This is a genomic window from Leuconostoc citreum (assembly GCF_007954785.1).
GTDB lineage: Bacteria > Bacillota > Bacilli > Lactobacillales > Lactobacillaceae > Leuconostoc > Leuconostoc citreum.
The window spans coordinates 1540172-1730000 of record NZ_CP042410.1; the positions used below are offsets into that span (position 1 = coordinate 1540172).

General features: G+C 38.9%; 188 protein-coding genes, 3 tRNA genes, 1 rRNA gene, 2 pseudogenes and 2 riboswitches (1 of these 196 only partly in view). Of the genes and pseudogenes, 63 read left to right on the top strand and 131 right to left on the bottom strand.

All coding sequences use genetic code 11. From position 1 onward, the window contains the following. The 15 genes from FGL72_RS07640 to FGL72_RS07710 all read right to left on the bottom strand — a co-directional run. Window positions 1-664, bottom strand: partial view of a DHH family phosphoesterase gene (locus tag FGL72_RS07640; RefSeq protein WP_085699346.1) — the start only. The gene continues 1367 nt to the left of window position 1, outside the view; 664 of the gene's 2031 nt are visible here — the first part of the coding sequence; it begins with the start codon at window positions 662-664; its stop codon lies off the left edge, out of view. Window positions 665-812: 148 nt separating this feature from the next. Beyond that, window positions 813-1097, bottom strand: a complete 285-nt coding sequence (gene rpsR / locus FGL72_RS07645) for a 30S ribosomal protein S18 (RefSeq protein ID WP_004904499.1) — start codon at window positions 1095-1097, stop codon at window positions 813-815. 34 nt (window positions 1098-1131) lie between these two features. After that, complete coding sequence (ssb, locus tag FGL72_RS07650) at window positions 1132-1677, bottom strand: single-stranded DNA-binding protein (RefSeq protein ID WP_004899568.1); 546 nt, start codon at window positions 1675-1677, stop codon at window positions 1132-1134. A gap of 32 nt (window positions 1678-1709) precedes the next feature. Further along, complete coding sequence (gene rpsF / locus FGL72_RS07655; RefSeq protein ID WP_004899569.1) at window positions 1710-2006, bottom strand: 30S ribosomal protein S6; 297 nt, start codon at window positions 2004-2006, stop codon at window positions 1710-1712. Between the two features lie 165 nt (window positions 2007-2171). After that, complete coding sequence (locus FGL72_RS07660) at window positions 2172-2477, bottom strand: hypothetical protein (RefSeq protein WP_004899571.1); 306 nt, start codon at window positions 2475-2477, stop codon at window positions 2172-2174. A 65-nt stretch (window positions 2478-2542) separates the two neighbouring features. Then, a complete protein-coding gene (gene pepV / locus FGL72_RS07665; protein ID WP_004899573.1) occupies window positions 2543-3994 on the bottom strand; it encodes a dipeptidase PepV in 1452 nt (483 codons plus the stop codon). 20 nt (window positions 3995-4014) lie between these two features. Next, complete coding sequence (locus FGL72_RS07670) at window positions 4015-4839, bottom strand: energy-coupling factor transporter transmembrane component T family protein (RefSeq protein ID WP_085699348.1); 825 nt, start codon at window positions 4837-4839, stop codon at window positions 4015-4017. Beyond that, window positions 4836-6533 (bottom strand): ABC transporter ATP-binding protein, encoded by a 1698-nt coding sequence (locus FGL72_RS07675; protein WP_146992887.1) that lies wholly within the window; start codon window positions 6531-6533, stop codon window positions 4836-4838. The genes FGL72_RS07670 and FGL72_RS07675 overlap by 4 nt, the downstream gene beginning before the upstream one ends. A 54-nt stretch (window positions 6534-6587) precedes the next feature. After that, complete coding sequence (locus tag FGL72_RS07680) at window positions 6588-7154, bottom strand: ECF-type riboflavin transporter substrate-binding protein (protein WP_004899578.1); 567 nt, start codon at window positions 7152-7154, stop codon at window positions 6588-6590. A gap of 394 nt (window positions 7155-7548) precedes the next feature. Then, window positions 7549-8088 carry a hypothetical protein gene (locus FGL72_RS07685; protein ID WP_004904508.1) on the bottom strand — a complete coding sequence of 180 codons (540 nt, stop codon included), beginning with the start codon at window positions 8086-8088 and terminating at the stop codon, window positions 7549-7551. Window positions 8089-8248: 160 nt separating this feature from the next. Continuing rightward, window positions 8249-9304, bottom strand: coding sequence for an alcohol dehydrogenase AdhP (adhP, locus tag FGL72_RS07690; protein ID WP_085699352.1), 1056 nt, complete (start codon window positions 9302-9304; stop codon window positions 8249-8251). 154 nt (window positions 9305-9458) lie between these two features. After that, the gene (locus tag FGL72_RS07695) at window positions 9459-10361 is read right to left on the bottom strand and encodes an NADP-dependent oxidoreductase (protein WP_085699354.1); all 903 of its coding nucleotides are present in this window, start codon (window positions 10359-10361) and stop codon (window positions 9459-9461) included. Window positions 10362-10496: 135 nt separating this feature from the next. Beyond that, window positions 10497-11993: a glutamate--tRNA ligase gene (gltX, locus tag FGL72_RS07700; RefSeq protein ID WP_004899587.1), complete on the bottom strand. Its 1497-nt coding sequence runs from the start codon at window positions 11991-11993 to the stop codon at window positions 10497-10499. Window positions 11994-12262: 269 nt separating this feature from the next. Next, on the bottom strand, window positions 12263-13630 hold the full coding sequence (gene radA / locus FGL72_RS07705) for a DNA repair protein RadA (RefSeq protein ID WP_080514229.1): 1368 nt from the start codon (window positions 13628-13630) through the stop codon (window positions 12263-12265). A gap of 28 nt (window positions 13631-13658) precedes the next feature. Continuing rightward, entirely contained in the window at window positions 13659-14198 is a 540-nt protein-coding gene (locus FGL72_RS07710; RefSeq protein ID WP_146992889.1) for a dCTP deaminase/dUTPase family protein, read from the bottom strand. Between the two features lie 225 nt (window positions 14199-14423). Between FGL72_RS07710 and FGL72_RS07715 the strand changes: the two genes are divergently transcribed. From FGL72_RS07715 to FGL72_RS07725, 3 genes are all read left to right on the top strand, one after another. Next, window positions 14424-14705 (top strand): GNAT family N-acetyltransferase, encoded by a 282-nt coding sequence (locus tag FGL72_RS07715; RefSeq protein WP_004904518.1) that lies wholly within the window; start codon window positions 14424-14426, stop codon window positions 14703-14705. Continuing rightward, a complete protein-coding gene (gene rpiA / locus FGL72_RS07720) occupies window positions 14702-15385 on the top strand; it encodes a ribose-5-phosphate isomerase RpiA (RefSeq protein ID WP_004899594.1) in 684 nt (227 codons plus the stop codon). The genes FGL72_RS07715 and rpiA overlap by 4 nt, the downstream gene beginning before the upstream one ends. Before the next feature lie 169 nt (window positions 15386-15554). Continuing rightward, window positions 15555-16988: an aspartate ammonia-lyase gene (locus tag FGL72_RS07725; protein ID WP_004904519.1), complete on the top strand. Its 1434-nt coding sequence runs from the start codon at window positions 15555-15557 to the stop codon at window positions 16986-16988. Between the two features lie 34 nt (window positions 16989-17022). Here the strand turns inward: FGL72_RS07725 and FGL72_RS07730 are convergent. From FGL72_RS07730 to FGL72_RS07815, 18 genes are all read right to left on the bottom strand, one after another. Then, window positions 17023-17094: transfer RNA gene (locus FGL72_RS07730), tRNA-Gln, on the bottom strand. 39 nt (window positions 17095-17133) lie between these two features. Continuing rightward, window positions 17134-17216 (bottom strand) — tRNA-Tyr (locus FGL72_RS07735). A 54-nt stretch (window positions 17217-17270) separates the two neighbouring features. Continuing rightward, window positions 17271-18164: a sulfite exporter TauE/SafE family protein gene (locus FGL72_RS07740; protein WP_085699356.1), complete on the bottom strand. Its 894-nt coding sequence runs from the start codon at window positions 18162-18164 to the stop codon at window positions 17271-17273. Between the two features lie 125 nt (window positions 18165-18289). Further along, window positions 18290-20182, bottom strand: a complete 1893-nt coding sequence (locus tag FGL72_RS07745) for a M13-type metalloendopeptidase (protein WP_085699357.1) — start codon at window positions 20180-20182, stop codon at window positions 18290-18292. 124 nt (window positions 20183-20306) lie between these two features. Beyond that, window positions 20307-21242 carry an ABC transporter ATP-binding protein gene (locus FGL72_RS07750; RefSeq protein WP_085699359.1) on the bottom strand — a complete coding sequence of 312 codons (936 nt, stop codon included), beginning with the start codon at window positions 21240-21242 and terminating at the stop codon, window positions 20307-20309. A 2-nt stretch (window positions 21243-21244) separates the two neighbouring features. Next, window positions 21245-22297, bottom strand: coding sequence for an ABC transporter ATP-binding protein (locus tag FGL72_RS07755; protein ID WP_004899600.1), 1053 nt, complete (start codon window positions 22295-22297; stop codon window positions 21245-21247). Between the two features lie 13 nt (window positions 22298-22310). Further along, window positions 22311-23342, bottom strand: a complete 1032-nt coding sequence (locus FGL72_RS07760) for an ABC transporter permease (protein ID WP_012305021.1) — start codon at window positions 23340-23342, stop codon at window positions 22311-22313. Between the two features lie 11 nt (window positions 23343-23353). Beyond that, complete coding sequence (locus FGL72_RS07765; protein WP_085699361.1) at window positions 23354-24268, bottom strand: ABC transporter permease; 915 nt, start codon at window positions 24266-24268, stop codon at window positions 23354-23356. An 86-nt stretch (window positions 24269-24354) separates the two neighbouring features. Further along, window positions 24355-25989 carry a peptide ABC transporter substrate-binding protein gene (locus tag FGL72_RS07770; RefSeq protein ID WP_085699363.1) on the bottom strand — a complete coding sequence of 545 codons (1635 nt, stop codon included), beginning with the start codon at window positions 25987-25989 and terminating at the stop codon, window positions 24355-24357. 187 nt (window positions 25990-26176) lie between these two features. Beyond that, the gene (locus tag FGL72_RS07775; protein WP_004899606.1) at window positions 26177-26836 is read right to left on the bottom strand and encodes an amino acid ABC transporter permease; all 660 of its coding nucleotides are present in this window, start codon (window positions 26834-26836) and stop codon (window positions 26177-26179) included. Between the two features lie 9 nt (window positions 26837-26845). Further along, window positions 26846-27487, bottom strand: a complete 642-nt coding sequence (locus tag FGL72_RS07780; RefSeq protein ID WP_004899607.1) for an amino acid ABC transporter permease — start codon at window positions 27485-27487, stop codon at window positions 26846-26848. Beyond that, window positions 27487-28353, bottom strand: coding sequence for a transporter substrate-binding domain-containing protein (locus tag FGL72_RS07785; RefSeq protein ID WP_004899609.1), 867 nt, complete (start codon window positions 28351-28353; stop codon window positions 27487-27489). Before FGL72_RS07785 ends, FGL72_RS07780 begins: the two co-directional genes overlap by 1 nt. A gap of 47 nt (window positions 28354-28400) precedes the next feature. Further along, window positions 28401-29138, bottom strand: coding sequence for an amino acid ABC transporter ATP-binding protein (locus tag FGL72_RS07790; protein ID WP_004899615.1), 738 nt, complete (start codon window positions 29136-29138; stop codon window positions 28401-28403). Between the two features lie 235 nt (window positions 29139-29373). Beyond that, window positions 29374-30318, bottom strand: coding sequence for a YdcF family protein (locus FGL72_RS07795; protein WP_085699365.1), 945 nt, complete (start codon window positions 30316-30318; stop codon window positions 29374-29376). A 17-nt stretch (window positions 30319-30335) separates the two neighbouring features. Then, window positions 30336-31433, bottom strand: a complete 1098-nt coding sequence (locus FGL72_RS07800) for an aspartate-semialdehyde dehydrogenase (RefSeq protein ID WP_085699367.1) — start codon at window positions 31431-31433, stop codon at window positions 30336-30338. A 34-nt stretch (window positions 31434-31467) separates the two neighbouring features. Then, a complete protein-coding gene (gene alr / locus FGL72_RS07805; RefSeq protein WP_004899619.1) occupies window positions 31468-32580 on the bottom strand; it encodes an alanine racemase in 1113 nt (370 codons plus the stop codon). 78 nt (window positions 32581-32658) lie between these two features. Next, window positions 32659-32826, bottom strand: a riboswitch (Lysine riboswitch). A 14-nt stretch (window positions 32827-32840) separates the two neighbouring features. After that, the gene (locus FGL72_RS07810) at window positions 32841-33320 is read right to left on the bottom strand and encodes an isopentenyl transferase family protein (RefSeq protein WP_085699369.1); all 480 of its coding nucleotides are present in this window, start codon (window positions 33318-33320) and stop codon (window positions 32841-32843) included. Between the two features lie 159 nt (window positions 33321-33479). Continuing rightward, window positions 33480-35036: an ABC-F family ATP-binding cassette domain-containing protein gene (locus FGL72_RS07815; protein WP_004899624.1), complete on the bottom strand. Its 1557-nt coding sequence runs from the start codon at window positions 35034-35036 to the stop codon at window positions 33480-33482. 100 nt (window positions 35037-35136) lie between these two features. Between FGL72_RS07815 and FGL72_RS07820 the strand changes: the two genes are divergently transcribed. Next, on the top strand, window positions 35137-35469 hold the full coding sequence (locus FGL72_RS07820; protein ID WP_040189756.1) for a VOC family protein: 333 nt from the start codon (window positions 35137-35139) through the stop codon (window positions 35467-35469). A 34-nt stretch (window positions 35470-35503) separates the two neighbouring features. Here FGL72_RS07820 and FGL72_RS07825 read toward each other — a convergent pair whose 3' ends face one another. The 4 genes from FGL72_RS07825 to FGL72_RS07840 all read right to left on the bottom strand — a co-directional run bounded on the left by FGL72_RS07825 (window position 35504) and on the right by FGL72_RS07840 (window position 39403). Then, a complete protein-coding gene (locus FGL72_RS07825; RefSeq protein WP_004899628.1) occupies window positions 35504-35902 on the bottom strand; it encodes a helix-turn-helix transcriptional regulator in 399 nt (132 codons plus the stop codon). 172 nt (window positions 35903-36074) lie between these two features. Continuing rightward, window positions 36075-37358, bottom strand: coding sequence for a chloride channel protein (locus tag FGL72_RS07830; RefSeq protein ID WP_085699373.1), 1284 nt, complete (start codon window positions 37356-37358; stop codon window positions 36075-36077). 27 nt (window positions 37359-37385) lie between these two features. Continuing rightward, on the bottom strand, window positions 37386-38066 hold the full coding sequence (locus FGL72_RS07835) for an EAL domain-containing protein (RefSeq protein WP_085699375.1): 681 nt from the start codon (window positions 38064-38066) through the stop codon (window positions 37386-37388). A 233-nt stretch (window positions 38067-38299) separates the two neighbouring features. Beyond that, window positions 38300-39403: a GGDEF domain-containing protein gene (locus FGL72_RS07840; protein WP_146992891.1), complete on the bottom strand. Its 1104-nt coding sequence runs from the start codon at window positions 39401-39403 to the stop codon at window positions 38300-38302. Window positions 39404-39679: 276 nt separating this feature from the next. On the opposite strand from FGL72_RS07840, the gene FGL72_RS07845 reads away from it, so the two are divergent. Beyond that, window positions 39680-44197: a glycoside hydrolase family 70 protein gene (locus FGL72_RS07845; protein ID WP_146992893.1), complete on the top strand. Its 4518-nt coding sequence runs from the start codon at window positions 39680-39682 to the stop codon at window positions 44195-44197. Between the two features lie 34 nt (window positions 44198-44231). Here the strand turns inward: FGL72_RS07845 and FGL72_RS07850 are convergent, their stop codons facing one another. The 27 genes from FGL72_RS07850 to FGL72_RS07975 all read right to left on the bottom strand — a co-directional run bounded on the left by FGL72_RS07850 (window position 44232) and on the right by FGL72_RS07975 (window position 75273). Beyond that, window positions 44232-44594 carry a DUF1304 domain-containing protein gene (locus FGL72_RS07850; protein WP_085699381.1) on the bottom strand — a complete coding sequence of 121 codons (363 nt, stop codon included), beginning with the start codon at window positions 44592-44594 and terminating at the stop codon, window positions 44232-44234. A 1-nt stretch (window position 44595) separates the two neighbouring features. Then, window positions 44596-45543, bottom strand: a complete 948-nt coding sequence (locus FGL72_RS07855) for an NADP-dependent oxidoreductase (RefSeq protein WP_170167805.1) — start codon at window positions 45541-45543, stop codon at window positions 44596-44598. A gap of 13 nt (window positions 45544-45556) precedes the next feature. Then, the gene (locus FGL72_RS07860; RefSeq protein ID WP_146992895.1) at window positions 45557-46897 is read right to left on the bottom strand and encodes a dihydrolipoyl dehydrogenase family protein; all 1341 of its coding nucleotides are present in this window, start codon (window positions 46895-46897) and stop codon (window positions 45557-45559) included. Next, a complete protein-coding gene (locus FGL72_RS07865) occupies window positions 46894-47349 on the bottom strand; it encodes a MarR family winged helix-turn-helix transcriptional regulator (protein ID WP_004908556.1) in 456 nt (151 codons plus the stop codon). Before FGL72_RS07865 ends, FGL72_RS07860 begins: the two co-directional genes overlap by 4 nt. 104 nt (window positions 47350-47453) lie before the next feature. Next, window positions 47454-49283, bottom strand: a complete 1830-nt coding sequence (locus tag FGL72_RS07870; protein WP_004904565.1) for a beta-glucoside-specific PTS transporter subunit IIABC — start codon at window positions 49281-49283, stop codon at window positions 47454-47456. Window positions 49284-49378: 95 nt separating this feature from the next. Continuing rightward, the gene (locus FGL72_RS07875) at window positions 49379-50227 is read right to left on the bottom strand and encodes a PRD domain-containing protein (protein WP_004899646.1); all 849 of its coding nucleotides are present in this window, start codon (window positions 50225-50227) and stop codon (window positions 49379-49381) included. Between the two features lie 177 nt (window positions 50228-50404). Next, the gene (locus FGL72_RS07880; RefSeq protein ID WP_146992897.1) at window positions 50405-51889 is read right to left on the bottom strand and encodes a 6-phospho-beta-glucosidase; all 1485 of its coding nucleotides are present in this window, start codon (window positions 51887-51889) and stop codon (window positions 50405-50407) included. 89 nt (window positions 51890-51978) lie between these two features. Next, window positions 51979-52884, bottom strand: a complete 906-nt coding sequence (locus FGL72_RS07885) for an ROK family protein (RefSeq protein WP_146992900.1) — start codon at window positions 52882-52884, stop codon at window positions 51979-51981. Window positions 52885-52895: 11 nt separating this feature from the next. After that, window positions 52896-53942 (bottom strand): alpha/beta hydrolase fold domain-containing protein, encoded by a 1047-nt coding sequence (locus tag FGL72_RS07890; RefSeq protein ID WP_004908572.1) that lies wholly within the window; start codon window positions 53940-53942, stop codon window positions 52896-52898. After that, on the bottom strand, window positions 53939-55153 hold the full coding sequence (locus tag FGL72_RS07895; protein WP_004904579.1) for an MFS transporter: 1215 nt from the start codon (window positions 55151-55153) through the stop codon (window positions 53939-53941). The genes FGL72_RS07890 and FGL72_RS07895 overlap by 4 nt, the downstream gene beginning before the upstream one ends. 97 nt (window positions 55154-55250) lie before the next feature. Beyond that, entirely contained in the window at window positions 55251-56123 is an 873-nt protein-coding gene (locus tag FGL72_RS07900; RefSeq protein ID WP_004904580.1) for an AraC family transcriptional regulator, read from the bottom strand. Between the two features lie 118 nt (window positions 56124-56241). Beyond that, on the bottom strand, window positions 56242-56742 hold the full coding sequence (locus tag FGL72_RS07905) for an RrF2 family transcriptional regulator (protein WP_004899654.1): 501 nt from the start codon (window positions 56740-56742) through the stop codon (window positions 56242-56244). A 14-nt stretch (window positions 56743-56756) separates the two neighbouring features. Continuing rightward, window positions 56757-59129, bottom strand: coding sequence for a YhgE/Pip domain-containing protein (locus tag FGL72_RS07910; protein ID WP_146992902.1), 2373 nt, complete (start codon window positions 59127-59129; stop codon window positions 56757-56759). Window positions 59130-59239: 110 nt separating this feature from the next. Continuing rightward, entirely contained in the window at window positions 59240-60307 is a 1068-nt protein-coding gene (locus tag FGL72_RS07915) for a WxLIP family cell surface protein (RefSeq protein WP_170167804.1), read from the bottom strand. Window positions 60308-60321: 14 nt separating this feature from the next. Further along, window positions 60322-61110, bottom strand: coding sequence for a WxL domain-containing protein (locus FGL72_RS07920; RefSeq protein ID WP_133285983.1), 789 nt, complete (start codon window positions 61108-61110; stop codon window positions 60322-60324). A 189-nt stretch (window positions 61111-61299) separates the two neighbouring features. Next, entirely contained in the window at window positions 61300-62895 is a 1596-nt protein-coding gene (locus tag FGL72_RS07925; protein ID WP_146992904.1) for a WxL domain-containing protein, read from the bottom strand. 142 nt (window positions 62896-63037) lie between these two features. Beyond that, the gene (adhE, locus tag FGL72_RS07930) at window positions 63038-65740 is read right to left on the bottom strand and encodes a bifunctional acetaldehyde-CoA/alcohol dehydrogenase (protein WP_004899657.1); all 2703 of its coding nucleotides are present in this window, start codon (window positions 65738-65740) and stop codon (window positions 63038-63040) included. 228 nt (window positions 65741-65968) lie between these two features. Further along, the gene (locus tag FGL72_RS09865) at window positions 65969-66316 is read right to left on the bottom strand and encodes a hypothetical protein (RefSeq protein ID WP_243130140.1); all 348 of its coding nucleotides are present in this window, start codon (window positions 66314-66316) and stop codon (window positions 65969-65971) included. A 50-nt stretch (window positions 66317-66366) separates the two neighbouring features. Then, window positions 66367-66618 carry a hypothetical protein gene (locus tag FGL72_RS09870; protein ID WP_243130141.1) on the bottom strand — a complete coding sequence of 84 codons (252 nt, stop codon included), beginning with the start codon at window positions 66616-66618 and terminating at the stop codon, window positions 66367-66369. A 34-nt stretch (window positions 66619-66652) separates the two neighbouring features. Continuing rightward, window positions 66653-67981, bottom strand: a complete 1329-nt coding sequence (locus FGL72_RS07940; RefSeq protein WP_004904591.1) for a 2-hydroxycarboxylate transporter family protein — start codon at window positions 67979-67981, stop codon at window positions 66653-66655. 110 nt (window positions 67982-68091) lie between these two features. After that, window positions 68092-68886 (bottom strand): alpha/beta fold hydrolase, encoded by a 795-nt coding sequence (locus tag FGL72_RS07945; protein WP_040176525.1) that lies wholly within the window; start codon window positions 68884-68886, stop codon window positions 68092-68094. Then, window positions 68886-70280 carry a triphosphoribosyl-dephospho-CoA synthase CitG gene (gene citG / locus FGL72_RS07950; protein WP_146992906.1) on the bottom strand — a complete coding sequence of 465 codons (1395 nt, stop codon included), beginning with the start codon at window positions 70278-70280 and terminating at the stop codon, window positions 68886-68888. Before citG ends, FGL72_RS07945 begins: the two co-directional genes overlap by 1 nt. A 55-nt stretch (window positions 70281-70335) precedes the next feature. After that, the gene (gene citF, locus FGL72_RS07955) at window positions 70336-71874 is read right to left on the bottom strand and encodes a citrate lyase subunit alpha (RefSeq protein WP_146992908.1); all 1539 of its coding nucleotides are present in this window, start codon (window positions 71872-71874) and stop codon (window positions 70336-70338) included. Further along, the gene (gene citE, locus FGL72_RS07960) at window positions 71864-72775 is read right to left on the bottom strand and encodes a citrate (pro-3S)-lyase subunit beta (RefSeq protein WP_048801852.1); all 912 of its coding nucleotides are present in this window, start codon (window positions 72773-72775) and stop codon (window positions 71864-71866) included. Before citE ends, citF begins: the two co-directional genes overlap by 11 nt. After that, window positions 72775-73068, bottom strand: coding sequence for a citrate lyase acyl carrier protein (gene citD, locus FGL72_RS07965; protein ID WP_004899669.1), 294 nt, complete (start codon window positions 73066-73068; stop codon window positions 72775-72777). The genes citE and citD overlap by 1 nt, the downstream gene beginning before the upstream one ends. Next, complete coding sequence (gene citC, locus FGL72_RS07970) at window positions 73058-74113, bottom strand: [citrate (pro-3S)-lyase] ligase (RefSeq protein ID WP_004904600.1); 1056 nt, start codon at window positions 74111-74113, stop codon at window positions 73058-73060. The genes citD and citC overlap by 11 nt, the downstream gene beginning before the upstream one ends. Continuing rightward, window positions 74113-75273: an NAD(P)-dependent malic enzyme gene (locus FGL72_RS07975; RefSeq protein WP_048801853.1), complete on the bottom strand. Its 1161-nt coding sequence runs from the start codon at window positions 75271-75273 to the stop codon at window positions 74113-74115. Before FGL72_RS07975 ends, citC begins: the two co-directional genes overlap by 1 nt. A gap of 257 nt (window positions 75274-75530) precedes the next feature. Here FGL72_RS07975 and FGL72_RS07980 point away from each other — a divergent pair, with 257 nt between their 5' ends. Continuing rightward, a complete protein-coding gene (locus FGL72_RS07980) occupies window positions 75531-76472 on the top strand; it encodes a sugar-binding transcriptional regulator (protein WP_004899675.1) in 942 nt (313 codons plus the stop codon). 67 nt (window positions 76473-76539) lie between these two features. Here the strand turns inward: FGL72_RS07980 and FGL72_RS07985 are convergent, their stop codons facing one another. Continuing rightward, on the bottom strand, window positions 76540-77310 hold the full coding sequence (locus tag FGL72_RS07985; protein ID WP_004902450.1) for a (S)-acetoin forming diacetyl reductase: 771 nt from the start codon (window positions 77308-77310) through the stop codon (window positions 76540-76542). Window positions 77311-77457: 147 nt separating this feature from the next. Between FGL72_RS07985 and FGL72_RS07990 the strand changes: the two genes are divergently transcribed. Beyond that, window positions 77458-78138: a DUF6198 family protein gene (locus FGL72_RS07990; RefSeq protein ID WP_004902448.1), complete on the top strand. Its 681-nt coding sequence runs from the start codon at window positions 77458-77460 to the stop codon at window positions 78136-78138. A gap of 32 nt (window positions 78139-78170) precedes the next feature. On the opposite strand, the gene FGL72_RS07995 is transcribed toward FGL72_RS07990, so the two are convergent. Together FGL72_RS07995 and FGL72_RS08000 are read right to left on the bottom strand one after the other, a co-directional pair. Then, entirely contained in the window at window positions 78171-78662 is a 492-nt protein-coding gene (locus FGL72_RS07995; RefSeq protein WP_004906214.1) for a DUF805 domain-containing protein, read from the bottom strand. Between the two features lie 92 nt (window positions 78663-78754). Further along, the gene (locus FGL72_RS08000) at window positions 78755-79333 is read right to left on the bottom strand and encodes a folate family ECF transporter S component (RefSeq protein WP_085699411.1); all 579 of its coding nucleotides are present in this window, start codon (window positions 79331-79333) and stop codon (window positions 78755-78757) included. A 40-nt stretch (window positions 79334-79373) separates the two neighbouring features. After that, window positions 79374-79480, bottom strand: a riboswitch (THF riboswitch). Window positions 79481-79639: 159 nt separating this feature from the next. Here FGL72_RS08000 and FGL72_RS08005 point away from each other — a divergent pair. Then, window positions 79640-80380, top strand: a complete 741-nt coding sequence (locus tag FGL72_RS08005; protein WP_085699413.1) for an NUDIX hydrolase — start codon at window positions 79640-79642, stop codon at window positions 80378-80380. A gap of 68 nt (window positions 80381-80448) precedes the next feature. After that, complete coding sequence (locus tag FGL72_RS08010) at window positions 80449-81618, top strand: MFS transporter (protein WP_085699415.1); 1170 nt, start codon at window positions 80449-80451, stop codon at window positions 81616-81618. Window positions 81619-81720: 102 nt separating this feature from the next. On the opposite strand, the gene FGL72_RS08015 is transcribed toward FGL72_RS08010, so the two are convergent. The 16 genes from FGL72_RS08015 to FGL72_RS08085 form a co-directional block, all read right to left on the bottom strand. Further along, complete coding sequence (locus FGL72_RS08015; protein WP_004902438.1) at window positions 81721-82053, bottom strand: DsrE family protein; 333 nt, start codon at window positions 82051-82053, stop codon at window positions 81721-81723. Window positions 82054-82907: 854 nt separating this feature from the next. Continuing rightward, a complete protein-coding gene (locus FGL72_RS08020; RefSeq protein ID WP_004902432.1) occupies window positions 82908-83552 on the bottom strand; it encodes a hypothetical protein in 645 nt (214 codons plus the stop codon). A gap of 20 nt (window positions 83553-83572) precedes the next feature. Beyond that, window positions 83573-84121, bottom strand: coding sequence for a hypothetical protein (locus tag FGL72_RS08025; protein WP_004902429.1), 549 nt, complete (start codon window positions 84119-84121; stop codon window positions 83573-83575). A 16-nt stretch (window positions 84122-84137) separates the two neighbouring features. Further along, a complete protein-coding gene (locus FGL72_RS08030; RefSeq protein ID WP_085699417.1) occupies window positions 84138-85997 on the bottom strand; it encodes a hypothetical protein in 1860 nt (619 codons plus the stop codon). Between the two features lie 265 nt (window positions 85998-86262). After that, window positions 86263-87384 (bottom strand): site-specific integrase, encoded by a 1122-nt coding sequence (locus FGL72_RS08035; protein WP_139988491.1) that lies wholly within the window; start codon window positions 87382-87384, stop codon window positions 86263-86265. Between the two features lie 119 nt (window positions 87385-87503). Continuing rightward, the gene (locus FGL72_RS08040) at window positions 87504-87704 is read right to left on the bottom strand and encodes a MerR family transcriptional regulator (protein WP_004908203.1); all 201 of its coding nucleotides are present in this window, start codon (window positions 87702-87704) and stop codon (window positions 87504-87506) included. Next, window positions 87705-88109 (bottom strand): hypothetical protein, encoded by a 405-nt coding sequence (locus FGL72_RS08045; RefSeq protein ID WP_004908204.1) that lies wholly within the window; start codon window positions 88107-88109, stop codon window positions 87705-87707. It abuts the gene before it with no gap. Between the two features lie 203 nt (window positions 88110-88312). Next, the gene (locus FGL72_RS08050) at window positions 88313-88669 is read right to left on the bottom strand and encodes a hypothetical protein (protein WP_146992911.1); all 357 of its coding nucleotides are present in this window, start codon (window positions 88667-88669) and stop codon (window positions 88313-88315) included. 9 nt (window positions 88670-88678) lie between these two features. After that, window positions 88679-88837: a hypothetical protein gene (locus tag FGL72_RS09770; RefSeq protein ID WP_004908208.1), complete on the bottom strand. Its 159-nt coding sequence runs from the start codon at window positions 88835-88837 to the stop codon at window positions 88679-88681. 269 nt (window positions 88838-89106) lie between these two features. Beyond that, entirely contained in the window at window positions 89107-90510 is a 1404-nt protein-coding gene (locus FGL72_RS08055) for a DNA primase family protein (RefSeq protein ID WP_146992913.1), read from the bottom strand. Next, window positions 90497-91267: a bifunctional DNA primase/polymerase gene (locus FGL72_RS08060; RefSeq protein ID WP_004908212.1), complete on the bottom strand. Its 771-nt coding sequence runs from the start codon at window positions 91265-91267 to the stop codon at window positions 90497-90499. The genes FGL72_RS08055 and FGL72_RS08060 overlap by 14 nt, the downstream gene beginning before the upstream one ends. Window positions 91268-91508: 241 nt before the next feature. Further along, window positions 91509-91829 (bottom strand): helix-turn-helix domain-containing protein, encoded by a 321-nt coding sequence (locus FGL72_RS08070; protein ID WP_012305011.1) that lies wholly within the window; start codon window positions 91827-91829, stop codon window positions 91509-91511. Next, complete coding sequence (locus FGL72_RS09775; RefSeq protein ID WP_004908221.1) at window positions 91826-92104, bottom strand: hypothetical protein; 279 nt, start codon at window positions 92102-92104, stop codon at window positions 91826-91828. Before FGL72_RS09775 ends, FGL72_RS08070 begins: the two co-directional genes overlap by 4 nt. Before the next feature lie 15 nt (window positions 92105-92119). Further along, the gene (locus FGL72_RS08075) at window positions 92120-92386 is read right to left on the bottom strand and encodes a hypothetical protein (protein ID WP_040176521.1); all 267 of its coding nucleotides are present in this window, start codon (window positions 92384-92386) and stop codon (window positions 92120-92122) included. Window position 92387: 1 nt separating this feature from the next. Beyond that, entirely contained in the window at window positions 92388-92549 is a 162-nt protein-coding gene (locus tag FGL72_RS08080; protein WP_004908227.1) for a hypothetical protein, read from the bottom strand. 106 nt (window positions 92550-92655) lie between these two features. Next, complete coding sequence (locus FGL72_RS08085; protein ID WP_004908230.1) at window positions 92656-92913, bottom strand: hypothetical protein; 258 nt, start codon at window positions 92911-92913, stop codon at window positions 92656-92658. 264 nt (window positions 92914-93177) lie between these two features. Here FGL72_RS08085 and FGL72_RS08090 point away from each other — a divergent pair, with 264 nt between their 5' ends. The 7 genes from FGL72_RS08090 (at window position 93178) to FGL72_RS08120 (ending at window position 97260) form a co-directional block, all read left to right on the top strand. Next, on the top strand, window positions 93178-93546 hold the full coding sequence (locus tag FGL72_RS08090; RefSeq protein ID WP_004908233.1) for a helix-turn-helix domain-containing protein: 369 nt from the start codon (window positions 93178-93180) through the stop codon (window positions 93544-93546). A 12-nt stretch (window positions 93547-93558) separates the two neighbouring features. Further along, window positions 93559-93837 carry an ImmA/IrrE family metallo-endopeptidase gene (locus FGL72_RS08095; RefSeq protein ID WP_004908237.1) on the top strand — a complete coding sequence of 93 codons (279 nt, stop codon included), beginning with the start codon at window positions 93559-93561 and terminating at the stop codon, window positions 93835-93837. Window positions 93838-93927: 90 nt separating this feature from the next. Further along, a complete protein-coding gene (locus FGL72_RS09955; protein WP_012305008.1) occupies window positions 93928-94428 on the top strand; it encodes a hypothetical protein in 501 nt (166 codons plus the stop codon). A 193-nt stretch (window positions 94429-94621) separates the two neighbouring features. Further along, entirely contained in the window at window positions 94622-94930 is a 309-nt protein-coding gene (locus FGL72_RS08105; protein WP_004908241.1) for a DUF1304 domain-containing protein, read from the top strand. Window positions 94931-95116: 186 nt separating this feature from the next. Beyond that, the gene (locus FGL72_RS09960) at window positions 95117-95494 is read left to right on the top strand and encodes an Abi family protein (protein WP_080514228.1); all 378 of its coding nucleotides are present in this window, start codon (window positions 95117-95119) and stop codon (window positions 95492-95494) included. After that, on the top strand, window positions 95415-95807 hold the full coding sequence (locus FGL72_RS08115; RefSeq protein WP_141562437.1) for a hypothetical protein: 393 nt from the start codon (window positions 95415-95417) through the stop codon (window positions 95805-95807). The genes FGL72_RS09960 and FGL72_RS08115 overlap by 80 nt, the downstream gene beginning before the upstream one ends. A 1165-nt stretch (window positions 95808-96972) precedes the next feature. Then, a complete protein-coding gene (locus FGL72_RS08120) occupies window positions 96973-97260 on the top strand; it encodes a YciI family protein (RefSeq protein WP_004908248.1) in 288 nt (95 codons plus the stop codon). 193 nt (window positions 97261-97453) lie between these two features. On the opposite strand, the gene arsC is transcribed toward FGL72_RS08120, so the two are convergent. The 6 genes from arsC to FGL72_RS08150 form a co-directional block, all read right to left on the bottom strand. Next, complete coding sequence (arsC, locus tag FGL72_RS08125) at window positions 97454-97867, bottom strand: arsenate reductase (thioredoxin) (protein WP_004908253.1); 414 nt, start codon at window positions 97865-97867, stop codon at window positions 97454-97456. A 740-nt stretch (window positions 97868-98607) separates the two neighbouring features. After that, window positions 98608-99570: a cation:proton antiporter gene (locus FGL72_RS08130; protein WP_004908255.1), complete on the bottom strand. Its 963-nt coding sequence runs from the start codon at window positions 99568-99570 to the stop codon at window positions 98608-98610. A gap of 370 nt (window positions 99571-99940) precedes the next feature. Next, on the bottom strand, window positions 99941-100123 hold the full coding sequence (locus tag FGL72_RS09875) for a hypothetical protein (RefSeq protein WP_004908259.1): 183 nt from the start codon (window positions 100121-100123) through the stop codon (window positions 99941-99943). Between the two features lie 294 nt (window positions 100124-100417). Further along, window positions 100418-100505, bottom strand: a tRNA-Ser gene (locus FGL72_RS08140). 53 nt (window positions 100506-100558) lie between these two features. Next, complete coding sequence (gene recQ / locus FGL72_RS08145; RefSeq protein WP_085699418.1) at window positions 100559-102385, bottom strand: DNA helicase RecQ; 1827 nt, start codon at window positions 102383-102385, stop codon at window positions 100559-100561. 19 nt (window positions 102386-102404) lie between these two features. Beyond that, on the bottom strand, window positions 102405-103061 hold the full coding sequence (locus FGL72_RS08150; protein ID WP_085699420.1) for a histidine phosphatase family protein: 657 nt from the start codon (window positions 103059-103061) through the stop codon (window positions 102405-102407). 175 nt (window positions 103062-103236) lie between these two features. On the opposite strand from FGL72_RS08150, the gene FGL72_RS08155 reads away from it, so the two are divergent. The 3 genes from FGL72_RS08155 (at window position 103237) to FGL72_RS08165 (ending at window position 104368) form a co-directional block, all read left to right on the top strand. Further along, entirely contained in the window at window positions 103237-103437 is a 201-nt protein-coding gene (locus FGL72_RS08155; RefSeq protein WP_085699422.1) for a helix-turn-helix transcriptional regulator, read from the top strand. 16 nt (window positions 103438-103453) lie between these two features. Next, window positions 103454-103930, top strand: a complete 477-nt coding sequence (locus FGL72_RS08160; protein ID WP_085699424.1) for a DUF2178 domain-containing protein — start codon at window positions 103454-103456, stop codon at window positions 103928-103930. 66 nt (window positions 103931-103996) lie between these two features. Beyond that, window positions 103997-104368, top strand: a complete 372-nt coding sequence (locus tag FGL72_RS08165; RefSeq protein ID WP_004905077.1) for an SAP domain-containing protein — start codon at window positions 103997-103999, stop codon at window positions 104366-104368. 97 nt (window positions 104369-104465) lie between these two features. On the opposite strand, the pseudogene FGL72_RS08170 reads toward FGL72_RS08165, so the two are convergent. Further along, a pseudogene (locus FGL72_RS08170) lies at window positions 104466-104836 on the bottom strand (carboxymuconolactone decarboxylase family protein). Window positions 104837-104925: 89 nt separating this feature from the next. Between FGL72_RS08170 and FGL72_RS08175 the strand changes: the two are divergent. After that, complete coding sequence (locus FGL72_RS08175) at window positions 104926-105309, top strand: MerR family transcriptional regulator (RefSeq protein WP_004905079.1); 384 nt, start codon at window positions 104926-104928, stop codon at window positions 105307-105309. A gap of 89 nt (window positions 105310-105398) precedes the next feature. Here the strand turns inward: FGL72_RS08175 and FGL72_RS08180 are convergent, their stop codons facing one another. From FGL72_RS08180 to FGL72_RS08200, 5 genes are all read right to left on the bottom strand, one after another. After that, window positions 105399-105608 (bottom strand): helix-turn-helix transcriptional regulator, encoded by a 210-nt coding sequence (locus tag FGL72_RS08180; RefSeq protein ID WP_004905080.1) that lies wholly within the window; start codon window positions 105606-105608, stop codon window positions 105399-105401. Continuing rightward, window positions 105598-106050: a hypothetical protein gene (locus FGL72_RS08185; RefSeq protein ID WP_085699426.1), complete on the bottom strand. Its 453-nt coding sequence runs from the start codon at window positions 106048-106050 to the stop codon at window positions 105598-105600. The genes FGL72_RS08180 and FGL72_RS08185 overlap by 11 nt, the downstream gene beginning before the upstream one ends. A gap of 180 nt (window positions 106051-106230) precedes the next feature. Further along, window positions 106231-106983, bottom strand: coding sequence for a helix-turn-helix domain-containing protein (locus FGL72_RS08190; protein ID WP_085699427.1), 753 nt, complete (start codon window positions 106981-106983; stop codon window positions 106231-106233). Window positions 106984-107120: 137 nt separating this feature from the next. Next, window positions 107121-107579, bottom strand: a complete 459-nt coding sequence (locus FGL72_RS08195; protein ID WP_085699429.1) for a Tellurite resistance protein — start codon at window positions 107577-107579, stop codon at window positions 107121-107123. A 46-nt stretch (window positions 107580-107625) separates the two neighbouring features. Next, window positions 107626-108450 carry a LysR family transcriptional regulator gene (locus tag FGL72_RS08200; protein WP_085699431.1) on the bottom strand — a complete coding sequence of 275 codons (825 nt, stop codon included), beginning with the start codon at window positions 108448-108450 and terminating at the stop codon, window positions 107626-107628. 127 nt (window positions 108451-108577) lie between these two features. On the opposite strand from FGL72_RS08200, the gene FGL72_RS08205 reads away from it, so the two are divergent. Then, a complete protein-coding gene (locus FGL72_RS08205) occupies window positions 108578-109570 on the top strand; it encodes a YeiH family protein (RefSeq protein ID WP_004905085.1) in 993 nt (330 codons plus the stop codon). Between the two features lie 156 nt (window positions 109571-109726). Here FGL72_RS08205 and FGL72_RS08210 read toward each other — a convergent pair whose 3' ends face one another. The 5 genes from FGL72_RS08210 to FGL72_RS08230 form a co-directional block, all read right to left on the bottom strand. Then, window positions 109727-111082 (bottom strand): Na+/H+ antiporter NhaC family protein, encoded by a 1356-nt coding sequence (locus tag FGL72_RS08210; RefSeq protein WP_146992915.1) that lies wholly within the window; start codon window positions 111080-111082, stop codon window positions 109727-109729. Between the two features lie 289 nt (window positions 111083-111371). Then, window positions 111372-112571 (bottom strand): MFS transporter, encoded by a 1200-nt coding sequence (locus FGL72_RS08215; RefSeq protein ID WP_146992917.1) that lies wholly within the window; start codon window positions 112569-112571, stop codon window positions 111372-111374. Between the two features lie 79 nt (window positions 112572-112650). Continuing rightward, a complete protein-coding gene (locus FGL72_RS08220) occupies window positions 112651-113649 on the bottom strand; it encodes a LacI family DNA-binding transcriptional regulator (protein ID WP_004905088.1) in 999 nt (332 codons plus the stop codon). A gap of 19 nt (window positions 113650-113668) precedes the next feature. Then, window positions 113669-114445, bottom strand: a complete 777-nt coding sequence (locus FGL72_RS08225; RefSeq protein ID WP_146992919.1) for an alpha/beta hydrolase — start codon at window positions 114443-114445, stop codon at window positions 113669-113671. Between the two features lie 2 nt (window positions 114446-114447). Beyond that, complete coding sequence (locus tag FGL72_RS08230; protein WP_146992921.1) at window positions 114448-115809, bottom strand: glycoside-pentoside-hexuronide (GPH):cation symporter; 1362 nt, start codon at window positions 115807-115809, stop codon at window positions 114448-114450. A gap of 252 nt (window positions 115810-116061) precedes the next feature. On the opposite strand from FGL72_RS08230, the gene FGL72_RS08235 reads away from it, so the two are divergent. The 4 genes from FGL72_RS08235 to zwf all read left to right on the top strand — a co-directional run bounded on the left by FGL72_RS08235 (window position 116062) and on the right by zwf (window position 120339). Continuing rightward, complete coding sequence (locus FGL72_RS08235; RefSeq protein WP_085699436.1) at window positions 116062-117024, top strand: prolyl oligopeptidase family serine peptidase; 963 nt, start codon at window positions 116062-116064, stop codon at window positions 117022-117024. Between the two features lie 30 nt (window positions 117025-117054). Further along, a complete protein-coding gene (locus FGL72_RS08240; RefSeq protein WP_146992923.1) occupies window positions 117055-117858 on the top strand; it encodes an alpha/beta hydrolase in 804 nt (267 codons plus the stop codon). Continuing rightward, window positions 117842-118723, top strand: coding sequence for an alpha/beta hydrolase fold domain-containing protein (locus FGL72_RS08245; protein ID WP_004902387.1), 882 nt, complete (start codon window positions 117842-117844; stop codon window positions 118721-118723). The genes FGL72_RS08240 and FGL72_RS08245 overlap by 17 nt, the downstream gene beginning before the upstream one ends. 155 nt (window positions 118724-118878) lie before the next feature. Continuing rightward, window positions 118879-120339 (top strand): glucose-6-phosphate dehydrogenase, encoded by a 1461-nt coding sequence (zwf, locus tag FGL72_RS08250; protein ID WP_004908307.1) that lies wholly within the window; start codon window positions 118879-118881, stop codon window positions 120337-120339. Between the two features lie 41 nt (window positions 120340-120380). Here zwf and FGL72_RS08255 read toward each other — a convergent pair whose 3' ends face one another. The 3 genes from FGL72_RS08255 to FGL72_RS08265 form a co-directional block, all read right to left on the bottom strand. Beyond that, window positions 120381-122198 carry a bifunctional metallophosphatase/5'-nucleotidase gene (locus tag FGL72_RS08255; RefSeq protein ID WP_085699438.1) on the bottom strand — a complete coding sequence of 606 codons (1818 nt, stop codon included), beginning with the start codon at window positions 122196-122198 and terminating at the stop codon, window positions 120381-120383. 172 nt (window positions 122199-122370) lie between these two features. Continuing rightward, window positions 122371-122961, bottom strand: coding sequence for an ABC transporter ATP-binding protein (locus FGL72_RS08260; RefSeq protein WP_099044808.1), 591 nt, complete (start codon window positions 122959-122961; stop codon window positions 122371-122373). Window positions 122962-122977: 16 nt separating this feature from the next. Next, window positions 122978-123688 (bottom strand): hypothetical protein, encoded by a 711-nt coding sequence (locus tag FGL72_RS08265; RefSeq protein ID WP_004905098.1) that lies wholly within the window; start codon window positions 123686-123688, stop codon window positions 122978-122980. Between the two features lie 203 nt (window positions 123689-123891). Between FGL72_RS08265 and FGL72_RS08270 the strand changes: the two genes are divergently transcribed. From FGL72_RS08270 to FGL72_RS08280, 3 genes are all read left to right on the top strand, one after another. After that, window positions 123892-124332, top strand: a complete 441-nt coding sequence (locus tag FGL72_RS08270) for a MarR family winged helix-turn-helix transcriptional regulator (protein WP_004902369.1) — start codon at window positions 123892-123894, stop codon at window positions 124330-124332. Then, window positions 124329-125216, top strand: coding sequence for a metal ABC transporter solute-binding protein (locus FGL72_RS08275; RefSeq protein ID WP_040189675.1), 888 nt, complete (start codon window positions 124329-124331; stop codon window positions 125214-125216). The genes FGL72_RS08270 and FGL72_RS08275 overlap by 4 nt, the downstream gene beginning before the upstream one ends. 112 nt (window positions 125217-125328) lie before the next feature. Further along, on the top strand, window positions 125329-126189 hold the full coding sequence (locus tag FGL72_RS08280) for an aldo/keto reductase (protein ID WP_085699442.1): 861 nt from the start codon (window positions 125329-125331) through the stop codon (window positions 126187-126189). Between the two features lie 39 nt (window positions 126190-126228). Here FGL72_RS08280 and FGL72_RS08285 read toward each other — a convergent pair whose 3' ends face one another. Genes FGL72_RS08285 through FGL72_RS08305 form a run of 5 tightly spaced genes read right to left on the bottom strand, consistent with a single transcriptional unit; the run spans window position 126229 to window position 130054 of the window. Next, a complete protein-coding gene (locus tag FGL72_RS08285; RefSeq protein ID WP_085699444.1) occupies window positions 126229-126996 on the bottom strand; it encodes an ABC transporter permease in 768 nt (255 codons plus the stop codon). 5 nt (window positions 126997-127001) lie between these two features. Continuing rightward, entirely contained in the window at window positions 127002-127907 is a 906-nt protein-coding gene (locus FGL72_RS08290) for an ABC transporter ATP-binding protein (RefSeq protein WP_146992925.1), read from the bottom strand. A 22-nt stretch (window positions 127908-127929) separates the two neighbouring features. After that, entirely contained in the window at window positions 127930-128766 is an 837-nt protein-coding gene (locus tag FGL72_RS08295; protein WP_146992927.1) for a hypothetical protein, read from the bottom strand. After that, window positions 128763-129668 (bottom strand): ATP-binding cassette domain-containing protein, encoded by a 906-nt coding sequence (locus FGL72_RS08300; protein WP_004902349.1) that lies wholly within the window; start codon window positions 129666-129668, stop codon window positions 128763-128765. Before FGL72_RS08300 ends, FGL72_RS08295 begins: the two co-directional genes overlap by 4 nt. After that, entirely contained in the window at window positions 129665-130054 is a 390-nt protein-coding gene (locus FGL72_RS08305; protein ID WP_004902346.1) for a GntR family transcriptional regulator, read from the bottom strand. The genes FGL72_RS08300 and FGL72_RS08305 overlap by 4 nt, the downstream gene beginning before the upstream one ends. Before the next feature lie 281 nt (window positions 130055-130335). On the opposite strand from FGL72_RS08305, the gene FGL72_RS08310 reads away from it, so the two are divergent. The 4 genes from FGL72_RS08310 (at window position 130336) to FGL72_RS08325 (ending at window position 133348) form a co-directional block, all read left to right on the top strand. Then, window positions 130336-130893, top strand: a complete 558-nt coding sequence (locus FGL72_RS08310) for an ECF transporter S component (protein ID WP_085699446.1) — start codon at window positions 130336-130338, stop codon at window positions 130891-130893. A 379-nt stretch (window positions 130894-131272) separates the two neighbouring features. Continuing rightward, window positions 131273-131788 carry a DoxX family membrane protein gene (locus FGL72_RS08315; RefSeq protein WP_004902344.1) on the top strand — a complete coding sequence of 172 codons (516 nt, stop codon included), beginning with the start codon at window positions 131273-131275 and terminating at the stop codon, window positions 131786-131788. Between the two features lie 40 nt (window positions 131789-131828). Then, window positions 131829-132368 (top strand): YagU family protein, encoded by a 540-nt coding sequence (locus FGL72_RS08320; protein ID WP_085699448.1) that lies wholly within the window; start codon window positions 131829-131831, stop codon window positions 132366-132368. A gap of 77 nt (window positions 132369-132445) precedes the next feature. Then, window positions 132446-133348, top strand: coding sequence for an alpha/beta hydrolase (locus FGL72_RS08325; protein WP_085699450.1), 903 nt, complete (start codon window positions 132446-132448; stop codon window positions 133346-133348). A 1-nt stretch (window position 133349) separates the two neighbouring features. On the opposite strand, the gene FGL72_RS08330 is transcribed toward FGL72_RS08325, so the two are convergent. The 4 genes from FGL72_RS08330 to FGL72_RS08345 all read right to left on the bottom strand — a co-directional run bounded on the left by FGL72_RS08330 (window position 133350) and on the right by FGL72_RS08345 (window position 138107). Then, entirely contained in the window at window positions 133350-134171 is an 822-nt protein-coding gene (locus FGL72_RS08330; protein WP_085699452.1) for an HAD-IIB family hydrolase, read from the bottom strand. Between the two features lie 98 nt (window positions 134172-134269). After that, entirely contained in the window at window positions 134270-136126 is a 1857-nt protein-coding gene (locus FGL72_RS08335) for an FAD/NAD(P)-binding protein (RefSeq protein ID WP_099044802.1), read from the bottom strand. 104 nt (window positions 136127-136230) lie between these two features. Further along, window positions 136231-136947, bottom strand: coding sequence for a LytR/AlgR family response regulator transcription factor (locus FGL72_RS08340; protein ID WP_004905108.1), 717 nt, complete (start codon window positions 136945-136947; stop codon window positions 136231-136233). Window positions 136948-136952: 5 nt separating this feature from the next. Beyond that, window positions 136953-138107, bottom strand: a complete 1155-nt coding sequence (locus tag FGL72_RS08345) for a GHKL domain-containing protein (RefSeq protein ID WP_227005691.1) — start codon at window positions 138105-138107, stop codon at window positions 136953-136955. Window positions 138108-138447: 340 nt separating this feature from the next. On the opposite strand from FGL72_RS08345, the gene FGL72_RS08350 reads away from it, so the two are divergent. After that, window positions 138448-139908 (top strand): glutamate--cysteine ligase, encoded by a 1461-nt coding sequence (locus FGL72_RS08350; RefSeq protein ID WP_085699458.1) that lies wholly within the window; start codon window positions 138448-138450, stop codon window positions 139906-139908. A 230-nt stretch (window positions 139909-140138) separates the two neighbouring features. Here FGL72_RS08350 and FGL72_RS08355 read toward each other — a convergent pair whose 3' ends face one another. Genes FGL72_RS08355 through tyrS form a run of 3 tightly spaced genes read right to left on the bottom strand, consistent with a single transcriptional unit; the run spans window position 140139 to window position 143298 of the window. Next, on the bottom strand, window positions 140139-141002 hold the full coding sequence (locus FGL72_RS08355; RefSeq protein WP_004902321.1) for an NAD(P)-dependent oxidoreductase: 864 nt from the start codon (window positions 141000-141002) through the stop codon (window positions 140139-140141). A gap of 4 nt (window positions 141003-141006) precedes the next feature. Beyond that, a complete protein-coding gene (locus tag FGL72_RS08360; protein ID WP_040176507.1) occupies window positions 141007-141996 on the bottom strand; it encodes a D-2-hydroxyacid dehydrogenase in 990 nt (329 codons plus the stop codon). A gap of 54 nt (window positions 141997-142050) precedes the next feature. Continuing rightward, window positions 142051-143298 carry a tyrosine--tRNA ligase gene (tyrS, locus tag FGL72_RS08365; RefSeq protein WP_085699460.1) on the bottom strand — a complete coding sequence of 416 codons (1248 nt, stop codon included), beginning with the start codon at window positions 143296-143298 and terminating at the stop codon, window positions 142051-142053. A 388-nt stretch (window positions 143299-143686) separates the two neighbouring features. Between tyrS and FGL72_RS08370 the strand changes: the two genes are divergently transcribed. From FGL72_RS08370 to FGL72_RS08400, 6 genes are all read left to right on the top strand, one after another. Continuing rightward, entirely contained in the window at window positions 143687-144463 is a 777-nt protein-coding gene (locus tag FGL72_RS08370) for a helix-turn-helix domain-containing protein (protein WP_004905114.1), read from the top strand. Window positions 144464-144559: 96 nt separating this feature from the next. After that, complete coding sequence (locus FGL72_RS08375) at window positions 144560-145498, top strand: multidrug resistance efflux transporter family protein (RefSeq protein WP_004905115.1); 939 nt, start codon at window positions 144560-144562, stop codon at window positions 145496-145498. A 73-nt stretch (window positions 145499-145571) separates the two neighbouring features. Further along, window positions 145572-146336 (top strand): DUF975 family protein, encoded by a 765-nt coding sequence (locus FGL72_RS08380; RefSeq protein ID WP_004905116.1) that lies wholly within the window; start codon window positions 145572-145574, stop codon window positions 146334-146336. Window positions 146337-146927: 591 nt separating this feature from the next. Then, window positions 146928-147356 (top strand): MarR family winged helix-turn-helix transcriptional regulator, encoded by a 429-nt coding sequence (locus FGL72_RS08390; protein ID WP_004905120.1) that lies wholly within the window; start codon window positions 146928-146930, stop codon window positions 147354-147356. Between the two features lie 3 nt (window positions 147357-147359). Continuing rightward, window positions 147360-148718 (top strand): MFS transporter, encoded by a 1359-nt coding sequence (locus FGL72_RS08395; RefSeq protein ID WP_085699462.1) that lies wholly within the window; start codon window positions 147360-147362, stop codon window positions 148716-148718. Between the two features lie 141 nt (window positions 148719-148859). Then, a complete protein-coding gene (locus FGL72_RS08400; protein WP_004902283.1) occupies window positions 148860-149597 on the top strand; it encodes a helix-turn-helix domain-containing protein in 738 nt (245 codons plus the stop codon). Between the two features lie 46 nt (window positions 149598-149643). Here the strand turns inward: FGL72_RS08400 and FGL72_RS08405 are convergent. The 8 genes and pseudogenes from FGL72_RS08405 to FGL72_RS08445 form a co-directional block, all read right to left on the bottom strand. Then, window positions 149644-151892 (bottom strand): annotated as a pseudogene (locus tag FGL72_RS08405) (ATP-binding cassette domain-containing protein). A 158-nt stretch (window positions 151893-152050) separates the two neighbouring features. Beyond that, complete coding sequence (locus FGL72_RS08415; protein ID WP_085699465.1) at window positions 152051-153232, bottom strand: ABC transporter permease; 1182 nt, start codon at window positions 153230-153232, stop codon at window positions 152051-152053. After that, window positions 153219-153908 (bottom strand): ABC transporter ATP-binding protein, encoded by a 690-nt coding sequence (locus FGL72_RS08420; protein ID WP_004902272.1) that lies wholly within the window; start codon window positions 153906-153908, stop codon window positions 153219-153221. Before FGL72_RS08420 ends, FGL72_RS08415 begins: the two co-directional genes overlap by 14 nt. Continuing rightward, window positions 153901-154926 carry an efflux RND transporter periplasmic adaptor subunit gene (locus FGL72_RS08425; protein WP_085699467.1) on the bottom strand — a complete coding sequence of 342 codons (1026 nt, stop codon included), beginning with the start codon at window positions 154924-154926 and terminating at the stop codon, window positions 153901-153903. Before FGL72_RS08425 ends, FGL72_RS08420 begins: the two co-directional genes overlap by 8 nt. 23 nt (window positions 154927-154949) lie before the next feature. After that, window positions 154950-155444: a hypothetical protein gene (locus FGL72_RS08430; RefSeq protein WP_004902267.1), complete on the bottom strand. Its 495-nt coding sequence runs from the start codon at window positions 155442-155444 to the stop codon at window positions 154950-154952. A gap of 680 nt (window positions 155445-156124) precedes the next feature. Beyond that, the gene (locus tag FGL72_RS08435) at window positions 156125-156604 is read right to left on the bottom strand and encodes a stage II sporulation protein M (RefSeq protein WP_146992932.1); all 480 of its coding nucleotides are present in this window, start codon (window positions 156602-156604) and stop codon (window positions 156125-156127) included. A 4-nt stretch (window positions 156605-156608) separates the two neighbouring features. Next, window positions 156609-156803, bottom strand: coding sequence for a hypothetical protein (locus FGL72_RS08440; RefSeq protein ID WP_085699471.1), 195 nt, complete (start codon window positions 156801-156803; stop codon window positions 156609-156611). A gap of 33 nt (window positions 156804-156836) precedes the next feature. Then, the gene (locus tag FGL72_RS08445; protein ID WP_085699473.1) at window positions 156837-157100 is read right to left on the bottom strand and encodes a hypothetical protein; all 264 of its coding nucleotides are present in this window, start codon (window positions 157098-157100) and stop codon (window positions 156837-156839) included. A gap of 189 nt (window positions 157101-157289) precedes the next feature. On the opposite strand from FGL72_RS08445, the gene FGL72_RS08450 reads away from it, so the two are divergent. The 5 genes from FGL72_RS08450 to FGL72_RS08470 all read left to right on the top strand — a co-directional run bounded on the left by FGL72_RS08450 (window position 157290) and on the right by FGL72_RS08470 (window position 159763). Next, window positions 157290-157499: a helix-turn-helix domain-containing protein gene (locus FGL72_RS08450; protein ID WP_146992934.1), complete on the top strand. Its 210-nt coding sequence runs from the start codon at window positions 157290-157292 to the stop codon at window positions 157497-157499. 107 nt (window positions 157500-157606) lie between these two features. Then, complete coding sequence (locus FGL72_RS08455) at window positions 157607-157957, top strand: PadR family transcriptional regulator (protein ID WP_004902253.1); 351 nt, start codon at window positions 157607-157609, stop codon at window positions 157955-157957. Further along, on the top strand, window positions 157954-159270 hold the full coding sequence (locus FGL72_RS08460; RefSeq protein ID WP_146992936.1) for a DUF4097 family beta strand repeat-containing protein: 1317 nt from the start codon (window positions 157954-157956) through the stop codon (window positions 159268-159270). The genes FGL72_RS08455 and FGL72_RS08460 overlap by 4 nt, the downstream gene beginning before the upstream one ends. 40 nt (window positions 159271-159310) lie before the next feature. Continuing rightward, on the top strand, window positions 159311-159499 hold the full coding sequence (locus tag FGL72_RS08465) for a hypothetical protein (RefSeq protein WP_004902247.1): 189 nt from the start codon (window positions 159311-159313) through the stop codon (window positions 159497-159499). A gap of 12 nt (window positions 159500-159511) precedes the next feature. Next, on the top strand, window positions 159512-159763 hold the full coding sequence (locus FGL72_RS08470) for a PspC domain-containing protein (protein ID WP_004905131.1): 252 nt from the start codon (window positions 159512-159514) through the stop codon (window positions 159761-159763). 161 nt (window positions 159764-159924) lie between these two features. Here the strand turns inward: FGL72_RS08470 and gyrA are convergent, their stop codons facing one another. From gyrA to dnaA, 6 genes are all read right to left on the bottom strand, one after another. Beyond that, the gene (gene gyrA, locus FGL72_RS08475) at window positions 159925-162480 is read right to left on the bottom strand and encodes a DNA gyrase subunit A (protein ID WP_085699478.1); all 2556 of its coding nucleotides are present in this window, start codon (window positions 162478-162480) and stop codon (window positions 159925-159927) included. 87 nt (window positions 162481-162567) lie between these two features. Beyond that, entirely contained in the window at window positions 162568-164577 is a 2010-nt protein-coding gene (gyrB, locus tag FGL72_RS08480; RefSeq protein WP_004902237.1) for a DNA topoisomerase (ATP-hydrolyzing) subunit B, read from the bottom strand. A gap of 21 nt (window positions 164578-164598) precedes the next feature. Continuing rightward, on the bottom strand, window positions 164599-165735 hold the full coding sequence (gene recF / locus FGL72_RS08485; protein ID WP_004902234.1) for a DNA replication/repair protein RecF: 1137 nt from the start codon (window positions 165733-165735) through the stop codon (window positions 164599-164601). Next, complete coding sequence (gene yaaA / locus FGL72_RS08490; RefSeq protein ID WP_004902231.1) at window positions 165717-166181, bottom strand: S4 domain-containing protein YaaA; 465 nt, start codon at window positions 166179-166181, stop codon at window positions 165717-165719. The genes recF and yaaA overlap by 19 nt, the downstream gene beginning before the upstream one ends. Before the next feature lie 140 nt (window positions 166182-166321). Next, the gene (gene dnaN / locus FGL72_RS08495) at window positions 166322-167455 is read right to left on the bottom strand and encodes a DNA polymerase III subunit beta (protein ID WP_085699480.1); all 1134 of its coding nucleotides are present in this window, start codon (window positions 167453-167455) and stop codon (window positions 166322-166324) included. 185 nt (window positions 167456-167640) lie between these two features. Continuing rightward, window positions 167641-168987, bottom strand: a complete 1347-nt coding sequence (dnaA, locus tag FGL72_RS08500; RefSeq protein WP_004905133.1) for a chromosomal replication initiator protein DnaA — start codon at window positions 168985-168987, stop codon at window positions 167641-167643. A gap of 489 nt (window positions 168988-169476) precedes the next feature. Here dnaA and FGL72_RS08505 point away from each other — a divergent pair, with 489 nt between their 5' ends. The 11 genes from FGL72_RS08505 to FGL72_RS08555 all read left to right on the top strand — a co-directional run bounded on the left by FGL72_RS08505 (window position 169477) and on the right by FGL72_RS08555 (window position 178816). Continuing rightward, complete coding sequence (locus tag FGL72_RS08505; protein ID WP_012305457.1) at window positions 169477-170010, top strand: rRNA large subunit pseudouridine synthase E; 534 nt, start codon at window positions 169477-169479, stop codon at window positions 170008-170010. A 96-nt stretch (window positions 170011-170106) separates the two neighbouring features. Next, window positions 170107-170823, top strand: a complete 717-nt coding sequence (locus FGL72_RS08510) for a YebC/PmpR family DNA-binding transcriptional regulator (RefSeq protein ID WP_004902218.1) — start codon at window positions 170107-170109, stop codon at window positions 170821-170823. Between the two features lie 205 nt (window positions 170824-171028). Beyond that, window positions 171029-171163: a 50S ribosomal protein L34 gene (gene rpmH, locus FGL72_RS08515; protein WP_002816117.1), complete on the top strand. Its 135-nt coding sequence runs from the start codon at window positions 171029-171031 to the stop codon at window positions 171161-171163. A 126-nt stretch (window positions 171164-171289) separates the two neighbouring features. Next, window positions 171290-171640, top strand: a complete 351-nt coding sequence (rnpA, locus tag FGL72_RS08520; protein WP_004902207.1) for a ribonuclease P protein component — start codon at window positions 171290-171292, stop codon at window positions 171638-171640. Then, window positions 171637-172476 carry a YidC/Oxa1 family membrane protein insertase gene (locus FGL72_RS08525; RefSeq protein ID WP_004902205.1) on the top strand — a complete coding sequence of 280 codons (840 nt, stop codon included), beginning with the start codon at window positions 171637-171639 and terminating at the stop codon, window positions 172474-172476. Before rnpA ends, FGL72_RS08525 begins: the two co-directional genes overlap by 4 nt. 121 nt (window positions 172477-172597) lie before the next feature. Continuing rightward, on the top strand, window positions 172598-174271 hold the full coding sequence (locus FGL72_RS08530; protein WP_085699482.1) for a glycerophosphodiester phosphodiesterase family protein: 1674 nt from the start codon (window positions 172598-172600) through the stop codon (window positions 174269-174271). 96 nt (window positions 174272-174367) lie between these two features. Further along, on the top strand, window positions 174368-174832 hold the full coding sequence (locus tag FGL72_RS08535) for a GNAT family N-acetyltransferase (protein ID WP_004903658.1): 465 nt from the start codon (window positions 174368-174370) through the stop codon (window positions 174830-174832). Next, complete coding sequence (locus FGL72_RS08540; protein WP_085699484.1) at window positions 174816-175739, top strand: magnesium transporter CorA family protein; 924 nt, start codon at window positions 174816-174818, stop codon at window positions 175737-175739. The genes FGL72_RS08535 and FGL72_RS08540 overlap by 17 nt, the downstream gene beginning before the upstream one ends. Window positions 175740-175751: 12 nt before the next feature. Then, window positions 175752-176324 (top strand): xanthine phosphoribosyltransferase, encoded by a 573-nt coding sequence (locus FGL72_RS08545; RefSeq protein WP_085699486.1) that lies wholly within the window; start codon window positions 175752-175754, stop codon window positions 176322-176324. A 63-nt stretch (window positions 176325-176387) separates the two neighbouring features. Next, entirely contained in the window at window positions 176388-177668 is a 1281-nt protein-coding gene (locus tag FGL72_RS08550) for a class I adenylate-forming enzyme family protein (protein ID WP_004903651.1), read from the top strand. After that, window positions 177665-178816, top strand: a complete 1152-nt coding sequence (locus FGL72_RS08555; protein WP_085699488.1) for a thiolase family protein — start codon at window positions 177665-177667, stop codon at window positions 178814-178816. The genes FGL72_RS08550 and FGL72_RS08555 overlap by 4 nt, the downstream gene beginning before the upstream one ends. On the opposite strand, the gene FGL72_RS08560 is transcribed toward FGL72_RS08555, so the two are convergent. Next, a complete protein-coding gene (locus FGL72_RS08560; RefSeq protein WP_004906311.1) occupies window positions 178813-179358 on the bottom strand; it encodes a TetR/AcrR family transcriptional regulator in 546 nt (181 codons plus the stop codon). The two genes, FGL72_RS08555 and FGL72_RS08560, sit on opposite strands and share 4 nt — an antisense overlap. Before the next feature lie 131 nt (window positions 179359-179489). Between FGL72_RS08560 and FGL72_RS08565 the strand changes: the two genes are divergently transcribed. From FGL72_RS08565 to asp3, 4 genes are all read left to right on the top strand, one after another. Next, a complete protein-coding gene (locus FGL72_RS08565; RefSeq protein ID WP_048801882.1) occupies window positions 179490-180122 on the top strand; it encodes a GNAT family N-acetyltransferase in 633 nt (210 codons plus the stop codon). Between the two features lie 103 nt (window positions 180123-180225). Next, entirely contained in the window at window positions 180226-181710 is a 1485-nt protein-coding gene (gene asp1, locus FGL72_RS08570) for an accessory Sec system protein Asp1 (RefSeq protein ID WP_085699490.1), read from the top strand. 3 nt (window positions 181711-181713) lie between these two features. Beyond that, the gene (asp2, locus tag FGL72_RS08575) at window positions 181714-183240 is read left to right on the top strand and encodes an accessory Sec system protein Asp2 (protein ID WP_085699492.1); all 1527 of its coding nucleotides are present in this window, start codon (window positions 181714-181716) and stop codon (window positions 183238-183240) included. A 3-nt stretch (window positions 183241-183243) separates the two neighbouring features. Continuing rightward, on the top strand, window positions 183244-184275 hold the full coding sequence (gene asp3, locus FGL72_RS08580) for an accessory Sec system protein Asp3 (protein ID WP_146992938.1): 1032 nt from the start codon (window positions 183244-183246) through the stop codon (window positions 184273-184275). Window positions 184276-184290: 15 nt separating this feature from the next. On the opposite strand, the gene FGL72_RS08585 is transcribed toward asp3, so the two are convergent. Next, entirely contained in the window at window positions 184291-184665 is a 375-nt protein-coding gene (locus FGL72_RS08585) for a PaaI family thioesterase (protein ID WP_085699496.1), read from the bottom strand. 40 nt (window positions 184666-184705) lie between these two features. Between FGL72_RS08585 and menB the strand changes: the two genes are divergently transcribed. The 4 genes from menB (at window position 184706) to FGL72_RS08605 (ending at window position 189715) form a co-directional block, all read left to right on the top strand. After that, complete coding sequence (gene menB, locus FGL72_RS08590) at window positions 184706-185539, top strand: 1,4-dihydroxy-2-naphthoyl-CoA synthase (RefSeq protein ID WP_004903637.1); 834 nt, start codon at window positions 184706-184708, stop codon at window positions 185537-185539. A gap of 99 nt (window positions 185540-185638) precedes the next feature. Then, a complete protein-coding gene (locus tag FGL72_RS08595) occupies window positions 185639-186430 on the top strand; it encodes a carbon-nitrogen family hydrolase (RefSeq protein WP_004909553.1) in 792 nt (263 codons plus the stop codon). A gap of 10 nt (window positions 186431-186440) precedes the next feature. Then, window positions 186441-187619: a pyridoxal phosphate-dependent aminotransferase gene (locus FGL72_RS08600; protein ID WP_085699498.1), complete on the top strand. Its 1179-nt coding sequence runs from the start codon at window positions 186441-186443 to the stop codon at window positions 187617-187619. Window positions 187620-188165: 546 nt separating this feature from the next. Then, window positions 188166-189715 (top strand): 16S ribosomal RNA (locus FGL72_RS08605). The last annotated feature ends 114 nt before the right edge of the window (window positions 189716-189829 follow it).

The following is a 189829-nucleotide window of genomic DNA, read 5'->3' on the forward strand; positions in this document are numbered from 1 at the left end:
CAGATAATGCGCCTGTGACATAAGTTCGAAGTGTAGAAGTTTCTGATTCACTCATGCCTTCTGTAACTTCTTCATAGTTATCAACAGAAATTAAACCACTAAATAATTGATGATTATCATATTCTGTGGCAATAGCAGCATACTCACTAATATCCATCATATAAATGACGCGCAAATTTTGCTGTACATAAAGCGAGAACTGTTTATCTTGCCATGTAATTGTATTCGTTTCTTTTGCATCAGAGTAGTTTTTGACATCAGCAGCGAGATTGCCATCTAAATCGGATAGCGATAATCCTAAAACATCACGCTTACCAATATAACCTTGCATGTAAGGATTAATCCAATCTATTTTTTCAGTATCATTTAGCAATATAATACCAATAGGCATCCGAATCAAAGCTTCTTGTTCACTACGAGAAATGCGATAGCCTAATCCTGAAAGGTATTCCTGTGCATTCTCACTAACCTCTTTCAGCGCCTGACCAGAATAAATCAAACCAATAATTACAACAATCAACCAAATCAATCCAAAAACCCAATTGACAAGTACCGCAAAAAAAGCACTCAATAGGCTGACTAACAACAGTAATAATGCTACAGTCCCTAATTTTGTACTTTGAAAAAATATTGGTAATGTTTTAAAATTAAACAGCTTTTTCACAAGTAACCTCAATATTCCCCATGTTTACTTTTTGACTATTTTTTGTCAAAAAAATCATATACCCTATTTTACCACAGTTCGCTTTTTTCAAAATAAACAAAAAAGCCCAGGTTAAATACCTGAGCTTTCTAAAGCAGAATAATATTAATTAGTCTTCTGTAACGAATGGCAACAAAGCCATGATACGCGCACGCTTGATAGCTGTTGTTACCTTGCGTTGGTTCTTAGCTGATGTACCTGTTACACGACGTGGCAAAATCTTACCGCGTTCTGAAATAAAGCGTTCCAACAATTCTGTGTTCTTGTAGTCAATAAATTCAATATGATTGGCTGCAATGTAGTCGACCTTACGGCGACGACGTGGGCCGCCTTGTGGACGACGTGAACGTTGTGGACGTTCTGAGTTTTGTGGACGTGAGTTTTGTTCTGACATGATTGAAGCTCCTTTCCTAATAATTTAAATATTTTTAAAATGGTAAATCATCATCTGATATATCAATTTCTGTTTTGCCACTAGCCGCAAATGGGTTAGGTGCTTCACTTGTTGCAGTTGATTTTTGGGTGTTTTGATTTGCACCAGCAAAAGGATCAACAGCATTAAAGTTATTATTACTTTCACTACCACCAAAATGATTATCATTTGAAGGTGTTGTTGCTGACGTACCATTTTGGGCACGACGCTTATCGCTTTCAGCACGTGATTCAAGTAATGAGAAATTATCGACAACAACCTCGGTAACGTATACACGCTGGCCTTGATTATTTTCATAATTTCTTGTCTGCAAACGACCCTCGACAGCGACTAAAGCGCCCTTACCAGTGAAATTTGCAAAATTTTCCGCTGCTTTTCGCCAGATAACGGCGTTAATAAAGTCAGCTTCACGTTCACCAGATTGATTAGTGAACTGGCGATTTACCGCCAAGCTAAACGTGCCGACCGCTGTACCCGATTGCGTATAGCGTAATTCCACATCCCGGGTCAATCGCCCAATCAATACTACTCGATTAATCATATTAAAGCTCCTTCACCAGTGGAATTTCAGAATTATTCTGCGTCGCGCTTAACAATCATATGACGTAAGATATCTTGTGAAATCTTTGCCAAACGATCAAATTCGTTGATTGCAGCATCGTCTTCAGCAGTGAAATTGATGACGTGGTATACGCCTTCGCGGTAACCAGCAATTTCGTATGCAAAACGACGTGTTGCCCAATCAGCAGACTTAGTAATTGTTGCGCCGTTGTTAGTCAAGATACCATCAAAACGCTCTACAAGCGCTTTCTTTGCATCCGCTTCCATATCAGGGCGAACGATGTAAGTCATTTCGTATGATGTAGCCATGTTTTATTTCCTCCTTTTGGTCTCTGGCAGCCTTGGCTGCAAGGAGTGTTTGCACTTTTGTGCATTCACAATTATTAATGATACTACAAAACAAGGGTAAATTTCAAGTACTTATCAGAATTTTCCAGCCGGTCACTATATTATACGTTCCTCCGAAAGAAAAAACTAAAATTCTGTCGTAAAATTAATTTCCTCTAGCCCCTCTTCAACCATTGCAATAAATTCATCATCAGCCAATCGTTGTAAAATATCACGATCACTGTTGGCCGACATCCCCGCTAAAATGTTGCTAACCACTGTTTCCCACATGGCATCTGCTTCTTTTGTCATTTTCACAGTACCATAGCGTGCCCGTGGTGTTCTATTATTATTTTGTGCTACTTGGAAATCATACGCTGAGGCCAGAACGCGTGCCACACTTTGTGCGCTTAGTTTGTCTTCTAGGGCTTGTCTAAATTCAGGTAACTGCATGCGTTTTCTCTCAATGTCATTATTTGCTTAATTATCTCAAATTATAGGAACGTTTGTTCGCTTTGTCAAGTTGTTGTTTCTGCTAGCTCATATAAGGCTTGTGCAAAAATAGCTTGCGCGCGAGAAATATTAGACAGCAATACATATTCATCTGGCTGATGACTCATCACTGGCAAGTTGGGAAATTGCCCCCCAAAGGCTACGCCACGTTTTAATAAACGGGCATATGAACCACCATTTGATATTTTATACGTTTTATCTGTGTTTGTCTGTTGCGCGTATATATTTTGTAATTTAGTCACAATGACATCATTTAAATCGACCATATGTGGTTGACTACCAAATTGTACTTCTTTAAAAATTTTAGCTTTTAACGGACCGACATGACGTTGAATTTGAGTTAGAATTGTCGTTTCGCTCATGCCAACTGGATACCTAAATTGAATTCTAATGTAGCCTTCCTGCCCCTGACGATAAACTGTTTGCCCTACATTCATCGTTAAATCGCCCATAATTTGATCATGGTAAGCTAAACCGATGTTTGCTGCAAAGACATCACGATGATACACATCGCCTAATTGGTGGAGTAAAGCTTGTGCTTGGTGTTGGAAGGCGTAATGACTTAGAAAATGCGCTAAATAAGTGCCTGCATTCAATCCGTCTTCAGGATAAGCACCATGTACTGATTTGCCATACAAAGTCAGATGAATTTCACCGTCATCATATTGACCAATACCACTAATTAATGGTTCTGCGGTCAAGTATTGCTCGTATTGTTTTAAAAACAAATTAATATCCTGATTATCTGACAATTTAACAATTGCCGTGGCTTTGCCGGGAACAACATTGTCACGCGTTCCCGCTTGAAAAGCCAGTAATTCAAATTCGCGATAATCAAAAGTATCGCCTACGAAACGCATGGTAATTGTCTGGACTCCTTTTTCACCTGGGACTACAGGAAAGGTTCCATCAGGTGAAAAACCAAGTGTTGGCTCACCAAAATCTTTTAAATAGGCTTGCATGTCGCGCCAATCAGATTCTTCATCACTACCGAAAATTAAGCGAATTTTTCTTTTGGGTACAAAGCCCTGATCCTTTAACTGCTTTAAGGCATAATAGCTCGCAATTAAATCTGCCTTCATATCATATACCCCGCGGCCATAAAGACGATCATCAACAATTTTAGGACTAAAAGGCATCGTAACCCGCCATGCTGCTGCATTACCGGGAACAACATCAACATGAGATAAAACGCCCACAGTCTCTGGCACATCATCTGGTCCGTAATCAACTGTCACAACCATGTTGTCTGCAACACGTTCTACCTTAAAGCCATCACGCGTTGCTATATCAACTAAAAATTGTAACGCCGTATCAATCCCAATGCCAAAAGGCCTTTGAAAAGTAGCTGTTTGCGGATCTAAGACAGACGGTATTGCTAAAAACTGCAATAAATCCACTAATAATTTATCTTGATATTTCTGTGCTGTTAGTTGCCATTTGTTCGTAGTCAGCATCACATTACTTAGCCTCTCTGTTATTTAAATGGATTATATATGCGCCCATGATTGACCACTAGTAACCAAACACCGATTATAATGACGATACCAGACCCAAAAATGATGGCGCCATCTCTTTTAGATAGTGATTGTTCTTGGTACCAAGATCTTTTACTTTCACGTCCAAACCGACGCAATTCCATAGCTTGACTAATCGTTTCAATCCGATTAAGGCTTGTAAAAACAAGTGGTAAGATGATTTGCACTGCGCCCTTTGAGCGTGCTAATAAGGGTGCCTTAGTAGATATTTCATAGCCTCTCGCCTGCTGAGCTAAACTAATAGTACGATAATCACTTTGCACATCGGGAATATAACGTAAAGTGATTGCAAAAGCATAAGAAACTTTATAAGGCACGCCTATTTTATTCAATCCGGCTGCAAATTCACTGGGATTAGTCGTAAATAATAAGACAATGGCCAAGGGCAATGAAAAGAAATATTTAAGTAATAAATTAAACTCATAGAACAATTGCTCTTGTGTTATCGTCCAATAACCGTTACCAAACAAGACATGACGTGTCCCATATAATGACACACCATATTGCGGTGCCAAAACGGTTACCATCACAAGGTTAATCACTGCAAAAAAAAGTACCAGTTTAAGCATCAAAGCATATTCGTGATATTTAATATGTGCTGTTTGCATTAAAATAACTGCCATGATACTTAAAAATAGTAAAAAACGCGTATCATAGGACAACATGCCCATCGTTGTTAACGCCAGAAAACCAATTAATTTTGCTGTCCCAGTTGTTTGGTTGAGCCAAGTATCTCTTTTTTTATAACCAAATAAATTATTCATCGTTCTCCTGTAGCATTTTCATATACAATCGCGGCATTCAACATCTCTGGGTGATCAATTTGCAATCGTGTTGCGAGTTGATAAATACTCGTCGTACGTAAACTGGCCGCTTTAACAAGTGCTTCATTAGCAAGCAATTCAGCTGGTGTCGTATCAGCCAATAACTGCCCGTCAACAATCACTAACGTCCGAGTTACAAAGTTTGCTAACAAATGCATGTCGTGGGTAATAATGATGATAGTTGTCTGTGATTGCTGATTGATTTTTGTCAAAAACTTTAGTAGTTCACCCGTGTGTGTGGCATCTTGACCGGCTGTCGGTTCATCTAAAATTAAAATTTCTGGTTGCAACACAAGCACTGCCGCAATTGTCAAACGTTTTTTCTGGCCAAAACTCAGTGCGGCAATCGGCCAGTGACGCATGCCGTCTAAATCAACTAAACTGAGTACTTCACGGACACGTGTTTCTATTTCAACAGATGAGACATGTCTTAAAATCAAGCCACTGGCAACTTCATCATAAACTGTTGCTTTCGTAATCATATGATTGGGGTTTTGTAAGACATAGCCAATGTGATCTGCGCGCTCTTTGATTGATTGCTGCAAAACTGATTGCCCATCTAACAAAATATCCCCCGAATCAGGCATTAAAAAGCCCGTTAGCAGGTGCGAAAGCGTTGTTTTCCCCGATCCATTTTTGCCAACAATACCCAGTATTTCGCCTTGACGAATGCTAGTATTTAGCCCCTCAAATAAGGCTTCGTGCGTATCGTAACCAAAATTCAAATTCTGAACGACTAACTTTTCAGGTAAGACTGGCTGCCGTTTCACAGGCACTTTCAGTTGTTCAATAGCATGTTTTTGGTCATCAACGGAGACTAATTGAACATCTGCTACGTGGTCTAGTTTTGCTACTTCGATACCCGAACGACGTAATAACTGTACAAACAGCGGCTCGTCAAGCCCGTTTTCTGGCAATATACCGGCCTGAATAATGGCAGTTGGCGTATCGTCGGCTACGATATGACCATCAGACATCACAATGATCCGATCGACATCTGCACGCAACACTTCTTCAATACGATGTTCAATAATCACAACTGTTAAATCACGCTCAGCTTGTAAACGATTAATCATATCCATAGCAGCATTACCTGCTGCAGGATCTAAACTAGCTAACGGTTCATCAAACAATAATAATCGCCCATCATCAACTAAAACACCCGCCATAGCAGTTCGTTGTTTTTGACCACCAGACAACATTTGTGGCGCTAATTCTAACCGTTCACTCAAGCCAAAACGTTGCGCCCATTTTGCTACTTTAGCCTTAATTTTTGATACTGGTTGATCATCATTTTCTAGAGCAAAAGCAATATCTTCTGCCACAGTTAAACCAACGAACTGGGCATCCGAATCCTGTAGTACTGTGCCAGCCTGTAAAGATAACTCGAAGAGCGACTGTGATAGAATATCTCGACCGCGGAGTTTTAGTGTGCCAGTCACATCCCCAGCATAGGCTTCGGGTATCAAACCATTTAATAGTCGTAATAAGGTTGTTTTACCTGAGCCCGAAGCACCAGCAATTAATACTTTCTCACCAGGAAAAATCTGAAAATTAATATCGTGTAACGTGGGTTCGGCTTGTGCATGATATTTAAATGTGACATGCTGAAAATCGATAAGCGGCGTTGCCATAATGTATCCTTTATTGTTTAGTATGTACACAAGCTATTGCGCTTGTTTGATGTTTTATTCACTACGTAGACTGCTCTTCTTTGGTCGTGACTTGACATAAGCGACCAATAATAATGATCCGATGATTGCTACGGATATAGTGTTCACAACCGCAGTTACTGCACCTTGTAGGAATACTTTCTGTGCCGCTTCTTTATAGATTATAATATCGCCAAGCGGTGCGATAATCACCCAGACCAAGACATTTGAAACTGCCTGCCAAACATTAAATTGCACCAATTTTTTGGTTGTCAACTCGCCATATTCTAATGCTAAATACTTTTTACCAAAGCCTAACAATAAGCCAAAGACGCCATCTGCAATCACCCAAGACCACCACGGTGCCCCATAGGTCACGGCATCATTTAATGTATGTCCAATTAAACCAACCAACAAGCCTACTACGGGACCAAACAACCCCGCAATCAATGCTAACCAGCCCTCAGCAACATTGATTGTCGTATTGGGCACACCGGTTGGGATGGCTATAAACTTCATTAAAACAAAAAACACCGCAGCCCCTATACCAGTTGCAACGACTGATTTCACTGAAAATCCCTGATTCTTTTTCTGATTATGCATGCTTTTACGCCTCGCTTTCTAATTAACTGTTCTGTTACGCTACCACACAAAATAAACGACTAGGCCCTACATGACCGATATTGAAAACAAAAAAGGTCCCTGTTAGTCATCTAGCGCATGACTAACAGGGACGCAAAAACGTGGTACCACCCAAATTTAATCGCACATTGTCTAACAGTATGCAATCCTTAAGGTTGATAACGGGACTAACCGTGCCAACAGCTTTCACTATTCGCCTCATTCACGTTCATTTTCAATATGTCTCATCAAATCGGCTTTCACCCGCCCGACTCGCTTTACTGATGCTACATACTTACTCTTCGTTTCATCGATTTATTAACATGACTAGATTTTAAGACACTTCTCACACTTTGTCAATGCATTTATTATTTTATTAATCTGGCAAAATAATTTGCGTAGAAGGACCTTGTGGTTGATTAATCTCTTGTTGTTCTTGTACTAAGAAGCTCGGAAACATTGTCAAAGATTTTTGTTCAAAACCAATAACGGATGAACCCAATATGCGACTCACTAATTCAATTAATCTTTCTTCAAAAATCGGCTTATCAATTTGTTCAATTTCTGGTTTGAGTGCTTGCTGATACATATTAATGTGCACATGTGGCATTAATGCATAGTCTCGCCCAATAAGACCAGCCCACGCTTCAAAAAGCTCACTTGGCACTTCATCTTCGTCGCTAGCTATCGGCATAAAGTTCACACTAAAAGTATTATTAGCTTCACCCTCTTCATCAAATTCAGCTTGCGTGATTTTACCATTTGTTAATTCACTGGCATAGTCAAAATCAAAGACGCGTCGCTCGTCAAAAATGTGAATAAAGCCTGCTGTCGCTTGTTCATCACTAGCCATATCAACTACACGCAAAATACGATCACGCTGCCCATTAAAAAGTTGTTGTGTAAAATAAGACATTATTCACCCATATGCTGATTATATCGCCTTAGGCTAACCAATAAGCATACATTCCTCCATCCATTTGTTACCCAATTCTAACACAATGATTCACGAACCACCATATTTCAAATGATAAAAAAATTCAGTCCGAACAGTGGACTGAATTTTTAAACATTGCTTAAAGTGTTGTGAAATCAAAGACTTTACGTCCGGTAATTTTACCAGCTTTCATCTCATCAATGATTTCGTTCATGTCTGCAAAGTTAACTTTCTCAACAATTGGCTTAACTTTGCCTTCTGCACCAAACTGGAAAGCTTCTTTCAAATCAGCGCGTGTGCCTACTAATGACCCACGAACTTCAATACCATCTAAGACGGTCTTAGCAATATTCAAAGCCATGTCACCTTGTGGCAAGGCCACAGCAACTAACTTACCCATAGGGCGTAGTGAGTCAACTGCTTGATTAAATGCAGCTGCGTTAACTGCGGTCACTTGTGCAGTATGGACACCACCGGTTGCTTTTTGTACTTCAGCAGCCACATCTTCAACCCTTTTACGGTTGATTAGGACTTCAGCACCATTCTCTTTTGCTGCAGCAAGCTTATCATCATTACCATCAATAACAGCCACATGTGCGCCAAACACGTTGTGCGCATACTGAACAGCTAAGTTACCTAAACCACCGGCACCATGAACAGATACCCACTGACCTGGTTTTGTTTCACCGACTTTAAGTGACTTATACATTGTCACACCAGCACAGGTAATCGACGTAGCTTCAAGTGGATCCAAGCCTTCAGGCACTTTAACAGCATACTTAGCATTAACCACTGCCTGTTGTGACATAGCACCATCAACCGTGTAGCCTGAATTCCGAACTTTACGACAAAATGTCTCATTTCCCGTTACACAATAATCACAAACGCCACAAGCATCATAAAACCAAGCAATAGATACACGATCACCGATCTTCAAGTAATCACCAGCACCTTCTGCTAACTTTGACACACGACCAACACCTTCATGTCCGATTACACGGCGGAACGCACCGTTTCGTTGTCCAATTTTATTAGGATTCCCAAAATCGGCACCGGCTACGTGCAAGTCTGTATGGCAAAGACCAACATATTCCATATCAACTAGGGCTTCACCAAATGACAAAGCTTTTGGTTCCCAATTATCAATTAAATCAACGTAACCATCTGGGTTTTCACGTACGACTGCTGCTTTCATAATATCGATATACTCCTTCTTTTTGTGAACTATTTTACAAGTAAATTGTACCTGTTTTAAGGACAGATGTAAAGTTTTTTTATCAAAAAACACACAATTTCACAATTTATTATGTGATCAATCAGACTAAAAAAACACATGCTAATGCACGTGTTTAATCAAAAGTTAACACTAATTTACCTAAAACATGTTTTAATGTCTGGAATTGTTTCATGTTTTCGGCATCAAAAGGTGCAACTTGGGCAATTTTGATTGAAATTTTGCCAACTGAAACAAGGCCCAGCAGTGTTTCTAAACGCTGCCCATTCGATTGCAGGTAACTGTGTTGTACCCGTTGATCAGTTGCATCTTCGACAAGTGATACTAATCTGCCCTGTGGTTTGAGTACATTTAACGATTGCTGTAATGTATCGCCACCAATTGTGTCTAAGATGACATCAACCCCCTCGGGTAAAGCCTGTGTCAGGGCAGTGGTGCGATAATCAATGACTTGCACTTGATTATCTATCGCCTGCAAATATGCTGTCGCTGTGCTACTGGCAGTAGTGTATATCGTTTGTGCGCCTCGAAGTCGTGCAGCTTGTATTGCAGCTGATCCAACTGACCCTGCCCCACCATGAATTAAGACAGACTCACCTGGCTGAATATCTAAATCTACTGTCACCATCTGATAACCCGTTTGCGCGCCTAAAACTGTTGCCGCAGCAGTTTCATAACTGACATTATCCGGTATTTTAGCCAGCAAAGATTGACTAACAGCAACATACTGTGCATAAGACTTTAAATGCGTCGAAGCTGCCACGCGGTCACCTATGCTAAAGTTTTCCACCTCATCTCCAACAGCAATGACTTGACCGGAAACACTTGAGCCTGGAATTAATGGCGTTGGTTTATCTGTCCCCATCAACCCTTGACGAAACTTAACGTCATAAGGATCAATTGCTGTGGCGTGTTGTTGTACAAGAACCTGTTTTGATTTAATTTCTGGTCTTTGTGCTGTTTGTGTATCCGTCAAAACATCCAAGTCACCATAATTAATCATTTCTACAGCATACATTGTGTCACACTTTCTAAATTAATATAATTGATTGCAACGTGTCAATAACTATATTTTAGTCTAAAAACGATCATAAGTGTTACTTCCTGTTCTAAAAAAGCATGAACTAATGCTATGCATCGTCCATGCTCTCATTTAATTCAGATAATTTGATTTAACATCAGCCATTGTTTGTAATACGGTTGCCTTATCTAAAACAACTAGCATTTCAGGAAGATTTGGTCCCTGAACTTCATGTGTTGTCGCAATACGAATAGGATTCCAGAGATTACGGCCTTTAATTTCGAGCTGATTTTGAATACCACGAATCGCATTCAGGTAATCTTCTGCTGTCGCATCATCAGGTAGTGCGATGTAAGCTGATTCCCATGCATCAAACACGCGACGACCTTCTTCGGAGGTTAAGTAAGCCACCATCTCATCAGTAATATCACCTAATTCAAAGAAAGGCTGACGTACTAGGTCAACTATTTCACGCGTATAAGAAATGCCTTCAACACCAGCCACCTTAATCACCTGAGCTAACCAATCTGCCTTAGCTGTTGCATCAGCAGGACTAACAAGATTAGCAGTCACTAATTCTTGAATTAATTGTGGCATAATTTCTTCTAAATCACGGCGCATCCACTGGTTATTAATCCATTCCAACTTCTTTTGATCAAACTTCGCATTTGCCTTTGACAGGCGGGTTTCGTCAAACATTTGCTTAAATTCTTCTAGTGAGAAAATTTCGTCTTCACCCTTTGGTGACCAACCTAGTAAACCAATAAAATTGACCATTGCTTGTGGTTGATAACCTAATGCTTTGTATTGTTCAACGAATTGCAAGACGTTTTCGTCACGTTTTGATAACTTTTTACCTGTCTCACCATTGATAATCAGCGCCATATGACCAAATTGTGGTATATCCCAACCAAGCGCTTCAAATATCATCATTTGCTTGGGGGTGTTAGACACGTGATCATCACCACGCAACACATGCGAAATCTTCATCATGTGGTCATCAACTACAACTGCAAAATTGTATGTTGGCATGCCATCGGCTTTTTGAATGACCCAATCGCCTCCAACTTCTTTGGCACCAATTTCAATGTGTCCTTTAACAATATCATCCCAAGCGTAAGTCTTTTCTTCTGGCACACGGAAACGAACCACTGGCTTTAGACCCTTTGCTTCAAATTCGGCATACTTTGCCTCACGTTCTTCACGTGTTAAACCTTCATATTCGTAAACATAATGCGGGGCTTGCTTGGCTGCTTGCTGAGCTTCACGTTCAGAAGCTAGTTGTTCCGACGTTTTATAAGATTTATATGCCAACCCTTCAGTCAACAACTTATCAATAAACGGTTGGTAAATACCCTGCTCATTACGCTCAGATTGGCGATAAGGTCCATATTCACCTGGCTTTTCCGGTGATTCATCCCAGTCTAAACCGAGCCAAGCTAAGTTTTCTAACTGAGATTTTTCGCCATCAGCAATATTACGGGCTGAATCTGTATCTTCAATACGAATAATAAATTTACCATTATAATGGCGAGCAAAAAGCCAGTTAAAAATAGCTGTACGCGCATTACCAATATGTAAATGGCCAGTTGGTGATGGTGCGTAGCGAACACGAATATCTTCTGTCATGTGATGTGTTATAGGTGTTTGTATAAAAAATCATACAAACACATTCCTCCTCAGTTATACGGGTAAAACCCGCTATTTATCTACTCTATTGTACAACATTACAGCGCATAATTTCCAACGCAGACTGGCCTGCCAATTCAAACGGTCAAATTTATGTCGATCCCTTCTACGTGTACTTCATTTAAGTACATCATGAGCAGTAATGACGTATATTCAAGCTATTTGTACAACGATATTGGTTGTTTCACGTGAAACACTTTAGCAAGAGATTAATCTAACGCTAACGCCAAGGCTTCACTTAATGTGGCAACGCCAATGACTTGAATTCCTGCTGGTAATTCAATACCATTGAGGTTATTTTTTGGCACAATTGCTCTTTTAAAACCAAGTTTGCGCGCTTCTTTCAAGCGTCCTTCAATATCAGCCACACTACGCACTTCCCCAGTCAATCCAATTTCACCTACAAAGACATCACTAGGTCGTGATTCTTTATCATGATATGAACTCGCCAAGGCCACAGCAATAGCTAAATCAATCGCCGGTTCATCTAATTTAACCCCGCCGGCCGCTTTCAGGTATGCATCTTGATTTTGTAATAACAAGTTGGCGCGTTTTTCGAGCACTGCCATAATTAACGACACGCGATTGCGGTCCAATCCCGATGCTGTTCGTTGAGCATTACCAAAAACAGTTGGCGTCACTAATGCTTGCAACTCGACTAAAATTGGTCGTGAGCCTTCAAGCGCCACAACAATAGCTGACCCAGTTGCACCAGCAAGACGCTCCTCTAAAAATATTTCTGACGGATTAGCAACTTCAATTAGTCCACCATCACGCATTTCAAAGATTCCTAATTCATTGGTGGCACCAAAACGGTTTTTAACAGCACGTAAAATACGATATTTATAGTTACTATCTCCTTCAAAATAAAGCACCGTATCAACCATATGCTCTAAAATTTTTGGTCCAGCAATTGCCCCATCCTTGGTGACATGTCCAACAATGAAAACAGATATATTATTTGTCTTGGCAATTTGTAATAAGTCAGCAGTTACTTCTCTAATTTGTGAAACTGATCCTATAGCAGAAGTTACATCGGGCTCCTGCATTGTTTGAACGGAATCAATCACAACAAAATCAGGTTGTAAATCATCAATTTGCTTCTTAATGGCTGTCATGTCTGTCTCAGGATAAAGATAAAATTCATCATTCCCGACACCTAAGCGGTCAGCACGTAACTTCACCTGAGTGGCAGATTCTTCACCTGTAACATACAAGACACGTCCCTCATGAGCTAATTGACCAGATACTTGCAATAGCAAGGTCGACTTACCAATACCAGGGTCACCACCAATTAGCACCATAGAGCCCGGTACCACACCACCCCCTAAGACACGATTTAATTCTTTGAGGTTTGTCGCTACTCGCGGCGTTTCTTCTGAAGTGACTTCATTAATTTTTTCGACTTTGGCAGTCCGACCATCCAAGCTCACTCTGCTCTTACGGTCTGTTGTTTCTGGTAAGACCTTTTCTTCGACAAGCGTACCCCATTCGCCACAATTGCTACAGCGCCCGAGATAACGTGCTGAAACATAGCCGCAGTTAGAACAAATAAATTGTGTTTTTACTTTAGCGATAATCGGTCTCCTTTAAACTGTTGCACAACTAATTTTGGCCTGTCGACCCAAAGCCACCCTGTCTCTGTGCTTTCTCTGTTGTATCATCCCCATCGGCTAATAGATATGGTAAGAAAATACCTTGGCCGATACGTTCACCCTTTTTAATCACAACATCTTTCACCCCAAAATTAATAAATTGAAAGAAAATTTCACCTTCATTAGAAGGATTATTATAATAATCAGCATCAACAATCCCTACAGCATTTGGCATCATAATCCGCTTCTTAATTGGGCCACTAGAACGCGAAACCAGTTGTAAGTATTCGCCTTCTGCCATATAGGCTTTGATGCCCGTCGGTACCAATACTGGTTTAAGCATCCCCTGTAAGTCTTCATTATCTTGTATATTTTTAAGCTTGCCAAGTGATAAAATATTTAGTCCTTTAAAGAATGGATTACTTAGAGCACTTGGAATAACCACATCTTCAGATGCCTCAAAGTCATAGCCAGCTGCTGCTTCTGTGCTTCTTTTTGGTAAATTCAAGTCATCCTGATTCTTAGTTGATACAATTTCAAATCCGCGCATAATTATTTAACACACGATGTCTTATGACAAATCATGTGCTTCCTCCATTTCAATTATCTTTCTACTATTATACGGTAATTCGCTATGAAATTTATATCAAATTACCGTCCAAATGAATTGCCATATTATTTTAACCCTGATAGCATATCAAATATAGCTATGCCTGCGGTATAATAAAGTAACCTATTGTTGTAGTCTTACATGATATGCAGAATGGAGAAAGTGATGAAATTCCAACATGAACCCGGTCGTTACTTTTTAAAAGAGAACGACAAAACCTTAGCCGAAATTAGCTATACAACAATTAACGATGGCCAAACCTATGCCATCAATTCAACAATTGTTGATCCGTCACTACGTGGTCAAGGCGTGGCAGCACAACTAGTAGATGCTGTCGTTGATGAGGCACGTGAAAAGCATATGACAGTACACCCCGTTTGCTCATATGCTCGTCAAGCTTTTTATAGAAACCCGGATAAGTATCAGGAGATTGAGTACAAACCATGAGCCAAGCGTTACAAAAAATTATTGCTGGTCGTCGCGCCGCTGAATTTGTTCAAAATGGCATGGTTGTCGGGATTGGGTCTGGCTCAACCATTGCCCATGTCATCGAAGCACTTGGTGAACGTGTCGCGCAAGAACAACTTAACATTGTTGGCGTAGCGACTTCTGAAAAAACACGCCGCAATGCAGCACAACTGGGAATTCCCATGTACAATGTCGATGATATTGATAAAATCGATTTAACTATTGATGGTGCTGATCAAATTGCCGATGACTTTTCAGCCATTAAGGGCGGTGGCGCTGCATTATTATGGGAAAAAATCGTCGCCTTCAACTCACGACAAAATATTTGGGTTGTTGATGAAACAAAACGTGTCACTAAACTGAACCAATATCTACCTGTTGAAGTAATCCCATATGGCGCTAACCAACTGTTTAAGCGTTTTCAAGCAGATGGTTTTCACCCAACATGGCGTTTAGACCAAAACGGTAATCCTGTAAGAACTGATTCAGCTAATTTTTTAATTGATTTACATTTACCAATGATTGATAATCCTCGTGATTTGGGGGATGAACTCATCAAGATGGTCGGTGTTGTCGAGCATGGCCTGTTCACTGATGTCGTTAACCGTGTCATTATTGGCACAGATTCACAAACAGCAAAAGTAATTGATGTTAAATAATACGAAGCAATGAACTATGTTTCATTGCTTTTTTGGTATGATTAGCTATTTTAACAACTAAACCTTATATAATAGCTTTTTATCATGTCATAATAGATAACATGTTTAATTGGTCTACATTTAATTAGCGCTAAAATATGCGTATAGATATGTTATTAAGGAGATAACCATGCGCATTGAATCAGATTCCCTGGGACAACTCAATATCCCGCAAACCACCTATTATGGTATCCATACCCAAAGGGCTTTAAATAATTTTCCTATTTCTAAAGCGTCAACGCATCCTGAACTTATTCGTGCTTTCATTGAAATCAAACAAGCTGCCGCACAAACAAATGCAACGTCTGGTAATCTCAACCGTTCGGTGGCCAAACACATTGTCAGTGCCACTAAAATATTACTCAATCAGCCTATTGACACAACCATGTTCCCCATCAGTGATATTCAAGGTGGCGCTGGTACCTCTACTAACATGAACGTTAATGAAGTCATTGCTAACTTAGCCCTTGAAAAAGTTGGTCGTCAACGTGGTGATTATCAATTCATTCATCCAAATGACCATGTGAACATGGGACAAAGCACCAATGACACTTACCCAAGTGCAGGGAAAATTGCACTTATCCGCTTATTAGCGCCACTCTTAAATGAATTAACCCAACTCATTGATGCCTTGGGCAATAAGGCCGATGAATTTTCTACGACTTACAAAATGGGCCGGACACAATTACAGGATGCCGTCCCAATGACATTAGGTAACAGTTTCCATGCTTGGTTAAAACCGTTATTGCGCGACAGTCTGCGTATTCAATCTGCGCGTGATAGTCTTTATTATTTGAATATGGGCGGTTCAGCTATTGGCTCTGGCATTAATGTCAGCTATCATTACCAAGTACATATTGTGCCAAATTTAGCAGGAATTACTAAACTCCCCTTAAAGCAAGCGCATGACTTATTTGATGCCACACAAAACTTAGATAGTTTTGTGGCACTCTCAGGGGCTTTAAAAACTTTAGCAGTTAACCTTTCTAAGATAGCAAATGATTTACGGTTGTTGAGCTCTGGGCCAAGATCTGGCCTTTTAGAAATTAACTTACCTGCAAAGCAAGCAGGTTCCTCGATTATGCCTGGCAAAGTCAATCCCGTGATTCCTGAAGTCGTCAATCAAGTTGCCTTTGAATACTTCGGCTTTGATGCAACAGTCACGGCTGCAGCTGAGGCCGGACAACTTGAGTTAAATGCATTTGAACCCATTGTGTTCAAATCACTTTTCACCGGCATCGAACATTTAACAGCCGCCATGGCGACCTTACGAATTAATGCCATTGATGGTATTACTAGCAACAAAAATAGATTAGCACAGGACATTGATTTATCAGTCAGCTTTGCCACAGCTATGGCACCAATCGTTGGCTACCAATTGGCAGCAAAAATGGCCAAAGAATCGCTTCGAACAGGCAAGTCTTTACGACAAATTGCCGAAAAGAAAAATTGCTTTACACCAGAAGAACTGGCACATATCTTCAAAGTCGAAGATATTGTCATTAACGCACGCACGCCGGAACATGGTCTCGTATTACACGCGCCAGAACAAAAAAATAGTTAGAAAAAAGCAGTCACAATGTGACTGCTTTTTTTGATTGCCCCTGCTGGATTCGAACCAGCGCATGTCGGTACCAAAAACCGATGCCTTACCACTTGGCGAAGGGGCAATAGTTAATCTTTTTAGCCGTTAACTATTAAATCGGCTATGGGAGCGGTAGGATTCGAACCTACGAACCCGAAGGAACGGAGTTACAGTCCGTCGCGTTTAGCCAGACTTCGCTACACTCCCATATCTCAAACAACTATATTATAATACCAAATTTTTGAGACCTTGGCAACCCTTTTAATGGGCTTTTTTCCAATTTTTTTTGAAAGAATCACGTAATAACCCAAAGACTGTCCAAAGTGACACAATAATAATTAATTTTTTGAGTAAATCTGTATCTAGACTAGTAAAGAATTTAGCTGCAACCAAGACACCAAGAACGCCACCAATTGCCACACCAGCAAAGCCGCGCCAAGATATACGATCCATTTTAATGACATTCCAAGCAGTGGTTGGCATAATTAAAGCAGCATCTAACATCATGACTGGAAAAGCAATCGCCGGATTAACACCCATCAACGAGAAAAAAATCAATTCTGGTGCATAGTTACCTAGCCCCATAGTCATCAAAACACCAATGCCTAAATTAAACACAATGCCTAAGATCAACCACCACCCATGTAGCCCGTGAACGCTCATGGCATTGCTTGAACCTGGTGTCGTAATCATACGAATAATCATAATCACAACGGCTATAAATAGTGCCCCTGCCATCACCCGCTGCACAGTCGGTGCATGCCAATTTTTTGTCACGTGCGTTCCAACGTAAGCGCCTATAACAGCAGCTGTTGTCATTGGAATTAACGTGGTTAATTCCACCTTGACCGCAGTAATAAAGAATAAAGCTTCTACCATCACGGGAAAGGCATGCATCGCATTTAGTGTGCCCGGTAATTGCCGATCATCTTGGACAAAATGCGTCGCACGAAATGCGGCTGTTGTGGTGGCAAATGAGCCAATCCCTAGCGTGTCACCAAAGTCAGTGAAAAAACCAATAAGCATTCCTAAACCGAAACGTTCAAATATTGGTTTTTTACGCATAAGATACGTACGGGCAACGATAACAACCATTAATATCATTACTACGACTAACAAAATCTGAATAAATAAAACAACTGCTTTTTCATGCATAAGACGTGATTACTCCCAGAAAATCAATACACACTATTGTATCAGAATTTGGCACCTAACGTCGTATTTTTGTATGTCAAAATCAAACGCCTCACAGCGTATTTGTTGTGAGGCGTTTATTATCATTACCAAATTTGCACACGCAATGATGGGTCTAACCACATCTTATCTGTAGCTATTACGCCAAACGTGTTAAAGAACTCATCAAAATTCTTAACTTGGACATTAACTCTTAATTTTGCCGGCCCATGTGGGTCAGATGCCGCCAATAATTGCATATATTCTGGTCGTGCTTTCATACGCCAGATGGTTGCCCAACTTTCAAAGAAGGCACGCGCTGAAAAGTCATCATCTAATTTAGCAGCAGCTAATGCAGCGGCTAAGCCACCTAAATCAGCCACATTTTCCGACACAGTCAGCTTACCATTAACCTTGGCACCATACGATTCTAAACCATCAAATTGTGCCACGACTTGATCTGTTCGTTGTTTAAACGCCTTAAAATCCGCATCAGTCCACCAGTTATTAAGACTACCGAACTCATCAAATGCTGCACCATTAGTATCAAACGCGTGTGATATCTCATGTGCAATCACTGCACCAATACCACCATAATTGGCTGAAGATGATTGCGAGAGATCATAAAATGGCGCTTGAAGAATAGCCGCTGGAAAGACGATTTGATTCTGCTGCGGATCATAATAAGCATTCACTAAGTGCGCAGGCATATGCCATTCACTACGATCGACCGGTTGCTGCCACTTAGACCACTGATACGCTACTTCTATTTGTCTAAACTTTAGTGCTGTCTCAAATAGCGTAGCGTCGGGGTCGACAATTTTCTTTGCTAAACGTGCAGGCAACTGCTCTGGATAGCCAATGTGTGGCACAATAGTATCTAACTTGATAACTGCTTTTTTCTTTGTTGTCTCATTAAGCCAGTCATTTGTTTCCAAACGCTGTTTGAAGACATTAATCATCGTGGCCACTTTCGCCTCGACATCCGCTTTAGCTTCAGGAGAAAACTGTTGTTGCGCGTAATAATAGCCAATCGCTTGATTAAATGGCTGCGCCGCCAAGTAAAAAGCGGCTTTTTCCGCAACCATCGCTTCAGGCAGACCCGTCAGAGCACGCTGATACTGACCACCAAGCACCCGTACCTCATCTGACAAATAAGCTGTAAACTGGTTTGCAACAGTCACAATGAGATAAGCTTGCAACAATGGCCAAGCTGCCTCCGAGTAAAATTGTGGTGCCGCAGCCCAAAAACGCTCTTCAGGAACAATAATTTTATCTGGCTTTTGACCGACTAAGGCAATGATAATTTCATCTAATGGCAATTCAGGTGCAAGTGCTGTGAATTCAGACCATTTATAAGGGTGGTATAATTTCGCGTATTCGTGACCAGCTTCTTGGCTAAGCACAACAGCCGCCGCCTTGGCATCTAACGCTAAATAGCGTGTGATCAAGTCCTGCACTTCATCCTCTGAGAAACCAAACTTGGGTAATAATGCTTCCTGCGCCTCACGAAATTGCTTTAAAAGCGCTTGGCCTTGCTCATGGCCAGCTTCATAATAGGTTGTATCAGGCAACACTAAATCAAAAGCGCCGGCCCATAAAACATTCGTACGTGCATCTTTAAAATCAGGTTCAACCGCAAAAGGTAACGCATTTGGTAAGCCTTGTTGTTCTAAAGTCACAATATGCTCGGCAAAATCTGAAAAGGACGTATATCGCTGATATTGCTCTAATAATTTTTTAACCGGCGCTACACCTAATGCATCACGTGTAACAAAATCTGTCGCGAGGTGGTGATAGGCAATAAATTGCTTTAATATCGGTGATTCTGGTAATGCCTTGCCTTGCTGCCATTTTTTTGTTGTCGACACCAACCATTTTTCAATATCATCGGATAGATCACTAAAGCCGCCCGTACGTGGCTTATCATTGGGAATAACAGCTTGTTTTTCCCATTCCCCGTTTACTGCTTCATAAAAATCATCTTGCAACTTCACCATACTTTACCACCTTTATTTAATAGTTAATTATAATCATACACGTTGTTAACGCATTTATCACAAATCCACTGCACCATAAAAAGCCATAACTTTACCGTTTAAAAGGATGTTATAGCTTTTTCAATCATCGCTGCGCCGCTTTGTAGGTAGCAGCTTCTTCTGGTGTTGCCAAAACAAAATGACCTGGATTAACTTCAATCATGTCTCTTTTCTTACCATCAGTTTCAACACTCGTATCATAGTCGACATGCTGTCGTGCCTTTTCCACTTCTGGATCAGGTACGGGGATGGCAGATAACAGACTCTTTGTATAAGGATGTAGTGGGTGATTATAGACAGCATCAGCAGAACCAATCTCTAATAATTTACCCCAATGCATTACACCAATACGGTCAGAAATATATTTCACCATCGACAAATCATGCGCGATAAACAAATACGTCAGTGAGTGTCGTTGCTGTAATTCTTTCATCAAATTAACAACCTGCGCCTGAATAGATACATCAAGTGCCGAAATAGGCTCATCTGCAATAATAAACTTTGGATCAACAGCCAAAGCACGTGCAATACCAATACGTTGACGTTGCCCACCAGAAAACTCGTGTGGATAACGCGTCGCATGATCTTTATTCAACCCGACAAGGTCAAGTAACTGTTGCACTTTTTGATTGCGATCAGCTTTTGACTCAGCTAATTTATTGATATCAATACCCTCTGCTATGATATCTCGCACCTTCATTCGACCGTTTAGACTGGCTTGGGGATCCTGAAAAATCATTTGTGCATTTTTACGAAACTCAGATAGTCGCCTGCCTTTAAGGTGCGTAACATCTTTGCCTTCAAACAAAATATCACCAGCTGTGGGTTCGTACAACTTAAGTATTGTCCGGCCAATTGTTGTCTTTCCAGAACCAGATTCGCCAACTAAACCAAACACTTCGCCTTCATAAATGTCAAAACTAACATGGTCAATCGCACGAACTTCGTTAGACTTACCCTTATTAAAATATAATTGTAAATCTTTCAGCTCAACTAACTTTTTTGGTGTTCCTTCAGTCATAATTAAGCCTCCTGTCCTTGAATTTCTTGCCAATGTGCCCAACGTTTTTGGATTTTTTCAGGCGGTGTGACTTTAGGTGCTCTTTCATCAAGTAACCAAGTCGCCGCATAATGCGTGTCACTCACCTTAAAGAATGGTGGTTCTTCTTTTGAATCAATCGCTAATGCATAAACGTTACGCGAGGCAAAAGCATCACCTTTTGGTGGCTCTAATAAATCTGGCGGTGTCCCAGGAATAGCTTCCAATGACCCAACTTCTGTATCTGTTGTCGGCATTGAATTTAACAATCCCCATGTATAAGGATGCTGTGGATTAAAAAATATTTCATCAACCGTGCCATACTCAACAATTTTGCCGGCATACATCACCGCAACACGGTCGGCCATACCAGCAACAACACCCAAATCATGGGTGATAAAAATAATTGAACTGGCAGTTTCTTCTTGCAGCTGTTTCATCAAATTTAAAATTTGTGCTTGGATTGTTACATCAAGCGCTGTTGTTGGTTCATCAGCAATTAAAATTTCAGGGTCTGCTGCTAAGGCAATGGCCACAACAGCACGCTGACGCATGCCACCAGACCATTGATGTGGATAATCGTTAATATGCTCTTCAGCATTGGGAATCCCAACACCTTTCATCAGTTCCAGCGCACGCGCTAAAGCATCTTCTTTTTTCATCTGACGATGTTTAATTAACGGCTCAGCAATTTGCATGCCAATTTTCATCGTTGGATCTAGACTTGTCATAGGGTCCTGAAAAATCATTGCAATCTCATTACCACGAACTGATTGCCACTCATTTTCCGTTAAGTCCAACAAATTACGATCTTTAAACAACAAACGTGAATTATCAGGAATAGCAGCGTTTTTAGCATTTAAGCCCATAAGTGTTTTTGTTGTGACTGATTTGCCCGAACCGGATTCACCAACAATCGCCAACGTCTCGCCTTTATTTAAATCAAAAGAGACATCCCGAATCGCTTGCACTGTACCAGCATAGGTATTGAAGTTAACGTGCAAATTTTCAACTTTTAAAATTGGATTATTTAACATATTTGCACACCTCTTAATCTTCACTCGCACGTGGGTCAAATGCATCGCGTAGCCCATCACCTAATAGAATGAACGCTAGCGAAATCAAAACCAACATGACGGCAGGAATTAATATTTGATAAGGATAGAATTGTAACATTGCTTGCGCATCAGCAATCAATGAACCCAATGAGGCCGTTGGTGGCTTAACCCCCAAGTTAATGGCAGACAACACAGCTTCAAACATAATAGCATTCGGCACAGTCATCATGACTTGAACAATAATTGTCCCAGCCATATTCGGAATAAGGTGTTTAATAGCAATTTTTGTTGAACTTTCACCCAGTGATTTTGCGGCTAACACATAGTCACGTTCCTTCAATGATAATGTCATGTTACGAACCTGTCGCGCCATACTTAGCCAGCCAGTCATAGCAATCGCTAAAATAATAGACAGGACACCACTGCCAAGTAGTAACCCAAGCATTGTGACAATAATCAAGTTTGGGATAGATGATAGAATTTCGATAATACGTTGCATGACATTATCAATCCAACCACCTTTCCAACCGGAAAAGACGCCATAAGCAACGCCAATTAATAAGTCAATCAGCGTAGCGACAATCGCAACTAACAATGAAATGCGCAGGCCAACAATCACACGTTTTGCAACTGATCGACCAATGTTATCCGTACCCAAAATAAATTTCTTGCCGTCTGGTACGCCTTGTGAGGCGTAGACATCAGTTGCTGAATTGTCTCCTGGTGCCTTGATTTTCCCATCCCAACCTGGAATAGGTAATCCTGAATTTGGTGGTAAGTTCTTATAAACGCCAACTTTATCAGAGTTAAATGAATTAGCCGCTTTTTGCGGTACTAAAATATTAGATACCACTGCAAACGCCATAATAAAAATTAAAAACCACATTGAAATGACCGCTAGCTTGTTAAGCTTTAGTCTACGCCAAGCATCTTGCCAAAACGACAGAGCCGGCTTTGCGATATGTTCGTTGGCATCAGAGCTTTGTGCGCCAACGATGACAAAATCTTCAGTATTTGCTGCCATCATAAGCCTCCTTATTGCAAACGAACACGTGGATCAACAATTGCTGTTAAAATATCTGTAATCAGAATCATTACCATTAACATTGCAGCATAGACAATCGTTGTTCCCATAATTACCGGAAAATCCTTTGACGGAATTGACAGCACAAATTGCTGACCAATACCTGGGATGGAAAAAATTTGTTCAATCAATGTTGAACCAGTTAGCAAAGCCGCTGCCATCGGTCCAATCAAAGTCAAAACAGGAATCATTGAGTTGCGATAAGCGTGTTTATTAACAATTTCTTTATCACTTAGCCCTTTAGCCTTGGCTAATTGTACATAGTCTGAACCGAGCGACTCAATCATTTCCGAACGAACAAATCTCGTTGTCACTGCCGCTGGGCTGGCAGCTAAAGCTAATGTTGGTAATATTGTCTGCGAGAATGTACCCCAGCCAGAAACTGGGAACAATGGCCACTTAAAGCCAAACAAATACACAAGAATAATACCCAAAATAAAACTTGGTACAGAAATCCCCAGCGTTGATAAAATACCAGATACGCCATCAATTTTGTTGTTCTTATTACGAGCAGAAATAGCACCCATAAACAAACCAACAATAACACCTACAACCAAGGCTTGTGCCCCTAACTGAGCAGATACAGGTAACCGCTGGCCAATTAGCATGCTAACAGGTTGGTTTTGATATTGGAATGAAATGCCAAAATCACCATGAGCTGCACCAACAAGATAATTCAAATATTGTTGCCAAAGTGGTAAGTCTAACCCATAAGTGGTTTTCAACTGTGCCAATGCTTCGGGTGTCAATTTGGGGTTGTTAAACGGTGTTCCTGGCATAATTTGCATTAAGAAGAACGTCGCTGTAATAACTAAAAACAGTGTGAAAATCATCAACACTAGTCTTTTTAAAATGTATTTCCACATAATATGACTTCCTATAATTAACAAAATAAGAATTAACTGACGTCAATCCTTATTTATCCATTCAATATAATTAATTATAACAGTGTTTACTTCTTCACTGCCAACTTCCAGTCTTGATTCAAACCAGTCGTATTAATAACCATCCCTGTAACCTTAGGATTCTGCAATGAGTATCCTGAGCGGAAATACAGCGGGTTAATGTTGCTATCCTTAAACAAAGCGGCTTCAGCGGCTTTGTAGTCCTTATCACGTGCTGATTGGTCAAGAACATCAGTTGTTTCGGCCTTCTTTACAGCACTTGTGTAAGTATCGTTCTTGAACTGGCCATTATTATATGAAGCACCATCCTTGAACAAATCATAGTAAGTTGAACCTTCAGGATAATCACCACCCCAAAGCGTTACTACAACATCAAAATTTTGTGTTTGAGAATCTTTGATACGCTGTTGGAATGGTACCAGTTTTTCGTTTATTTTCAAACCTGGCAATGCTTTCTCCCAAGAACCTTGAAGATAGTCTAATGTTGATTTTGCTGCTGGACTGTCAGCATCAGAAGTAATTGTCAAACTAGCACTCTTTTCGCCCAACTCTTGTAAACCTTCTTTAAACAAATCGGCTGCTTTCTTAGCGTCGAAAGTATAACCTGGTGCAACATATTTAGCTAAATCTCCACCAGAAGAAGTTTTAGCTAAGTCTTCCGGTACTAGCCCACTTGCCGGTGTAGAAATACCAGATGTCACTTGATCTGTTAATTCTTTTCGGTTAGTAGCCAGATTCAAGGCTTCACGAATCTTAGCATTAGACAGGAATTTGTTTTTTCCTGTTTGATTATATTCTAAGAATGCCGTTGTTGCCTCTGGCGCCTTTACAGCATCTTTATTATTTTTATTTGCCTTATATAATTCCGGTGTATTTGCTATTGAAACACGGTCAATTTTGCCCTGCTTATATAATTGCACAGCAGTATCAGGCTTTTGAACGACTTGAACATCAATTTCTTTTGTTTTAACATTCTTGGCATCCCAATAATTATCATTTTTCACCATTTTGAATGTGTTGTTCGTACCATTCCAACCTTGTACTTTATATGGGCCAGAATAGAGTGTTGTATCAGAATTAGTAGCATACTTCTTGCCTTGCTTATCAACATAACTCTCTTTTTGTGGCATGAAGTTAGTAAATGTTAACAAATACTCAAATTGTGGTAATGGTCGCTCTAATTGGAACGTGATTGTATTACCTTTTGCAGTAACACCTAATGTATTAACAGCTGCTTTACCGGCAGAAATTTGATCAGCATTCTTTACACCAGAAGCCAAATAGGCATATTGAGAAGCTGTCTTTGGATTAACAATACGCTGCCACGTATAGACAATGTCTTGAGCTGTCAACTTTGAACCGTCAGACCACTTCAATCCATCTTTCAAAACAACTGTATATGTCATACCATCTTTCGATGCTTTAACAGATTTGGCCAATTCTAGTTGTGGCTTCCCTTTTGAATCAACACGCATCAAGTTAGCACCTGAGTTACCAATAATTGTACCTGAATAAGTGTCAGTATTCTTAGAAATATCCAATGTCTGAATTGGTGTTGGCAATTGGAATGACAAATTTTTGCCACCATTTGCTGAACCGCCCCAGAGGCCTGCAGCACGTGTACCGGCACCGACAACGACTACTGCTGCTGCACCAATGGCTACCTTTTTCCATGTTTCCATAGCATATATCCTCCCGAGATATAATTGTGTTATTTTAAGCTTCTTGATTAACAGATATTAGTATACCATGTGTAATTCTCATATACAACTAATTATTTGTTATTTTTTTGAAATAATAAGTATTTAACACGTTTTTATTAGATTATTAACATAATATTTAGTCCATTATTACGGACTAAATACCACTTTATGCTAACTTATGATCAGCCCATCTGGCAATTAGCGACAAACCATAATTCAAGACAAAGTAGACTAGCGTGATTGCCACTAATACAGGAATAATGTAGGTTGAATTTTGTGCATAGATAATTTGACTACGATATGTCATCTCAGCCAGCACGATTCCCATTGCCAAACTTGTATCTTTCACCAGTGAAATGAGTTGTGAAATGATTGGTGGAATCATCTTTTTGTAGGCTTGTGGCAGAATAATATAAATCATTGTTTGCATATTACTTAATCCGTTAGCACGGGCACCTTCAAACTGGCCAATATCAATTGACTCTAGTCCACCACGAACAATTTCAGCTAACATGGCAGATTCAAAAGTACTCATAGCCACAACAGTTGCCCAAAAGATTGGTAAGTGAATACCTATTTTTGGTAAAGCAAAGTAGACAAAGAAAATAATTAGTAGCAACGGCAAGTTTCGAATAACATTGTTAATCGTCCCAACGAATTTAGAGAAATAAGGCAATCGCTCAAATTGGATGATACCAACAACAGACCCGAAAATTAAACTTAAAATAACAGATATAATCGACACACCAACAGTAATTCCAAGTCCACCTAACAAGTACATGACATTCTGTGGTGTGAAGGCGCTAAAAATTCCTAATGTAACCATAATTCCTCCTTACGCCGCGTGCTTGAGCTTACGCTCAAGATGTTGCATGTAATAGCTTAGTGGTAGTGTAATAATTAAGTATAAAATACCAACAATGATATAAGTACTAAAAGTTTCAAATGTATTAGCGGCAATCATATTACCTTGATACATTAAATCCAGACCACCTACGAAAGCTAGTATCGATGAATTTTTGACTAAATTAATAAATTGGTTGCCTAGTGATGGTAAAGCCACTCGGAACGCTTGTGGCAAAATAATGTACTGCATAGCTTGCGCAAAAGACAAACCATTTGCACGGGCGCCTTCCATTTGCCCACCGTCAATTGATAAAATGCCTGCACGAACTGTCTCGGCAATGAACGCAGATGTATAAAGCATCAATGCAATTGTTCCCGACATAAAGCCGCTCATTTTAACGTATTTTGATACGACAAGAAAGAAGAAAAATGTAATAATCAACAACGGAATATTACGAAATACTTGCACATAGACATTCCCTACCTTGCGCACCCACTTTTTAGGCACAATTTGCATAATGGCAAAAGCTGTGCCTAAAATCATAGATCCGACCAAGGCAATTAAGCTAGATAGTAATGTGTATCCGAACCCTTGCATAAATGTTGGAAAATTATTTTGTAATAATGCCATTACTTCGCCTCCAAACTGTGCCAATCAAGCCCTGGCACATCACTGAACCATTTTTTAACGAGTTGATTATAGACACCATTTTCCTTAATTTTGGCTAATGCCTTGTTTGCTTCGCGAATCATCGGCTTTTGATTGTTATCAAAAGCAATACCATAAGGTCCATGCGTGAATGTGCCACCAGCTATATGGTAGTCAGGGTTTTCTGTTGCGAACCCGTATAAAATCGCATTATCTGTTGACATCGCTTGTCCTTGTCCACTCTTGAGCGCCTGCATGCCAGTCGCATAATCCTGAACAGCTAACACCTTAGCTTTTGGCGCAAACTTGGCAATTTCTGTTGCGGCTGTTGTGCCGACCACGACAATGATTGTATATTTGCTATCATTCATATCCTTAACAGAATTGATGCCAGAATCTTTTTTAACCAGAATTGATTGTCCCGCATCGAAATATTGGTTCGTAAAATCAATGATTTTCTCACGCTCAGGTGTAATTGTCATTGTTGACACAGAACCATCAATATTGGTGTTCTTAATCAATTGCATTTTCGACGAGGCAGACACCGGTACGAATTCTGCAGACATTGGCACGCCGGTTTGCTTAGATATTTGTACTGTTAATGCTTTCGCAATATCAATATCAAAGCCTTCTGGTTTGCCTGTCTTGGTGTTCATTAGACCAAATAACTTTGTATCAGCTTTAACACCCCATACAATACGACCAAGTTTTTCAACACGAGCTAACGTATCTTGATGCGCTTCGTTTTGCTTAGCTGTGGCTGTTGCCCACATTAAACCGAGGACAATAACGGCAGCTAAAACAATTGTTGCGATAATACCAAATTGTCTTTTTTTAGCTTTTTCCATAATAAGTTACACGTTTAGATGAACACTAAACGTCCCCTCCTCTACTTTTAATGATCAGCAACTTGACTCAAGAATTGCTTTGCACGTTCTTCCTTAGGATTTTCAAAGAATTCTTTAGTTGAACTATCCTCCAAAATTTCCCCATCTGCCATGAAGATAACACGGTCGGCAACTGCCTTAGCAAAGCTCATTTCGTGAGTCACGACAAGCATTGTCATCGAAGAGTCTTTAGCAATATCTCGCATGACGTCTAAAACATCACCTATCATTTCAGGATCCAACGCTGACGTTGGTTCATCAAACAATAACGCTTTAGGCTTCATAGCTAGTGAGCGTGCAATTGCTGCACGTTGCTTTTGACCACCAGATAGTTCAGAAGGCATATTGGCAGCTTTATCTGCTAAACCAACTTTTTCAAGTAGCGCCATTGCTTCACGCTTATTTTCAGCCTCATCACGCTTCAAGACCAAACGTGGTGCTAACATGACATTCTCAATCGTTGATTTATTATTGTATAAATTAAAATGCTGAAAAACCATGCCAACATTTTTACGGATACGATTCATATCAGTCTTGGGATCGTGTAAGTCAAAACCATTAACCAGTAATTGCCCTTCTTGAATTTCTTCTAAGCCATTCACCGTGCGAATCAGTGTTGATTTTCCAGATCCAGATGGTCCAATTAAAACAACCGTCTCACCTTCATCAATTTTTAAATTGATGTTTTTTAATGCGTGAAAATTACCGTAGTACTTTTCGACATTCTTGAATTCAATCATTGACATGAGTAGATTCTCCTTATTCTCGTCGGTGCGCCATTAGCAGCACACGGTTTAACAACAAAAAGATAGCACACCAAAACGCTACGACCAGTTTTACAGCATATCTATCCTATTCTTGCTCTAACTCTCATTATACCCGTTTTAAGGCATTTAGACCAAGAGTATGGTAGAAAACATGACATTACAATGTGAGTTTTTTAACATCAAAAATCGTTTGTTAATCTGACCCACCCCAATATCATAAATAATTAATGAGCCAAGCTATCAAAATCCATGCGCTAGCCAAACAAAGGTGACGCCACTTGTTAAGGCTCATTACCCCTGCAAATTCTCGTAGAAATGCTGTCATTCGGTAACGCCATACCACATCACCACCGCGACCTTGTGCTTGTACATTTTGTTTTTGCGCAAGCAATACTGCCCGGAAAACGTGATAATCACTGGTATAAAAGGTGAACGCTTGATTTTTCAATAGCTGATTACTGTATTTGATATTTTGATATGTGTTACGTGACTTATCTTCTAAACGTGTTTTTGAGATAGGTACTTGGTAGGTTAAAACAGCCCAATCGCGCATCGCTTTTGCTTCGCTCACCAACTCATCTTCACCCTGTCCGCCGGAAAAAATTATTATTGGATATATCGACATCAATTTTGCATCAGTTACCGCCGCACGAATTCTTGCATCAACAATCTTTCCAATCTTATAACCGTCAACCAAACCGCCACCTAAAACAACTATCGGCCCTTGCTTTGGTGCTTTTGTCACAACACTGTAGACTAAACTACTGATCAAAAAACGCATAAATTGCCAAACAAAATAAAATAATAACCAGGCTAACGTCCATCTCATGACCTGCCAATAACTCGTGACGATGAGCGCTACCGTATAAATACTAGCAGCCATAAAAGTCAGATAGTCACGCGATTTTTTCCAACTATACCAACTCATGCTGAATAATAATAAAAGACCAAAAATAACCGCAAGGGCCCCTACACAACTACCAAATCGATACCACACCAAACGATCGAATTGACCGAAGTACAAAACGCCTAGACTTAAGAACAGAACAATAAAAACCCCGTACGTGCCGACTGTCATCGTTGCGGGGTTTTCTCTAATTTGGTAGTATAATCCACCAATTAATAATACGATAAAAATAAAATAAACGATGGCTTCCATAGGGCTATTGTATCATTTTAAAGCGTTTCAAATCTGTTTATTGCATTTTTAGGCACACGGACTAGGTCCAAAGCAACTAATCGTTCTGCAATTTGGACTGTATTCCAAGCAGCACCTTTTAATAAATTATCTGAAACAACCCACATATGAAAAGCATCATCACTTTCTAAATCTGGCCTTACACGGCCAACAAAGGTTTCACGCTTACCTTCAGCATGAATTGGTTGTGGATAAAGTTGCGATTTTGGGTCATCTTCTAACACGACGCCGGCAGCTTGACTAATCGCCTTTTGAATACCTTCAGTTGTTGCACCAGCATGATCATCAGTTTCAAAGTAGACCGTCTCACCGTGACCAATTGGCACTGGTACACGTACAGCTGTTCCAGTCACTTTGACAGCTTTGGAATTCTTATCCCCAAACATAATCTTTTTTGTTTCATGAATCATCTTCCATTCTTCATGAGTATAGCCATCTGCTTCAAAAACATCAATTTGTGGCAAAAGATTATATGCTAATGGATAATGCTTTGCCGCACCTTTAACCGGTAAAATGTTTGCAACCATCTCTTCACCACGATTATAGGCATCTGTTTGTGTTTTAAGTTCTTCCAAAGCCGATTGTCCGGCACCAGAAGCCGCCTGATAGGTTGATACGATGACACGGCGTAAGCCATAAGCACGACGAATAGGTTCCAAAGCAACAACCATTTGAGTCGTCGAACAGTTTGGATTAGCAATAATTCCGTGATGATTGTTCAGTGCTGCCTCATTAACTTCTGGCACCACTAAGGGCACATCATCATGCATACGCCAGTAACTTGAATTATCAACCACAACTGCACCACGCTTAACTGCTTCTGGTGCAAATTGATGTGATACTGCACCACCACCTGAAGCTAAAACTAAATCAACATCATTAAAACTTTCTGGCGTTGTGGCTTCCACGGTTAATGCTTCGCCCTTGAACAGTAATTTCTTACCAGCCGACCGAGGTGAAGCTAATAATTTCAAATGCTTAACCGGTACCTTTGATTCTGCCAGCTGGGCAATTAAGCGTGTCCCAACAGCCCCTGTTGCCCCTAATATTGCTACATTATACTCACGCGCTACCATCTTACCATTCCCTCCCAGGTTGTGTTTCTCTCATCTAGTCTACTAAAATACGATGTAACCGATCTTGCATTCCGGTCATGATTTCCCACGGTGCCAGATCTGCATGCTGTGCGACATCTTCAATTGTGTTTTCTAACCCACCATCTTTTCCAATTAATGTTACTTTTGTACCAACTGGATACTCATGTGGTAAACGAATCATCAATTGATCCATTGCAACTTGCCCAACAATCGGCGCATATTGCCCATCAACAATGACATGAAAACCAGTCATTTTGCGTAACCAGCCATCACCATAGCCAATTGGGACAGTCCCAATCCATTCATTTTCAGAGGTGGTGTACTTGTGTGAATAACTAATACCTTCGCCGGCTGGTAATTCTTTCACAAAGTTCATTTCACTACGCAACGCCATCACTGGCGCCAGTTCTCGGCCATCCCACAATTCACCTCTTGATGGTTCGACACCATACAGTACGGTTCCAACACGAATAACTTCATGTGGTACTTCATTAGCATGATACATTGCTGCACCAGAGTTGGCGACGTGATAATATTCTGGTTCTGGTAAACCATCTGTCAACTTATGCCAACGCTGAAGTTGCATATTAAAATAGTCTGTATCAGCCGAATCTGATTCGGCAAAATGTGTGGCCAGTCCCACATAATCAAATATATCTCGATGAGCCTGCACATAGTCAATTGCCTCAGACAATGATTGTCGGTCTCTAAAACCAATTCTCCCCATCCCTGTATCGACACCTAAGGAAACATGTAATCGCTGTTCACCGGTGAGATACTGTGCTGCTTCTTGTAACCAATCAAGTGAGACAACAGTTGCCATAATATGTTGCACTGCCATTAGTTCAGCATATTCGGCGGGTGAAATACCCAAAATTAGTATTGGTGCAGTGATGCGTTCGTGGCGCAGTGCTAGTGCTTCGTCAATAATTGCAACAGCTAAACCATACACACCACCAGCAACTGCTGCTTTAGCTGTTGGAATTAAACCTAACCCATAGGCATTTGATTTAACGGCTAAGAAAATTTTTTCTGCACCCGAAACACGTTTGACAACAGCGACATTGTTTTTTAAAGCTTTTTGAGATATTTCAATTTGCGTCGGACGCGTAATCGCCTCTACCATGATTCACACTCTTTTCTCATAAAATAAAAATCCGCTTCTGCTGGGGGATAGCAGTCACGGATTACACTAAAAACTCGTTTCCGTCATAGCACCCCGCATATGCGACAGTGTAATAGCTATTAACTAGTACCCCAGCTAACTGATATGATAGTATCAGCGCTTCGGCCATATTCCCTTTGACACGTTTCATTGTATCTATCAATACTCCACGTGCGACTCATGTCTATGGCAACCTCTATGATTTTCTCATTGTTTTTATTTTATTCTAATGTTTTTATTTTGTCAAATGCTTTTACTATCTTCACTTTATCACGGTAAGGGGTTAACAATGCCAAAACAGCCAATTTATCGTATCGATACCACTGTTTGAGCCACTTGACATAAGGCCATATCTGTTGGTATTGTCTGGGACCATGATTCATGCGGGTATCTAGCCAACGCGTAATAAGCCGAAAAATATTCAGCCACAATGGCACATCCAAGACATAAATAATATCAGCTGCGCCAAACACGGCTTGCCCATGACGGTATTGAGTGCCTTCAATAATCCAATGGTTTTGGCGTACGACATGATTTAATTCTGTTTGTCTTTCAGCTGGCGTTTTATGAACATCCCCAGTTACCATTCGATGCCAATTTAACGTATCCAACGCAGTAACAGGGATGCCTGTTTGCTTACTTAATGCATTGGCAAAGGTGGTTTTACCACTCCCAACTGGACCAATAATTCTAATCTTCATAAAAAATGCCACACTATCTCACAATTCCGGTTCCCTGATAGACAGATTCTAACTGCTCGTAATAAAAAGGCCGAGAACTGCTTTATTAGTAGCCTTTCCCAACCTTTTATTATAACTGCACCACCAATTAACCATTGCTGATGGATATACTTACTTATCTTAATCCGTTTCGTTCTTAAAGGATAACGCAGCGACGTTTAATTCGCGATCACCAAAGCCTTTAGTAAAGCTGACTTCGTGGGAAACAATAATAACATTTCCCGGAAATTTATCAATAGCTGAGCGCAAGGCGTTTTTTGTTCCTTCGTCTAAGTGGTTTGTTGGTTCATCAAGAATTAAGAAGTTACTTGGTTTCATCTCCATAATTGCCAATTTAACCTTTGTTTGTTCACCACCAGATAGTTGTTGTAATGGTTTTTGTGCATTTTCTGCATTAATACCAGCCGCAGCAAGACGTGTACGCAGTGCTTTGGGTTCTAAAGTTGGGAAGCGATCTTGCATCTCTTGCAGTGGCGTTTTAGCATCGTTATCCCATTCTAAATCTTGATCAAAGTAGTTAACAATAGCAGATGGTGAAAACTCTGCTTCACCATGTAATGCTGGAATAACACCCAAAATGGATTTAATTAATGTTGATTTACCAGCACCATTGAAACCCTTGAAAACAATTTTTTGGCCGGTCGTAATGGAGAAGGTAACCGGCTCTAGAACAGGTGTCACATAACCAACAGATAGATCACTAACGGTTAATGCATTAGCTGATTGCGAATTGACATAAGGAAAATTAAACTTCGCTTGCAACGTCTCTGATGGTGGATCGATTTTATCCATTCGTGCCAACATCTTTTCTCGTGACTTAGCTTGTTTGGACGTTGACGCACGCGCTTTGTTTTTAGCAATAAACTTCTGCGCCTTTTCAATTTCACCCTGCTGTTTTTCATACTGGCGTAATTGTTGCTCTGCGCGCTCCTCTTTTTGGCGCATCGCCTTTTTAAATGAGCCACGGTACTTGGTGATTTTTCCAAAGGACAAATCAATAATTGCGTTAGTTACTTTATCCAGAAAGTCAAAATCGTGCGAGATAATTAAAGCAGCGCCTTCATATGTCTGCAAGAAATCTTCCAGCCAGGTAATATGTGCCACATCCAGATAGTTGGTTGGCTCATCAAGAATGATGACATCATCGTTTTCTAATAACAACTTAGCCAAAATCACTTTTGCACGTTGTCCGCCAGACATTTGCTCGAGTTCTCGGTCCCGACCAATGGCCTCCAACCCAAGACCAGAAATAACGCGTTCAATCTGCGTATCAACATCATAAAATCCTGCGGCGTCGAGTTCTTCTTGCATACGACCTGCACGCGTCAACAATTTGTCATTCATGGATTCAGCGTACTCATTGTAAAGCGCAGTGATGCGATCCTGCTTGTCATATAAGTCTTGGTAAGCAGTATGCAAAAAAGCTACCAAATTCATCCCATCTGGTATTTCTGCATATTGATCCAAATAACCAATTTTCAGACCCTTTTGCCATTCAATCTTACCAGACAATGGTAGTTCTTGGCCTGTAATGATTTTGATAAGTGTTGACTTACCCGCCCCATTTTGTCCAACAATGCCCATATGTTCATTCTGTTGTAATTCGAAGGCTGCGTCTTCGTATAAAGTTTTTTCTGCGTAGGCCATTGAAAGGCCACTTACTTCTAATAATGCCATAAGTTTAAGTTTACCATAAATTATATGTCTGTGGTAATGGATCCTTTGTTATTTAACATCAGTTGAAAATTAACACGATTCCGCTATACTTATAAGTATTATGAAACCACGTAAATTAAACATTAAAACAATTCCAGCAACTGATATCAATCGTGCCTATCGCTTTTGGCGTGATGTTTTTGATTTACCACAATCTGGTCATCAAAGTGGTCGTCATTTAATGTTGGACGGCGAGGATATTATCTTTGTGGTCGGTGAACCCACTGCCAACCTTGAATTACTTGTGCGTGATCATGCAGATGAATTACGTAAACATTTACGTAATAATTTTGTTGATATTATTGGTACGCCAGCACAACGTTTTGGACAAAAAGTTGCCTTTAAAATCAAAGACTCTGAAAATAATATAATCACGCTTGAAGCAAACCTATAAAAAAGAAGTGTAGTCTTTGACTATCACTTCTTTTTTATTTCAATAGTTTTAACATATCCAATAGTAAACTACTTAGAAAACCACCCAAAATCAAGAAAATCCACCAATAACTCGCCAAAAATTGCCAGAAATTCATACGTCGCCGTATATATTTACCAGTTCTTGGGTCAAACATAAACTCGTGTTTGTCGATTTTATCTACATCAACTGCTGTCTCTTCTTGTTGAACCGTACCAAGTACCAAAGAATCTAATGATGTCTCTAAAATCTCAGCTAATTTCACTAAATTTGTTAAATCCGGTGTGGCATCACCGGATTCCCATCTAGAAATTGCTTGCCGAGAGACAAATAGTTGATTAGCAATATCCTCTTGTGATAAACCACGTTCTGTGCGCATTCTTTTTAATTGTGTCGGCAATAGAATCGTCATCATCTCACCTCTCATTTCCTTTTGTTATCTTTATTATCAGCTATTCAATCTCAAAAAACTAGCAATAAATAATCAAAAAAACGCAATTAGCAACTAAACTGTGCGCACAGATTAGTTGCTATTACGTTTAAAGATAAGTATAGATATTGTTATATCAATCTTTCACCCAGTTGCGTCATGATTTAGACAGCACTTTCCTAGACACTGCGCTTGATATGATAATTCCCAAAGCCAAAGGCAATAATGCTGAATAATTTAAATGGGTAATCTCAATTAACATGAACATTGCCATAAAAGGCGCTTGCTGAGAAGCTGCCAATAACGTACCTGCGCCTAAAATAGCGCCTTGTCCCACCGAAACACCCGGTAAAAAAAAACTGAGAAGTAGTACTAACACAGCACCCAAGGCACTGCCTACTGCAATTGATGGTGTTAACGTACCCCCAGCAGCACCAGCTCGAATAGTTAACACAGTAATGATTACTTTCAATAATGCGCCACACACAAGTACCACAACCAGATGCATTTGTTGACTATTAATTGCGAATTGCGCCAACGATCGGCCATTTCCCATGATTTCAGGAAAAAAATAGGCAACCAAGCCAGTCATGAGCGCTATGGCTGGTAACTGCCACAAAATACTTTTTGATTTAGTCTGATTTTTTTCAGCCCACTGAAAAAAACGACGGAAAAAACCACCGGCTAAACCAGTCAAGGGCGCTAAAATCAAAATAAAAATAAAACTAGTTAGGGTAAACGTCATATCATGTAATATATAATACGGCTGAAAACCTTTAACAAGTGAACCAATTAGCATTGCAATGGTTGACATGGTTAAACTCACACCAACAGTACGCAATGTCATTTTTTTTAACAACACCTCAACAGAGAAAAACATCCCCGTAATGGGTGAAATGTATATACCGGCAAAACCTGCACCAGCAGCAGCAGTCATTAAAAGTCGGCGATCATCTGCTGAAAGTTTCGGGAAATGCCATTTTTCTAACAGATTTTCCCACTTTTGTGCTAAAAGTGCGCCCGCTTCTCGCGGCGCTAATTCACGACCAATTGATCCCCCAGTCCCAACATAAAAAATTTGTGTCATGACATGTAAGGTTGTCTGCCAAAAAGGCATTCGTTCACCGGACAAAGCTTTTTTGATACTAACAGTTGGGACTGTTTTTGTTCTTAACCCCCACCAAATCAGAGCCGCAATAACACCCCCGATTACCACAGAAATTAAGCGATCTATTGGTAACGTATTAATCGGTGCTGGTATTTTTGCTGTTTCTTCATAATGAAGAAAAAAATGTTCTACTACTTCTAACAACAATGACAGTAACAATGAACTAAAACCTACAATAACCCCTAAAAAAATTGTCGATAACGCCAGGACAATATTTTCTGGTTGTTGCCAATTTGGTCTCTCTTCATTCTCTCGTAATAAATTGAATCTCATCCTTGAGATGCCTCATTTCTTAATTGATTATCTGCCCAAATTGTTTGGTGGGCTAAAAAAGAAGCCTTGTTGATAGCTAATGCCAACATCAAATAATTTTTCTAATTGTCGTTGATCATTCACACCCTCAACAATCATCACTACATCATCATCTTGATGCTCTTCTTGAAACTGTTCTAGTCGCTGTTTAACTTCTTGGAATGGCAACTGCTGGACCATTTGATGTGAAAATTTAACCCCATCAATACCTAAGCGGCTCATGACGCAACTGTTAATATGCTTATGCGTATCAACATCATCCAATAAAATACGGAATCCTTGCCGCTTAGCATAACGAATAAACTGTATCAGCGCATGATCCTGACCACTATACTCACGCTCCGTAATTTCTAGTATGACGTGATTGGCAATATCTTTCACATCTTCCAAAAAGCGATAAGTTCTCTCGTATCCTAGTTGGATCGTCTCGAGATTAATTGATATATCACTGTTATCATGCTGCTGCATTACAACTCTGATTTGTTGCTCTGAAAAATCTAAGAACTCTTCGTTACCATCTTCTTCAGAAATCGCATCAAAAAAAGCCTGTCCTGGGAAACGGTTCGTCGTGCTATCACGCAATAAAAGCTCATAAAATCCAACTTTAAACTGGCGATAATCATCTAGCACCACAACGGGTTGTGTCGTAAAATAAAGTTTATTTTCCATAAAACGCATCGCCTTTCAATTGGGAAGGTTATTGTGTGCTGCATGTACTATTTGTCTTCGCGCGTATGCGCTTTACGTTGCTTTAAAACATCCAACCACCAAATGACAAATAAGTGAAACATGTATTATTGCTAAAATACATCTATTTTTCAATTATTGAATACTTTTAGATTATATACCAACTAGCCATTATTTATACGATGAATTTTAATTCCCTATCAATTGTCCAACCATTATAAGATATTTTCGACTTCAATCCGTGTTTGTTCTCGACCAGAAGTTTTCGCAACATATAGTAATTTATCCGCAATATCAAAGGTTTTAACTGGATCGAAATCATGATTTGCCAAGTAAGCAATCCCGGCCGAAAAACTAAGTTTTTGATCAAGTGATGCAATATCAACATTGCTGATTGAAGTCTGCAACATATCAAAGAGCGCTACCATGCTCTTCTCTTTCAATGTCTTAATTGTTACGACAAACTCTTCGCCACCATACCGATACAGCTCAAAATTATCTTCCCCTAGCTCAAGCTTTAAACATTGATGTAGATGTTGAGAAAAAGTCACCAAAACTTGGTTCCCCATACTATGACCATATTGATCATTCACTATTTTGAAATAATCTAAATCAATCACTGCAATTGCTAACGTTTGTCGATTCAGCTGATGAGAACTAAAATCTTTATTTAAATGATATAAGTTATAAAATTGCGTTAATTCATCCTTATTTGCCTGTAACTTCAAGTCATCAACATCTGCCTTGCGCGCAATCAATGAGCGATTAAAACGATCAACTGCAATTATAAAAACAATTGCTGACATGGTAGCAATGATTATACCTTGTGTCGTATGCAAGCCATATGCCGGTAAAAAATAACCAAACAACCTTTCTAGGGCTAACATTACCACCGCAGCTAAACTCACTTTAATAAGTGGTGGCTTTTTAATAAAACTAATCAGCCACGTCGCACCATAATTTAAAAAGCCACTGGCAAACACTAACAAAGGTATTTCAATAGGTACCGGCGTTTTTAGAATCATATCCAAATACAGTATGATGACAATAGGTGTTAAGACAAAATATAGACGACCAATGGCTGGACTGATATAATAAAACACCAAAATAGTGAGTAAATAATATAAGTAGATATTACCAAATACTAGTTTAGAGACAGATAATAAGCTATATATTGATGGCAAAAACACCACAACCGTAATCAATTGCCAAACAATCGTATTAGGTTTCTCCAGAAAATTTAAAATTGTCAATAGTTTGATGCCTAAGCCAATAACCATTGTCGATAATATCAAGGTACTAATTATTACCGTCCACATAGGTCCTCCCAAAATCCACACATTGCAGTAAAAAACGACACTAACACTACACATTCTATCATATAAATTACATAAAACATATTAATAAGAACCCCATGATATAGGACTCTTATTAACTAAAAAAAATAGCCCCCCATTATTTTATCACTTTATAAATATTGTTTATTTTATATGTTAAAGAATTGTTAATCGTTTGTGAAATGATATACGTTCGTAATTTTATAGCTTATAATTCATTTGTTTCAAAGAATAATCACAAATGGAGGAGAGAATGTTTTGATTAAAGAGAGAAATGTACGAAAAAAGCTTTACAAGTCTGGTAAGAGTTGGGTTATTGGGGGACTCATTTTATCGACAATGATGCTGTCTATGACCGCTACTTCACAAAATGTTAATGCAGATAGCACAAACACAGTGACAGATAAGTCAGTTACTGTCTCCAATAATTCGAATACAACCAATCAACACGATACTGTCGTTGACCAACAAACGACACCTGTCAAAAATAACCAAACAACACAACAAATCGCCGCAAATGCCAACCAAGCAGAAAAAGTAAAAGCATCAGACACAACGACTGATACGCAAAAGCAAGCTGAAACGGCAAACAACACTAACAAGGATTCGATAGATAATCTCACCAAGCAGTTGCCGACTGTTACGCCAACAGCTAATCAAAAAACTGGTTATCTGGAAAAAGATGGTAAATGGTACTATGTAACCAGTGATAACACACTTGCTAAGGGGTTGACTACTGTTGACAACCACAAGCAGTATTTTGACAACAATGGCGTGCAGGCAAAAGGCCAATTCGTTACTGATAACAGTAAAACATACTATCTCGATTCTAACTCCGGTAACGCAGTAACCGGGATACAACAAATTGGCTCACAAACATTAGCCTTCAATGACAACGGTGAACAAGTTTTTGCTGATTTCTATACAGCGCCAGATGGCAAAACTTATTATTTTGACGATAAAGGACAAGCAACTATTGGTCTAAAGGCCATTAATGGGCACAATTATTACTTCGATAGTTTGGGACAACTAAAAAAAGGATTTACCGGTGTCATTGACGGTCAAGTACGCTATTTTGATCAAGAATCAGGACAAGAGGTATCAACAACCGACTCACAAATCAAAGAAGGTTTAACTTCTCAAACAACAGACTATACAGCACATAATGCCGTTCACAGCACCGATAGCGCTGATTTCGACAATTTTAATGGTTATTTGACTGCTTCTTCATGGTATCGCCCTAAAGATGTTTTAAGAAATGGTCAACACTGGGAAGCAACAACAGCTAATGACTTCCGGCCCATTGTGTCAGTTTGGTGGCCTAGCAAGCAAACACAAGTAAATTACCTAAACTACATGTCTCAAATGGGACTCATTGACAATCGTCAGATGTTCTCGCTAAAAGACAATCAAGCCATGTTGAATATTGCTTGTACAACAGTCCAACAAGCAATTGAAACAAAAATCGGTGTGGCTAATAGTACAGCATGGCTTAAAACAGCCATTGATGATTTCATTCGTACACAGCCACAATGGAACATGTCGAGTGAAGATCCCAAAAATGATCATTTACAAAACGGCGCTTTGACTTTCGTCAACAGTCCATTGACACCAGATACTAACTCTAATTTCAGACTATTAAATCGCACACCAACAAACCAGACAGGTGTGCCAAAATATACAATTGATCAATCTAAGGGTGGTTTTGAACTCTTACTCGCTAATGATGTAGACAACTCTAATCCTGTTGTGCAAGCTGAGCAGTTAAATTGGTTACACTATTTGATGAATTTTGGTAGCATCACAGCAAACGATTCTGCTGCTAATTTTGATGGGATACGTGTCGATGCTGTCGATAATGTTGACGCTGATTTACTACAGATTGCAGCAGATTATTTCAAAGCTGCTTATGGTGTTGATAAAAATGACGCAACAGCAAATCAACATCTTTCAATTCTTGAAGATTGGAGCCATAACGACCCTGAATACGTGAAGGATTTTGGTAATAATCAACTCACAATGGATGATTACATGCATACCCAGTTAATCTGGTCGTTGACTAAAGATATGCGTATGCGTGGTACCATGCAACGCTTCATGGACTATTACCTCGTCAATCGCAATCACGATAGTACCGAAAACACTGCCATTCCAAATTACAGCTTTGTTCGCGCACACGATAGTGAAGTACAAACAGTCATTGCTCAAATTATTTCTGAGTTACATCCCGACGTAAAAAATAGTTTGGCACCAACAGCAGACCAGCTAGCCGAAGCCTTTAAAGTTTATAATAACGATGAAAAACAGGCGGATAAGAAATATACACAATACAACATGCCTAGCGCCTATGCGATGCTGTTAACTAATAAAGATACAGTACCGCGCGTTTATTATGGTGATTTATACACCGATGATGGTCAATATATGGCAAATAAGTCCCCTTATTTTGATGCCATCAACGGCTTGCTAAAGTCACGTATCAAATATGTTGCTGGTGGTCAGTCAATAGCTGTTGATCAAAACGATATCCTGACAAATGTTCGTTATGGTAAAGGTGCCATGAGTGTGACAGATAGCGGTAATGCAGACACACGAACACAAGGTATTGGTGTGATTGTCAGTAATAAAGAAAATCTGGCCTTAAAATCAGGCGACACGGTGACATTACACATGGGTGCCGCTCACAAAAATCAAGCATTCAGATTATTATTAGGGACAACTGCTGACAATTTGTCTTATTATGATAATGACAACGCCCCAGTAAAGTACACCAATGATCAGGGCGATTTAATCTTTGATAATACTGAAATCTATGGTGTCCGTAACCCGCAAGTCTCTGGCTTCTTAGCTGTTTGGGTGCCTGTTGGGGCTGACAGCCATCAAGACGCGCGTACTTTGTCTGACGACACAGCCCATCATGATGGCAAAACCTTCCACTCAAATGCTGCTTTAGATTCTCAGGTTATTTACGAAGGTTTTTCAAATTTCCAAGCTTTTGCCACAAACACTGAAGACTATACAAATGCTGTCATTGCAAAAAATGGTCAGTTATTCAAAGATTGGGGTATCACAAGTTTCCAGTTGGCACCACAATATCGTTCAAGCACCGATACCAGTTTCTTAGATTCAATTATCCAAAATGGTTATGCCTTTACAGATCGTTATGATTTGGGCTACGGTACACCAACAAAATATGGCACAGTTGACCAGTTACGCGATGCCATCAAGGCTCTGCACGCAAATGGCATCCAAGCAATCGCTGACTGGGTACCCGATCAAATTTATAATTTACCGGGTCAAGAATTAGCGACTGTCACACGAACAAACTCTTATGGTGATAAAGACACTAACTCAGATATTGATCAGTCGTTATATGTCATACAAAGTCGTGGTGGTGGTAAATACCAAGCACAGTATGGCGGTGCCTTCTTATCTGATATCCAGAAAAAATATCCAGCACTTTTCGAAACAAAACAAATTTCTACAGGGCTACCTATGGATCCTAGTCAGAAAATAACAGAATGGTCTGGTAAATACTTTAATGGCTCAAATATTCAAGGCAAAGGGGCTGGCTATGTCTTAAAAGACAGTGGTACCGATCAATACTATAAGGTTACATCAAACAATAATAATCGTGACTTCTTGCCAAAACAATTAACAGATGACTTATCTGAAACAGGATTTGTCCGCGATAACATTGGTATGGTCTACTACACATTGAGTGGCTATCTAGCTCGAAACACCTTTATACAAGATGATAATGGCAATTATTATTACTTTGATAGCACCGGCCATCTCGTTACTGGCTTCCAGAATATTAATAACCATCACTATTTCTTCCTACCAAACGGTATTGAACTCGTTCAATCTTTCTTGCAGAATGCTGACGGTTCAACGATTTATTTTGACCAAAAAGGGCGTCAAGTATTTAATCAATACATTACTGACCAAACCGGCACCGCCTATTACTTCCAGAATGATGGCACAATGGTCACTTCTGGCTTCACTGAAATCGATGGTCATAAGCAATACTTCTACAAGAACGGCACACAGGTCAAAGGGCAATTTGTATCAGACACTGATGGTAACGTTTTCTACTTAGAAGCTGGTAACGGCAACGTGGCGACACAAAGATTTGCACAAAATAGTCAAGGTCAGTGGTTCTATTTGGGTAATGATGGCATTGCCTTGACTGGTTTGCAAACAATCAATGGTGTTCAAAATTATTTCTACGCCGATGGTCATCAAAGTAAGGGTGATTTTATTACGATACAAAATCACGTATTATATACTAACCCACTAACTGGCGCTATAACGACAGGTATGCAACAAATTGGTGACAAGATTTTTGTCTTTGACAATACGGGCAACATGTTGACCAATCAATACTATCAAACACTAGATGGCCAATGGTTACATTTAAGTACTCAAGGTCCAGCAGACACTGGTTTGGTAAACATTAATGGTAATTTGAAATATTTCCAAGCTAATGGTCGGCAAGTGAAAGGTCAATTTGTGACTGATCCTATCACGAACGTGAGTTATTATATGAATGCCACTGATGGTTCGGCAGTATTTAATGACTACTTTGCCTATCAAGGCCAATGGTATTTAACGGATAGTAATTATCAACTCGTCAAAGGATTTAAAGTTGTTAATAATAAGCTACAACATTTTGATGAAATAACAGGCGTACAAACTAAATCAGCTCATATCATCGTTAATAATCGAACATACATTTTCGATGACCAAGGTTACTTTGTCTCAGTCGCTTAACTAAAAAAGCCTACTCAATTAAGAGTGGGCTTTTTTAATTTAAGAAGTATAAGGCAATTAAAGCAACCAACGCCGGTAATCCTTGTACCACAAGAATTTTCCGAGCTGATGTTATGCTGCCATATATCGCTGCAATTAAGATATAGAGCATTTCAAATTGTAACATCAGCACTTGTTGCGGACCATGAATGAAAAACATGGTCACCAATATGAGTGCTCCGAATAAACCATTGTATATTCCCTGATTAGCTAATAACACCTTCACTTCTGGCATTTTTAAAACAGCTGGTTCTAATTCAAACGACTTAGCTTGCTGTGCAACTGAGCCAAACATTTCTATCATCATGATAATGATTGCTTCAATAGCAACTAACCCGGTAATAATTTGTACGATCATTTTATACTGTCTCTTTCTTTATTTCTACCACAATCTTACCACGCGCATGATGTGTTTCGCTACGCTGATGAGCTGCACGCATACCTTCTGTTGTTAGCGGATAAATACTATCGACCACAATTTGTAATTGATTTTTTGTAATATAATCAGCGAGTGTGGTTAAATCTTTACCATTAGTATCCAACCAACCGGTTGTAATTGTTTTGTTAGGTGTCTGCTGTTGTTGAGCCGTTAACTGCGCAGAAATTGTCACCAAATGGCCGCCATCTTTTAAAATATGAATACCATTATCGATGTCCCCAACCATATCAAATACAGCATCGTAATCAGACAAAACATCCTGTATTTGGTATGCGTGGTAATCAATCACTTGATCTGCCCCCAGTGACGCAACAAAATCGTGATTAGCTTGACTCGCTGTTGTTGCTACATAAGCTCCCATTAACTTGGCGAGTTGAATGGCATAAATACCAACGCCACCAGCGCCAGCTTGTATTAACACCTTGTGCCCTGCTTTAACTTGTAGTTTTTCCAACATTTGTAGCGCTGTTAGGGCTGCTAATGGTACTGCAGCGGCTTGCTTAAAAGTAATATTTTCTGGTTTAAAGGCTAATTTGTCGGCTTTCACCACGGTGTATTCCGCGTATGACCCATTTCGACCAGTCGGATCAATATCTGGTCGAGCAAAAACAGCATCGCCAACCTTAAAATTCGTCACATCCTGGCCAACGGCCACAATTCTGCCAGCAATATCCCATCCTAAAGTCACAGGGAACTGCCATTGAAACATCCCCTGCATCAAACCTTGGCGCGCTTTATAGTCAATGGGGTTAATACTGGTAGCCATATTTTCAACCAGCACTTCGTCTTGCTGAATATGAGGTATTGCTTGCTCAGCGACAACAAGTTGTTCACTGCCACCGTAAGCATTAATAATAGCTGCTTTCATCATTATTCTCCATTTAATCTAAATAGTTTGCAATCATTGGTAACACAACACCAGTATGTGCTGGAAAAGCAAAAATTTGTGATTGAATATCATCACGTGTATATTGCTTGTTAATAACTGGTACTAAAGCATTCACAATTTCTGGGGAAAAATCCCCAATCATTGCGGCACCAACGAGTTTTTTCTCAGTATTGACAACAATCTTCAGCGCTGCTTGACTATCGTTTAACGTTTGGAAACGCATCATTTGCCCATAAGGAATTTCGATGACTTGCAAATCATCACGCATTGTAGCCTCTTGAGATGTCACACCAACTTGGGCAACACGAGGTAACGTAAAGGCAATCGTTGGCACAACAGGGTATCGAATAGGCGCTTTTTCCCCTAGGAGCACTTTAGCAATGTAATGTGATTCAAAAGTTGCTGTTGGCGTTAGACGCGCAATTGACTTAGAAATCACATCCCCACTAGCATAGATGTTAGGTACAGTTGTTTGCAAATGGTCATTAACCAAGACGCCTTGACGGTCATATGCGACACCAATGCTGTCTAAGCCTAGCTGATCAATATTGGCTGTGCGGCCAGTTGTATCCATGACATAGTCTGCTTGGAAACGCGTTCCCTGACTTGTTTCGATAACATATTGCCCATCATCCAGTGCTTTGACTTCAGAAACGGCCTGATTAAAAGCAAATGTGATGCCTTTGGCTCGCATATCTGCGACAACTGTCTCAGCATATAGCTTATCAAAACCATTGAGTGCACTACCCCCATATTCAATTAACGTCACTTGACTTCCTGCAGCATGTGCAATTGATGCAAATTCCATTGCAATATAACCAGCACCAATGAATACCATCGACTTGGGCATGTCAGGCAAATCCAAGAAATCCGTACTATCGTGCGTTAATTCAGCACCCGGAATCGGTAGTTTGGCTGGTTTTTGGCCGGTTGCAATAACAAACTGAGCTGCCGTGTAGGTCGTCTGGCCCACTGAAATCGTCTGTGTGTCAACAAACTGCGCATGGCCAGCAATGATATCAATACCATCGACAGATAACATGCGCGCTAAGCCGTCTGACAAGGGGTCGATCACTTGATGCTTGTAAGCCATCAGTTCTGGCCAAATAATATCTGGTGTCTCATTAATACCAACACCATGATAGGGATGCAAATGATGAATCATTTCAGCTGGGCCATCTAACAATATTTTAGCGTTACAACCAAAATTTGTGCATGTGCCAGCAACCTTATTTTCCTCAATCAGCGCAACTTTTTTACCAGCGCGTGCTAAAGTTTGTGCGCCATGCCAAGCAGCGTGGCCACTACCAATAAAAATAATATCATACATCATTTCTCTTCCTTTTCAGCTAACATACGCTTTAACATATCATTTAATTGTTGATTTTCATGAAGTACTTCTGCCAACGGTCGGCCGCTAAGTGACAACAATTCATGTCGCATGATTTCGACGTCGCTCAATATCTTGTTAAACAAAGCTACTTTATGTTCCGTCATAGCCAGCATTTTGATACGCTTATCTGCAACATTGGATTGCTTAACCAACCAATCTTTACGAACTAACTTTTCAATGACTGGCGTCAGTGTATTGCTCGATAAATCTAGTGCGAGGCCGATATCCATCAATTTTAATTGCCCTTGCTGATGAATCAATAATAAACTCATATATTGTAGGTAAGATAAATCATATTTATCCAATATGCGATCATACAAACGGTGAAAATAACGATTCGTATTATAAAATGATAAACATAATTCGTCATACAGATGTTGCTCTTTTGCCATACTATTTCCTTTTTTAATGTGTTGTTTATAATTATATCGCATACGATATAATTTACAACTAATAAAAAAATGATATCACATCATTTTTTATCTCAAACTTATTTTTATTGTGGCGCCACAGCAAGTAACCAGTTACCATTTGTTGCTGTGTCCTCGGTTTCCCGTATATTATAATTTTCAGCATTCGTAATAATCATCATAACGGTGATATCATAACCAGCCGATTGAATGGCTTCACGATCAAACACTAATAACTTATCGCCCACGTCAACTTGTTGGTCTTGTTTCACAAATTGTTCAAAGTGCTCACCATTGAGTTGAACCGTGTCAATACCGACGTGCAATAAGATTTCTAAGCCATCATCTGAAATTAAGCCAATCGCGTGTTTACTTGGATAAACTGCTACAACCTTACCCTTAATTGGTGATACCAGTGTGTCAGCTTCTGGCACGATGGCAATACCTCTGCCCATCGCACCACTAGCAAATACTTCATCTTTCACAGTTGATAGTGGTACAATTGTGCCACTTACTGGTGCCATAACTTCTTCTTCGACTGATGAAACTTTTTGTGTTGTTTTTTCTAATGATGCACTGGGTACACCAAACCAATACGTTAGCACTGCCGCCAGTACAAAGGCAACGATGATACCAACTACAACACTCATGAATCCTTTTCCTAAATATGTTGGTAAAGCTAACAGGCTTGGGAGTGTAAAGGCACTGGCCTGTGCACCACCACCGCCAGCAATAGCGCCACCAATACCGCCAGCGATTGTAGCAAAAATGAACGGCTTTTTAAGCTTCAATGTCACACCGTAAATAGCTGGCTCAGTAATACCTAAAATACCAGTTAGAACCGCAGACCCGGCTAATGCCTTCATTTTCTTATCTTTTGTCTTTAAGAAAACACCAAGCGTTGCACCAGCTTGTGATAACACAGCGACACTTAACATTGGTAGCATGTAGTCATGACCTAATTGACCAATATTATTTGTCATCACAGGTACAAACGTCCAATGCACACCAAAGATAACAAAAACTTGCCACATGGCTCCCATCACAGCACCAGCTACATAAGGCGCAACATTGTAAATACTTTCAACTCCTGATGATAACACTGTGCCGACACTTGTGCCTAATGGCCCAACCACCAATAGTGTTAAGGGTACCATGATTAGCAAACTGACCAATGGTGTTAGAATATTACGAATCGATTCATGAAATGCCCGATCCAGTGCTGGTTGCAAATACGACAATAGCCACACAGCTAATAAAATTGGAATAACACTTGAACTGTACGTTGTGCCAATGACACGAATACCTAAAAAGTCTAGTGGTTTTGTCCCAGTTAGTACTGTTGCTAGACTAGGATAAAGTAACGCACCAGCCAGGGCACCAGCAACGTATTGATTCACTTTCAGTTGCTTGGCAGCTGTAAATGCCAACCAAATAGGTAAGAAAAAGAAGAAGGCATCGCCTGCAGCATACCAAATTTGATAAGTACCACTTGTTTTATCTAGCCAACCTATAGCCACTAGTAGTGCTAATAGCCCTTTCAATACACCGGTACCAGCCATTGCACCTAAGAAAGGCGTGAAAACGCTTGAAATAAAGCTGATAAAGCGATTAACGATATTTTCTTTAGGCTTGTCACTAGGAGCATGAGTTTGGTTATCTAAGTGTTCTAGTCCCGCTGCGGCTGCCAATGGTTCAAACACTTTCGCTACCGAATTGCCAATAACCACTTGATATTGTCCAGCAGATTTCACAACGGTCACCACACCAGGTAGCGCTTCAATCTCTGCTGTTTGTGCTTTGTTCTCATCTTTTAACTTAAACCGTAAGCGTGTAGCGCAATGCCAGGCCTCGTTAATATTTGCTTTCCCACCAACAAGACCTAAAATATCTTTTGCCAATGTTTCGTAATTCATGGTTCGACCTCTTTTCAAAAAATAAAAACCCAAAAGTTATCACCTCAGTGACTAACTTTTGGGTTTTGCCTAAATTTATAGTAACAATCCCATAATTAATTCATATGTTCCAATAATCGTTGCAAGTGCATGGTGAGATAAATACGTTCACTGGTCTGTGCCCCACGATGGGTCTCATGTTCAATATAACGAATAATATCTTCGGCACAGCGATATGCTTTCGTGTAACGCTGTTCAAAATGCTGCATCATGACCTGATCAAAAGGGTTATCGGCATTATTCTCATACTCATCTGATAGTAAGCGATCCAGCAAGAACCTGAGATGCACCACTAAGCGTTGATAATTGAGTGCGGAGTAATCAATTTTTGGCGATAGTTCATGCCGCACAATGGTTAACACCCCTTCAATTAACTTTGTCAAGCTAGTTGCACGCTCACTGATTTCCGGTCCAGCACGTTTTTCAATGAACTTTAAGGCAATAAAACCAACTTCATCATCGGCTAAAGTCACATTTAGTTGTGCCGCAATGTATGCAACAGCTTCTTCACCAATCATATATTCTTCTGGATAAAAATGTTTTGTTTCCCATAAGAGTTCATTTTTGATGGGCAATGCTTTCAGTTGACGCGCAACAGCGAATTGGATATGATCGGCCAATCCGATTAACAGATAATCATCAAAATCAGTATCTAGCCGTGCTTCAGCAGTAGCGATAATATGTGAAGCAATCTCAATATATTCAAATGCTATCGCTGATGTTAACTCATTAAATAATGTGGTCCACCTTTGGTCTTTTGGGTAATAACATTTTTCAATTTTCTGTTGCGCAACCACTTGGCCAATTTTCTGCTGAAAACCGACACCCCGACCAATGACAACAATTTCCTGATCACCATCTTCTGCCAGCAAAACATTATTATTAAAAATTTTCTTAACTAGCATAGTCACTCTGCCTCAACTCAAACAAAAAACCAAATAACGACACAATCACCTCACAAAGATGATAGCAACATTATCTGGTTTTGCCCGTTTTTACGGTAACAATCCATTTCTGTGTCTTCATTATACACAATAATGTAAGCGCTTGCAATATATTTATATAGTTGATAACCTATTCATCTACAGTCTCGTTCCACCGCTGGCAATCAACTCTTGATACCACTTGAAACTCGCTTTTTTGTATCGCTTAGCGCTACCTTCACCAAAATCATCTAAGTCAACATATACGTAACCATAGCGCTTCTTCATTTCACCAGTACCAGCCGACACAATGTCAATCGGTCCCCATGACAGATAGCCAATAACTGGAATACCATCATGAACAATTGCCTTTTCAACCTCGGCAATATGGGCTGCCAAGTAAGCGATACGATAATCATCATTAACCGTAGGCTGACCATTTGCCTCAACCAGTTCATCGTAGGCACCAAATCCATTTTCAACAATCATGATGGGAAGGTCGGGATACAAATCATTCAATTCATTTAAGGTATAGCGTAACCCCTGTGGATCAATTGACCAACCCCAATCACTGGCTTTAATATTGGTATTTGGCACCGTTTCCCAGTTCGCTGCCTCGTCCAATTCCGAGTCATCATCCTGCTTGGCACGAATCACAGAAGAAGCATAATATGAAATACTCAAATAATCTACCGTACCAGAGGCCAAATCAATAAAATCTTGATCCGTAACATCTGATCGCCAACCCGTACGTTCAAAAAGCTTTTCCATTTCGTTTGGATAAGCGCCACGGATGTGAACATCACTGAACCAGTCACGCTGTTGCCGCGCTTTTTGCACTGCCAGCTGATCAGCCGGCTTTGTGGAAGCTGGATACAAGCTGCCAACATTCAGCATCGCCCCAATCTGAAAATCAGGATTAATCTCATGACCTATGCGAACAGCACGTGCGCTAGCCACCAACTCATTATGTGCGGCCTGGTACATCGCTGCTTGACGTTCTGAGACTGTTGTCTCTGCATCAAATTTCAAACCAGAATTGGTCCAAACCAGAAAATCAGAAAAGCCATTTATTTCTGCTTGATTCGCTTGGTTCGAAATTTCGTTATGCGTAATCCAATAAGTTACTTTGTTGCGATAACGTTCAAACACCACACGCGCATACTTTTCAAAAAAGTCAATCACCTGTCGATTTTGCCAACCACCATATGCGGTAACTAGATGATAAGGCATTTCAAAATGATTTAGCGTGATAACTGGCTCGATACCTAATTCATGCATGGTATCAAACATATCATCATAAAATTTTAAACCTGCCTCATTAGATTCAGCATCATCACCGTTTGGAAAAATACGTGTCCAAGCAATAGAAGTTCTAAATGCTTTGAAGCCCATTTCCGCCATCAAAGCCAAGTCTTCCTTATATGTTTTATAGAAATAGATACCATGATGATTTGGATAGTTTTTGTCTGGTAAGACGCCATCAGTAATCTCACGAGGCTTTTCATGTGATCCTGCCGTTAATACGTCAGCAATCGAAACACCTTTACCATCAGCATCCCAATAGCCTTCTGCCTGATGTGCAGCAATAGCGCCACCCCACAAAAAATCTGACGGTAATTGTAAACCTTTTTTCGTCATCATATCGACTCCTTTATTTAATAATACAATTGTAAGCGTTTTCTTTAGTAAAAAAGGTCAGTTTTTATCATATCTTTGGTCATTTCATGAACCTATACTTCTGCATTGATCTTCAACAATAGATGATAAATCGCACCATATAAATTGGCATCATTGGCAAACTTGCTTGCCCTTATCTCTGCTGGTGTTAGAACAGCTGCGACCATCTCATTACTATGAAACATTTCATCATAAGCGCTTTGTATTGTCTCCGTGACTATTTTTTGGGCACTTATCCCGCCACCAATAACAATGCGATCAACGTCAATAATAGTCTGCAAATTATAAATCAAGTGCGCTATCTCTTTAGCATAATTTTCAAATAGCAGCCAAGCAATTTTATCTCGCTTGTTAATTGCTTCAAAAACAGCATATCCATCGTGCTGATCTGCCAAGTTAAGTGCCGAGGCTACGCGCTCAATCATGTGCACAGCGCTACCACGCCAACCAATCGAATGATGAATATCACCAAGATTACGCGTATCAAACAAAAAGCTCAATTCTCCTGCTTGAAAATGTGTTCCCGAATAGAGTTGCCGATTGAAAATTAATCCCCCACCAACACCTGTTCCTAAAACAACCGCTGCGCCATTTTCAACACCTTTTAAATGCCCTAACCACAGTTCCGCTAAAGCGGCAGCTTTCCCATCATTTTCAACACTCACTGGCACAGGTAAATTTAATACTGTTGCTAAATTCACTTGGTCTAAAAAGCGGAGTGCCCCACCACCATAAATCGTATCATCCGGATGTTTGACTGTCCCTGGTACACTAATGCCAACACCCTTGATTTGATCCCTATACTGCATAACAATGGCACTCAGTTGTGCTAAAAAAACCTCACGGTCCGTTGCTTCTGTCGTAACACTATGCTTTTCAATTAAACGACCTGCCCGATCGATTATGCCATATTTTAAATTTGTACCGCCTATGTCAATTGCTAGATAATTACGATTCATTTTGCGCCTCCTTATTTAGCAGCAAAGCTAGCTGCTTCACGCAACGCATCATCGGCTTGCGGAAAATCACCAACTTTATCCATAAAGGCATGGGTCATGCCATTGTAGCGTACATAATTTGCCTGTCCACCACTTAAACGTACCTTTTCAACAAAAGCTTCTCCTTGAAAACGTAATGGATCATACTCGCCAATAATTGTTAACGATTCAGGTAGTTCTGCTAGTTGCCTATCGTTGGCTAGGAAAGGTGAAAGATAGATACTATTCGCATCGTTTTCTTGAATATATAGCTGATCAATCAACCCCTCACCACCAAAAAATCCAGTCAGATAAGGTAATAATAATTCACGGTCATCATCTGCTACAGGATAACGTGTTGTGTCACTAAACCATTTTTCAAAATGCGTATCGTGTGCCTGATAGGTTACTGGATAAAAAGCGACCAATTTAGTAATCGCATTAACACCAAATGCGCGGTCTAGCAAGCCCAAACCGTAGACAAACCCGCCCCCTGCTGAATCACCCAATACCGTAACTTTATGTTTATCAATTGACCAGCCACTTTGATTTAAGACCCAAATTATCGTTTGATAAGCCTCAATAAATCCTTCCGGATAGGGATGTTCGGGTGCCAAAGCCCAATCAACCGACACAACCAAAACATCAGCTAAATCAGCTAGTGCACGCGCCGGCATATCAACATTGTCTAATGAACCCCCAAAGAAACCACCACCATGATAAAAGAAAATAACTGGTAATTGTTTGTCTAGCAAGGCTGTCTTAACGTACGTGCGTAATTGAACGCCGTAATCCGTTGCTGTATTAGTTATCGTTAGATCATGCGTCGCAATATCTTTTGCATTCGGCCATCCCATCATATCACGTAGGGTTGCAATATCTGGTATATCGCTAGTCTCTTCCGATGTTGAATTACCATGTTGCGAAGCTAATAATTCCTCCCGCGCACGCGGATCTAAAACACCACCATGTTTTTCATTAGGGACCAGCTTGATAATATTCCCACTACCATTATCTTTAATTGCTTTAAACGTTATCATGATTTCATTTCGCTCCTATTCTTTATTGGCTGTTTCTTAGTTGTAGCCATTACCAATTGGATTGCGCCCAAGACAAACAACATGACGGTTGATACTAACATAGTCGCTTTATTGCTCGTCTGGCCAATTATCTGTGTCGTCACTGCCAACACCTGCGGTGACAGAAAAACTGCCACATTTATGCCAACCAGCATCAAAGCAGACGATAGATTAGAAGAACCTTCTGGTTGTACTTCAGCGACTTTACCAAAAATAGCTGGCATCACAATTGGTAAGCCAAAACCAGATATGACAATGCCTATCCAGGTCATAGTAAGTGTACCCGCAGTAGCGATGATACCGATACCGAGTCCTGTTATGATTAAACCAATTGGAATAGTCAAGCGGCGTAGATGTTTATAGATTTGCCCATATAATAGACTGGGTAATAGACCAATTAAAGACATGACGCTTAATTGCGTTGCTGCAACTGCAGCCGTTCCCAAGTGCTGTTCCACTAGAAAACCTGCTAATTTCAGTAATAGTCCAAAGTAAAAAGCAAAGAAAGTTGCAATAAGTAGCACATAACCAACAACTGCCATATTTGTGGTTTCTTTTGCTTTAATTGGTGCCGTATCACCTGTCTCAGTCACCACCGGATTCGTAAATTGGTCAATTTTTGTAGCAAACAAGCCAAATAAGACAAGCGGAATCACAAACAACCAATTGACATTAAAGGCAACTTGCCAGCCACTACTAATTAGTAGGCCAACTACAAAAGATGCTAACGCATTGCCAACTGTCCCCACAGCGGACTGAAAGCCCAACATCGTTTGTCTTTCTTCGCCTTCATAGACAGCCATGATTAGACTATAAGCCAAGTTGTTAAATAAGCCAACACCAACACCTAGTAGTAGACGGGAAATAAAGACAATCACGTAATCGTTAATGAATACGGGGACTAAACCTGCTAATAGCGCAATTATCAACCCGATTAACGTAGTCCGTCTCGCACCAAGTCGCTTAATAATCCACGAACTGGCTAAAACTGTCAGCAATAAAGAAATGGTCGGTAGTGTCGTTAACATCTCTACCTGAGTTGATGGATATTGCTTGAAAGTTGCAATCATAGCTGGTAAAGCAGTTGATACAGCGGTTGTGACCGTCAAAACCAAAGATATCGATAAAATCGATATTTTGAATAAAAACGAATTCTGAACAGATGAACTCATGTGCTATTCCTCCATAATTAAATTAAAAAAACGCTTCAACACAATTATTGTAAGCGCTTTCTTTTAAATTTATAGCACAATTATTACTGTTTTTAAGTCACTTTCTGAACTGCTGACGATAACTCTTAGGTGAGGTGCCATACTTTTTCTTAAAAAGTCGTTCAAAAGATTTAACATCACCAAAACCAGTGGTATCAGAAATCCAACTCATTGATTTATTCGTGTTCATCAAATATTGGTAAGCTTTATTTAAACGCACAGCCTGCAAATAAGCCAATGGTGACATTTGCAACTTGATTTTAAAGTAGCGAGATAAATAACTTGTCGAAATATCGAAATGTTCGGCTACCGCTGCTACCGTTAACCCATTATAAATGTGTGCCTTGATATAAAATAAGATTTTATACAGTCGTTCATCAACAGTCTGAATAAGATGTGGGTTAATCCCAAATTCACGATTGGAAAAATGCATCACCAGCTCATCTAAAATATCGTATGCTAACCGCGTAATTCTCAAATAATTCATCGGATCATGGCGGACAGTATAATGCATTGCATATAAATAATCGACTAACTCGGTACTCTCAACAGCACTGACATCATTTGGGTGCGTAGCAAAAACAATCTCAGAAGCCTGAGGTAAAGCCGCGCGTAAAAAATCAGGATTAAAAAATAAAGTAAAAGCTTCTGTTCCTGGTTTTTGTATCGGGACGCTATGCACACTGCCTGAGTTAATGACCAACACATCTCCCGTTTTGGTGTGATAAGGTCGTCCATCGACTGTAAACTGATCAATATGACCATTGACAGTCAAACTTAACTCTAGCTCTTCATGCCAATGCTTTGGTACGTCTTGTTGTAGGCGATCACTTTCATGAATAAGCCATTGTACTGGCAAATGTAAGGACTCATGCTGGACAATTTCGTGTTTAAAAGCGTCACTCGTAAGATTTCCTGGCATGTATGACATATTATAATGACCTCCAAACTAACATATGGCCTATCATAACACATTTTGAAAGCGGTTACACCGTCTTCCAACTAACCAGTTACATTGAAACTCAAAAAAAATAACGGCGCATACGCCGTTATTTCACCATGGCTTGTCGCCAGTCAATTTTACCAAATTCATCAACATTAATATGCTGTAACAATTTAGCGATTGTATAATTTTGTAGTCGTTTCTTAAAGTCAGCTTCCGCATCATTAAAAACTGTTAACACATCATCAACTGCGACTTCCAACGCTTGTTGTACATCTTCAACTGGCTTATTAGAAGCTTGATTCAAAAAAATACGGTCTGCAAGTTGTGTGGAATGTATAAAACTGCCATCACCTTCAATAGCCTCATACACATCTAGTAACGTAATATCAGCAATCGAACGGGCTAGTTTAAAACCGCCTTCTTTACTAGCAATGGCCTGTACAATACCTGCAACCACTAACTTACGCATTGTTTTTTTTAAATAAGACTCTGATACCTCTAAACGGTTACTTAATAAGTAACTTTTAATAGGTAATTCATCTTTTTGTAATGCCAGCATGACCAATACAACTAAACTTTGCTCAACAGCATTTGACATTTTCATAATTTTCTCCAACTCTAGTCAGTTACTAATTCCTCACCACCCCAAAATAGTGGGTTATGCTTTAACTTCCACTGGTAAACGCCCCAAGTCAATACCATAGATACAATACCAACAATAAGTAGGATAATCAAGTCATTTGTGACACTACCACCAATAGAAATCACTTCACGGAATGCATGCACTGAATACGTCATCGGTACCCAAGGATGAATCGTTTGGAAAAAATTATTTGATAGTTCTATTGGATAAGAACCAGCACTTGCACTGAGCTGCAGTACTAACGCAATAATCATTAGGCCAGATCCTAACTTACCAAACATAATACTAAATAGTAAGACAAGTTGATTGAAGGCAAAGGCTACAATCAAGGCTGTGAGATATAGCATCCCAACATTTTTAGGTTGTAACCCGTCAACGAGTAACAATAGGGTTGTAATAATAATGGCTTGCGCAATCCATACCGGCATATTCACAGTTTGCTTATCTGCCCACCAAGCAAAACCATTTTTTGGTCGTTTAGCAACCGTCACGAAATCATAAATTGCACTGAATGTAATCATGCCAACGAACAGACCAACAGACATCATATATGGCGTCATACCTGTACCATTATTGTCTACTTCAGAAAGGTTCGTTTGGTTACTTTTAACTGGCTGTGTCAGTGCACTAACATTAGCCTTATCGTTATGCACTTTGTCTAATTTAATGGCACCATCAGCAAGTTTTTGCGCCAATGTTTGTGTTCCATTTTGCGCCTGTCCGAGTGCTGACACAGCTTGTTGAGTCCCTGTTGTGAGTTGCTGTGCGCCCTGATTAAGCTGACCTGCACCAGCATTTAATTCGCCATTTTTAGCTACTAACTGACCTAAGCCACCATTAAGTTGATTCACACCGTTTGCCAACTGTGCATTTCCATCAGCTAGCTTGTTTGCGCCATTATTGAGTTGCGCTGAAGCTGAGCTAACCTGCTGTTGCCCGTTGTTTAATTGTTCGGCGCCACTGGCCAATTGGTTAGCTGCGGGTACAAATTGCTGAGAAAGCAACTGGCTCACTTGCGTTAAGCTCCCATTTAACTTGGTAATGGCTTGCTGATTACCAGCTTGAGCAGCTGACATGCCAGCTTTAAGCTGTGGTAATTGTTTTTTAAACGCGTCTAACTGCGGTATTAATGCTTGCAACTGAGTTAAATTAGTCTGCAATGCTTGTGCTGCTTGACCACTTTTGGCAAGATTGCCTTGTAAACTTTGTACCGTAACACCAAAATCTTGCGCAATCTTTGGTTGTTGTTTTAAGAAAGTTTGAAAACTGGGCTCTTTCATTAATTCAGCTATTTTCTGTGCATCAACGCCAGCGCCTGTCAGTCCGTCTTGCAACGCAGTACCAGCCTGTGTCAGCCCGTTACTATCAATTGCATTCTCCGGCAATTGGATGTTATTGACTTGTTGCGTTAAAGTTGCTAAACCAGCCTCTAATTGCTTAATTTGTGCCGCCCCATTAGTCTGACCTGTCGTAATCCCGTCGCTTACTTCTTGTAATTTGCGAGCTAATTCTTGCGCGCCACTAGCTAATTGTTGGCTGCCTGCTGCAAGTTTCGGTGCGTTCTGTGCGAGTTGAGATGTTCCGGAAGCGAGCTGATTTGCGCCAGTTGCCGCGGCACCAGCACCATTAGATAACTGATTAGAGCCTGTATTGGCCTGTGACACACCATTCGTATATTGTGATAAACCACCTGCTAATGTTGATGACCCATTCGTCAGCGCCTGGGCCCCATCGTTTAACTTCTGACTACCATCTGCTAACTGGCCGAGACCATTATTAAGCTGAGTTGCCCCGTCAGCACCCGCTTGGAAACCTTTTTGTGACGACTTTGTTGCTGATAAAATCGTTTCATTATAAACTTGCTGTAATGAGCGATTCACACTCGCTTTAATCTTATCCGCAGCCGAACTCGTCATCTTTTCAGCAATAAAACTTTGACCGGCATTTTGCGCGATATCAATTTTAGCATATTTAGGATCGTTGCTGAGCAATGTGCCAGCATTATTAGTGAAATCACTAGGAATCGTGATTGTCATATAATATTTACCTGACTTTAAACCATCTTTTGCTTTCTGAGAGGACACTTCACTCAGTTTCAAAGGCTTTTCCCGTAACAGTTTATCGGTCAAATCTTGTCCCAAATGCTGTGTTTTACCATTAATATCGGCTGCTTGATCATTGTTGACAACGGCCACCGGTAGGTTATCTATTTTGCCATAGGTATCCCATAGGGAAGACAAAAAAATCACTGCATAAATACTTGGGATAACCGCAATCCCAACAAGCAATAATTTCAGACCACGTAATTTACTAATACGTTGCCACTCTGCACTTTGCCAAAACTTCATAAAACGCCTCTTTTTCGTGTACTTATTTTATCTATGGATATATTATATACACGGATAAAAAGAAATGCAAACAAAAAAGCAAAATTTCTTTTGCTTTCTGAAAACAAATATTATTTATTCATAGTATGAGACTTTTTTCGTTTCAAAATTAATAATATCATGAACAAAATGATGAGCAAAGCAATCATAGCAAAAGCAATAAATAGTATTGTCTGGTTGTTAGTATTGGCAGCAAGGTCAACATCTGATTGATTCAAGGCATGGGCTTCTTGACGTTCTATAGTAAATTTTCGGGAAAAGTGCCAAGTTTTAGGTGTTTTGTACGCTGTTCCAGTAACAGTAGCCTCTATACGATATTTCCCCGGCTGCATAGGCGTGCCTTGTAACGATACTGGATATTTAAATTGACTATTGGGTGCAATTTGCATATCCGATTTCATTGATGAATATACTGGCTTTTTACCCATTTCAGAATAAATTTTAGCATTGACCTGAACGTTGGACATCAATAGTGGTTGATCATTTTGAAAACTGACATTCAGTACATTATGACCATTATTCTGACCTGGAGTCACCCTCTGTAAATTAATATTAGGTTTAACCTGACTATCAGACTCCTTTAACACCATAGCCACAGCGTAGGCATATCTATTCTGAATACTTGCCCCACGACTCAGCTCAACGCCGTCACTATCTGCTTGATTAAACGTAATACCACCAAGTAATATTCCATTGAATAGGTCGTTTGGCATCGTGATTTCAAAAGAAACATCCTGTGACTTACCGGCATCTACTGTGACTAATTTTGGATATCTAATCATATCGCTTAATTTGTATTTCAGTGAGTTATCCCAACTATTGGGCGCTTTAGAATAATCAAGTGACCCGTTTATTGTTGTTGAAGCAGATTGTACATTTATAGCTACTTTTGTTTCTTTTTGGGTAATATTATAAATTGTAGCCGTGATTGTTTGCTTTTGACCAGGTTGCATTTTAAGTTGATAAAAATCATTATTTTTATCAATCTGATTATCAGGTAAGTTAGTTTTAACAGTAAACGATAAACCTGAACTAGTTGATGTGCTATCAGCTTTTGCAGTGACTGTATTAATCATGAACATACCTAAAAATAGTACTATCACTGCTACCATAGTGTACAGCTTTATTGCTAATTTCATAGTTATTAAAGTATTTAGTTTCCAGCCGTAGGGGCTAGAGCTAATGTCCATGTTATATCGGAGTTGTAAGTCGCTTCAGATTGTGTATTTTTAGGTACATATAATCCCACACTAACAGCAGCATTACTCTGATTACCGGCTGTCAACAAATGTGTGCCATTAGTTGCTTTAACAAGAATATTTGACGTGCCGTCAGCAGCCATAGTGTAAACTGTCTCGCCAGATGTAGCATTGGCTGCTGTATTTTGTGTATTCATTAGGCTGGCAAATTTATCACCCAATGATACGGGTCCTGCCACAGGTGTATTTGTTGCTGCTGTGACATCCTGATCCATCATATTACGAAAAATTAATGATGCTCCGTCTAATTTATCATTAGCATTCTTCGTATTAGTAAATGCACCTACGCTAACACCCAGGGTCCATTTACTACTATTTTTTGAACGTAAATCTGATACCTGAACAAAGTTAGGACGACCTTCAGCTTGTGTATTCGCGAAGAACACTTTATCACGAATTTGATTGACTTTATGAGTGTTAAAATTAAAATTAGGCACGTATGATAAATAGAGTCCGTTATCGATATTATCTGTTTTATTAACTGTACCATCTGTGGTCCCCGGTGTGAACTCTTTCGAATTATCATTAGGATCTAAAACTTTAATCCCATCTGTACTTTTTTCAAATGTCACTGTTCCGTTCGAATGACTAGACAAAGTGTCAGCTGATATTTGGCCTACAGATAAAAATGTAGTAGACAGTAGCGTGCCTAATATTAACATGTTACGTGTATTTTTAATCATTTTATTCCCTTTTCCATACAATTATTGATATTGTAATTACACAAAATCTCCAATTTAAATTGGAATATCCGCTATGCCAAAATGCAAGATTATCATTTAAAAATGTCACTATAGACACAAAAAATCAGTATGACAAAGCATTTTAAAGCCTTTTCAGCTGTTATCTTTAAGTTGTATTATAGTATCCATCTAGGGGTTAATTCTATTTGTTAGTCGACTAGGAGATAGTGTCCATGTAAAACCAGCCGTATAAGTTCCCATATTAAGCTGACTATCCTGTGCACCAATGTTCAGCTGCCATTTATCAAACGCAAATTGATTTTCTTTTCCTTGACTATACAATGTTTTTATACCACTAGTTGTATCATTTTTCACCTTGAACATGTAAACATCTTTCGCATTAGCAGAACCATTTGATGGCACTTGAATAGTCTCTCCCGGTTCAAGTTTTAGACTACCAGCATTCGAACCCAATTTAGCTGGTATATCTATTGATGTACGTGTTAATTGGTTCTGCATTTCATTCGTTGTAAAAGGTTGTGTCCATGATAAAGTAAGATAAAATGGTAACTTTACAGTACTCGACAAATTACGTGTATCTTTAACCTGCATGATACCGGAAAAATCACCATTGATGTTACGCAACTGTTCTGATAATGCGCCACCGTCTTCAAAATGATTATTGACAGATTTAAGTGTCCCAAATGATACGCCAAAAGTATTAGTGACCCAAGATAAACTGCCTTCTTCTGGCAAATTATCTACCGGAAATAGAACACCTTGATCTGCACGTAGCTTACCCCAATGATAATTAACGGTATCAGAGGCTATGCTGCCATGAAAATCGCCTAAAATATCGACTGCAGCTTGGGGTGCCAGAATACTTCGTACTGGCGTAGTGAAGGAATCATTCATCCCGATTCTCAAGCCACCGGTGTATGCTGACGATGTATTGGAAAACGTAAACATCATAGGCAATTGTACATCACGCCATTCATTTTCGTTACCAAAGCGAATGGACTGTAAATCAATTTGCGACACACCATCGGTATTAATAGCAAATATTATCTTTTCTGCTTTTCCCAGTCCTTTTAAAATGACTGTACGTCGATAATCTAAATCTCGAGCCGATAACGAGATAATCTTTGTTCCATTAGCTGCGGTTGCTACGTTAGAGGTGTCTATCGTAATTCTTGGCCAGTACCATGGATCCTCCGTTATTATCGGCTTAGAAATTCTACTTGCTTGGGTAATAATTGTTTTGGCATTACTATCCAACTGCGCAAATCCTCGGTCAAAATCCAAATATTTATGTGACTCGGTGTCTTGATAAAGTTGCGATTGAGAAACATTATTGACTAACTGTTTTAAATTTGAGGGTCCGGCCTCAATTTGCATAGCATTATTTGCTCTCACAATTTTAAATGATGAACCAAAAACAAACTTACTGGCCTGATTAATATGTAGCCAAGAAGCAGTATTGGTGATGCTATTTTGAACATAACTAATACCTGTTTTCCCGTTCAGAAATGATCCATATGTGTTTAGATTTTGAGTAGCAATGTTGCCATCGAGCATCTGTCCGCCATTAATGTTCAAATTGCGAGTAAATAGCAAAAAAGGTTGCGCTATATTCATCGCATTTGTGGAATCTGTGGTAATATTTGAAAAGTCTTCTTGCCATGAGCCACCATTTTTTAATGGTAATTTATCATAAGCACTAACCGTACCAATAGGGCATAGAAATATGATGACTATGGCGAGTTTCAATATATATTTTTTCATTTTACCGCCTCACAATACCCATAGTCTACCACTGATTATATCATAATTTTTATGACTCACTAAAAACCCTATTCATTGTGTATTTACCATAAAAAAAATGCCAGACTTAATAAATAAATCTGACATATTGCTTTATAACATTTTAAAGTTGATCCATCAATAATTGCTTGATTTCAGCCAAACTTGGTTGGCGTGGGTTACCAGGTGTGCACTGGTCATTATATACAAGGTCAGTCAACTGATCGATATTCTTTTCAAGGTCAGCTTTTTTAACTCCGTTTCCTGACAATGTTTGGTCAACTTCTACCGACTTTGCTAATGCTTTAATCGCTGCGATTAAGGCATCAACCAATTCAGCATCTGTCGTCCCTTGCAAACCTAAGTAACGCGCAATGTCTGCATAGTCCTTTTGTGCTGTGTAAGTTTCGTAGCGTGGGTATGGTGTACGCTTAACGTTACCTGTTACAGCATTAAACTTAATCACATGTGGCATTGCAATCGCAATGGCCAAACCATGTGGCAAACCGAACTCACCACCTGTTTTGTGTGCAAGTGAGTGATTAATGCCTAAGAAGGCATTGGCAAATGACATACCTGCCAAAGTTGAAGCGTAATGCATTTTTGTACGTGCGTTCTGTCCTTCTTTGGTTGGCTGCTTTGGATCATACTTGTAAGATGTTGTGAGGTTTTCAAAAATTAGCTTAATTGCTTGCAATGCCCATGGTCGTGTGAACTCTGAAGCCATGACTGATACATATGATTCAAAGGCATGTGACAAAGCATCCAACCCAGAAAAGGCTACTGTACGCTTTGGTACTGTCATGACAAATTCAGGATCGACAATAGCCACTTCAGGCGTCAATTCATAATCAGCCAAGGGGTACTTCACATGAGTATGGTCATCTGTGATAACGGCAAATGGTGTCACTTCTGAACCAGTTCCTGATGTCGTAGGAATCGCCACCATTTGTGTCAAACGTGCATGATAGAACTTAACAATACGCTTACGAATATCCATGAACTTTTGTTGCAATTCCATGAATAACTCTTTGATACCTTCTTCATCTGATAAAATACCCTCATGACGCGTTGAGTATTCATACAAGAAGCGACCAATCTTACCGGCATCTAAGGCTGAACCACCACCAAGTAAAATCACTGTATCGGGCTTAAAATCAGCCATTTGGCGGGCAATGTCAACAGCCTGTGACAATGTTGGATCTGGCTTAACTGATCCATAAATGTTCGTTTCAACTTGTTCTTGGCGAAGCTCAAGTTGACTCAAAACCTTACCAACAAAGCCGAATTCTACCATACCAGGGTCGGCGACGATAAAGGCACGCTTAACTGATGGTAAGTCTTGCAGGTAGGTAATTGCGTTTGCTTCATAGTAAACTTCCTTTGGCAAACGGATCCATTGTGGCCGATTACGACGACGTGCCACAGTTTTAATGTTGAGTAAATCGTATGTTGACAAGTTGTGAGACAATGAATTCTTCCCCCATGATCCGGTACCAAGCGTTAATGATGGGCGCATGGCATCTGTATAAATATCACCAACACCGCCAATTGAGTCTGGCTGGTTAACCAAAATACGTGATGCCCCAATGGCGTCAGCATATGACTTAATAAACGGATCGTCTTGTGAGCCAATTTGAATCGCTGCGTTATGTCCTGCACCTTGATAATTCAACAATGCTTGTACTGTATCGATTGCTTCTTGGCGTTCTGTGACCTTGTAAATTGACAATAATGGTGACAACTTTTCTGATGATAAAGCCTCGCCAATGTTCTTTTGATCCAATTCAAACAGCAAAACATCTTTGCCTTCAGGAATCTTAACGCCAGCTTGTTCTGCAATCCAACGGCCTGACATGCCGGCAACAGGACCTGCTACACCAAAACCTTCAGCATTCGGCTTAAAAACATAGTCCGCGATTTTCTTGTAATCTTTTTTAGGTACGAGGTAAGCCCCTTGATCTTGCAACTTTTGCAACACGTCGTCATAGACTGAAGCTTGAATAACTGCTGAGTTTTCTGTAGCACAGATCATACCATTATCAAAACGCTTTGATAACAACAAATCTGAAACAGCACGATCAGTATCTACCGTACCGTCAATATAAACTGCACCGTTACCTGCCCCAACACCCATTGATGGATTACCTGATTTCAAGGCTGCATTAACCATTGATGGGCCACCAGTTGCTAGGATTGATGCAATACCCGTATTTTGAATTAACGCACTTGTGCCATAGATTGATGGCTTTTCAATCCATTGAATAAAGTTTTCAGGTGCACCAGCCTTTAAGGCTGCTTCATAAACAATTTGTGCAGCATGTGATGATGATTTCTGTGCCTGTGGATGGAAAGCAAAGATAATTGTATTACGTGTCTTCGCTGTGAGCATTGACTTGAAAATAGTTGTCGATGTTGGGTTAGTTGTTGGCACAATACCAGCTAAAACACCAAGTGGCGCAGCTAATTCAACCTTTCCTTGAATTTTATCTTCATTAATGACACCAACGGTCTTGTCATATTTGATAGCGTTATATACTGATTCAGATGCAAAACGATTCTTGGTGTCTTTATCTTCGACAACACCACGACCAGTTTCGTCGTGTGCTTCGTGAGCCAATAACAATGAATTTTCTGATCCAGCTAATGCCATTGCTGCAACAATTTTATCCACTTGTTCTTGCGTGAATGTTGAAAACTCAGCTAAAGCTTTTTGTGACTTTTCAACTAGTTCTGCCGTCATTTTTTCTGCCTGAGTTTGTAATGCTGCTTTTTCTTCGGGCGTCAAAACCTTTTTGACTGGCTTCTTTGTTGTTGCTTCTACCATAATTAATGCTCCTTTTATCGTTTGCTCATTTCTTAACAATATAAGTATATAACACCCCTTTAAAAAAAGCAAGTTTTTTATTCATTTATCTTAAATAGCTTATATAAAGCGTTTTGTAAGCGCTTTTATAATAAGTGATTAATTGTGCATTAATAAACAATATGAAGGAAATAGCCCTTTTTATTGCAGGAAAAGGCTAAAAAAACCTGCCCATTAAAAGGTAGGTTTTTAATGTTCTAACTGCCGACGATACTGACTTAATAATGGCGCCCAGTCGGTATTAATCATATTAGGTTGATAATTTATCATAACTTCCTGCCAAATATTTTCTGGCGATGCTAATATAGCGTTATCATCATCTAGCGTCCCAAAAAGTGACGTGGTAGTATTTAAAGTCAACGTATTAATCATTACAGTTAATCCCAAAGCCTTGATATGCTTAATGACATCTAGCTGTACATGCGAATCTGAAAGATTAGCAGCCACTAATTCAATACCAATGATATTAATCTCGTCAGTCAAGTGATTGAGAATATACTGCAACTCACTGTCATGATTAACAATCACAACCGTCATATACTTTATTCTGTGCTGACGCAAAGTGGCTATCTGTTCTGCTTTTGGTTTTATTTTTGCTGTTGCTGGTTGGGAAAATGATCTAGCACAGCTAATAGCTCAGATAAATGGGACCAACCACGATCTAGATGAATCATACGGTTCCTAGGTAGTTGTTTAATAAAATTGCATAGGGTAACTGGTTGATAGCTGCTTAGTTCTCCAATGTTATTATAATAATGCTTATTAATAAATTGCTTTGCTGTTATCGCTTCAGGTGAAAAGGATTGCCGGAATAATCGTTTTTCTGTGCCTGTATACAAAAAAAGCCTAAAAATATGCTAATCTTTAGACTTTTTAGTGCATAAAACTCACAAGAATACCGGCGACAACCAAAATTAATGCCCCACCAATTCGATTACCCATTTGTGCAAACGCAATTAAATTCATACGGTCTGATGCTGCTAAAACAGCAACATTTCCTGTACCGCCCATACTGTTATTAGCTAATCCTGCCGTAATCACAGCTTCAACTGGATAAAGACCAAATAATTTGCCTAAAATTGCACTTGATAATGAAATGATAATAATGCTTGAAACACACAATACCACAAACTGCCAAGAAAGTGCTGCCATCAATAACTTCATATTCAATAATGACAAACCGACACCCGCTAACAAGGCATGTGTCATGTTTTTTACTACCAATTGACCAAACATAATCACAGAGTCTTCGTAATACTTGGGCAACAAACCTAACGATTTAATCAACACAATGGTCAAGATAACAAAAGCGTAAGCATTCACTTGTGGCACTAGCTTGTTCAGCAAAGTACCCAATACAAAGAATGCCACTGACATCGTTAGACCAACACCAATTTGCATATAGTCTAATGATACTTCTGTTGCCTGTTTTGTTTCAGTTTCATTGGTCTTCAACAAGGCCCCATGCCCATTATTTTTACTCGTCATAAATATTTTAGAAACTAACCCCGCACTAATGATAGCCAACAAGTTACCAAAAATAACGGCAGGAAAAAGTTGCGATAAAATCACTTTAGCTGGATGACCAAATGCATGCGCATAAATACCAGATAAGGGCACAATACCTGCACCGACACCCCCAGCCATAATCGGCATCCCGACATACAATACAGAATGACTAAAGCCCTCACCTATCAACAAACCAACAAGTCCTACACCAAAAAATGTCACTGCCATGGATAAAAAGGCCACTGGTAAAAAGCGAACTGCTGCCTTTAAGATTAAACTACGATTCATTCTAAAAATAGATGACCCAATTAACGATACAATATATAAATCTAGAAAATCGGATGTGTTAATAAAACCGGATGCAGTTTTAACAACATCGGGTGGAATAATACCAGAAGCAGCTAAAACTGCTGCCGTAACAATGGTAAAAACTGAACCACCGCCTAAATATGAACGGAAAATCGGTAGTTTGGCCCCGATATAGTAAAAAACATGTCCCATAACAACTAGCGCTAAAATGGCGCCAATCATATTATTCGGTAAAGTGTGCGTCCGAATAGCTACCACTAATAGAACAGCCATAATAATATAGGCAACTAGGCCTATGCCACTAATTTTAATATTGTCTAACCTTGCTAATTTTTGGCGCCAATCAGATGACTGGTTAATATTTTTTTGTTGCTTGTTTCCCATGATTTGATGTCTCCATTTATTTTTAAATTAGTTACAAAATTCACAATAATAGATAAAAAAATATAAACTTGCTTTTATAAAAATCACCGCCTTTGATAGTCCACTTAAATTCATCTCATTGATTTAAACAAAAAGTCTGATATAAAAGCATTTACTATGCTTGGTTTTTCCATATGAACTAAATGCCCAGCATGTGCAATACTTTTTACACTTATTCCAATATTGTTTTCTTTTTCACAAAATTTCCTGTAATTTCCTTGCCATAATCCCGAGTCCACCGAAAAAATAAAAAGTTGAGGCACTTGCACTTGGTGTATGACGCGACGCCAGTCCTGCATTAAATGATCGACTAGTAATTCAAACCCAATTTCTTTGTTGAAGGGATATGCTGACCGTTGTTTTTCTACTCGTCGTCGCAAATTTTTTGGTATCTCACATATTGTCATCGGTCGATCTAATATATGCGGTGACATCAGCCAAAAATTATCCCAATTCAAGCCTTGTAATCCTGATTGCCAATGCGCATCATTAATTGGTTTAGGCGATTCATCTATCGTAATAATGCTTTTTAAGTTCTTTTGCCCAAATATCGTAATATATGCCCAAATGATACTGGCTCCCATAGAATGCCCTATCATGATCATATTATTGACGGCTGTTTTTTGAATCAATTCATTAAGATCTGCCGCTAGTCGCATGACGCGCAAATTTTTAGTCGTACGTGTTGAAGCACCATGACTACGCCAATCCAATGTAATGACGCGAAATCCCTGATTACGTAGGTAGGTTGTCTGCTCATACCATTCCTCTTTGATGCCTGAGTATCCTGTCAATAGAATTACAACATCCCCAGTGCCTTCGTCGGTATAAGTTAGTTGTACCCCGTCACTTGTTAAAAAGTGCATTACAAGATACCTCCCATCTTTGCCAGAAAAGTAGTTAGGATTAGATTGTCTGCTGCACCGCCTATACTCAAGTTGCGTGTCATAAAATGTTCATCAAGCGTATACAAATATGACAGGCCTTCTGGCGTGACACTGCCACCTAGCTCAAAATAATGGTTTATCCATTGTTTTAGTTCCGGTATGATAGCGATTGTGCCAGCACGTTTAATCAAATTGGTATCGTTAATATTGTCAGCGATGACCATCAACGTATCGAGTAATTTTTGGTTAGTGGTACCTGAACCTTGCTGCAAGAAGGGCAAAGCAATGGCCATTACAGTCGGGAATCCAGCAGCAGCTTCGCCACGCACACCAGTTAATTGATAGGCTTGATACTGCTTTTCGCCAGCGGTTAGTACGCGTTTTCCAAAACTGTGGTTTAAATCTTGCGTCACAATACCTTGCAACATCCCTTGGACAACTTGTTGTAACTGCTGTAGCGAAGCCACACCCTGACGACTAATGTAAGCAATGGCTGTAACCAAAATACCCAAAGAAAATATGGCGCCTTTATGTGTATTAATCCCATTTGTTGCCACAAACATTTGCTTTTCAGCAGCGATGCCAGCTTTCCTGAGCATCTGAAAAATTGATGTGAGTTCACCTCCTGAATAATCCAGCCCGATACGATAAGCCTGATTAAAATAATTAGTCAAAGCTAAGCTACTATCAATAAAGGTAAAAACAGTCATGTCATCGTGAGCACCGTTACTTACTGGGTCAACCAATCCAGGTTTCGGATTGACACTCACCTCATAAAGAAGAGCAGATAGCGCATATTGTACAACTGCTGCTTGCGTTTGTGGCCAGATACGCAATGGTGTTGTGGCCATTTTTTTATACAGTTGATTGATGACTTGATAACCTTCAGTTAACGTATGCGCACCCAACTTCATACATACTTTGGCATCTTTATCACATATTAGGCACTGCCGCGCAGGTAAACCTAACGCCTGACGTGATAATTGCTTTTCATTATGATAAGCCATAACATCAACATCAAATAAGCGACCAGTCAGCATATCAGACTCAAACAATACTGCGACACGTTTAACTGTGGTAACGTCTTCACTAACAATCAGGAAGGTTTCTGGTCCACTGGGCCGTGCAACAAAAAATTTAATATCTTTCACATGAAGGCGCCCTAGCATCATACGCAACCGATTGAAACCTTGCTGAAATAATTGTTGTAATCCTGGGCTGTTTTTAATGGGTCCCGGTATATTCAATTTGACACTAACAACGACATCGTCCGGATAGTGTTTTTCTAATTGCGTCTGAAATGCAGTTCGCCAGTCTTTGTTGGCGAGCACTGTCTCTAGATCAATAGGTTGTCCATCTTGGAAGATATTCATTATTTGTCTTCTTTCACTTATTTTTATGTACACGAATCTTTCGATTCGTTTTAGTCTAGTCTTTAACGGCTTTGATGACGTCAATCACTGTGCCATCACGATACTCTGCAACAGCTACAACACGATCTGTAAATACTAGAGGTTTAGCCTGTCCGACAATTTTCTCGGCTTTTTGCTGCAAAGCCTCAATGGTATAAATTGGTAATCCAGGGACATGCGATAGTTGTTCAATTAAGTCTTGCCGTTTTGGATTAATAGCAATGCCAATTTCAGTCACCACCACATCAATCGAATCACCGGGTGTAATCACAGTTGTAACATTAGGCACAATAGTTGCAATACGGCCACGAACAAGCGGTGCCGAGATAATAGTTAATTTAGCTGTTGCTGCATCCTGATGGCCGCCAATAGCACCACGTATAATGCCATCAGATCCAGACATAACATTCACATTAAACTGTGTGTCAATTTCTAAAGCGGACAAAATCGCCACATCTAATTGGTCAACCATAGCGCCTTTATTAGCTGGATCTGCATACCAAGACGCGTCAATTTCTTGTTGCTGACGATTATCTTTCATGGACTCAGCAGCGCCTTTATCAAAGTCCTGCACATCCATCACACGTGCCACTAAGCCCTCATTCAGTAAATCAATTGTCGGTTTTGTGATGCCACCAAGTGCAAATGATGCCTTAATCTGATTGTTAATCATAGCTTGTCTAAGAAAACGTGTGACCGCCAAAGCAGCACCACCAGAGCCTGTTTGAAATGAAAAACCCTCTTTGAAGTAAACTGAATTGATGATGACATCATTCACTGTTTTAGCAATTTTTAGCTCTTTAGGATCTTTTGTGAAACGGGTTGCCCCAGAACCAATCTTTTCTGGATCTCCCACAGCGTCAACTTTGACAATGTAATCGACTTGCGTTTGCTTGATAGAAGCTGGTGTATTAGGATAAGCTTTAATATTGTCAGTTACCAATACCAAAGTATCAGCGTATTGCGCGTCAATTAAAGCGTAACCAAGTGAGCCAAACGCCGCATCACCGTCCATGCCATTCGCATTGCCAGCATTATCTGAATTGGGTACACCAAGAAAAGCCACGTCAATTTTAATCTCACCTTGCTCAATGGCGCGTGCACGATTACCATGTGATCGGAAGACTACCGGATTTTCAAGTAAGCCATGTGATACTGCATCCCCCAACGAACCTCGCATACCCGAAGACGTAATATTGGTAACAACGCCCTTTTTAATTGCCTCTACAACAATGTCGTTCATAACATTTGTCAAAGAAGACGGTGCTAAAGTTAAATTATGGTATCCCTGATCAATAATGCTACGCATGACCTGATTAAAGACGTAGTCGCCTTCTCGAAAATGATGATGAAATGATATTGTCATCCCATCAGCGACAGTTTTGGCAACAACTTCGTCAATTGATGACACAACTTTATCACGCCCAGTGGTTGCACGAACCTTGGGCGCAACCCTTTGCGCTATTGGGTGTCCATACGTCACACCGTTGAAAGGCTTGCGTGTCATTTGCTTTAAAATATTATCTGGTATGTCACGTGCTACTTTATTTTTCAATGTAATTTCCCTCCATATCAACTAAGTGGTTGGCCTTTGCCAGTCGCATCACACGTTCTGCTCTTAGTACAACAGGACGGTCAACCATTTGCCCATTCATTGCAATGACACCAGACCCTTTTTGACGAGCTTCTTCAATTGCAGCAATCACATTTTGTGCATTTAAAATCTCTTGTTGAGATGGTTCGTAAACTTTGTTCACCATGTCAATTTGCCGTGGATTAATGAGTGACTTACCGTCAAAACCAAGCTGATGAATAAGCTCCGTTTCACGATAAAAGCCAGCTTCATCATTTAAGTCTGTAAAGACCGTGTCAAACGCTGCAATACCAGCTGCTCGTGCTGCATGTAAAATGACGTTACGTGCATAGCTTAATTCTTGGCCATCGGGGTAACGGTGCGTTTTCATATCCGTTGTGTAATCTTCTGCAGATAATGCAATACCAATCATACGTGTTGATGCCATAGCAATTGCATTCGCATTAACCACACCACGTGCCGATTCAATTGCGGCCATGAGTTGTGTTGAACCTATCTCTCGTCCAAACTGTTTCTCTGCTTCAATAACCAACTTTTCAAGCGTTTGAATCATTTCAACTGATTCCACTTTGGGCAAGCGAATCACATCAATCCCAGCCTTGACCATAGCTTTAATATCATTTTGATAAAAAGGTGTATCTAAGCCATTAATACGTACTACCAGCTCAGCATCCCCATAGTCCACTGTTTTTAGTGCTTGATAAACAAGATAACGTGCCGCATCTTTTTCATCCAATGAAACCGCATCTTCTAGATCAAACATAATTGAATCTGCCCCAAAAATACCAGCATCTTTAACCATCGCCGGATTGTTTCCTGGCACAAACATCATGGTGCGGCGTAATCTTTCTTCCGTAGCCATTACATTACCTCCCAATTTGGTTCATCTGCTAGGTCTAATGCCCGTTGCACAGCTGTCATAGCGCGTGCTTTGATCACCATATCCAAGGCACCCTTATCAACAACTTTTACCTCAGCATTGTCGACACCATACAGTGCTAAAACTGCCGTAATTGTTGCTTTGATTGCATCATCAAATTGTTTTGCAACATCTGAGACTAAATCGAAAGTAATCCCATCGCTCCCTTGACTCAACATAATTTGTACATCAGAAGATTCTAACGTTCCTGCCATCGCAGTTTTTTTAATTTCCATCAATTTTTTGTCCCTTTCTAATGCGCGTTTGTAGCGCGGTAATATTTTCTGATATAAACAGCGCGGTCGTTTCTGGTACCATCTCCGTCCAAACTTGGCGGTTATCAGTTGCAATAGCTTCTCGTACGGCACGCGCTGAGACAACCTGTCGCTGACTATTTAATCGTGGTACGATTGTTAGTTCGATACTGTCATCGAACTCTCGTGCCAATGTTTGATTGTAATGTGCCGTTGTTTCAGATAGGGGTTCACTACCAACATAACGTCGGGTAATATGTCGCGCCGGTGCGATAATATTTTTGAAAAGACGTGCGTCCAAAGTTGTCTGATAATCAATAACAGTCGTTTCATCATGAATAAAGTAAGAAGGAAAGGTGAGATAGCTAACCATGTAGTCACCCCCACTGACGACCACCACATTCTTCAAATCTGCTACACCTTTTGAAACAAGCATTTGGCGTTCAGCCGTTGTGAAAAGAGAAACATCCTGCGCAACCACAAAAACATAAACAAAATCATTTTCTGTGGCCGCTTTTTCAATGAGATAACGATGTCCCCTGGTAAAAGGATTAGCGTTAACGACAACAGCAGCTATTCTTGAGGTCTGATTTCCCATTTGTGGCAACTGCCGTATAAAGCTATGGACATCAGGCAACCCTTTTTCTAAAATCGCCCCCAGACTAGACTCAGCCAATACACCAAATCCAATGTGTTTAAAACTAGCGATATATCGTGGCTTTGTAAACACAAAATGATGAAAACGACCAAGTGTTGCCATATAGTTTTCCAAAGTTGTCATGACCTGATTAAATCGTGCCCCTTTAGAGGTTGCCCCACGGTCGCAAACGGCGATATATTTCAATACTTTACCTGCGATTGCGCCAGTCCCCACTAGGCGCTCACCGTCAAATAGACCAACTATTTTTTCAATCCCTATTAATTCTTTTTCATTAAAATTATCAATATCTAGTTCAGATAAAAATGTTTGCCAATATTGCCGCTGCGTTGGGTTATTTAGATTAATATCCCGTATGATATCAGCCATCAGCTACCCTCTTTGTGTTGTTTAGCGTAGGTCAAAACTGCTGCTTCTACTTGAGAAACAACACCTTTGCCAAATACACCTGGCACAATATGTGTTTCGTCTGGATCTGTCATCATGTTTGCTAAAGCTTTTGCAATTTGTACCTGTAATGCCATATCAACATGCTTTAAGCCACTGGCCAATAACCCTTTGAATAAGCCAGGAAATACCAGCACATTGTTAACTTGGTTTGGCCATTGTGATGAACCTGTTGCAACAACTTTAGCCCCAGCAGCAAGCGCTTCTTCGGGTAAAATTTCTGGAACGGGATTAGCTAGTGCAAAAATGATTGGCCGTACGCCCATTTTTGCAACCTGCTCCCCCGATAAAACGTGCGCATCTGATAAGCCAATAAACACGTCTTGTCCAGTGATGACGTCGTCCAATGTTTCGCCAGCTGCTTGAGAAACCTTTCGTGCTAATTCACGTTGATAACTGTTATATCTATCGTCATTTTGTGAAACAACACCATGGACATCAATCAAGGTTATCTTAGTCATACCCGCCGCTATTAAAATCTTTGCGGTAGCCACGCCAGCAGCACCAACGCCATTAATAATTACTTTGAGTTCTGATAATTTTTTATGAACAACCTTGGCGGCATTAATCAATCCTGCCAGTACAACAATTGCTGTTCCTGTTTGATCATCGTGATATACCGGTATGTTAAGTTCTTCACTCAATCGGCGTTCAATTTCAAATACTCGTGGTGCTGCAATGTCTTCTAAATGTATCCCAGCAAATGACGGAGCCATTGCTTTAACCGAATTAACAAATTCATCCACACTCACTTGATTTAAAGCCATTGGGATGGCATTAACATCCGCAAAGTTTTTATAAATTAAAGCCTTTCCTTCAACAATAGGTAATCCTGCTGCGGGACCAATATTACCAAGCCCTAAAACGGCTGATCCATCAGTAATCACAGGAATTAGTTTTCCGCTCATTGTATAAGCTTTCTTCTGTGACTCATCGGCAGCAATGAGTTTTGCTAGTCCAGCTACCCCTGGTGTGTAAGCTTCACTCAACTCAGACGGTGTCGTAATATCAAACTTAGATTCAATATCCAATACACCTGTGTGTGCTTCATGAATCGATAAAACTTCTGCCATATTTACCATAGCTACGCCTCTTTTCTTTTTGTAGCATGTGTTTTGTACATGTACATTAATTAACAACCCCTATTCTAGTAAGAGGCTATGGTACTGTCAACGATTTTTATTGATATTTTTTAAATATTTTTTTATAAATAGACGATTTTTTAAATATTTAAAACGAATGAATATTTTTGAATTTAATTTTTTAAAATGAATCGTATTTTTTAAACAGTTTGTTTCAATATTAAAAATTTAGTACAATAGCAACAGAGGACCAAAATATGAGTTCACATGAATTACTATCTCAAATTGCTGAAGACTATTATTTGAACAAACGACCCTTTGGCGACATCTCAAAAAAATATCATATTAGTCGTTACTTAGTGAATAAATATCTTAACGAAGCTGTAAAAGAAGGCATTGTAAAAATTGAAATAACCGCTAATTCTCATCGCAATGCACAACTTGAGCACATTTTACAAGACAAGTATGCTGATATTAGCTTCTATGTTGTGCAAGACGATATCAATAACATTACGACGTCAGAACATTTATCAAATTATGCGGCGAACTTAGTTGACAAATTACTCAACGATAATAATAAAGTGATTGGCCTAACTTGGGGTGAAACGATATATAGTATGATTGATAGCCTCAAAAGTACGCCTTTAGAACGGGTTAAATTCACACAATTTTTAGGTGAAAATATGAAATATAACTCAACTGCAGGCTCAATACGTATGGTTGAACGTGCGGCTAAAAAAGTTTCGGGTGAATTTTTGACTTTACCAGCACCACTATATATTTTGAATGACATCGTTAGACAGGGACTATATTCTGAACCTTCCCTGCAAAATACACTGGCTGTAGCAAATAATATGGATGCGTTAATTACCGGCTTGGGTACGTTGCGCTCACTGGAATCTATTCCAATTTGGTGCAACAATCTAAATGGCATTTTCCCAACTATCAATTTCCGTGATATTGCTGGGATGATTTACGGTCGCCCATACGATATTCATGGCCATTTTTTGAATCAAGATGATGATAAAATTGTTGGCCTACCCGTTAATCAAATTATGAAAGTGCCAAGACGTATCTGTTTGGTGCGTGGTAAATCAAAATCTCGACCCGTTGTCGGAGCACTTCGCGGCAAACTTATAACAGATATGATTCTCACTGAAGCTATGGCTTATCGCATTCTCAACGAAGAAAATTTGTAATGACAATAAAAAAGCAGTTAAATGATCAATGTCATTTAACTGCTTTTTTATTCAAGTTATTTAATTATTAATGAAATACCATACCACCATCAACGATAATCGTTTGACCAGTGATATAGTTTGAATCATCCCCTGCTAGGAAACTAACAACATTAGCCACATCTTTGGCTTCACTCAGACGGCCCAATGCGATACCATTAGAGAATTGCGCCATGCCCCATTCATCATCCTTACCCGCATTTTGTCCAACTTCATGAGCAATATCCCACATCATAGGCGTCTTGACAATACCCGGTGCAAAAGCATTAACGGTAATACCAAACTCTGCTAGTTCTTTAGCTGTTGTTTGCGTAATGCCACGAATAGCAAATTTAGTTGAACCATAAACCGTTAGATTAGGATTGCCTTCAACACCTGCTTGTGATGTGGCATTAATAATTTTACCGCCATGTCCTAATGCTTTAAAGGCCTCGGTAGCAGCTTGTGTGCCCCAAACGACACCGTTGACGTTAATTCCCCATGTCCAGTTCATATCGTCCTCCGTAACCGCCATGATAGGGGTTGTTGGTGCTACACCAGCATTGTTGATGATAACGGAGAAATCACCAAACTTTGCTTTTGTTGCCTTAACAGCTGCAAAAACCTCATCACGCTTTGCGACATCAGCTTTAATCGCGATAGCTTCGCCACCTTGTTGATTAATCTCGCTTGCTACCTTTTGCACTTTATCTAAATGACGACCAACAAGTGCCAACTTAAAACCATCCTTTGCCAATCGTTCTGCAATCGCTTGTCCTATGCCTTGTCCAGCGCCTGTTACTAATGCTACTTTTGTCATAATCACATATCTTCCTTATTTTTTTATATCTACACTTAACAATATACGCCGTTTTGTGAAAAAGTAAACATAAATCGTTAAACAATTTTACCCTTGCTAACTGCCATTGGTATAAAATAAAACTATTAGTATTTACGGGAGACATATATGTATTACATTGATGGTCAATTTTATCAACTGGGATTAAAACAAAAAATAAGTTTTTTTATTGTTTCCCTCGTCATTAATTCCTTCGGTAATGGTTTAAGTGTTGCATCCGATATGGGATCTGCCCCTTGGACTGCTGGTGCTGCTAACTTAGCAAATCTAACTGGCTGGCAAATCGGAATTTTTCTAGCTCTTTTTGCCATAGCAGTTGCTTTTCTCAATATGTTTCTAGCCATGAATTTCAATTGGCCTAGACTACTGGGAAATGTGGCTTTTGGCCTATCATTTAGTTTTTTGGTTGGCTTGTTTTCTTCACTATTTATTAATTTAGGGATACATACCTTGCCATGGTGGTTACGTTTGCCGATTGATTTCTTTGCTATTTGGAATATAGGTGTTGCCATCTCAATTTATCAACGTGTGAACTGGGTTTTGCATCCCCTTGACGATTTGACAAACATTCTACGTTTTGATTACTTTCACGGCAATGCTTCAAAAGCACAGATGAGCAATTTCATAGTAGCTATTGCTATTTCCTTAATCACATTTTTATTTACACACCAGTTTGTTGCCCTTGGTATTGGTACAATTGTCTCGTTTCTTTTCCAAGGTCGTAATATTGCCTGGGCTGATAAATATATTTTTAAACACCTGGTTCATGGCGATGTTCGAGGCAATTAAAAAAGTGCTTGGGTATAAAACCAAGCACTTTTTTAAATATATGGGCTATTAAATTTTGTTTTAGCAAAGGTGAGCCATAACGAAAAAATAATACTGACACTTACAGGAATCCACCTGATTAAATTATAACTCGAACTCGCCTTATCAATATGAAAGATAATAACTAAGGCAGCGAAAGCAACATAACATCCCATTGGTATCAGCTGCCACCAACCAGAAAACCCAGCATCATGCAGACGACGTGTGTATAACGCTATATTGGGTATGAAGACAATCACTGCAATGATTGCGGAGACAACAATTAAAAATGACACCGTACCCATTAACGGTGAGCTCTCGGTTGCCACATTACCCCGCTTGCCAAAGAAAGTTCCTAATCCTGCAACCATAACAACAACACACATTAAGCATAAATAGATTACACCCCAAAACCATGTCACCCAATTAAAAGCACGCTGTGAACTGGTCCCCCGAAATGTGGCGTATCTTTTAAAAAAATCGACTAATGCTGCCCAAGCTGTCATATTAATCCCCCATAAAACTCAATTCGTTTTGTCCATTCTACCATTGGTTTATTTTGATAACAATAAAAAAACGGCGACAGCCGTTTCCAATATTATGACATAAATATCTTTTTTGTTGCTTGTTTTACAGCCCCATTATTAAGAACAGCGTAAGTAATCAAAACCTGAATTGGGAAAACAATGACGGATTTGACAAACCTTGGCCCTAACAGAGTCATAAAAGTAGTCATATTATGCACATGGGAATACATGATAAACAGCCACACTGTATTTAAAAAGATGTTAACAACAAGGGTTATTACCCCGACAACTAGGATAATACGCAGCCAACCAACATAATCTTGTTGATAATAACCTAATGCATAAACTAACGCACTAAAGACGGCTGATACCGTAAATCCGATAAAAAAGACACTCGTGGGGTTAACAATTGTAATATTAACGACATCTAATACCAACGCAATCAACATCGTCCACAAAGGCCCATACCATTTGGCGATAAGGGATATGGCAATAAACACAAAGCCCACTTTAATAACATTCGTACCAATCGTCAGCTTACCCAAGACTAAATCTAATCCCATCAGTAATGCTAAAACGACTAGTTGACGACTATCTAACTTCGGCAGGGCCCACTTATTGGTAATCCCTGATACTTTTTGAACAAACATTGTTCTGAACCTCCTATTGGAGTGTTCACCGCAAATATATTTTGGTGAATGTGACAGTTGCATCGCACGTTTTCAATATCGAAAACATTTCGTTGAAGGCCCACATTCCGTTTCCTTCACACTTAACGCACAACTATCTACCCCGTTTTATTTGTCTCTTGGACTCGTTTATTGTAGCACTTTTTAATCCGAACAATAGAAATAATTAATTCCCATTTCACGCAAACCAACTATTTACAACACACAAAATGTTAAAATATTGAGATAAGCTACACTACCAAAAGTTACATATCAAAGGCGGTAACCATGACAAACAATGCTATAGAAAAACCACGTATTACAATTACCAATGTCATTTGGTGTTATGATGCTGTCAACCAAGCCATTAAGCTATTGCTCATCAAACGTGCAGATACGCCGTTCCAAAATTTTTGGGCTCTGCCAGAAACCTGGCTGCGCGTAGATGAGAGCGCTCATGAGGCCACATTACGCTTAGTTAGAGAAAAGCTAGGGCTTGATTTACCCAATATTCACGCTGAGCAACTCGCAACATTCACTGAGCCAGACCGATCACCTGGTGAACGTGCGCTATCGTTAAGTTATATGACTTTTCTACCAGTCGAGCCTCTGCTAACACCTGGCCCAGGAGCAACAGACGCCCAATGGTTCACATTAAAAAAACACAAATCTGGTTTATTTCAGTTTAAGTATCGCGAGCTGTTATTTCGTACGCTGTTAGCTGATGACTATATCACACACAACGACCCGCAACACCGACTCGCGTTCGATCATAACTGGATACTCACTGTTGCTACGCAACGAATTGTGAACAAACTGGATTACCAGCCAACCATCTTGTTAATACTTGGACCCGCATTCACTTTAAAACAAGCCCGACAAGTCTTTGAAATTTTTGGCAAAAAAGAGCCTGATAACTCAAACTTTCTTAGAAACCATCAAAATATTTTGATTCCGGTAGGTTCAAGTAGTCAAAATAAGCCTGGTCGGCCAGCAAAAAAATATCAGTTGCTTATTGATTTATTATAGTGTATAGTTCTCCTTAATCAATAAAAGTAAAATTAACTTTTATTAGCATTGGAAGGAGAGATTTTGTCATGGACAAATCTAAACGTCTGCTACTTATCGTTGGCACAGCTTGGATGATTGATGCTCTGGACGTCGCTATACTGTCATTTATGATGCCACTCATCAAAACAGAATGGACATTAAATGAAACGCAACTCGGCTTAGTCGGTGCAATGACTTCATTTGGCATGTTGATTGGGGCATTACTTTGCGGTAAACTGTCTGATCGATTTGGTCGTAAGAAAATACTAATGGGGACACTTATTTTGTTTTCGCTTAGTAATTTGGCGCTCGTTTTTGCACCAAATGTCACTTGGTTCATGGCGATTCGTTTTATTACTGGTATAGGTCTCGGCGGTGAATTGCCTGTAGCTGCAGCACTAATTGCCGACCGCTATACTGGCACAAAACGTTCACAAATGCTCGTGCTGAGTGATAGTTTTTGGGCTTATGGCTGGATTTTAGCATCCCTAATTGCTTTCTTTGTCATCCCACACTTTGGTTGGCGAATTGCTGCACTACTTACAGTAGTATTGGCGTTGTACGTTTTCGTCTTACGAAAACATTTGCCCGATGATGCGATTATCCACAAGCAAAATACTGCTTCTTTCCGACAACTCTTCTCCCCAAAACACAAGTGGCCTTTAATTATGCTAAGTTTGGTTTGGTTCATTGTGATGTTGACCTATTATGGTATTTTCCTATGGTTACCTAGCGTGCTTGTTTTACGTGGTTTTTCAATTGTCCATTCGCTAGGCTACACACTTGCTATGAGTATCGCACAGCTACCCGGCTATTATTTAGCAGCGCATTTACTGGCTAAAATGAACCCTAAAAAACTACTCATCGGCTATCTTATGGGAACAATTTTAGCTAGCCTGATATTTGGATTGGCCAATAATGTTCCCATTATTTTAATTGCCGGCGCGGCATTATCATTCTTTGATTTAGGTGCTTGGGGCATCCTTATCGCCTTAACACCTAGCCTCTTCCCACACGCTATTCGCGGTACTGCAATGGGTTCAGCTCAAGCAGTTGGCCGCTTGGGTGCCGTGATTGGCCCATTCTTAGTCGGCTGGTTACTTGATATTAAAGTAGGTATTGGTGGCGTCTTTAGTCTATTTGTATGCTTATTGTTAATTGCCATTATCATTATGGCTTTCGGTATCAAAACTAGAGTCGACAATTTCGACAACTGATAACCACTTGCAGACTCATGCCCATAATAAAGAGGTCGCAATTAAAAAAGATCGTCAACATCATAATAGTTGATGATCTTTTTTTAATGTCATGCGACTGTGCTATGGCTTAATGTAGGCAAAGCCTTGATGTTGTTTGTTCACCAACTCTACAACGCCAGATGGTACGATACGACTCTCGGCTTGTACTTGTTTTGGTAGTATTTGTCGTTGCTGTAATGAATTGTTGCAAACCGCAACATCGATGCCTCGTCGATATAAGTCAGTTAAATTGATGTCGGCGTCTTGGCGTACCTGCGTAACCGCCTCACCATTAACCAACAATTCAATTATCCCGTCATCATGACTTTGCTGCCAATGTTCATATAAGTGTGACAGATTAGATAATACGGTTGGCCACTTGTTTGTTTCATCGATATGCACGATCACGTTCATTTTATTTTCCTACGCCTTTTTAAAGCAGTATAGCACTTATCCACGAAAATTGTTTAATACAAGTATGTGCTTTGGTTGTCGATGTTCTGTCATATGAAATGACTTTTCAGAGGTACTAATCTCACAACACAATACTTTCTAGCCTGCTTTTAGCAACTGGGTGAAAGTTTTTATTTGACTTATTAATTATAAATATTGGTCCTTCCAACAAAGAACTGATATAATCAACTTCTACTAGTGTCATTAATAACGTCTTGTGGTTTTCATTTTCAGATACTGTGCTCTCAACTATCGAATGGCTGTTGTATTTACGATTAAATCCTTAAGTGACAGTATAGTGTATACTTTCTTAAACTGACCTTTTTCCAACACTCTCTTAATGAATTTTTAAAAAGGTACATATGATGTCTATGACTGCTGAACGCATCAAACTATTACGTGAACAAAAAACTAACCCAACAAGAATTAGCGAATAAAATGAAATCCTTAAGAGTAACCATCGCTCGTCTAGAATCAAATCAAGTTGCCGAATCTCTTGCTTTGCTATCATAAGACTATTTCACTTCACAAACAGCTCAATCATAATATGAAAAAATCTATTCAAACAGCTGACTATAGCCAAGACTATTAGAAAGAAGTGACATTTGCTTATATCATATTTGACTCATTCTTCCAATACTTTATGGATATTAAAGAAACTATTTTCCAAAAAATAAACTTTACATTATTAATTATGATTTGATTTATTGTTAAATTTATTTTCAAAACGGTCATTATTTATTAAAGAAGAGATGACTGTAACATAAAATAAAAAGCAAATACTAATTTGCTAGTATTTGCCCTATAAAATAATATTATTTAGTCCAATCTGATGGAGTGAATAACAAATTCATAGTAAATTTAGGATTTATCGTAGCTGTTAATTTATCAGTAACAGTTCCGTTATAATTGAATGTTGCACTATTTGAATATGCGCCACTTGTGTCCTTAGCACTAAGCATTCCATTTTTGTTGGCTAACTGTGTTGATGTTGCGCTTGAAAAATCACTATTAATCGATCCACCAGTGATTAAATTGGTTGAAACATTCGACCCTGATGTATCAGTGGCAGTAACTTTTCTTGTGAAATTTGCATTCAATGAACTAATTGATGAAAGTGGTACAGAATCATTTTGTTTGAAGGAATTAACTTTAAAGCTTACTGGACGACCAGAATTGTTAGTAATATTATATGTGGGTGATACAATATTTTTGTCTGTTTGAGTGTTATAAAAAATTGTTGCAGTATCTAACGTTACGTTAATCCACTTATCTGAACCTTCTGGAATTGGTGCTACTGGGTCTGTGTTATCTGCACCCAAAGTGCCGTTTACAGTAACATCCGCATTATTAGTGCCATCTGATATTGTAGTGGCATTTACAACTGTTGTCCCTACAGTACTTACGCCTAGTATTGCAACAACACCACTTACAATAGTATTTCGTAATATTTTATTCATCTCATTCTCCTTCTATATTCTTAGTCCTGCACAACAATTTTTACAGCTGTTGATACCTGACCTTGGGCTTTTGAAGTTTTAGCATTATAAAGTTTGAAATTAGCTTTCCCAGTGTAATGACCAACTTTCAAAACTTTATCTAACTTGGCATTTTTGACTTCATAACCTGGTTTTATAGCTCCCGACGAATAAATAGTCATGCCACTATCTAAGTTAATTGTGACGGCAATGGGATAAGCATTATTTGCTGGATTCTCAATGTACATATCGCTGTACGCTGTTTTCTGATTGGCATTGATCTCAGGGTTAATAATCATTTGAAATTTACTCTTATTAACCGCTGATTGAGCAGAACGCGCTAACTGACTCTCATTCATCTTTGATGCATCTTTTTCAGAAGGCAAAAAATCACCAGCTATAATTTTTGTTTTCTTCGTTATTCTTTCTTGACTGTTTAAATAAACCAATGTTAGTCCACCAGCAATCATAAAAGCCATTAATAATAATAGTAAAAGCCAAATTAATCTACGCTTTTTCTGCTTATCTTGAGGCTCTTTATTGTTTTCCAAAACGTTTTTTACTCCTTTATTGTGTAAAGTTTAGTCTCATTATATAATTAATTACTGCCTTGTTTTTGCTACTAATTGCTCCCCCATATTGACCAATTAAATTAAACTTACTGCTTCCCTCAAAGGGCGAAACGTTAAATCTTGTTTTTTTGCCAGATTGGACAAAAGGCATTTCAATACCGTCGGTATTTTTCAACGCTAAGTACAAAGGATTTGGTTCTGTCGTTGTTGCTAAGTTTTCTACTAAATTAATATTGCTATCGCCACCTGATATAGCTGAAATTCCAAAGTCTGTATCAAAATTTGAATGGTTCACCACTTCATAACTACTGTTAGATGTAAACATATCGTTATTTAATGCCAAAAATGCCATATTTGTGGGAACCGTAATATTCAGTAGTGATTTAGGCACCTCAATAGACTTGGATATCCATTGAGATGAAGAACTACCAGTAGCTGATGTAACATTTATTTTTAAATAAACAACATAGTTTCCAGCATTTATCTGTGAAACTTGACCTGTATCATTTTCAAATATACCCTTATATAGAGCTGATTGTGAATTTTCTATAATAGATTGATTGTCTGAACTTGTAATATCTCCATCTATTTGTGAGTTCTTGTAAATTTTGTATTGTGTACTCACATAAGTATAAGGAACATTGACACCAAGACTATTAAATAAAATTTCACTAACTAGTGGATTATTATTAACATGGCTACTAATCACGGCTGTTGGAATAATTTTAGGATAATAAATTACTCTTTTAGTATTAGATGGAAATAAAGAATCTGTTAGGTTAAAAGCATTCGCAGAAGCATCCCGTGTTGTTTTATTCGAATTAACGTACGAATCGAGAGAGTATGCGGTCTGTGTTGTTGGTGTAATCTTTGGCGAGGAAGTAAAAATACCATTTGTGGAAGATGTATTTTCAAAACTAATTTTAGATGGGTCTGATGTAGTAAAGTTTGTATATAATCCGCTCGCTTGATTGCCAAATTTCCCGTTCCCAGTAGCATTGAATGAAGAATTTTTTGCCATGTTTATATTTGAGCCAACACTGTTTGTCATTGTAATGTCATAGGCAGTGTTTGTAATGTTTAACTGTGATGAATCTGCCATATCAATGCTCAATCTCTTACCATATGAAAACAAAGGTTTACTTGTTTGAATATTAACTTTAGCATTTTTCTGTAAAGTCATATTAAAATCATTTCCACTTGCGGAGTTCCATAGTAATGCAGTAGCATCATTAGTATTATGGATTATATTAGTTATACTGTCACTGCCAAATACTAAATTTGCGCCTTCCATAAATTCTTGCCCATAACTGCCAGGTATAGCTGAGAAGTTATTTGTCCCTGTCATTGTAACTATGGTTCCTGCATTATAATTGCATATCGGTTGAGCACCATTCTTTCCATAGTAAGTTACATCATGAATCGTCAAGTTAGCTTGGTAAGATGTGCCCAGTAATATGCCATAATACGTTTGTCCAAATGAATAGTCACTACTACCAAAAATTAAATTACTATAGGTTACATTATACCCATTCTTAGTCAGCAGATAGCCAGCAGTTCCAGTTGTATAGTTTGTACCAGTATAGTGCATAGAATAGCCATTACCATCAACGACAACATTGGATTGAATTTTGAAGGAATCATTTGCTGTATATGATATATTGTCTGTTAACTTTATATGTAGTGTCTCAGAAGAAGACAAGGTCGCGCCATTATTGAGAGCCGAGGTTAATTCCGATGAAGTACCTACTGTATAAGGGTTAGCAGCAGTTCCAGTTCCATTAGCACTCACAGAATATTGTATAAAACACGAAAATAAACAAAGCCAAATAAATAAAAGTATTTTTTTTATCAAATCTCCCCCTTCTTTCTTGTATATAAATTTTAAAATTTATTGATACAATAATTCTCTTTAATGCTGATTATAACAAACTTGTTATTAAAATGCTATTTTTATTAGCCTAACGATCGTTTGATATCTACTGACATTTTATTCCACAAAAAAACGCAGTATCAGATTTTAAAAATCTGATACTACGCTTAAATATTACTGGAGAAGAAGGGAGTTACTACACCCCTTATATATCAGCATTCATGGCGGTTTTTACTACTTTGTTTCCCTAAATATCTAACTTTGCCAATATGTTTCCAGTTTCATCACTGGCTCTCTTTGTAATATCGCTATAAACATCTAAAGTCATCGATACGTCTGCATGACCTAAATATGTCTGTACTTGCTTCACGCTTGCGCCTTGATCGAGTGCTAGTGTTGCCCATGTATGACGCAACTTGTGCATAGATAAACCAACCGCAACATTATACTTATCACTAACATCATGTAGCCACTTATTTGGTCTCATGACTTGCAACGTATTCCCATTATTGTTGAATACATAATCATCCCCACTTCTATGGTTACTGACTTCATACCAATCAGACATTACAACTAACATCTTATTATCAATTTTAAGGGTTCGCCTACTGGTTTGGCTCTTTGGTACTTTTATATAGGTACTACCATTTAAGCCACGCCCTAACGCTTGCATAATACTGATATAACCATTGTCAAAGTCTATATGTTGCCATTGCAAGGCGAGTAGTTCCTCGGTTCTCATCCCCGTGAATGCACCTAATCTAAGTAGCGTATAGGCTTGCTGATTAATGTATTTGTATTGGCTATCCAACACATCTACAAACGCCTTGAACTCGTCTACATCCATAAATTGCTTAGGCTTATGAATCTGCCTCCGTTCCTTTGGCATATCTATTTTGGTAAATGGGTCTACATCAATCATATCCATACGAACTGCAATATTTAATAATCGTCTGAAATAACCTGTTATCTTTCGATAATGCAATATTTTTCCTTGCATTGTGTTAATATATCGTTGTAAGTCCAATGGCTTAATATCAGTTACTAATATATCGCCCCACTCGGGGATGATATGGATGTTAAAAACGTTCATTGTTTTATTGAGCGTACTTTCTTCCACGGTATGCTGATAAGTACCTAGCCACATATCGTACAACTCTTTGACACTCATGATGTCGGGAGTTGTTTTTTTATTGTATTTGCTCTCGCCATTCTCAAATAACACACTCTCATTATTAAACCATTGTTGCGCTGTTCTTTTACTCTCAAAACCTCGCTTTTTAATTCTGATTTGCTGATTATCACTCATCAGGTAGCCGTCTACCTGCCACGTCTTGCCGTTCTTTGTATCTATTTGTTGTACTTTCATAATTTACCCTTACCAGCAAGTAAGCAATGATTTAGATAAAATAAAAAAGCATGTTCACACGCTTTCATTATTCCACACTGTTTTATTGTCTGGCTCATGCTTAATACTTTCTTAAACTCCTAATCATAGTAATGTCTCACGGCTTCATCTATTTCATCACGATCATAGCGTAACCCATGCGCTGTTGGATAGGCTTTGACTTTACCAGTTTTAACATACCGCTTGATGAAAGTATTATCCGCTACACTAATATATTGATGTGCTTGATTACGTTTAAGCCACTTTGGCCATAACTGGGGATGTTCTGTGTTTGAGGTCATCTAGTCTCCTTTCCACAATTCAAGTATCAATTTATTTACATAACGCTCAATGCCGTTAACATTGATGTACTTAACTGCCAATGCCAATGCTAACCTGCCTTTGTACACTAGGTGCATGCTCATTGACTGGGCTACATAAACATCAAAGCGTTTTGAATACTTGTTTGCATTCACATTAGCGGTTCTCTTACTAGCCATGGGGTGGGTTTCCTGATAGGCTCTAGTCTTATTGCCGTGCGTTGTATAGCTCAAAACATAGTTGATAGCTCTACGATTGGTTAGCTTTCGTCTGACCAACTCATCCATAACAAGGTTGAATACGTACACATAAAACATAGTGCTTTCTTTTTCTGCATAGGTTTTTTCTGGTCTCGGCAACCTATTCATATAATCTTGAATATCCATAAAAACTTCCTTACTAGTAAAAGCCAACCTCTACATTTTAATGTTCATAAGCTAAACTCTTGCAAACACTACATTTAAGACAGCCACACTGTACACCTTTTTATATTTTATTCATCAAAACAAACCTTAAAATACCTTTATAACAGTTTTTAAACGTGATTATTGCTATTTTAAAAGATGTCATTTTGTTCAGTTTTGTCTACCTATTCAACGCCCCTCAATTCCAGTTCGGCCTCAAATTTAACTTGGGCACTACGTGATTTTCGTTCTAATTGCTGATACTCTGCCCATATCTCTTGTAACTGCTCTTGTAACTGCTCTTGTGACGGTTCACGCTTAGTAAAATCACTAGCTTCAAATCGTTCAACGTTGTAACCAATCGTGTTCAACGTCAACTCAAGCATGTCTACTTTGTTTCTAGTGAGTTCTAACTGGTGTGCTGTCATAACGTCATGTGTTTCTTGATTATGATTAACTTGTTCAAGAAACTTGATGTGTCTACGTTGTTCAAAAATATAACCAATTAATGCTATAAATATAATTCCGATTAAATAATTCATTTCATCCCCTTAACGACTGCGCCATATTGTCACACTCAACTTTTCCAGTCCTTGCTTAATCGCTTCAATCTGACAAAATTCGCCAAAACTGATACTAATATCATCTGTCTTATTTTTCATTAAATCTTTGTAAGCCGTCATGCACTTATAATAAAAATCTGTATTCATAATTCCTCTTTTCTTTAGCAAATTGACTTTAAAATACTTTTAATTTACCTATGATTGACTTTGCTAAAACGCTGTATCTCTTGTGCCACAAACCTTACAGCTAAATAATTGACTTTCTCGACCTTTTCTCGAAGTCCTTATATATACGTATATATATTGTTTATTCTAGTAACTTCAATAAAAAGTCAATAACATCAATAACCTTTATACACCAATGGTTACAAGCATTTTTTATGTCAATAATATCTCTATAAAACATCTGTTTAACGTCAATCTATATACTTAATATCCAAAAATCGCTTAGTTGCTTTGCCGTGTTCATCATCTAAACTTGAAATAGTCACACTTTTTGAACTTTTAATACCTAAATGTTCCATACGACTGTAAAATGTATTGCGGTTTATTGTTTCTTTCATACCCATATCTTCAACATCTCGACTAAATTGCTGATACATATACTTGGCTGTTGGTCGCCTGTCTTTGGCTTCCTCCGTATGTTCATCTAGCCACTGTGAGACAATATCAGTGCTCTTTAGCCATTCTGCTGTGGCTTTCTGGACGTTTTCGGGGATGTTTAACGTCTTAGCTCGCTCTGCGTCCATAAATAGCTTAATGACCTTACGTGTAAAAGCTGGGCGTTCGTCTAATAGCTCGGCTTCATCAAAAAAATCACTCTTGCCGTCTTTGGTGGTGAAGCCTTTGCCTTGCGTTGTGACTACCAACGGTCTGCGATCTAACCCACTATCACGTTTTATGTTAGGTAAGTCATTAGCTGAAAAGAATAGTGTGGCATAATTGACGATACTAAACGCCTGCACACCTTTAGATTCCACTTCAAATCGTTCTTTCCCACTCACGGCTAGTTTTAAGTTTTCAGTGTTAGGCATGTAGTAAGATGGTATATCACTGCCGATATTGGCATATTTACCAACTAGCCCCACCGTCTTAAATTTATCCCCAAAGGCCTGCAAACTTAATTCACTCACATTACCACTATATATTTGCTGTCCTATATAAGTAAGCGCCGACCCTTTGCCGTTACCACCTTTACCGTACAAAATGACAAAGTTTTGAAAGGGCAAGTAATTACGTTTAAAGCCATAGCCAATAAACTTGTATAATAACTCTGCATTTTCATCTCCTAACAGTCGGGTAAAAAACTCGTCTGTCTTGGGTGTCGGTAAATCTTTATCACTGACTGGATAATCTAACCCACCTAAAGCATGGTACTGTGGTGCGTTTGGCTTAATTTCTAACGTCCGCATATCCAATGTGCCATTAGTAAAGCTAACCATATAAGGCTTATCGGTAAAATCGATATAATCAGCCACATCTTTTACTGTGATTACTCGGATTAAATCCACAATATTTTTGACTTGCTTAGCACTCGTTAGCTTTTTATGCTGTTTTAATAGCGTAGCCACTCTCGAACTTAAGGCATTGTCTGCCTGCTTAACATTCTTGTACCGTTTCCAATACTGACCATTAAACAAATAACCCGCTAAATTGTTGTTATCTGTATAAAAATGCGTTTCCATCGCGACATATTCAGCTAATCTTTCAACATTAACTGTCGTCTTGTTGATTTCTCCCGCCTCGTTATACTGTACATCTAGCCAACTCGGTACTTTGTTCGTAACTGTCGGCATTGGTGCTGTATCAATCTCTGCCATAGCTATTTATCCTCATTCTTTTACGTTCCTCACGCTTTCTTGCACTCATATACACCCTGCCTAGTTCATCATCAAGTAACGGTTCATTACTGCGTTCATTGGTAATTTGTAAAATGTCGTAAATACTTTTTGGTTCAACATCCAAAGCAAATAAATACCCTGCTAAACTCATCGCTTGGTCGTTGCGTTGTCCTGTATCAAAACCATTTTTAACCATTAACCAACGGTCTATATTGCTGTATCTGGTCGCTTTATGGTTACTTGGCGTATTTGTACTACCGCGATTGTTTGCGATCTGATACACCCACTCTGGCGCTTGCTGTATCGTCTCAAAAGGGGTAATTGCTCGATATGGTTGCTGATTGATAACACTGGGTGCAACAATTACCCCATGTTTGTTAGTCAAAAGGTCTACACCTTGCAAGGCGCTGACTTTCTCTGCTGGCTTAGTCTTGCCCTCGGGGATGAGATAAAAAGCGTGTAGTCCACCACTGGCTGTCCGTTCAACATAAGTGTCTTGGATAGTCTCTGGGTTGATGTCGTGCGACTTAAACCATGCGCTAATGCTTTTCATACCATTGTGTTTATGCTTATCAATATCAACCACAATTAAATTACTCCGTGACAAGTCAATTCCCACATTGCGGTCTTGATACTCTGGATGTGAATTTATCCACTGGCTCAACTCATCCCCATTGTTAAAACTGTTATTGTACCCACCGCTGACTGCATTGTGCTTCTGATTAGGTAATGCCATGAACACATAAGCGCCTGCCTGTTGATATTGTTTGATTTGTTCCCACTTAGCTACTGTTACACCCTGCCTTTAAGCGTTTGCAGACGTGTCTCAACTTCATTAAGATCAGTCCCTATCCTTAATATCATGCTAATCAGTTTTTGTGGCTCGTTCTGGTATCTTGCTAGGTTTACAAGGCTCTTAGCACTCATTACACTTTCTAAGGCGTGATTAACCGCTACTCGTTGTGATTGTGTCATGTTTAAGCCCTCGCAAACCTTTCCTCATGCTTCAACAAAGCATTAATGATTGTCTGTTGACTGTTCACGCTTTTCTGTAACGTGTTCACGGTCTCCCAAAACTCATTACTTGTGACAATAAGATACATGCCACCATGCGCTTGGCGGTTACTCCCGATTAAATACCCACGTTTACGCAAGTCTGCCACAATATCACTCACACGCTTTTTATTAATCTGCAATAAGTAAGCCAACTTCTCCAATGTAATTGCTTGCGCTCGTCCTGCGGGTAGCGTATCGAGTATCTGCTGTTCAATGTTTGATAGATTTTCAATATCTTTCATTTATTGGTACCTCGCTCTGAGTTCCTAAGCCAATCTTTGAATTTCTGATCGTTGACTGGCTTAACAGTTAGTGTCCCCATGTCCATAACAAGCAAGGGTTCACTAGAAAGCGAATTAATATAATTAACCTGTTCAATGCTTAAACTTAGTTTTGTGTTTTTATCCTCATCCATGTTAAAATGTGTATAGCAAAAGCCATGATATAGGCGTTTGTGGTCGGTTATCACTGTTTCCTTGGTCGGGGATGTGATAGCTTTTTTTGTGCCCTTTTTCATGCTTTGCTGTCCTTTCTATTTAGTTACTTGAAATAGTTCACGCTCAATGGCGGTAATATCATAAATCACAATTTTGTCATGCTTGTATCCTGTGATCAGTCCTTGCCGTTTCCAACTTTTAACTGTGCCTAGGCTCACGTCAAAATGTTCTGCCACTTTCTCGGCTCGTTTCCAAACATGGTGCTTTTGGTCTAACTTGTCTTTCAAGTCGCCTACTTCATCCAATATTTGCACACCCAATTCTGAAAATTCTTCTCTTAATTCATCATTCGTTACTGCCATATCATCCTCTAACAATTAACCTTGTTGTTGCTCTGTCTAACAACTCATAAGCCTGCATGATTTCAAATTGTGCTTGTTCGTTACCTGCTACCCTGTCACTATTAGCAATGTCAACCAACGGCTTATACATGCGCTCTAACGTTCTCACATATACATTGCTCATGCTTTGCGTTTCTCCTTTAATCCATCCCCAACGACAACGCCCACCAGAAAGGCGCTACCTACTACAAATACAAGCCCGATAACTTGTGCTAACCATAATGCCATGCTTATTCCTCCTGCTCTGCTTGTGCTTGATTTTCTAAACCGCCTTGCACATTCTCGTTATCTTCCAAACGGTCGTAGTACTGGAGTTGCATATCTTCCAAGTCTTTCAACATGCCAATGACTGTTGGTGTTGTGATATGGTCGCCTGCTTTCAAGCTATCAGCTAATGCGAGCGCTAATGTTTCTTGCACATCCTCGAGAGCGCTATTCGTGTCCTTGATAACTTCTGCTTCATTAAAAAGTGCGTTTGATACTGTCATGATTATTTCTCCTATCTCGTTGCTTTTATAGTGGTTCACTCTTGCACTTAATAACCTTGTTTGTCTTTAAATGACCTTGCTTGTCTGGTATGATTAGTGTATATGTGGAAATCTTCTACATATAAATGTTGCTTTATTCTTCATTTGTTGTATTTATCATATATTTTGCAGTTTATTTCTGCAATGTGATTTACTTTTTCTTAACTTAGTTTTATTTTTAGTTAAGCTCTTTATATTTTTTTAATATTTAATCGAGGTGTTTTTATGTCTATTACTGCTGACCGTATCAAAGAATTACGAAAACAAAAACAGCTAACTCAACAAGGGTTAGCTGATAAAATCGAGGCGTCACGAGATACAATAACTAAATATGAAAATGGACGTAGAATTCCAACATTAGCCATGATTTCATTGATTGCTGACGTTTTAGATACCACAGTGGACTATTTACAAGGTAAGACAGACAACGCGCTTAAAACGTCTCACAATGGCTCTAATAATGGGGATGAACAGCCCCTGACCGACGCACAAAAACAAGTTGCCTATTTTATTGACCCTAGTGCTACACAGGAAGATATAGAACAGATTAAAAAACTTGTTGAGATAGCCAAACTTTCTAAACGTCGTTTATGAGGTAGATCATGTATGACAGAAATAGAAATTTATATAGACAAATTTCCAGATTACCTTTTCTATGGCATAGAAGTGGAACATCCTTTGTATTATGGCGAAGTAAATAAAATCAATGATAAGGTGTTCATTTACATCAATACACTACAACCAGAGTGGCGCCAATTAAATACTATTATTCACGAAGCTGGTCATGCCGAATTTAATATGTACGGTGACGATAAACGTTGGTCTATGTCAACCATGTTGGCGGAAAAACAAGCACAGTATGTTTCAAAACATTTTAATATTTAATAGCTCCACTTATTACACTCGCAGATGATAGCAACTTACAACTTATCAGTTTGTTACACTAAAAAACATACAAAAGGCTCAATCGACTTTATGCAAAGAATTAAAAATATATTACATCACTTGTTACATCATCCGAATACAATGCCTTGGATAATTATTAGCACGATGGTTGCCATTATGGCTACTTACAATACCGTTATCAGATATGGTTTATCCGCAAAAATGCTATTACGCGTTTTAATTATTTATCCTTTGATTGTCATATTCATATATTGCTTACGCACTTATATTACACTGCCTATCTCTTTAAAACTACACGATTATTTCCCTAGCATTATAACGAGGAAAGTGCCAAAAACCATAAGTGTACCTTTATTGGTTATTACATTCAACGTATCTATTATGATGATTTGGTTTACCGAAATGCATAGACAACTATATCCACAATTTGTATCAGGATACTTTGGTAACTGGATTAAAACATTTTTTGTTGCTGTACCTGTTTTCTTCTTTATTGTTCGTCCTAGTCTAATCACTATATTCAATAAGTTAAAAGAACTACACCCTTTATCTCATACTCTGGAACGATAAAACGAAAAAATAACTCGTTGTTTTAACGATGAAGCCAACTCTGTTGAATTGCTTCCCTGTTTAAGCTATGGGCGGGGATGACTAACAACAAACAACACGTGCCAGAACCACGTTAAAAGCACATAGGAGAGAAAAAAGGAATTTAATAATCACTATTATTAGCCTTTTAGTCGCCGTAGAATTTCTATACATTATGTATTTAGAAACGTTTGCTACGACGTCAACAAGCACTGCAAAAACATTCAACCTGTCAGAGGATAACCTCCAAGACGAAAAAGTACAAACATTACTTAAAAATCAAGGTGTTTACAACGGTTTGATTTCAGTGGGTATAATTTATTCACTATTCTTCACACACAACTACCACAACAGCTTACTTGCTATTATGATCTATATTATTTTAGTAGCTTTGTATGGTAGTTTCTCATCTGGAAATAAGTCTATATTTTTCAAACAAGGCACGCTGGCTGTCATCGTAGCAATTTTATTATTGATTAGTTAATTTTATAAGCACTCACAGAGTGCGTACATAAATATTTAATTACAAAGGAAAACTTATTTTGGATAAAATATTAAAAACAACGGATGATATGCTTGATTTTCTAAGCACAAAAAATATTACTTTAGGAACGTACGATGATAACAAAGTTTCCCAATTTTTAATTTGTAACACCTATTTTTTAAGTTAATATCATACAGAAAAAACTTTCAATTTGATAATGGACAATATTATCATCTATCATTTGATACATTAGTAGATCTATCTAATATAGATATGAGATTACGCTACATGTTAGTTCATTTTTGTTTAGACATTGAACACTGTATTAAAACAAAATTATTAAATGAAATTACTTTTCAAACAGAAGACGATGGATATAGTTTCTTAGCAAAGTACATAGCTTCAAACAATAACCCTTCTAAAATAAAGCAAAAAATTCTAACACAGATTAAAAGAACCAATTCCAAATTGTATGATAAACATCATGCTCAGCTACCCTTGTGGGTTGTCATATGTTCGAAATACCAGAAACAAAGCAGCGCACAACTCCGTAATTCTAAATAGTATTACAAACAAATCTGGTATCATACTTGACATAACACGTGCAAATTCATTAGCATCTGAATTAGTTATAAAGGCTAAAGTTTCAAGAACAGTTAGAAGAAAAAAATTAAGTATTTCAACTATTCACGACATAACTACTACTTTAGCGATTTATGATACATTTATAGAATCAGAAACTATGAAAGAAAGACGGTACAAAGAATTACTAAAAAGAGCCCAAAGGGAAAAAGAGTTATATGCCCAAAATGATGAAATAATATCTGTGTATAGGTATTTTAATCAAATCACTAATTATTTAATTGAAACGTTATGAAACGTATTGCAATGTAATGAAATATATTGTCATAGTAAACATATCCGAAAAACAATATTAATTTGTTTCTACGAGCTGACCCACATTGTGAGTTGGCTCTTATTTTTTTGCAATATTTACTTTTAATGTATTCCATAAAAATGATATGCACTATAAACTGCGGCATAAGTTTTCGTACTACATCTAAAGCGTCTTAATCTGTCAGGACGTTTTTTATTTGGTCTCATCGTATCACTGGGGATGTTTTACGTAATAATTCTCCACTCGTACAAAAACAAAATGTTGCAACGAAATGCAACGTTTTGCAACGCTAAATGTAACTTTTTTGTAACCAAGGTTACACGCTGTGGCAAAGTTTGTAACAGCTTCAGTAGCCATTTATAGCAACGATTGGAAGCCTGTTAATGTAGGTATTTGTTGGTATTGCCATGCTAGGATTCATGTTGGAAAATGTTAGAGTTTTTGCAACCATGCACACTAACATTTACTAACAATTTGGTAACTTTAACAGCTTATTCTGTAGTGATGGTTTTATCTATATTGCTAACGATACAAGCAATTTACCGTTTTTATACCCTATCTCATTAAAAAGCCACGCTCTAGTTAAAGGGCGTGGTTTTATTGTGTCTATTTTAAAGCCATATAAGCAGTTTTAAGCGTTGTTGATTATCAATGATACAAATAATATACCATTTTATATTTAAAACGCTGATTCCGCATTATTATCGACTGATTACATAAACCTTACCCCTTTTATACGTCGTCAAGTTCTGGGTATTCGGATATAATCTGATTTTTTATGGTTCGTCTAATTCTTTTTATTTGGGGATGTCCCTTTTTATGGTGTCCAAAATGTACAGATAATTTGCATATCTCATTCTCGAAATTAATTTACATTTGTAGTCTTACACAATTTACACCCCGCCCTCGTGTATCAGAATAGAGAGCGCTCACATATCGTCATCTTGTAAAAATGTTCAATTTTCAAAAGTTTTTTCTGTTAATTATGGGTGCCTGATTTACTGTTACATTAGCATTCTTTGTTGTAAAAAGTACCCGCTAAACCGACCCTATTTTACTTTCCTTTATTAGCGGGCGCGTCCGATTAACAAGAAAAAAACACTTTAGTAGTATTTAATTCATAAATATTACTAGGAGAAAAAACATGTTTATAATTGAATTAACTTACATCAAACCGATTGCTGAAGTTGAACATTTTTTGCCAGCTTATATTGAATACTTAGATAAGTACTATAAATCAGGGCATTTTATTATGTCTGGTAGAAAAGAACCACGAACAGGTGGCATGATTGTGGCTCAGGCCGAATCTTTGGAAGAGCTAACACAAATCTATAATACCGACCCATTTTTTATAAACAATATTGCTTCCTTTAATGTAACTTACTTTGTTCCTTCAAAATGGGCAGAACAAATGAATAGCTATTTGTCATAGTTTGTAACGCATGATAGCAACGATTAAATGCCTGTTAATGTAGGTGTGTCACATATGTAAAACAGGTCGCTATCACTCTGAGTGATAACGGATTCAATGTAATTGATAACGGCTAATTTATTGATTAGTTTTTCTGTAAACATTTTTTAAAACCAAAAGACAAGCCATAATGTAATGTGCGCTCGTCTACTGTTTATCCAACAAGATTCATCTTTAATTGCTGTACCAATATCCTAACTTCATCACGTGTCTTTCTAAACTGATTTTGAATAACCTCTTCTGTTCCTGTGGTGCTAGCCGGGTCAGTTAACGGCCAATGCAACCTTTTAATATTGGCTGGAGTAACAGGGCATTTATCATTGGCATCTCCACACAACGTAATAATATAGTCACAGTTAAATAAAAAATCGTTATCAATTAAATCGGACGTATGATTAGATATATCAACTCCCACTTCTGCCATAACACTTACAGCTCTTTGATTTAATCCATGTTGTTCAATACCTGCACTCTTAATTATCCAGTTCTTAGGCATAATATCTTTCGCAAACCCTTCTGCTATCTGACTACGGCAGGAATTTCCTGTACACAAAAAGTAAATTTTCATTAATCTATTCCTTTAAATTTATAAAATACTGTTGTACAACTAATTATACCTGATACTAAATAAATCCATATTAATAAACCTATTTTGGGTTAATAACTTAAAACTTATAAAGTGTAGCCCCAACCAGCGGGTTCCTATTTACGTCTTTTGTAATGTACATATAGCATGTCTTACAACAAAACATGCTAATAACCATAAATGTTTGTGCTACCCCTAAACGCCTATTTTTAGTTAGAAATGCCTTTATATCAGCATTCTATATGAAAAAATCACCTTTAAAAAATTTTTGATTTCTGCATTCGTAAGATTTCAGGACGCCACCTTGTGACGCTCCCCTCCAACAACCCAACCCCGGGTTTTTTTATAAAAACCAATATTAAGGGCATATGTACCTGATTTTTTAGTAATATGTCATACTTTTTTAGTGAACTGGTCAACTAATTGAACATACCTATAAATCCTAACGGCATTGGTAATTGCTTTATGTGAACCAAAAATTTCTACATTTTCACGAATCACTTATTGAATTTCAAATTATTTTTTTGTTTAGTTCTTTGAATTTGACAACAATCAATCTTCTTCCAATCATTCATCACGTTTCTTTATTACAAACAAAAAGCACTGCTTTTACTGCAATGCAGAATATCTTAAATGATTAAAACTCAAAGTTATGTGTTAGAGTCTTTAAAATGATGATGCCATTCAATTAATTTTACTCTTGGTCCTTGTAAATTAGTATATCAGACCTTTTTAAATAATGGTTTCATAATTATGGGTGCTAGTATCGTTGAAACAATTACGGCAACAACAAATTCTGCTGACGTATCATCATTAATAATCTGTGATGATATACCTATTTGAATAATTACAAGAGCCATCTCACCTCTAGAAATCATCCCCGCTCCTATTGCGTTTGCAACATTAACATTTAAACCTGAAAGTCTTGCTCCCCATAAAGACCCGATAAATTTGGTTGTAACAGCCAACACACTAAATATTATAATAGCTGTTAGCTTGTTCCCTAGTCCTTGAATCGCAACTTCAAGACCAATAGATCCAAAGAATACTGGATAGAAAAACCAATTACCAATTTTTGTACTTAAAGCACCTACCTTATCAGAAAAATTAAATTTTCTCAATACTATTCCTAAGGCAAAAGCAAATAAGGGCAATAGACTATTTATCCCTAATGCGCCTCCGCCTACAAAAACAGAGAATAACGTCACAGCAACCAAAGCAATTATATCATCCAACACAGCTGCTGAAAGTATAATTGCCCCCATTGAAGTCGCTAATTTCTTTTGTTCGGCTAGTACAGCTAATGTGATTGAAATAGACGTTGCAGAGAAAACAACCCCCGCAAATATAGCAGTTTGCATATTATATCCAAGCAATAGAAATGCAATCGGGAAAGCAATTACTGGTAATAGCACTCCCATGATTGCAATAAGCGAAGAGGCCTTAATATATTTTTTCATTTCTTTTACATCAGACTCTAGACCCGAATTTAACATTAACAAAAAAATACCTGTCTCAGCAAACAAGTGAATTAAATAGCCTGGTTCTACTACATTCAACAAACTAGTTCCTAAAATGATACCTGACAATAGTTGTCCAACAACTTCAGACAACCCAAACCAAGTGCCTATTTTCCCAAGTACAACAGTAACTATAACTAGCAAAAAAATTAATAGATATTCCATTATTTCTCCTAACATTTAAAAAGCCCCAAAAACAGCTAGTTCCCCGACTAACCATTCTTGAAGCTTACGCCCAACCGTTCAAATTTAATTACGTTTACTATAACATAATTTTGATGTTCAAATCAAATTTGATCATCTAGTTACATTTTTTTATTCCTGCAATTAATTTTTGTGATGTTCTAGCACAACTGAATTCATACTACTTTATCGGCTCACTCATTATACAATCTTGCCCGTGGTCGCTCTATCTTGCTGACTATGGCATTTAATTCGTTATTTAATGCCACAATATAGCTAGTTGGTGCTACTACATTATAGACTCTCCAAATGGTCTTTTTCGCGGTCTTTAAGCCTGTAAATCTCTTTTAACTCAGGTGTTAGCTTTGAGACTAAACACATCTAAGGCGCGCTTAATTTCACGTATAAACGGCTCGTTGTAACGTCTATATTGATTAGCACTATCTGGGTACTCATCCATAAAGTCCACTTGTACATCTATGCTCCCTGTAAAGTATTCACTTAGTATTTTACGATTAGTCCACTGGTTTGTCATAGTTACCTCTTTAATGAGCTGGTATTCTATGAATATTATACTGTATATATACAATTTAAATTAGTATATATGCTGATTATGTACCACATTCTGATGATTTACTAAATGTTTCCCACTTTTGTAAATAAAAAACGGCTTAAATGCCGTTACACTGCTTACTTGCTTATTTAAAATGTTTCCCAAAAAGTTTCCCATTTTGTGTGAAATGCTATGAAATACAGTGCAACGTTTTTCATAAGAAAAGGCGCTGCATCAAGGTTTTTGCAACCTTATGCAACGCCATGAAATGCTAAATGGAGAAGAAGGGATTCGAACCCTCGCACGCTTTAACACGTCTACACCCTTAGCAAGGGCGCCTCTTCAGCCGCTTGAGTACTTCTCCATAACAGATACTACTATACCAGATAAAATCATTAGTAGCAAGTGTTTTCATAATCAAACATTTCCATCACTCGCTAGTACGCCAGCAAAATCCTCATGGTAAATAGCATACTTTTTTTCACCAACACCAGAAATAGACAAAAATTCTTCATCTGTTTTTGGCCTTAAAATGGCCATATTCATCAATGTTTTATCCGAGAATATCAAAAAAGGCGGTAAGCCTGCTGCTCGTGCTAACTCTAAGCGCTTGGCCTTTAGCTTAGCGAACAATTGATTATCAGCATCTGACATTTTCAAACCGGTAGCTGCTGATGTCGCTTGTCGTTGTGCAATAACTTGGCGATTGACACGTTTTTCGACCACAAGTTCACCTTTAAGCACACGAACACCCATAGCCGTTAATTTCAGAACTGGATACTCACCACCTTCAATTTTCAGGTAGCCATCAGCGGTTAAATAGTCGATAAACCGACTGATATCTTTAATTGTTCGTTCTTTCATGAGCCCATATGTCGGTAAGGCGGTTAAATAATCATACTTTTTCACAGCTGCATCATGGGATCCCTTTAGCACCTTGGCAACCATCGTTTTACCAAAACTTTGATTCATTCGCACAACATTGGCCAAAACACGCTGTGAATCAGTCGTTACATCAACGATGTCACGAGAATCTAAACAATTAGAGCATTGCCCACAATCTTTGGCAACTACTTCACCAAAATATGCTAATAGATAACGCGGTAAACATGTTCCGGTATTAGCAAAAGCATTCATTTCACGAATTTTGTTATATTCGTTTTGTTTATACGCCTCAGTCCCTTCAGATTTTTGGACGAAGAACTCTTGCAAATGTATGTCTTGTGGCGCATATAGCAGTAAGGCTTCCGACGGTAAACCATCGCGCCCAGCACGTCCTATTTCCTGATAATAGGCTTCAATATTACCAGGCACAGCATAGTGAATCACAAACCGAACATCTGGTTTATTAATGCCCATGCCAAAGGCATTTGTTGCAATCATAACTTCTACTTCATCATATAAAAAGGCTTCTTGCATGGCTTGCCTTTCTTTTTCAGGCAAACCCGCATGATAACGCCCAACTTTCATTCCCTGTTTATTCAGAGACGTATATAACTCATCCACTTGCTTACGCGTAGCAGCATAAATAATACCACTTTTACCCTGATTTGCTCTTAAATAGTCTTGTACATACTGTCGCTTATCCACTTGGTGCGCAATCTTAAGTGCTAAATTGTCGCGAGCGAACCCTGTCAGTACAGTATCCTCATCCGCTACGCCCAGTAATTGCTGCAAATTCTGACGTACACGCTCCGTGGCTGTTGCTGTTAAACCAAGAACTGCTGGTTGCCCTGAAATTTGTGACAGTAATGGCAGTATGTTCAAATAGCTCGGCCGAAAATCATGTCCCCACTGTGACATAACATGGGCTTCATCAATGGCTATCAATTCAATGGGTAATTGCTGGATAAACCCAAAAAAGCTCGGGATTTCCAAGCGTTCTGGTGACACATACAACATTTTATAAAGACCAGCACGAATATCTGACATACGCTGCGCTTGCTCTGAACCAGGTAACGTGGAATTTAAAAATGTTGCGTCTATTCCCATCGCATTCAAACCGTCAACTTGATCTTTCATTAATGAAATCAACGGAGAAATTACTAAAGTAATACCTTCAAACATCAACGCTGGTAATTGGTAGGTAATTGATTTTCCCCCACCCGTTGGCATAATTGCTAATGCATGCTTGTGTGCCAGCACTTTTTCTATAATATCTAATTGTCCTGTACGAAAATCATCGTACCCAAATACTTCTTTTAAAATTTCACGCGGTTTTTGCATAATTCCATTATAAGCCATTGGCTTATCTCATGCGTACTTAAAACACTGTCGTGACATCATTAAAATTAGCGACATGTAATTGACCATGTTCATCTAAATCAAACACAGCTACTGCACCATTTTTAGGACGTGCGGCCGTCTGTAGTTTGCCGTAATGTTGCGCAAGATTGCCAATTAATTGACCATGTGTGACCAACAACAGATTAGCATTGGCAGGATAATGTTGCTGCAGCGTAGCTAGTGATTGATCGATGCGCCGCCAAAAAGCTGCGGCATTTTCACCTAAATGTTGTGGGTCCAACTGATAGATTGTATCCATGATAGTTGTCATATCGACATGTTGACCAATTTCGCTTGGATTGTCAGTTGGTAAGCCTAACGCGTCACCAACCGCACCCCACATCTCATGATTGCCGCCGCCTTCAAAGCTACCAAAGAAATATTCACGCCAATCTGCTGTAACCTTTAATTCAGGCGTATCGAATTGATTTTCAGCTAAAATAAATTCCGCCGTATGCATAGCTCGAGAAGTATCTGACGACAATGCCGCATCAAAACGCACGTTTTGTAAACGTTCTCCTGCAGCCTTACCATCATGCTCGCCTTGTGCCGTCAAGGGTGTGTCAGCCCATCCTTGAACCTTGTCTAATTGATTAAAAATTGTCTGCCCATGTCGCACCGTATATAGTTTCATTATGACACCTCCTGTTAAATGACGATTATGATTTATTCTTTAATTCTACGCGTTTTTTTATTATTGTGCGCTTAAATAATACTACTCATGACTATAATCGTTATAAACGTATTGTTGACTTCTCATTTATGATAGTATAAAAGAGAAGTTAATTACACATTTAGAGGTCATTGTTTTGGAAATAGTTAATCATGTTCAGCATTATCGTAAGCAAGCTAACCTAACACAAGAAAAATTAGCGCAATTAGCCCATGTTTCTCGAAAAACGATTAACTCTTTAGAACGTGGGCATTACACGCCATCGTTGTTATTGGCTTTGCAGATATCAAAAATACTTAACTTAGATATCAATGTTATCTTCAGTATAAAGGAATAAAAAGGTGCTATTCGTCATGACAAAAATTATTTTTGAGCAAGTTGTTAATATGATTCTCGCAACACTATTAGCTTGTGCCACTGCAACCACAGTATTACATTCTACAATTGATACATCCAACACTAACTATTTTGTCGAGATCAAATTCAACAGATTATGGTTATTGTTCATATTGATGTCTATTATTTTTTCTATTCTCCGCTACGTTTACGGCAAAGTTTTTGGTCAACATGATGGTTATGATACTAAAGCAGCAGAATTCAGTTGCCAAGATGAACGTGAACAACTCATTTCACAACATGCTACTAAAATTACTTACCGCTTTATGACGAATATCTTGGCTGCATCTTTGGCCATTTTATTATTCTCCAATTTACTTACTAATTCTATTATGATGTTACGCTTAATCCCAATTATTTTAATTGCGGTATGCTTTAATCTGATGTTACTTATTTATCTAATCGCTTGGATCTTTTACGACCATAATATTTAACCACAATAATTACTGATAATAAAACAGCGTTAGCGCGTTATTTTTAACATCGATTGGCGGTTTGAAATGCATCAACAACTTACTTTAGCGCAATTTAATGCGCATTACTTCTATAAAACAGAATTAGTATCGCTGTGCAAACAGTATGGTTTACCTGCATACGGCACCAAGGCTGAACTCAATCAATATATCCGTTTATATCTATCTGGTGAACCAATCACTCACATTAAATCTACTCGCAAAAGACCACCTCACAAAAAATTAGCGACAGGACAGTTATCACTTAAAACCAAAATTGTTGGCTCTGGTTTTAAGTTTAACAATGAAGCACGCGAATTTTTTGCCAATTACTTTGGTGTGGCACACTTTTCCCTCAAGAAAGAAATGGCGATTATCAAGCGACGTGCCGAGACAACACATGAAGAACCCACCTATTAATGGCATAATTTTGTTAGAGATTTCTGTGCTAGTCGTGTATCAGCACAATATACCAATAAGTTAAAAGTGGCAGCATGTTAACAACACCCCACAATGTCTAATCACCATACTGATTAAATATTTCTTTAGCAATAGCTATCGCATTAAGCACCTTTGGAAACCCAACATACGATAAACAGTGTATCATTGTTTCAACAATTTCATCTCGTGTCATACCGACATTTAAAGCCGCCTGAATATGAATTCGAAGCTGACTCACTGTATCCCCTTGTGTTAACAAAGTGGTAATTGTAATCATTTCTCTTTGCTTCATATCCAATATGCCCCGCGCAACTGCTTCATCAAAGACTAATAAGGTTTTTTATCTAATAATGGTGCAATTTCAGACAAACTATCAGAAACCATTCGACTTGCCTCTTTACCAATAACTGCTTCTCTAATTTTTAAACCATTTTCGTATTTATTCAAAATACTATCTCCTTTTATATATGATAAGCTTGACTATAAACTATCAAGTAAACTTTATAGCAAATCATATTTTTAAAGGCGGCAGTATCATGGTAAAGACATACAGTATTTCGGAAATCGCAACATTGACACGACTATCAGCGCCCACACTACGTTACTATGAAAGTATAGGTCTAATACACCCTGTTCGCAATGAAGCGAATTACCGTATATTTACTGATCAAGACATACGGTGGCTGACTTTCATCAAGCGTGCAAAAGCAACTGGTATGCCACTCTCAAAAATCATTACATATGCACAATTACGAAAGCAAGGAAACAGTACAATTGCTGCCAGAATTAGTCTTCTCAGGCAACAAGAGCAATTACTACGTTCGGAAAAAGCTAAAATACAACAACATATTGATTTTTTATCTAGTAAGAAAAGTTACTATCAATCATTATTAGCACAAGAAAATACCACTGATAAGTAATAATCTTACCAATAGTATCATTAGAATTAGAAAAAACATACAAGACCTTGTATTTCATCTTATATGCTTTATTTACCACAAAATATTAACTACATGTCTGTTTGCCAAAATAATTCGTCCAAAGTGCATCCCAATACTTTACAAATATCAACGCAGAGATTGATACTCGGATTATAATTCCCTGATTCAACTGCAACGATTGTTTGACGAGATACATTCACAGATTGAGCAAGATCATTTTGTGTCATCCCCGCAAGCGTTCTGGCTGCCTTTAATTTTAAATTCTTATTATTTGTCATCACCGAATTTCGCTTCTCTATAAATGACAAACCCAATAATCACACCGTAAATCACTAAAAATACAGCGTTCATCAACAACAACATATCGTTAAAGGCTAATTGTTGTTTAACAGTGTACCCACTGGTAAGAAACAAAAACACCAGGCCAAGGCCAATAATCTCAGTAAACATAGCCAAAGCAACTTGCGTCTCACGTTTTAATTTCAAAAAATAGGTATCTGTTAACTGTAAATTTTGCTCAACGGCTTGATGAATGAGCAAAATATAAAAAATAAATACCATTTGTGCATCAGTCGTAGCCCACTGCATATCTAACAACGATACCACTGCTAAAATAACTACACTCCCCATGGCAATGTACAAACCTCTTGTATCAATGTAACCCGTTTTTAGAACCTGAAGCTCATCCCTGCCCCAGCGATCAGTTTTACTATAGTTCATTATTAAACGTCCCCTCTTATTAATATGATAAAATCATAACTTATATATGACTAAAAGTCTAGTATATTTGTCATTAGTGAATGACAAATATGCTAGACTCTTGATATAGTATCAGAATTGTTCTCAGTCTAAAAAGGTATTGCCTCTTTTCAGAAACAATACCTTTTTAGACTTTAGCGCTTATCTCGTCTTTCCCGAAGCCAATTGTAAGCTCCTTTTATGACCTTGATTAATCATATCTTGATATTCTGATTGATACTTTGCTAAGTAACTTTTAATTTTAATTATTTTTGTTGCCGACATACGTTTATCTTCATGTAAATTAACATGATTGTCGACAGCAATACTTCCTGTCACGGGTACACTTTCATCATTAGACGTTGACAAAATGATTTCATATTTTTGTTTAGCCATCACCTGCACAACCAAATTATTTTGTCTGACAATAATCGTTCTTTTTTGTTCAGACAAAGGTATGCCAATCACACCAGTAGGCATGACATGTGTAAAAAAATGCATACGTCCTTGCTTTAATTCAAAACCATTACCATCACCTTGAACTTTATTGTTAACAGTCCAGCCATAAAAAGATAAATTGTCTCGATAATTATTTTCATCGTGTTGCAATTTCCAGTTATACCCAATATATGCCACAATCAAGAAACCTAATAACAAAGCAACTACTTTATAGATTTTAAAATGCCTCGTTTTTCTACTTGTTGATTTAATCATATCAACATCTCCTCTTAATAAAATATCAAGAGATACGCCAAATAAATCACTAATTAATACAATTGTTTCCAAATCTGGATAGTTGCGTCCAACTTCCCAGCTCGATACTGTCGAACGCGAGACATTCAAAGCGTTCGCCAAAAATTCTTGTGTCCATCCTTTTTTCAATCGTTGCTCTTTAATTCTATTATTAATTGTCAATTTGGGCACCTCCTTGACTATTTATTATGCAGATATATTTTGTTTTTTGTAGCTACAAATCGTATCATGCCTGCTATTTCAACGATACGATTCGTATCACTAACAAATTCATGTATTACACAACTAAAAAAACAGCCTTAGAAAGGGTTCAATTGGAAACGCCATGTGGTTTTTCGGCGTAATAAAAAATGACTGACAGCAACTATGCCAGCAAGTGCAATTAATATATATAACTGCAGCCATTGAAATCCTGAAAATTGCCCTCTTAAAATGTAGACACTTTGCATCATGAGGTACAAAATACTAAACCACCCAAAATAAGCAGCTAGAATATTGCCACCAATTCGCGTGATTTTATCAAACCAGTTTTCGGGTTGACCAGCAAAAAATTTCATATGTAACCAATCTAAAAATAGCATAATAAAAATAAAGCTCAAAAGATCCATGCCCACTAATTTAAGAATTGTCAAATAATCTCGTGTCACATTAAAATGTTGCTGATGGACTATGTTTAAAACATAAGCAGTTAATATATCTGAGCCCAAAATAAAAAGTAGCCAACTCAAAGGTTTGGCGCGAACCATATCACGAATCATCTTATTCTCCATTATTGCTGATTTGACACAGCATAACTATAATCAACTAATCCTGCAACTGCCGTGCTGTTTCAACAACCTGATTATACCACTTCATATATTCCGCACGATTTTCATGTGATAAGCGAATCATATAAAACGAGCGGTTAAATGTCTCCGGTAAAACTTGATAAGGAATATCTGGTGTCAGACTCTGGATGCTCACAATCGATTTGCCAACATTTTGCGCTAACATTCTCACAATAACATCGTTATTAGAAATTGTCATGGCGTGCTGTGGCACAATGTTATTTTGTTTAAAATATTGCTGTGTGTAATGATACACACCTGAGCCTTTTTCACGCACAAGCCAACGTTGATCTGTTAGATTACCAGCTAATACCAATTGATCGACAGCTACCTCATCACGCAAAATGTAATCATGGGTAATGGGTTTTTCAATCATACCAAAATCAAAACGATGATTTAAAACACCGGCCAGAATTTCTTCTGAATTATGCATTTCAATCGTCACATCAACACTATCAAGCTGCTCAGAACGCATCTGTGCAAACAATTTTGGTAAAAGAACTGTCGCTGACGTTTGCGATACACCAATACTAATATTCAGCCTTTCATCGCGTCCAACACTATCTGTCACCGTTTGCCATTCATCAAGTAAATGTCGCGCCTTTTGGTAGAGTAACCGACCATTTTGCGTTGGTGTAAATTCTGTCCGACCGTTACGATGAAAGAGTTGGGCTCCTAATTCTTTTTCTAATTGTTGAATATGCACACTAACAGTTGGTTGAGAAATAAAACGTTGCGCTGCTGCTTTTGAAAAAGAACGCGTCTCATAAACTGCCACAAAAGTTTGAAGTAATTTAAACATGTTCTCACCTATTACATTTATTAATTAAACACATTATAAATATTTATTTTACAAATAGCAAATAGCGCGGTAGCATTAATCATATTAAAAGTTGTTGTGCTTGGCACACACATCGGAGGGAAGAGTCATGAGAATTAAATCTAACATGATATCGGGTATCATTATGACACTCATATTATCTGTGATCTCAAAATTTTTAGCACAATGGTTGCCCTTTTTAGGCGCCGAAGGCATCGCAATGTTACTAGGCATTGTCTTAGGTAATACACTGTTAAAACAAGCCGGTTTCGCCCCAGGTATGAAGTGGGCCGAAAAATACCCCATTGAAATCGGTATCGCCCTCATGGGCCTCACTGTGACACTGCGTACTATTGAGCAGCTCAAGCTACATGGTATTTTATTTATTCTGCTACAAATGTCATTGACAATTTTAATCGTTTTGTGGCTAGGTGGTCGATTATTCAAAGTCTCACCTAAAGCTGCCATGCTTATGGGCGCTGGTAATGCCGTCTGTGGCTCCAGTGCTATTGCTTCGGTAGCCCCAGCGATTGGCGCAACCGACGATCAACGTCGTACAACAGTTGCCACTGTCAGCATTACCGGTGTTGTGCTCTTGTTGCTACTACCGGCAGTTGGTCCCTATCTTGTTGGCCAGCACAACATTCTGCTTGGTGCATTAGTTGGTGGTGTCGTGCAGTCTGTTGGTCAAGTTGTTGGTACAGCCGCATTGATCAATCCAACTGTTGTGACCTATGCCACGCTATTTAAGATGCTACGCGTTATTTTGCTCACAATTGTCGTCATCGTTTTCTCAAAAATGGCACAAAAGCAACAAACTGATACCACTGTTGTTGCACCGAAAGGGATTAAAATCCCCTGGTTTATCATTGCCTTTGTCGTTCTTTTACTGGCTAACAGCTTTATGATGCTCCCCCATGTTTTGACAACTGGTGCGAAAAGCATTTCTGGTTTCTTTGGTATTGTGAACCTAGCTGGTATTGGATTGAACTTGAAAATTAATACTATCAAAAAAGCCGGTGGTAAATTCTTGACTTATGGTTTGGTCACTGGTCTAGTCCAAGTGATTTTAGCAGTGATTTTAATTCGTATCTTATTTTAATGAAGTAACTGTATTCATGCCCTAGCAAAAGCCCACCTGATTTAGAGTAATCCAAATGAGGTGGGCTTTTTGTATGCCATTTGATTGCCGTCGTGACACCAATGTGACTGCCTGATTTTTTTAGTATGCTGCAGTCATTTCACTTGCTGTTACAACTTACAATTCACGTTGTTTTAAGCCGATACCTGTTATTGCTGACAAAATAGACATAATAGGTGAGAGTAAAGCAAAGAGTGTGTATGGGGCAAACTGTACAACAGGTACACCTAGCGTTTGTGCGGCGAAAGCACCTGCTACACCCCATGGCACAAGATAATTCATTACCGTGCCTGAATCTTCAATTGTGCGACCCAAAGCCAATGGTGAAAGTTTAACTGTTTTGAAACTCTCTTTAAACAATTGTCCTGCCAAAATAGTTGACAAGTATTGTTCTCCGACTAAGAAATTGGTGCTAATGCCTGTTAATAGTGTCGCTAACACAATGGCACGTTGACTACGTAAATGTGCCACAATCGGTGCCATGACAGTATTTAATATACCAAGTCCACTCAGTAAACCACCCAACGCTAAGGCCAGCATAATCATCATAATCGTGTCCATCATGGCAGACATACCGCCGCGATTGAGTAATGCCATAAGTGTTGGGTTATGACTAGTTGTTTTGAATCCTTTTACTAATAAATTAGCCCATACCGTAATACTATGCTGCGTCAGGAAAGCCGCACTTGAAACGATGATATTTAACATCAATGCTGGTATAGCGGGAATTTTGAACCACGCTGTGATAACTAGTAAGCCAAGTGGTACGACAGCCCACAAAGTCGGTTGCAGTAACGGTAATAATGCTGCAATTTTTTGTGTCGCATGGGCTGTTGTGTGATGTCCAAAACTCAGTACAACACTCACCAAAAATGTGAGTCCCCAAGCAGGTACTGTTGTCCACATCAAATTCTTGATATGCGCAAATAAATCCGTCTCAGAAATAGCACTAGCTAAATTTGTTGAATCCGATAATGGCGAGCTCTTATCACCAAAGATAGCACCTGATAAGACAATGCCCGCAACTAGTGCCGGATTCATCCCCATCAATGTGCCAACACCCATGAGTGATACGCCAACTGTTGATAACGTTGTAAAAGCACTACCAATCAAAGCACCAACAATTGACGTGGTCAGAAACGCCGTAGGTAAAAAGAAAGTTGGTGTTAATAGCTTAAAGCCTACCCAAATCATAGTTGGAATTACACCTGTAGCCAACCACAATGCGATCAAGGCACCAATCAGTAAAAATAGAAAAAGTGGTGTTAAACCTGATTCAATGCCTTTAATTAATGCCTGTTGACTATCACGCCATGACACCCCCTGTGTTCTAGCAACAATCATAATCATGCCAACAACCACTAATATCGGCGCTATTGGCATGAGGCCAAAGCCAATTACACCCGTGGCTAAAATCACTACCGTCGCCAACAACAATATAACAGACAATTTTGTTCCTAACTTATTTGTCATTATTTTCTCCTGTCGTCACCAGTTACCTGATGTTTTTTATAATAAAAAAAGTCCCCGCTGTCATAATGACAGAAGGGACGAATCGACAATTAAAAAATCCGTGGTACCACCCAGCTTACGCGCTAAAAAACGCATCACTTTGGCATTTGATAACATGGTGCTGCCACGCTTAAATCGATAGCTGTATTTCGGATGATAACACCTGTGCAGTTTTCACCAACCACTGCTTCTCTTGACGCCGAATGTTTATCCTACTCAAAAAGTGCTAATTTCAAGTAAGCATAGTGTACTATGTTGCCGAGTGCTTGTCAACCGGTCGCCTAACCATAAACAACAAAAACCCTGTGACAAGCATCATAGCAATAAATACTGACAAAAAGAGACTATTCATCCACCCTTTATCCATCATCAGGCCTGAATATATCGGTCCCACAACACGTCCAAAACTGATCATCATCGTGACAAAACCTTGTGCTTGACCAGCAACGGCTGGCGGTGTGATTTGCGCTACCCAAGCTGGTACTTGTGGACTTTGCAGCATTTCCCCCACGGTTAGCAATTCAAAAACAATAACTATTTGCCAAAATTCTTGCACAAAAATTAAAAAGAAAAAGCTACTAGCAAAAATAACGCTACCGATAATAACCGACACATGATAGGGGTGTTTATTAGCCCAATTGGAAACAAATTTTTGAAAAATAATAATTGTAACACCATTAATCATCCACAAATCAGCGTAATTACGTGTCGGCATACCAATCATTTTCATATGTGGCGCCATGACCGTTTCCCATAACATATAGGATAAGTAAGTAATAAACAATAACGCACCTATTACTGCTAGTAAGAACGTCACCTTGAACTTTGCTGTTGTTGTGGCCATTTCTGTCACATCAGTCACAACTTTTTTTCTGGCTGATAAATTCACATTGAACTTGGTAATAACAATCACTGCTAATACCGCGTAAATGCTAGCAGATATACTCATTAAAAGACTAAATCCCAAATCAAAGAGATAACCCACCGCCAAAGTGCCGACAACAACCCCGATATTTAATACAATGTATAGGTTATTAAAAACGACGCGTGCCTTATGACCAGGAATAATTGTGGCAAAAGCATTAACCAGTGTTTGTTCAACACCCATACTTAGGTTAGCTAACCATACAAGTATGGCAAAAACTGGCCAGCTATTCCAGAAAATCAGACTTGTCACTGATACCAATGTCACGAGGCTGGTCAGAACCATCGCTTTATACGGGTGCCAGCGATCAAATAGTTTCCCTCCGATAAAGGCCCCAATCATCCCCATCAGAGCACCAATCATCAACACAATCCCGGCCGTCGTAAAACTTTGGTGTAGCGTGCCAGTCATATATAATGTCATCACTGGCCATATCATCGAGTTGCCCGAGCTAGATAGCATTGTCCCAATTAATAACCATTTTTCACTCAAAACACGCGATTTATCTGTTAAATCCGTTTGCATAAATCCTCCAAACTAATACTTCATTTTAGCATGAATCGTTGCTAAAGATGTCATGGTGACCACTAAAAAAACGCCTTTATTAGGCGTTTTTTGTTGTTGTCCCACGATGAAATGTAATTGGAAATGTATATTGGCGTTCTTGCGCTAAATCTGGTTGTTCTATTTTCCGAATTAGGGTATCTACTAATGTTTTTGCTAAATCAGAGATAGGCTGCACAACAGTTGATAGCGTTGGAAAACTTTCTCGTATAAAGTCACTACCGTCATAACCAACAACTTGAACATCTTGCGGCACACGTAAATGCATCATACGTAGCTCTTCTAAAACTAACAATGCTGTCGTATCGTCTGTTGCCATAATACCATCTGGTTTTTGTTTTAAAATTTCTTGGTGAATAAGCATCTTACGAAAATTAACGGTCGCATCGCTGGGCATCATCTGTATGGCTGGTGTCAGTTGGTGCTTTTTAGCAATGTCCATAAAGCCATTTGTCCGATCAACAGTGGGATTTGTATCATGGATTTCCCCAGAAAAGACGAGTAACTTTTTGGCACCACCGGCTAATAATACACGGGCTGCCGTTTGCCCACCTGAAAAATTATCAGAACTAATTGTTGGAATATTAGGTCCAAAATAGCGATCCAAAGACACAACGGGTAGATTCAATTGTTGATAGTCGTCAATAATCGTATTATGTGAGGCTGTAATCAGCCCGTCAACTTGATTAGATTGCAACATACCAATGTAAGAGCGTTCTTTCTGGGGATTATCAGAGCTGTTAGCAAGAATCACTTTATATTCACGATTAAATAGTTCTGATTCTATTTTCTCAAGCAACTGTGCATTAAATGGATTACGTGTATCTGTTAAAATCACACCAATGAGTTTCGTGCGTTTACCCGACAATGAGCGCGCGACTGAATTAGGATGGTAGTTCATTTCTTGCATCGCTGTATAAATACGCGACTCGGTTTTTTCGGAAAAATAACCACGTTTATTTATAACTCGTGACACTGTAGTCAATGATACACCTGCACGTTCTGCGACATCTTTTAATGTATAGCCCAATTTACCCATCCTCGGTTCGATAACGTCTTTATTTATATAGTTTATCAAAAAATGCTAACGTTGCGTTAAATAGTGTCTCTCTTGTCTGTACATCTCCCCAACTATGATCCGCATTAGCAACCACTGTCAAGTCTGCAGACTGGCGATAAGTTGTCACGTATTTTTGAGCATACGCCACTGGCGCAATCATATCTGATCCACCATGAATAATTTTAACCGGTCCCTGATAATTAACGGCTGTGTCATAAATTGCCACTGTCTTTAAATCTTCAAAGAAGGCAGCACCCAACTTCATCGAATTAAAATCAAAATAGCCTTGCTCAGAAACACTAGCGATTGACTTACCTTGCAGTGTTTTATGTTCTAGAATTTCGTCTTGAAAAACAGCTGCCGGTGACCACATGCATAGACCGGTAATTTGACTGCCCAATTGTCCAGCAACCATACTTGCAGCAACGCTACCCAGACTCATACCCAGCAACGCCACACGGTTTTCATCAACAAAATCCAGTGTTTTCACAAAGGAAACAAGCTGCGTTCCCTCAAAAATCTCATTGCTAAACGTGAAATCCATAAAGGTGCCATCACTCTCACCATGTGCCGAAAAGTCAAATGCAATCGCTGCAATACCGCTCTTGGCAAGTAATCGACTAATTTGAACAAATGAACAAAAATACTCTGTTCGCACTGCCCCAAAACCATGAAACAGGAGCACGGTTGGTACGGGTGCTGTGATATTATCTGGCACATATGCTGTGCCTCGCAATGTTAGTCCATTGATTGTCGTATTCACGTAGTTAATCATCACTAAATTGCTCCCTCATTCATTTCACTTTCACGTTTAGCCATTAAATCAGCATGCATTTTAGCACTCACTTTATCCAAGCCATAGAACAAAATACTAATGACACAAAGCGCGTCAATCAAAGCTGGTCCATAAATAAAACAGATATTAATCCCCATGATGCCAGACGCTGTTTTTGTGACATTAGGCACAAAGTGGAAACGTGCCAAAATTTCACTGTTAATCACACCTGCTAAACCAGCACCAATGCTGGCACCAATGGCAGAAACTGATGTCAGCAAGCCTTGGGCACGGACACCAAAGCGCCATTCACCATAATCAACAGTTTCTGCTGTCATAACAAACATTAGGCTCTGTGCTGCACCTAACCCGAAGGCAGATACTGCAACACCAAGGATAGCAGAACCTACGCTTGCTGTTTGTGCGGCAACCAGTAGCACCCCTTGCCCTAGAATAGCAACAAGCAAATTAGCGATAACAACGGTTCGCATAGGATACTTTTTAATTAAGAAAGGAATCGTAATCGCACCAACAATCATTGCCAGGGAACTAACTGAGTTGGCAATAGCTGACATGCCTTCATTGTGTAAAACATATTTAAAGAAGTAAACAGTAGATGAATTTTTAACCACGACACCAATAAAAATGATGATATTAGTGATAATGATTGTCCACCATGGACCATTTGGGAGCAGTGCTTTGATACTATCATGCAAAGGGACAGGTTTTTCTTGCTCAGGGGTGATATTTTCACGAACATTAATAAAAGTAAATACTTCCGCGATAACCAAAATTACCGCGAAAAGTCCCATCCCCATAGCAAATCCTTTGGCGTTATTCGTTCCGCCTAGCATTGAAACAAGGGGTAAAATTGCTAAGCCTGAAATTAAACCACCAGCTTGTCCTAGTACATTTCGGAACATATTAGCTGAAGCACGTTCATTCGGATCGGCTGATAAACTTGGTAAAATTGCGTTAATGGCTGTGCCTAAACCAGCAAAGCAGACCGTAAAGACTGCGTATGTAATATAAGCCAATGTCAGTCGCGAGCCTGCCGGGAAAAATGCTATCGAGAACAGCAGAACAGCTGATATGGCATAAGGAACGGCCATCCACAAGAACCATGGTCGGACTTTACCAAACCTTGTTTGTGTCTTGTCCACCAAAATACCAAAGATTGGTCCAGCAAAGGCATCAAAAATACGTACAATTAGGAATAATATACCCGTGGCAGCCAAGCTTAGTCCAGCCACATCAGTATAGTAAAACATCAGGTAATTTGTTGCGGCAACAAACACTAAGTTGTTACCAAAGTCACTGAAACCATACGCGACCTTATTAGCAGTGGTTAACTTGTTTTCCATTTGAGTTTCCTCCTCAATTAAATCAGCGAAAGCGCTTACATTTTTAACCGACTTTATTATATGCTGTGTTTTTCATTGTGTCAAGCGGACGTCACAATAATATCTTAAAAAACTTTTTTTATCCCTTATATCTCTATATTTAAGAATAAAATATTATGCTTTGCGCTTGACATATAAAACAAATATGTTTACTATGAAGGCGTATTAAAAATGCAACATTACCCATACACTTATTAATTGGAGGTTACGCTGTTGTCTAATCCTACACACTACATGACACCATTCTCCCCACAGGATTTTCCGGAGGATACAACACTGGTGCCAAATACTATCACTTTAAACGGTGATGACACCCCCATCATACCGATGTGCTTTACAAACATCGCATATGATGAAAATCATCCGTCATTATTTATGGATATTTTAGTACCGCCTGTCTACATTCCGGAAACTGGCATTAACGATCAACGGCAGTTTCCACTTATTTTATGGATTCAAGGCTCTGCTTTTGCCACCCAAGAAATTGGTCTTCATCTGCCACATCTTAGTGAATTTGCACAACAAGGTTATGTTGTGGCATCGGTAGCCTATCAAGGTAGCGATAAAGGCGGTGAATTTCCATCAACTATTCGCGATGCTAATGCTGCACTAGAATTTTTGTTATCGCATGCCAAAGACTATCATATTGATACGACTCAGATTGTCCTATGGGGTGAATCATCAGGCGCCTATACTGCCATTATGATGGCGTTAACCCAAGATGATGCTTTCTTTTTCCACAATGAAGCTAAAAATCGACAGTTTAAAGGTGTCATTGACTTTTATGGGCCGACTGTATTACAAGATTTAGACCTATCACCTTCCATACAAGAACACCGTTCAGCTAACAGTTGGGTCGGCGCTTACTTTGGTCATGCAGCTATTCAAGCAACGAATCCTATCATGACACAGGCTAATCCACTGACATACATCAATACGGCATGTCCACCATTTTTGATTTTCCACGGTACAATGGACATGATTGTACCCTTTCAGCAAAGCGTCTCGCTCAAAACAGCATTAGATGACGCTACTGTTGACAACACTTTTGTCACAGTTAAAGGCAGTAATCACGGCACCGATGCTTTTTGGTCAACTCAGGCCAAAAAAATTGTTCATGCCTTCTTAGAAAAGCACACAAAAAAAGCAGCGACACAACCGGTAACTACTATCTAAAACCAATATAAAATATAGGCGGAATTAATTATGGCTTTTATGACCTTACACTACTTCTCAAACGTACTTAATAAGATGACAGAAGTTTCTGCTATCATCCCCGAAAGGCGTGAAGCCGATGGCACAGTAGCCTACGACCAATTACATGCCCAACCTTTGAAAACAATCTGGCTGTTGCATGGCTTGTCAGGTGACGCCACTGATTGGTACCGTATGACCGGCTTGGAACGTTATGCGACTGAATATGGTTATGCTATTATTATGCCCGACGTCGCGCGTAGCTTTTATAACAATATGACCTCTGGCCCAGATTACTGGCGTTTTATTACCGAAGAATTACCTCACCGACTGCGCCAACTCTTGCCACTTAGTGACCAACGTGAAGATAATGTTGTGATTGGCAATTCAATGGGTGGCTATGGTGCTTTAAAATGGGGATTGAATTGTCCGCAACAGTTCGCACATATCGTAGCTTTATCAGGTGTTGTCGACTTAGTTGATTTTTATGATAAACGCGATATCTTCGCCATGCCTGATTTCGACCTCGTTTTTAGCGGGCAAGATATAACACGCAAGCCCCTATCTCTTGCAGACACATTAGTTCATCTAGATAACAACAAGTGGCCATTATCTATTTATACGACCTGTGGTGAAGAAGATGCATTGTACCAACAAAACGTCATTTTTAGCCAACAATTAGCAGATAAAATCGAATCCCACCATACCTGGGTTTCACATCCTGGTATTCATGATTGGGATTTTTGGGACCAATCACTCCACGAGGCATTTATTTGGTTAGACAAAGAAAAGGAGCAACATGATGACAAAAAATGACATGCTTGAACAAGCGAAAAATATGCGAAATCAGGTGGCTGTTTATGATCTACCCTTGCCTGACGAACGACATCATGGCATAACAAGGTCAGAACAAACAATAGACGTGCCCAATCAAGACGCCCTAAAATTAATAATCTACACGCCCAACTATTTACCTAGTCAAGGTATCATACTTAATTTTCGCGGCTCGGGCTTTATGTATCCTTGGACGGATGGCGACTATGCTTTTGCTAAATCGCTTGTGTATGCAACAAACTATACTGTAATCGATGTAGATTACCCTATTGCCCCTGAACACCCTTTCCCCGCTGCCGTTGACGCTGCATTTGCTGCCTTTAAATATGTACAAGAAAGTTTTACAACATTTGCACCAGTAGATTCGCCTTTGATTGTTATGGGTCATAGTGCCGGAGGGAACTTAGCAGTGACAACACAACTCCGTGCTAAAAAAGACGGCATTCCTTTAGCTAACAAAGTTGTACTGGATTTTCCAGTATTAGACTTAGCCACTGATGCCGCTGATAAAAAATACCCTGATGGTAAAGGCATTCCAGTGGCAGAATCGCGCCTGATGAATCGTTTTTATTTACAAAATGACACGGTAGATTTTGCTAAAAATCCAATGATATCACCCATATTTGCAAGTACGTCTGATTTACTCGGCTTTCCAACAACCATAATTCATACTGCCGAATTTGACAGTCTACGCGATGAAGCCGAAACTTTTGCACAACATCTCGTAGCAGCCTACGTGCGTGTCACCCTTGCACGATATCCAAATGCTTATCACGGTTTTACAGTTGTGAAAACTCCCATAGGTCAACAATCATTTGAAGAACTTGTCCATGATATTCTAAAGTAAACATATCTACGAGGCTGTTTTGATTTTGCCACACCAAGAATAACGACACACTTTTATTTGTTAAACGCTTAATCCGTTTGTGAAAATAGGTACTTTTTAAATGATTTTGCGTTATAATGGTAAATGAATTTAATTATAGTATTAAGGGGAACATCATGGTTGCAGAAATCAAAACATTAGTTACTTTTTTTGGTGGAACTGGTGATTTAGCAAAGCGTAAGCTTTATCCTTCAGTTTTTAACCTTTACAAGAAAGGTTACTTACAAGAACATTTTGCCATTGTTGGTACAGCACGTCAGGATTTGACTGATGCTGAATTCAAGCAATTGGTTCGCGAATCAATCGCTGACTTTACTGAAGATAAAGCCCAAGCCGAGGCCTTCATCGCACACTTTTCATACCGTGCACATGATGTAACCGATGCAGCTTCATACAACATCTTAAAACAAGCAATTGAAGAAGCAGCCGAAAAGTTCGATATTCAAGGTAATCGTATTTTCTACATGTCTGTGGCACCACGATTCTTTGGGACAATTGCAAAATACCTCAAGTCAGAGGGCTTGCTAGCTGATAGTGGTTACAACCGTTTGATGATTGAAAAGCCTTTTGGTACATCATACGCCACTGCCGAAGAGCTACAAAAAGACTTAGAAAACGCTTTTGACGATAATCAATTATTCCGTATTGATCATTATCTTGGTAAAGAAATGGTCCAAAATATTGCTGCCCTTCGTTTTGGTAACCCCATCTTTGATGCCGCTTGGAACAAAGATTACATTAAGAACGTCCAAGTTACTTTGTCTGAAGTGCTTGGTGTTGAAGAACGTGCCGGTTATTACGATACAGCCGGTGCATTATTAGATATGATTCAAAACCACACTATGCAAATTGTTGGTTGGCTTGCTATGGAAAAGCCAGATTCATTTACTGATAAGGATATCCGTGCGGCTAAGAATGCGGCTTTTAATGCTCTTAAAATTTATGATGAAGCCGAAGTCAACAAGTATTTCGTCCGTGCACAGTATGGTGCCGGAGACACTGCTGATTTCAAGCCATATCTTGAAGAAATGGACGTACCCGCTGACTCAAAGAACAATACATTCATCGCTGGTGAATTACAGTTTGATTTGCCACGTTGGGAAGGTGTGCCATTCTACGTGCGTTCAGGCAAGCGTTTAGCTGCTAAACAAACACGTGTCGATATCGTCTTCAAGGCTGGTACCTTTGCCTTTGGTTCTGAACAAGAAGCGCAAGAAGCTGTGTTATCAATTTTGATTGATCCTAAGGGTGGTATCGAATTCAAGATTAATTCAAAGTCAGTTGAAGATGCTTTCAATACACGTATGATTAATCTTGATTGGTCAATTTCTGATGAAGATAAGCAAAATACACCTGAGCCATACGAACGTATGATTCACGACACAATGAATGGTGACGGATCAAACTTCGCTGACTGGAACGGTGTTGCTATTGCTTGGAAGTTTGTGGATGCTATTTCAGCTGTCTACACTGCTGATAAAGCACCACTTGAAACATACAAGTCAGGTTCCATGGGACCTGAAGCATCTGACAAGCTGTTAGCCGAAAACGGTGACGCTTGGGTATTTAAGGGTTAATAAAATAAAAAAAGAAGACTAGCTAAGCTAGTCTTCTTTTTTTATTCAACAGCAATTTTACGATTAAGTTGTGGTGCAGTCACCTTTTGTGCTGTTCGTGTTTTTTCTTCAATATATTTAATCAGCGCGTCAGTATCAGTCCCTGCGGCACCAACTATTTTTGTATTTTTAAAGGCTGTGAAATTATCACCCCCACCATGCAAAAAGTCATTGATAACAACACGATAATTTTTGGTGTCCTCTATGCTTGTGCCATGTGTATCACGCATCTCTATCACACGATCAGAAGGATTTGTCTCATCAGACTTATGGTAAGTATACTGCAATCCTGCAATTTGGAGATAATAGTGCTGGTTTTCGTTATATTGTTGATTTAATGCTTGCCTTATTTGAGCCCCAGTCATGTCAACAACTTGCAAAATATTACCAAAAGGTTGAACAGCTGTCGCTGCACCCCAAGTAATTGCTTTACGTTTATTCACAGCTAAATCAGCTCGTACACCACCCGTGTTCGTCATCGCAAAATCCGGGTTTAATTGTGCATGTTGTGCTGCTGCAAGTTGCGAATCAGCAACTAATTCACCCGCTTGATTTTCAAGCGTGTCATTATTATGCAATCGGCCTGTGATTGTTTCATTTGTTGCCGCATAACCAATCACTTGACTCACTTTTTTATTGACGCGTTTATCAGCATCTTTAACAATATTTGCTACTGTTTTATCTGATTTGGTTTTGGGATCATCTTTAGCTGAAAGTACCGGATAAACATGTGACGTCACATCAGTAAAACGTCCTGATTTGCCATCAATATAACACCAACTATTATCGTACGCTTTTCCAGTATAGACAGCTTGAACGACTTGAGTACGACCCACCTTCGCGTTAGCATACTGATGTGAATGACCAGCGACATACAAACCAACTTGGTTGTCAGGAGACAAATTATTTAACTTGTTTAAAATAGCCACGCTTTGGCCTGACGTTGTATCTGTTTTTGTTTCTACACCAGTGTGTGCTACAACAATAATGGCATTAACACCTTTTTCGCGTAAAATTTTATCATATTTAGCAATTGTCTCGGCCTCATCAAGCACATCATAGTCTTTATAATTTTGATATAGCGTTAAGCTTGGTAATGTGGCAGTCTCAATACCGATAATGCCAACCTTAGCTGTCTGATTGTTTTGTTTAACAGTCTTGATTATATAGGGTTGATAACCATAAGGGATTTTTTGATCTTTTTTGTTCACCACATTGGCAACAATCATATCAACACCTGACGTGCGATGGGGATAATTTTTAAGCAACTTATCCGCTGAATTATCAGGCTTTTTACCTGTTAAAATACGATTAAATTCGGGCAATCCATGATCAAACTCATGATTTCCAAGCGTCCCAATACTAAACTTCATTGCTTTTAAGGCATGCATTGTAGATTCGTGGGCCAAAAGCGTTGAATTGGCGGGTGCTGCACCGACAGCATCGCCAGCTTCAATACGCAAAGTATTATCAGATTCAGTGACCGATTTAAAGTGCGATTGTGCTTGATCCAAATAAGCTGCCAAGCGCGATACCGTGCCGGCCTTGCTATAATTCTTGTCCCCTATTTTGACATCTCCGGTGGTATCAAGGCCACCATGTAAATCGTTAATCCCTAAAATTTGAACAGCAATATCATTTTTATGCTTCTGGTTGGCCCTTGGATAATCTTTTTCCAATTTTGGCTTAGCATACTGATCCGTACCGTTTATAATTGCAAGATCTGCTTGTACTCGCCCGCCGTAACTAACTAATGCCAAACCAGTCATTAATCCCACAACAAATAAACGCGTTAATTTGCGCGTTGCAACACTTTTCATTCTCATACCCTCCAATTATAATCAATAGTATAGCATTGCATATGCGTGTTTTTGATTATAATTGGGTTAAATAAAGAAACAATTTATCATATTTTTCATTAATTGTTCGCTTTTAACAAAAATACCTACCTTAAAAATGTTCTTGTCGGCTAGAAACACCGTAATCTTTTTGTTAGTTTAGTGTGGTGATATGAGTTGGTAAATCAGCCAGCTGTTCTGGATGATGTGTGGTGATCAAAACCACTTTATGGCGCACCAGCACAAGATATTCAATCAAGTTAAGAATGATTTCAGTGTTATGACTGTCTACGTTACTTGTTGGTTCATCAAAAATATACAACTGACGATTCAATAAAAATTGCCCATAAGTACTCACCAGCTGTATTTCGCCACCAGATAATTGCCCCATTTTTGTTGACCAGATGTGGTCCAATACAGGACTAATTAGTTCACTCACATCATCATGAAAAGTTGTTGTTTTGCCTCCCAATTCTTGGTACATTTTAAGTGTTTGTGCCACGGTTAATGTTGGTAAAAACTGCACCTGTTGCAATTGATATGCAATCTGTTTAGGCTTCGGCACATCGTACTTGACCCCCGTCACCTTAGTCGTTGCGACACCAGCAATGAAGTCCAATAACGTTGTTTTACCTGAACCATTGGCTCCAATAAGAATATTCACGACATTTGGCTTTAATGTCATAGAAAAATCACGCGCCAAGACGCGGTGGCCATACTGAGCTGAATAATGACTAATATGCATAGTGTGCTCCTCCAAATTAAACGCGCTTTGCAACAGCATTCACTGTGAATTTTGATACTGAAAAATAGCCAACCAAACTATAAATTAGCGTTACTATCAACCAACACCATATGAATTGAGACGCGATTGCTCGATGAAAAAAACCAAGTAGTAATTCATCGGCAGTACCGGCTATATAAGATATTGGGTTGAACATAGTCACGACATCTTGTAGTAACTTTCCCTCGGGTAATTTCAAAAAAAGAAATGCGCCAAATATCAGCACGCTGGTTAAAACATTAAGCGATTCAATTTTAATGGGTAATAGTACTAGAATACTAGATAACAGGATAATCGGTAGAGAAACAATGACAGATACCAAAAAAGCAGCAAAAATAATTCGCATATCCCAATGATTGGTCACAGACATGAACACGACATTAAAAAGCAACAACTCAATATTTAAAATAAACCAGTGTACACTCACTTGACTACTTAATATCTGCCATTTTGATCCAACAATAAAATATAGTTGCTTGTAAAATCCACTTTCTCGCTGTGAAATTATCGCCACAATAACATTATTTAAAAGTGTCACTAAAATAATATAAGCCCAAAAATAGCTCAAAAAAGCTAAGGTTTGTTCATTAAATGACATTTTTTTCCCAATGACACGATGATTTTGAAATATAAAATAACCGGTTGGCAGTAATAAATTGAATATAAATACAAACTTATTACTCAACATGTTTATAAAATAGATACGGCACAACGCTTTGATTTCCCTCATTTTTTTAACATTCTCTCATTCATCAATATTTTAAAAATAATAAAAATCTTTTATTTGTCATTATACGCTCATTTTTATGGTTGTAAAATGTATCTTGACAGGGCTTATTTTTATTGATATAGTTTACCTGTTAATTAACCAGTAAACTATCGAGGTATCTCATGTCCCAATCAGACCATATTATTCAAGAACTTAATACGTTCGTGCAAACCTATGCTGCCAGTTCCGAATTTATTCAAACAACTGCGGCACAAAAAATAAATGCAACACAAGCACATCTGCTCATGTTGCTTAAAACACAGCACGCCACCAATTCATCACTAGCGGAGAGCATGCATTTAACAAAACCAGCAATTACAAAAGCTATAAAGAATTTGATTGCACATGGCTACGTTGTCGCGACTAAAGATGTCAATGACAAACGTAGTGTTAATTATCAGTTAAGTACTGAAGGCATGCAATTAGCAGCGCAACACGAGGCGTCACACCGTAACTTACACCATCGCATTGATCACACGATTGCAACTTTTACACCAGCACAACGTGAGACAATTGTGGCATTTTTAGCACAAATCAATCACCTAGAGGATAACCAATCATGAAAAAAATTATTGCCATTATGGCTGTTATTATTATTGCTATTGTCGGTTTTGCAGCCTTTAAGGGCCAAGCAACAAAAAAAGAAACCAACCAAATTACTATCGTTGCATCAACTGATTTTTATGCCGAATTAGCCCAAACCATTGTAGGCAATCACGGGAAAGCTACAGCCATCATTAAAGATGCAAATGTATCACCAGAGGACTATGAGCCTACCACTGCAGTTGCCAAAAAGGTTAACGGCACCGATATTGCAATAGCCAATGGTCTTGGCTATGATGCTTGGCTAAATAAATTAGCTAAGTCATCACGACAAACGCAACTCGTGCGTGTCGGAGAAGATGTATTACATGAGAAGTCTGGTGCTAATCCTCATCTTTGGAATAACCCAGATACGATGATTAAAACGGCTAACTATTTAGCCAATGATTTGTCAAAAAGAGACCCCAAAAACAAGTCTGAATATCAAGCTAATGCGAAAAAATATATTTCAAGTTTAGCCCCAGTGACAACATTGATTACCGAACTCAAAAAAGAGGCTAAAGGGCAATCAGTTGCTCAAAGTGAGCCTGTATTTGAATATATGCTGACAGCTCTCGGTTACAAGGTCATGGATACTGATTTTTCGGAGGCTATTGAAGAAGGTAATGACCCTTCACCAGCAACACTTACTTCTCTCAAATCCGCAATCACTAATCATCAAATCGCCTTTTTTGTTAACAATAAGCAAACTACTAGCCCAACCGTTTCAAATATGTTGAACTTAGCCAAAGAAAATAATATCCCTATTGTTAATGTCACAGAAACAATTCCAAATGGTGAGCACTATGTTAGCTGGAAAGTCGCTGAATTGAAAGAAATTCAAAAAATTACCCAGGCAAAATAAAACCACAAACCATCAAATTTAACCGCTTTCATTTCAAGTCATGTTATACTGACTGTGGGTCCAGTGTCTTACTGTTCTCAGAAAATATCATTAAAAATGGAGGTCTATATTCATGTCACTCACAGACACCTACACCTTATCAAATGGACACAAAATTCCAGTTATTGGTTTTGGTACTTGGCAATCGGCTGACGGTGATGTTGCTTACCAAGCTGTAAAATGGGCTTTAGAGGCTGGCTACCGCCACATTGATACGGCAGCTATTTACGGTAACGAATCTTCTGTTGGTCGTGCAATCAAAGATTCTGGTATCTCACGCGATGATCTCTTTGTAACAACCAAGCTTTGGAATGATGCACATAATTATGACAAAGCTACAGCAGCACTTGACACATCTCTCGACAAATTAGGATTAGATTACGTAGATTTATATCTGATTCATTGGCCTAATCCGGCAGCCCTTAGAAATGAACAAGAAAATGCTTGGGAATCAGCAAATGCTGATACTTGGCTTGCCTTAGAAGCAGCTTATGAAAATGGTAAAGCCAAAGCAATTGGTGTTTCCAACTTCCAAATTCATCATTTAGAAGCATTGGCTAAAACGCAAAAGATTGCCCCAATGGTTAATCAAATTTTCTTGAATCCTTCTGATCATCAAAACGAGTTAGTTGCTTATAATAAAGCACACAATATACTAACCGAAGCGTATTCGCCTTTGGGCACTGGCAAATTAATTGATTTGTCCCCAGTAAACGATATTGCCAAAAAGTATAATAAGTCTATTCCTCAGATTCTTATCCGTTGGTCTCTAGACAGTGGTTTCCTACCACTACCTAAATCGACTCACCAAGAATATATTCAAGCAAACAGCGACGTCTTCGACTTTGCACTATCTATTGAAGATATCCAAACACTTGATGCTTTGGAACATACAGCCGGCGAGCACCTAGATGCTGATAAAGCTGACTTCTAATAAAAAAGCGTTGTTTCACGTGAAACAACGCTTTTTTATTTAAACAGAACGCTTTTTAAAGATAAAGTATGCAATCCCGTACATCAGAATAATATACACAGCGTAAGCTGTAAACACAGCACCCTCTGACATATGAACCATCTCCTTGAATAAGTGGGCTGGCATTTGTCGATAAACGGCTACACCCAAGAAAATATTAAACGGATTCCACTTTAAGATAGGCGCCATATTAATTAATAGTGATGAAATAGAGCTCAGAATAGGTGTTCCAACAATCATGACAACCCCTAAACCAATAGCAGCACCAGAATTCTTAACTAAGTTAGTAATCAACAATACTAATGCGGCAATGAAAATCATTTGCAACAAAGTTGTTAAGGCTGTTAGCCCCATATTTTGCCAACCAGTTCCGACATAGTTGATTTTATCAGCCAAGTTAATCTTTGGTGCGAAAATCATCTTGCCAAGCATCGTACCTAGAAACGCAGCAACAAACAAACTAATATAAACACTGAAATTCAGCAATAATTTACTAGTGAAAACCATCCCGCGGTTAAAACGTCGTGATAACAATGGTCTAATTGTACCAAAACCAAATTCTTGCGAAACACTTAGCGCGGTAATAATAATACCTGCCATAAATACATAAATTGTCCCCTGACCAAAGTTAGTTATCGCATTTACTGTTCGCTGCGATTTAAAAATAGCCAATATTGCCAACGGAAAAATAAAACTCAATGCAATCCAAATATACAGTCTGTTTTGTTTTATTGCTTTATAATATTCCTGTTTCATTAATGTTAACATGTCAATTACTCCCCCTTATCATCGTTAGCCAACATATCAAGTAACGACTTTTCCAAATTTCCTGTGACTGTATTCATTGTTGTAATGTCGATACCAGCTTGATTCACAGCAGTGATGACTTGCTGCAAGTTGTCAGCCCCAGAAACAAGGACATGCCCATCCTCCATATTCGCTACCCATTGATTAGCAATAGCCAAATTAATTATTTTTTGGTTATCTGACGTTTCGAGTGCCCAACGTACTTTATCATGGCTAAAGAATGCAGCCATTGTTGCTGTTTCAATAATTTTACCGTGATTAATAATCACAACGTCATCAACTAGCTTCTGTAACTCATCCAACAAGTGACTAGAAATCAAGAATGCGACACCTGTATCGGCCAATTCGCGAATCAAACGTCGCAAATCATGAACTGATTGTGGATCTAAGCCATTCATTGGCTCATCTAAAATAACCAACTTAGGATTACGAATTAGCGCAATGGCAATTCCCAAACGTTGCTTCATTCCTAATGAGAAATTCTTAGCCTTACGCTTACCAAAGTTTTCACCATCAATTTGGGTTTGTTTCATTAAAGTTTTGAAATCAGCTGGATTATCGGTATCCATTGCATACAACTTCAAATGCTCAAGGGCTGTCAAATTCGGATAAATTGACGGATATTCAATCAAATTACCAATTTTACCCAACGCTTGATGGTTACTAAAGGTTACTGGTTGTCCTTCAAATGTGATGTTACCTGATGAATAGCTCATCAATCCAGTAATTGCACGCATTGCAGTCGACTTTCCTGCACCGTTTGGTCCAATCAAGCCAACAATGTGTCCCGCTTCAACATTAAAGCTGACATTTTCCATTGCCTTTTTTGAACCATACTGCTTGTTAACATTTTTAACTTCTAATAATGCCATGTTTCCCCCTAAATAATACTACTTATTTATCCCACGTTACTTTGAGTGTGGGTTTAAATACAAACGTAAATGTAACACCTGTTAAAATAGCTGGTGTTAACAACAAATCAAACAATTTTACAGCAGACAACGTCTCACTATTGTTGGCTAAGACTACTGCATAAGATGTTACAAACACAAATATAACAACCGGCCAACGTAAAATTCTTAAACGCACTGCCTCATCGATTGAGTCGCCACTAATTTTGGTAGATAAATAATAACCAACCGCAAATAACAATAAACCAGCCAGAATCAGAATCATAAACTGTATTGGTTGTTTACTATCTTCTAATAATCTATAGATCAAAGTTAATGGTTGAATAGCAACCAACCCAACAAACATCGCCCCCGCAATTTTCATCCAATTGGGCCCAATAATAGTATAAATGCCGGCCATCACACTGGCGATGAAAAAGAAGTGCGCGCTAGTCATAATATCAAGATTAAGCGCTTGACCAAAATCAGTGGGGTGAAAAATACCAACAATTGCCCCATCCACAACGATAGCGGCGACGATTGGGACAATGACTAACCAAAATATTCGTGCAATAAACAACTGACCACGTGAAATATTTTGCGTGAACAACCATAAATCTAAGCGACGTGACTGATCATTGAGTAACGAAATGGCTGCTATAAATAGCCAAACCCCTATTAAAACAGGGCCAAATCCTTTTTCAGCGCTGAAATTACCGTGTAATCCATACTGCCATATCGAAGACCCTACTTGAATGACTGTTAGTAGTACACCTAAACTTAATGCTAGAATCAGTTGATTCTTTTTGATTTTCATGTACAAAATCATTGCTTGTCTCATATTTCCCCCTCCAATTCTTGTTGCCATGCATACGCTTCTTCGGCAAAACTAGCGCGGAAAATATCTTCACTACTAATAGGTAATTCTTCAACAAATTTAAATTCTTGGCTGGCCAACTTAATTCCAATATCTTCCGTAAAATCGTTAAAGACAATCGTCACAACATGCCCTGTTTGAGCAATGATTGTCCCTGTCTCGCGAAGAAATGCGGGTAGCTCTTGGCCGACAAAAGCTAGTTGATACTTTTTAACATCTTTATTCTCATCAATAGCAAATGTACGATCGATTGTCTGGTTTTTGAGCAGTAGAATGCGATCAACTAATGTATCTAATTCGACCAAGTTATGTGAGGCAATCAAAACTGTTGTTTGCTGCTCCATGACTTGGTTAACAATTAATTGCTTAACCTGATCTCGAATTAAGACATCTAGACCATCTAGTGGTTCATCCAGTAAAATATATTGCGCACGACTAGCAAAGCTGAGAATAATCATAAATAGTGCACGCATACCTTTAGAATAAGTTTTAATCTGTTTACTATTATTCAAGCCAAATCGTTTGATTTCTGCATCATACCAAGCTTCATCGAAATCCTTATAGGCCACTTTTAGAATAGCTTTAATTCGTTTTGGTGAATAGTAACGTAACCAATTATCAGGCATATCGATATAAAACAATTGATCATGTCGCTTTGTTGTTTTCAGATAGTCTATGCCATCTAGTCCAACACGACCAAAGTCAGGTAATAACTCACCTGACAGTGTCCCAAACAATGTCGTCTTCCCTGCGCCATTGCGGCCTACTAGACCAACAATCTCGCCCTTATGCAATTCAAAATTAACATTCTTCAACACTTGTTTATTTTGAATTTTCTTAGAAATATTTTCAATAACGAGTGTCATCTCTCCTCCTTGCTCGCTTTAACATCTTTTCCGTAACTAGCATCAATCCACTGATGCAAAATATCAGAAGATATGCCCGCACGCTTTGCCTCAATCACAACTTCCCCCAATTGTTGTTGAACATTGGCAATAAAACGATCATCCGCGATCACACCATCATTTTCACGTACGAAAGTACCTTTACCAGCAACAGTTTCAATCACATTTTGACTTTCTAATGCCTTATAGGCTTTAGCAACTGTATTGGGATTTAGCCCTTCGATTAGCGCCATTTCTCTGACAGAGGGCAATTTTTCGCCCACGGATAAAACACCTGCAGCAACTTGAGACTTGATTCGCCACATCAACTGCTCATATAATGGCTGATTTCGCTGAATTTGTGCCATTTATGCACTTCCTTTATCATTTTTCGTGTATGCTTAACCCCAACGTCTGTCACATACACCAACTGATTAAAATGCGCTTCATTAATTCCCCTATGAATAAGTGTACTAAGTGTACTATCTGTATCATGTGTACTATGTTACGCGGTACAGTTATATTTGTCAAGTCCGTGATGCGATAAATCAAATACGAAATATAAATCAATTTTTAGCACAAATGTATGATAAAATTAGGTCAATTGTTTTCATTTAGATCATACTATTCGTAATCAGAGGATACATCAATGACAAAAGAAAAAACTACCCAAACCATTGTTTTTGTCGCTTTTTTTGCAGCTATTACTTTTGTGGCAACTAGCATTCAGGTGCCAATGCCAGCACTCATTGGCAAACCCTTTGTCCATCTGGGTAATGCTGCTGCACTCCTATCAGTACTGATTCTGGGCTATAAACGTGGTGCATTAGCTGGTGGCATGGGCTTAGCGCTTTTTGATGTCACACACAACTATATTCTTGACGCACCTTATTATTTTATCGAAATTTTCATCGTTGGGGGTAGTGCTATGCTCGTATTTTATAGCCTCCACTACAACAAAAAGCCACAAACTAGTAAATTAGTTCTCATTGTTGTTGCAGCAATTATCACCAAACTCGTCATGACAACGCTACACAATTTTGTTATGAGTTTAGTCAAAGGCATGACTATTCAGCCGGCATTTGTTGCAACATTATCGACGCTCTTTCCCACTTTGGTTAATTGTGTCACAACCTTGCTTGTTGTTATGATTGTCTATCCTATTTTAGGCCAGAAACTGCAACACTCATTAGCCCCAACACATTAAAAAAGCCAGCAGACAATCATGGTAGCGTCTACTGGCTTTTTTGTAAAAACAAAACCCCGCATCTGTTAACAATACGGGAGAAAGAAAATATATTCAAGAATGAGAAGAGAAGATTTGGGAGAGAATGAAATGAAAATCCTATATCATCTGCAGGGTTCTGTTCAATTAATAAGTGTTATTTGTTCTTATCAATAACTATATATTAACGATTCAAGATTAAATTCAAGTTAAAAAATCCTTTTAAAATTAACGCACTTTCTTTTACTATTATTTTACAAGTAAACACTTGGAATTGTTTGACATTTCACAATAAAACCATTATACTTACTTATTGTAATAGAAAGCACGATAATAATTATATGATAAGGAGAAAATCGTTATGTTAGCGTGGTTACGTCATTCAAAAATTGCAATGTGGGGATTGACTATTATTCGGCTCTATCTGGGGTTTGCTTGGGCAAAGGACGGTTTTGAAAAATTAACTGGTCCCAAACCATTTGATGCATCTGGTTTAATTATGGGGGCAATTAAAAATCCTGTTACTGCACCCGGTGGGGCAAAAGCTTTTCCGCTATATGACTGGTTCTTGACTACTTTCACCAACAACGGTCATTCTACTGCTGCCTTTTCTTTCTTAGTATCTTGGGGTGAACTACTGGTTGGACTCGGCCTAATTTTTGGCACGTTAACACTTGCCGCAGCATTTTTCGCATTAGTCATGAACTTTTCTTATCTTGGTGCAGGCGTTGTTTCAGTCAACCCAACCTACATTATTTTAGGTGGTCTATTGCTCATTTCCGGATTCAATTCAGGAAAAATTGGCTTAGACAGATGGGTTACACCATTCCTACGTTCAAAGATGCCGTTCTTGAACAATGATATTAGTGTCAAATAATCTTTAAAAAAATACCGTTATTAGAGGGGAAATAACACACATGTTCACATTACAAAAACCCAAAGCTAACTTGCTTGAAATCACAAGCAAAAGCATTTTTTATGGTTTTATAGCCGGTATGATATCTGGGATGGTAAAAATAGGCTGGGAAGCTATTTTACCACCACGCACCATCGCACGTAATATGACCAATCCACCACAACATATGGCCGAACAATTGGGTTTTTCAGATAAACTTGTTCACGCATTTGTGTACTATTCTCAAGATCAAAAAGTTTTTTGGTTTACATTGTTATTACACTTTTCGTTCGCCATTGTTTTTGCGATACTCTACGTTTTTGTATCTCAATACTGGCCACTCATTGGCCTTTGGCAAGGTGCCGTTTATGGCGTTGTCCTTTGGGTCGTCTGGCATGTTATTTTAATGCCAGCTTTTGGTACAGTGCCGGCCCCTTGGCATCAGCCTTTTGCTGAACATTTTTCAGAATTTTTCGGCCACATCGTTTGGGCTTGGGCGATTGCAGCAACTGTTTATTATCTTATCGCCAAAGACAAGCATGGACATTTAACAACTATTTAAAAAAAGACCTTAACAGGTCTTTTTTATTGCCATTTTTTGTATACTGAAATAAATAGAAATAATTAAAAGGATTGCCGATGTTATTTAAAGATCAAGTTTATCAATTTACGCCAGCAACTGTGCCCAATACAGCCAAGACGGTCATACAAGATTTACCTTATGCTACTGGTTCTCGACACACTTTAGACATCTACTTACCTAGTGGTGTCAAACCTTTCCCAGTCATTTTAGACTTATATGGTGGCGGCCTTCTGCGTGGTAAAAAATCATCTTTCAAACTAAATCCAAGTTTACGATTTTTAACTGATCAGTTTGCTGTGATTAGCATGGATTATCGTTTAAATGTACCACCTTATTGTGAGTTTCCAAATCAAATTGCAGAAATCCGTGCGGCATTAGATTTTTTAACGCGCAGTGCAACAATGTACAATCTTGATATGCAACACGTCATTTTAATTGGTGAATCTAGTGGCGCACAATTAGCTATGTTAGCCGCTGCTAGTTTTGCTGCAAACGTGACACTTGGTCACATACCAAACCATCGATTCCTAGATCAATTCCCAAAAGTAGCCGGTGTTATTGGCCTGTACGGCCCTTATCAAGTCGACCAGTTTGCAACACAATTTAATCAATTGCATATAATCCCAAAATTTCTGGAAACAGGTTCAGCGATAGCCTTCGAAGGCATTATGTTACAAGGCAATCGCCCTGATAGCGTCCCCTCATTAGTTAAGCAGGCCAATCCTGCAACTTATTTCACACCATCCACACCACCTACGTTACTTATCGCCGGCACTAAAGATCATGTTGTGCCTTATCTACAAAGTCTCAAACTTGCAGAAGATTATCACAGATTGGTAGGAAAAAAACCAACAACTCTTATCATACCCAATGCTGATCATGGTCCAAGTGACTATAATACATCCGCTATTTATTATGAAAAGCTAGCGTTTATCAATGAGCATATAAAAGCAGTGTGAGTTAACTCACACTGCTTTTTTCTAGTATCGTTAAAATGGTTCTTAGCACACCAGCATGATTGTTATCAGCCACAACTGGTAAGAAATCACCAGAAAGTTTAGTATTGGGCATAATGTATGGGTACCCCACCTGTGTCAGCATTTCGATGTCATTGCCCCCATCACCGAAAGCTGCGACTTGTGATAATTGAATCCCTAAATTATCTGCTAAAACCTTTAATCCGACTGCTTTATTGACACCTGCTGGCACAATATCAATCGCACCCGTCCCTGTCTCTGTCACGTGTACTTGATGGCCTAAAGCTTGTTTAGCCGCAGCATACAATTTACTTTCATCAAAATCTATCCAATTCATGGTTACTTTAAAAATTGGCGTCACGATTTCAGATACATCGTCAAACAAAATCACTTTTTTAAAATATTTTAACCGATCAGCAGTGGCTAAATGAGAAAAACTTCGCGGTATATAAGCTGTGTCATCAGTCGAATAAACCAAACCTTGATCTGGCTTTGGTTCAAAGGCTGTGATTAAGGTTTGAATTTGCGCCAATACTGACCAAGGTATTGCTTGGTTATAAAGTACCTCACCATTAGGCGCAATAACGCGTGCGCCATTATTTGTGACATAAAATAAGCCAGCGTGTAAAAAATCAGCTAACAACATCTCAATACGCTCCTGATGGACACCTGTTGCTATCACAAAACCAATATTTTTTGCTTTTAATCTTTCTAGGACAACCTTAAATAGTGCTTTATCAAATGTTTTATCATCTGCTAAAAACGTCCCATCTAAATCAGTTGCTATCAGCTGAATATTTGTCATACTTTATCCTAGTTTCCTTAACTTATAAAATATTGCGGATCTACGTGCTTAATTACTCATAGTGTACCATGTGACTAGCTGATTTATCAGACAATTTCTTAAGCATAAGCTAAAATTCGTTGTGCGATCCAAGCACCTTCACGTAAAACAAGTGTATTAACACCTGGCCTTGGAATAACTGTACCAAACCATTTTAGCCCTTCCAAGGTAATCCCATAAAGATATAAATGATTGATTGTTTCCCCATCACGATTGATAACTTCAAAGGTCTGCTTATTAATATTGGCTGCACCTAATTGATAACTAGTGCCATCAGAACGTATTTTTCTAGGTTGTACAAACATACCATTGTCACGCAGATTGGCGATTAATGGGTTACGAGATAATGAAAGATTTGTTGCGCCAAGGCGCGCTTCAACGAGTGCGTTGCCATGAAATAATTGCCCACGAGAATCACTGGCCTCAAATCCTGTAGCGTCAGTCGTAACATGTATGTTGGCCGCTGTTATCTTAAATAATCCCGCCTTCATCAGCGCGAGTAATTGCTCAATTCGCTCCAAAGGAGGACCCACGGATACTAATGCATCAAATGGTTTGAAATGTTCCAAAAACTTTTCATAATCTTCAGCAGTAAAATAATCGCGTTCTACTATATAACGTACGCGATCACGAATATCACGAAGGATATCAAATGCACCGGCAAACGGTGCGCTCTTATTACCCAAACGTGCATCATGAATATCTGCTGATAAATAAGACTGCATCCATGTCGTATAGTCAGCATCATTTGGTAAATCTCGCGCTGGATTACGGATTAAAGCAATATCAAATTCAAAAACGTCATCTAAGCCGTATTCTTCAGCCGTCGTTTTTAAATCAATACTTGTTAGCAACGCCTGTTTTAGTGCCTCAGATTGATCATAAGTTAGTGAGCTATCTGGTTGATTAATACGATTCAACAAATATTTATATGTCATTTCCTTAACGACAAGGTTTTCAAAATCTTGGTATTGAATATGACCATTGCCAGCCGCACGCAACGCCTCCAAGGCAGCTATAGTGAAAAATTTTGGTTCGTATAATTCACTGGCTGATTTTTCATTAACACCCCGAGCATGCAACGGAAAACCACGGCGGGACCCCGCCACAACCAATGGTTCATGTCCTGAAGGCTTATAAATCAGATTATCATTTTCGTCGCGAATAAAACGTCCACCCTTACCCACTGATAAAGCAGTCATATAATCAAAGAAACTCAGCCCAAGACCACGTATAATAATTTTATCATTCTCATTAAATACCGATAAATCTGCCTCCGCCGGATGCATAGGTGATAAATAATGTAACCCCTTATTTTGTGCAAATGTCTTAAAGCCCTGTTCTTCGTCAGTTAAGTTATCATCTGAATGACCCAATGCCATCACAACGTGGTCTGCTAATAATTGTGTCCCATCATTGAGCATTAATTGAAACTTTTCGCCTAGTTTCTGAACATTCATCACGCTTTGCTGAGTAAAATTTAATGTTTGATTATGTCGTACTCGGCGCATTAACCATTCAAAAAACCAGGCAGCATATATACCCATCATACCACGTGTTGCAAAATCACCAACTTGCGTCAAACGCGATAATTCATTAGTATAACTCGCATCGAATTCTTGGTGATGGGACAAAAAATCTTTCGCTTCTGACTCTAACCATTGGAACATGTTAGGCCCTGGTAAAGGTTTCCCCCCATTTTCAATGGATTCATCATTAAACAAAGTAATTTGATCGATAACTGTATTCATGAGAAAAGATCTATTTTGTGATAAAAACGGATCCCACACACGTCCCCCAATCGCGTGTGGATCATAAATTTGAACATCAATTTGCGTGTCGTCATTAGCTAAATTAATTAATCGCTCAGCTACTGCTAGTCCCCGAGGACCGGCACCTATAATTGCAACTTGCATATATTTTTCTCTCCATAGCGTACAACAATAGACGCATTTTTTTATCTATAAACTAGTTACCATTATAGTGGTTTTTACTATGCTTTTCAAAAAGTTCACTCATGCTAATGCTTGTCCTGTGCCATCACTGCTTGCAATTTTTTGTAATACTTTTTGGATAACGGTACCCTGGCCTGATTAGTTAACGTCAAAGTCCGCTCTTTTGTGTTCAGCGACGCTATTTTGTGCCGATTAACAATATAAGCAGCATGAACTCGCATTAAATCCTTATGTAGTTGTTCAATGTGCTGCATCGTCCCCCGCACGCTAAGTTGACTTTTCTCACTATAAACAATTAACCGATGACTACGCAACACATCTGATGCGATATAGACTACTTCGTGTATGTCAACTTTTTCCGACTTTCTACCGTTGGGAATAGCTATAAAATCAGGTTTTGCTATCACGTGTTCAGCAAGTTGTTTTTCAGCAGTAGTAATTGCAGATACTAACCGTTGCTTAAAAATAGATTCAGCTTGAAATTTATTAATGAAGTCTAAAGCGCTAATTTGATATTGATAACTGGTGGCCATTAATTCGGTATGTGTTGTCACAATAATAATTGGCGAAATAACATCTCGACTTCTGATAAATTGTGCTATGCTCAAGCCGGTATAATTATGATGATTGATTTCCAAGTCAAGTAGTATAATTTTAGGCTGCTTATCAGACATTAGCACTGATAAAAACTGCTTGGGCTGACCAAATACTTCACAATGAGGTAGAATACGCTTGATACGGAGTTGTTGAACAATATTGTCCTCTAATAGATAATAATGCATTATCATCACCCCACTATTAACTTTTGGATAAATTGTCTATTTTCTATTATTGTACAATGCTCAATTAATGGCTGTTGCATCGTATACCGTGTGATGAAACTAAGACCAATACCTTCGTGTGTATTTTTGGACGAATAACCCAACTCTTCTATACGGTGAATATCTATATTTTCTTGGTAAGAATTAACAATAATAATCTCATTGTCCTTTGAAAAAATAATCGACACTTTTTTATCAGTTGTTAGACTGACTGCCTCTATCGCATTATCTAATAAAATTCCCACCACACGATAAAAATCGATGTCTTTTTCAATGCTGGTATTATCAAATAATTTATCTACTGATAACGTAATATTCACTGAGTGCTCTGCTGCCAACTGATACTTCACCAGAATGACGCCACGCAACTGAATATCTGATAATTGACTAAGCTGCAACATTGTTTCTTTAGGTAACAGTAGCTGACTACGTCTAATAACAGAATAATATGTTTCCTTAATATCGTGCATGTTCTCCGTCTGAATAGCATACTCTAAACTAGCTAATATATTCTTATAATCATGCTTAAAGAAACGATACTCAGCATATTGCTTTTCTAATTGATTAACATAATATTGCGATGCAGATAATGCTTCAAAGTGTTGCTCTACCTTATTCTGTAGTTGTTCATAGTAGCGATATAGCATGGGCACCAATACTATAGCCACTATCATTAATAACCAAACTAATTCACGCCAAATTGACATAGTATAGTGGTTGCGCGCAAAATGATAGGCCTGATAATTACCCCATATACGTAAAAATATGCTAATGACTAAAAGGCACATCAGCTGTTTCATGTGTGCTTGTAAAAACTCACCTGGCACCCACTTGAATCTGAAACAACGTAACATAATAACCACAAATGTTGTCACGATATTAACACAGAGATTACTGATAACCTGATACTGAACTGACCAACCCGCTAATGTAGTGAGCTGAGTCACTGGATTCATTAATCCATAAGTCATTAAGGTGCTAACTACTGCACAAAGTAAGATAACTAAGTGACTATCATGCCAAAAGCGTTCTCGACAGCCAATATAGTACAACAAAACAATATTTATAGTTGATGCTAATGTTGCTCTAACAAATGGTGAGCCAACACCATTAGATACCATACTCACGATATATATAAGTAATAGTAGCATGCAAAATTTATGTTTTGTGATTTTTTGGCCAGACAATATATCAAACCAACTTATCATAGCAAAAGCTTCAAAAGCCGACCATGTTAGGGCGTTGAGTAGATTCAAAAAAGAATGAAACATGCTTGCGTCTCCATTGAGTGAATAACTATAGGTTTGTCTCAGTATGTAATACAAATGAATTTCAAACGTTCAACATATTTTATCACATATATAATATAAAAATCACATTGACAAGACTAATCATTTCACAACGCTTTGACTGCAAAGTGCGGTACACTAGAAGGCAAAGTGCTTGCAAAGAGGAGATTATATGACTACAAATGATGAAAACATCAGCTCAAATAATTTAAATAGTAATTTATTTTCTGGTAAATTTGGCATCGAAATTGAAGAACATCGTGTACAAACAGATACCTTATCATTATCACAGCATCCCCATCCCGCATCTCTTGGTAAGCGAAAAACACATCCCTACTTCCAAACTGACTTCTCAGAAAGTCAGGAAGAAGTGGTTACCGCAGTACAGTCATCTTCTTCAGCAGCATTACAACATCTTCATGAACTGCAGTTCATGCTGACGCAGTCACTACAAGGGAATGAATTTATTTGGCCACTATCAATGCCACCTTATCTGAGAGAAGCCGACATTATTTTTCTAAAAACACACTTTGAACGACCATGGTATCAAAAATATCGCGATGTATTATTTCTGCGGTATGGTCCTTTTCAACACATTATGACGGGAATTCATGTCAATTTTTCACCAGAAGATAGTGTCATCAAAAATTACGCTAACCAACATGCACTTACCGATTATGTCACCGCAAAAAATAAATTGTTTTTCCAAATTGCTCAACAAATAGCTGGCTATCGTTGGCTATTAACCTACTTGTTTGGCGCTGCGCCAGTGAATGAAAATTCATCAGCAAATTTGCCCAATAATTATCGTAAGCGCCAACCTGTAAGGTCTTGGCGTGCAAGTAATTTTGGCTTTACCAATCAACCTCACATCGATGTAAACTATACCGACTTTAACACACATATTAAACAACTAACTAACCACATTACCAATGGGGATCTCTACGACAAAAGTGAATTTTATGGCCCAGTAAGACTTCGTGCATCTGGTAGTCCCAATGACTTGCGCATTAACGGCGCGGACTACCTAGAATTTCGTATGTTTGATATTAATCCTTTTACTGTCGATGGTATATCACAAGACGCATTAAGTTTTCTCCATCTACTCATTATCGATGCCATCATCAATCCTGAAAATTGGGAACCAGAAAAATTACGTATTGCGAAAAATAAGAATCATTTGGTTGCTTTACAACCAGCCGGTAGTGAGTTGTCAGCTGAGCTCAAATCACAAGCTTATCAATTGTTATCACGCTTAACAATCATTGCTGAAGCAGCACCAGAAAAATTGAAACTTGATTTTATATCCGCGTTAAATAACGTCAATACTGCTTTAAAGCAACCAAATTTAACAATCAGTGGGCAATTAGTTAGCGAGATAAAAGATGAATCACTCATGGCTTTTGGTCGAAAACAAGGTATTGCCTTGCGCAATCAACGCCAATCCGAAAATTCGAATGACATATTTGAGCGGATTCCTAAACAAATAAGACAAAGTTATATTCAAGCGCATCAACTCGGCTTTAACACAACTATATATCAAAATAATCAACTCAAAATTAGTGATAAATCTCATACTTGGTTATTATCCCAAAGCCAAGATTTGACCCAATTGATGACTAATCAAGATTAATTGATTCATGTTTCGCCAGCAATAAACTAATTGTCACTTTTTCGTATAGTTTTCCTTTGTTATTGCTTATCAAATCATACGTAAAAACAACTATCATTACTTATACTGACTTAAATAAGCTATATAAAAAGCCTTGATGATACAGAAAATCAAGGCTTTTTAATGATAACTTGAGTGGCACTTATTGACAGCGAACTCCTGTGTTTTTTTTAATTGTTTCACGTGAAACGTTAAGTTAACGATGTCCATAACTTGACAATTGCTTGGACACCTTCATCCCCATGTTCTTGATTTAATTTAGTGAATAATTGCTCAGCAAGTACTGTCTCTGGTAGTTGCACTTGCATTTCGGCTGCCGCATCTAATGCAATGCGTAAATCTTTCAATAAATGTTTCACATAGAAACCGGCTTTAAAATCATCGTTTAACACACGTGGCATATAATTGGTAATAGACCATGAACCAGCGGCGCCATTAGCCCATACTTGGTAGGCATCTGACAAATTTAAACCGGCTGCTTGCGCATAAGCCATTGACTCCGCCATTCCCAGAACGGTTGCAGCCACACCAATGTTATTACTCATTTTCATGTGTTGTCCTTTACCAGCTGAACCAACATGAATAATTTGGGTTCCTATGGCTTTAAGAACAGGCATTATCCGTTCAAATATAGCTTTGTCTCCGCCTACCATAATAGATAATGTGCCATTTTTCGCACCAACATCGCCACCCGACACTGGTGCATCGAGTACATGTACGCCTTGCTGTTCACCCCTTTTAAATAAAGTCTCAGCCAATCGGGGTGTCGAGGTTGTCATATCAATTAAAATGTCGTTTTCTTTCGCACCGGCAAATACACCTTCTGGCCCTAGCCAGACTGTTTCGACATCTTTAGGATAACCTACCATCGTAAATGTTATCTCGGATGCACGCGTTACATTTGCCGGTGAATTTGCCCAGTGTGCGCCATGCGCCAGGACGTCATTCGCCTTGGCACGTGTTCGATTATACACAGTGACTTCATGCCCAGCTTTTAAGAAATTATTAATTACGCCCGTCCCCATAACGCCCGTGCCAACAAATCCTATTTTCATATTTTTACCTCAAAATTTCATTTTCTGTGTAGCCACCGCGTGCCAATGTCACTGCGTCATTTAGTGCCATTTCTACCATGTTTTTAATAGCGGTATTAGTATAAAAAGCTATATGTGGTGACAAATAAAAATTGTCTAATTGCGTTAGACGTTGAATATTTTCTGGCAAATCAGCAACTGCTTGTTTTTGATCCATAAAATCATTTTCGTTAGGTGCCACATCAAATGCAGCACCGTATAATTGTCCTGATAGTAAACTAGATTCTAATGCGGCCATGTCAACAATTTCGCCGCGTGCCATGTTCAGCATAATTGTTCCTGGCTGTATTTTATCAAAAAAGTTTTGATTCGCTAATCCCCGTGTTTCATCATTCAATGGTGTGTGAAAACTAATAACATTGGCGCGAGACAAAGCATCATCTAATGAAGTATATTCTAAAAATGCCTCGTTTTGCGCACGATACACAGGGTCAACCCCAAGCACATTTGCACCCAAGGCATGTAGCATCTGTGCTAATGCTGTTCCAATACGGCCGACTCCGATGATTGCCACTGTCATCTGATAAATTTCTCTTGCTTGACCGCCGGCTGCCCACGTGTAGTCCCCTGTCGCCATGGCACGATCAAATTTTTTATTGTGCCGCAAAATATTAAGTAATTGTGTCAACGTATATTCTGCAATTGCACGTGGTGAATAAGCAGCAACGTTTGATAAGCGAATATGCTGCCCAAATGCGGCTGGTAAATCAAATACGTCGTACCCAACTTGTCGTAAAGCTATTTGTTTAATCCCATAGCCTGCTAATGATTCGTATACAGGAGCTGGTATGGCTGTTGTTTGTTGTGTCGTCACTGCATCAAAACTTTGCGCCTGTGCAACATTATCCACGTTTAGTGGCTCGTACACATTGACAACATCGTGTCCCGTTTTAGCCACCCATTCATCAACAAAGGGTAATTCTTCTTTTACTGTGTTATACATTATTATTTTCATCAGTCTTGCTCCTTTTTAATTTAAATTAAAAGCACGCAAAAAGCGTGCTTTTGTTTACTTAATTTTACCTAAGAAATATTTTTTCTTACCACGTCGAACTAACACAAATTGACCATCATAATGTGACAAGGGATTAATCTCTGCTGCAACATCTGTTACTTTTTCACCATTAATACTAATAGCGCCATTTGCCACATCTTCACGTGCCTGACGCTTTGAAGCTTCGACACCACCATCAACCAAGAAATCAACAATATTTTTGACAGTGTTTGCTGCCTCAAAACTAGGCACACCACCAAATGCATCAGCGATTTGTGCTGCTGATAAGGTTGCCACATTACCACTGAATAATGCAGTTGAAAGATCTTCAGCTTCTTTAACTGCAGCTTCGCCATGCACAAATTTAGTCACTTCTTGTGCCAATCGGCGTTGCGCTAAACGTTCGCCAGGATTTGTGGCCACTGCTTCAGCCAAATCATCAATTTCTTCACTACCCAAGAAAGTGAAATACTTAAGATATTTCACAACATCTGCATCCCCTTGATTAAGCCAGAATTGGTAGAAAGTATAAGGCGACGTTTTTTTAGGATCCAACCAAATAGCATTGCCTTCTGACTTACCAAACTTCTTCCCTGTTGAATCAGTCATCAACGGGATTGTTAAACCAAAGGCCTTTGCTTCATTACCTTCCAAAGAGTGAATTAAGTCGATACCTGATGTGATATTTCCCCACTGATCAGAACCACCAATTTGCAACTTCACATCTTCACGACGCCACAATTCATGGAAATCAATCCCTTGCAATACTTGATAAGTGAATTCAGTAAATGAAATACCCGTTTCTAAGCGCGAAGCCACGACATCTTTTTTCAACATCACATTGATTGAAAATAACTTGCCATAATCACGCAAAAAATCCGTTAATGTCAACTGACCAAGCCAATCATTATTGTTAACAATTCGCGTATCATTATCGCCAAATAGCTTGGTTACTTGCGCTGTAATACCCTTTTCGTTTTCTGCAAGTTGTTCTGACGATAACAACTGACGTTCAGTTGTTGGCCGTGGATCACCAATTGCCCCGGTTGCGCCACCAATAATAATAACAGCTTTTCCACCAGCATTTTGAAAGCGCTTTAATACCATAAATGGAATCAAATGTCCTAAATGCAGCGAATCGGCAGTTGGATCAGTACCTACGTAAGCGCCAACTTTGCCACTAGCCATAGCTTCTAATAATCCTGCTTCATCTGTGATTTGATTTAACGCACCACGCCATTTAAGATCTTCTATAAAATTCATCTTCATCTCCCTATATCTTCTTGTGGATAGCAAAAACCGCCCTATAAATACTATAGGACGGTTTTAACCGTGGTACCACCTAAATTGTAAGTCATCGGACCTACCACTTATAACGCCTTATCGCGGCATACGTCATACGTTTTTATGTTGTGTAACTCGAGCACAGCGACGGGTTAGTTCTCATCAACCACTAACTTTCTTTAACGCGTCAATCTGTGTCTTTATCAACTGATGATGTCTTCATTATACCAGAAAATATTAAGATATGTGATTTTTCAAATTTTTATCACAATAATAACAACTGATCTTTTTAATGATAAACGTTTATCTGTTTTATGACAGACCGATTATTTCTTGTTATAATTAGGTTCTGATTGGGAAGGGTTTTATGAAATTTAATACTATACAACATACTTTACAAAATATACGCACCAAGCAAAACCTCACACAAGTAGATTTTGCAGAAAAAATATTTGTTTCCCGACAAACTGTCTCTAACTGGGAACGGGGTATTAGTATCCCTCCGGTAACAGCACTCAGCATTATTGCAAATACTTTTGATGTGCCGTTAACACAATTACTGTCTGCTCTTGACGGTGAACAAGCCAATCGTGAGCATGCAGCCGAGCGTCAACTTATTGTTGAGGCATTCCTAACTTTACTTCATCGTCATAACGGCCAATACAGTACAATTGATTTAATTATTGCTGAATCCGGCATCGACTATGAACATGCCATTACATTGTTCAATTCACCGTCAGCAATTTTACAATATATTGCCCAACAAATCGATGCACAAGTCATTGCAGCACTTGATAATTACAGTGATGATGATCCTCTTATGATGATTGCAGATGCTGTATTACCAGTTCTCTATCAACATAATCATACGCTCAAAATCTTATATACTGGTCACTACGCTAATGGTGAATGGCTCACTTTTCTTAAAAATAGTTATCAAAAATGGGCCGCACCCTTTTTTGATAACTATGACATTACAACAGCACCAGTCTCTCGTAAATTCGCCATCGAACTCACAGTCAAGACAACCCTATCGATTATTTCAACTTGGCTCACACAACCAGTTCCCACACCACCCGATCAATTTCGCCAAACTTTTTTACACCTGACAAGAACACCTATTATTAAGCTCATCTGTCCTTGAAAAAGATTCAACTTGTGAATGTCAACATGTTGAATCTTTTTGCTAAAATGAATAGCATATTACTTTTACTAAATTTTTATTTTTTAGGAGCTTACCATGTCGATTCGTTTTAAAGCCATTACACTAGGAATTATATCTGCCTTCTTTTTTTCAATTACCTTTGTTGTTAATGAAGTTATGGCCAATGCTCACGGCTATTGGGGCTACACCGCTGCTTTACGGTACTTATGGATGCTGCCCTTAATGTTAATTGTCAATAAACTATTTGGCTCAAATGTGAGACATGTTCTGGGTATTATCAAACGCGATATGAAATCCTGGTTCATCTGGTCTCAGGTTTGTTTTGTTTTATTTTATGTGCCTTTGTGTTGGGCTGTTAACTATCTGCCAGGATGGCTGATATCTGCTACTTGGCAATTGACTATCATCTTTGGCGTTTTAACTACACCATTGGTGCGTGTCAAAACACAACAAAGCGGCTACGTTCGATTAAAAATCCCAACCAAAGCAATCCCATGGATGGTTATCATTCTTGTTGGAGTGTTCTTAACTGTCGCCAGTTATATTACTCACTTAAAACACATTGCCCCGTTACTATTCGCGATTATTGCTATCATGCTAGCAGCAGTTGCTTATCCACTTGGCAATAGACAAATCATGGCCACGACAGATGGGACTGTCACTGCTTCTGAAAAAGTATTAGCAATGTTAATTTGTTCGTACCCGACTTGGCTTATTATCGCTACTTTATCATATACTCAGGTTGGCTTGCCATCCGCACCACAGTTGCTTAACACATTCATTGTCGCACTGTGTTCCGGCGTGATTGCTACTGTTCTTTTTTTTGGTGCAACACAATTAGCTGTTCACGATATGAAAAGTCTAGCTGCTGTTGAAGCGACACAAGCTATGGAAGTTATTTTTTCTGTTTTACTCAGTCTATTATTCCTCGGCCATGCGCTCCCGACACCAGCCCAGTTAGCCGGTCTATGTCTTATGGTTTTTGGTATTATTATGTTATCAATTCGAGAATAAACCAGCTATACGTTGATTTTCCTTCTTATAATTGTTACAATTGTGTGACAAAGAGAAAGTTTGAGGTTGATGTATGCCAAATAATAGAAATATTAAAACTATTGCTTGGGCTCGTGTGACAAAGCATTTCAAAGCAGCCTTTTTAGTCTCACTTGTACCAATGATTTTAACAGTATTAAGTGTTATGTCTAACCATAACCGCACTACTAACTTTACTGATGATCGCATGTTAGACAACAGTGATTATACAAATGTCCCACATGAAATCAATCATTTTTTACAAGACAACTGGCCCACTATATTATTAGTTTCTCTTGTTATTGCTGCATTTCTGCTCGTCATCAGTGCTGTAATGAGTGCCGTCGCAACGTTCTTTACGGAAAGTTCGGTTAGCGGATTTATTGATTGGCATGAAACCAATGTCACACCAGAACACCCAATTAAAGCTGGCTTTCAATTACTCACAAGTATGAACTTTAAAATTGCGCTACTACGTGCTATTTATACCATACTTTGGTCACTATTATTCATCGTCCCTGGTATTATTAAAAGTCTATCTTATTCGCAAGCAATATATTTATATCGCGATGATTTACGCCATGGTCGAGAAATTAAGACAGCCAACACTTACATCTCTGAATCAAGAAAGATGATGTATGGTTTCAAAGGACAACTATTTATCATGTATTTAAGCTTGATTGGTTGGTACTTTGTCACACTAATCACTTTTGGTTTGGCAAATATTTTTGTTTTACCATACACGCTAGCTATTCGTGCTGAATTCTACATTGCCCTTCGCGAATTACTCCCACCAACCGAACAAAATACCGTCTTATAAAAAAAGAATGTGCCAAGCACATTCTTTTTTATTGCTTATGCTAATCCTTTAGAAACGTAATCAGCTCAAATAAGCAAGTAGTACACCAAACAAAACATTTAATCCTGTAAAGCTAATCTGCAATAATAATGTTATTCGCGGTATTAATAAACAACCTAAAAATATACCTTGGCAAGAAACAATAATCACGATTAAAATTGTGACGGTTAAAATTCCAACGCCTTGTTTACTCTTCTCAATAAATTTTTCTCGATTTCCAAACATCAACCGCCCTCATTTATACTATAAATTAAAAAAATCCTATACCCTACATCTCAAGTAATAGCCTATCGTGTAGGCTCAGTAGATGCGTTGTATAGGAAAACCCCTAGTTTGATGATAATGCTTCACTTGTCGTTCAGCTCCCCAAAAACTATTCTATCAAATTGTTTGATTAGAAATTTCAACTCTTCCAAGTTTAAATAGATTAGTGACTTTATCTAAACTATGTGATAAAATACACTACTTTCAACACTGTCAGACTTGCACTGGGGGAGTAAACCCTTTATAATAATTAGTTAGCTAACTAATTATTATAAAGGGGTATACTTCATGACAGAATCAATTGGTAAATTACTCAAAATCGCGCATACATCACTCATGCGAGATTTAGATGCAATTGCTCAACCTCACGGCCTGACAGCCGTTCAAATGACTATAATTGATTATCTCAGTAACGCGAGTCGCGTGACGACTCAGCATGATATTGAGCAAGAATTTAATATTCAAGGTTCCACAGTCACTGTTATGCTAGATCGCATGGCCAACAAAAACTTGATCACACGTCAAAAGAGTACGAAAGATAAGCGTATTAATGAAATTCATTTGACGACTCGCGGTTTTGAGGTCAGTGACATCATCAAAGGTTACATTGCTGAACACGATAGTCGTATGTTAGCCCCTTTTACAGATGCTGAACAAACTGTTATTTTACAATTTTTAAAAATGGTCGGTCAATCTGTCACGCAAAAGGAGAAATAATTTATGGCTACAACAGTAGTTCCTAAGCAGCATGTTCTAGCTATCATTTCCGTTGCCTTACTGGCAGCCGGCGGCATTATGATAGAAACAGCTATGAATGTCACTTTTCCAAAACTAACGCAAGTTTTTCATACATCTCTTAATAACATACAATGGGTAACAACCGCTTACCTTTTAGCTGTTACTGTGACTATGACAACAAGTGCCTACTTAACCAACCGCTTTGGCGCCAGGCGAATATGGCTAACTGCCAATCTATTATTCATTGGTGGTACAATATGTGCCGGCTTTGCTAACAGCTTGGCAATATTACTTCTCGGTCGTGTATTGGAGGGCATAGCAGCCGGACTTGCTATGCCACTCATGTTTAATTTAGTTCTCTCGCTTATTCCTAAACCAAAAATTGGTGTATGGATGGGTATTGGTGCCATGGTAATTAGTTTGGCGCCTTCTTTTGGCCCTACCTATGGTGGCGCCTTGATTGAAACTTTAGGCTGGCGGGCTATTTTCTTTACGTTATTAGTAATTCCAATAGCCTCTTTATTACTTGGCTGGCATAATATTGCTCATGTAGCAAAACAAAATAAGCATCTTTCATTTGATTTCATCGCGTTTTCATTATTAGCTATTGCCTTAATCACCGGATTATTAGTCGTCAACCAACTAGAAACAGGGCGGTTAAATATATTATTTTTAATCCTAGCCATTATTTCAGTGACTGCTTTTATTTATAAATCTCAACATAGTCAGAAAGTATTTCTCAATATCAGACTATTTAAATCGCAAACATTCACACTGTTACTCATTCCTGTCACATTTTATATGTTTGCCAATCTTGGCCTAAGTTTATTAATTCCCAATTATTTGCAGGCTAGTGCTGGCACAACTAGCTTCTTAGCCGGATTTGCTTTATTACCAGGCACATTATTTGGTGCCTTTCTATCACCTTATTTTGGGTCATTATATGATAAAGTTGGCGCAACTAAATTAATTTTTTTAGGGAATGGTATTTTTACCATCAGTTTGTTCGGCATGGCACTTTTAACACATCGTCTGGGATTTATATTAATTTTAATTAGTTATATTATTTTTACTATTGGTCGCAGTATGGCTTTTAGTACCGGTATGACAGCAGCTGTTGATCAATTGCCTATTGCTCAACAAAACGATGCCAACGCTATTCTACAAGCATCACAAATGTTTATGGGTGCCCTGGGTACCACAGTGGCGGCATTATTTGGGTCTAACCAAGGTGGCATTGCCGTTGGCTTAAACCAATTTTTATGGCTACTTTTTGTCATCGCATTACTACTATTTCTGCTTTTTTGGTTACAAAAACACTTAGCTGAGGCTACTAAGTGATTACCATGCAATGTTTCATGTGAAACGTTACATGGTAATGTGGGGATAGCATCATTGGCTGTTACGCTAAACCTTTAAAAGTATTGCATTGTTAGCCGTTTTATGATAATTTTTGTTATAACAAATTGACCGGAGACAAGTATGCATATTGGTATAAAAATTAAACAGCTCAGAATCTCGCAAGGACTCACACAACAAGAATTTGCAGACAAACTTTTTATTTCCTATCAATCTGTTTCTAACTGGGAACGTCAAAAACGTCATCCAACAGCTGAAATGATGCTCACAATGATTGAAACGTTCAATTTGCCGTTAGATTTTTTCATCATGGCGCATGATAAGGCTCATGATAACGAAGAAGATTTAATTTTATCTGCTTTTTTAACCAATATGTCACATAATTTAGATGAAATTCCTACTTTAAAATCGATTCAAAAAGTATCAGGTATTTCTATTCATCGTATTAAGGCCTACTTTCCATCTTTTGACGATATCATTTATGCCTTCATTAACAAAATCGATCAGAGCATTAAAACTCAAGTAGCAGATAGCTTAGCGACTAATAAGCCTGTTCTCGACACCTTCATCGATGATATGGCGCCTATGCTGTATCAAAAAAAAGATGCACTGCATATTTTATACACACGTCCCTATATTAGGGGCGTGTGGACACAATTCATTCGTTCGAAATATAAATATTTACTAGTCCAGTATAATCGAGATAATCAAACTGATGCCTTACGTACAGAATATCTCATCGAGACATTAATGGCCTTTATATCCGTATGGATGAGTCAAGAGATCCCTGAGCCCCTATCTGAATTTCAAAGTCGGATTAGACAGCTCACTGATAGTCGCATCAGCATTTGGTTATCCTAACCAGTATTTTTGATATAAAAAAGCGATACAGCATAGTATCGCTTTTTTATGGTAAATATGGCTTTGTAATTTCGTCATCAGATTGTTTCAAATCTGATACTGTTCCTGTAAATATAATGTGACCACCGTATTTGCCACCACCTGGCCCAGTCTCAATCAACCAATCACCCTGACTAATCAAATTTAAGTTATGCTCGATAATTACAATTGTATTCCCTTTTTTGATAAGTGATGAAAAAAGCGCCAGTAATAAATCTATATCTTTCAAATGTAATCCTGCACTTGGTTCATCCATGATATAAACACTGCCCTTTTGATTAAGGTACTTAGATAGCTTAGCCCGCTGTAACTCACCACCAGACAATGTCGTAAATGTCTGATCTAATTTTAAATAACCGAGTCCGACATCATTAATGGCTTGCAAGCCTTGTTTTATCTTTGGCTGCTTTTTAAAGAAAGTCAGAGCCTGGCTAGCCGTCATAGCTAGCACATCAACAATTGTTTTTCCGTTATATTTGTATGCTAAGACTTCAGGTCGATATCGCGTGCCTGAACACAGTTCACAAGTTGTTGTCATATTATCCATAAAATACATATTATGAACAATCACCCCTTTACCTTTGCAATTCGGGCATGCTCCCTGCGAATTAAAACTAAACAATGCTGCACTAACATGACATGTCTGAGCAAAAAGATGACGAATCTCGGTAAATATATCCAGATAAGTAATCAGTGTGGATCGACTACTTTTACCGATTTCTTTTTGTGAGATACTAATGACAGCTTGCCCCGACTGTGTTAATTGTTGATTTATAATCTTAGCTAGTGATGATTTTCCAGAACCAGCAACACCACAAATAACAGTTAATGCTTGCTGTGGTATTTTGAAAGAAACATGATTGACTGTATTAGCACTTTGATCATCAAACAAAAACCAGTGTGACATCTCGCACTGTTGTTGCGCATATTGCAGTGGTCGTTGGATTAAGCGATTAGTTTGTGTAGATGACAGCAAAAATTGATCAATTGTTCCAGAAAATATGACTTCGCCACCATTAACACCAGCCCCAGGTCCAATATCAATGACATAATCTGCTTTTTTTATCAGTAAAGGATTATGTTCAACAATCAAAATTGTATTCCCCTGATTTTTTAGTCGTGCCAAACAAAACATAATTTTTTCAATATCTTTTGGGTGTAGACCAGCACTAGGCTCATCCAATACATAAAGCACATCATTTAACGAGCTAGTCATATGCTTAGCTATTTTTAGTCGTTGGGCTTCACCACCAGATAGTGTTTCGGTTCGATGCGCCAGATTTAAGTAATCTAATCCAATTTGCATTAGTGCATCTGCATAATCTATAATTTTATGTTTAACATCAGCAACTAACTCATTATCAATCGTCTGAATGAAATCTTTTAATTCATTAATCTGCAAAGTTGACAGCTCATATATGTTTTGACCATTTATTTTTGAAGATAGTGCTGCCTGATTTAAACGCGCGCCGTGGCAGGCTGAACATAGCTCAGAATGGACAAAAACTGCCAATTGGGCTGCATGTCTTTTCCCCTCATCTGTATTGATAATACTTCTTTCAAATCGTGGTACAAGACCTTCATAAAGTGCTGTTTTAGGCCAACCATTTGCCGCATGATTAAGTTTAATTTGTGGTGAGTAAAGTAATAAGTCTAATTCTTTCTTACTGTAGTCTTTTATTTTTTTATCTAAATCAAATAACCCGCTATAAGCATATCGCTTCCAACGCCAAGCATCTCTGCCAAATGTCGGAAAATTGATTGGTCCTTCATTAAGCGACTTATCAAAATCAACAAGCTGATGTAAGTCGATTTTTTTTGTAATCCTAAACCGTTACATATAGGGCACTGCCCTTGTGGATCATTAAACGAAAAGGCATCAGAGTAACCTACAAATGGCACGCCAATTCGTGAAAACAGCAATCGTAAATAGGTATAAAGCTCCGTGTATGTGCCTACTGTCGATCGCACATTCCCTCTCATTTGACGCTGTTCAATTGGTATGGCAATCGGTAAATTTTTAATCCGAGATACAGATGGTCGTCCGTATTTAGGTAACACATGTTGAACATAGCTGGAAAACGTTTCATTGAGCTCCCGACGTGATTGTGCCACAATCGTATCAAAAACCAAGCTCGATTTTCCAGAACCTGATACACCCGTAAAGACTGTCATTTTATGCTTTGGAATAGTCACAGAGATATCTTTTAAGTTATTCTGATTCGCATGTTCAATTTCAATCCATTGGTTTGCCATAATCGTCCCCTCCAATTATCATTTGTTTCCTAGCTATTATCTCATAACTCTCTTTTAATCACCAAAGCTGTATTGCCGGTAGTAAAAAGCGTGGCACCTAATTGGCGCCACGCTTTTTATTGCTTATGCTATGCACAAGACTAAACTAGCATGTCATATCATCGTAGAATATCAATCAAATTTTTATTACTTGCTGTTTTGGCTGGTAATATTCCAAAAACAAGACCGACAACTGTTGACGTGCCAAAAGCTAATATGAATGTTGCTAATGAGACACTGGCTTTGAATGGTAAGAATACTGAAATTCCCATAGCAATCCCAAGACCACCTAGATAACCAATCATACCGCCACTAAGTGTTAGTAGCACGGCCTCAATTAAAAACTGCCACAAAATTTGATTTTGTGAAGCACCCACTGCCATACGAATGCCAATTTCCTGTGTCCGCTCACTAACCGCAATATACATCATGTTCATCACACCAATACCGGCAATGAACAATGAAATGCTCGCGACAGCAACAATAAAGTAAGTAATCCCTTTAATAACAGCACTGATACCTTTAAGCATTGCAGCCATATCGTAAAACTGATAATCCCCTGTATTATGTTGTGAGCCACTGCTATTAAGTTGATCCACTATTTTTTGAGTTTCCTTAGAGACATTTGTGCCTGTAGTAAACGTTAGCTTCAAAGTATTTGCAGCACCATTATTGTTATTGGTTTCAAAAACTTGACGTGGCAAAACGACATCATAGTTTTGATAACTCCCTTGGACCGCATCGTTACTCAAAATACCAATAATAGTATAAGTTGTCCCATTAATATCAATACCTGCATTCAAAGCATTTTTAACTGTTTCATAGCCTTTTTTGGCTATGCGTTGACTGACCAACGCTACTGGGTTCCCGACCAATATATCTTGCTTTGATATGCCACGCCCAGTTGTTAAAAACTTTTGATTCGCAGACTGTGCTAAATATGTCGTTGAATCAATATTTTTACCGTTAATGTTGCCCGTAGCTGATAAAATACCATGATCATCGGACTGGACATTACCCTTAGTTACCTTATCATTTTCTCGTATGCGATTTAAATCATCATCACTAAACCCTGATACTTTGCTGTCATTTTTTGATACAAACTGGATTTCAGTAGATTGTTTGCCACTCGTGTCGGCCTGAAGATTTTTCATCATTGCCAATCGTGCCCCATCGCCAAGTGCTAAGATTGTAATAACTGCAGCAATGCCTATTACAATCCCGACCATTGTCAGAACACTCCGTCGTTTGTTGGATAGAAGGGAGCGACATGCACTGACAAAAAGTTCACGTATTTGCATGTGATACCTCCTCATCACTTTTAATGCGACCATCTAGAATACGAATTAAACGATTGGTTTGTAGGGCAACCTCTTCATCATGGGTAACCATAATAACAGTTGTTCCATCCTGATTTAAGGCTTTAAACAGTGCCATAATTTCAGCTGAAGTGGCTGAATCAAGTGCTCCTGTTGGTTCATCAGCTACCAAAAAGTTAGGCCGAGTTACAATAGATCGTGCAATAGCAACACGCTGCTGCTGTCCTCCAGACAAATTTTTAGGCAACTTATGATAACTATTTGGCAAACCAACTTGTGCTAGTACATCATTAACGCGCGCAAAAATATCCCGACGCTTCATACCAGCATACAATAAAGGTAACCCAACATTCTCGCCAACACTCTGATTTGTTATTAATTTAAAATTCTGAAAAATAAATCCCACAGATTGGTTTCTCAATTTTGCGTGCTGTTTACGATTCAATTTACTAACTGTCACGTCGTCAAACACATAACTACCATCGAAATGTTGATCTAAAAAACCTATAATATTTATCAAAGTTGACTTGCCAGAACCGGAAGGACCCATAATGGCGACAAATTCACCAGCACTGATTGTTACATTAATATCGTGTAATACTTGGTAGTCATCGCCACCTTGTCGATAACTTTTAGCAACGTCAGACAAATTAATCATGCACAGCCTCACCATTTTTCAAATGACTATCTGGATTAAGAACAATTTTTTCACCTTTTACAATGCCCGATTTAACAATATAATTGGTGCCCGCTTGTACAACATCAGCACTGATACGCTGTGCTTTACCATCACTGATTTTATATAAGTTTCCTTGATATACAGCTGATTTTGGTATCTTTAAATCTGATTGTTGAATCTTAACTTTAACACTCTGCCCATACAAAAAATCGTTATTTACCGTAGCCGAGAAAGGATAATAAGTGGTTCCCTTTCCTTGATCTGTAGGGATTTGCTCAATTTTTGTGATTGTTGTTTCTTGCGTCGGCGTGCCATCTATGCCGCTAACTGACAATTTATCACCACTGTGTAACTTGTGATAATCATATTCTGATACATTGGCCTTCAAAACTTTATCAACAGCATTGAGCGTTAATCCAGGCAAACCATCTTTTTTATTGTAATCCACAGAAACAATCCCATCAAAAGGCGCCGTTACAGCTGTCGTTACTTTGCTTTGTAACGCTACTAACCTATTCTGTGCTTCTTGCACATCCACATTGGCATCATTTATGATTTGTTGCGATTGCGAATCAGACGGCCCTTTACCTCGTTCATTAGCCCGATTATTTGCTTGTTGTGCAACATCTTTTATGCTTGTTCCAGCTCGACTTGATTGACGCATCATCTCTTTTTGCGCATCAACTGCTTCTTGAGCTTCTGGATTATTAACCGTCATTAATATATCCCCTTGGTGCACATTCTGGCCATCACTAACATTAAGTTGTTGTAGCTTTCCAGCTGGTGCGTTGAGCACTTGTGTTTTACTTGCTATTACTTTCCCAGACATTGAAAGCGCTGGTGTCGTAGTTACCGTATAACTTTGATACCCTTTTTTATCTTTTGTCGCTGTTTTATGCGTTGTTTTTTGATAAGTTGTCACACCAGCAGTTGTGAGTAACCCAATACCAACCAAACTGCTTACAACAATTAATGCCGTTTTTGTCGATTTTTTCATACTATTCCCCCAATTACCGGAATTTATTTAAAAGCAAACTTTGTTACGACGTTCATTGCAACAGTCAAAACAACAATAATCACAAAATAGATAATCTGCGTGCGTTTTGTAATGACATTTTCTTTGCGCAAAATAAGTGTATAAATAATAGCTGAAATAATACTACTGATAATATTGACGCTCGTATTACCAGACTTGTATAGTGTTAACACTGTTATCGCAAAAACATTGACAATTGCCATTGGTAAGGCACTGATACTCCCTGCATACCAAGATGTTAGAAATGAGACCGTGTGCTGGTCTTCTTGCCCTAACTGTGACAACCAGATAAACAGCTTGTTAATTAAGGCACCAATAATCACACTGATAATAACAACAGTGCTGACGGAAGCCAACAACATCGTGCTATTTAACTTCATTTCATTTGTAGCATTAGTTCCAACTGCAGTTATCATACTGATACCGACCAGTACCAATGTTGCCAAAATTGCAATAATCGCTTGATTCTTTTTATTCATAATTTTTCTCCTCTTGTTACGCTTTGAGCAATAATAGTTACATTATACGTGAGTCATCTATCACTTTGTGCCCATTTTTCTATGTAGACAAAAACTATTATTTATGGTAAAAATCGAAAAGAGCCAGTACATATTAACGCTTCTCGGCGTTAGTTAGTTATTGTTCTACCGCTTTATTTTCCACGAGGCCCTCTATTTGAGAAATAATGGTTTATACAGGCTACTGTTTCTATAATTTCAGGTAACATAAATAATAAATAAAGGAAAATAAAATTATATATACCAAAGTGACACGATGTGCTAATAATCCCAATAGCCATAACAATATCATAGCTATCTAGGGGTCTAACTGTCAGATCAAGCTTTTTCTTTATTTTTAAACACATAAATTAGCGATGTTATTGAAAAGATGATTATACCAATAAAAGATATCAACATCCAAAAAAGATTGCGCTTCCTTTCTTTAAATAAAAAAATATATAGGATAAACATTGCGAATGATAACCACATTATCCACCCTGATAATTTCGAAGTGATTGGCACATCAAGTACCACAGATGTATGAGAAAGATTATTGACATTATGAATCAATTCTGTGGCACCATGAATACTTAATATTAGACCTAATAAGGTGACACATAATAATAGGGAAAGATATATTACTTTAGTGGAACTGTTAGTCATAAGTAAACCTCTAATATTGCTGCTACACCTAATAATATGAACATAGTTGCCAAAAATAATTTTTCGTATCCTAAATTTTTATACAAATATGCAATTTGTCTATAATAAAGAGCCTGTTTTATTTTTCTAGATAAATAAAAACTCATTAAACTGGCTACTAAAAAAGCAGATAACTCCAAGGTAGCATAAGGTACCAAGACAAACAAAATCGTCTGACTAGGTAAGTTTGCCATAACAATACCAAATGACAACCCATTAATAAACAAAATAATACAAGATAATAAACCAAAGGTTATTATCCCACCAAAAATAATTAATAGGATGACACCAATATTGTGATTCCATATCTGTTCAATTTTTAAATCAACATTTTTGTGTAAATCTGGTTGCATACTATGAGGCGCAAACTCATAACCTATAAGACTGCCAAATATCACCACCATAGATGTTATCAGTAAATCTTTTTTTAGTCGCATCAAATTAAAATCCGACGCCTGCGGCCATTCCCATAATAGCTAGATAAGCCTTCGCGGTAGCTATAAATGGTGCAAAAGCAGGATAAGCAATAGCTACTGCGTAAGCCCCTCCGGTACTCATAATATGAACAATTGAAAACGCAACCGGTTCTGAAATGCCGAATCTCTGAACAAGCATTCCTAACATATTCATTAACATGTTGTAATTCCTCCATTATTTAAAATTTACTTATTACCAACCAATTGTTGCAGCAGTACCAATAGTAGCAATAAGTCCTTCTATCGTTAATAGCCATGGCGAAAAATAAGGAAACGCTGCAATAAATACCCAACCTACTCCTCCAGTTACAAGCTGCACTCCCCACGCAGCTGTTGCGCGATCAATGTGAAACTTTGCTACCAATTCTCCCAACCACAAATTTCTTATTCCCTGGACAAGTAAAAAGGTTATGCCAATTGCATATAATCTTTGCCATGTTTTTGACCGTAAAGTCATGTTATTCCTCCTTTTGATAAATTTAATGTTCTAACAATATAAATAAGCTACATATTGATTGCTCATCTTATTACAAGAACATTTTTTATTCTATCATGTACTAATAATTGACTACGCCACTTTTTTTTGTCATATTTCCCATCACCAAGTATTACTGATATAATATACAAAAAATGGAGATTAGCTCACATGTTAAAATTTATGCTTCGAGATTTACGAAAAACTTTTCAACTTTCCCAAGAGCAGTTCGGCGCAAAAATTTTTGTTTCGAAACAAACTGTTTCCAATTGGGAACGTGGTGTTAGTGAACCACCATTGGCAACACTGCTAGCCATTGCTAATACTTTTGATGTGCAATTAACAACATTATTAGAACATCTGCATCATGAAACCGACTAACGATTCCCATTATATTCATTGACTTTAAAACTATGCCTAACAAATTACTTTGACAACCATAGTAATTTGTTATATGATGTACTCAAAGCCGAACAGAGGATTAAAAAATGGCCATTTCAAAAGATCTCATTCGTGGGCATATTGACACGATTATATTAAATATACTTAATCAGAGTGACTCATATGGTTACCAAGTTGGTAAATCAGTTCGCATATTAAGTCAGAATCAATATGATTTGAATGAAGCAACGCTGTACACGGCTTTCAGAAGGTTAGAAAAAAGTGGTGATATTACAAGTTATTGGGGCGATGAAACACAGGGCGCCAGACGAAAATATTATAAAATCACCCCAGCTGGACAAGCTCATCTCACTCATGCCATTGCAGAATGGGCATTTGCTAAAAACGTTATCAGTCAACTGATTACCGGTACTATTGCAGAAGGAGAGGAATCATGACTTCAATTGAAATGGCAATTCGAACACGCTTAGACGTTATTTTTTCGAAATACACACCGAACGAACAACTAACAGAATTTAAGGAAGAGTTGGTGGCTGATCTACTAGATGCTTATCAAGATTTTGCTAAGCAAGATAAATCACATGACGAAGCACTTGATGACGCTTTTGCACAGTTGGGTGATATTGACACAATTTTGCGTGAACTTAGTCAAACTAAAAAACAAGAAAATGACGACTCAAAAAGTCAGACGAAAAAATCGTCATTTTTTGAATTTTCAAACGACGGTCTCCATCTCGGTAATCTCCATATCGATGGTCAAGGCGTTCGTCTTGGCGATGATATTGTTATTGATGGTAAGCACGATAAAGTACAATTAGGTGATTGGCTCCATGTTGATCGTTCTGGTGCACGTGTTGGTCGTAAATATTATCGTTTTGACGAAGATGAACCTTCTGATACCACGCATACGCCTAGTTGGTCAGTAGCTCATCATAATGCGCAGATTCCCACTAGTGATAAACCTTTCGTTTTTGATTATAAAAACGCTGACGTCCATTTTTATAGTAATGAAAAAGCAGATTTAATAACACTTGATGAATTTTTTAGCCGTGATAATAACCGCTACTTTGCAGATATTCAAGAAACTAATGAGCAGATTTCAGTTACGCAAGGCGATAATCCATTATTGTTCCATGTCCGAACACAAGTTAATATTGGTTTACCCAAAGACTTTAATCACGGTAAGATAACAATGATTAACCACTCTGGTCGTATCATGGCACAGGATCTCAGCCTACAGCAATTTAACCTATACTTACATGCTGGTAACTTTAGGGGCAATCATATTCAAGCTGAAACTGCTAACTGGCAAATTCACGCTGGGGAAGTTAAAGTACAGGAACTAAACTTTAAGCATGCCGATATTTTTAATAAGTCTGGTAGTCTTAAATTAGACAATATGACCGTTGAAGACAGCCACATCACAGTCACATCTGGTACTGTTCAAATTTCTCATTTTACCGGTGGTGGTCAGTTTGCTACGCATACGGGTTCTTTGCGTTTACGCATCGATAAATTGACTGATGACCTTAAATTACAGGCCAAGACTGGCTCAATTAGAGTAACAATGCCTGAAAGTCAAGATTGCTATTTTAATTTATCTGCTAATATGGGCAGTATCGTCATGGATCACACCGAGACAACGCACTTCGATAAAAACACAAATAGTTATAAGTGTGGGTTCTACGGTGATAATCCAAAATTCACAATTGACGCAAATGTCGACTCTGGTACAATTAAAGTGTATTAGACTGTCTTAAAATCTTAATTGCAATGGAGACAACAATAATATGAAAGAATATTACCATCATATCCATGATTCGCATGGCTTACAAGCTTATGGTGTCGGCTTTTTATTAGCTGCAGGCCTTGAATTTGCAACATCACATGATTGGTTTGCCACATTATGGCACGCTCTTCTCAGCTGGGCTTCGGTTGGCTACTATATTGCCGTAACCGTTCAGCACTTAATTAAATAAAGGAGATTGACTATGACAAAGAAGAAAAATTTGACCCGTTCGCACAAAAATCGTATTCTCGGCGGTGTATTGGGCGGTGTTGCCGAATACTTTGGTTGGAATGTGACAATCACGCGACTCATTTATGTGTTGATTACGCTAGCAGCTTTCCCTGGTATCATATTTTATATCTTAGCTTGGATTATTATCCCTGATGATCCAAGGCAGTCAACTTCTTACTATGGTGATGGTCGCCGAAAAGATATCACACCTGATGATTTTTAACTAATAATAAGTATTTCATTATTTTTGCTCGTACTATTAAGTATCTTATAGCAAAGGTGGTGAATAAAATGTTTCAATTTTTATCAAAGTTGATTACTCGTAAAAAGGGTATTTCATAACAAAAAGCAGATGACTTTTGTCATCTGCTTTTTCATTGCTAATTATGCTTCACTATCCTCATCATCTCTTGCTGCGCGCGACAGAAGTTCTGATACTTGTGAAAGTTGTTCATTATTTAATACTGTGTCATCGGTCACATCGGTAGCGATTTCATCAGGTAAATCTTCCTGATCTACCTTCGTTAAGGTTGCCACTTTAGTGCCTTCTTCCAGACGAATTAAACGAACACCTAACGTGGCACGACCTGTTTGACTCACAGAATCTGCTGCAAACCGAATCATGACCCCTTGTGTCGTTGTTACCATAATATCTTCATGGCCATGAATAATTGTCATGCCAGCTAATACACCATTTTTATCAGTAATATTAGCAGTTTTGATGCCTTTTCCACCACGACCCTTGATAGGATATTCACTGGCTGGCGTTTGCTTTCCAAAACCTTTTTCTGTAATGACCAACACATTGTCTGACGATGTCACCACATCTGCTCCAATAACAACATCATTATCACGTAAGCGTATACCACGGACACCAGCTGCTGATCGGCCCATAACACGCACAGAATCCTCAGCAAATCTGACTGAATAACCCGCTTGCGTGGCGATTAGAATGCTTTGTGTCCCATTCGTAATTTGAACTGAAAGCACTTCATCCCCGTCATGTAAGGTTAATGCTTTTAGACCATTTGTTCTGATGTTAGCAAATTCACTGACGGCAGTACGTTTAACAACGCCCAATCGTGTGACGAAGAATAAGTAGTCCTTACTTTCACTCGCTTCACCACGAACACTAATGACAGCTTGAATTTTTTCATCGTCTTCAAAGTTTAATAAATTAACAACTGGGATGCCCTTAGCTTGTCGGCCATATTCGGGTACTTCATACCCTTTCATCCGATAAACCTTCCCTTTATTAGTAAAGAAGAGCAAGGTATCGTGAGTTGAAGTTGCTAACATTTGGTCGACAAAATCCTCATCATTGACATTCATGCCTTGAACACCACGACCACCACGATTTTGTGCTTTAAATTCTGCTTGTGGGACGCGCTTAATATAACCGTTGCGTGTTAATGTCACAATCACATCTTCTTCTTCAATCAAGTCTTCATCTTCAAGATTTGTCACATCCCCAACCTGAAGCTCAGTGCGACGTGCATCCCCAAATTTTGTTTGGATTTCTAGTAATTCATCATAAATAATTTGATCAACACGTTCTTGATGTGCCAAAATATCTTTCAAATCAGCAATTAATGCAACCAATTTTTGGTATTCGTCCTCGATTTTATCTCGTTCCAAACCAGTTAAACGCACTAATCGCATATCTAAAATTGCTTGCGCCTGTTTATCTGATAACGCGTAACCATCAATCAAACGTGTCTTGGCCTCTTCAGAAGTTGCTGAAGACCGAATAATATTGATAATGGCATCAATATGATCTAGGGCAATACGTAACCCTTCTAGTATATGCGCACGAGCCTGAGCTTTTTGTAAATCAAATGCTGTACGACGACGAATGACTTCCCGTTGATGCGTTAAGTAAGCTACCAGAATATCTTTAAGGCTCATTGTCTGTGGCTTGCCACCATTGATAGCCAGCATATTAAAGCTAAAGTTTGTTTGTAATAAGGTTTCTTTATAAAGATTATTTAATATCACACTGGCTGACGTGTCACGTCGCACATCAATTGAAATACGTAAACCATCACGATCTGATTCATCGCGGATACCAGTAATACCTTCAATACGCTTGTCTCTTGCGAGTTCTGAAATACGTTCAATCAATCGTGCTTTATTAACAGCATATGGCAACTCTGTCACAATAATCTGTTCTTTACCAGTTTTTGTTTGCTCAATATCGACTTTAGCGCGAACTGTAACGCGCCCACGCCCAGTCTCATAAGCACGACGAATACCTGATTTACCCATAACAATGCCACCAGTTGGAAAATCCGGTCCCGGCAAAACATCCATAAGATCTGTTGTGGTAGCATCAGGATTGTTCATCAAAACATGCAGCGCTGAGATAACCTCACCCAAATTATGTGTAGGAATATTAGTCGCCATTCCCACCGCAATACCAGTCGCCCCATTAACTAATAAATTAGGGAAACGTGATGGCAAAACCTCTGGCTCACGTTCTTCGCCATCATAGTTTGGCACAAAATTAACTGTATCTTTGTTAAGATCACGTACCATCTCCATCGCGACTTTTGATAAGCGCGCTTCAGTATAACGCATTGCCGCTGCGCTATCACCATCGACAGATCCAAAGTTACCGTGTCCATCCACAAGCATATGACGATATGAAAAGGGTTGTGCCATACGTACCATTGATTCATAAATTGCTGAATCACCGTGAGGATGGTACTTTCCCATCACATCACCTACAATACGTGCAGACTTTTTATGTGGTTTATCTGGTGTATTGCCTTGTTCAATCATTGAATACAAAATACGACGATGAACGGGCTTCATGCCATCACGAACATCAGGTAATGCACGCGCAACAATAACTGACATCGCGTATGATAAAAATGATGTTTTCATTTGTTCTGACAAATTCGCATTACGAATGCGCGTGTCATTTTGTTCAGACATTTCTTACTCCTTAATAACGTTATTCTTGAATTTATGTACTGCTTAATTAACTAAGCAGTTTTGTGATGTATTTGATTTAGCTTGCCACTAAATATCCAAGTTTTCGACGAAAACCGCATTCTCTTCAATGAACTCACGACGCGGTGCAACATCATCACCCATCAACATATCAAATATGCTATCCGCTGCTTCTGCATCAGCTGGATCAACACGTAATAAACGACGATTTAGTGGGTCCATGGTTGTATCAGCTAACTGATCAAAGTCCATTTCTCCCAATCCCTTATAACGTTGTACTTTTGGCTTAATATTTGCTGGTAACTGCGCCAAATAATCTTCTAGTTCCTCATCTGAATCAAGATATTCGCGATTCTTTGAATTGCCCAAAGCAACACCATACAACGGTGGTTGCGCAATATAAATGTAACCTGAATCAACTAACGGCCGCATATAACGATAGAATAGCGTCAGCAATAATGTCCGGATGTGTGCGCCATCCACATCAGCATCTGTCATGATAATCACTTTATGATAATTCGCTTTTTCAACGTTAAAATCATCGCCAAAACCTGTACCCATTGCCGTAAACAATGAGCGGATTTCTTCATTAGCCAAAACCTTGTCTAGCGTTGCTTTTTCAACGTTCAAAATCTTACCACGAATTGGTAGGATAGCTTGTGTTAAGCGATTTCTTCCTTGTTTAGCTGAGCCGCCGGCAGAATCGCCCTCAACAATAAATAACTCAGAGATTGCTGGATCATTTGACGTATTATCTGCCAATTTTCCTGGTAAATTACCAATCTCTAGGCCGGACTGTTTCCGTGTCATTTCGCGCGCACGTTTAGCTGCTAAGCGCGCTTTTTGCGCTAAAATACCTTTTTCAACGATTTGCTTTGCCACAGCGGGATTTTCCATCATAAAGCGACTGAAGGTTTCAGAAAACATGCGATCAGTTGCTTGGCGGGCATCAGAGTTCCCAAGTTTTGTCTTGGTCTGACCCTCAAATTGTGGGTCCGGATGTTTAATTGATACAATGGCTGTCATGCCTTCACGTACATCTTCACCAGTTAGACTTTCGGCATTTTCTTTGAGCTGGCCGTTCTTTCTGGCATAATCATTGATAACGCGTGTTAGCGCAGTTTTGAAGCCTGTTTCGTGTGTCCCACCTTCATAGGTATTAATGTTATTCGTAAATGTACGTAAACTATCCTTCACATCTGTTGTATATTGTAAGGCAGCTTCAACGACAATCCCGTTTTCTTCCCCTTCAACGTAAACAGGCTCTGGGAAAACAACCACTTTCTCGGCATTAAGATACTTTACATATTCTTTAATCCCACCTTCATAGTGAAAACTTTCCGTCATCGGCGTTTCGGCACGATTATCTGTAATTGAGATACGCAAGCCCTTGTTTAAAAATGCCAATTCCCGCACACGAGTTAATAATGTATTGTAATTAAAGGTGGTTGTTTCTCTGAAAATATCGGCATCCGGCTTAAAATGAACAATTGTCCCACGTGCAATTGTTGGTTTTTCATCCAATTTAACCATACGGGTATTTACGCGACCAACTTTAAAGTCCATATAATAAACTTGCCCATCACGGACAACTTTAACATCTAAATTGGTTGACAAAGCGTTAACAACTGATGCCCCAACACCATGCAATCCACCAGAGACTTTATAGCCACCGCCACCAAATTTACCACCAGCATGCAACACTGTAAAGACTGTTTCAAGCGCTGGTTTGCCAGTTTTAGTCTGGATGTCTACCGGGATTCCGCGCCCATCATCAGTGACCGTGATTGAATTATCGGCTTCAATTGTGACTGTAATATGTGAGGCAAAGCCGGCCAAAGCCTCATCAATACCATTATCAACAATTTCCCAAACAAGATGATGCAACCCTTGGGCTGTTGTCGTTCCAATATACATTCCTGGTCGCTTACGTACAGCTTCTAAACCTTCTAAAACTTGAATTTGATCGGCATTGTAATCTCCAGCATTAGCCGTGACCGTGCTGGCACTGCGAATCTCTTCATCATCTGTCACGATACCATCAATGTTTTCGATTTCATTATTATTTTCTTCAGACATATTCAATCCTTTATGTACTTGTTACTTTTCCGACGTATGCTTTGCTTCTAACGTGATTTCTCCTTGTTTCACGTGAAACACCTTAGGCGTATGAATCAATTGCCGTGCGACATCACTTAAAGAAGGCGCCGTGATAAAGGTTTGCACCTTATCCTGAATGGCCAATAAAAGATGTGTTTGGCGGCTTGCATCTAGCTCGCTTAAGACATCATCTAGTAATAAAATTGGATACTCGCCCGTTTCTTGTGCCATTAAATCTATCTCCGCTAATTTAATAGCCAACGCTGTTGTCCGTTGTTGCCCTTGCGAGCCAAAAACAGCCACATCATTCTCATTAACGATAAACTGTAAATCATCACGATGAGGTCCAACTACGGTCGAACCTTGCATCACTTCACGTGTCCGCTGTCGATTTAAAGTTGCTGCAAAGGTTGCTTTGATTTGCTCTAAATCTGCATGCTCTTCAAAATCAATACTTGTCTGGTAAACCAGTGTTAATTGTTCTCGCTGATTGGATACTTCTGCATGAATAGGCTGAGCTGCTGCTTGCAACCGCCTTACAAAAAGTTGCCGCGCCAAGATTACTTCTGCTCCAACTGAGACAAGCTGATCGGTTAAGACATCCAGAAACACAGTATCCTTAGTTTGTTTCAGTTGCAACCGTTTTAGATAAGCGTTCCTATCTTTCAAAATGCGTCGATACTGCGTGATGTTGTAGAGATACAGCGGATTCATTTGCCCGAATTCCATATCAATAAAGCGACGACGAACGCTTGGTGCCCCTTTTACTAATTCTAAATCCTCAGGAGCAAATAAAATAACATTTAATTGTCCAACATATTGAGATAACTTGGACTGCTCTAAATGATTGACACGTGCTTTTTTGCCTTTACTGGAAAAATGCAAAGACAAAGGTGTTTCGCTAATGTTTTTTTTAATACGACCGCTGATTGTGGTTTCTTTTGCTGTCCAATTAATTAAGTCTTTATCACTACTCGTTCGATGAGAGCGCGCTAAAGCTAAGACATAGATACTTTCTAACAAGTTCGTCTTGCCTTGCGCATTCTCACCTAAAAACACATTCACTCCGGGACTAAAGTCTAACTCCAAATTGGCATAATTACGATAATTAACCAGTTTTAGTGATGTGAGTTCCAAGAACCTGGTCCTTTGGGTCCTTTATTATTACGACCCGTAGCAGTTTGACGACCAACGCCACCTGAGCGCGTCCGATTTTGACGCCGTAATTCAGCAAAACGCGCCTCTTTACGTACTTTAGCCGCTGCTGCTTTTTGAGCCTTAATACGGTCATCACGCACTGTTTTTTTAGCTGCTGCTGCACGCTCTGCCTTCTCTTCTTGTGCAGCAACAATTAATTCGTCAGCATTTTCTGCTAGTGCAATAATAAAAGTTTCATCGCCGACAATGATTTCATCGTGATCATATAACTTCTTACCGCGTCTGTTCTCCTGTTCGCCGTTCAATAATACAGGAAAATCCATAAGATAGTATTTTGCTTGCCCGCCTGAAGAAATAATATTTTCTTCCTTTAGTAATTGTGTGAGTGTGATATATTCAGTTGTAATTTTTACAGTTTTCGTCATATTAGTTACCTTTGTATTATACCATTTTTTCAACTTGATAGCTTTAAAAAACGGCCTAAAATCGATTTTAAGCGATTTTAGGCCGTTTTAAGCATAAGTGTTTGATTGTCTATAAAATTATTTAAAACGCCTATGAGCAATTAAAAAGTTCTTACTGGCGTAATCAATTGTAACTGCTTATTATCAGTTTCCCCAGCTGGCGTTAATGTAAACGGTCTCAAATTACTTGTGAACTTAACATCCACAGGCTTACCACTAAATACTCGGAGTGCGTCACGAACGTAATCTGGATTAAATGAAATTTCTAAGTCTTCTCCGGCAACTGACTTAGTGACCAACTCTTCTTGTACTTGGCCAACTTCTTGAGATGTCCCTGTTAATGTCGCAACACCAGCTTTCAAAGTGAGTTGTACCACGTTGTTACGACTTTCATGACTCAATAGGCTCGCACGGTTAATGGCCCCAAGCAATGCACCGGCATCCATGGTAAGTTCCGTTGTACTCTCTGTTGGAATTAAGCGATCAGTTTCGGGGTAATTACCTTCTAGTAAACGAGAATAGAATGTTGTATGACCTAAATCAAAAACAGCTTGATTTGCAGATAATTTAATATCTACACGATCTTGCCCTTCTAGCAAACTTTGTAATTCGTTGAATGATTTAGCTGGAATAATCACATCAGCTGAGACATGTGCCTCTGTGCCGGTTAGCGTGACAATACGTTGTGATAAACGATGTGAGTCTGTTGTAACAGCTTTGACGTCATTGCCATTAAGCGCTAAATGAATGCCTGTCAAAATTGGTCGACTTTCTTGCGTGGATGCTGATATTTTTGTTTGCGAAATAATATCAATTAACTGTGCTGCCGAGACACTCAAACTTTGCACATCATCCATTTCAGGTAATTGCGGATAGTTACGAACATCTTGACCATTAATTGTAAATGCTGATGCTCCTGAAGTGATATTTGCACGTAGGCCATCAACTGCCAACATTAAATCATCAGCTGGTAAATTCTTAACGATGTTTGCAAAGAATGTTGCTGGTAATGTAATGCCGCCCTTTTCTTTAATCACAAGCTGTGCTGTTGTATCTGATTGTTCAATGCGTGTCTCAATAGAAATATCACTATTAGATCCAGTCAAAATGAGCTCGTCTTCCGATAGCACAATTTTGATATTTGTCAAAATAGGAATTGTTGTGCGTGATGAAATTGCACGTGCAATTTCATTGAGTGATTTGATAAAAGCCTGACGATTAATTGAGAATTGCATATTTATGCTCCTTTTTAGTATCTAAGGCGATGCCTATTTGTAATTAATAGATTAAAAGATCTAGTAGTAATAATAAGGGGTGTTTATCTTGTGGATAAGCGGCTGTGTATAACAGCTGTCTTAATTCTGCTTGTTCACAACACTGTGTGTAAAACGCTTTGTTTTTACAAAGTTATTCACACGGCTTATTTACCATTTTTTATTTCATCGGTTAAGGCATCTAACATCTCTTTTGTCCGAGCATCTGATTCAGCCTTTTCAGTTATCTTGTTGGTTGCGTGCAGTACTGATGAATGATCTCGGCCACCAAACGAGCGGCCAATATCAGGCAAACTTTCATTGGTCAATGTTCGTGTCAGATACATAGCAACATGTCGTGCGGTGACTAAATCTTTTTTACGGCTGGTACTTTTTAAGTCATCAATTGTTTGCATGTAATAGTCCGCTACAACTTGTTGAATACGCTCCACCGTAATTTTAAAGCCTTGATTAATATTTAAGTCACCTAAAATTTGTTGTGCAGTCTCTTTGGTTGCCGGCTTATTTCTGAAACGCAACATGGCTTCAAAACGATGAAACGTCCCTTCTAATGTTCTAATATTTGAATCAATTTTATCAGCAATCAATTCTAAGACATCATTTGGAATCGTTAGACCATCTGTCTCGGCGAGGTTTTTTAAAATGGCGACACGTGTTGGTAAATCAGGCTTTTGGATATCCATCGAGATGCCTGCCTCAAAACGTGATGTTAGACGTGATTGCAAATCAACAATTTCAGTTGGTAATTTATCAGAGGTCATAATAATTTGTTTGCCTGTTTTAGTGAGCACATTAAAGGTATTAAAAAATTCTTCTTGCACCTTTTCTTTGCCCGACCAAAATTGAATATCATCAATTAATAACAAATCAACGGTACGATATTCTTTCTTAAAAGCCGCCGTTGCACCTTCACCAGCACGTAATGATTCAGTGAAGTCATTAAGAAAATCCTCTGCTGTTGCATACTTAATACGAGCAGAAGGCGTCGTTTTAGAATAAGCATTGCCGATAGCTTGCATCAGATGTGTTTTGCCTAAACCGACACCACCATAAATAAGATACGGATTATAAACACGGCCAGGATCTTCGGCAACGGCACGAGCGATAGCATAAGCATTCTCATTACCAGTGCCAACAACAAATTTATCAAATGTGAAATTTTCGTTGAGATCAGATTCGCGTGTGAAGGTCAAGTTTTCAGAAGTCAGTGGCATGGTTTTTGGTAAAATGTCTGCTACGCGTAACTCAGGCTTAATAAAACCTTCAGCAATCTCCATCGCGTATTGAACAAAACTCATGGCATAAGATTTATTCCAATTATCGATGATATCAGTACTTTCATCAGCAGGGACTTCTAAAATAATGCTGGATTCAGTTAAGGTTATTGGTATTAACGGTTCTATATAGGTATCAAAAGAAACGGGGCCAATTTCCTGATAGAATTTAGCTTTAATTTGATTCCATAGTTCCTCTTTTGTAATTGGTTTGGTCACGAATATCTCTCCTAATAAATCATGTGCGCACAAAAATAACGACGATATGTCGGGCATGACACACGAGTCAACTTTTCTATAATTAAAGAAGAAGTAGCAAAGATAATTATAACAGTAAGAAAATTAGTTTTCCACAGGTGAAGGACAACTTTATAGAATATCAACAACTGTGGACACAGAAATAAACAGAATGTGGATAGAAACACGAACAAATGTGCGAGTTATCCACAAAGAAACAATGTTGTGCACACGCTAAAGTGGGTAAGGACAATATTTGAGGTTTGTTATGAACATTATCCACAATTTTGTAATCACAAGTTGTGGATATGTGGATAAGTGCCAAATAGCCTTGTGGGTAAAAAATGAAAGAACCTTGTTGTTACACAGGGTTGTGGTTGTTTTTGGATAACATTGTGAATTGTAAAGAAAATCTTAAGGTGCTTAAATTTTAATGTTTTTAATACCACAATATTTGTTATAATGGGGCGTATGATTGTATTGTTTAACAAACCCTATAATGTTTTAACGAAGTTTACCGACACTGAAGGCCGTGCAACCTTAGCAGACTATATTGATATACCACGTGTATATGCTGCTGGGCGTTTGGACATGGATAGTGAGGGGCTTTTGTTGTTGACAGATCAAGGGCATTTGAACCATGCATTGACTGATCCAGATAATAAAGCTTACAAAACTTATGTTGTACAAGTCGAAGGAATCCCCACCAAAGCGCAACTTAAACAGCTTGAGCAGGGTGTCGACCTTAAGGATGGCTTAACATTACCAGCGAAAGTAAAACGAATACCATATCCTAAGTGGTTATGGGCGCGGGAAAAACCAATTCGCACACGGCAAAATCAACCAACGAGTTTTATTCAGTTAAAAATAAAAGAAGGTCGTAATCGCCAAGTTCGACGGATGACAGCTGCAGTTGGTATACCAACTTTAAGATTAATTCGAACGCATATTGGTGATTATCATTTGGCAGATTTGCAACCAGGACAGTATCGAATTATTAAGTGAATTGCGTTTAATTACTATAAAATGAGTGATTTTTTTAATGCAAAACGGCAAAGAAACATTATAATAAGAAAATAAACAAATTTAATGAGGTGAACCATGGGACGCAAGTGGGAAAATATCAAAATGAAGAAAGCGCAGACCGATGGGGCTGCCGCTAAAGTGAATAGTAAGTACGGTATTGAAATTTATGCTGCTGCCAAACAAGGTGGCAGTGTTGATCCAGAAGCAAACTCAACTTTAAAGTTTGTCATTGATCGTGCTAAGCAAGCACAGGTACCAAAACATGTTATCGAACGTGCTTTAGAGAAGGCCAGTGGTTCCGGAGACGAAACTTTTATTACCGGCCGTTATGAAGGATTTGGACCTAATGGCTCATTGATCATTGTTGATACATTAACATCTAATGTTAACCGGACAGCAACAAACGTACGCACTGCTTTTAACAAAAATGGTGGAACGTATGGGGCTGCCGGATCAGTCAGTTATCTATTTGATGAAACTGGCGTGATTGTTTTTGCAGGGGATGATGCCGATGACGTATTGGAAACGCTACTAGACGCCGAAGTAGACGTACGTGATGCCGAGCAACAAGATGATCAGGTTGTCGTATACACAGAACCAAGTGACTTACATAAAGCCATTGGCGCATTAAGACAAAGTGGTGTTTCAGAATTTTCAACGACTGAAATCACAATGTTACCACAAGCAGAAGTGACCCTTGAAGGAGATGACTTAGCAACCTTTGAGAAGTTAGTTGATGTACTTGAATCCGATGAAGATGTACAAACTGTTCACCATAACGTCTCATTATAATTTACTCAAAGCCTAGCCCTTATGGTTGGGTTTTTTATTGTATTTTATGCCAGATTAACGTAAAATTTAAGTGTCAGTCTCATCTCAGCAAGAACAATACGTAGATTTGTTGAGATTAGCTTGCCAATGGTATTAATACATGTTATGATTAAACTCGAATTGCAAAGTTTTTGCAGGTAAAAATCGCGAATGGAGGTGAACACACATGAAGCGTACATACCAACCAAAGAAACGCCATCGTGAACGCGTACACGGATTCCGTAAGCGTATGAGCACGAGCAACGGTCGTAAAGTTTTGGCTCGCCGTCGTGCAAAGGGCCGCAAGGTTCTATCAGCCTAACAAGGTCGCTGCTAAGCAGTGGCTTTTTTATTTCGATACGTCTGATTTTTCTCTAAAAGCACAGCGTGTCACTGAGTTTCATGCGGCTATAACCGCGTACATATCCTGCAAGAGAGTCCAGAACTAATGAGAAAAACTTTTCGAATTAAAAAGCCTGCTGATTTTCAAATCGTTTTCAATAAACATCAGTCAGTAGCCAACAAATATTTTATTGTATACCACATTGATAAGCCCGAGCAAAAGCATTTCCGTTTGGGGCTTTCGGTCAGCAAAAAAGTTGGTAAAGCACATGATCGTGTGTGGGTTAAAAGGCGAATCAGACAAAGTATTTTAGAATTGAAGTCGGATTTACCGCACGATATCGACTTACTAGTCATCGCACGGCCGGCTGTTGCTAAGCAAAGCCAAAAATTTATTAAAGAACAGATTATCCATGTGCTAAAGTTAGCTGATATATTGAAAGTAGAAGATAAATGAAACGTTTTGAGAACATTTTAAAAAGGATTGGCCCATTACCAATTATTCTTGCGATTATTGCGTTGGCCATTATTATTGTTGCTAGTTTAACATTTAAAGGGCATGTTGCTTCTAATAGCTTTTGGAGCGCCATTGTGGCTGCTTTTACGTCGTCAATATTAGGCACCTCAGCATGGTTTGGCAATAATTATGGATTAGGCATTATTGTTTTCACAATTCTGATTCGTTTCTTGATTTTGCCATTAATGGTTTATCAGATTCAATCAATGATGAAGATGCAAGTTGTGCAACCAGCATTAAAAGCCTTGCAAGCCAAGTATCCTGGAAAAGATACTGAAAGTCGTCAATTAATGATGGCTGAACAACAGGCACTCTATAAAAAAGAGGGTGTTAATCCGTTTGCTTCAATGTTGCCATTAATTGTCCAAATGCCAGTATTGTTTGCTTTGTATCAATCAATTTATAATTCACCAGTTTTAAAATCTGGTAAGTTTTTATGGTTACAATTAGGTAGTCATGACCCTTATTATGTGTTGCCAGTGCTGGCTGCAGTCTTTACTTTTGCTTCATCTTGGCTGTCAATGCAATCAACACCGGAACAAAATGGTATGACAAAAGCGATGCCATATATTTTTCCAGTTGTTATCTTCTTCTCAGCGATGGCTGTACCAAGTGCTTTGTCACTTTACTGGGTTGTCGGAAACTTATTCCAAACAATTCAAACGTTCTTCTTACAGAATCCATTTAAGATTCGTCGTGAACGTGAATTAGCGGCGCAAAAAGAACGCGATATGAAACGTAAAATTAAAAAAGCAAAGCGTAGTGCTAAGCGTTAATTATAAGAATTAATAAAAAGCCATGTTACGAAATCAGTAACATGGCTTTTTATTATTCTAAAGACGACACCGTGTAAACGTGGTATGCTAACCTAATAATCATAAATTTGGAGTGTGTAGAATGATAAAAGAGAGATTGCATCATGGCCAGCTACTGCTATTGACCGCTAGTTTGTTATTTTTGTTTAATATGCTAACAGCAAAGATTGTTGACACACTACAGTCATTTCAACCACCAGCTTATGACATTGCGACAGGTAGTTTGCAAAAATTAGGCCATTTTATGGCACAAAATTGGCGTACATATACCATCACGCTGGTCGGTTATCTAGTTATTTGGGGTTTATTAGTGACGTTAGCTGTGACAATCATGTTGCTCTCTTGGCATCAGTTAAATCGGCGGTATTATATTAAGGCATTGAAATCTGGCCAAATACATTTGAGTGTGCTACTGATGTTGCTATTGAGCGTGCCGTTAACACAAATTGGCTTTAAATTCCCAGTGGCTTATTATTTGACAATGCCAAAAACATTTATTGATGTGATTCAAAATCCAATAATTTGGTGTCTATCGGTTGTTAGTTATTTGATTTTATTATGGCTAGCTTTTCGCTTACATTTAGTCGCTTATTTTGCCATCACGACAGCACAAGGGATGAAGAAAAATATCAAGCAAAGTTGGCAGGAAACACGCCAGCAAAATAGGTCTGTATTGTATTTTGGCATAAAATTGCTGGGGTGCATTGCACTCGTCATAATTGTGCTATTTTTGATACAAAAAGGTTTGGATCAATTCCTAGTGGGCGAACAAAAACGTTGGATAGCCAACGCTCTCATTGCTATTGGCATTGGTTATTTTTACATTGTGACAAGTCAATGTTACTTATTCTACACAGCATTGGTTAAACCCGAAACACAATCGAAATCAACTAAAAGTTTATTAATGGGTGTGAGTTATTTGGGTATATTAATGATAATTGGTATTTTTAGTAGTTTTTTGTCTGGAAAATTTGTTAGGGAACCAAATAAAAATACACTTGTCATAGCTCATAAAGGAATAGCTTCAGAAAAACAAGCACCAAATACGCTTGCGACACTGACACAAGTGGCACAAACAAAGCCTGATTTTGTTGAAATTGATATTCAGCCAACGCGTGATGGGGTCTATGTATTAAGTCACGATGGTGATATTAAGGCTACTGATGGCAAAAGCTACAAGATAGATGAGACTTCGTGGCAGACATTGAAAACAATTCGTTACCGCACAAAAGGTCAAACACTCAGCGTAACCTCATTTAATGATTATATTTCGCGTGCTAATCAATTACATCAAAAACTTTTAGTTGAATTAAAAATCAGTGATACAATCACGACACAGGCGTTATTGGACTTTCAAAATCGCTATGGTGAGGCTTTGAAAGCAAATCATGCACAATTACAATCGTTGAATCAAAATATAATTAAACGCTTATCAGAACACATGAATCAACCTATGGGCCTGTTATCTCCCGTTGTTAATAGTATTGATGGGGCCAAGTTTAGTCGTTTTTACGCCATCGAGTATTCAAATGCGAACGCAAATTTGGCCCAACGTGTAACACAGTATCACAAGGCACTTTATGTTTGGACTTTGAATCAGAAATCTGATATTGCCACCGCGTATGCGCTCGGAGTGACGGGGTATATTACAGATTATCCTAAACAGACGCGGGCGCTACTAACACAATTTAACAAACAGGCGAGATACGCTGACGTTATTTGGCAGATGGTGATGTTACAAAAAACAAATATTTAATAAATAATTTAGTCTCAAGAACGCTTCAATAGTTCAAAACTGCTATAATAAACTTTAATGTATTGAACAATTTGACCATTTAGTAGGTAGATAATTATGGGAAACAATCAAGACAAGGTTATTTCTGGTATCAACAACTTGATATTGCGTGATATGGTGCCTGATGATGTCGTTGCTTTATCACAAATTTATCTCACAACCCGTCGACAATATTTTTCATGGCTTCGACAACCAAAATTAGAAGATTTCCAGCGGGCCAGTAAGGGAGAAACTGTTCGGGTTGCTGTGATAAATGATGAAATTGTTGGTTTTGCATCATTATCTGAATGGGATAGTTTTTTGCACTTGCTCTTTGTCAAAGTAGGTTGGCATGGGCAAGGCATTGGGGCAGCGTTATTATCTTGGGCACGACAAAAAGCGCACCATCCGCTGGAACTGAAAGTTGTGCTAGTTAACCAGGCTGCACGCCGATTTTATGAGCGTGAAGGCTTTAAGATTGTCAGTTATTCAAAATTAGCAAAACCAGAAAATGTGACATATAGAGATGATAGAAAAAGTTAAACAATTTAATCAATTTACTTGGTACCATGTATCCAACATGACGCCAGATGATAATTTAACCTTGGTTGAGCAGCACAGACTCACTAATGAGATTATCGGCTATGCCGTCGATCATAATGAAGCTGTGCGAATGGAATATGATGAAGAAGCAGACGAATCATTGATGGTGATAGATGTCATTTCCTATCATGAAGATGTTGTTGAGACGCGACCAATTGGTATATTATTTGCTCATAATAATCTATACACTTTTTCGCATACTGTAACAGATTACGTACAGGCAGTTTTGTTGGCGCCAAAAAATCGGCAAAAGCGTGCAACGGATGAGGAAATCACTGCCATTGATTTTATTATGACTGGTCTCTATTCTTTGATGACACGTTATGTTGAGCAAGTCACCGAAATTAATCGTAAACGTCGTGTTATCCAAGCGCAATTTGGTCATCAAAAACGTACGACAAAACAAATGAATGACTTGTTGCGCTTACAGACGCAAATGATTTATATTCAAAATTCATTGGCTAATAACCATGTGATGCTAGATGCCTTTAAGCAGGATTATCGACTAGAGATGCAAGCCTTTGAACTGGAGCATATTGATGATGTGCGTGTTGAAGTGGGACAGGCTGAGCACATGGCAGACTTGGCCATGGCTGTTATTAATTCAGTGTCAGACGCTTATGGTAATCTAAGTAATCGTGACTTAAACTGGACAATGAAAGTCTTAACTGTTTATTCAATTGTGCTAACTGTGCCAACAATCGTGAGTGGTTTTTACGGTGAAAATGTGAAGTGGTTACCCTTTGCTGATATTCAAGAAGGCTGGTGGGTATCTATTGTAATCACCGTTTTACTGATGGGCTTGGTAAGTCTTTTATTGGCATTAAATGGTTTTTTTCGAAAATAAAAATGGAGTATTATGAAACTATTAGAAGAACGTATTCGTCAAGATGGCCGTATTTTGGGAAAGGACATTTTGAAAGTTGATACCTTTTTGAATCATCAAATCGACCCTGAGTTAATGCAGAAAATAGGGGATGAATTTGCAACGATTTTCCGTCATGTTGCTATTGATAAGATTTTAACAGTTGAATCCTCAGGTATTGCACCAGCGGTAATGACCGGCTTAGCTTTGCATGTGCCCGTGGTATTTGCTAGAAAAAACAAATCGCTAACATTACCAGACGGCGTATGGATTGCCGATGTCTATTCTTTTACAAAGCAAACGACAAATCATATTATGATCGATCAACGTTTTTTAACAGCGGGGGAGCGCGTTTTGATTATTGATGATTTCCTGGCTAACGGACAGGCTGTTGCTGGGTTAGTAGCTATCGTCACACAAGCCCATGCAGAAATCGTTGGGGCTGGTATTGTGATTGAAAAGGCTTTTCAACAAGGTCGTCAATTACTTGACGAGGCTGGCATACGTGTTGAAAGTCTAGCTCGGATTGCTGCTTTTGAAAATGGGCAGATAACTTTTATGGCTTAAAAAACGATGTTTCACGTGAAACATCGTTTTTCATTAGGTTATCCGGAAATATTAAGGGGAAATATGACACGTGATTTTGATTTTGCAAAATTGGTTCAAAAATATCAAAACAAAACGGCAATTGTAGATAACGGGCGGGCATACAATTATGGCGAACTGGCAGATAAAGTGGCAGCTGTTTATAAGGCGCATCAATTCAATGCGCCATATGTGGTTTTAATTGCACAAAGTAACCTCACATTTATTAGTCAGTTTTTAGCCATTCATAAAGCAGGCTGCGTACCTGTGGTAGTTAATCAAAGAGAGGCGCCACAACTAGCTACTTTATTGTCTGCAATAGACTGGCAGTGGCTAGACGATTGCGCTGTCAGTAAAAAAAAGCCTATTACTCGCTCAAACTTGCTATTTTTAGGTATGACCTCGGGCACAACCGGAACCCCTAAATTTTATCAACGTGACTGGTTGTCCTGGCAGCTTGGTTTTAAACAATGTGAAAAAGCATTCGAAATGACTGACTATGCAGGGGTGATGACAACGAGTCCAATGGCTACGTCGCTCGGATTGCATAGTTTACTATTAAGCTTATATCTTGGTAAAACATTTTATTGCTATACACGTCAGCAACAGCAGCAATTGACGTCAGCAACGTTAGTCTACACTGTACCAACCTTCATGACAGCAAAATATCGTGGTTGGGCGGATGATGCACAGGTTAAAGGGGTTGTTTCTTGCGGTGGCGAATTAACACCGTCATTAGTCAGAGATTGGCATCGCTTATACCCGCAACAGGCACTATACGAATTATATGGGGCATCGGAGACCAGTTTAATTGCTTTTCAAAACTTGATGCACGGAAAAAAGGTCAACCAAGTTGGCCGACTGTTTGCGGATGTTGAACTAACATTTACAAACCAACATATCACAGTTGCTAGTCCCTATCTATTTAGTGGCTATTTAGGATCAACACAAAAAATAACCTTTGTTGAGACAGATGATGTAGGCGATTATCAAGATGAGCAGCTATTTGTTTACGGTCGCGCAAGTGATGTCATTAATCATGGTGGCAATAAAATTTATCCTAGTCAACTTGAAACCATTTTGCAAACAATCACAACGGCAGCGGTTGTCTTTGGCGTGCCAGACAGCACTTATGGTGAGAAAATTGTTGCTATGGTGGTCACAAATAAGCCCTTAGATAAGCTACAAATGGTGATGGCAGAGCAGACCCCAGCTTATAAACGCCCAAGCCAATACATTTTTGTATCTGAGATCCCAAAAACAAAGCAACAAAAAATTTCACGAACGCAATTAGCCTTGCGATACGTGGCAGGAGAATGGACATGAATAACTTGACAACACCGGTAGGCATATTAAGTGCAAAACGTCTCCCAATTGGTAAAATTAATGGTTTATACACAGAACAGTCGCCTGAGACACTTGTTGCTAATTTGTTACAACAGCAGGTAGCCATGCTATCAACACATCGTTTAAAGCAGGTTGATCAAGTCATTTTAGGCAATGTCACGAATCAAGGGGGAAATATTGCACGTCGTGCAGCTTTAGCCGCTGGGATAGGTTCGAGCACACCAGCTTATACTATAGATGCGCAATGTGCTTCTGGTTTGGTGGCTATTGCTTCCGGCGCCCAAGCCATCTTGAATCAGGATGCCAAATTAGTCGTTGCGGGTGGCGTCGAAAGTACTTCCCGTAGTTATGTGACAATTGATCGAGAAACAAATGAGCCACTTAAACGCTTTCCAATGGTACCAGAAGGGCAACTGGACTTAGACATGGGTATTGTGGCGGAAAATATGAGCTCGCGTTATAACATTTCACGCGAGCAACAGGATAATTACGCGTGCAACAGCCATCAAAAAGCAAAAAAAGCTTTTGAAAATAAGCAAATCAATGCTGAAATTGTTCCTTTTAGTCAGGCGTCAGTCAATATCACACAAGACCAGTGTCCGAGATTTGATACCTCGCTTAGTAAATTACACCAATTGAAGCCGGCGTTTCGTTCTGGTGGTACGGTGACTGCGGGCAATAGTTGTCCGATTAATGATGGTGCGGCAACGGTGCTGATGACGGGAAGTCAAACAGGGGAAGCAATGGCGGGGTATTATTTAGGGCATACGACCGTAGGCATTGCGCCTGAAAAATTCATTCTGGGTCCAATTGCTGCCACACAAAAGTTATTAGACAAATATGCACTAAATATGTCTGATATTGCAGTTGTGGAACTTAATGAGGCTTTTGCCGTGCAAAGTATTTTATGCCAAGCAGCGTTAAAAATTACCGATGAACAATTAAATCCATTAGGTGGCGCGTTAGCTTATGGTCATCCCTATGGTGCTACGGGTGGCATTATGATTGCGCGATTATTGAATAGTTTAAATCGCATCACACAACCGGCGTTGGGTATTGCCACGCTATGTGTTGCTGGTGGTATGGGGATGAGCATGCTGATAGGAAATCAACACTGGCAAGTTTAAAACTTTTGTAGGAGACGGTAAATCTCTTCATATAGTTCATCGGCAGTCAGGGTTAACTGTTGTGATACGTAATCCGTGACGAGCCCCATGATACCAGAAACAATAAAATCAATTTCAACAAGACTTGGTATATTATTAGGGCGGTCTTTTTCGAGTAGCAATACTTTTTGAATAAAGGCCCTTTTAACTTGCCTGAATGCTTGGGCACCTGCTTGCGGGTGGTTAAGCAAGACAGCAACAGTTGATTTGTGTTGCTCAATATAAGTGACTAATAGATAACTTAGCGTTTTAAAATCATCGTGGTAAGTAGATTCTGAAGGATAAGTGGCTTTAAAGATTTGCGTCATATCAGTCATTAAATCAGATAAAACTTGGTCGTGTAAATCATAGACATCCTTATAATGTCGATAGAATGTGCCACGATTAATGTTAGCTAAGTCAGCAATGCGTGAAACAGTTATCTTTTCAATGGGCATTTCGGCCAGCAAGGTAACGAAAACGGCTTTAATTTGTGCTTGTGTTTTATTTTGTCTACGATCCATGACTAAAGGGCCTCAATTTCATTAGATATGTTGTTTAATCAACAAAAAGTAAAGATGTGTTCATTGTAACACGTCAAATATAACGTTAAACTTGTGATAATCTAATAAATTCAATTATAAAGGGGTGACACATGAACTTTCGATTAGCTGTACAACCTGAAGTAAAATACTTGTCCCAATTAGTAGCAGATGCGTTTAAAGATTATGACCTGTATCAACAAACAATTGGTCAGACATTTAAACAAGCGGCAGATTTTCATCAGTTTTTAAAACGATTACACGATGTGCATTTAGCGGCAAGTATTGCAAAAAATAAAGTTTTTGTTTTAGAGGACGGGCAACAAATTTTGTCGGTTGTAGTGCTAGATAACGAGCGCATGCCGTCGGCCAATATGTGGCAATATATTCAAGCAGGTGGCTGGCAATTAGTGCCATACTTTATAGGCAATCAACTTGGTAAATTTTTAACGATGTTAGATAAAGCAGAAAAATTGCCACAACAAAAGCCACAAACAAATTGGCATGTGAATTTGTTGGCCGTAAATCCAGTACATCAAGGCCAAAAAATTGGCTCACGTACTTTGGAAGCATTTGTCATACCATATGCTAAAGCACATGGTGCTAAAACGTTATCATTAATTACCAATACACCACGAAATGTTAGTTTCTATCAAAAAAATCAATTTCAAGTTGTAGATGAGCGCATGCTGTATTTTAATGGCAGTCAAGTTAGCAATTGGTCATTGGTGCGAACCCTCACTTAAAAGGTTACAGGATATCGGTAAAAGTCATCCGTCGTATTTGGTATAATAGTAAGCAATAATGGTAGCTTATTTAAGCAGGTACCCTATTCGTGAGAGGTGAACGATGACATTGCATATTATTCCTGATTGGCACGCTTATCAGAGGCGTTTGCCAGAATTCAACGACACAGTTCATCAAGTGCAGCTTTTTCTGTCACAAGGACAAGCAGTCGCATTAGTTGTAGTTGACTATTTACCAAATCTACGACAGATTCTTTTTCATGGCCAAATTGAATCTGCCCAAATATGGTCTGCCTATGATGTGTTGCAACGCGTTCAATTGAAGTATGATAGTCCGATAGCCTTGATGGATATTGATTGGCCAGATGCCGCTGAATTTATTGAGATGTCTGATCGTGTCGTTGTTCGTGTCGCAAAAAAGCACTATGCAACGGTGTGGCTTGATCAAGTCACGCATGCCCGTTACGATCGCATTGATTTGTTTGAGGCGGGTGAACGCGTGCAAGAATTAATCCTCGATGATCGTGGTTTTATTTCATGTGCAACAACGCTTGATAATCATGGCCGGGCAACGAGGCGAGATTACCTAACGCCCAGCGGCGCGGTTGCCGTCCAAGAAGATTGTCTGACAGGAGCAGTCACAACCCAACAATCTTGGACACCCCAAACGACTTTTAAAAATATGGCTGAACTAATTGCTGAAGTAGTAGCTTATCACGTTCATGATTTGCCTGATGAAGATACTTTGATCATAGCACAAAGTCAAACAGCTATCTTTTTAGTGAATAAAGTTGCCCCTAAACAGGCGATTATTTTAAGTTACCAAACCCAACGTACAGTACCGCAGTTAGAACAAGAACTATTGCTCCAGATTTCTGGTACAGTTGATTTTGCGGTCGTTGATACCCAGCAACAGTTGGAGACTATCAATTCACAATTTGATGATCAGACAGCAGTCGCAGTTATTCCGCCTTATGCAACGACGGCCTTACCTGTCCAAACACCAGCGCCAATTACCACAGTATACTGGTATGCACCTGAAATAGATAATGAAGTGTTTGATGCTATGCGTGCCTTAATGTTAGCCTATCCAAAATGGTTACTCTTAATTGAGACAACACAGGATCATCGCGCGTTTGATGACCTGATTCTCTTGGATAGCCAACAAGCTGTTAATGTGCACGGTCTAGTTGATGAACACAGCCAAAAAGCCCATCAAGCACGATATCAGTTTTTATCACAACAAGATGAAGCTAGTCGGTTACGTTATCTCAGCAATGCACGCCTTTTAATGGACTTAACACCAGCGCCAGAACAGTTTCTACAAACAGCGGCTATTAGTCATGATGTGCCACAAATTAATCGTATCGAAACACCGTACGTGAAGCCAAATCAGAATGGACAAATCATTCAAAATTCAGATCAGTTGCAAGAAATACTAGTATCTTATTTAACAGGGCGGTACAATCAGCAGGCTGTTAGAGAAACCTCTCAGGCGATAGGGGCTAATTATCAAGACGACATGTTGTGGATTAAGTGGCAGCAAGTTTTTAATCAGATTAAGCAACGAAAGGCATCAGGTAAATGAGCCATGGCAGATATTTCAGTGCTACAAATTGGTGCAACCGATTGGACGCCAAAGATTAATCACAATCATATAGACTGGCATTATACGGCAGTGTTAGATTTACCAACCTTTTTGGCACAACAACGTGACCCGTATGTGCTAGAGCAAACTTATGTCTTACTTACCGATAATATATTAGATAGTACGTTATTATCTAGCCAGATTAGCGAATGGCCGGCATATAGAACACTTTATTTTGCCGAAGACATCACAGATGATTTTCAACATATCTTAGATGAACGACGCGCTTTTCATTTGCCAGAAAAAGCGCCGGAAGCCATCATTTCGCGTATTCTAACTGACTTACAGCTTAGGCAAGTTGGTTTTCAAACGCGCTTTAGTGAAACACAATTTATCCCACTGCCGCCTAACAATACGCATTTTAAGCGAGAGGGCCGTTTTTCAGCACAATTTAATGGTAATTTTGGCACAAAATGGCAACAAATTGGCCAATTAAAAACGTATGCAACTGACTTTGCAATAGCAAAAGCTCATGACGTTTGGCTCGATTATGAACAAAGCGGAACTGTAGAAGTCCAACTTGAATTTGTTTTCTTTAATCAAGGCAAGATACAAACGACACAAACAATTTCAGGGGATGCGTTACGCCGTTTGAACACAATTGGGGATGTATCAGATTATCAAGATTATCAAGTGTTAGTTTATGCACGTGGTAAGGGCGGACTGGACTTACATGTATTGCATCAACGTCAGAGTAGGCATGGCTTTGGGTTGCTGTTACCTGGTGATCATTGGGAACTGACAGAAGAGAACGAAGAAATTATGAGTTACTTCAATCCTGGTGATCGCAAAGGCCCCCTGATTGTTAATTTCTCAGGCTTGCGTTTGCATGTGGATGGCTTTGAGATGTTAGGACCAATGCGAGAACTAGGCACACCGTTTTTGTTATTTACTGATACAAGAACTCAAGGTGGTGCGTTTGAAATTGGTACAAAACATTATGAAGAGAGAGTCGTTGAAATTATCCATCAAGCTATGGCGGCGTTGCACCTATCTGCTCAAGAGGTTATTTTGACAGGTTATTCCATGGGGAGTTTGCCAGCAATATACTATGCTGCTGACATTAAACCTGGTGCAATCGTTATTGCTAAACCGATTATCAACATTGGCACCATGACCGCCAATCCAGAGTTTCCTAGGGAATTTAATCAAGATTGGACGTTAGATTTGCGTCGCTATTTAGCTGGGCGGATGGCCCTAGATGATACTGAAGCGCTAAATCAAATTCTTTGGGAACACATACAAAATGTCGACTGGTCAAAAATTCCAGTGTCATTATTTACGATGTCACAAGATGAATATGATGGACAAAGCTTACAGCAGTTATTAACCTTTTGGGCTACACGTGATGTGGCACTAACACATGTTATTGCCGAAGGACCGCATACAGCAAAAATACCTGAGATGGTTGCATTTATAACGGCAGAACTCACTAAGCTACGTGATGATTTACGGCAGGAGGCAAACTAACAGATGCAATATCAAGTTTATTGGACGCCGCAAACACAATTGCTGGAATTACAAGGCGCTACGGTTGATTTTCGTGCACGTGATGATGTTTATTATGAAAATTACTTTTTGCCTAGTGGTCGCACAATTGTTTCTTGGCAATCACAACATAGCAGTCAAAATCAACGGCTTGCAGATTTACCACAGTTATTGCGTGGTGAGACCTACGCATTTATTAAGCACATCGATAATAGTGAGCGTATGTTTGCTTATTTGACGGTGACATTTTATGATGATCAGTATCAAACCTTGATGACAACAAGTCAAAATAAAGATGAAGTGGTGATCAAAGTCCCAGATAACTATGCTTTCTACACCATTGACTTGGTGTCGGCTGGTCTTGGTAGTTTTATTTTCCACAATATTGCCATTCGACCACAAAAAAAGGGCATTTTACGTGATGATGACCAAAGGATAGCGCCAAATCTTTATAGTTATATTGAAATACCAGCAAAAATCACGTCAAAAACATTGCGTGTCATTTTCTCCGAGCCGGAAGATCAGGTCACTGATTATATGTCTGATTGGGTGAAAGAAACACAGCAAGCGGTACAATATATTGCTAGTAGTGCTATCAATGCACGTTATTATCGACAAGATGAGCAAGCAGTGATAATGGCTATTAAACAAGCACGTAAACAAGTACATGCACGACGCGTCGAATTTATTGGTTATGGGCCGATATCTAGTTACGCCGCATTGTATTATCAAAGTCAATTTAAGGGGAGTTTGGCAACAATCAGTGAGGATGTTAATTTAGTACCAGCACCAGATTTGCGACTTGAACGTGCAGTCACTGGTGTGAATTATTTAAGTAACCCAATTGCACCAAACTACACGTTGGCGGTTCAGGTAATCAGACCTAAGTATGAGCGACTGGATATGCTAACGTACGAGACACCGACACCGGAAGAAGTACGATTGCAAGCCGCTTATGATGCAGCTCATCCCAAGAAAAATGCGGTTGCGCGTTTTTTTACGGCAAATAACAAATAACACGTAGAATTCGTGTTATTTGTTGTTTTTTTGACACTTAATTGTGACGGTACTAAAGCTTGTTACTATATTGGCTGTTTGCTCTTGTATCGTGACTGACCAAACTTGTATGCTATGACCGATATTGATAGGCTCTGCAGTAGCGATAAGATGGCCGGCAGACACGGCTTTGAGATGGTGTGTTTGAATATCTACGCCAACAGGAATATATTCTGGTGGTAAAGTTGCTTTGGCTCCCAAAGAAGCTGCTGTTTCTGCTAGGAGTGCATTGACACCACCATGTACGATGCCGTATGGTTGCATAAGTTTATCTGAAACAGATACTGAGACAATGGTTTTTTCTGCTGATATTAATGTGGTTTTTAGGCCCAAAAGTTCTATAATATTCATAGGACAAAAATCCCCTTTCTGAAATGGAGTATAACATATTATGACAACATGGCACGCTATCAAAGCGTACAACGAAATTTTATTTGAAGTCAATGCTGATGGCCAGAATCCTGGCAAAATTGCTAAAATCACGATGAACGATGTCGCAACGCACAATGCATTTACCCCTGGTATGGTTGCTGAAATGATTGATGCATTCACTATATCACGAGATGACGCCCATATCGGGGTTATTATTTTAACAGGTGCTGGAGACCAAGCATTCTCATCTGGCGGTAATCAGAAAGTACGTGGGAATGGTGGTTATGTTGGTGCCGATGGCATTCCACGTTTAAATGTTTTGGATCTACAACGCTTAATGCGTGTCATCCCTAAACCAATCATCGCCATGGTTAAAGGCTGGTCGATTGGTGGTGGCAACATCCTGCAATTAGTTGCTGATTTAACAATTGCCGCTGATAATGCTAAATTTGGGCAAACAGGACCAAAAGTTGGTTCATTCGATGCAGGTTATGGTTCGGGTTATTTGGCTCGTGTCGTTGGACATAAGCGTGCAAAAGAAGTCTGGTTCTTGAATCATGTGTACAGTGCTGACGAAGCTTATCAAATGAATTGGATTAACAAAGTTGTCCCATTGGCCGAAGTTGAAACAGCAACAATAGCTTGGGCTGATGAAATGTTAACCAAATCACCGACAGCGTTGCGCTTTATTAAGGCAGCCATGAATGCCGATACAGACGGGCTAGCTGGGTTACAACAATTTGCGGGTGATGCAACGATGCTTTATTACACAACTGACGAAGCAAAAGAGGGGCGCGATTCGTTCAAAGAAAAGCGACAACCTGATTTTGACCAGTTTCCAAAATTTCCTTAAACGCCAGTAGGCGTTTTTTATTTTAAAATGAGTTTAAGATGATAAAATATTGACAAAAAATCTCATTTGTTGCAAAATAGCTCATAAGGAGTGTGTGCTATGAAATTAACAGTGGCGATTGCTCAGATAGATATTGCTTTAGCTCAGCCAGACATTAATCAGTTGACAGTGGCGCAGTACGCACAAAAGGCCGGAGAAGCTGGTGTGGATGTTTTGATTTATCCAGAAATGTGGCGTACCGGTTATGCCTTAGAACAACTTGTTAACTTAGCAGACGAAGAGGGTGTCAAAACGCAAGACTTGTTAAGCCAATTAGCACGTCAATATCATATCAACATTATTGGTGGCTCTGTTGCCACACGTCAGCAAGATGCGTTTTATAACACAATGTTTGTCTACGATAAAAATGGGCATCAGGTATCAACCTATAATAAGTTACATCTTTTTGGTTTAATGGCGGAGGAAAAATTTATTTCAGCCGGACGTACTACTAATGTCTTCACCTTGGCTGGTATCCCATCTGCAGGTGCGATTTGTTATGATATCCGCTTTCCAGAATGGCTGCGAACAATGATGGCAGTTGGCCCACAAGAAATACTGTATATCGTGGCTGAATGGCCTATTCAACGCATTGCGCAATGGCAAATTTTGCTACAGGCACGTGCCATTGAAAACCAAGCATTTGTTATTGCAGCAAACCGTGTCGGGCATGATGATGACAATATTTTTGGCGGTCGTTCATTAATCATCGATCCCTTAGGCCATATTGTTGGGCAAGCATCCGATACGCAAGAAGCATTGTTAATTCGTACCATTGATATTAGTCAAGAACAGGCAATTCGTGGCGAAATACCTGTGTTCAATGATCGCCGACCAACGTTATATCATTAGGAGAACAAGCATGCATTTTTCAGAGTCAAATTTATTAAAACAACTACCAGAACAGTTTTTTGCGTCGCTTGTTGCCAAAGTTAATACTAAGGTTGCAGCGGGTGAAGATGTTATCAATTTAGGGCAAGGCAATCCGGATATGCCAACACCCGATTATATTGTTAAAGCGATGCAAGAGGCAACAGGGCGATCAGCTGACCATAAATACTCACCGTTCCGTGGTGAAATGCGCTTTAAAGAAGCAATTGCAGATTTTTATCGTACTGAATATGGTGTCACACTGGATCCAAATAGCGAAGTAGCTATTTTAGCAGGTAGTAAGATTGGTTTAGTAGAACTACCCTTGGCTTTAATGAACCCAGGCGAAACATTGCTATTACCAAACCCAGGTTATCCTGATTACTTATCAGGTGCTGTGTTAGGTCAGGTCAATGTGACGCGTATACCGCTTAAAGAAGCTAACGATTTTTTGATTGATTATCAAGCCATTCCCAATGGTGTTTCTCAACAGGCAAAATTCTTATATATGAATTACCCCAATAATCCAACTGGGGCAGTCGCTACAGCACAATTTTATAAAGATACAGTTGCTTTTGCTGAGGAACATCAAGTCGGTATTGTGTCCGACTTTGCTTATGGGGCAATTGGTTTTGATGGTAACCAGCCACTGTCATTTTTACAAACAGCAGGCGCCAAAAGTGTCGGTATTGAGACCTATACTTTTTCCAAGACGTTCAATATGGCTGGTTGGCGTGTTGGTTTTGCAGTTGGCAATGCTGATATGATTGCTGCGCTCAACTTGATTCAAGACCATCTGTTTGTTTCTATTTTTCCAGCAATTCAGGATGCGGCGATTGCGGCATTAGCTCAGCGTAAGCAACGGACAGATGCCGTAGGACAATTACAGGCAGTTTATGAATCACGCCGAAACGCATTCATTAATGCTGTACGTAGCTTTAATTGGGAGCCGTATGTACCAAAAGGGGCATTCTATGTTTTGATGCCGGTACCGAAAGGATATACATCGGCACAATTTGCTGAGTTGTTATTGAATCGGGCGAATGTTGCTGTAGCAGATGCTTCTGGATTTGGGGATGCCGGTGAAGGTTATGTCCGTGTTGGGTTAACTATTACCGAAGACAGATTAGTCGAAGCAGCAAATCGCATTAAGGCACTTAATTTATTTTGAGAATAAAAAAGAACATTGTGCGCTTTTTTGATAAATTCACAGGCAGAAAGCGAACGAGGCAAGGGGAAATCAAGAGGATAAGGAAGATAAAACGAAGAGTAAAAACAAAGTAAAGGAAGTAGTTGACGAGGGGGGAAAAGGTTGGTATATTAGTATATGTTCTTAAGAGCGAAAGAGAGCAACGGTGTGAGCGAGTGAAAAAGAACGCGAGCAAGTAGTTGACAAAGCGAGAAGAATAAAGTATAGTAATAAAGTTGTCAAAAAGCGAAAGCGATGCGAGCGAAAGTAAGCGACGAAATAAAGTGTTGACAACGGCAGCGAAAGCTGATAAGATAATATAGTTGTCTCAGCGACAACAAGTAGCACATTGAAAACTGAACAAAACTTTGAACAAACGAATCTGTGACTAGTTATTAGCAGTAATAACAAAAACAAATTTGCGAAGTCAATTCGTAACAAACAATAAACGGATAGTCGTTATAGAGATATAGCAATTAGTCAGTTTAATCGAAGAGTACATCTTCAAACAATGAATTTAAATTCATTTAAATTGAGAGTTTGATCCTGGCTCAGGATGAACGCTGGCGGCGTGCCTAATACATGCAAGTCGAACGCGCAGCGAGAGGTGCTTGCACCTTTCAAGCGAGTGGCGAACGGGTGAGTAACACGTGGATAACCTGCCTCAAGGCTGGGGATAACATTTGGAAACAGATGCTAATACCGAATAAAACTTAGTATCGCATGATATAAAGTTAAAAGGCGCTACGGCGTCACCTAGAGATGGATCCGCGGTGCATTAGTTAGTTGGTGGGGTAAAGGCTTACCAAGACAATGATGCATAGCCGAGTTGAGAGACTGATCGGCCACATTGGGACTGAGACACGGCCCAAACTCCTACGGGAGGCTGCAGTAGGGAATCTTCCACAATGGGCGCAAGCCTGATGGAGCAACGCCGCGTGTGTGATGAAGGCTTTCGGGTCGTAAAGCACTGTTGTATGGGAAGAAATGCTAAAATAGGGAATGATTTTAGTTTGACGGTACCATACCAGAAAGGGACGGCTAAATACGTGCCAGCAGCCGCGGTAATACGTATGTCCCGAGCGTTATCCGGATTTATTGGGCGTAAAGCGAGCGCAGACGGTTGATTAAGTCTGATGTGAAAGCCCGGAGCTCAACTCCGGAATGGCATTGGAAACTGGTTAACTTGAGTGTTGTAGAGGTAAGTGGAACTCCATGTGTAGCGGTGGAATGCGTAGATATATGGAAGAACACCAGTGGCGAAGGCGGCTTACTGGACAACAACTGACGTTGAGGCTCGAAAGTGTGGGTAGCAAACAGGATTAGATACCCTGGTAGTCCACACCGTAAACGATGAATACTAGGTGTTAGGAGGTTTCCGCCTCTTAGTGCCGAAGCTAACGCATTAAGTATTCCGCCTGGGGAGTACGACCGCAAGGTTGAAACTCAAAGGAATTGACGGGGACCCGCACAAGCGGTGGAGCATGTGGTTTAATTCGAAGCAACGCGAAGAACCTTACCAGGTCTTGACATCCTTTGAAGCTTTTAGAGATAGAAGTGTTCTCTTCGGAGACAAAGTGACAGGTGGTGCATGGTCGTCGTCAGCTCGTGTCGTGAGATGTTGGGTTAAGTCCCGCAACGAGCGCAACCCTTATTGTTAGTTGCCAGCATTCAGTTGGGCACTCTAGCGAGACTGCCGGTGACAAACCGGAGGAAGGCGGGGACGACGTCAGATCATCATGCCCCTTATGACCTGGGCTACACACGTGCTACAATGGCGTATACAACGAGTTGCCAACCTGCGAAGGTGAGCTAATCTCTTAAAGTACGTCTCAGTTCGGACTGCAGTCTGCAACTCGACTGCACGAAGTCGGAATCGCTAGTAATCGCGGATCAGCACGCCGCGGTGAATACGTTCCCGGGTCTTGTACACACCGCCCGTCACACCATGGGAGTTTGTAATGCCCAAAGCCGGTGGCCTAACCTTCGGGAGGGAGCCGTCTAAGGCAGGACAGATGACTGGGGTGAAGTCGTAACAAGGTAGCCGTAGGAGAACCTGCGGCTGGATCACCTCCTTTCTAAGGATAATCGGAAAGTGACAGTGCATTAGATTGCAAGTTCAAATGTTCAAAGTTTTGTTTAGTTTTGAGTGTGGTACTGTAATAGGTATCATGTTCAAAAGATGATCCTAT

Excerpts from the sequence above, each read along its gene's own strand:
- FGL72_RS08150 (WP_085699420.1), bottom strand. The coding sequence starts at position 103,061 with ATGAAACTATATACGGTGCGACATGGGCAGACAATTTTTAATCAATTA.
- FGL72_RS08310 (WP_085699446.1), top strand. The coding sequence starts at position 130,336 with ATGACAAAAGAAAAAACTACCCAAACCATTGTTTTTGTCGCTTTTTTT.
- citG (WP_146992906.1), bottom strand. The coding sequence starts at position 70,280 with ATGAATATCTTCCAAGATGGACAACCTATTGATCTAGAGACAGTGCTC.
- rpiA (WP_004899594.1), top strand. The coding sequence starts at position 14,702 with ATGAGCCAAGCGTTACAAAAAATTATTGCTGGTCGTCGCGCCGCTGAA.
- FGL72_RS08360 (WP_040176507.1), bottom strand. The coding sequence starts at position 141,996 with ATGAAAATAATAATGTATAACACAGTAAAAGAAGAATTACCCTTTGTT.
- FGL72_RS08285 (WP_085699444.1), bottom strand. The coding sequence starts at position 126,996 with ATGTTAACATTAATGAAACAGGAATATTATAAAGCAATAAAACAAAAC.
- FGL72_RS07760 (WP_012305021.1), bottom strand. The coding sequence starts at position 23,342 with ATGGCAGCAAATACTGAAGATTTTGTCATCGTTGGCGCACAAAGCTCT.
- FGL72_RS08595 (WP_004909553.1), top strand. The coding sequence starts at position 185,639 with ATGAAATTAACAGTGGCGATTGCTCAGATAGATATTGCTTTAGCTCAG.
- FGL72_RS08315 (WP_004902344.1), top strand. The coding sequence starts at position 131,273 with ATGTTAGCGTGGTTACGTCATTCAAAAATTGCAATGTGGGGATTGACT.
- FGL72_RS07870 (WP_004904565.1), bottom strand. The coding sequence starts at position 49,283 with ATGAATTACGAAACATTGGCAAAAGATATTTTAGGTCTTGTTGGTGGG.
- rpsR (WP_004904499.1), bottom strand. The coding sequence starts at position 1,097 with ATGTCAGAACAAAACTCACGTCCACAAAACTCAGAACGTCCACAACGT.
- FGL72_RS07790 (WP_004899615.1), bottom strand. The coding sequence starts at position 29,138 with ATGTCAATGATTGAATTCAAGAATGTCGAAAAGTACTACGGTAATTTT.
- FGL72_RS07905 (WP_004899654.1), bottom strand. The coding sequence starts at position 56,742 with ATGAAAATGTCAAATGCTGTTGAGCAAAGTTTAGTTGTATTGGTCATG.
- dnaN (WP_085699480.1), bottom strand. The coding sequence starts at position 167,455 with ATGCAATTCTCAATTAATCGTCAGGCTTTTATCAAATCACTCAATGAA.
- FGL72_RS07985 (WP_004902450.1), bottom strand. The coding sequence starts at position 77,310 with ATGACAAAAGTAGCATTAGTAACAGGCGCTGGACAAGGCATAGGACAA.
- FGL72_RS08290 (WP_146992925.1), bottom strand. The coding sequence starts at position 127,907 with ATGGCATTATTAGAAGTTAAAAATGTTAACAAGCAGTATGGTTCAAAA.
- asp1 (WP_085699490.1), top strand. The coding sequence starts at position 180,226 with ATGACATTGCATATTATTCCTGATTGGCACGCTTATCAGAGGCGTTTG.
- FGL72_RS08130 (WP_004908255.1), bottom strand. The coding sequence starts at position 99,570 with ATGGAATATCTATTAATTTTTTTGCTAGTTATAGTTACTGTTGTACTT.
- FGL72_RS07855 (WP_170167805.1), bottom strand. The coding sequence starts at position 45,543 with ATGAAAGCAGCTATTATTAATGCTTACGGTGGCAGTGAACAACTTGTT.
- FGL72_RS08335 (WP_099044802.1), bottom strand. The coding sequence starts at position 136,126 with ATGCAAGTTGCAATTATAGGTGCCGGTCCTCGGGGACTAGCAGTAGCT.
- FGL72_RS08180 (WP_004905080.1), bottom strand. The coding sequence starts at position 105,608 with ATGACAAATAATAAGAATTTAAAATTAAAGGCAGCCAGAACGCTTGCG.
- FGL72_RS08240 (WP_146992923.1), top strand. The coding sequence starts at position 117,055 with ATGGCTTTTATGACCTTACACTACTTCTCAAACGTACTTAATAAGATG.
- FGL72_RS08035 (WP_139988491.1), bottom strand. The coding sequence starts at position 87,384 with ATGAAAGTACAACAAATAGATACAAAGAACGGCAAGACGTGGCAGGTA.
- FGL72_RS07975 (WP_048801853.1), bottom strand. The coding sequence starts at position 75,273 with ATGGTAAATATGGCAGAAGTTTTATCGATTCATGAAGCACACACAGGT.
- FGL72_RS08185 (WP_085699426.1), bottom strand. The coding sequence starts at position 106,050 with ATGAACTATAGTAAAACTGATCGCTGGGGCAGGGATGAGCTTCAGGTT.
- FGL72_RS08245 (WP_004902387.1), top strand. The coding sequence starts at position 117,842 with ATGATGACAAAAAATGACATGCTTGAACAAGCGAAAAATATGCGAAAT.
- FGL72_RS09955 (WP_012305008.1), top strand. The coding sequence starts at position 93,928 with ATGCAAAGAATTAAAAATATATTACATCACTTGTTACATCATCCGAAT.
- FGL72_RS08195 (WP_085699429.1), bottom strand. The coding sequence starts at position 107,579 with ATGATTCGTGATATGGTTCGCGCCAAACCTTTGAGTTGGCTACTTTTT.
- FGL72_RS08080 (WP_004908227.1), bottom strand. The coding sequence starts at position 92,549 with ATGAGCAATGTATATGTGAGAACGTTAGAGCGCATGTATAAGCCGTTG.
- FGL72_RS07920 (WP_133285983.1), bottom strand. The coding sequence starts at position 61,110 with ATGATTAAAAATACACGTAACATGTTAATATTAGGCACGCTACTGTCT.
- FGL72_RS08200 (WP_085699431.1), bottom strand. The coding sequence starts at position 108,450 with ATGTTTAAATTACTTCAAACTTTTGTGGCAGTTTATGAGACGCGTTCT.
- alr (WP_004899619.1), bottom strand. The coding sequence starts at position 32,580 with ATGGTAGAGGCGATTACGCGTCCGACGCAAATTGAAATATCTCAAAAA.
- FGL72_RS07750 (WP_085699359.1), bottom strand. The coding sequence starts at position 21,242 with ATGACTGAAGGAACACCAAAAAAGTTAGTTGAGCTGAAAGATTTACAA.
- FGL72_RS07680 (WP_004899578.1), bottom strand. The coding sequence starts at position 7,154 with ATGCATAATCAGAAAAAGAATCAGGGATTTTCAGTGAAATCAGTCGTT.
- FGL72_RS08430 (WP_004902267.1), bottom strand. The coding sequence starts at position 155,444 with ATGAATAAAAAGAATCAAGCGATTATTGCAATTTTGGCAACATTGGTA.
- FGL72_RS07785 (WP_004899609.1), bottom strand. The coding sequence starts at position 28,353 with ATGGAAAAAGCTAAAAAAAGACAATTTGGTATTATCGCAACAATTGTT.
- FGL72_RS08415 (WP_085699465.1), bottom strand. The coding sequence starts at position 153,232 with ATGCAAATACGTGAACTTTTTGTCAGTGCATGTCGCTCCCTTCTATCC.
- FGL72_RS07660 (WP_004899571.1), bottom strand. The coding sequence starts at position 2,477 with ATGCAGTTACCTGAATTTAGACAAGCCCTAGAAGACAAACTAAGCGCA.
- FGL72_RS08070 (WP_012305011.1), bottom strand. The coding sequence starts at position 91,829 with ATGAAAGATATTGAAAATCTATCAAACATTGAACAGCAGATACTCGAT.
- FGL72_RS08115 (WP_141562437.1), top strand. The coding sequence starts at position 95,415 with ATGCTCAGCTACCCTTGTGGGTTGTCATATGTTCGAAATACCAGAAAC.
- FGL72_RS08160 (WP_085699424.1), top strand. The coding sequence starts at position 103,454 with ATGACAAAAATTATTTTTGAGCAAGTTGTTAATATGATTCTCGCAACA.
- FGL72_RS08440 (WP_085699471.1), bottom strand. The coding sequence starts at position 156,803 with ATGTTAATGAATATGTTAGGAATGCTTGTTCAGAGATTCGGCATTTCA.
- FGL72_RS07925 (WP_146992904.1), bottom strand. The coding sequence starts at position 62,895 with ATGAAAAAATATATATTGAAACTCGCCATAGTCATCATATTTCTATGC.
- FGL72_RS07875 (WP_004899646.1), bottom strand. The coding sequence starts at position 50,227 with ATGCTAGTTAAGAAAATTTTTAATAATAATGTTTTGCTGGCAGAAGAT.
- FGL72_RS07765 (WP_085699361.1), bottom strand. The coding sequence starts at position 24,268 with ATGTGGAAATACATTTTAAAAAGACTAGTGTTGATGATTTTCACACTG.
- FGL72_RS09865 (WP_243130140.1), bottom strand. The coding sequence starts at position 66,316 with ATGACGGTTGTGATTGTTAATCATGACAGTGAGTTGCAGTATATTCTC.
- FGL72_RS08105 (WP_004908241.1), top strand. The coding sequence starts at position 94,622 with ATGTATTTAGAAACGTTTGCTACGACGTCAACAAGCACTGCAAAAACA.
- FGL72_RS08270 (WP_004902369.1), top strand. The coding sequence starts at position 123,892 with ATGTCCCAATCAGACCATATTATTCAAGAACTTAATACGTTCGTGCAA.
- pepV (WP_004899573.1), bottom strand. The coding sequence starts at position 3,994 with ATGCTGACTACGAACAAATGGCAACTAACAGCACAGAAATATCAAGAT.
- FGL72_RS08015 (WP_004902438.1), bottom strand. The coding sequence starts at position 82,053 with ATGAACGTGATCGTGCATATCGATGAAACAAACAAGTGGCCAACCGTA.
- FGL72_RS08560 (WP_004906311.1), bottom strand. The coding sequence starts at position 179,358 with ATGGATCGTAGACAAAATAAAACACAAGCACAAATTAAAGCCGTTTTC.
- FGL72_RS08005 (WP_085699413.1), top strand. The coding sequence starts at position 79,640 with ATGACAAACAATGCTATAGAAAAACCACGTATTACAATTACCAATGTC.
- FGL72_RS08445 (WP_085699473.1), bottom strand. The coding sequence starts at position 157,100 with ATGACTTTACGGTCAAAAACATGGCAAAGATTATATGCAATTGGCATA.
- FGL72_RS08450 (WP_146992934.1), top strand. The coding sequence starts at position 157,290 with ATGTTAAAATTTATGCTTCGAGATTTACGAAAAACTTTTCAACTTTCC.
- FGL72_RS08420 (WP_004902272.1), bottom strand. The coding sequence starts at position 153,908 with ATGATTAATTTGTCTGACGTTGCTAAAAGTTATCGACAAGGTGGCGAT.
- FGL72_RS08565 (WP_048801882.1), top strand. The coding sequence starts at position 179,490 with ATGAACTTTCGATTAGCTGTACAACCTGAAGTAAAATACTTGTCCCAA.
- FGL72_RS08275 (WP_040189675.1), top strand. The coding sequence starts at position 124,329 with ATGAAAAAAATTATTGCCATTATGGCTGTTATTATTATTGCTATTGTC.
- FGL72_RS08320 (WP_085699448.1), top strand. The coding sequence starts at position 131,829 with ATGTTCACATTACAAAAACCCAAAGCTAACTTGCTTGAAATCACAAGC.
- FGL72_RS08305 (WP_004902346.1), bottom strand. The coding sequence starts at position 130,054 with ATGGCACAAATTCAGCGAAATCAGCCATTATATGAGCAGTTGATGTGG.
- rpsF (WP_004899569.1), bottom strand. The coding sequence starts at position 2,006 with ATGGCTACATCATACGAAATGACTTACATCGTTCGCCCTGATATGGAA.
- FGL72_RS08220 (WP_004905088.1), bottom strand. The coding sequence starts at position 113,649 with ATGGGTAAATTGGGCTATACATTAAAAGATGTCGCAGAACGTGCAGGT.
- FGL72_RS07780 (WP_004899607.1), bottom strand. The coding sequence starts at position 27,487 with ATGGCATTATTACAAAATAATTTTCCAACATTTATGCAAGGGTTCGGA.
- FGL72_RS09770 (WP_004908208.1), bottom strand. The coding sequence starts at position 88,837 with ATGAATACAGATTTTTATTATAAGTGCATGACGGCTTACAAAGATTTA.
- FGL72_RS08345 (WP_227005691.1), bottom strand. The coding sequence starts at position 138,107 with ATGGTATCTAATGGTGTTGGCTCACCATTTGTTAGAGCAACATTAGCA.
- FGL72_RS08325 (WP_085699450.1), top strand. The coding sequence starts at position 132,446 with ATGTTATTTAAAGATCAAGTTTATCAATTTACGCCAGCAACTGTGCCC.
- FGL72_RS08040 (WP_004908203.1), bottom strand. The coding sequence starts at position 87,704 with ATGACCTCAAACACAGAACATCCCCAGTTATGGCCAAAGTGGCTTAAA.
- FGL72_RS08050 (WP_146992911.1), bottom strand. The coding sequence starts at position 88,669 with ATGAATTATTTAATCGGAATTATATTTATAGCATTAATTGGTTATATT.
- FGL72_RS07995 (WP_004906214.1), bottom strand. The coding sequence starts at position 78,662 with ATGACAGCTTGGGCAGCATTAGTCGATTTTTTTAAAAGATACGCCACA.
- FGL72_RS08085 (WP_004908230.1), bottom strand. The coding sequence starts at position 92,913 with ATGACAGTATCAAACGCACTTTTTAATGAAGCAGAAGTTATCAAGGAC.
- adhE (WP_004899657.1), bottom strand. The coding sequence starts at position 65,740 with ATGGTAGAAGCAACAACAAAGAAGCCAGTCAAAAAGGTTTTGACGCCC.
- FGL72_RS08550 (WP_004903651.1), top strand. The coding sequence starts at position 176,388 with ATGACACGTGATTTTGATTTTGCAAAATTGGTTCAAAAATATCAAAAC.
- asp3 (WP_146992938.1), top strand. The coding sequence starts at position 183,244 with ATGCAATATCAAGTTTATTGGACGCCGCAAACACAATTGCTGGAATTA.
- arsC (WP_004908253.1), bottom strand. The coding sequence starts at position 97,867 with ATGAAAATTTACTTTTTGTGTACAGGAAATTCCTGCCGTAGTCAGATA.
- FGL72_RS08340 (WP_004905108.1), bottom strand. The coding sequence starts at position 136,947 with ATGCATTATTATCTATTAGAGGACAATATTGTTCAACAACTCCGTATC.
- FGL72_RS08525 (WP_004902205.1), top strand. The coding sequence starts at position 171,637 with ATGAAACGTTTTGAGAACATTTTAAAAAGGATTGGCCCATTACCAATT.
- FGL72_RS07825 (WP_004899628.1), bottom strand. The coding sequence starts at position 35,902 with ATGATGACGATTCTATTGCCGACACAATTAAAAAGAATGCGCACAGAA.
- FGL72_RS07830 (WP_085699373.1), bottom strand. The coding sequence starts at position 37,358 with ATGAGATTCAATTTATTACGAGAGAATGAAGAGAGACCAAATTGGCAA.
- FGL72_RS08260 (WP_099044808.1), bottom strand. The coding sequence starts at position 122,961 with ATGCATATTAGTCATTATTCAGCTCAGTATGGCCACCGCGTCTTGGCG.
- FGL72_RS07885 (WP_146992900.1), bottom strand. The coding sequence starts at position 52,884 with ATGAATCGTAATTATCTAGCAATTGACATAGGCGGTACAAATTTAAAA.
- FGL72_RS07890 (WP_004908572.1), bottom strand. The coding sequence starts at position 53,942 with ATGATAACGTTTAAAGCAATTAAAGATAATGGTAGTGGGAATATTATC.
- FGL72_RS08585 (WP_085699496.1), bottom strand. The coding sequence starts at position 184,665 with ATGAATATTATAGAACTTTTGGGCCTAAAAACCACATTAATATCAGCA.
- FGL72_RS07820 (WP_040189756.1), top strand. The coding sequence starts at position 35,137 with ATGAAACCACGTAAATTAAACATTAAAACAATTCCAGCAACTGATATC.
- FGL72_RS08355 (WP_004902321.1), bottom strand. The coding sequence starts at position 141,002 with ATGAAAATAGGATTTGTTGGCACGGGCGTTATGGGGACGGGCGTAATT.
- FGL72_RS07715 (WP_004904518.1), top strand. The coding sequence starts at position 14,424 with ATGAAATTCCAACATGAACCCGGTCGTTACTTTTTAAAAGAGAACGAC.
- FGL72_RS08055 (WP_146992913.1), bottom strand. The coding sequence starts at position 90,510 with ATGGCAGAGATTGATACAGCACCAATGCCGACAGTTACGAACAAAGTA.
- FGL72_RS07725 (WP_004904519.1), top strand. The coding sequence starts at position 15,555 with ATGCGCATTGAATCAGATTCCCTGGGACAACTCAATATCCCGCAAACC.
- FGL72_RS08295 (WP_146992927.1), bottom strand. The coding sequence starts at position 128,766 with ATGAGACAAGCAATGATTTTGTACATGAAAATCAAAAAGAATCAACTG.
- FGL72_RS08215 (WP_146992917.1), bottom strand. The coding sequence starts at position 112,571 with ATGCAAACGGATTTAACAGATAAATCGCGTGTTTTGAGTGAAAAATGG.
- FGL72_RS07670 (WP_085699348.1), bottom strand. The coding sequence starts at position 4,839 with ATGAATAATTTATTTGGTTATAAAAAAAGAGATACTTGGCTCAACCAA.
- rnpA (WP_004902207.1), top strand. The coding sequence starts at position 171,290 with ATGAGAAAAACTTTTCGAATTAAAAAGCCTGCTGATTTTCAAATCGTT.
- FGL72_RS08255 (WP_085699438.1), bottom strand. The coding sequence starts at position 122,198 with ATGAAAAGTGTTGCAACGCGCAAATTAACGCGTTTATTTGTTGTGGGA.
- FGL72_RS08370 (WP_004905114.1), top strand. The coding sequence starts at position 143,687 with ATGAAATTTAATACTATACAACATACTTTACAAAATATACGCACCAAG.
- gltX (WP_004899587.1), bottom strand. The coding sequence starts at position 11,993 with ATGACAGAAGATATTCGTGTTCGCTACGCACCATCACCAACTGGCCAT.
- ssb (WP_004899568.1), bottom strand. The coding sequence starts at position 1,677 with ATGATTAATCGAGTAGTATTGATTGGGCGATTGACCCGGGATGTGGAA.
- FGL72_RS08205 (WP_004905085.1), top strand. The coding sequence starts at position 108,578 with ATGAGAATTAAATCTAACATGATATCGGGTATCATTATGACACTCATA.
- FGL72_RS08455 (WP_004902253.1), top strand. The coding sequence starts at position 157,607 with ATGGCCATTTCAAAAGATCTCATTCGTGGGCATATTGACACGATTATA.
- FGL72_RS08210 (WP_146992915.1), bottom strand. The coding sequence starts at position 111,082 with ATGACAAATAAGTTAGGAACAAAATTGTCTGTTATATTGTTGTTGGCG.
- FGL72_RS08120 (WP_004908248.1), top strand. The coding sequence starts at position 96,973 with ATGTTTATAATTGAATTAACTTACATCAAACCGATTGCTGAAGTTGAA.
- FGL72_RS08000 (WP_085699411.1), bottom strand. The coding sequence starts at position 79,333 with ATGTTTGTTCAAAAAGTATCAGGGATTACCAATAAGTGGGCCCTGCCG.
- FGL72_RS08060 (WP_004908212.1), bottom strand. The coding sequence starts at position 91,267 with ATGGCATTACCTAATCAGAAGCACAATGCAGTCAGCGGTGGGTACAAT.
- FGL72_RS07775 (WP_004899606.1), bottom strand. The coding sequence starts at position 26,836 with ATGGTTACATTAGGAATTTTTAGCGCCTTCACACCACAGAATGTCATG.
- FGL72_RS07980 (WP_004899675.1), top strand. The coding sequence starts at position 75,531 with ATGAGTTCACATGAATTACTATCTCAAATTGCTGAAGACTATTATTTG.
- FGL72_RS07815 (WP_004899624.1), bottom strand. The coding sequence starts at position 35,036 with ATGGCATTATTAGAAGTAAGTGGCCTTTCAATGGCCTACGCAGAAAAA.
- FGL72_RS08425 (WP_085699467.1), bottom strand. The coding sequence starts at position 154,926 with ATGAAAAAATCGACAAAAACGGCATTAATTGTTGTAAGCAGTTTGGTT.
- FGL72_RS07945 (WP_040176525.1), bottom strand. The coding sequence starts at position 68,886 with ATGCACTTTTTAACAAGTGACGGGGTACAACTAACTTATACCGACGAA.
- FGL72_RS07675 (WP_146992887.1), bottom strand. The coding sequence starts at position 6,533 with ATGGCAACGCCGCTTATCGATTTTCAGCATGTCACATTTAAATATCAT.
- tyrS (WP_085699460.1), bottom strand. The coding sequence starts at position 143,298 with ATGAATTTTATAGAAGATCTTAAATGGCGTGGTGCGTTAAATCAAATC.
- FGL72_RS07685 (WP_004904508.1), bottom strand. The coding sequence starts at position 8,088 with ATGTCTTATTTTACACAACAACTTTTTAATGGGCAGCGTGATCGTATT.
- FGL72_RS07895 (WP_004904579.1), bottom strand. The coding sequence starts at position 55,153 with ATGAGTTCATCTGTTCAGAATTCGTTTTTATTCAAAATATCGATTTTA.
- FGL72_RS07795 (WP_085699365.1), bottom strand. The coding sequence starts at position 30,318 with ATGGAAGCCATCGTTTATTTTATTTTTATCGTATTATTAATTGGTGGA.
- FGL72_RS08225 (WP_146992919.1), bottom strand. The coding sequence starts at position 114,445 with ATGATTAACTACGTGAATACGACAATCAATGGACTAACATTGCGAGGC.
- FGL72_RS08460 (WP_146992936.1), top strand. The coding sequence starts at position 157,954 with ATGACTTCAATTGAAATGGCAATTCGAACACGCTTAGACGTTATTTTT.
- FGL72_RS07990 (WP_004902448.1), top strand. The coding sequence starts at position 77,458 with ATGTATTACATTGATGGTCAATTTTATCAACTGGGATTAAAACAAAAA.
- FGL72_RS08510 (WP_004902218.1), top strand. The coding sequence starts at position 170,107 with ATGGGACGCAAGTGGGAAAATATCAAAATGAAGAAAGCGCAGACCGAT.
- yaaA (WP_004902231.1), bottom strand. The coding sequence starts at position 166,181 with ATGACGAAAACTGTAAAAATTACAACTGAATATATCACACTCACACAA.
- FGL72_RS07835 (WP_085699375.1), bottom strand. The coding sequence starts at position 38,066 with ATGGAAAATAAACTTTATTTTACGACACAACCCGTTGTGGTGCTAGAT.
- FGL72_RS08380 (WP_004905116.1), top strand. The coding sequence starts at position 145,572 with ATGCCAAATAATAGAAATATTAAAACTATTGCTTGGGCTCGTGTGACA.
- FGL72_RS08535 (WP_004903658.1), top strand. The coding sequence starts at position 174,368 with ATGGGAAACAATCAAGACAAGGTTATTTCTGGTATCAACAACTTGATA.
- FGL72_RS08395 (WP_085699462.1), top strand. The coding sequence starts at position 147,360 with ATGGCTACAACAGTAGTTCCTAAGCAGCATGTTCTAGCTATCATTTCC.
- FGL72_RS07755 (WP_004899600.1), bottom strand. The coding sequence starts at position 22,297 with ATGTTAAATAATCCAATTTTAAAAGTTGAAAATTTGCACGTTAACTTC.
- FGL72_RS09875 (WP_004908259.1), bottom strand. The coding sequence starts at position 100,123 with ATGACAAACCAGTGGACTAATCGTAAAATACTAAGTGAATACTTTACA.
- FGL72_RS08075 (WP_040176521.1), bottom strand. The coding sequence starts at position 92,386 with ATGGCAGTAACGAATGATGAATTAAGAGAAGAATTTTCAGAATTGGGT.
- FGL72_RS08175 (WP_004905079.1), top strand. The coding sequence starts at position 104,926 with ATGGTAAAGACATACAGTATTTCGGAAATCGCAACATTGACACGACTA.
- FGL72_RS07800 (WP_085699367.1), bottom strand. The coding sequence starts at position 31,433 with ATGGTAGCGCGTGAGTATAATGTAGCAATATTAGGGGCAACAGGGGCT.
- FGL72_RS07900 (WP_004904580.1), bottom strand. The coding sequence starts at position 56,123 with ATGTCATACATGCCAGGAAATCTTACGAGTGACGCTTTTAAACACGAA.
- FGL72_RS08555 (WP_085699488.1), top strand. The coding sequence starts at position 177,665 with ATGAATAACTTGACAACACCGGTAGGCATATTAAGTGCAAAACGTCTC.
- FGL72_RS08375 (WP_004905115.1), top strand. The coding sequence starts at position 144,560 with ATGTCGATTCGTTTTAAAGCCATTACACTAGGAATTATATCTGCCTTC.
- FGL72_RS08280 (WP_085699442.1), top strand. The coding sequence starts at position 125,329 with ATGTCACTCACAGACACCTACACCTTATCAAATGGACACAAAATTCCA.
- citD (WP_004899669.1), bottom strand. The coding sequence starts at position 73,068 with ATGGAAATTAAAAAAACTGCGATGGCAGGAACGTTAGAATCTTCTGAT.
- FGL72_RS08330 (WP_085699452.1), bottom strand. The coding sequence starts at position 134,171 with ATGACAAATATTCAGCTGATAGCAACTGATTTAGATGGGACGTTTTTA.
- FGL72_RS07710 (WP_146992889.1), bottom strand. The coding sequence starts at position 14,198 with ATGCGCGGATTTGAAATTGTATCAACTAAGAATCAGGATGACTTGAAT.
- FGL72_RS08470 (WP_004905131.1), top strand. The coding sequence starts at position 159,512 with ATGACAAAGAAGAAAAATTTGACCCGTTCGCACAAAAATCGTATTCTC.
- FGL72_RS07860 (WP_146992895.1), bottom strand. The coding sequence starts at position 46,897 with ATGATGTATGATATTATTTTTATTGGTAGTGGCCACGCTGCTTGGCAT.
- FGL72_RS07940 (WP_004904591.1), bottom strand. The coding sequence starts at position 67,981 with ATGGGAAACAAGCAACAAAAAAATATTAACCAGTCATCTGATTGGCGC.
- FGL72_RS07810 (WP_085699369.1), bottom strand. The coding sequence starts at position 33,320 with ATGAAGATTAGAATTATTGGTCCAGTTGGGAGTGGTAAAACCACCTTT.
- FGL72_RS08350 (WP_085699458.1), top strand. The coding sequence starts at position 138,448 with ATGACTACAAATGATGAAAACATCAGCTCAAATAATTTAAATAGTAAT.
- FGL72_RS08465 (WP_004902247.1), top strand. The coding sequence starts at position 159,311 with ATGAAAGAATATTACCATCATATCCATGATTCGCATGGCTTACAAGCT.
- FGL72_RS07745 (WP_085699357.1), bottom strand. The coding sequence starts at position 20,182 with ATGGTGAAGTTGCAAGATGATTTTTATGAAGCAGTAAACGGGGAATGG.
- gyrA (WP_085699478.1), bottom strand. The coding sequence starts at position 162,480 with ATGTCTGAACAAAATGACACGCGCATTCGTAATGCGAATTTGTCAGAA.
- FGL72_RS08390 (WP_004905120.1), top strand. The coding sequence starts at position 146,928 with ATGACAGAATCAATTGGTAAATTACTCAAAATCGCGCATACATCACTC.
- FGL72_RS08300 (WP_004902349.1), bottom strand. The coding sequence starts at position 129,668 with ATGACACTCGTTATTGAAAATATTTCTAAGAAAATTCAAAATAAACAA.
- citE (WP_048801852.1), bottom strand. The coding sequence starts at position 72,775 with ATGGCTACGGAAGAAAGATTACGCCGCACCATGATGTTTGTGCCAGGA.
- citC (WP_004904600.1), bottom strand. The coding sequence starts at position 74,113 with ATGGCTGATATCATACGGGATATTAATCTAAATAACCCAACGCAGCGG.
- FGL72_RS08400 (WP_004902283.1), top strand. The coding sequence starts at position 148,860 with ATGCATATTGGTATAAAAATTAAACAGCTCAGAATCTCGCAAGGACTC.
- recQ (WP_085699418.1), bottom strand. The coding sequence starts at position 102,385 with ATGGCTTATAATGGAATTATGCAAAAACCGCGTGAAATTTTAAAAGAA.
- FGL72_RS08165 (WP_004905077.1), top strand. The coding sequence starts at position 103,997 with ATGCATCAACAACTTACTTTAGCGCAATTTAATGCGCATTACTTCTAT.
- asp2 (WP_085699492.1), top strand. The coding sequence starts at position 181,714 with ATGGCAGATATTTCAGTGCTACAAATTGGTGCAACCGATTGGACGCCA.
- FGL72_RS07740 (WP_085699356.1), bottom strand. The coding sequence starts at position 18,164 with ATGCATGAAAAAGCAGTTGTTTTATTTATTCAGATTTTGTTAGTCGTA.
- FGL72_RS07695 (WP_085699354.1), bottom strand. The coding sequence starts at position 10,361 with ATGTATGCTGTAGAAATGATTAATTATGGTGACTTGGATGTTTTGACG.
- FGL72_RS08540 (WP_085699484.1), top strand. The coding sequence starts at position 174,816 with ATGATAGAAAAAGTTAAACAATTTAATCAATTTACTTGGTACCATGTA.
- FGL72_RS08010 (WP_085699415.1), top strand. The coding sequence starts at position 80,449 with ATGGACAAATCTAAACGTCTGCTACTTATCGTTGGCACAGCTTGGATG.
- FGL72_RS08020 (WP_004902432.1), bottom strand. The coding sequence starts at position 83,552 with ATGAATAAAATATTACGAAATACTATTGTAAGTGGTGTTGTTGCAATA.
- gyrB (WP_004902237.1), bottom strand. The coding sequence starts at position 164,577 with ATGTCTGAAGAAAATAATAATGAAATCGAAAACATTGATGGTATCGTG.
- FGL72_RS07770 (WP_085699363.1), bottom strand. The coding sequence starts at position 25,989 with ATGGAAACATGGAAAAAGGTAGCCATTGGTGCAGCAGCAGTAGTCGTT.
- FGL72_RS08530 (WP_085699482.1), top strand. The coding sequence starts at position 172,598 with ATGATAAAAGAGAGATTGCATCATGGCCAGCTACTGCTATTGACCGCT.
- FGL72_RS08545 (WP_085699486.1), top strand. The coding sequence starts at position 175,752 with ATGAAACTATTAGAAGAACGTATTCGTCAAGATGGCCGTATTTTGGGA.
- FGL72_RS07880 (WP_146992897.1), bottom strand. The coding sequence starts at position 51,889 with ATGATGACGAAAAAAGGTTTACAATTACCGTCAGATTTTTTGTGGGGT.
- FGL72_RS08230 (WP_146992921.1), bottom strand. The coding sequence starts at position 115,809 with ATGGAAAACAAGTTAACCACTGCTAATAAGGTCGCGTATGGTTTCAGT.
- FGL72_RS08095 (WP_004908237.1), top strand. The coding sequence starts at position 93,559 with ATGACAGAAATAGAAATTTATATAGACAAATTTCCAGATTACCTTTTC.
- FGL72_RS09775 (WP_004908221.1), bottom strand. The coding sequence starts at position 92,104 with ATGAAAAAGGGCACAAAAAAAGCTATCACATCCCCGACCAAGGAAACA.
- FGL72_RS07910 (WP_146992902.1), bottom strand. The coding sequence starts at position 59,129 with ATGAAGTTTTGGCAAAGTGCAGAGTGGCAACGTATTAGTAAATTACGT.
- FGL72_RS07850 (WP_085699381.1), bottom strand. The coding sequence starts at position 44,594 with ATGATCGTACAAATTATTACCGGGTTAGTTGCTATTGAAGCAATCATT.
- FGL72_RS08090 (WP_004908233.1), top strand. The coding sequence starts at position 93,178 with ATGTCTATTACTGCTGACCGTATCAAAGAATTACGAAAACAAAAACAG.
- zwf (WP_004908307.1), top strand. The coding sequence starts at position 118,879 with ATGGTTGCAGAAATCAAAACATTAGTTACTTTTTTTGGTGGAACTGGT.
- FGL72_RS08265 (WP_004905098.1), bottom strand. The coding sequence starts at position 123,688 with ATGTTGAGTAATAAGTTTGTATTTATATTCAATTTATTACTGCCAACC.
- FGL72_RS08600 (WP_085699498.1), top strand. The coding sequence starts at position 186,441 with ATGCATTTTTCAGAGTCAAATTTATTAAAACAACTACCAGAACAGTTT.
- FGL72_RS08045 (WP_004908204.1), bottom strand. The coding sequence starts at position 88,109 with ATGGATATTCAAGATTATATGAATAGGTTGCCGAGACCAGAAAAAACC.
- adhP (WP_085699352.1), bottom strand. The coding sequence starts at position 9,304 with ATGAAAGCAGCAGTCGTACGTGAAAACCCAGATGGTTACGTTGATTTA.
- menB (WP_004903637.1), top strand. The coding sequence starts at position 184,706 with ATGACAACATGGCACGCTATCAAAGCGTACAACGAAATTTTATTTGAA.
- FGL72_RS07840 (WP_146992891.1), bottom strand. The coding sequence starts at position 39,403 with ATGTGGACGGTAATAATTAGTACCTTGATATTATCGACAATGGTTATT.
- FGL72_RS07915 (WP_170167804.1), bottom strand. The coding sequence starts at position 60,307 with ATGAAATTAGCAATAAAGCTGTACACTATGGTAGCAGTGATAGTACTA.
- rpmH (WP_002816117.1), top strand. The coding sequence starts at position 171,029 with ATGAAGCGTACATACCAACCAAAGAAACGCCATCGTGAACGCGTACAC.
- FGL72_RS08435 (WP_146992932.1), bottom strand. The coding sequence starts at position 156,604 with ATGCGACTAAAAAAAGATTTACTGATAACATCTATGGTGGTGATATTT.
- FGL72_RS07865 (WP_004908556.1), bottom strand. The coding sequence starts at position 47,349 with ATGGCAAAAGAGCAACATCTGTATGACGAATTATGTTTATCATTTTAT.
- FGL72_RS08505 (WP_012305457.1), top strand. The coding sequence starts at position 169,477 with ATGATTGTATTGTTTAACAAACCCTATAATGTTTTAACGAAGTTTACC.